This window comes from Cupriavidus pauculus (assembly GCF_002858765.1).
GTDB lineage: Bacteria > Pseudomonadota > Gammaproteobacteria > Burkholderiales > Burkholderiaceae > Cupriavidus > Cupriavidus pauculus_B.
On the sequence record NZ_PJRP01000004.1, the window covers coordinates 1 to 167,318 of the forward strand.

Consider the following 167,318-nt stretch of genomic DNA (forward strand, 5'->3'; position numbering starts at 1 on the left):
GCCCGGAATCACGCGTCGGCATTGCGGCGCAGCGGTCGGTGGAGATGGTGGTCGGGCTGCTGGCGATCTTGAAGTCGGGCGGCGCGTATGTGCCGCTGGACCCGGACTACCCGCCGGAACGGCTGGCGTACATGATCGAGGACAGCGGCATCGGTTTGTTGCTCACGCACGGGCTGGCGCAGGACCTGCCGGTGCCGGCCGACGTCGCGGTGCTGCCGATCGCTGCCGTGGTCGATGGCCCGGACCATGATCCGGTGGTGGCGATCGACCCCGAACACCTGGCCTACGTGATCTACACCTCGGGATCCACCGGGCGGCCCAAAGGCGTGCCGAACCGGCATGTGGCGCTCTGGAATCGTCTGGCGTGGATGCAATCGGCCTACGCACTGACCCACGACGACGTGGTGCTGCAGAAGACGCCGTTCAGTTTCGATGTTTCGGTCTGGGAATTCTTCTGGCCGTTGATGGAAGGCGCGCGGCTGGCGGTGTGCGCGCCTGGTGCCCATCGCGAACCGGCGCGGCTGGCCCAGGCCATTGCCCGGCACCGTGTGAGCACGCTGCATTTCGTGCCGTCGATGCTGCAAGCGTTCGTGGGCGATCCATCGGCGGCCCGCTGCGATACGCTGCGGCGTATCGTCTGCAGCGGCGAGGCATTGCCCGCCGATCTGCAGGACCGCACGCTCGCGCTGCTGCCACACGCTGCCCTGTACAACCTCTATGGCCCCACCGAGGCGGCAATCGACGTCACGCACTGGACCTGCGCGGCCGACGGGAGGGGAACCGTGCCGATCGGGCGTCCCATCGACGCCATCGAGACGCATGTACTTGACGCGGGACTCGATTTCGCACCGGCCGGCGCGGCTGGGGAGCTCTACCTTGGCGGCGTGGGGCTGGCACGGGGCTACCTGGGGCGTCCGGCACTGACCGCCGAACGCTTCGTGCCGCACCCGTTCGGCAACGGCGAACGGTTGTATCGCACCGGAGATCTCGCGCGCTGGGGCGCCGATATGGCGCTGGAATACCTGGGCCGGATCGATCACCAGGTCAAGATTCGCGGCTTGCGCATCGAACTGGGCGAGATCGACGCCTGCCTGCTGGCGTGTGATGGCGTGCGCGAAGCGGTGACCGTGGCACACGACGGCAAGCTCGCGTCCTACGTGACGGCCGCCGACGGCGCGGTGCCAGACGGTGCCGCGCTGCGCGCGAGACTGGCCGCACAGCTGCCCGACTACATGGTGCCAGCCGTGATCGTGACGCTCGACGCGTTGCCCCTGTCGCCGAACGGCAAGCTTGACCGCAAGCGGCTGCCAGCGCCGGAATTCAGTGCCAGCACCGCCTTTGAGGCACCGAGTGGCGCCGCCGAGGTGGCGCTGGCCGGCGTCTGGCAGGCGCTGCTGGGCGTGGCGCGCGTGGGCCGGTATGACAACTTCTTCGAACTGGGCGGGGACTCCATCCTGAGCCTGCAGATCGTGGCGCGGGCGCGTCAGGCTGGCTGGCAGATCACGCCCCGCCAGTTGATGGCGACGCAGAACGTGGCGGGATTGGCGGCCGTCGCTATGCCAGTGGAGGCCGGTGCGCCGCAGGCAGGGCCGTCCGAGTCGCCGGCCCCGGCCATCGTGCTGACGCCTGCCCAGCAGGCAGCACTGCCCGTGGCGCTCGATGCCGTGAGCGCCGCCTACCCGGTGTCGCCTATGCAGGCCGGCATGCTGTTCCATGCGCTGTACCAGCCGGGCCACGACGCCTATGTCAACCAGCTCCGACTCGATATCGATGGCCTGGATGCCGGACGCTTTGCCCAGGCGTGGCACGCGGTGCAGGCCCGGCATGACATCCTGCGCACAGGCTTTGTGGGCGATGCGAGCGGGCATGCCCAATGGGTGGCCAGCGCGTTGCCACTGCCGTTGCGCGAGGTGGACCTCCGCGATGCCGCACGGGATGCCGTGGATACACTGGCCGTGGCTGAGCGCGAACAGGGCTTCGATGTGACCCGCGCGCCGTTGCAGCGGCTGGTGCTGGCCCGCACCGGCGAGAGCCAGCACCATTTCATCTGGACCCATCATCACCTGTTGCTCGACGGCTGGAGCACGTCGCAGTTGCTGGCTGAGGTGCTGCGCCATTACGCAGGCGAAACGCTGCCGGCGGTGGCCGGGCAGTACCGCGACTATATCGATTGGCTTGGCCGCCAGGATGGCGCGGCCGCCGAGTCCTTCTGGCGCGAACGATTGTCGTCGCTGGCGACCCCCACACGGCTGGGCGGCGCCCTGGCGCGCGAGGTCGGAGCCCCCCATGACGGCTACGCCGCGCATAGCGTGTCGCGCGACGCGGCGGCCACCACGCGCATCGCCACGTTTGCCCGCGCGCAGCGCGTGACGGTCAACACCGTGGTGCAGGCCGCGTGGCTGTTGCTGTTGCAGCGCTTTACCGGGCAGGACACGGTGGCCTTCGGCGCCACGGTTTCGGGGCGTCCGGCGGAGCTGCCGGGGGCGCAGGAATGGCTGGGCCTGTTCATCAACACCTTGCCGGTGATCGGCAGGGTGCCGGCTGCGCAGCCGGTGGGCGAATGGCTGCGCGCGCTGCAGCAGCAGGAGGCGCAGGGCCGCGAGTTCGAGCACACGCCGCTGTACGAGATCCAGCGCTGGGCCGGTGCAGGCGGGCAGGGCCTGTTCGACACTTTGCTGGTGTTCGAGAACTATCCGGTGGATGCGGCGCTGAAGGCCGGGGCCCCGGCGGGGCTGGCGTTCGGCGAACTGGCGCACCACGACGAGACGAATTACGCGCTGACGCTGGGGGTGACGCTGGGCGAGGTGCTGCGCATCCGCTATGGCTACCAGTGTGCGCAGTTCGATGCGGCAGCGGTGGCACGCGTGGCGGAGGCGCTGTGGAGCGCGGTCGATGCGCTCGTGGCCGATGCGCAGGCGCCGGTGGGCAGCCTGGGCCTGGCGGGTTCGCCGGATCGGGACCGGCTGCTGGCATGGGGGCGGGGCGAGACGGGGCACTGGCAATGGAGCGGGCCGGTGCACGCGCGGATCGCGGCGCAGGCACGCGCCACGCCGGAGGCCGTGGCGGTGATCTGCGGTGGCCAGACGCTGCGCTACGGGGAGCTCGATGCGCAGGCCAGCGCGCTGGCGCGGCAACTGGTGGCGCGCGGCGTGGGGGCGGAAGTGCGGGTGGGCGTGGCGCTGGAGCGCACGCCGCAGATGATCGTGGCGCTGCTGGCGGTGCTGAAGGCGGGCGGTGCGTATGTGCCGCTGGATCCGGCGTATCCGGCCGCGCGGCTTGTGCAGATGGTGGAAGACAGTGGCCTGCGGCTGTTGCTGAGCGAAAATGCCCTGCACGACCGGCTGGCCGAGGTGCGCGCCGCCACACCGGCGGCCTGGCTATCGCTCGATGCAATGCCGGCGGAAGCGCCTGTCGCGCAGGCGCTGCCAGACGCGGAACCGGAGCAACTGGCATACATCATCTATACCTCGGGTTCCACGGGCCGGCCGAAGGGCGTGGCCGTGGCGCACGGCCCGCTGGCCATGCATTGCGCGGTCACCGGCCGCATCTACGAGATGGGCCCGCACAGCCGCGAGCTGCATTTCCTGTCCTTTGCCTTCGACGGCGCGCACGAGCGCTGGCTGACGGCGCTGACGCATGGTGCCAGCCTGGTGCTGCGCGATGCAGACCTGTGGTCACCGGCGCAGACGGCCGATGCCATGCACGCGCACGCGGTCACGCACGCCGGCTTCCCGCCGGCCTACCTGCAGCAACTGGTGCAGGGCATGCCAGGCGATGGTCCTGCGCCGCGCCCGACGCTGGTGTCGTTCGGTGGCGAGGCCATGCCCCGCGCGGTCTTCGAACAGGTGCGGGACGTATTGCAGCCGGAGATCCTGATCAACGGCTATGGTCCCACGGAAACGGTGGTGACGCCGCTGGTGTGGAAGGTGTCGGGCGCGCAGCCCTGCACCGCGCCGTATGCCCCCGTGGGCCGGCCGGTGGGTGAACGCCAGGCCTATGTCGTCGACGCCGAAGGCGAGCTGGCGCCGGCCGGCGCGTCGGGCGAATTGTGGATCGGCGGGGAAGGGCTCGCACGTGGCTACCTGAACCGCGCCGCCCAGACTGCCGAGCGGTTCGTGCCGGACCCGTTCGGCGCCCCGGGCAGCCGTTGCTACCGTACGGGAGACCTGACGCGCTGGTCGGCCGAGGGCGACGTGGAGTACCTGGGCCGCATCGACCAGCAGGTGAAAATCCGTGGCTTCCGTATCGAGCTGGGCGAAGTCGAGGCCGCGCTGCTGGACTGCGCGGGTGTGACCGAGGCCGCTGCCGTGGCCCGCGATGGCCGCCTGCTGGGCTACGTGGCCGGTACGGCCGACCCCGCCACGCTGCGCGCGGCACTGGCGGCCCGCTTGCCGGACTACATGGTGCCGGCAGCGCTGACCGTGCTGCCAGCGCTGCCGGTGACGCCGGCGGGCAAGATCGATCGCAAGGCCTTGCCCGATCCGGACGGCAGTGCCAGCCAGGACTATGCGGCCCCCGAAGGCGATGTCGAGGCGGCGCTTGCCGAGATTTGGCAGACGGTGCTGGGGGTGGCATGCGTGGGCCGGCATGACAACTTCTTCGAACTGGGCGGCGATTCCATCCTGAGTTTGCAGATCGTGGCGCGTGCCCGAGAGCTGGGCTGGCAACTGGTGCCACGCCAGTTGTTCGAGCACCAGACGGTTGCGTTGCTGGCGGCGGTGGCGACGCCACTGGCGCCGGCGTCCACGCCGAGGGTGCCCACGGGGCGGCCGGTGCCGGTGCTCGATGACCGCGTGCGTGCCGCGCTACCCGTGTCGGTGGATGCGGTGCAGGACCTCTATCCCGCATCGCCGATGCAGGCAGGCATGCTGTTCCATGCCGTCTACGAGGAAGACAGCAGCGCCTACGTCAACCAGTTGCGCCTCGATATCGACGGGCTGGAGCCGGAACGCTTCGTGGCGGCATGGCGCGCCGTGCAACGCCGGCACGATATCCTGCGCACGGGCTTCCTTTCCGTGCCGGCGGCGGCCCCCGGCAGCGGCGCCGACCTGTTGCAATGGGTGGCCCACGATCCCGAACTGCCGGTGCGCGTGCTGGACTGGCGCGGCCGCACCGCACCCGATGACGCCCTGGCGGCACTGGCCCAGACCGAGCTGGCACAGGGCTTCGATGTGGCGCGGCCGCCGTTGCAACGGCTGGTGCTGGTGCGCACCGGCAGCCGGCGCCATCACCTGGTCTGGACCGGGCACCATCTGCTGCTCGACGGGTGGAGCACCGCGCGGATGCTGTCGGAAGTGCTGCGTCATTACGCAGGCGAAACGCTGCCGGCGGTGGCCGGGCAGTACCGTGACTATATCGACTGGCTTGGCCGCCAGGATGGCGAGGCTGCCGAGTCCTTCTGGCGCGAACGATTGTCGTCGCTGGCGACCCCCACACGGCTGGGCGGCGCCCTGGCGCGCGAGGTCGGAGCCCCCCATGACGGCTACGCCGCGCATAGCGTGTCGCGCGACGCGGCGGCCACCACGCGCATCGCCACGTTTGCCCGCGCGCAGCGCGTGACGGTCAACACCGTGGTGCAGGCCGCGTGGCTGTTGCTGTTGCAGCGCTTTACCGGGCAGGACACGGTGGCCTTCGGCGCCACGGTTTCGGGGCGTCCGGCGGAGCTGCCGGGGGCGCAGGAATGGCTGGGCCTGTTCATCAACACCTTGCCGGTGATCGGCAGGGTGCCGGCTGCGCAGCCGGTGGGCGAATGGCTGCGCGCGCTGCAGCAGCAGGAGGCGCAGGGCCGCGAGTTCGAGCACACGCCGCTGTACGAGATCCAGCGCTGGGCCGGTGCAGGCGGGCAGGGCCTGTTCGACACTTTGCTGGTGTTCGAGAACTATCCGGTGGATGCGGCGCTGAAGGCCGGGGCCCCGGCGGGGCTGGCGTTCGGCGAACTGGCGCACCACGACGAGACGAATTACGCGCTGACGCTGGGGGTGACGCTGGGCGAGGTGCTGCGCATCCGCTATGGCTACCAGTGTGCGCAGTTCGATGCGGCAGCGGTGGCACGCGTGGCGGAGGCGCTGTGGAGCGCGGTCGATGCGCTCGTGGCCGATGCGCAGGCGCCGGTGGGCAGCCTGGGCCTGGCGGGTTCGCCGGATCGGGACCGGCTGCTGGCATGGGGGCGGGGCGAGACGGGGCACTGGCAATGGAGCGGGCCGGTGCACGCGCGGATCGCGGCGCAGGCACGCGCCACGCCGGAGGCCGTGGCGGTGATCTGCGGTGGCCAGACGCTGCGCTACGGGGAGCTCGATGCGCAGGCCAGCGCGCTGGCGCGGCAACTGGTGGCGCGCGGCGTGGGGGCGGAAGTGCGGGTGGGCGTGGCGCTGGAGCGCACGCCGCAGATGATCGTGGCGCTGCTGGCGGTGCTGAAGGCGGGCGGTGCGTATGTGCCGCTGGATCCGGCGTATCCGGCCGCGCGGCTTGTGCAGATGGTGGAAGACAGCGGCCTGCAGCTGTTGCTGACACGGCAGGGCCTGGCCGATCGCGTGCCGGCGGCGGCCGGGACGCTGTTCGTCGACGAGTGGCCGTTGCCGGATGGCGGTGCACCGTGGTCCGAAGATGAGGTCCATGCCGACCAGTTGCTGTGCGTGATCTTCACGTCGGGCTCGACGGGGCAACCCAAGGGCGTGGCGCTGTCGCATGGCGTGCTGGCCGCCCACTGCGATACGGTGCGCAACCAGTACGGTGTGGCGCCCGGCACGCGTGTGCTGCATTTCTCGTCATTCAACTTCGACTGGGGCGTGGAGCAGTGGCTGCTGCCGCTGTCGAGCGGTGCCACCGTGGTGCTGCGCGGCGATGTCCTCTGGAGTGCCGAGGAGGCGTTGGCCGTCCTGCGCGATGCGGCGGTGGACGTCGCCTACTTCCCGACGGCCTACGCGCGACAGCTTGCGGAGTGGGCCACGCGCGAAGGCGTGACGCTGCCCGCGCGCTGCATCAACGTGGCTGGCGAGGCGCTTGGCGCCGACGCGCTGCGGCAGCTTCAGGCGCGCCTGAAGCCGGGCGCACGGGTGGTGAACGGCTATGGCCCTACCGAAACCGTGATCACGCCGTTTCTGTGGGCGGCGCACGGCGGCACCCGCTGCGCCACCGCCTATGCCCCCGTGGGCCGCCCCGTGGGGGCGCGCCATGCCTATATCGTCGACGCCGCCGGCCATCTTGCCGTGCCAGGGGTGGCTGGCGAACTGATGATAGGCGGCGGCCTCGCGCGCGGCTATCTGGGCCGTCCGGGGCTGACCGCCGAGCGCTTTGTGCCCGATCCGCTGGGCGCGCCTGGCAGCCGCTGCTATCGCACCGGCGATATCGTGCGCTGGACAGCCCATGGCGACGCGGAGTACCTGGGCCGCACCGACAACCAGGTCAAGATCCGCGGCTTCCGTATCGAACTGGGCGAAGTTGAGGCGCAACTGCGCGCCTGCCCGGGCGTGCGCGAAGCAGTAGTCGTGGTGCGCGCGGGCCGGCTGGCCGCCTATGTGACCGCCGTCGAGGGCGCCACGCTGGCCGCGTCCGTGCTGCGTCGCCAACTGGCCGAGGCACTGCCTGACTACATGGTGCCCACCACCGTGAGCGTGGCGGAGGCGTGGCCGATGACGCCGAACGGCAAGATCGACCGCCTGGCGCTGCCCGATCCGGACGTGGGCGCCGGACAGGACGACGAACCGCCACGGCCCGGCGTGGAGACCGTGCTGGCAGGGATCTGGTGCGATGTGCTGGGCCTCGAACGCGTGGGCCGCCACGACAATTTCTTCGAGCTGGGCGGGGATTCCATCCTGAGCCTGCAGATCGTGGCGCGTGCCCGCGAGGCCGGTTGGCAACTGACGCCGCGCGAATTGTTCGAAGCGCCAAGCCTGGCCGAACTGGCGTCGCTGGCAACGCCCGCCGGTCAGGCATCGACCGGCCACGATCGGATCGACGCCGGCACCGTGCCGCTGTTGCCGATCCAGGCAGCGTTCCTGCGCACGCCGGTGCCGGCACGGCATCACTGGAACCAGTCGATCCTGCTGACCAGCCGCACGCCGGTGCACGTCGATGCGCTGGCCCGCGCGCTGGCAGACCTGGTTGCCCATCACGACAGCCTGCGCCTGCGGTTCACGCAAGGTCCGGAGGGCTGGATACAGCACTATGCCGACGCCGTTGACGGCACGCACGGACCAGACGCGCTGCTGTGGCAGCGGCAGGCCGGGGATCTGGCGTCGCTGCAGGCTATCTGCGCGGAGGTGCAGTGCAGCCTGGACCTGGCGGACGGGCCGCTGTTGCGCGCGGCGGCCATCGACATGCGCGACGGCAGCTGGCGCGTGCTGCTCGTCATCCACCACCTGGCCGTGGATGGTGTGTCGTGGCGGATCCTGCTCGAAGACCTGCAGCGGTGCTACCTGGGGTACGTGACCGGCCAGCCGGCGGTGCTCCCGGCGCGCACCGCGAGCTATCAGGCGTGGGGGCGGCGGCTCTCGCGGCATGCCGCCGTCTGGGAAGCCGACGACCTGGCCGGATACTGGACTCAACTGGCGGCCACGCCGGCTGCGCTGCCATGCGACATGCCCGATGGCGGCAACACCGTGCGCCATGCCGAAGGCTGCACGGTGCGGCTCGATGCCACCACCACGCGACGCCTGCTCAAGCAGGCCCCGGCGGCCTATCGTACCCAGATCAACGACATCCTGCTGACCGCGCTGGGGCGCGCGCTGTGCGCCTGGGCCGGGCACGACAGCGTGCTGGTGGACCTGGAAGGCCATGGCCGGGAGGACCTGTTCGACGACATGGACCTGAGCCGTACCGTGGGCTGGTTCACGAGCCTGTATCCGGTCGGCCTGGCGCCCATGGGCGAACCAGGCGCAGCGCTGTGCCGCGTGAAGGAGGCGCTGCGCGCCGTGCCGGCCCGGGGCGTGGCCCATGGCTACCTGCGCGAGGCAGAACTGGCGGGGCGGGCGAATGGCCGCGCGCCGCTGCCGCGCGCCGGCGTGGTGTTCAACTACCTGGGACAGTTCGACGGCAGCTTCGACAGCGATGACGGCTGGAAGCCGGCGTCCGAAGGTGCCGGTCCGGAGAGCGATGCGGAGGCGCCGCTGTCGCATGATATCGCCGTCAACGGGCAGGTCTACCAGGGGGAACTGGCGCTGACGTTCGGCTTCAGTGGCGCGCGGTATCGGGTGGCGACGATCGAGGCACTGGCAGAACGCTTCCGGACCGAGCTGTGTGCGCTGGTCGATCACTGCACCAGCGGTGCCAGTGGGGCCACGCCGTCCGACTTCCCGCTGGCGGCGCTGACGCAGGCCGATGTGGATACTCTGCCGGTGCGGGCACACGAAATTGACGACCTGTATCCGCTGTCGCCCATGCAGGCCGGCATGCTCTTCCACACCGTGGCGGCACAGCAGGCAGGCGCGGCCCAGGGCGGGTCGAGCGCCTACGTGAACCAGCTCTGCATCGATATCGACGGACTGGACGCGGCGCGCTTCCGTGCCGCGTGGCAGGCGGTGCAGCAGCGCCACGACATCCTGCGTACCGGCTTCCTGCATGGCGGGGCGGCGCCGCTGCAGTGGGTGGCGCGCGCGGTGACGCTGCCATTCCGCGAACTGGACTGGCGCGTGCATGGCGCCGACGAGGCGGCGCTGGCCAACCTGGCCGGCGAGGAACTGGCACGCGGCTTCGACATCGCCGTGCCACCGCTGCAACGGCTGGTGCTCGTGCGCACCGGCGAAGCCCGCCACCGTTTCATCTGGACGCGCCATCACCTGCTTCTGGACGGCTGGAGCACGTCGCGGCTGATGGGCGAGGTGCTGCGCCACTATGCGGGCGAAGCGCTGCCTGCTACGGGCGGCCGCTACCGCGACTACATCGGCTGGCTGCAGCGCCAGGACCCGCAGGCCGCCGAGCGGTACTGGGTGGCGCAGGCTGCCGCGCTGGACACGCCCACACGGCTTGCGGATGCCGTGGGCAAGCCGGCCGTTGGCGCGACCGGGGCGGATGCCGGCCGCGATGGGTACGGCGAGACGCTGGCGGTGTTCGACGCGGCGACCACCGCCCGCTGGCAGGCGTTCGCGCACCGACAGCGCATTACGCTCAATACGCTGGTACAGGGGGCGTGGCTGTTGCTGCTGCAACGCTGCACGGGACACGACACGGTGGCCTTTGGCGCGACGATGGCCGGGCGCCCCGCGGGCCTGCCGGCGGTGGAGCATCTACTGGGCCTGTTCATCAATACGCTGCCGGTGATCCAGACACCGCCGGCGGCGCAGGCCGTCGGGGACTGGCTGCGGGGGCTGATGGCGCACAACCTGTCGCTGCGCGAATTCGAGCACACGCCGCTCAACCACGTGCAGCGCTGGGCGGGCAAGAGCGGGCAGCCGTTGTTCGACAGCATCATCGTGTTCGAGAACTACCCCGTGGATCGCGCGATGCGCGAGGAAAACCCGGGCGGTCTGCGCTTTGGCGATGCGGCCAGCGTCGACCTCACCACGTTCGCGATGGACCTGGAAGTGGCGCTGACCGACACGCTGCGCATCAAGTACACGTGGATGCGCAGCCGGTTCGACGCGGCCACGGTGGACCGCATCCGTGACGCCATGGCCCATGTGCTCGACGCGATGACGGCCGACCCGGCGCGCACGCTGGGGCAGATCGGACTGCAGCCGATGCCGGATGCGTCCGTCGCCCGCGCGGCCGCGCCGTGGCAGGGCGAACCGGTGCACGACACCATCCGCCGGCTGGCCGCGCTGCGGCCCGATGCAGTGGCCGTGGTGTGCGACGACACGTCGATCACCTACGCAGCGCTGCAGCGCCGCGCGGAGGCAATGGCGCGCCGCCTGCGTGCACTGGGCGCGGGGCCGGACAGTCTCGTGGCCGTGGCCACGGAACGCTCCATCGACAGCATCGTGGCCTTCCTGGCCGTGCTCAACAGCGCGGCGGCGTACGTGCCGCTTGATCCCGACTACCCGCGCGAGCGGCTGGCCTATATTCTGGCCGACGCGGGCGCCACATTGCTGCTGACCCAACGGCGGCTTGCGCCCGTGTTTGCCGGGATGCCCGGCATCACGCCGGTCCTGCTGGACGAGGCAGAGGGCGCGGCAGCGCAGTCGGTTGCCGCGACGGGCGCCGCATGCGTCACGGGTGCGCCGGGTGCCCCGGTGCTGCCCGCGCAGCTTGCCTACCTGATCTACACGTCCGGATCGACCGGCCTGCCCAAGGGCGTGGCCGTCGAACACGGGCCGCTGGCGATGCACTGTGCCGCCACGGGCGAACTGTACGAGATGGATGCCGCGTCACGGGAGCTGCATTTCCTGTCGTTCGCGTTCGACGGTGCGCACGAGCGGTGGCTGACCACGCTTACGCATGGCGGCACGCTGGTGCTGCGCGATGCCTCGCTGTGGACGCCGGACCAGACCTGGGAGGCCATGCGCCGCCATGACGTGGGCAATGCCGGCTTTCCGCCTGCCTACCTGCAACAGCTTGCGCAATGGGCGCAGCAGGCGCAGGACGCGGGGGACACGGCGGCGCCCGCGCTACGGCTGGTGTCGTTCGGGGGCGAGGCGATGCCCGAGGCCAGTTTCGAACTGGTCAAGCGTGCGCTGCGCCCCGGTGTGCTGATCAATGGCTACGGTCCCACGGAGACGGTGGTCACGCCGCTGGTGTGGAAGGTGAGCGCCGACGCGCACTGCGAGGCACCCTATGCCCCGATCGGCCGGCCGGTGGGCCAGCGCACGGCGTATGTGCTCGACGCCCAGATGCAGCCGGTGCCGGCGGGCGTGCCGGGCGAGCTGTACATCGGCGGATATGGCCTGGCGCGCGGATACCACGGGCGTACGGCGCTGACGGCGGAACGCTTCATACCGGACCCGTTTGCGGCGGACGGTGGCCGGCTATACCGCACCGGGGACGTCGTGCGTGCCCGGGCCGATGGGGTCATCGAATACGTTGGGCGCGCCGACCAGCAGGTCAAGATCCGCGGCTTTCGCATCGAGCCGGGCGAGGTGGAGGCCTGCCTGCGCCGCCATGCCGACGTTCGCGACGCCGTCGTGCTGGCACGCCAGGCGCCGCACGGCCGCCAGCTGGTGGCTTACGTGGCGACAGGCGCTGTGGCTCGCGACGGGCTGGCGGCGCAGCTGAAGGCCCATGTCGCCGCGCAGTTGCCGGACTACATGGTGCCGGCGCACGTGGTGGCGCTGGCCGCCTTGCCGGTCACGCCGAATGGCAAGATCGACCGCGCGGCGCTGCCGGAACCGGTCTGGCAGGCGCGCGAGACGCTGGCGCCGCGTACGCCGCTGGAGGCGCAGCTGGCAGGCATCTGGCGGGAGGTGCTGGGTGTGCCGCAGGTGGGCATCGACGACAACTTCTTCCTGCTCGGCGGCGATTCGATCCTGAGCCTGCAGGTGCTGTCCCGCGTACGCGCGCTGAATGCGCCCGGGCTGCGGCTGCGCCTGAGCGACCTGATGAAGCACCAGACGATTGCCGAGCTGGCCGCGCTGGCGGCGCACGGACAGGCCGATGACAGCGCGCCGGCCATCATTCCGGCCGCCGTCGATCTGCCGGCCACGGCGCCGCTGACACCGATCCAGCAATGGTTCGTGGAGCGCGCGGAGCGGGCCGTGGACCCCGGCAGGGCGCTGCGCCACTACAACCTGTCCATTCTGCTGCGCCCGCGCGTGGCGCTGGATGCCACCTATCTTGGGCAGGCACTGCAGGCGCTGGTGACCCATCACGTGGCACTGCGCACCGCCTTCATCCGGCACGACGATGGTCGCTGGGAGCAGGTGGTGCAGGATGCGCCCGTGCACGGCGACACACTGCTGTCCGTACAGGACGTCGACGGCGCGGAGGGCATCGCCGAGGCCTGCAACGCGGTGCAGCGCAGCCTTGACCCGCAGTGCGGACGACTGGCGCAGGCGTTGCTGCTACACCTGCCCGATGGCAGCACGCGCCTGCTGCTGGCGCTGCACCACCTGGCCGTCGATGGTGTCTCGTGGCGCATCGTGACGCAGGACCTGCAGGCGGCGTATGGCCAGGCGTCGGCCGATGTGCCCGTTGTCCTGGCCCCTGCGGGCAGTGCGTATGCCGAATGGGCGCAACGGCTGCCGCAGCATGCCTCCAGCGGCCGGCTGCGGCGTGAACTGGGATACTGGCGCGAGCAGCTCGACGGCGCGCCCGATGCCATGCCGGTGGATCGCCCGGGCGGCAGCATGCTGACGCGCGAGGGCGCTTTCGCCAGCGTGAAACTGTCGCCAGCGGCCACGGCCAGCCTGCTGCGGCCTGTGCATGGCAGTGGGCTGCCTGCCGGCGTGCGCATCGACACGCTGCTGCTCACCGCGCTGGCGCGGGCGTTGTGCCAGTGGACCGGGCAGGACAGCGTGCGCATCGAACTGGAAAGCCATGGCCGGGAAGACCTGTTTGCCGAGATCGACCACAGCCGCACCGTGGGCTGGTTTACGTCCGAATATCCGGTGCGCATGGCGCCCGGCACCGGCGATCTTCGCGAGGCTGTGGCCCGCGTGCAGGCGCAGCTGGACGCGGTGCCGGCGCGCGGCGTAGGCCATGGCGTGCTGAAGTACCTGGCGGATGCCACGTTGCGCGAGAAGCTGGCGGCCCTGCCACCGGCGCGCGTCACGTTCAACTACCTGGGGCAGTTCGACCAGGTGCTGGGCGAGGATGGCCTGTTTGGGCTGGCGCCCGAATCGGGCGGCGATGCACGCGATCCGGACAGCCCGCTCGACAACTGGCTGGTCATCAACGCACAGGTCCACGCCGGCGTGCTGTCAGTCGACTGCAGCTACAGCCGCGCCATGTTCGATGCTGCCACGGTACAGGCGCTGATGGCGGTCATGGAGCAGGGGCTTTTGGCCCTGGCGGAACAGGGCGGCATGACCGCCGCCGCGCAACCGACGGAGGTACGGTAATGGCGTTGCATCCCGATATCGAGGCGTTGCTGGACATGATCGAGGCGGGGCGTGCCGGCGGCAGGCGGCCGCCCATGCACGTGATGGGGCCCGAGGCCGCGCGCGTGGACTTCAATCAGGCGTCGGTACCTCTGGACATGACACCGCACGCGCTGCCACATGTGGTGGACCTGCATGTTCCGGCGCGCGACGGCGCGCTGCTGCCGGCGCGCTGCTATGCGCCAACGGTGCCGGGTGGCGCGGCGGGCCTGCAGCCGGTGCTGCTGTACTTCCACGGTGGCGGCTTCATGGTGGGCAGCCTCGATTCGCACGACGCGCTGTGCCGCTCGCTGAGCGCGCGCAGCGGCTGTGCGGTGGTGTCGGTGGCCTACCGGCTGGCCCCCGAGCACCGGTTCCCGACGGCCGTGCACGATGCTGTCGACGCGTTGCATTGGCTGCGTGCGCATGGTGCCGAGCACGGGCTGGACCCGGATCGCGTGGCACTGGGCGGTGACAGTGCCGGCGGCACGCTAGCGGCGGTTACGGCACTGCACGCCCGCGACGATCCGGCCAGCCTGGGGCAGCCCCGGCTGCAACTGCTGATCTACCCGGGGACGGGTGCATGGCGCGACACAGCATCGCAGCGGCGCTTCGACACGGGCTACCTGCTCGAAGGCGACACCATCGACTGGTTCTACGGACACTACCTGCGTGATGCGGCAGATCGTGCGGACTGGCGCTTTGCACCGCTGCTGGCCCCCGACGTGGCGGGCGCGGCGCCGGCGCTGGTGCTGCTGGCTGAATACGATCCGTTGGTGGACGAGGGCGTGGCCTACGCGCGCCGGCTGGAAGCGGCGGGTGTGACGGTGACGTTGCAGGTGGAGCCCGGCATGGTGCACGAGTTCATGCGCATGGGGAATGTGGCGGCCGATATCCATGCGGTGCACGAGCGCGTGGCCGCCGCGCTGGCCCGTGCGCTGCGCGGGTAAATTTGGACGGGCCTGAAACGTCTTGATGGCATAGGCGGCCGCGCGGTGATGGCGGGCGTCACGGACCATCGGGAGAGGCCAGTGCGCGATACCCATCAGGCAGTGCCAGCATTTGATTCATTCCGCTCGTTCGCCGCTACGGCGGGCGGCCCGCTCGACACCAGTCTGCATGATGGTGTGGTGACGGTACGGCGAGCCGGCAGCGTGCTGGCGCGCTTCACGTTCGACGGGGCGCTACGCATCCGGGAGTGGCCCGACGTCGATGGCCATACTGGCCACGAAGACGACCATCGACTGGCGACGCTGGCCGCACTCGACGCGTTGTTCGCGCAGGGCGCCGCGCGCGCCCCGGTGCCACTGCACCTGGAATCGGCGCGCGTGGAGGCCGCGGTGCTGGCGAGCGGCGCCGCGCTGGCAGGGCCGGCGGGCATCGCCGCACATGCCGACATGCTGTGGCAGGTGGCAGAGCTATGGTGCGCCGCCCCGTCGGCTGGCTATCCCGTCCGCTACACGCTCAGCGGTGGCAAACGGCATCCGGTCCGGCCGCCCAAGCCACAGGGCGTGGTGTATGCGCGCCATATCCCGTGGCTGGGCCGCACGCTCACGCTGCGCGCCGCCACGGTGGCGAGCGACCTGCCGCTGCTGCACCGCTGGATGAACGATCCGGACGTCGATGCCTTCTGGCAGGAGGCCGGCGATGAGGCGAAGCACCGCGCCTACCTGCAGGGGCTGGTCGACGATCCGCACATGCTGCCGCTGATCGCGTCGTTCGACGACGAGCCGTTCGGCTACTTCGAGCTGTACTGGGCCAGGGAAAACCGTATCGCGCCGTTCTACGACGCACACGATCACGACCGCGGGTGGCACGTGCTGATCGGCGAACCGGCGTTCCGTGGCAAGTCGTTCCTCACGGCATGGTTCCCCTCGATCCAGCACTTCCAGTTCCTGGACGATCCCCGCACGCAACGCGTGGTGGGCGAGCCGCGCGCCGACCATGTGCGGCAGTTGGCCAACCTCGACAAGGCCGGCTTTGCCCGCATCAAGACCTTCGATTTCCCGCACAAGCGCGCGGTGCTGGTGATGCTGCTGCGCGAGACGTTCTTTGGCGAACACCTGCTGCTGCCACGCGCCGCTGCCTGACGCGTCCTCCCATTCACTTGCCTTCTTGCCCATGATCGACACCATGACGCAACGCTCTCCAACGACCGCCGTGCAGGATGTGATCGGCATCGGCTTCGGCCCGTCGAACCTTGCGCTGGCTATCGCGCTGGAAGAACAGGCCGCCAATGGCCACGCGCTGTCCGCGAGGTTCCTAGAGCGGCAGCCCGACTACCACTGGCACGGCGAAACGCTGGTCAAGCAGAGCGAGATGCAGATCTCGTTCCTGAAGGACCTCGTGTCGCTGCGCAATCCCACCAGCCCGTACAGCTTCGTCAACTACCTGCACCGGCATGGTCGCCTGGTGGACTTCATCAACCTGCGCACGTTCTATCCGAGCCGGCTCGAATACGACGATTACCTGCGCTGGGTGGCCGGCCATTTTGCCGACCAGTGCACGCTGGGCACGGAGGTGCTGCGCGTAGAGCCGGCCACCGCGCACGGCCCGGTGGACCTGCTGCGCGTGGTGTCCGCCGATGCCGACGGGCGCGAGACTACCCACCTGGCGCGCTCGGTGGTGTTGAGCTCGGGCGGCACGCCGCATGTGCCGGAGTCGTTTGCGCGGCTCGGCAACCATTCTCGGCTGTGCCATCACTCGCGCTACCTGCGCTGGATCGGCAGCCAGCCGTGCCAGCAGGGCGCGCCGATGCGCATTGCGGTGATCGGGGCGGGACAGAGCGCCGCCGAGGCGTTCGCCGACCTGCACGACAACTATCCGTCGGTGCGCGTCGACATGATCATCCGTGGCGCCGCGCTCAAGCCGGCCGACGACAGCCCGTTCGTCAATGAGATATTCGCGCCCGCCTATACCGACCTGGTGTTCGAGCAGGCGCAGGCAGACCGGGACCGGCTGATCGCTTCCTACCTGAACACGAACTACTCGGTCATCGATGCCGAGCTGATCGAGCACATCTATGCGCTGCTCTACAAGCAGAAGGTATCGGGGCAGTTCCGCGCCGCACTGCTGACCGACAAGACCGTGCTCGCCGCGCAGGATTCGCGCGGCGGCATCGAGCTGGTACTGGGCAGTGTGAACGCCAGCGACGACGGCGCTACCGAAACGCGCCGCTACGATGCCGTGGTGCTGGCCACCGGCTACCGGCGGGAGTCGCATCACCGCCTGCTGGCGCCATTGGCCGCGTACCTGGGCGAAGGCGAGGTGGACCGCGAGTACCGCATCCGCACGGACGATGCGCTACGCGCACCGGTGTTCCTGCAGGGCTTCTGCCAGGCCAGCCACGGCCTGAGCGATACGCTGCTCTCCGTGCTGCCGGCGCGCGCGGCGGAGATCGCCGCCGCGCTGTACGACGCACTGGGGAATGGGGCGGCTGGCGGCCAGGTGCGCGTGCCTGGCGCGAGTGTGGCGCGTCCGGCGGCGCACGGCTACGGCATGGCCCAGCGACGGTGAGGCCGATGGGCGCGACGCGACGGCAGTTTATCGTGGCGCTAGCCGGCGCCGGTGGCTACGAGGCTGCCATGGGTGCCACGCGGCTGCTGGGGCTGGACGACCACGGCACGCCGGCGCCTACGCTGCCGCGCGCCGGTAACGTGGGGCGTGGCCAGCGGGTGGCCGTGGTCGGCGCAGGCGTGGCCGGGCTGGTGGCGGCCTACGAGCTGCGCGGGGCGGGATTTGACGTGACCGTGCTGGAGGCGCGCGAGCGCATCGGCGGCCGGGTGTGGACCATGCGGCGCGGCGCGCGCTGCGAAGCTGACGGCCTGCCGGCCCAGCAGGCGCAGTTCGAAGGCAGCCTGTACCTGAACGCGGGTGCCGGCAGGCTGCCGGCGCACCATACGGTGATGATGGACTACTGCCGCACGCTCGGCGTGCCGCTGGAGGTGCTGGTCAACAGCGCGCGCAGCGCCCGCTTCCAGCAGGGGCACCAGGCCCCCGTGGCAATGCGGCGCGTGGTCAACGATGCGCGCGGCCATGTGGCGGAGCTGCTTGCCAAGAGCACGCGGCAGGGGGCGCTCGATGCGGAGTTGTCTGCCGGGGAACAGCGACAGTTGCTCGATTTCCTGCGCAGCTTCGGGGATCTGGACGCCAACGGCCATTTCGCAGGTACCACGCGGTCTGGCTTTGCGGTGCCGCCTGGTGCGGGCAACGATGCGGGTACGCTGCCGCCCACGCTTCCGTTGTCCGCCTTCCTGAACCCTGCCATCTGGGCGCCGCTGGCCGCCGACGAGACCTACGAGTGGCAGGCCACGATGTTCCAGCCCGTGGGCGGCATGGATCGGCTGACCGACGCATTTGCCGCGCGGCTGCGCGGTGCAATCCGGCTGGGTGCGGAGGTCACCGGCATCCGCACCGATGAACGTGGCGTGACACTGGCATGGCGCGATGGGCCGGCGTGGTCGGCACGCACGCTGCATGCCGACCACGCGGTGGTGACCACGCCGTTGCCGCTGCTGGCTCGTTGCGACGCCAACTTCACCGATGGGTGCCGGCGCGCGATTGCCAGCGTGCCCTACGACGCGGCGCTGAAGATTGCGTGGTCCGCGCCACGTTTCTGGGAGCGCACCGCCGGCATCTATGGCGGCATGTCGTATCTCGATGACGATATCCGCCGCGTCTGGTATCCGAGTCACGGTTTCCACGGTGCCAGCGGCGTGCTGGTGGCCGGCTATACCGACGGCGACGCCGCCGAGCGGCTGACGGCGTTGCCGCTGGCCGAACAGTTTGCCGCGTCGCGCGCCGCGGTGGAGCGGCTGCATCCCGGGCAATCCGCGCAACTGCGGACGCCGCTGTCGATCGCATGGCACCGGCAGCGCTTCAGCGCGGGCGCGTGGGCGAACTGGAATGCCGAACTGCTGCCCGCCTACACGTTGCTCAACGCCCCGCAGGGGCGCGTGCATTTTGCCGGCGATCACCTGAGCTACCTGTCCGGCTGGCAGGAAGGCGCAGCGCGCTCGGCGCAGGCGGCCGTGGCCCGCATCGCGGCAAGCGCCGCCCAGGGCACGGCCGGTGCCACCGCCGCTGTTTCCTGAGTCCCGAACCCCTTGAATCGAAGATGATAGCCCGTATCGCCTACCGTGTTCCCCGACTGCTGGCCGCTCTGGTGGCCGCCGGCGCTGTCCTGCATACCGCGGCCTGGGCGCGCACGCCGCAGTCCGCCACACAGTCCGCAACGCAGACCGAAATCCGCCGCACCGCCTACGGTATTCCCCATATCCGCGCCGCGTCGGAACGCGGTCTGGGCTATGGCATCGGCTACGCCTATGCACAGGACAATCTGTGCCTGCTGGCTGACGATGTCACCACGGTGAATGGCGAACGCAGCCTGCATTTCGGCCCGCAAGCCGAAGGGGCCGCCGGCATGCCGAACCTGCAGAGCGACGCATTCTTCCGCTGGCTCAACCAGAATGCTGCCGTGGACGCCTTCCTGGCCGCCCAGCCGGCGCCGGTGCGAGACCTGATGCGGGGCTATGCTGACGGCTACAACCGCTACCTGGCCGACACGGCCGTCAGCGCCTTGCCCGCCCCGTGCGGCGGGCAGGCATGGCTGCGCCCGATCACGGATCGCGACCTCGCGCGGCTGACGCGCCGGCTGCTGATCGAAGGGGGTGTGGCGCCATTCGCGCAAGCCGTGGTGGGCGCGGCGCCACCTGTGGCCGAGGGTGGCAAGCCCGGTACGGTGTCCGCCATCGATCCTGCCGAGGCCACCGCCGCCGATGCACGGCTGGCCGACGCCCATGCCCGCTACGTGGCCCGGCGTGGCAGCAACGCCATGGCGGTGGGCGGCGCACTGAGCGCCAACGGGCGCGGCCTGCTGCTTGGCAATCCGCATTTCCCGTGGTCCGGCACGCTGCGGTTCTATCAGATGCACCTGACCATTCCGGGCCGGCTCGATGTGATGGGCGCCGCCTTGCCGGGGCTGCCGGTGGTCAATATTGGCTTCACGCGGCATGTGGCCTGGACGCATACCGTCGATGCGTCGGCGCACTTCACGCTGTACCGGCTGCAGCTGGATCCGCATGACCCGACGGCCTATCTGGTCGACGGCAAGCGCGAGCCGATGCGCCGCATCACGGTGGCGGTGCCGGTCAAGGGGCCGGACGGCAAGGTGATCATGCGCAGCCATGCGTTCTTCGAGACGCGCTACGGGCCGGTGCTGAACTGGCCGGGGCGGTTTGGCTGGACACAGGACGCGGCGTTTGCCATCCGGGATGCCAATCTCGACAACACGCGCGTGCTCGCTCAATGGCACGCGATGGCGCAGGCGCGCAGCCTCGATGCGTTCCAGGCGACGATCGGCAAGACGCTTGGCATCCCCTGGGTGAACACGCTGGCCGTGGGCGATGCCGGCGCCAATGCCCAGGCGCTGTACATGAACGTATCGGTCATTCCCAACGTGGATGGGCGCCGCTGGTCCGCCTGCGGCATGGGCGACGGTGCCGGGCCGGTTCGCGTGCTCGACGGCAGCCGGCAAGCCTGCGCATGGGGCCGGGATGCCGGCGCTCCGGCACCGGGCATCGTTGCCGCCAGCAATCTGCCGGTATTGCGCCGTACGGATTTCGTGCAGAACGCCAACGACTCGGCATGGCTGGCCAACCCGGCCAGCCCGCTCACGGGCTTCCCGGGCGTGGTGAGCCGGCAGGACGTGCCGCTTGGCCTGCGCGCACGGCGCGTGCTGGACTGGATCGGCCAGCGTGCCGGCCAGCGCATCGGTGCGGACGATCTCGCCAGCTTGGTCATGGACGACAGGGCCTACGCGGCGGACTTGGTGCTGGACGACGTGCTCGCGCTATGCCGCCAGGCCGGTGATGGTGCCGATGCCGATGCCATCACCGCGTGCCAGGCGCTGGCGGGCTGGGACCGGACCGCGGGCATCGGCAGCAGTGCGGGATACCTGTATTTCGAGGCGTTCATGGACCGCGTGAACCAGCTGCCTTCGCCGTGGGCTGTGCCGTTCGATCCGCGTCAGCCGCTGACCACGCCGCGCGGGCTGGCCCTGGCATCTCCAGAGGCGCGCCAGGCGCTGCTGGCGGCGCTGTCTGCGGCAGGCAAGGCCGTGCGCGACCAGGGCGTGGCACCCGACGCCCGCTGGGGCGCCGTGCAGGTGGCTACCCGAGGGGACCGGGCGATTCCAATCCACGGCGGGCGCGGCGAGCTGGGCGTGTACAACGTGATTGAAAGCCGGCCAAGCGGGCCGGGCCGGCGCGAGGTGTTCAGCGGATCGAGCTACATCCAGGTGGTGTCGTTCGGGAGCAATGGCCCGCACGCCAGGACGCTGCTGACGTTCTCGCAGTCCGCCAATCTCGCATCACCCCATGCGGCCGACCAGACCGAGTTGTTCTCGCAACGCCAGTGGGTGGACGTGCCGTTCACCGAGGCCGCGATCCGCGCGGATCGTGACTACCAGCGGCTGGTGCTGGACATGACCCCGGGCACGCCCAGGCGCGCCCACTGAATCGCCCCCCCAATGAACCGCCCATTGAACCCGATATCCGCATGCGCAAGTTCTGGACACTGATACACCGCTGGCTGGGGCTGACCACGGCCGGCTTCCTGTTCGTCACGGGCTTGACCGGGGCCGTGATTTCCTGGGACCACGAGATCGACGACTGGCTCAACGGCCACCTGACCGAGGCGCGCGCCACGGGCGCGCCGATCCCGTCGCTCGAACTGGCGCGGCGCGTGGAGGCCGCCGACCCGCGCGTGCGCGTGACCTTCGTGCCGCTGTCCGCCGAGCCTGGCGAATCGCTGGGCTTCGGCGTGGAGCCGCGCGTGGATGCCGCGAACCGGCGGCTGCACGACATCGGCTACAACCAGCTCTTCCTGGACCCCGCGACCGGTGCCGAACTGGGGCGCCGCGAGTGGGGCGCCATCTCGCTCACGCGCGAGAATCTGGTGCCGTTCCTGTACAAGCTGCATTACAGCCTGCACATGCCCGAGATGTGGGGGATCGACCGTTGGGGCGTCTGGTTGCTGGGCGGCATTGCGATGATCTGGGTGTTTGACTGCTTCGTGGGCTTCTACCTGACGCTGCCGGTGCGGCGCGCGACGCGGGATGCGCCGCAGGCGGCCACGGCATCTGCCTCTGTCGCGCGCCCGGAGAAGGGGTGGTGGCAGCGCTGGCAGCCGGCATGGAAGATCCGCACCGGCAGCGGCGCCTACAAGCTCAACTTCGACCTGCATCGCGCATTCGGCCTGTGGGTGTGGGGGCTCCTGTTCCTGCTGGCGTTCACGGCGTTCTCGCTGAACCTGTACCGCGAGGTGTTCCATCCGGCCATGTCGCTGGTCTCCGATGTGACCCCGACGCCCTTCGACCGGTTGCCTGCCACGGGCAAGCTCGATCCGATCGAGCCCGCCATCGGCTTCGAGGCGGCACTGACCAGCGCGCGCGAGGAAGCGGCGCGGCGCGGCTGGGAGGCACCGGCCGGCAGCATCTTCTATTCACCCGACTACGGCGTGTATGGCGTGAGTTTCTTCCATCCGGGCGATGACCATGGCGCAGCCGGCGTGGGGCCGGCCTCGTTGTACCTGGACGGGCAGGGCGGCCATCTGGTGGGCGACAAGCTGCCATGGAAGGGCACGGCAGCGGACATCTTCCTGCAGATGCAGTTTCCCCTGCATTCGGGCCGCATCCTGGGACTGCCCGGTCGGATCCTAATTTCCGCCATGGGGCTTGTGGTGGCGATGCTCTCGGTGACCGGCGTGGTGATCTGGCTGCGCAAGCGGCGCTCGCGCGCCAGTGCCGCCACGCGAGGTGCCGCCGTGCGACCCGATGCTTACAGCGCGCCGTGAGGGGGCGCGTTCGCCCGCTCCGCGTCGCAAGACCGGCGGCCCGGGATCGTCAGCAACCATGACGCCGATGCCGTGCTTCCCGCGTTCCCCACGCTTTCCACGCTTTCCACGCTCCGGCGTGTCCACCCGCTACGAACGACATGGCATCCCATCGCACTCCTGACTCTTCCGGCAAGCCCGTTTCCGAGGCGGCCAGCCTGTTCCGGCCCTTCCTGCCGTGGATGGCGCTGTCGGCCGTGACCGGCGTGGGCGCCGGCCTGGCCACCGTGGCGCTGCTTTCCACGATCAACCAGGTGCTGAACCGGCCCGGCGGCATGGCCGGCGGTCTGCTGCTGATCTTCGTCGGACTGTGTGCCATCGCGCTGGTCGGGCGTGCCACGTCCGACATTTCCACGAACTACGTGGGCCAGAAGCTGGTGGCGACGGTGCGCAAGCGGCTGGCCCGCAAGATCCTGTCGGCACCCATCGACGCGCTGGAGCGCTACCGCACGCACCGCCTGATGCCAGTGCTGACGCAGGACGTGGATATGATCAGCGACGTGGCGTTCTCGCTATCGGCCACCGTGATTGCGTTGTCCGTGGCGCTGGGTTGCCTGGGATACCTGGCCTGGCTGTCGCTGCCGCTGTTCTGCCTGCTGGTGGTGATGCTGCTGGTTGGCGGCGCCATCCAGACCATGGCGCAGGCGCGCGGCGTGGCGGGGTTCTGGAAGTCGCGCGACTACGAGGAACAATTGCACAAGGCCTATCGCGGCATCAGCGAAGGCGCGAAGGAACTGCGCATGCATCGCGGCCGCCGGCTGCGCATCCTGACCGACCAGATCGAATCGACGGTAGATGCGATCCGCGACACCAACCGGAGCGCCATCAACACCTATGTGCTGGCCACCGCGTTTGGCTCCGCGCTGTATTTCCTGCTGATCGCCGCCATCCTTGGTTGGGCGGCGCTGCACCATGTCGAACCCGAGATCCTGAGCGGCTTTGTGCTGGTGCTGCTGTACCTGAAAGGGCCGGTGGACCAGATTGTCAGCGCGTTGCCGAGCGTGGGCCGCGCCAGGGTGGCCTTTGGTCGCATCGCGGACCTGTCGCGCCGTTTTGCCAATCCGGAACCGCACCTGTCGCTGGAGCAGCCGCCCACCGATGCCCGGCTGGCGCAGTCCATCGAACTGCGCGACGTGACCTACCGGTTCGAGACGGCAGAAGGCGCCACGCCGTTCACGCTGGGTCCTGTCAACCTGACCCTGCGGCCGGCGGAACTGGTGTTCGTGGTGGGCGACAACGGATCGGGCAAGACCACGCTGATCAAGTTGCTGCTGGGGCTGTATGCCCCGCACGGCGGTGAACTGCTGCGCGATGGCGTGCCGCTTTCCGCCGCCACCCGGGATGATTACCGACAACTGTTCACGACGGTGTTTTCCGATTTCTACCTATTCGAGGACCTGGCGGGCCAGGGCACGGGGCACGAACGGCTCCCCGAGGCGGCACGCCCTTACCTGGAGCGCCTGGAGATCGCGCACAAGGTCGATATCAAGGACGGTGCGTTCAGCACGCTGGACCTTTCCACCGGGCAGCGCAAGCGCCTGGCGCTGGTGCATGCCTACCTGGAAGGGCGGCCTGTACTTGTCTTCGACGAGTGGGCGGCCGACCAGGATCCGGCGTTCCGACACCTGTTCTACACAGAGCTGCTGCCAGAACTGCGCGACCGGGGGCACCTGCTGGTCGTCATCTCGCACGACGACCGGTATTTTCATTTGGCGGACCGTGTGGTGACGTTGCAGGCTGGAAAGATCACCAACATCGCCACGCAAGAGCACAATCACCACAACCTAGAACGAGCCGTTGCCGAAATCTGAACCCAGTACTCACTTCACGAAGGGCCTGGGGATAAACGTAAGCGGTTATTCGCCGGACGGATTGCGTGATTGATTAGCGGAGGCCATCAAGGTAGCCCATGACTACCCAACGGTGGCCAGCAGCACATTTAAATGGGTAGGGTCGCGGCCAGTCTTCCAGGCGGCCGTCAGCTACTTGCCGCCGTGCTCAGCAGCCCCTGGCGTGCGGGTCGGAACATACTTTGAGGATTTCCGTTGCGGGACAAGATTTCCGACCTGCGCCTCACCTTTAACATAAATTGCGTGCCGCCCAACATCGCCGCTCAGCTCTGGGATCCCGCTGGAGCCCCCAGCAATCAAGAAAAAAAGCATGGCTCATACGAGACGAGCCATGCTTTCTTATGAAACGAGAGACGTGCGACTAGATACTTAGATCTCGTCGACCTTCTTCGGCTTTTCGGAGGCCGACGTGGGCAACGCAGTGATCTTGCCGGCCTTGGCGAGCTTGACCAGACCTTCGCCGATCTTGGCGGTGTTGGCAACCTGCGAGGTGACCGACGATGCGACATCCTTCAGTGCGCCGAGGCGCGTGACCAGGGTAGGGTTCGAAGCGACGCCCGACACCAGGGCTGTGCTGCCGTCGGCCAGTTGCTTGTCTTTAAGAACACCCAGCATGAACGTGAAGGCGGCGTTGCCAAACGAAGCCATCTGGGCCTTGTTCATGGCGCCCAGCTTGGCTTCGCCTTCCTTGCTGGCCAATGCCTTCTGGACGGCCGTGGCTTCGTCGCTCTTGATCTTGCTGATCTCGGCAGCCTTTTCAGCGGGGTCGGCGATGGCGTTGGCCGCCTTCATGCGCGCTTCCAGCGCTTCGATTTCTTCCTTGCTGGCCAGGGCCTTGAAAATGTGTGCCGACGATGTGCCGATCATCTGGTTTGCATCATTGGCAGTCTGGATGAACGCGTCGATGTCGCCAGCGGAAACGGCCGAGGCGGATGCACCGCCCGCGCCCGGAATGGCCGAGGTGATGTTGCCCAGGCCGAAAGCCATGGCGGCCGGGGCCGACAGGAACAGCGTGCCGCCTACCAGGGCAGCCAATGCGAGGGAGGTCTTCTTCATCGTTGAAATTTCCTTCAGTTGGGGTTCAGCATTTGTTTCATGACGCCGTCCAGGCTCGTGCGCGTATCCCGGTCGAGGTCCATGGCTTGTAGGGCGTTCACGTTGGTGGTATCAGCTGTGGTGGGAAAGCCGTTTGAGACAAAGCCGTGCTCCAGGATGGCCTGTCCCACCACGTTGCCGCCGGCGCGCTGGCGATAGGCCAGCCGCACGTTGTAGCCTTGTGCGCACAGTCCGTCCTCGCACTTGCGATCGCGCGGATCGATCCGGTAGAGCGCTTCGATGCAACGGTCATAGGTGCCGGGCCTCAGTGCCAGATCGCGGGCAAAGCCCGACTGGCCGCCGACGCGCCCCTTGACCAGATCCGCAAGCGCCGGGTTGATCATGACGACCTTGGCTGATGCCGCGCCTGCGTAGGCCAGCAGGTTGAAGCGGTCCAGCGTTACGGTGCCGACCTGGCTTTTCTCTGCGGGGCAGTACGCCATGCGCTGGCCGCCGCCGTTTGCGTTGGCCACGCTGTCAGCCAGTACAACGTCGCCCGATTCGGGACGCGGTGGTTTGCCGGCAATCGGCAGCACGGGCGATGCAGTCACCCGGGCGCCGTCGCGGCTGACGACGGTGGCCTCCCAGGTTGGGACCAGGGCTTCCTCGGTCAGTGGGCCCGGCTTGCCGATGCCGTGATAGACGCGGATGGTGTCGCCGGACTGAAGCGCCCCGGCGGCATCCTCAACCTGGAAGGTGTCGGCAGTGGTTGCTACTACCTTCAGCGTCAGCGGCTGAAAACGGACTTCCTTGCTGAACCGGTCAGCGAGGTCGTTCAGCGCATTCTTGAGTACCACTTCCCGGCGGTCGGCGGCGTTGAAGCCAGCCTTGTCGGTAACGGTGTCGTCGATGCGCTGCGTGACGTCCGCCGCGTAGAGCACTCGTCCATCGCGCGACAGGAGTTCCGCGAACGCCCACGCCTGGTAGCTCTGCAGCGTTTTGTAGGTCAGATTGGTGGGCAGCGCGTATTGGCGCGCAGGCGGTACCACCATGCGGATGAAGTAGTCGGGCAGGGCGCGCTTGCCGCTCACTTCGTGGCCAATACTGGTATTGCTGTCAATCGACGCCTGCACCTGGCTGAAGTTACCGTTCAGGGGCAGAGTGGCAAATGGTGCACCGCTGCCGAGCTTGTCGGTGAACAGCTGCGTGCTGACGGCGTTTGACAAGTCATCGTTGCCGTCGCTGACCAGTGCCAGCACGCGGGGCTTCTTCACATCGGACAGCGCCATCGTGCCTGCACGGCTGAACACCGCGCCATCCTTGGGCGCGCCCAGAACCGGCACGGCCACTGCGTAGTCGGCGCCGGCGTGTTCCACGCGGATTTCGCTTACGCCGTCGTTCATGACGTCGCCCTTGCCGATGCCGGCACGGTAGCCGCGGTCCAGAATCACAAAACCGCGCCACGTATCGACAACGCGTGTTTCCACGACGTATGGATTGAACTGGCGGGCAGCGCCGGCCAGCATCGTGTCCAGCAACGTCACAAAGCCGTTGCGGTAGGCATTGGCAACGCCGGCGTCGATGGCTGCCTTGCCTGATGCGCGCGTGACGGTCATCACGTCATAGCGCGTCTGGCTGAACGACTGCAGTACTTCGCCGGTCATCGGATTGCTGAAGTACAGGCTCAGCGTCAACGGCAGGTAGATGTCCGTGGTGCCATCCGACTTGTCGATCTGGTAGCGCGACGCGCGCGTGACCTGGACCGACAAGGCCAGGGTGCGCAGCCTGTTCTTGCTGTCGATGGTTGGCGCGAGGGCCTTGAAATGCGCCTGAGCGTGTTCCTGCAACTTCGCCACGCTCTGCTTCATGTCCAGCGCGGGACGAAATGCGGGATCGATCTTGCTGCTGCCAGCGCCAGCGCCGGCATCATCAAAGAAAATGCCCGGTACGACGTACAGGCCTACGCCAGCGGCTGCGGCCGCGCTACCGCAGGCCGTCAGGGCAGCGGCGGCGGTGATTGTCAGGATCGTCTTGCGCATGTCAGCGAGCGGCTTTGGTCTTGGTGCAACCGTTCATGCAGAGCGTGACGATGTTGCCGTCGACCATCGAGTCCAGACCACCAAACATCGGGTTGCTGCCGAGCGCCATGGCCACGGCCTGGTCAAGTGGGTCGGTGCCACGATAGGTCGCCACGACTTCCAGCTTGTCAGTGCCGGCTTGGCGCTGCGTTGCCTTTTCCAGGCCTGGCACGTTCTTCAGTGCCTGGTTGAACGCCGTACGATTCATCAAGGTCAGCGTGCCGCCGGTCAGGCGGATCACATACTCGGCGCCGTACATCGTGCGACGCTTGACGAAGTCCTGAATGCGCTTGCCGACCTGGTTGCCAAGGCTTGCAGCAAGCTTGCCCGCGAGCTTGGCGCGGCAATCGTCTGACGAGATACCGATGGCTGCCTCGGACTGCGTTGCCGATCCGATATCTTCACCGGTCTTGGTGGAGAACGTTTTCGTACTGGCTACGCCCGTGCATGCCGGCTGGCCCGAGTTCTTGTCCACGCCCACGTCATAAATGACTGACGAGCCGATCATGAGGTAGTCGGCGGTGGCTTCCTGGCGCGCGAACTCCGTGTATTTGGCCAGTTCGGCGCCGTTTTCCAATTGGTCCAGCGTGATGGCGCGGTTGCCGAAATACTTGCTCTTGAACAGAGCGTTGTCGATTACCTTGATATCGAGATCGCCCAGCTGACCCTTCAACTCGTTATAGGTGTAGTTCTTCTTGTCCGGTCCCGTGTTCTGGGGCTGGTACTTGACCAACTTGCGGAAGTACGTGTTGTTGTGGTCCTCGGCGCTGACGTTATGCGCGTATGCCGACTGCGACGAGGAGGCTGCGGCGACATTGCTGCTGCTGGCTGCGGCAACCTGACGCGAGGCTGCGCCGGCCGCCTGCCGGCTGCTGGCACTGGCGGCATCGTAGCGGGCGCTGTCGCGGCCGGCCACGGCGGCCTGGCCACCATATCCGTCACGCGCGGCACCGGCTACCTGGGTGTCCCGGGCCGCGCTCACCCGGCCTGCCGCGCTTTCCTTCACGGCATAGGCGGCCTGCTCCTTCGATGCGTAGGCCGAGTTGCTGCTTGCAGCGTAGGCCGCCTTCTTCGAGCTGGAGGCGGCTTCCTTCTCGTTGTAGCTGCTGCCTTCCTCATGCCTGAATTCTGTCAGCTCTTCCAACGGTGCACGCAGGTTGGTGGGCGTGGTGAAGAATTCGTCCATCATCACCAGGATGGGCTGGCTGCGCGTTGTGGTGGTGTTCAATGCCAGGCCAAGATCGCTGATCTGCGTCCGCAGCGCCTTGTCGTCCATGCGCAGGGTGATGCTGACCTGGTACTGCCCATCCACGGAACTGGGAACGGGGCTGTAGAACGATTCTTCTCCCACCTGGATCACGAGGTCATCTAGTTTGGCCTGTACGTCCGCGCTCTTGCTGGTGCCGGCACCAACCACCTTGTCCAGCGCGGCCAGTACCGCATTTCGCTTGGCCTGCCTGAGCGCGGACGTACGAACGGACGCCAGATCATCGGTAATCTTGACGGTCCCCACGCCACGTGCCTCGATGTCCATGGCCTGTGCGGCCGGTGTGGCCAGCGCGGCTGCAGTGGCCGTTGCCAGCAGCGTCTTACGGAATGCATTCATGACGGGGATCATTTGGTATTGGTGATGGATACAGAAACGTCGCCAGCACGTACGACAGTGCCGGAGTCGCTGGTTTCGACAGACGCGTCGCCTGCCTTGACAGAGACAGACGGGGCGCTCGCTTCGGCTGCTGGTGGGTTTTCTGCCGCCTTGTCACTGCATGCGGCCACCGTAAGGGCGAGCGCTATCACAGCCAGTCGAGCTGGCTTTTCAAGAAAATTCATTTTTTGATCTTCAGTGAATGGGTGGCGTGCACCAGGACTGGATCCCTTTAGGTGAGATCCAGTGGAAGATCTGTCCGCCAGAAGGCGGAGACGAAGAGTGGCGCGATGCGCCTTTGCGGCACGCCCGATGCAGCGTGCTTAACGACCCGAGTGCTTCCACAACCGATTCCGTTTTTGATTCTTTTTGCGAGGGCAATCCTCGCCCAAGGCACTGAAAGTGTGCAAAGGATATGATACGGATATCGTGTGATTTATGCGATGCAAATCCACCCCTCCATGAGAGGGGCGTAGTTTTTTATTTATCTGCCGATGGTCGTCCGCCACCTGTCGAGCGGTTGAGTGGAAGAAGGCTCTGACGAGCAGAGCCCGGCTGCGATCAAATTGCGCGTGAAGCTTTCACCGCCCTTCGATAGGTAGGCGTACAGCGTCCGCGGCCCTAAGCAATGAGACTCGATTTGAGCCCGCGTCCGATCAGTTGCCGTGGGATAGATCCTCGGCCTTTGCTTCATTGGCAACACCTCCACCGCCCACACGGCTCGCTCGGCCACACGCCATTACTGAGATCGAAAAACTTCCACAGACCACCTCGATACTGCGTACCGAGTTGTTGATGTTGCGAGAAGCCGTGGCTTCGACAAGCACACCGGCAATGCTGCCGAAATAGAAGTTCAGACGCGCGCCTTCGGAAGCGGGGATGTCTGACATTGGTAGCTTCAGCCTTTAATACGATTGATAAGCAAGCATGCGCTACTGCCGAGGGTGCATCTATTACCTATGCGCAAGCAGCGGGTGCGTTGGGGCAGCCACCGGCGCAGACGCCGCCAACGACAGTACCGGTCATGCAAGCCCCACGGCATACATTGCGGGGGCGCCGGGAGGCGATCTTGATCTGGCTATAAACGATGCGACCAAGAAGGCCAATATCGTTGTGGAGAACATCAAAGCGCTTGCGGCAGTGCTTGCAATGGCGACAAAAAAATACTCTCTGGCCAACGCGGCGATCGGTGCATGTGTGTCGGTGAATTGAACGCGTAAGCCATACGAACACTTCCACAAACGGGTTGCGACTAACTGCCCAGGCACCTCCGAGCAAGCTGTCGACGATTTATCGGATCCTCACCGTGTCATCGCGGACTCATGCCAGTTCAGTATTCGCAGGGGTAAGTTGGTGTAGCGCTCTCAGTGCGGCGCGCACAATCTCGGATGAAGTAGATCATCGGTCCCTCCTAGCCCGTTTCTACGCATGTTGTCGCATCGGCGTAGCCGATCTGGGCGCCGGTTCCGCCAGGCGGATAGAATAAGATTCTAAGAAATAGCAGAAAACTAGAAATGCATACTACTCTCTTCCCATCTTGGGGTGAGACTTAGAAGTAAGTTCTAAAGCATTCGTCGTAGCATTTCTCCTCTTCGCAAGGATGAATGGAACAATGCGCACGGACGCCCCCCGCTACTTCGATTACGCCGCCACAACGCCAGCCGACCCGCGTGTTATGGAGGCGATGTTTCACTGCATGGGAGTCTCCGGCGTCTTCGGGAACCCTGCATCGAACTCTCACGCTGCAGGGCTAAAAGCCAAGGACCTCGTCGAGCAAGCGCGAGCCCAGGTTGCGGGACTCATTGGCGCAGACCCGTCCGAGATTGTCTGGACGTCAGGTGCGACCGAGTCGAACAACTTGGCGCTGAAGGGTTTCTTCGAGGACGAGCAGAGCCGCCGCCATCTTGTGACCAGCAAGCTCGAGCACAAGGCGATTCTGGATACGGCGCAACACCTCGAGCGACTTGGCGTTTCAGTGACCTACCTCGCGCCTAACCCCTCAGGCGAAATCTCCCTGGCTGCCGTCGAAGCGGCCTGCAGCCATTCCACAGGCCTCGTTTCGTTGATGATGGTCAACAATGAACTCGGGACCCTCACCAACATTGCTGAGATCTCGCGGGTTGTGCACGCCGCTGGCGCGCTGCTGCACGTGGATGCAGCCCAAGCGGCAGGAAAGACTGAGATTGATGTCAAGGCGATGGGCATTGACCTGTTGTCCCTGTCCGCACACAAGTTTTATGGCCCGAAAGGCATTGGCGCGCTCTATGTGAGCCGCGAGGTCGCGCCGCGTATTGCTTGCCAGATGCACGGCGGCGGACATGAACAGGGTTTGAGGTCTGGAACACTTCCCACGCACCAGATTGTCGGGATGGGCATGGCTTGTGAATTGGCGTGCAGCGAAATGACGTCGGACAACCAGCGCATCGCCCAACTGAGCGAGCGCTTGCTGAACGGTGTGCGCGCGTCGGGCGTCGTCACCCAGAACGCCAGTCGCGCAGACCGGATCCCGCACACGCTGAGTCTGACGGTGGTGTTGCCCAATTTTCTCCCGTCCATGCTGACCGACGATATCGCGATTTCCTCGACGTCTGCCTGCAATTCGGCGGCTGGCAAGGTGTCTCACGTGCTCACCGGCCTTGGCCTCGCTGAAGACGCCGCGCAACGCACTGTTCGGCTGAGTCTTGGGCGCTTCACGACGGAGGCTGATGTGGATTTTGCAGTGGAATGCTTCCACCGTGCCATCGAAAGCTGCCAGGAGGCGAGAATGAGTCCGGAGGCATTGCAGATCAAGCATCTGTCGAATGATCTGGGTGTCGCGGCACAGATAGACGGCGCAGACGTGCGGGTCGCACATACGAACGGTTTTCGTTCCATTGTCTGTAACCGGCACGATGGAGAATCGGCAGATCAGACAGCATTCGCAGACATCGCAGAAGTTGCCCACTCACTTGGAATGGTCGCGCACTACATGCCCATGGAGTCGGGTCGTATCACCTTGAATGAAGCGGCAGCCTTCGAATTGTTGTTGGCCGACTTGCCAAAGCCCGTCCTCGCATATTGCCGCACGGGTAGCCGGTCGGAGACGCTGTGGAGTCTAGGAAGCAGCAGCCGAGGTTGAGCGTCACGCGATACTTACGCCGGCCGGGTGTGCGGCTCATCCGAGGAACTGAACCTGCGCGATCGGCTTAGTGCCTGGCGCCGTTCCATGACTTGGGCGAGATCCCGTTTCGGGACGCCGACGGGCAAGGGACGGACGGCCTTGGTGCACTACCAGATTAGCTGCATCGTGCCGTGCATGCTGAACATTGAGGCGCCCCCGAGTAAGAGGCGTTCTATTGGTCCCGTTCCATCGGCCCCAGTCTATCGGCCCCGTAACATGGGATGCCAGAAGACGACCCTCTTATGGATCGCGCGTACAGTTTCGACGCCCGCCAGGCCAGTGACCGCCAGGAGCAGGACGCCGGCGAACATCGTGGCCAGGCTCATGCTGACCGACGACGAGGCAATCAGAAAGCCGAGCCCTCGTTGTGCCGACAGGAATTCGCCCACCACGGCGCCAATCAGCGCCAGCGATACGCCGATCTGCAGGCCCGAGAAGATGTCCCCCAGCGCAGCCGGCAACTTCACGTGCCATAGCAGGAAGCCGCGCGACGCGCTGAAGGCGCGGCAAGCTTCCAGCAGCTCGGGGTCCGTGCGCCGGATGCCGTTGATTGTGTTGACGAACAGCGGAAAAAAGCAGACCAGGGCCACCAGCACGATCTTCGATGCCGCGCCGAAGCCAAACCAGACCAGCAGGATGGGCCCTAGCGCCACCTTTGGGGTGGCCTGAAGGCCAACGAGCAGGGGGTAAACAAAGCGCTCGAAGGTCTCGGACTCCGCCAGCAGCGCCCCGAGCGCCACGGCCAGCACGCTGCCCACCGCGAAGGCCGCCACCGTGTTAAGTAGCGTGGCGCCGATATGCGGCCACAGGGTGCCGGTAAGGAAGCCGTCCGCGAGTGAACGGAACACCGCTTCTGGTGGCGGCAGCAGGTAGTCGGGAATCTGCAGCCACCGCACGGCCTGATCCCAGGCGAGCAGCAGCAGGCCGACGCTGATGGCAGGGTAGAGCGGGGCGGGCAGACGCCGGGCCACGGTGTCAGTGGGCATTGAAATGTCTCCGCAGGCGCTGGGTCAGCGCGGTGAATTCGGGATCATCGAACGTGTCGACGCTGCGTGGGCGCGCCAGCGGGTTGTGCAGCGACTCCACAATGCGGCCAGGGCGCGGCGACATGACCAGAATCCGATCGGCCAGGAACACGGCCTCCGGAATGCTATGGGTGATGAACAGCACGGACTTGCGCTGGACGCTCCAGATGTCCTGCAGGGCAAAGGTCAGGGTTTCGCGCGACAACGCGTCCAGTGCCGCAAAGGGTTCGTCCATCAGCAGCAGGGCGGGGTCGGGCAGCAGCATGCGCGCAATACCGACCCGTTGCTGCATACCGCCCGACAACTCGAACGGATAGTTGCCGGCAAATGCCGTGAGGCCCACCAGCTCCAGCAACTGGTCCGCCCGTGCCTTTGCGCGGGCAAGGTCCAGCCCCTGGGTGCGCGCGGGCAGCAGGACGTTCTCGCGCACGGTCTTCCACGGCAGCAGGCTTGGCTTTTGAAACACCACGCCGCTGCTGCGGCTTGGCCCGTTGATCGGGTGCCCATTTAGCGCGATCCGTCCACGGGTCGGTGCGAGCAAGCCGGCGGCCAGGCGCAACAGCGTGGATTTCCCGCAGCCCGACGGGCCAAGCAGGGCGACGAACTCGCCTTCGCCAATGTCCACATCGACATCTTCCAACGCCTCGGTTTGCCCGGCGCGCGTGGGGTAGGTCAGGCCCACGCCGCGTATCGACAGGGCGGCGCTCATGACGCGGTAGCCCTGCCGGCAACGCTGCTCGCCGACCGTTGCACCGCGTCGGCAAGGAAATCAACCACGCGGGCCCACGAGGCGGCGCTGGCCCGGGCATTGGCCTGTGCGGTGCCGCCGCCGTCGAGCAGCAGACCTGCCACGGGGTGTGGCTTGGCGATCAGCGTCGCAGGCAACTGCGGCACGCCGATCGCATGCCCGGCGCCCTCGCCGCGCCAGTGCTCGACGGGCGCGCCGTTCTTGCGCTGGCGCAGCACGTCGGCAACCTGATCGCTGTAGAGCGTGGACGGCCAGAAGCCGTCATCGGTGCCCGAAATCAGGAGCACCGGCCCCTCGATGTTCTCCACGGGGATGCGGGCGCGTGCCACGGCCTGGGCATTGCGCAGTGGCGTATGAAATGCGGCCGCTTGGCGCAACGGTTCGCCGAGGGCAGGCGGATGATCGAACGCATGCCAGTCGGCGTCTGGGTTGTCGCGCCAGACGTTGGGCAACGGCTCGCCGCGCCATGTCCAGGCGGTGGCATCGCGGGGCTTGTCGGGATGGCCCGCGCGTAGCGTGCCATGCACCACGGCACTGGGCACGTAGGCCACGACGGCCGATACCAGCGCAGGAAAATGCGACGCCAGCAGCAGTACCAGTTCGCCGCCGCGCGACACGCCGGATACCGCGACGAACCCGTGCTGGGGTGCCAGACGTTCGTGCATCCAGCGTAGCGCGGTGTCGAAGTATTCGAGTGGGGTGTCGTCGATATAGTCCGGCCGGCCGGGCGCCTTGAAATAGCCAAGGGCCAGTGCCGAGTAGCCGTGCGCGGCGTACAGCGCGGCGCGTTGTTCGTGCATGCCGCCGCCCGAACCCGCCAGCACCAGCACCGCTGGATGCGGGCCGGGACCAGCCGGGGTATAGAGCGTGCCGCTGAGCCCGGCTTCGCTCACCGGCCGATGCGTGACGCCCGGTGCCAGGAAGCGAAGTGTGTACTGCCCGCGCGCCTGTGCGCCATATTGACCGGTGGCCGTCAGCGTAACGTCGAGCGGTGCGACGCCTTCGCTCCATGCAGGCCGCGTCGGCGCGCGCAGCCTCTGCATGGCCCAGACCGGTGCCGTGGCATCGGCGACGATCCAGCCTCCGCTGGCAGGCGCCGTATCCCCGACGGCGACCGTGCCGTCGGCATCGGCTGTGAGCACCGCGTGGCTCTCCCACTGGCTGCCGTCCGGATGATTCAAGGTGGCGGTCAGCGTCACCCTTTCCCCACCGTTGAATCCGCGCAGCGTAATCTCGCGTGGCACATCGACCAGCGCGTCAGCCGGGGTGATGTCGATCCGTGCGTGAAGGGGCCGGGTCATTGGGCCGCCTTTGCGCGACGAATCAGCGCGGCGCGATCGAAGTCGCTGAACGCGGGGACAAACTCGTTCGAGAAGATCTTTTGCAGCGGCACCTCGGCGCTGGGGTACTCCCCGGCCTTGGCCATGGCTTCGATGCCGCGCTGGATGGCAGGCAGATCGTATTGCCCCGGTATGCGAGGTGCCCCAGACGGCGTGTACAGCACGCGCTTCAGGCGGCGTGTCAGCAGTTCGGATGCTTCGGCAAGTTGCTTGGCTTCGTCGCCGGCCGGCCTGGATTCCGGATGTTGCTGCCAGAACGCCTTGACGCAGAATGCGGGATTTGCTTCGCAAACGATCTGCGCCTGGGTGTAGGCACGGCCGAAGCGGCGCACCAGATCGGGCTGGTCGCGCAGGGTGTCGACGTGTGCAATGAAGCCGTTGCCGGCGGTCTCCTGGAACACCGCCGGATAGGCGATGCGGCGGATCTTGGTGCCGGAAAACTCGAGCAGATCGTCCCAGCTGCTGTTGAAGTTCAGCGCATCGATGCGATGGGTGCGCAGCGCCTGGAATCCCGCCCCGAGCGCGCCAACGGCCACATACTCGACGTTCTTGCCCGGCTCCAGTCCTGCAATACGCAGCGCCGCGCGTCCGCCCGGAATCGTGCCCCATGTCAGCGCACCCACGCCAATCTGCTTGTCCTTGAGGTCGGCCAGGGTGCGGATCGGGGAGTCGGCGAGCACGGCAAACTCCATCGTGTTGCCGGGCACCCCGTTATAGAAATAGCGCAGTGGCAGCGGATCCTTGCCCGAAAAGTAGCTCGCGATGACCGGCTCGGAAGTCGGGTAGCCAAACGTCACGCGCTTGCCCGCCACTTGGGGCAGCAGGGCGCCGGCGCCCTGGAAGACGATCGTCTTGACGCTGAGGTTGGCGTCCTTGAACAGACCGAGTGCTTCGGCGGCGGCGTAAGGTGCACCGTCATGGACGGCGGGCGGAATGGCCAGGGCCACCGTGACTTCATCGAGCGCGTAGGCCGAGGTCGCGAACAGCGTGGAGGTGCCGAGCGCGACGAATGCGGCGAATTTGGCGAACGCGGCGGGGGTGGCGCCGGCGCGCGCCGGCTTGCGGAACAACATCATAAACTCCTGCGGATTGCGATCGGGTGGGGTTGAGTGAGTCTTTACGGCGCCAACAGGCGCAAGGCCTGATCTGCCAGGGCGCGCCGGTCGATCTTCTGCGTGGCGGCCAGCGGCAGCGCATCGACGTACCAGATCCGCCGCGGATGCTGATAGGCGGCCAGTTGCGTCAGCGACCATTCGCGCAGCGCGTGTTCGGTAGGCGGTGCGATGCCCTCGCGCAGCACCACGAAAGCCACCGGCTTGGTGCCCTTGATCTCGTCAGGCACCGGCACGACGCTGGCCTGCTGCACGGCCGCGTGCCGCTCCAGCGCTTTCTCGATCTCGCCCGGATAGAGGTTTTCGCCGCCACTGACGAACATGTCGTCGCGCCGGCCCACGAAGGTGTAGAAGCCCTCGGCATCGCGGCGGAATACGTCGCCGGTGATGTAGTAGCCGTCATCGGTAAAAGGTCGCAAATCCGCGCGCCCGTGGTAGCCAAGCATCAGCCCGGGGCTGCGTAGCTCAAGCACGCCTTCGTCGGACTCCCCGCCCTGCTCGTCGACCAGCCGCACCGCTACGGCGGGATGCGGATAGCCGACCGATTGCGCTGGCGTGGGCAGTCCATCCGGATGCGGGCCGAACACCACGGGGCCACCCTCGGTGGTGCCATAGGCGTTGATGACGCGCGCATTGGGCAGCAGTTGATGGATCTGTGCCTTTAGCGCGGGGCTGACCGGCGCGGACCCCATGCGTACCGCCCGCACGCTGCTCAGGTCGGTGCGTGCCAGCAGGTCATGCTCGCGCAGCATCATGGCAATCATCGGCGGCACGGCCGTCAGCCACGTGCACTGGTAGCGTCCGATGGCATCGATATAGGCACCGGCCTGGAACTGGGGTAGCAGCACCGATGGCGCGTGGCAGGCCAACGCCAGCAGGATCAGCGCCAGCGCGTTCATGTGGTACAGCGGCGCGGCAATCAGCACGCGCTCGTTGGCCAGCGGCGTGCTGGCCTGGCGTGCCTGCACCACCCAGAGATGGCTGGCGTGGCTCAGGCGTACCCCCTTAGGGCGCCCCGTGGAACCGGAGGTATAGAGCAGCAGTGCCAGGTCGTCATCGGCGGGCGCGTACGGCGCAAAGGGGGAGGCATCGGGGAAGGTGCCGGAGGCGGTATCGCCATGCGTCGCGCGCAGGGCATCGTGCTCGGGCGAACCGAACACGACGGCCGGCGCGCCTGTCGGCACCTGCGCATGGTGCGCCTTGTCGCACAGCACAAGCTTTGCGCCGCTGTCGGCGACGATATAGTCGACCAATGGCTGGGGCAGCTTGAAGTTCACCGGCACCGCAACTAGCCCGGCGCGCATGATGCCGAGCAGCGACACCACGTAGTCGACCGAATTCACGCCAAGCAGCGCGATGCGGTCGCCCTGCGCCAGGCCACGCCGGAGCAGGCCCCGCGCAACGGCGTCGGCGGCGGCGTCGATGTCGCCAAACGTATACCGGGCGGCCTCACCGTTGGCACTGATGCCGACGATGGCCAGCTTGGCGGGGTCGGCATCGCGAACAATCACGCTGCCGAGATTGCGGCCACCAGCCGCGTGCGCTTCAGCTGCCATGATGCGTCAGGCCTGCGCAGGGGTGGCGTAGACGCCGCGGCCGCTGGCGACCAGGCGGTCTTCAGCGTCGTAGACGTTGGCTTCGGCCACACTTACCAGGCGGCCGGTCTTGATGACGGTGCCGACAACCTTGAGATCGCCGCGCGCCGGGCGATGGTAGTCCACGCGCAGGTCCACCGTAGGCACGCCCTTGCCGGTGTGCGATACCAGCGCCCAGTCGGCGCCAAGGTCGACCAGCGCAGCCAGGATGCCGCCATGAATGTAGCCGCCGTCAGGGTTGACGATCCATTCGTCGCGAAACTTCGCTGTCAGCGTGATCTCGCCTTCGGCGACGGACGCGACCTGCAGGCCGAGCCATTGGTGATAGGGGCCGCGCAGCAGTCGAGCTTGCACGTCGGCGGCGGAGGGGAGGGCAGTGGTCTGGGTCATGTTCAGCGTTCGATATCGGTAGGGAAGAATGTGCGAGGGGGGAAACGGTGATGGCCTATGGCGTCACCACGACCTTGCCCAGCACAGCGCGGTCGCGGATCAGCGCCAGCCCTTTGGCGGCCTGGTCGAGCGGCAGCACGCTGTCGATCACCGGATCGAGCTTGCCTTCGGCAACTAGGGCCAGCAGAGCCTTGAGGTTGTCGTCGTAGAAGCTGTTCGACCCCTTGATGTTCAGCTCGAAGCTCCAGACGTAGCGCAGATCTTCCTTGGGATCATGGCCGGCCGTGGCGCCGCAGACGAGCAGCGTGCCGCCGCGCTTCAGGCTCTTGATCGAGGGCAGCCAGGTATCGCCACCCGTGAAATTGACGATGACATCCACGCCGCCCTCAAACGTGCGGCGCTGCGGCTTACCGTACCGCTCGATGACCCACTTGCCGAAGTCGACGTCGCGATAGTTGATGATGTGGTCGGCACCGATCGCCTTGAGGCGTTCGCCCTTCTCGTCCGAGCCCGCCGCGGCAATGACTTCAGCGCCCAGCATTTTTGCCAGCAGCACCGTCGCCGTGCCCACGCCGCCGCTGGCGCCAAGCACCAGTACTTTGTCACCGGCCTTGACGGTCTGGTGGGTGATCAGCATCCGATGTGCCGTGCCGTAGGCCACTGGCAGCGCTGCGGCTTGCGCGAACGTGACGTTCTCGGGCAGGGCGATCAGCTGGCGCGCATCCACGCGCGCAAACTCGGCCATGCCGCCATCGGTCATCTCGCCCATCAGGCCCACGCCGGGCTTCAGCGGGTTCACCAGTACGCGATCGCCGACCTTCCAGCCGGTGACGCCGGCACCCAATTCGGTGATCGTGCCTGCCAGGTCCAGGCCGATCACGACCGGGAACGGCACCTTGATGCCCGGCATGCCGTGTACGGTGAAGACGTCGTGATAGTTGAAGGACGACGCGCCTACCCGGATCACGACGTGGCCTTCGTCGGCCTTCGGTACGGGCTTATCCGCGACGACGCGCAGTTGTTCTTCGAGAGTGCCGTGTGCGTCGAGCACCAGCGCTTGCATGGATTGGGTCACGATGGATTCCTTGGGGGAAGGGAAGCTGAGAGAATTAGGGATCGGGCAGGCGGGCTTACTTGATCGCCTTGGCCTGCTCGTACGGCTTGCGGGCAAACAGGTCTTCCTTGAGGTCGCCCTTGACCAGGCCGGACTCGACGAACACAGCGTGTTGGCGACGCAGCGTGGCGATGTCCGCCGGCTCAAAGGCCACGCGGTTCATGTCGTTCCAGTGGCTCACATAGACCTTGGCATCGTCGGCCGGCAGGTTGGCCTTCTTCTGCAGGATCTGCACGACTTCGTTGCGATTGGCGTTACCCCAGGCCAGGGTGTCGCGCAATGCGGCGATCACGCGCGCTACGACCTCGGGATGGTTGTCGACCAGATCCGAGCGGGCGGCGCCCACGCCGATATAGGGCACGGCGTCGGACTGGGTCAGCGTCTTCCACTCGGAGGCGAACGTGCCCAGCTTGCGCACCGGCAGTTCGTCGCCGAGCTGCTCCACGGTGACCGAGCGCAGCGCCGCCGCATCCACCTGCTTCTGCACCAGGAACTGCGCCAGGCGGGATTCGTTGCCACCAACGAGCGCGAAATCGCTGCTCTTGATCTGATAGTTGCCGGCCAGGACGGCGCCTGCAATCACCGCGACCGAGGAGCCGGCGGGCGACATGCCTACTTTCTTGCCCTTGAGCTCGCGGATCGACTGGATCGGTGAATCCTTCGGTACGACGAACTGCACATCGGCGGGTTGTGTTGCGGCAAAGATGCGGATGGGCACGCCCGATGCAGCGGTGCCGAACACGCCGGCTACAGGTGCGCCGAACGCGAGATCAATGGATCCCGATGCCAGCGCCCGCAGCGGCGCGTTCACGTCGGGAAAGTGAACAAACTCGGCGCGCACGCCACGTTTGGCGAGAAAATCCTTGGCTTCCAGGACCGAGCCATAGCCGAGGCTCACACCGCTGGTCCAGTAGCCAATCTTGACGAGGGGCGCCGGCTCGGCGGCACTGGCCGTGGCAGGAGTGATCGCGGCGTATGACAGCGCGATGAATGCGGAATAGGCGGAAAAGGCGGCGGCCGCCGCTGACAGTAGCTTGCGCACGATGAAGTCCTCAGGCTTGAAAGGAAACGGATGGGGCGGAAACGGATGGGGCAGACGGTTGCCGTGCGGCAGCCTTCCAACGGAACAGCCAGCGCTCGGCGGGCTTGAGCAGGCCGCCTTCGAGCAGCAGCATCAGGCCGACCAGCAGGACGGTCCAGGCGAACACCTGGTCGGTCTGCACCAGGTCGGCGGCCTGCCGCAGGCGATAGCCGATGCCGCTGGACGAACCGATGGTTTCGGCCACCAGCGACACGCGCCAGCCGAAGCCAAAGGCCAGCCGCGCGCCGGCAAAGAAATGAGGCAGGATCGTCGGCACATAGATCTTGCGAAGCACCTGCACGCGTGACATGCGAAAGCTGCGTGCCAGATCCACGTAGTGTGCATCGACGGTTTTGGTGCCTTCCCAGACATTGGTCAGGATCAGCGGCATGGCCGTCATGAACACCACGAAGACCGTGGTGGCATCAGAAATACCGAACCAGATGATCGCGAAGATGGCCCAGATGGCCGACGATACGGTATTGAAGACCGTCAGTACCGGCTCGAAGAAGCGGGCCAGGACGCGGCTTGCACCTAGCGTCAGTCCCAGGCCGCTGCCAACAAGGGTGGCCAGCACGAAACCCGAGAACACCCGTCGGCACGTGGCGGCCACGTCGGCGGCGAAGGTGTCGCCGTGCCAGAGCGACATCAGGGCGAGGCCGACTTTTTCCGGGCCAGGCAGCACGAAGGATGGCACGCGCGCGGCGGCCCACCACCAGAGCCCAAGCAGCAGGGCCACCAGCAGCAGGCGCTGCAGGACCAGCGTGGCGACATGACGGGCAGCAGTCGTAGTCACGGTGGTGCTCCTCATGCTGCGGCGCGCAGTACGCGCACCTGTTCCGCCACGACAGGCGCGGTTGGCACGCGCGGCCGCACCAGGTCTGCCAGGTTGACTACCTCGGCCACGCGGCCCGGTCGGGCGGCGAGCCGGATCACACGGTCCGCCAGCACCACGGCTTCCTCCATATCGTGCGTCACGAACACCACGGTCATGCCATTGCCCGCCTGGATGCGCAGCAGTTCTTCGTGCATCTGACTGCGCGTCTGGGGATCGAGCTTGGAGAACGGTTCGTCCATCAGCAGGACTTCGGGTTTAACGGCAAGGCTGCGGGCCAGTGCCACGCGGCTGCGCATCCCTCCCGACAGTTCGTGCGGCCAGGCATCGCCCCGCGCGTGTAGCCCAACGAGTTCGAGCATGTCGTCTGCGCGGCGGCGGCGATCGGCCCGCGACAGAGGGCTCGCTTCGAGGCCGAACGCGACGTTGTCGCGCACCGTCCGCCACGGCAGCAGGCGATCCTCCTGAAACATGTAGGCAATGCGACGCCAGTCGGACACCTGCGGCGCGGGGATGCCGTCCACAGCGAGCTGGCCGGCGTCCGGGGTCAGTAGCCCGGACAGGATATTGAGCAGCGTGCTCTTGCCGCAGCCGGACGGGCCTACCAGCGCCAGCACTTCGCCACGGTGCACCGCCACGTCGATGTGGTCGAGGATCGTCGTGTTGCCAAAACGCTTGACGATGCCGTTCGCGGACAATACCGGCGGATTCATGCGGCACCCCCGGCCACGCGCATCGGCAGATAGGTGCCGGCCTGCGACAGGCTGGCGTAGACCTTTTCCATGGTCTGGGCGCGGAATGCCTCGATGTGGCGGCGCGCAATCGTCTCCGCTGCCTTCTCGTCGTGATCCTCGAATGCCTTGATCAACGAGTTGTGGTCGTGGCGGATCTCGGGACGCACGCGCTGGACGTTGAAGCCGAGCGCCACAAGGCGCGACATCTCGTCCATCAGTGAGGAGAGCGTGCGCGTCAGGCGCTCGTTGCCGGTGGCGTGGACGATAGCCAGATGGAACTGCTTGTTCGCGTCCATGAACTTGTCGATACGGCGCGGCGCCGGAATCGCGTATTCGTCGCGGCAAGCCGCTTCCAGCCCGTGGAGCAGGGCGGTGTCGACGCGGCCGACGGCCAGCCGGGCGGCCATCGGCTCCAGCTGCACGCGCAGCGCGAAGACCTCCTCGACGTCCTTGAGCGTGATGGGCGCCACCTGATAGCCACGGCGGGGCCGAGCAAAAATCAGGCGGTCGTGCGCCAGCCGCGTGAGCGCGATGCGGCAACTGTTCTTGCCGAAGCCGTAGGCGGTCATCAGCTCGCCTTCGGTGACCAGCGCACCGGGCACTAGCTTGCAGGACAGGATGTCGCGGCGCAGCGCCGTGTAGGCGGCAAGCCCCAGGCTGGTGTCCTGCGCATCCTCTGCAATTCCGCCCTGCACGATCATTTTTCCTGGCTCCTTCGCGTATGTCGGACGCACCCTTGTCCGCCTTGCAATACATTGGGCGTAGCTTAGGGCTGGCCGCTTGGGAAGCAAACGAACGGTTTTACGGAAGCATATGAAGACGCTGCTGTGACTGGGCAGCCCAGCGTCGTGAGCGGCTCACAGACCATTGGTGGAATGCCTATTGCGCGAACAAGGGCATGCACGAGCATGGGCGACAGGCCAATGCCGGCAGTGCGCAGAGCGCGGTGCAGCGGGATGGGAGAAGACTGCGCCCCGTGCCGCGATCGGGCCAGGGGCGAGGGAGAAGGGGTGGGGGAGAGGAGGAGAGAGCGGGGGGAGAGAGGAGAGAGCGGGGAGAGAGGCGCGAGGCGCGGTCAGTCCAGCAGGTCGGGTTCGGCTGCCACCAGTCCCGCGTAGAGGCTTTCAAACGCGTGCAGCGACCCTTCGTTGCCACCGACCTGCGCATGAGTATGGCGGGCCGTGGCTTCGTCGATAGGCTGGGGCGTGCCGGCGGCCTCCGCCAGCAGTTGGGTATGGGCGGCGTTTTCGAGCGCGATATACCACCAGGCCGTGGCTTCGACGGTCGGTCCGGCAGTGAGGATGCCGTGGTTCTTCAGGATCGCGCCCTTGTGCGTCTGGCCATTGCCCTTGTCTAGCGCGTGGGCAATCCGCTGGCCTTCGGAGGTGTCCACCACCATCCCCGTGAAGTCGTCGAATAGCACGTGGTCCTCGAAGAACGAGCAGGCGTCCTGCGTCAGCGGGTCGAGCCGGCGTCCGAGCGCGGACCACGCCTTGCCGTAGGTGGAATGCGTGTGTGCAGCCGCGACGATATGGGGATGGGCCTCATGGATCGCCGCGTGGATCGCGAAGGCCGCCTTGTTCAGCGGCCGGTGACCCACCACCGTTTCACCGTGCGCGTTCACCAGCAGTAGGTCCGATACGCGAATGCGCGAGAAATGCACCCCCAGCGGGTTGACCCAGAAGTGGTCCGGAAATTCCGGGTCACGTGCGGTAATGTGGCCGGCAAGACCCAGCGCGAAGCCTTGGCGCGCGAAAATGCGGAAAGCGCCCGCCAGGCGTTCCTGCCGATGACGGCGCTCCGCCTCGATGGTTGGTCGGGCAGGCAGGGGGTCAAACCAGAACTTCTGCTGCGGTTCGGTGTTGGGAGTGAACGCGCCCTGACGCTCAAGCGGCAATACGGTGCTCATGTCTGGCCTTTCGGGAGGGAACATCGCATGACCGTACGCCGCCCTGCCGCAAAACGGAACGAAGCATTCGGCACGAGGATATGACGCGGGTGCCGTGGGGCTATCGGTGCGTGTGCCAGGGAACCAGCCACCGCGCGAGTCGACGCATGGCCAGGTCGAACAGCCAGGCGATCGCCCCGATCAGCACGATACCCATCACAACCACATCGGTCCGCAGGAAATTCGACGCATTGAGCACGAGTTGGCCCAAACCAGCGGTGGCTGCCACCATCTCGGCGGCCACCAGTGTTGTCCAGCCGAAACCGATGGCAATACGCAGACCGGTCAGGATCTCCGGCAATGCAGCCGGTAGCACGACGTGGCGGATCAACTGCCATTGTGTCGCGCCCATCGATTGGGCGGCGTGCAACTGCTCGGTCTGCACGCCGGCGACGCCAGCACGCGTGGCCAGTGCAATCGGCGCAAAGCACGCCAGGTAGATCAATAACAGCTTGGCCGTCTCGTCGATGCCGAACCAGATCACGATCAGCGGCAAATACGCGAGTGGCGGCAATGGCCGGTAGAACTCGAGGATGGGGTCGGCGATGCCGCGCGCCACCCGGCTCGTGCCCATCAACAGGCCCATCGGGACCGCCGTGACGGCTGCGAGCAGGAAGGCGCCGAACACACGGGCCAGGCTCCATGCTACGTGCTGCCACAACAGCAGACCCCCTTGCACATTGCCGTCCCAGGCCTGAACGGCGGCACGCCAGACGGCCGAAGGCGGCGGCAGGAACAGCGCGGGAATCCACCCAGCGGCGGTGACTGCGAACCAGATGGTCAGCAATGCGGCGATGGTGGTGACCGTGATGGCGCCAGTATTGCCGCTGCCCAGACGTGGCAGCACCTGGGCAGCGGGCACGGTGGCGTCGGCATCGACGGCGCTGCCGTTGGCAACATGCTGTAGCGGCACCACGGTGCGAACGGTGTCTTCGGCGTGGCTCATGCGGGTTGTCCGTGTATCAGTTGCAGCAGACGCTCGCGCCAGGCGATGAACTCCGGTGATGCCTTCACGGCCCGGGCATCCCCGGTTTCGAGGTATCGCTGGACAAAGGGCAGCGGAAATTCGTGCGTAATGCGGCCTGGGCCTGCCGACATCACGATCACACGGGTTCCGAGAAACAGCGCTTCTTCCACGCTGTGGGTGATGAAGAAGACTGTCTTCCCGGTGGCCGCCCAGACCTTGGCCAATACTTCCTGGACCGATTCGCGCGCGAGCGCATCGAGCGCACCCATCGGTTCGTCCATCAACAGCACGCGCGGGTCATTGGCCAGTGCGCGCGCGATACCCACGCGCTGTTGCATGCCACCCGACAGCTGATAGACAGGTGCAGTGGCGTGGCGCTCGAGGCCAACCAACCCCAGTTGATGCCGTGCGCGTGCGATGCGCTCGGACCTGGGCATGCCGCGAAACCTGAGTCCAAGCGCGACGTTGTCCTGCACATCGAGCCAGGGCATCAGCGCGTGCTTCTGGAATACGACACCCAGTCCCGGACCTGGGCCGACCACGGGCTCGCCGTCGAGCAGGATACTGCCGGCCGACGGGCGGACGAACCCGGCCAGGCAATTCAGCAGCGTCGTCTTGCCGCAACCAGAGGGCCCGAGCGCCACGACGAATTCGCCAGGCGCGATGGATAAGTTTACGCCGGACAGTGCCAGCGACCCGTGCGTTCCGGACGAAGCAAAGCGCACCGCCACGCGGTGCGCGTCGATGCGGCCACCCGTTCGGGGCACGGCATCGCCGGCTACGGCGCGATCTTGCGCACCCATGTCGCATTGACGCCCGTGGCATAGTCGGGCAATACGGTCTGGATGGTGCCCTGACTCTTCAGGAAAGCTGCGGTGGCCGCCAGCGATTTCGCCGCGCCGCCCCCAAGCCATGCCGTCGAGGCCTGCTGCTGTGGGGTCGGAAAGTCATACAGGGCAAGGCTGGCCGGCACATCGGCGGCCTCGGCGCCCGACCACTTGGCCACGGCCTTGACCTGTGGCGAATCCGCGGTCCAGGCGGCCTTGTTGGCGCGGTAGGCCGCGTCGGTGTCGGCGAGGATCTTCACGAACGACGTCAGGAACGCGTCATGGTCACGGGCGAACGTCTTGTTGACGACAATGCCGTCGAACGTGGCGTTGCCGGTCTCCTGCGCGATCTTGCCGGACGTGGTCAGCACGTGGCCGCTTTTCTTGGCCTTGGCCAGCACGGGGTCCCAGATGAATGTCGCGTCAATATCGCCGCGCTCCCACGCGGCAGCAATCTCGGGCGGGCGCATGTTGACGATTTTCACATTGCGCGGATCGACCTTCGCCGTCTCCAGTGCCAGCAGCGTGTGGAAATGCGATGTGGATACGAACGGAACCGCCAGGCGCTTGCCCTTGAGGTCGGGCAACGACTTCACATCGCTGCCGTTACGCGTAACCAGCGCCTCGGCATCGTTGATATTGTCGAGAATCCAGAACAGTTCGATGCCCAGACCCTGCGAGAGCCCAGCGGCGATCGGCGCGGAGCCGGCTTCGCCGATCTGTACCGAGCCCGACGCCAGCGCACGAATGACATCGGCACCGCTGGCCAGCTTGCGGAACGTGACCTTGTAGCCGGTTTGCTTCTCGATGGTCCGCGCGTCCTGCGCGTAGCGCCAGGGCACCACCATATCTTGGTACGCGATCACGACTTCCTTCGATTGCGCGATGGCACCGCCTGCAACCAGCAGCGCGGCGCAGGCCATCATCGTCTTCAGCAAGCTCTTCATAGGCGTAGGGTCATGGCAGGAAGGAAGGCCAGTATAGGAAGCGTCGAGCGCGGCGCGAACGAAGCTTTTGGCCGATGCTTATCCAGTTTTCGCGGCGCCTGCCCGGCTGTTGACGAAGCTATGCATATCGATATTGGCTTTCGTTCGCTCCCCGTCCACGAAGGGCTTCCTTATGCGCATCGGCCAGAAATCATGGCGGCGTCTTGGGCGATGGCGCCTGGCTTTATGCGGCTAGTGCGTGGCGCCGCCGACTTCCTTGAGATCGGTGGAGACTTCCAGCGTCGTGGCGACCATGACCTCGATGGCTGCGATCAGCGTGCCGACATCCATGCTTGGCGCACCAGGATGCGCAGCTGCCATCTGGGGCAGATACGGTACGTGAATGAAGCCGCCGCGCAGGGCAGGGCGCTCGGTCGCGATGTAATGCAGCAGCGAGTAGAAGATCGCATTGCAGTTGTAGGTGCCTGCAGACTGCGATACCGATGCGGGGATGCCCGACGCGCGCAGGCGGCTGACCAGCGCCTTGATCGGCAGCGCGGAGAAGTACGCGACAGGACCGCCGTCGATCACGGGCTCATCGACGGGTTGCCGGCCCGCGTTGTCCGGAATGCGCGCATCCACCACGTTGATCGCCACGCGCTCGACCGAGACGTCGGCGCGGCCCCCCGCTTGTCCCAGGCACAGGACGACGACCGGATCGACCTCCTTGATGGCATGCAGAAGCGCTTGCCTGACCTCGGCAATCACGCAGGGGAGCTGGCGTGCCACCACGCGTGCACCGCCAATCACGCGCCCGTCGACGGTGCGGGCCGATTCCCAGGAGGGATTCAGGGTTTCACCATCGAATGGCTCGATACCGGTGACAAGTACGGTCTGCATGGGGCGCGGTCCGGAAGACGGACGGAGGAGAAGGGAGCGCCCATCGTACCGACCCGGAAGAGATTCTTGAAATGGATATTGAATATCCGTTAAATTCATGACATGAATCTTTCCCGCATCGACCTGAACCTTCTCGTGGCATTTGAAGCGCTGTATCAGACGCGTAGTGTCACGCTGGCCGGCAAGCGCCTGAACCGCGCCCAGCCGTCGGTGAGCAATGCATTGACCCGGCTGCGGGCGCTGTTTGGCGACGAGCTGTTTGTGCGTAGCCAAGTGGGGATGGAGCCCACCGAGCTGGCGCACGCGATGATGCCGGGGATTTCGTCAGCGCTCGATCATGTTCGCCAGGCGGTCGGCCAGTCGGTCGCCTTCGACCCGGTCGAACCGGCCGGGCGCAGCTTCACCATCGCAGCGACCGACTACGCCGACATCGTCCTGCTGCCGCATGTCATCGGTCGGCTGCGGCGACAGGCACCGGACATCGATCTGCGGGTCATGGCGCTCGACCGGGCGGCCATCTACGAGCAGCTCGATCAGGGCATGGTCGATGTTGCCATTGGCGGACACCTGTCCGCGCCGAAGCGCATGGTGCAAACGAAGCTGTACGAGGAAGACTTTGTCTGCATCGCCGGTCGTTCGCATCCGCAACTCGGCGCGCGCAGCCGGCGGCGCAGCATTGACCTTGCGACGTATCTGCAACTGCCTCATGCGCTGTTTGCACCCGGCGATAGCGGATCACGACGCGGGGTCATTGACGGCAGGCTGGACAAGCTCGGTTGGCAACGGCGTGTCGCGGCGACGTTCTCGCACATTGTGGCTTTGCCGTTGGCGGTTGCGCACAGCGACCTGGTGGCGACCGTCGCCAGGCGGGTGGCGAAACGGCTGGCCTCCTCCGACGTCCAGATCCTTGAAGTCCCGGACGAACTGGCCGATACCGCCTTTGACATCGAACTCATTCACAACCGGCGCACCCACGCCGATGCCGCCGCTGTGTGGCTCAGGCAGGAGATTCAGTCCGCGGTCAGCGACATGCCTTGAAGCCGGGGTTGCCAGCGTCAGCGGTCTCCCACAACGCGCGTTTCTCGCATCTTGCGAATAGGTCTTAGCTTCCGGCCGGGTGGCGTGAACTACTGTTCCTTCGTGGGCTGTTTGGCCCGGCGCTGGCCGACGGGATCCTGGTCCAGAAATGCCGCCAGTTCTGGATCCCGGTTCTTCACGTCCGCCGCCCCGTCGTCGACTCCACGGAAGTAACCCCTGCACATGTTGGCGCCGCCGTCCTTTGGGTCAGCCTCCTGCGCCTTCCGGAACCCGAGAATCAACGCGTCCGAATTCGCCTTGATGAGTTCTTCAACATCCTGGGTCGTGATCTTCTTTAGTGCCCGCTTTTGCGGAGAGTCGGGTGGCGCAGCGATGTATTTCTGGATCTCCTTGCGGTAATAACTCGACAAGATCAGATACGTCGCGTTGCGCTCCTTCCAACTCAGAAGCGCGGCTGTCGCCGGGCCGCCGGCGGCCGGCCCGAGGGTCACGCAGTAGTCGACGATGGATTGCAAGATCTTCTCGGAGCTATATGGGCCGGACGCGGCGGCACCAACCAGTTCGGCCTTCGATTCGTAGTGCACTCGGGTCTGCGCAACCGTTACCCCCGCCATCATCAGTGCCAGGCTCACGGGCAGGGCTAGGCGAAGCGTTCGACGTCCGTTCATCGCGCAGTCTCCTTTGGAATCCCTTCGTCCAGGAACGCAGCAAGCTCCGGGTCGCGTTGCCGGATATCGCTATCGCCACTGGCGACCCGTTTGAAGTAACTGAGGCAAACCTCTTCGCCGGCCCGGGCGCCCTGCTGTGCCCGGGCCTCCTCGATATAGCGGATCTGCTGGTCGGCAATCGTCTTGGCCGTGTTCGGTGTTCCGTTCAGGATTTTTCGGTAGCTCTTGCGGGACGCTTCGTCCTCTGCGTGGGCGGCATCGTGTTCGAGGCGCCCGACGTAATAGGTAGCGACCGCTATCTGGGGGCCGTTGCGTACCCGCCATTCGTTCATGGTCACGTTGACCGTTCTGGCTGTCGGCCCACCGTACTCAGCGCAGTAGGTCGCGACCTGCATCAATGTCATCTCGTCCAGGCGCGGGCTAAGAGCGGCCACAACTTCAAGTTCGCGGCGGCTATGGTAGTGAGGTTTGGTGTCCGGGCGAGTCTGTGCAGATGCAAGCCCTGCGCTCCACAGCAGCAGGGGCACTCCGATCAATCCTAGGTATTTGGCGCTTTGGCGCATTGCTATTGGCTCCCTTCGGCGCGAAATGGTATCGCAAGGGATGTCGGCACGCGACGTTCTATCCTGAAGTGGGGGACGGGCGTGAGCGCGGCGCCATGAAACCGTGGAGCAGCAAATATAGGCGAGTAAAACCGCTGGGTCACAACCGGCGCAGCCGGGCCGACGCCGCCGCCGTGTGGCTGAGGCAGGAGATTCAATCCCCAATGATGCCATTTCCTGCGCGACGCGGGCGGGCACCATCGGTACGACGAGAAACATCGTCGATGGGCTCCGAAATGAAGCAGCGGATGGCCCCCCGATCTAACCGATGTGGTCTTTTCTTCAGGATTGATTGAATGCGGCGAACACTCCGAGCCTGTATCACATTCATCGTTCTCAACGAATTTTGATCCGTGAAATCGCTTGCCGAGACGCCGGTGTCGTCCTTCGGCTTCGCCCCCCTGCGGATGAAATATGAAGGCCGCCTTAACGTTGCTCAAGGCCTCCTTCTTTAGGCGCTTATTTAATGTCTTGAGTCCTCATCGTTTTGGTCATCCTATTCCTCAGGCCGTGTGTTGCCTGCGGCGCAACGCTTTCGTGACCCGACGTTCGGTCAGTATCAGCAAGTAATCGGGAATCGTGGCGTCGACAAGGAACTCGTCCCAGACGTTCCAAAAGATCCAGGCGACCCTTTCCCTTGGCGCGTTGTATTGCGCAGCAATACGCGAGATGGCGACCTCACCTGCAGGGGGATGTCCATGCGTTGTCGCAGGCGCTTCCGACGCCGGACGGGACGCGGATCGTCGCTCTTCCTCTTTCAAGACTTGTTCCATCCTGCTGCTCCTCCGCATAGACTTCCTCGCATGATAGGCACGGCTCACGAGGTTCAGTCGACGCGTTATGTGAAACCTTGAGACATGTCAAAGCCTATGCAACGGTCTCAGTCTAGGGTCGATTGGCGTGGGCGCGCGAATGATTCTTAGCTTGGATGCGCGCATCACGTGTACGACGCGCAGTTCCAGAGGTGAGTGCGATCAAGGTGCTGGGTTGACCGAGCGCTTGAGTCTACGCCGAACTCGGACGTTTATGGTGCCACCGCGAGGAGTGAGCCATGCCGGAAGATCGTTTTGGGTTGAACCTGTCTACGACGTCGAACGCGGCGCGCGATGCGTACGTTGCCGGCGTTGACAGTGTGATGGCAGGTGTGGCCGGCTATCGGGAGCACCTGGCGGAATCCCTGAGGCACGACCCGTCCTTTGCGCTCGCAACGATAGCGCTGGCGCGAGGCCGTTTTCTTGATGGCGAAATCGCGGTGGGTCGTGAGCTTGCGGCGGCTGCGCGCGATCAGGTGGCCCGCCACTCGCCTCGGGAACGGAGCCACGTCAACGTGCTGGCGCTTAGTATCGAGGGAAAACCCGGGGAGGCGATGCGAGCCATGCACGAACACGTGGAGAACTGGCCGCGCGATGGCATGGTGGTTGCCCCGGCCACCAGCGTGTTTGGCCTGTATGGGTTCAGCGGCGATCCGGATCACGAGGAAAAGCTGTATCAGTTTCTGTCGTCGCTTGCATCCGCATATGGGCATGACTGGTGGTTCGATGCAGTCCTGGGCTTTGCCGCTTGCGAAACCGGACGGCTGGACGAAGCATGGACGCTGTTGAACCGCGCACTTGCGGCCAATCCTCGCCATGCACATGCCGCCCACTTTCGTGCACATGTCATGTACGAGCGGGGTGAATCGGCCGCAATCCTTGAGTTTCTCGACGCATGGCTGCCCGACCACGATCCGCGCAGCCTGACGCATTGCCACATCTCATGGCATGTTGCCCTGGCGGCGCTGGCTCTGGGCAAACTCGACCGGGCGTGGGACGCCTACCGACGCGGCGTGCGCCCAGGCGCGGCATGGGGCCCGCCCATCAATGTGGTGACAGATGGCGTGTCCTTTCTCTGGCGGGCGGAACTGGCGGGGTCGCCGCGTGACGAGGATGCATGGCGCGAGCTTCACGCACACGCCTTGCGTTGCTACCCGAAGGCGGGGCTGGGCTACGCAGACGCCCACGCACTTATTGCCTGTGTCGTATCGGAAGACATTGCATCACTGCAAGGGCGGATTGCCGAGATAAGTGAGCGTCTGGAGGCGCAAAGTTACCCGGCGGGAGAATCCGTCACCCGCATTGCGGAAGGATTTGCCGCGTATGCCGCCGGAGATTGGGACGCGGCCATTCACGCTCTCCAGGCCGCCTGGCCGCTCACAGTGCGCATTGGGGGAAGTCGCGCCCAGCGGGATCTCGTCGCGCTGACGCTGGTTGCCGCCTATCTCAAAGCCGGACGGCCTGACGCAGCTCGGACGATGATTGAGAAACAGCAAGACAGAAGCATGGCGATTGTGGTGGATGGGTACAGTTGACGACCCATTTGGGGGCAGTGATCGTCAGTCTAAGCACTTCGCGACTAGATCAAGTGTGCACTCCGTATCGGGAGAGGTAGATGGCAACGTATGAACGCGGCGGCATATTCGTCGTGAGCAGTGTGGAAGAGAGCACCGGTGGCAGGTACCGGGGGCAGCTCACGATCGATACTGACGGTGGTACCTGGCTTTTCAGTTGCGCCAAGTTTCGCAACACTCCACTTGATGCGCGTGCCGATGCTGATGCGGATGTGGAGTACGCATATCGGAAATTTCTGGCAGATCCGCTCGGTGCCCAGCGGCCCTGCAATCTTCATTGATACTATTCAGTTGGCCATCGGGCCGTGACCGATATTGAGCACGACGACCTGTTCAGACGGGTCGGCTACTATGACTTCCGAGCTTATACGCAACGTACTTCCAACGGATTGAATCAAGGTTTTGTGTTGGTGCTTCATCACATGATGTTGGGCACTGTTCAATCGGTATTTCGTGCGGGCAAGCCGCAAGCCCAGAGCGCGATTGCACTGGCCATGGCGCTCGAGAAGCTTCAGCATTTGGTAGCGATTGCTGCTGAGGATGACCTACCTTTGGGCTCAGGCGAACAATCCATCTGAACTGTTGAACGTATGTGTTTGCGCCAGGGACAACACGCATTCGGCGTGTTGCTTCTGGTCGCCTCTGTTTTGCAAGTTGCGCTAGCCAACATATCCTGACGTACCGTCCCATAACAACTTCAAGGCCGTGAATACCAGCAAGCCGTAGCAGACGCGGTACATCTGGCGCTGATCGAGTCGCGCATGCAGACGCCAGCCCAGCCAGACGCCGGCCGGCACGGCAAGCAGGCAGATCGCCATCAGCGTCCAGACGGCGCCAACGGGTCTGGCCAGCGCCAGCCATGGCACGGCCTTGAGGATGTTGCCCACCGTAAAGAACATGCTGGTCGTTCCCGCGTAGACCTGCTTGCTCAGGCCCAGCGGCAGTAGGTACATCGCCAGCGGCGGCCCGCCGGAGTGAGCAACCATGGTGGTAATCCCAGACGTCACGCCGGCCGCCACGGCCTTGGGTGAGTAGCGGGGCTGGACCGCGACGTCGCCGCCCCGCAAGAGCCATAGTCCGACGAAGCTCAGCGTCACCACGGCCATGACGATGGAGATGGCGCGATGGTCCAGCACCCGAAAGAGGAAGTAGCCGACCCCAATGCCGACCACCAGCCCGGGCACCAGCAAGACCAGGTCTGGCCTGGACCACGTGGACGGCTTCCAATAGCGCAGGCTAAACAGGTCCATGGCGACGAACAGCGGCGCCAGCAGGCCACCCGCCGATACCGGGTCCATCACCAGCGACAGCAGCGGAATGCCGACAATGGCAAAGCCTCCTCCGAAGGCGCCTTTCATGAAGCAGATCAGGAAGACGCCGGCAAATGTGACGAGGACGGTGGTGATATTCAGTTCCATGGTGGCTTCGGCAAGGACTTGGGGTGACGGCTAAACGCGAAAGGCTGGAAATCATCGTAGGCTCGTGAGGTAATACAATCAAATCATTGTCATGGATACAACTTCTGTGACGGCACCGCGAGACGCCCGGCGCTGCCGATGGTGCGTGATATGATTCGCACGCGAATTAAATCGACGCCACCGGTCCGAACATGAAGCATCGCCTTGTCTATCTCCTGAACGTTGGGCAGCGCCGGCTGCAACGCTGGTCGCAGGCCCGTGCCGCCCGTGGCGGTGTAACGGCGGCACAATCAGGGCTGCTGTTTTTTCTGGGTACGCACAACGGCGCGCTGATGAGCGAAGCCGCAGCCGCGCTGGACCTGGGTGCGCCGGGGATGAGTGGCCTGGCTGACCGGACGGAAAGGGCCGGCCTGATCGAGCGGCGTGCGGACGAGAACGACGGCCGCGCATCGCGGCTGTGGTTGACGGATGCAGGGCGCTCCGCGCGACAGCGCGCCAAGGTCGGCATGACGGATCTCAACGCCAGGCTGACCGAAGGCTTTACCGAAGCCGAGATCGATGTGGTGGCTAGGTGGCTGACCAGCCTGCAGACCAGGTTTCCGGTCGCTGGTGAGGGCGATGAGGGCGATGCGGCCCACGACTAAGCGACGCCTAGCCTGATCCAAGGCTGGGCAGCACGATTTGGCCTAGTGCTGGCTGACTTTCGAAAAGTCCGGTTTGCGCTTTTCGGCAAAGGCTGCGAACGCCTCGCGGGCTTCCGCGCTCGTCAGCCGCTCCTGGAACTTCGCGCTCTCGGTATCCATCTGCGTCACCAGCATTTCGGCCTGGCGCATCAGCGCCTTCATGGCGCTCAGCGAGCCAGCCGGCTTGGCGGCGATGCGTTCAGCCATCTGACGTGCCTCGATGCGGAGTTGGTCATTGGCGCACACCTTGTTGGCCATGCCCCAGGCCACCGCGGTCTGCGCATCGAGCGGATCCCCCATGGCGAACATCTCAAAAGCCCTCGCGTGGCCGATGCGAAGCGGCAGAAGGTAGCTCGAGGCCGCTTCGGGCACCAGCGCCAGGTTCACGAACGGCGTGATCAGTTGCGCATCTTGGGCCAGCAGCACGTAGTCGCAATGCAGCAGCATCGTGGTGCCCATGCCCACCGCCTTGCCATGGACCGCTGCAACGATGGGCACCGTCGCCTTTGCCAACGCATGCAGAAAGCGGTGGACATGTCGTTCGCTAGGACCCTTTCCCACGGCGATCGCGGCGAACTCGCCCACATCGTTGCCCGCGGTGAACATGTCGCCATCCCCTTGCACCAGCACCACGCGGACGTCGCCGTCGTGCTCGGCTTTTTCAATGGTGTCGGCCAGGGTGCCGTACATCTCGTTGGTCAATGCGTTCTTTTTGTCCGGCCGGGCAAGCGTGATGGTCAGGACGCCATCGGTCAAGTCGACATGAATTTCCGGGGTCATGCTGGTCTCCTTCTGATTAAATTCGCATGCGAAGTATATAGATGATTCGCATGCGAAGTAAACTAAGGGGCGGCGACATGCGTGATGGGTCGGATGGTTTTGTGCGATGAACGGAATCAGAGCGATAATCAGCACATTCGCAAGATTGTCTTGTATCTGCTCGTCATGCCTCGACACCGCTACAAGCAACTGGTCGACCAGTTCGCCGCAGACATCCAGAAAGGCCGCTTGCGTCCTGGCACCCGGTTGCCGACCCACCGCGAACTCGCCGCCCGCGAAGGCCTGGCGCTGGTCACGGCGACCCGCGTCTATGCGGAACTGCACGCCATGGGGCTGGTAAGCGGCGAGACGGGCAGGGGGACGTTCGTGAAGGAAGTGCTTCCGCGTGGACATGGCATCGACCTCCAGCCATGGAGCGACAACACGGTCGACCTGAGCTTTAACAATCCGTCGATGCCGGGGCAGGGCGAGTTGCTCCGGACGGCGCTGCGCGAACTGGCCGGTGCCGGCGATCTCGAGGCGTTGCTCAAATACCATCCGCATGGCGGCCGGATGCGTGACCGCGAGACGATGGCCCGGCACCTTGCCGGGCGCGGATTGCCCGCGACCGCGGACAACACGGTGCTGGTCAGTGGTGGACAGCACGGCTTGACGGTCACGGCGATGGCGTTGCTGGAACCCGGTGATGTGGTCGCGGTCGACGCCTTGACGTACCCCGGCTTCAAGCTCACCGCCGAAGCTTGCCGGCTGGAATTGGTGGCGATTCCCGCGGGCACCAAGGGCCCGGACCTGGACGCATTGGCTGGACTGTGCCAGCAACGCCGGGTGCGCGCCGTGTACACGATGCCGACGCTGCACAATCCGCTTGGCTGGGTCATGAGCGCGCGCCGGCGGCGCGATCTGGTCGCCATTGCGCGACAGCATGGACTGATCCTGATCGAGGACGCCGCATATGCATTCCTTGAAGCCGACGCTCCGCCGCCGTTGGCCGCATTGGCGCCGGAATTGACCGTGTATGTATCGAGCCTTTCCAAGAGTGTGGCAACCGGCCTGCGTGTTGGCCCGGTCTGCGCCCCGCAGGCGTGGATTCCGAAATTCGAGCGCACGATCCGCGCCACCACGTGGCATACGCCAACCACAATGACCGCGATTGCCTGTGGCTGGATCGAGGACGGAACGGTTGCGCGGCTGGAGGCGGAGAAGCGACGTGACGCCGCAGTACGCCAGGGCATCGTGACCGAGGTGCTCGGTCATCTGGATCCCATCCGGCATCCCGCGTCGTACTTCGTCTGGCTTCCGCTGCCAGAGGAAGCGCGTGCCGATGCCATCGCGAAGACATTGCTCGCGCAGCGCATCTCCGTATCCACCGCGCATCCTTTTGCAGCCGCGAAGCAGGTGCCGCACGCCATCCGTCTGGCGCTCGGTTCCGTCAACGTTGACACGCTGCGGCAGGCACTGACCACCGTCGCCAGGGTCGTGGACGATCACGCGTACAGGTAGCGCGCGACTCGCCAGGCGTCCTCAGGGCGCTGCCGTGGCGCCAGGGGTCAGACCCGCTCCAGGATGGTAGCGATGCCCTGGCCCCCGCCAATACACTGCGTGGCGAGCGCGTAGCGGCGGTCTCCCCGGTGCAGCAGTGCCGCCGCCTTGGCCGTGATGCGCGCGCCTGTGGCGCCGAGCGGATGCCCAATGGCGATGCCACCACCGTCGAGGTTGGTCCAGGCGGGATCCAGTTCCAGGTCACGCATGCATGCGATGGCCTGGGAAGCGAACGCTTCATTGATTTCCACAACCCCCAGCTTGCTCACATCAAGCGAAGCGCGCGCGAGGGCCTTTTTTGTGGCGGGAATGGGGCCCACGCCCATGATCTCCGGCTCGACGCCGGCCACCGCGAACGACAGGATACGGGCGGTCGCAGGAAGGTTGTGCCTCGCGGCGAACGTGTCACTGGTGACAAGCACGGCGACGGCGCCATCGGTCAGCGGCGATGAGGTGCCGGCCGTGACCACACCGTCGGGGCGAAAGGCCGGCTTCAGGCCGGCAAGCGCTTCCAGTGACGTACCGGGTCGGATGCAGCCGTCCTCGGTCACCCATGTGCCCTCCGGGGTCTCGATAGCAACAATCTCGTCGCGCAGTCGGCCTTCCGCGCGTGCTGTGGCGGCCTTCCGGTGCGACCGGACGGCGAACGCTTCCTGGTCATATCGGGAAACCTTCCAGCGCGCTGCAACGTTCTCAGCCGTCTCTCCCATCGACACGTAGGCGCGCGAGTTCGCCTTGAGCAACGGATTGGGCGACGGGCTGAGCCCACCCTGCGGAACCATGGTCATGGATTCGACGCCGACACACAGAAACGCGTCGCCCATCCCGGCCTCGATATTCGCTGCCGCCATGTGGATGGCCTGCATGGAAGAGCCGCAGAAGCGATTGACGGTGGTGCCGGCCACGGTGTGCGGCAGGCCGGCCAGCAGACCGACGATGCGCGCCAGGTTATTGCCCTGTGGACCCTCGGGGTAGGAGCATCCGAGGATGACGTCCTCGATCAGGGCGGGGTCCAGATCGACGCGGTTCAGCAGACCCCTCACCACCTGTGCGGCAAGATCATCGGGACGGGTGGTTGCCAGTGCGCCTTTCTTTGCGAACTGGAACGGCGAACGGGCGTAACCTGCGATGACGGCCTTCATCGTGGATCTCCTTCACGGTTTAATATGATGGGTATCATATCAAGAGGAAGGTGCCACAGCGCAAGCGTTTTCTGCTTGTTTTCTGCGATGTGGCGCAGGCTGCCTGCTGCTATATTGCAGGGCAGAAATGGCCTGGTGAAGATGATGAGATACGGATCCGAGCATCGAGAGAAGACCCACAACATCCTGGTAGACGCGGCATCAGTTCTGGTACGTCGCGACGGCCCGGACAATCTCTCGGTGGGAGAGTTGATGAAGAGTGTGGGGCTAACCCATGGCGGCTTCTACTACCACTTTTCTTCGCGTGAAGACATGCTCGCGCGAGCCATCGAACGCGCCTTTGCGAGTACGGTGAAGCGCCTGGACGATATCTGCGTCGACTGCTCGGCGGCCGAAGCGATTCGCGGATATGTCGAGCGTTATCTGTCGCCAAGTCATCGTGACAATCGCGGTACCGGGTGCCCGCTCGCAACGCTGACAGCACATGCGGTGCTACTGGGCGACTCGTCGCGGGAATCTTTCGAGCAGGGCGCGGCCAGACTGACGTCCCGGGTGGCAGAGCTTCTGGAACTGGCCGGATGCACGAACGCTGGCACACTAGCGATATCTATCCTATGCGAGATGTCGGGCACGCTCGGAGTTGCTCGCATCATTCGAAGTCGTGCCCAGTCAGATGAGATGCTGCGAATCGGAAGACTTAGCGTCTTGACGCGGGTTGGATTGACAGAGAAGCCGGCGCAGTCGTGAAAGATGTCTTGTCGCCGGTGCGTGACTGCGGACCGTACCTTCGGTCGTTCAATCGTCGAAGTCCGTTGTCAGGGCATGGCCGGCACGGCCGTCGGCACACCGGGTCAGGCTTTGTTGGCGGCTTGCGACCCCTTAGCAGCCGCCACGATACGCTTTAGTCAACGGCCGGAATTCGGTTGCAAGGGCCATCGAATGGCTCCAATGTCGGGCATTGTGCGGTAAGCCGCCAGACGAGCAGCGACGCGTCCGGCGGGAACAGCGCGCCGACTGGCAACTGATCCGTTTGGCAAATGGTGACCTCTGAATCGATCAGGCGCTATGTCATAGCGCCGTTCAGGCGGTCTGCGTCGGAAGGTACAGCATGGCCCCGACCGCTTCTGCTTGTGAACGCGAGCCGGTTTTCTCGAAGATTGCACGCAACTGGGTCCGAACGGTGGCGACGGATACTCCGGCGGCGGTAGCGTACTCGTCGGGGGTCTTGCCGCCGATTAGCGCTTCGCCGACAGCCGCCTCTGCTGCGGTCAGCCCGAACGCTTGCTGCAGTTGTCTGGCACGAACCATCGGTACCGAACTTCTGCGCCTGACCGTCACCAGGATTTCCGCATGACTGAATGTCATGCGCGTAGCTGCGCCCGACAGGCGGCTGATGCCCAGAAAAATCTCGGGCGGAAGGCCCGGTGCTGGGCGCAGCGCTACGCTTTCCCCCTGGCGCGATCTGAGGGTATGCGCCATCGCAGCCTGCAGTCTCGCGTTCTCGGCTGCCACGGTAGCTGACAGTTTCCCGTGATTGAGCCTTAGGCAGGTCGTGGCGCGCAACACCGCTTCCGCCGACTTGTTGGCGAAGACGAGTTTCAGGTCGCCATCAAGGGCGAACACAGCGACACCCAACTGCGCCATCAGTTCTGATCCGATGGCCGCATCCCGATTCAGCACGCACGCGTCCTGCCAGAGGTTGATGGCGCGCTGCAGGTGGATGGCCATGCCGCTGATGCCGTGGCGTTCCTGGTCTGAATAGGCCGGTCGATCGTTCATCCGCAACAATCCGAGAAGGATGTCGTCGGAACCGGGCCGCGCCAGGCGCGCACCGGCCAGGTAGCGGAAGCCCGTCGGGATATGGAAGTCCTGGTAAAATTCGCTGCGCCCGACCTCGGCCTCGCTCAGGTAGTCTTGGCAAAACTGGAACTCGCCGATCGCGGCTTTGGCTACCACTTCACGCCGCGGATCCAGAGCGCCGTAATACTGGTCATAGAGCGCCACGACTGAATCCCAGTGTCTGTCCGACGTGTAGGCAGACAAATGGGGTGCGTTGCGTTCCGGATCCCAACTGAACATATGGAATCCGCTCGCCCCCAGCGCTTCGACAACAGTTTGAAATACCTCCAGAAAACCGTCGTGCTGTACCGCGGCCTCATAGAGGTCGCCAATAAGATGGTCCCGTAGCAAGCCTTCCTCCCCAAAGGATCTGTTTCCTTCTGATCGGCGCATGCGCCGACAAGCCTCTAGCGGGCTGTGTCCAGCTTCCCACAACGACGAACTAAATCGTGCCCTGCGAACTGGGGGATTGACGGCGTTTCATTCAAATGAATGATGCGGGCCGATGTTTCATTTCAGAAAATCGTGGCGCGAAGACGGCCCATGCACGTCTCTCGCTTTCTGAAAAATGACAGGGGGAATCCGGTTTATGAAAACAAGAATTATTCTCGCGGCCGTCGCTGCAGCGGCACTGAGCGCCTGCGGTGGCGGTTCCGATTCGGGGGCGCCGTCGGCTACACCCGCGGCATTGTCCACGAAGCTATCCGGTACGGCCGCCGTGGGCGCGGCACTGCCGAATGCCACCGTGCAGGCCAAATGCGCGTCCGGCAGTGGTTCGGCCACGACGGCGGCGGATGGCACGTTCGTCATCAACATCCCGGACGCCAAGCGTCCATGTGTGCTGAGCGTCACTACGGCAGACGACGTAACGTTGCATTCGGTGGTGGAGGCGGGCACGAGCACGAACGCCGTTGCCAACATCACGCCGCTGACCGAACTGATCACGGCATCGTTGGCGGGGGGCAACACCAAGGCCTTCTTCGACAGTTTCGACGCCACCGCCCAGTCGAAGTTGAACGCCGACGGCCTCCGCGGCGCGATCGACGCCGTCAAGTTGATCCTGACCGGCACGGTGGATCTGGCCGGCGTAGATCCGCTCAAGGACACGCTGGTGGCCGCCCATGGCAGTACGCCGGGCAACGCGCTCGATCAGCGACTCGACACGTTGGGCGCCGCGCTCGCGTCGTCGAAGACGTCGATTTCGGACCTGTCCGATGCGGTAGCCAGCAACAAGGGTTCGACGGACGGTATCAAGACGCTGTTGAATCCCGCCTCCGCCACTTGTGCGTCCTACCGCAGTGGCAAATACCACAAGGTGGATCTGACTGCGAACACGATCCAGCGGTTCACCGTGGATGCGGTCGCGCTCACACGCACCAATGACGCCACGAGCGCATCGGAGCAGTACGCAGCGAACGCTGCCGAAGCCTGCCGCTTTGGGAATACCGACGCCAGACTGCTGGTTTCCAAATCGGGCATTGGGCTGGAGCGCCGTGCGGGCGCGGCGAGCCTGCTGATTCCGGAGCAGACCATTCCGCTGTCCGAACTCGCGGGCGACTGGGTGGCGATGAGCTTTGAGCGTGAGACCAATCCGGGTAACTACGGCTCTGGCCTGATCCAGTTCAATGTGGATGGCGCAGGCAAGTTCACCAAAGCTGCCGATTGCGGCATGAGTGGTTGCGGCCAACCCTGGCCGGCCAGCGACTTGCCGACGTTCTCGGCCAACGCCAACGGCGGCTTTGACCTGACCGACACCAGTGGCACCGCCCGCGCGTTCGGCTTTAAGGGCGTAGATGGCCAACTGGGCATCGTGATCGTCCATGCGAACGGCTTCATGGTCGCAAGGCATCCGGTGGCACGCGTGCTCCCGGTGGTCGGATTTACTAACGCCTATTGGGATGCTGCGTTGGACGCCGCAGGTGTCACGGATATCACCACGTTCTCCAACACCGTGATTGCCGTCGATGCGGCGACCCGTACCTATACGCGACAGCGCAACGACGGACGCATCGACACGTGGCAAGACAACGCGCCGTTTACAGGCGTGCGTTATCGCCCGCTCGTGGCGCCCGTCAATGGCCTTCCCGGTGCGGCCGAGTCCATCGGCATGAGCCTGTCGAACACCGGCCTAACCGTTTCCATCAACGTCAACCCGACCAACCCGTTCTACTCAATCTCGATCGACCGACCGTAAGGCGAACTAGCTGGCCGACGGTCTGCACCGGGCCCCGAACGACTTCGGTCGTGCGGGGCTTTTTAACTGCTAGGCGATTGGTCTAACGGGGTTGTCGATCGATTGACGCGTTGGCAGGCTCACGGGCGTTTCGCGGCGTTAGTTCAATCGCTTAAAGGCCCTTCCCGAAGAGAGGGCTTGAAACCACCTGTTAAACGGTGGCTATCGTGCATTAAGAGGTATCGGCTCAATCCAGCGAGATCTTGCCGTGTTCAACTACCTCGGCCCATCGTTTGCTTTCCTTTTCCATAAGGCGCGTCATATCCGCGCTGGAACCCGGATACGGTCTTGCGCCTTGCTCTGCCAGTTGCGTAACGAAGCGCTTGTCCCTGGACGCGACAAGCAGAGCGTCCTGCAGCTTCTTCACGATCTCAGGTTTTGTCCCGGCGGGCGCCATGAGGCCGTACCACGATTCTACAACCGCATCCTTGACTCCCGCTTCGGCGAACGTTGGTACATTGGGAATCGCTGGGTCTCGCTTCTCGCTAGCGACGGCCAACAGGCGGACCTTGCCGGCCTTTGCATAGGGCAGCACATTCGGGAGATTTGCAAAGATGAGCTGCACCTGACCTGACAGCAAATCCACCCCTGCGGGACCGGCGCCCTTGTACGGGACATGTACAAACTCGGCTCCCGTGCGGGACATGAACAATTCGCCAATGAGCTGATTGATCGAGCCCATGCCAGCCGAGGCCATGTTTAGCTTGCCGGGATTCGCTTTCGAGTAGCTGACGAGTTCCGAGACGTTCTTGGCGGGCGTGTTGTTCGACACCGCCAGCACATTTGATACGGTTGCGAACGTCGCTATTGGGATGAGCTGCTTGGGATCGTACGACAGGCGCTTGGTTAGCAGGGGCTGGACAGCCTGCCCCATGGAGCCTAGCAGGAGGGTGTAGCCGTCGGGGGCGGCCTTGGCAACGATTCCCGCGCCAATCGCGCCTCCAGCACCTGCCTTGTTGTCGACCACGACAGGCTGCTTTAGCTGTTCTCCCATATGCTCGGCAACGATGCGTCCCATCAGGTTGACGGTGCCGCCAGCCGCAAACGGCACGACCAGCATGATCGGCTTCGAGGGATAGGTCTCCGCACTCGCACTCATGGACAGTGCGGTCGCGGACAGAAATACGGCGATGGACTTCAACATCTCAGTGTCTCCTTTGTGGCTGGCTTTAAGCAACCAGTCTGGCAACGGCGTCATTCAAGCTGAACTGGGCACGAATCAAGCGGCTACGTGCTTCACTTGCCCACTGTCGATCTGCGGCGCGTTCCTCCGCTGCTCGCTCCAGCAAGCGTGAGACCTGATGTGGCCCGACACTGCCCTCGGTAATGCGAGTCTCCACAAAGCGGCGCGGATCAAGCGCTTCCCTGACGGCGGAATCGCCCAAGTTCAGTACGATGCCGGTGGTTTCGATGGCTGCTTCGTCGAGACGAGCGCTCGTTAGCTGATCGGGCGTCAATCCTTGTGCTACCGCATTGCGGACTGCCCGGGCAACGATGTGGTGGACCTGCCGGAATGACAGCCCACGGTCACGCACAATGACGTCCGCCAGGTTGCTTGCGGTGCACCAGCTTCCCTTCAGGGATTCTGCCATGTGGTCTTTGTGCACGATAAGTGTCTCAATGACGCCGGTGAACAGGTCGAGCATGCCTTCCGTCGTGGCGAGGGCGTCGTCGATGTGAGAGACGGTGCGCATGGCCTGGTCGCCTGTTCCTTCGGCTCGAAACGTCGCCAGTGCGGAACTCAACCAGTTCACCGCGGGACCGGCTGCCTTCCTGATGGTTTCCAATGCAACGGGGTTCTTCTTTTGGGGGAAGATGCTGCTCGTTCCACAGTAGCTGTCATCGCACTCCACCAGTCCGAATTCAGTGCTCGACCAAAGATGCAGATCAGTAGCCAGGTCGTTCAGGTCAGCCATGATGAAGGAGAGCGCACAAATCGCATCGGCCGCGTCGAAAGCCTCTCGTCCGAGTTTGGAGTTCTCCACTTGACCATCGAATCCAAGCAACTCTGTGGTGCGCGCGCGGTTGAGTGGCCACGACGTGCCGGCGAGGCCGACTGTTCCGAGCGGATTGCGGTTGACGCGGCCGTAGGCTTGGGCGAGCCGCACGAAGCTGTCGTGCAGCCGGGAGCTGAAGCTGAGGAGATAGTGGCCGAAGACCCAAGGCTGGGCCTGCTGCATATGCGTGTAGCCAGGCATGAGGGTGGACGCATGGCGGCGCGCTTGATCCGCAATGGCGTCTTGGAACTCGTTCAATCGGTCCATCACATCCAAGATGCGGTTGCGCTTGTACAGACGACGTACGGTGGAGCCCTGGTCAATACGGCTGCGGCCAGTGTGCATTTGGCCGCCGACATCTTCGCCGATGGCGGCGAAGAGATACGATTCTATCTGCAGGAGGAAGCTTCCTTTACGCGCGTCGACCGGAAAGTCCGATGGTTCGATGTTTCGAATCTTCAACAACTGCTGGAGGATGGCGCGACCGGTTTCTCCGGACAAAATGCCTTCTTCCACAAGCATCGTGGTATGCGCAAGGTCAACGGCGACGAACTCGTGAAACTGCTTGCGTTCGCGATCCAGCCCGGGCAAGGCGTAGTGCTTTGTTAAGCGGGAGGCCGGGGGCGAACTTAGCCGCGCTTCGGCAAGTAGCGTTTCGTGGGAAGTTGAGGATGTCATGGTATTGATTGAGGGGAGCAGGTCTGCCCTGTGGGCGACTCTTCTCGATCCTGCAAAGTCGAAACAGAGGACCCTTCACCGGGCGCGTGACAGCAAATGGCGCTGGACGAAGGGCTGGAACGAGACGCCGCCGAAGACCATCTGGTGGTCACCCTGCAAGGTCAATTCCATGACGAGATGATGAATTTACGCTGAGGCGGGCACAACTACAGGTGCGGTTGGACGCGCATAAGGAATTCTTTTGCTACGCGTAGCGCGCTGGTGGGATAGGTATCGCTGTAACGGGAGCCGCCGCAACATCTAGGGCGTGACGCTGGCCAGGAAGAGGGCTTTCACGACCTTTATGAAATCCTCGACAACCTTCGGCCGCGGCTGATGAGCGGGAAGGACAATCGAAAAATGGAACTGCACGGCGGGCGACAATGGGCGCCAGACCACGCCCGGATCACGCACTCTGCGCGCCGTAAATGGATCCACTACCGTCAGACCGAGGCCGCCTGCCACCAGGCTGCATGCCACGTGACTGAGTGAGGTGACAACCGAACGTTTGCATGTCACGCCTGCGGCATCGAGCTCAGCCTCGAGTCGCATGCGAACCGTACTGTTACCACTGAGGGAGATGAGCGGTTCATCTTGCAGGTCGGAAATCTTCAGTGACTTCTTGCGCGCCAACGCATGACCCCGCGGTAGCATGCAGACTGCCGCGACGCTAGGTAACGGAAATACCTCTACGCCAGGGTATTCATCCCCGGCCATTTGAACGAACCCAATATCAATCTGGTGTGCCGCTGCAAGTTCCAACACACCCAGAGAATTCCGAATGTCCAGGGAGATGTCGACTTCCGGGCGGGCGTGCGCAAACTGTTTGACGCCCTCGCTGAGCAGGCTCAACCCCAATGTATGCATCGACGCAACACGCAGGGTGCCGACGCGTGCAGACTTGAGGTCTAGCGCCACGCGTTCAATTTGCTCCATGCCTTGGTAGAACCGGTCGACTTCGCGGAACAGGCGCTGGGCTTCCGCTCCTGGAATAAGACGATTGCCTTCGCGCCGGAAGAGCCGAATCTCCAGTCTCTTTTCAAGGTCTCTGATGAGCGCACTCACCGCAGGCTGGCTGATTTTCAGCCGCTCGGCGGCGACGGTCATGCTGCCAGACACCATGACACTACGAAAAGCTTCAAGTTGGCGGGGGTTCAGTGACATTGAAGGCTCGGCGAGCGAAGTTTTCGCAAGGGTAATCAACGTCGGGTGGTGCAGCAAGCCTTTTGGCTAACTCAGCCACCGTCAGTGGTTGCCTGAACTGGCCGCCTTTCTAGATGTTCTTGGCAATATCCGACAGTCGTACGTGCCCCAGTGATCGTAACCACGTTTCCTCGGCGGACATCATCGCCCCGTCAAGCACGCGGTTCACGGCGGCCTCGACCGGGCAGGACGAATTGTCGTCGGCAAGACCAATGGCGAACAATCCCTGTGGCGCGATGGCGGTGTAGATGTCTTTTGCGGTGAGATCTTTAAGGTCGCGCGCGAGCGCCCAGCCGCCTCCCGGGCCGGGTATCGATTGGACATATCCGGCTTCACGAAGCGAGGCCATCGTCCGCCGGACCAGAACAGCGTTGGTATGCAACATCTGCGCAATGGTTTCCGATGTCGTAGTGCCACCTCTCAGGTGCATGTGAACCAGGACGTGAAGAAGCCTGGCGAGTCGGGTGTCGCGTTGCACGCTGTGGTTGCTCCTGTATACGTAACTCTAATAGTTACGATATTATACCGGCTGCCACAACGTTTCTAGCAGACGCCGCCATGATCACTGCCACCCAGCACCTGTTTAACGTCAATGGTATTCGCCTTCACGTTGCCGAAAGAGGCGAAGGGCCGCCAGTGCTGCTTCTCCACGGATTCCCCGAAACCTCTCATTCCTGGAGGCATCAGCTGGCGGCACTTTCGGATGCTGGTTTTCGCGCCATAGCCCCCGACTTGCGTGGCTTTGGTTTGAGTGACTGTCCGTTGGAAATGGAGCGCTACACCACGATAGATGTGATTGGCGATTTGATCGGCCTTCTGGATGCAATGGGAGAGCAAAAGGCCGTGGTCGTCGGAAACGACTGGGGCGCAACCATCGCGTGGCAAGCCGCAGTGCTACGGCCAGACAGATTTCGCGCTGTCATCGCGTTGGGGGTCCCATTGATGTACCGAGCACCAATGATGCCGAGCTTGCTCTTTCCCAAGACAGCGCAAGCGTGGTTCTACACCCACTATTTTTCGCAACCAGGACTCGCAGAAGCGGAGCTTGAACGCGATGTTGCGACCACCTTGCGCAAGATTTACTACGCGGCGTCAGGAGACATTGGCGTCAGGAATGAGAGAAGTCCGAATCCGTTTGGGATGGTAAAGCGGCAGGGCGCATATCTGGATGATTTACCCGAGCCGGTGACACCGCCCGCTTGGCTTGATCCTGTGGATATGGATGCCTTCGTCAAATCGTATCAACACTCCGGCTTTCGCGGAGGGCTGAATTACTACCGTAATCTCGATCGGAACTGGGAACTGCAAGCTGCGTTTGAGGGGCGGCCATTGGAAGTCCCCTCGCTCTACCTGGTCGGAGAGCGTGACACCGGGTTGGCGATGCCTGGCATGCTCGACATCATTGATGCTATGCCTAAGCTCGCGCTGGCGCATCATGGGTCGCACGTCGTCCCGCGAGCAGGACATTGGTTGCAACAGGAAGCTCCCGATGCGGTGAATGGGAAGCTGATTGATTTCCTCAGGCGCCTCCTCTAAGTCGAAATGATGCCGCTTGTCTGATGTTTGACGTTGCCAACGCTGGCCGCTCCTTACGGTTAAGGGAGATCATGCGTTCTGGAAACACGTCGAACGAGCCAGGACCTATCACCCGAGGAACAGTGCGAATTCTCCATTTCGAATGCACGAATCGGGAATCTAAGTTCTCGACGCAAGTCGCCGCCTGGCGGCGCCTGGCGGCCCTGGTGTTGCTGCTGGCGGCTGGATTCAGCATCGCATGGTCGGCGCCAACAGACGGCTTCAAAGCCGGATCTCGCCATGCCGGCGCCATCGAAACCGGAACGCCGGTTTCGATCTGAAGAATCCTGGGCCAGCCCATTGGCGGTGGAAAGTAGGCGGCCGCGTACTGTCTCGCCACACGGACTTTCCGCTCAACGCGAGATGTCTACTCCGGGCGTTCAGAACGCCCGCGAGCCGGAAGATCGCGGGACTATCGCAAGATCACCAGGTTTTGCGTGGAGCAACCTGTGGTTCAGTAAATGGCGGGTTCCCCCGGCGAACGCCCGAAAGACGTCTCCAGATAGTCGAAGTCGCAGCCCTTATCCGCCTGGAGGATGTGCTGGGCGAACATCCAGCCATAGCCGCGCTCGAACTTGCGCTCCGGCGGCGTCCACTGCTGACGCCTACGTTCCAGTTCATCCGCGCTGACCAGGAGGTCCAGCTTTCGCTCGGCAACGTCTACCGCGATCTGATCGCCGGTGTGGACAAAGGCGAGGGTGCCGCCCACAAAGGCCTCTGGGGAAACATGAAGAATGCAGGCGCCATAACTGGTACCGCTCATCCGGGCATCGGAGATGCGCAGCATGTCGCGCACGCCTTGCTTGACGAGCTTGCCCGGAATAGGAAGCATGCCCCATTCTGGCATGCCGGGGCCCCCTTGTGGGCCAGCGTTCCGGAGGATCAGGATGTCGTCGGCCGTCACATCGAAGTCGTCGCTATCGATGACTTCCTTGAGCGACGGGTAGTCGTCGAATACGATGGCCCGACCGATATGTTTCATCAGACGGCTTTCCATCGCACAGGGCTTGATGACACAACCTTCGGTAGACAGGTTTCCCTTCAGCACAGCAAGGGCACCTTCTGGGTAGATGGGGTTGTCGGTATCCCGAATCACATCATCGTTGTGGCAGGCCGCATCCTGGATATTCTCGCCCAGCGTGCGCCCATTCACCGTGCGCTCGTCCAGTGACAGCAAGCTGCCCAGCTTGCGCATCAGGGCGGGGAGGCCACCCGCATAAAAGAAGTCCTCCATGAGGTATTTGTCGCCGGTAGGCCGCACGTTTGCGATCACCGGTACCTTCCGGCTTGCACGGTCGAAGTCGTCCAACGTCAAATCGTGGCCGGCGCGACGTGCCATCGCGATCATGTGGATGACAGCGTTGGTCGAGCAACCCATGGCCATCGCGACTGTCACAGCATTGTCGAAGGCGCCACGCGTCAGGATCTGTCGGGGAACCATGTCTTCCCAGACCATCTCGACAATGCGGCGTCCGGAAGCCGAGCACATGCGGATGTGATTGGCGTCCGGCGCGGGAATCGACGAAGCGCCAGGCAACGTCATGCCAATCGCTTCGGCTACGCCGGTCATGGTAGAGGCAGTGCCCATTGTCATGCAGTGTCCATGGCTACGGGCAATACCACCTTCAACACCCTGCCAATCTTGGTCACTGATGATGCCCGCACGGCGGTCATCCCAGAACTTCCAGGCATCAGACCCAGAGCCGAGCACCTTGCCATGCCAGTTGCCACGCAGCATCGGACCTGCAGGAATGTAGATAGCCGGTAACCCCGCGCTAATGGCACCCAATAGCAGGCCAGGGGTGGTTTTGTCACAACCGCCCATCAACACGACGCCATCGACCGGATGCGAGCGAATCAGCTCTTCCGTTTCCATGGCCAGCATGTTTCGGTACAGCATCGTCGTCGGCTTGACGAAGTTCTCCGACAACGACAACGCTGGCAGTTCCAGAGGGAAGCCACCCGCCTGCAGCACGCCACGTTTGACGTCCTCAACGCGGGTCTTGAAGTGAGCGTGGCAGGGATTGATGTCGGACCACGTGTTGATGATGGCAATGATCGGCTTGCCGGCCCAGTCAGCCGGGGCATAGCCCATCTGCATGATGCGGGAGCGATGGCCGAAACCACGGAGGTTATCGGGGGCGAACCACCGTGCGCTTCTCAAATCTTCTGCTTTCTTCATGGCATGAGTCTCTGGTGTGTGTCGCTATCTTGCGACCTTTGTTCTGGGGCTGTTCAGTTCAGGTATTCAGTACCTTGCCCGGGTTCAGCAGGTTCTGCGGGTCCAGCGCCTTCTTGATGCGATGCATTACGTCCATCTCGATAGCTGTCTTGTAGTGCAGCAGTTCGTCGCGCTTGAGCTGGCCGACGCCGTGCTCGGCGCTGATACTGCCCCGCAGCGCCACGGTGGCATCGTGGATGATCTTGTTGACGGCGTCGGTCCGGGTTTGCCATGCCTTTGCGTCGACACCATCCGGTGCGCTGACGTTGAAATGCAGATTGCCGTCGCCGAGATGGCCGTAGATGATGGGCCGTACGCCCGGGAATGCATGCGCCAACTCGGGCAGCATGCCTTCGACAAACGCCGGAAGCCGCGAAATGGGCAGCGCAACATCGTGCTTGATGTTGCCGCCGTCCATCTGCTGCGCGTGGGTGACGTTTTCACGAAGGTCCCACAGAACCTGGGTCTGCGCCAGGCTCGATGCAAGGGCCACGTCCTTGATGGTGCCTTGCTCCATACAGGCCATCAGGGCCGCCTGCATGGCATCATTCAATGCGCTGCCGTCGCCGCCATCGGCTGCCTTCATCAATAGGTACCAGGCGCAATCCTGCTCGAGCAGAGGCGGGGTGTCGGGGAAATACTGTCGTACTAGTTCGAGTGCCGGATGCGAGATGAGCTCGAAGGCGGAAAAACGGTCGCCCATCGACGCGCGCATGACGTCCAGGACACTGATGGCGTCTTCCAACGACGCTACGCCTGCAAAGGCAGACGTCTCGGCTGTCGGCAGGGGAAACAGCTTTAACGTGGCCGCAGTGACGATGCCAAGCGTGCCTTCGGAGCCAATAAATAGCTGCTTCAGGTCGTACCCGGTGTTGTCCTTGCGCAGCGCCCGCAGCAGGTCCAGGACCTCCCCGTCGGGAAGCACCACCTCGAGACCCAACACCAACTCCCGCATATTGCCGTAGCGCAGGACTTGCATGCCGCCTGCGTTGGTGGCGAGGTTGCCACCGATCTGGCACGACCCTTCGGCGCCGAGGGAGAGGGGGAACAACCGCCCGGCGGAAGCGGCTAGTTCTTGCAACTGCTGCAGGATGTAGCCAGCTTCGACGGTGACGGTGTTGTTCCGCACGTCCAGTTCGCGCACTTTGTTCATCCGGCCCAGTTGCAAGACGACCTGTCTGCCGGAAGTCATTGGGACGGAAGCGCCGCAGAGGCCGGTATTACCGCCCTGCGGGACGATAGCTACCCCTGCGCGTGCAGCCAGCCGAACCAGCCCCTGGACTTCAGCGGTCGTCGCAGGCCGCAGCACGGCGAGCGCAGGACCCTGGAACTTGCCCCGCCAGTCTTTCACGAAAGCACTGAGGTCCTCTTCACGATTTGGCGTCAGGACATTCGTTTCGCCGATGAGCGAGCGCGCCTCTGCCAGCCAGGCTTGAGCATCAAACGTCACGATGATGGTCCTCAGTAGCTGCTGGTAGCCGGCGTGCCGGCCGGGTATCCCGTGCTACGAAAGCGCGCTGCGGCACCATCCAGACCGTTGCGCAGCATGACGGTGTCCAGCGCTACGGCAACAAATTGGGCGCCAAGCTCCAGGCATTCCCGGGCGCGCGGCTCGTCGACCATCAGGATGCCTGGAGCTTTGCCGGCAGCACGGATGCGACGAATCGCGTCATTGATAGTTTTGCTGACTTCGGGGTGATTCGCACGGCCGGGATAGCCGAGGCTGGCGGACAGATCTGCCGGGCCAATGAAAATCCCGTCAACCCCTTCGATGGCTGCGATGGCTTCTATCTGGTCCAGGGCTTCCGCAGTCTCCACCTGAACGAGTACGCAAAGTTCCTCAGCGGCACGGGCCACGTAATCGGCCGTGCGGCCAAAGTTAGCGGCACGGGTAGACCCGCCCATCCCCCGAATCCCGCCAGCGGGGTAACGCGTTGCCTTGACGGCTGCTTCCGCTTCGATGGCGTTCTGGACGAATGGCAGCAGCAGGGATTGTGCACCGATGTCCAGGTAGCGCTTGATCAGTACGGGGTCATTCCAGGCAGGGCGGACCACGGCATGCGTGGGCAGCATGCCCTGCGGCGGATGCGCCGCGCCGGTCGCCTGCAGTTGGCTCAGCATCAGCGGGACGTCGGTTGGCGTGTGCTCGGTGTCCAGAAGCACCCAGTCATAGCCGGCGCCCGCGATGAGCTCCGAGACGTAGGGTGACGGAATGGTCGACCACACGCCAATCTGCGGCCGGCCTTCCTTGAGGGCTTTCTTGAAATGATTGATGGGCAGCATGGGTGTGACTTAGTTCGTGCGAATGTTGGCGCTCTTGACCACAGGGATCCAGCGGCCAACTTCCGTGGAGATGAAGGTCGCGGCCTGCTCTGGCGTGCCAGGCGTCGCAGTGTTGTTGATCTTGGCCAGCTGGGCGATGACTTCCGGCTGCTTCAGGATGTCCTGGCAAGCCTTGTTCAGCTTCTGCACGACATCCGCCGGCATGCCCGCCGGACCTTCCAGGCTCGTCCAGGAGTAGTTCACGATGCGCGGTTGACCGGCTTCGGCCATGGTCGGCGTATTGGGCAATTGCTCCAAGCGACTAGTACCGGCGACGGCCAAGGCCTTCAGCTTGCCGCCCTGGACAAACGTCACGGCGGACGTGGCCGGCACGAACAGCAAGTCCAGCTGACCGCCAATCAGATCGGTCATGGCGGGGACGTCGCCCTTGTAGGGCACCGCGTTCAGTGAGATGCCGGTGGTCTGCTTGAATAGTTCCGTCGTCATATGGCTCGACGAGCCAATGCCGGTCAGCGCAACGTTCAGCGCGTTGGGCTTGGTTTTCGCAAGCTCAACCAGTTCGGCGACACTGTTGGCCTTGAACTGCGGCGCGGCCACAAGCAGCATGGGGGCACGGCTCAGCATCGCAATATGGGTGAAGTCTTTACGCGCGTCGTAGCGGACGTTCGCGTTGACCAGTTGGTTCATGGCGTGGGTGCCGGGTCCGCCAATTACGAGGGTGTAACCGTCCGGGGTCGCCCGCGCCACCGCGTCGGACGCCAAGGAGCCATTCACGCCCGGACGGTTTTCCACGACGAACGGTTGACCAAGGGACTTGCTCAGCTGGTTGGCGATCAGGCGTCCCACGACGTCGGTCTGGCCACCGGGCGGGAACGGCACGACGAGCGATACCGGGCGGGAAGGGTAGGTGTCGGCGAAGGCACCGCCCATTGGCGCGAGCAGGGCGGCGGCCAGACCAATAAGGACGGTGCGACGGGATGCTACGTTGACGCGATTACGCATTGTTGTCTCCTCTTATGATTGCGCAATCATAGTCCCGGTCATGGCCTCAGAAACCTTGGCTACTGGCAATTCATGATGATATTTTGTGTTAGCAACATGGTTGCCGTAACATTGCAATCATTTTGATTGGTCAATCATCCGCGCCGTCCAAGAAACCAAGCGTGGCGCCCACGCTGAAAGACCTCGCTCGCCTGGCAGGCGTCTCCCCCATGACGGCTTCGCGCGCTTTGCACCGGCCGGACCTAGTCGCCGAGGCGACCAGGCTGCGCGTGGAGGCAGCTGTGGAGCAGACCGGGTACGTCTCTAATTCGCTGGCGGGGGGGCTGACGTCGCGTCAGACGCGACTGGTCGCTGCCATCGTTCCGTCTGTTGGCCACTCCTTGTTCTCAGACATGCTGGATGAGCTGGTGGGCGTGCTCGAAACGGAGCGCTACGAAACGACCCTCGGCATCTCGCGATATGACCCAATGCGGGAGGAGAACTGGCTTGCCACGATGCTGAGCCGACGTCCTGATGGCGTGGTGCTGACAGGCATCGAGCACACTGCCCGCAGCCGACGCCTGCTGCTCAATGCGGGCATCCCTATTGTCGAGCTCTGGGACTACACACCGCATCCGCTGGATGTCGTCGTTGGGTTTTCGCAGGAAGATGCGGGGCGGGCGGCGTATCGGCATCTGAAGGCATGTGGGTACCGACGGCCGGCGCTACTGCGCTCTGATGACAGTCGAGCGGGACGCCGGGCGCTCGGCTTTAAGCGCGCGGCGCAAGAAGATGGGGAGCCGGAGCCCGTGGAGATCGTATTCCCGGAAACGAATCCACAGGCGGGACGGGGAAGGGAAGTCATGACGGTGCTCCTCCAGCGCGCGCCAGAGGCGGATGCAATCTTCTGCAGCTCGGACTCGCTGGCACTTGGGGCGCTGGCTCATGCGCATGCCGTCGGATTGAAAGTGCCGGAGCAACTGGGCGTGATGGGCTTTGGGAACCAATCCCTGGCGGAAGACGGTGTGCCAGCGCTGTCTACGCTGGCCGTTGACGGGGCAAAGATTGGCAACCAGGCCGCACGGGCACTGTTGGCGCGCATGCGAGGCGATACCGCTTCCATTGCGATAGACGTGGGATTCGAGACTATTCCTCGTGCTAGCACGCATAAGAAAAGATAGAGCGCCTTCATGTTCTCGGCATTCGAATCGAATTCAATGCGGCGCGAACTTCAGCGGTGACGCCATTAATCTCGTTTTTGACATCCCCCCTCAAGGACGCCTTTGGCGTCCGCACCCGCTGAAGTCCCGGGCTTGACGCGCATTCTGGTTAGGCCATCACCCCAAGCGGTGAGGTGAAAACAGTTTCCAGGATGCCTATCTCTACGCCTATCGACTGACATTCAGGCTGTCGCAGTTCGAAGACGGCGTCGAACAGGTCGGACGCCTGCGCAAAGTCGTCGTAGAACAATAGAGAACGGCTTGAAGATGTCGAGGTACCTACACCCGCAGCGCGGTACCCGGAGGAACCGGAGCAATCCGGGTCATTCCGAGGACGGAGGGTGTCCGTTATCAGCCTTTTCAATTGCCTCAACGATAATCTTGAGGGTGGCACCCAGATGCTCCACTTCGTGTTGCTTCGCCCGTTGGACGTCTTTTTGCCGGTAATGATCCAGGATCTCCGCATGTTCGAGATTGCTGGCGGCAATGTGTTCAGGGCGCATGAATAGTGACAGCGCAATGTAGGGCGTCGCAGCGTCCCGCAAGGTCTTCACGAAGTTGGCAAGTCGTGTCTCTTCTTGCGATTCAAAGAGTACAGCGTGGAACTGCCGGTTAAATTCCGTCCACGCTACAACGTCAACGGTATCCAACATCATGGCGTGCAATTCTTCCGCGCGCCGAAGCAACTCGGGTGGCGTGTGGAGAATGGCGCTTTCGACGAGCATCGGCTCAAGGACCATGCGCAGCCTGTATATCTCGCGCACATCTTCTAGCGTCAGCCCGCGCACCACGGCACCTCGGTGGGTGTCGAAAGACGCAAGGCCTTCTGACACAAGGGTCCGCAAGGCTTCCCGAATAGGGGTCGTACTGACTCCAATTCGCTCCGCCAGCTCGTCCTGGCGCAACCGCTCACCGGCCTTAAGACGCCCCTGAAGAATCTCCTCGCGGAGCGTTTGCAAGGCGAATTGGTAGGCTGTGAGCGGGCGCTGCCGTTTGCGGGATTGGGCAACGCCACTTTTAGGTTCAGTGGCTTCCGTTGTTGTCACGTTGGTCTATGAAATGGGATTCAGACGCAAACTTTACCCCACCGACTGACCCACTCCGCAAAATCCTCCCGTGCGCAACCGGAAGCCAGCAGGGAACCGAGCAGAAGCCGCGCCTTGACCGGCGACAACCATTCGCACAGCAACGCGCCACGGCGCACCAGGTCTATCTCGGAACCGGCAAAGCCGTAGGTGTTCGTTGCGGTGCGCCCGCCGCCGGTGCGGGTCGCGATCAAAATGGGAACCCGTTTGGACAACCGCTCGATCCGGTCAGCAAATGCGGCCGACACGTGGCCCGCCCCAAAGGCGGACACGACGATGCCTTCGTAGCCAGCCGCGACCGCCGCATCCGCTAGATCGCCATCGTCCCCCATAGCTGCGGCTAGCAGCGCGATTTTCGGGAAAGGTCGTTTCGCTGCAGGGGCAAGCAATCGGGTAGGTGGCCTCTGAAAATAGTTTGGCACCCCTTCGACGACCCGACCCTGCACGCCAATGTCGCCGGACGCAAAGGTCTCCACTGAGAGGGCATCGGATTTACGCACCCAACGGGCGCTGTGAATGGTGTCGTTCATCACGACGAGGACGCCCCGGGACCTGCTATTTGGCGCGATCGCCGTACGAACGGCGGCCAAAAGGTTAGCCGGGCCGTCGGCGCCCGCCACGCGGGGCGTGCGCATCGCCCCCGTGACAATCAGCGGTTCGTCGCGTTGCCAGTAGAGGTCCAGGTAGTACGCGCTCTCTTCGATGGTGTCGGTGCCCTGCGTCAACACCACCCCTGCGGCGCCGGCATCCACTTGCGCGTTCGCCCAATCCAGGCACTGCCCAAGATGCGCCGCTGTCAGCGATGCGCTCGGCAGTTGGAGCAGCGATTCGGCGGTCAATTCTGCGACCTCGGCCAACCCCGGGACCGAAGCCGCCAGTTGCTCGGCCCCAAGTGTCGGTACCGCCCCACCGCCGCTGTCGGGTGGAGTCATGCTGATGGTGCCCCCGAGGGAGCCAATGGCGACGCGCGGCTTGTTCATTTAGGGTTCTCCATGTGGTTGTGTGCAAGTATATATAATATATACTTGCGGCACGACACACATTTGATGTGCCGGCTAGGAGACATCTATGACTGATACAGGTAGGCCTACCCGATACCGCTTTGCGATCTTCGGCCTCATCGTGCTAATTGCCCTGATCAACTACATCGATCGCGGCGCCATTGCCTATTCGGCAACCCAGATCATTGGCGAGTACGGCTTTGATAAAGCGGGTTGGGGCGCAGTGCTTGGGTACTTCGGCTACGGCTATATGTTTGGTGCCCTGATCGGCGGCGCGCTGTCGGACCGCGTGGGTGCGAAACGCGTCTGGGTCATCGCGGGCGTGGCATGGTCGGTCTTCGCCATTGCCATGATCTGGGCTGGCGATCTGGGCATTGCGGTGATGGGCGGCTCGGCGCTCGCCGGCTTCGCAACGATCCGAATTCTGTTTGGTTTCGCTGAAGGGCCCGCCTATTCCATCATCAACAAGACCATGTCGACCTGGGCGGCCCCGTCGGAGCGCGGTTTTGCCGTGTCCATCGGCTTGCTGAGCACCCCGCTTGGTGCGCTGCTCACCGCGCCGGTGGCGGTTGGACTGCTCATGCTGACCGATAGCTGGCGCACCATGTATGTCATTCTCGGCGTGCTGGGCTTCGTCCTCATCGCATTGTTCGCCTGGGTGTATACGAACAAACCGGAAGACCACCCGAAGGTCAACGCCGCTGAGTTGGCCCTGATCCAGGCCGGCCGCCCGCCTGCACAGAAAGCGGAAGACCTGTCGGGCGCCTATCCCTGGTGGAGCTTCTTCAAGAGCCGGACGCTGGTTTTCAACTCGATCGGCTACTTTTCGTTCATCTACGTCAACTTCATGTTGCTCACGTGGACGCCAAAGTATCTGAGCGACGAGTTCCATTTCACGCTGTCGTCGCTTTGGTACGTCGGCATGATTCCGTGGACCGGTGCCTGCATCACCGTACTCCTTGGTGGCCGTATCTCCGACTGGCTGTTCAAGCGCACGGGCAACCTCAAGATCGCCCGTAGCTACTTCGCCGCAAGCGCGCTCGTGCTGACCACGATCTGCTTCATCCTGGTATCGCAGGTCCACACTGTAGGGGCTGTGATTGCGCTGATGACCCTCGGCAATGCCCTGAATGCTCTGCCTAACTCGGTGTACTGGGCGGTTGTCATCGACACGGCCCCGTCGCCGTCGCGCGTCGGCACCTTCAGCGGCATCATGCACTTCCTGGCGAATATTGCTGCCGTGCTCGCGCCCACCCTTGCTGGCATCTTGTCCGCCCGCTATGGTTATTCGTCCATGTTCGTGGCAACGGCCGTCGCTACGGCACTCGGCGTGTTCGCAATGCTGCAAGTTCGCCCGGGTGTCGGTCCGGCACCTGTGGATGGTTCAATGACCCCGGCAAAGGCGTAGTCAGTTTGCCGCTGCAGCGCTAAGCGCCAGCGTTGACGTCCGGCACGGTTTTTCCTCGGCAACGGCGTTGGCATTTCGCTCGAGGCCAAAGGGCATTTCTTGTACGCCTCGTCCTTGAATGGCACGCGCGTCGCCTTGGCGATCGACGGCATGTCCGGTGCACCCACGGTGGTGCCCGGCAGCCCATCAGCAAGTTGCTGCGATGCTTGCGGGCGGTCAACACGCTGATCTGCAATGCAGCCGCAAGGGCGCGGCAACTCATGCCGGATGCGATCAGCCTCAGGACTTCACGTTCGCGCTGCGTCAGCGTGACGGAGAGAATGCGTTGAGCCTGCATGTGTTGCCTGGGAAGGGATGAAGCCCGGAATTCTGGCAGATGGCAGCTCGCTGGGTGACGCGACGGCCAGCGCCATCCCCGCGCGCCACCTTGTGAAAAAGCCGGTCGTAGGCCAAGGGCAGGGCGGGCGCTAAACGTCGCTGCGCTGTAAGCCCAGGGGCTGGCCAGAAAGCAAAAAGGGAAGCGTGGATGCTTCCCTATTTGCTTTTGTAGCGCAGCGTCTTCGTACCAGTTTCGTCGTCAGGTAGTCGGCTTCATGGTTTCGCACTGCTTTGTCATAGCCTCGCAGCGCGAGCACGTGTTTTGAGCGCGCTGATTGATCATATTCAGACCATTCGTGTTCACCGCATTGCGGTTGACCAAGCCGGCAATGCCGCCGATGACGCCAGCCCCAGCGGTCGTCAGGCAGTCAGTCGTGCACTGGTCTGCCGTAGACTTGCACTGGTCGTAAGCAACCTGTCGACGCTGGCGGTCTTCCTCCATGCGTTGTGCTTGAGCCTGGGATTGGGCCTGTTGACGTTGGTTGTTCGAAGCCGTGCGCTGTGCGGCGGCATTGGCTTGCGCTTGCGCGTTGTCGGCTTGCGCGTTCTTCTGGTCGAGCTTGTCCTGGACCGTAGCCATACGAGCCACAGCGGCATCCATCAGTTTGCTCTTGGAGTATTTCTCAACGATGGTGCGGTAGGCGTCCAGGGCAAAATCGTAGTTGCGCTCTTGCTCCTGCCGGCTTCCGTAGGCGAACAGCTTGTCCGCTGGCAGTGTGGCGATGGCCTTTGCATGCAACCCGGCGGCTTGCTTGCGCGTCACGGCGTCTGCATCCGCCTGCTCCAGCGCGCGGCGCGCAGTGTCCCATTGACTGTCAATCTCCGTCATGCGGGTGCTGTCCCAGCCAGCGTAGCCTTGGCTCACGAGTGCCCCCTGAAACCGTTGAACGCAACTGTCCCGGTCATTACATTCCGTGACGCGATAGCTGCCCGGCGAGCCGGTGACCAGCGCGTAACCCCACAAGTCGAGTTGATTGCGAGCCTTTTCATCGGGCCAGCTTTGCCAAGTCTTGGTCCGTGAGTTATAGCTTGCCAAATAGACAGCATTCACGCGGCCTTCCGGCTGATCTTCCGAGCCGCTTGTCGAATAGGCTGCCAGCTCGTTGTTGGCGGTGAGATTCGAGCGATAGATTCCTAGGCGCCTCTTCCCGGAAAAGTACGCGATGCTAAATCCGCCGCTGTCCTGAATGGCTTTCTCGTAGGTCTCTGCAGGTCCTTCGCTGCCGGAAGAGAAGCGAATCTTGATGGGATACTGCAACGAGCCGGACGCATCGTACCTGCGGGTCTCGTACTTGCCGAACACCTTGCCGTGTCGGAAGTAACCTGCGGAAGTTGACGAAGTCCCATCCGTCTGCAAATAGGTTAGCTTGCCATCCCCATGACCATAGCCATCCTGGCACTTGCCCTCCCACCGGATGCGCTCCCCAGGCCTTGGTACCTCGTTCCACAGCTTGCAATTTGCTTCCGCGTCTGTGAAGAACTCTCCATCGGCGTGAGCAGAAGTCGCCACAAATAGGGCCGCCAAGGCCCAAAGTACCCGTTTCATCCCGTTTTCCCTAGATTCGATTGTTTTTTTCGAGCGGGAGTCTCGCTTGCAACCTGGTAAGTGCCGAACCCCCACTTAGTGGGGTTGGGGTGCTGTACAACACGGGTTTTTCCGATAGTGTCCCGATGGGTCAAATCCTTGCCCCGAGATATCAAACGATGGGTTGGATTTTCGATGATACTGCCGCGCTCGCCGAGGCCGGGGCTGTGCGTCAGCTGGCGTGGTCGGGCTGATGCTGTCTTGGAATTTCCCGCTGTCACGTCACGGGCTCCACCGCTACTGGCCAGGTCGTGCATGGGGTACGCGGCGGCGTCGAATCGGAAACGGATCGTTCTTGAACGCGGGTGTGACGTTCAGCCCAAATCAGGTTGCCCGCTTGGGCCGCCGCACGCTTGGCGAGGATAGAAAGCAACTTTCACGTGTCAACATGAGCCTTTCCGTAGATCAACGCCGCCTCCTTACACAGATGTTGGGCGGTCACAAGCTAATCGCCCAAAAATCACCCCTCGATGGACGGGTCGTCGGTGCCAAACTTTACCCACCCGGTTCGATGGATGCTGAAGACGTTCCGCTGTGGCGAGTGGAGAAACTCATTGAACGCGGGCGGTTGCGGCCGAACCCGGCGGTAACCAGCCCGGTTGACGAATGGATTGTCACACCCATTGGCGCCAGGCGTAGAACCGCCGAATGACTCCGCACACAACAAGATGGCGTCACCAGAGAGATCCGGGGCGGGTAGTCCCTCGATCCATCTGCCATCGCCAAGCCTAGCCAATTTCTAGATGTGCCGAACAGCGCACGAGTCATCGTGGCGTTTGGTGGGCGCTTTGTCGAAGCCGCCATCTCTTGGCGATCCAAAGCGCTCATCTGCGGTGTGCGAAGGGGGGGGCAACACTGTCTACTCGCGTCCGCGTATGACACACCGATCACTACATCGCACATGACACGGGCCTTGAGGCCAATGGTATGAGTCTTGCGCACCGGCTAGCCTTTCAGGACAGGAAGCCTGCCAAATAGGAATCGGAGGCCCAATGAAAAAGTCAATTGCGCTGATCGCGACCACTGTCCTGACCGGCACCGCATACGCCCAGTCCAATGTCACGCTATATGGGATCGTTGATGCCGGCGTCGAATTCAATACGAACGCAGGGCCGAATGGCAACAGCCTCACGCGACTGACTTCTGGGAATCTGTCCGGCTCGCGCTGGGGGTTGCGCGCGACCGAGGACCTAGGCCGCGGCCTGAAGGCGGTATTCGTCCTGGAAAGCGGATTCGACCTCGATACCGGTAACTTGGCCCAGGGCGGACGCCTGTTCGGGCGCAATGCCTATGTCGGGGCGAACAGCCCATACGGGTCGTTGCTGCTGGGCCGGCAGCAAACGGCCATGCGCGAATTCGGTATTGTTTATGACCCGGCACAATTGGCCGACCGCTACGGCATCCTGTCGATCGCGCCGGAGTTTGGCGCGCGCGCGGACAACTCAATCAAGTACGTCGGCCAGTTCGGCGGGCTGACTGCAATTGCCTTCTATTCGTTCCAGTCCAATGGGAACGAGGTGCCGGGCGCCTATGTGTTTGGGCGTGATTTCGGTGCGTTCCTCAACTATGCCAAGGGTCCGTTTTCGCTGGGCGTGTCCTACGACGACGCCCATGCCGGTACGCCTGCAAACCAGGCGCCGGTCTTCCGGCGCTATTCGGTGGCGGGTACCTACGCGACAGGCCCGGCGAAAGTATTCGCCGGCTACCGCCTCGCCAAGGCGCTCGATGGCGCCATGCTGCCGGGTGCCCAAGCCGCGAATACCGGATCGAATCTCTACTGGCTGGCGCTCGGGTACCAACTGACGCCAGCGTTCTCGGTGACCAGCGCAGCCTACTACCAGGATTTCCGTCAGACCGGCTCGGATCCGTGGCTCTTTTCCGTGATGGGCGACTATTCGTTGAGCAAGCGCACCGATCTTTATGCATCGGTGTCGTATGCGCTTAACAAGGACAAGTCGCAGCTCGGCGTAAACGGCTTCAACAGCGGATCGGGCTCGAGCGCCATTTTCAACGTGGAGCCGGGCGCGAACCAGTTCGGTGCGGTGGTCGGTATTCGTCACCGGTTCTGAAGAAGGCCGGCTGTAGTATCGACGTCTGAGCGGCTTCGCCCGTCGGCGCATCGCGGCTGGGCGTCTGGAAGGAAACTTGGTGGGCAAGATTGAGATTCGCCACCCGTGGTGCGAGGGCAGGGTGGGAGTGAATTCCGTCAAAAATTCGTCATTCGCCAGTGGCAAATGGCTCTCGCCACCCTGCGAGGAAAAGTCTATGGCGGTCACATCGCACGTTGATGACAAGCTGCTCAAATGAGCGGGATTGCCGCCATTTGTACGGTGTTCCCATTCCTTCGTTAGGGCTATCGGCTGGGTATTCCTGCTTCTCGAGGATGCATCCGCAAGCCTGACGACGCCTTCGGTGAGTATTGCATCTCGCCGTTCCCGAACGACCAGTTTTCGGGCTGGACATCGATCAGGCTGATCCATACTTCCTCGAGGCGGGTACCCGTACGCCGACTGATGCCTTCGGAAAGCTCTTCCAGATAGACCCTTGTGGGCGTGCCACTGCTACTGGTCATTTTCATCGCTCCTGTGTCCAGCCGTTCTCATGCTGTCTGGCAACGCTGTCGGTCTTGAAAAACCGTGCACTACCTACCCGGAATAAATTGCGAGTAAGCGCTATTCTTTGCAAGAGCATTTCCGTGGTCAGCATTGGCCGACAGCACCCATGCGATAGCAGCGCGATTCAGGCGACGATTGCGACACGTTTGGGCTGGCGATTGATATCCGTGCACAGTCGGCCCGTAGATTCGGCGCGGTCAGCGAAGCCAGAATGGTCTGGCCTCGGTCAATGGGTGGGGCTGTGAGTTGCTCGGGGCCGACCCGATCACGACGCTTGCGCCAAGTTGTCCACGGTAGGCTCCTGCAGCAAGATCTCCGCTGGCGGCCGGATGCGGAACCAAATCGCGTACATCGCCGGCAGGAACACCAGCGTGAGTAGCGTTCCCGCGAGCGTCCCTCCGATCAGCGTATAGGCCAGTGTGCCCCAGAACACCGAATGCGTGAGCGGGATGAAGGCGAGGATGGCTGCGGCGGCCGTCAGTAGCACCGGCCGCGCCCGTTGTACGGTGGCCTCCACCACCGCGTCGTACGGCGAGAGTCCCTCCTTCAGGTTGCCCTGAATCTGCCCGATCAGGATCAGCGTGTTCCGCATCAGGATGCCAGACAGCGCCACCAGACCGACGAGCGCATTAATACCGAACGGCTGGCGGAAGAGCAGTAGGGTCGGGACCACGCCGATCAGGCCGAGCGGACTCGTCAGGATGACCATGACCATGCCCGCCATCGACCGCACCTGTAGCATGATGATCATCAGCGTGATCGCCAGCATGATGGGGAACAGCGGCGCCAGCGCCTTGTTCGCCTTGCCTGACTCTTCGATGGATCCAGCCATCTCGATACGGTAGCCAGAGGGCAGCTTCTGGATGATCGGTTGAAGTTGCGCCAGGATGGCCTTCGATACGTCGGGCGGCTGCTGGTCATCGGCAATGTCGCCCCGCACGGTGATGGTTGGGGTGCGGTCGCGGCGGCGCAGGATGGGATCTTCCATGCGCACGTCTACCGTGCCGACCTGGGAGAGGGGGACGCGCTCGCCGTTGGCACCGATCAATGTAAAGCCGGCGATACGCTCCGGGTCAAGGCGGATGTCGCCCGCGGCGCGCGCCACTACCTGCACGGAGCGGATGTCCTCGCGCACCTCGGTCACCGGCACGCCGGTCAGCAGGAATTCAAGCTGTCGCGCCACGTCGCGGGAGGTCAGGCCGACCGCCTGCAGGCGGTCCTGCTGGAGCGTGAAATGCAGTCCCGGCACACGCGGGCCCCAATCGGTGTTGACGGTGCGCATCAGTTCGCTGGCGCCCATCACGCCTTCTACCTGCTGTGCGATGGCTCGCAGCTTGTCGGGGTCTGGACCCATGACGCGGAACGCGACGGGGAAGGGCGAGTAGGGTCCGAACACCAGTTGCGTCACGCGCACGCGCGCGCCCGGTGCCAGGCCTTCGGCGATGGCCTGGCGGAGTCGGCCCTTGAGCGTGTCGCGTGCTTCCTGGTTGTCGGTGCGCACCACGATCTTAGCGAAGGACGGGTCGGGTAATTCCGGCGACATCGCCAGGTAGAAGCGCGGCGCCCCCTGGCCCACATAGGCGGTGACGATTTTTGCTTCTGGCTGCTTATCGAGCCATGCTTCTATCTTCTGCGTCGCGGCGCTGGTCTTTTCGATGGATGTGCCGTAGGGCATCTGCACCTCCACCAGTACTTCGGGACGGTCGGAGGTCGGGAAGAACTGTTTGCGCACGGCGCCCATGCCAAGCACACTCGCGGCGAACAGTCCGACGACGACCGACGCCACCAGCCATTTTCGCCCGATCACCCTTCCCAGCAGCCCACGAAAACGCTGATAGTTGGGCGTGGCGTAGATGGCGCCATGGCCGCCATCCACCTTCTTCATCTCAGGCAGCAGCTTTACGCCGAGATAGGGCGTGAAAGCAACCGCGACAATCCACGACGCGATCAGCGCGATGCCCACGATCCAGAATTGGTTGCCGGTGTACTCGCCAGCGGAAGACTTCGCAAAGCCGTTCGGCATGAAGCCCACAGCAGTGATGAGCGTACCGGACAGCATTGGCGCGGCCGTGTGGCTCCAGGCATAGGCCGACGCGGCGATTCGTCCATATCCTTCTTCCATCTTCACTACCATCATTTCGATGGCGATGATGGCATCATCCACCAGCAGTCCGAGAGCCAATATCAGGGATCCCAGCGTGATGCGGTCAAAGTTCTTTCCCGTCGCGGCCATGACGACAAAGACCGCGGCCAGCGTCAGCGGCACAGCCGCCGCGACCACGATGCCAACCCGCCAGCCCATGCTGATGAAGCTCACCACCAGCACCACGATCAGCGCGGCGAAGAATTTGACCATGAACTCGTCGACCGCCGACTTGATGTTGACGGCCTGGTCGGTGACCTTGCTCAGTTCCATGCCCAGCGGCAGTTCGGCGTTGACCTTCGCCACTTCCGCATCAAGCGACTTGCCGAGGTCGAGGCCGTTCCAGCCGTCGCGCATCACGATGCCGAGCAGCAGCGCCGGCTCGCCCTTGTTGCGCACCACGAAGGTCGCTGGGTCTTGGTAGCCGCGTTCGACGGTGGCGATGTCAGACAGTTTCAGCGTGCGGCCGTGCGCCACCACGGGCGTGTCGCGGATGCGTTCCAGCTTGTCGAAGGCGCCGTCGAGCCGCACGAAGACCTGCGGCCCGTCGGTGTCGATTGAGCCCGCGGGGGTGAGCACGTTCTGGCTGTTGAGCGCGGCAAAGATATCCTGCGGTGTCACGCCGAGCGTGGCCAGCCGGTCGTGCGAGAACGACACGTATATGCGCTCTGCCTGCTCGCCGATGATGTTGACCTTCTTCACGCCAGCCACATGCAGCAGCCGCTGGCGGATGGTCTCCGCCTCGCGCACCAGCAGTCGCTGCGGCTCACCCCTTGCCTTTAGCGCGAAGAGGCCGAAGGTCACGTCCGAGTATTCGTCGTTGATGAGCGGGCCGATGACGCCGCTAGGCAGGGAACGCGCTTCGTCGCCGAGCTTCTTGCGCGCCTGGTAGAACTCCTCGGGGACTTCCGCTGGCGGCGTGCTGTCGAGCAGCGTAACGGTGGTGAACGCCAGTCCCGGTCGTGTGTAGGTTTCCGTACGGTCGTAGTAGCGCAGTTCCTGCATGCGCTTTTCCAGCTTTTCCGCGACCTGGTCCTGCATTTCCTGCGCCGTCGCACCGGGCCATGCCGTGATGAAGATCATCGATTTCACGGTAAATGGCGGGTCCTCGGCACGGCCGAGCTGGAAGAAAGCGACGATCCCGGCGATCGAGATGAGGATGATCAGAAAGAGGGTGACGGCGCGCTCGCGCACGGCGAGTGCCGAGAGGTTAAAGCCACTCATTGCTGCCCCCGCACGCCGTTGATGGTGTTGATGGTGTTACCGTCCTTCCCGGCGGTGGCGGTTTCGGCGACCTTCACCTCGGAGGCGACCCTGACCTGCTGCCCCTCGTTCAGCAGGTGAGCGCCCAGTGCGACAACGCGATCGCCGGGCTGGATCTGGCCTTGGACCCGCGCGGCATCGTCGCTGATGGCGCGCACGGTGACCGGTCGCCACGTCACGTGTGCCGGCGTGCCAGTGATCACCCAAACGCCAGTGCCTTTGCCCGGATCGTGGAGTGCACCGATGGGAACCTGCAAGCCGGATTGCGACGCTTCCTGCGGATCGGTCACCTGCAACGTGACCGTGGCGCCAAGCGGCGCATCAGTCAGCGCGCCGCCGAGCACGTAACGCGCTTCATAGGTCCGAGTCTGACGATCAGCGGCGTCGGAAAGCTGCCGCAGGGTTGCGGTGACCGCTTCGCCGTCCTTGCCGTAGAGCGTTGCGCGAGCGGTGGAGCCTACCTGCGGGCGCAGGGTTTCGGGCAGGTGGATGATGGCCTCGCGCTGTCCGGCGCGGGCCAGCCGTACCACCACCTGGCCGGCATTCACGACCTGCCCTGGTTCGGCGACGGTCTCGACCACGACGCCGTCGGCATCGGCTAGCAACACGGCGTAGTCGGACGCATTGCGCGCCACGTCGGCCTGTGCCTCTTCGGCCCTGAGTTGCGCCCGCGCCGAGTCGGCGGAGGCCTTGATCTGATCGTACGCTGACGCCGATACGGCGCCGGCCGCCACCAGATCGCGGTAGCGCTCCTCGTCAGCCGCCAGTTGCATGGCGCGCGCCTTGGCAGCGGCCACCGCTTCTAGCCGTGCGCGTGCGGCCAGCTTCAAATCAATGGGATCGAGCCGCATCAGCGGCTGGCCGCGCTTCACGGATTGGCCAGTGTCAACCAGACGCTCCAGTACCTTGCCAGATACGCGGAAGCCCAGATCGCTCTGCACGCGCGCGGCGACGATGCCAGTGAAGGCGCGCCGGGCAGCCGACGCGTCCTGGACGTTTTCTACTCTCACAAGCGGCGTTTGTACGCGCGGATCGGGTTGTGGCTTGCCGCCGCATGCCGCCAGTGCGAGTGGCAGGAGACATACGGCAGTGAACGCAGCGGCGCTAGTGGCGGCTTGGGAGACGGTGGATGCGGAAAATCGGCGCAGAAGCATGAGGGCCCTCCATACAGATGGCCTTCACTGTAGTAACAGTGACCAATTTAGTCAATGGTCACTGCGAAAGTTAAGGTGCGAGACTTCGCAGGATCAGGTTGCTGAGTTGTGCCGGCGCCACTTCGACAAAGTCCAGGTTGTGTTGAAGCTGCAGGGGATCAAGGTAGGGCTTCATCACGAGGTAAATGGCGTGAGCCGTCTCGTCGAGTGGCGTTTTACGCTCGAACTCACCGGATTCGCGCCCTTCGCGAACAATTTGCAGGATCAGTCGCTGCATATGGGCATCGTAGGCGCGGGCCGAACCCCACTGTTCCTCGCAGGCCACCACGGCAATGGCGTACAGCTTTCGGTCTTGAAAGAAAAGCCGGCTGCCAGCTTCAGCCAAGGTGCCGAAGAGGCGTCGCAGCCTTTCGGAGGCTGAGTCGGCGCCGGCCACCGACTCGTCTACGGCCTGCTGCATCTGGTCCAGGCAGTTGCGGCAGATGACTTCGCCGATCGCCTGTTTGGAGTCAAAGAACTTGTAGACGTAGGCCTTCGAAAATCCGATGGCCTTGGCCAGGTCGGACACCGTGGTCTTCTCATATCCGTAAAGGCTGAAGTGCTCCGTGGCCGCTTCCACGATCTGATTGCGCACGCTGTGATCCACGGGCCCGCGCGGTTGGGGGGCGATGGGTTGGGTATCGGTCATGTCGTGAGCTTACACGCTGATTACTCATTGACAAAGAGTGACCAGTTTGTATTATGGTCACAAGTCACGCATGAATTCGACCATGTTACCCCGGCAGCCTATGCATTCCCAACGCCTTCCTTCCCGTTTCGTTTTCCACGTTTCCGCGCTCCTCGTTGCCGTTTCTACGCTGGCCGGCTGCGCTGTCGGTCCCGATTACCGCAAGCCCGACGTGCCCAACGCGGAGCACTTCCTTGGGCAGAGCGATGTGGAGCAGCGCCGAGCCGCCACCCGGGCGGATCTTGAAATCTGGTGGGAAGGGTTTGGCGACGCCGAACTAACGCACTTCGTGCGGCTGGCGCTCGATCAGAACCTCGATCTGGCGGTGGCCGCCGCACGGGTGGCACAGGCTAGGGCAGGGCTACGCTTCGCGACGGCCGCGCTGCTGCCCTCGGGCGGCGTTAGTGCCCAAGCCGCCAAACAGTACCAGTCCGTAGAGACCCCGCTCGGCCGGGTACTGAATACGGCCCCCAGCTTCGACCGGCATGGCAGCCTGTACGAGGCCGACCTGACCGCGAGTTGGGAAATCGATATTTTCGGCGGCCTGCGGCGCGAGCGCGAAGCCTCGCAGGCGGAGTACCAAGCATCGGAGGCCGGGCTCGCGGCGACCCGCGTGGAGGTGGCGGCACAGGCCGCCGACACCTACGTGACCATCCGAGGTCTGCAGGCCCGGCTGTCGATTGCGCGGCAACAGGTGGATACGCAGCAGAAGTTGGTCTCGACTGTCAGGTTGCTTTACGCCAAGGGGCTGGCGGCCGCGTTGGAGGTGCAGCAAGCGGAAGGCGCGCTCGCGCAGGTGGAGGCCACGATTCCGGAACTCGAATCCGGACTCGATGTCGCGTTTAACGCGATGGACGTACTGCTCGGCAGCCCTCCAGGCACCTACCGCGCCGAACTCGCCGACATCAAGGCGATCCCCGTCGCGCCAAGGATCGAAGCCACGGGCGCGCCAGCTGACTTGCTGCGGCGGCGCCCCGACCTGATCGTGGCGGAGCGCAGGCTGGCGGCGTCTAATGCCCGGATCGGCGCCGCCATCGCCGAGTACTATCCGAAGGTCACGCTCAGCGGGTTGCTGGGCAGTGCGACGACGGTTGCCAGCGGCAACCTGTTCTCGGCCGGCGCTAACCAAGCTGCCGGCGTCGCAGGCCTGCGCTGGCGACTGTTCGACTTTGGGCGCATTGGGGCGCAGATCGATCAGGCCAAGGGGCAGGAGGCCGAGGCGCTGGCTGGCTATCGACTGGCGGTGTTGCATGCATCGGAGGATGTCGAGAATGCTTTCACGGCGCTGGTCAAGCGCGAGGAGCAGACCCGCACCCTACAACGCGGGGAACTGGCGCTCAGGCAGGCGCGGAATTCGTCGTTCGCGGCCTACCAGAAGGGCGTCGTCCGCCTGATCGAAGTGCTGCTCGCGGACGAGAACCTGCTGAAGACGTCCGATGCGAAAGCGCAGGCCGAAGCGCAAACGTCTCGCGCGGCCATCGCTGCATTCAAGGCTTTGGGCGGAGGTTGGCAGGCGCCTGCGGTGCCGCCGGGGGGTGCAGCGCTCTAGGGGAATGCGGCCAGGCCATGGGTCTCCGTTGATGCAACCCTGGCCTGCTTGCGCTCGCTGCGTCGCGACGCGCATGCGCTGCCGTTTCTCTACACGCCGGCGCTCATCTTCCTCGGATACGTGGCCTGGCGATCAGCATTTGGCCCAACATTGTGCCGCCATCCATATCGATCTGGGACGCGGCGTGCGCCCAGGCTCGGCATGGGGGACCGCACATCAACGTGGTGACAGATGGCATGCATTTCGCTACTAAGTCAAGTGTGCATTCAGTATCGGGAGTGATAGATGGCAACGTATGAACGCGGAGGCGTTGTCATCGTGAGCGGTGTGGAAGAGATCACCGGTGGAAGGTACAGGGGGCAGCTCACGATCGATACTGGCGGTGGTATCTGGCTTTACTGTTGCGCCAAGTTTCGAAACACTCCACTTGATGCGCGTACCGATGCGGATGCGGATGTGGAGTACGCATATCGGAAATTTCTAGCAGAACCGCTCGGCGCCCAACGGCCCTGTAATCTTCATTGATGCTATTCAGCTGGCCATCGAACCGAGACCGATGTTGAGCACGACGACCTGTTCAGACGGGGCGCCTATGACGAGGATCGTCAGACGGGGACGTGCATTCAGCAACTGAATGCCCGCCCTGCGAGCGATGCTTTCTCCCCAAGGCTATTGTCAGGCTAGCCCAAGATCACCGAAGATTAGTCATTCGCCCATCCTTCCTGGGGACGACATGCATCCACTCTCGGATTCCGCAAACCAGTCGCACCGCGAAGACGTCTTTGCGCTCTGGGACCGACTGGCCGAGTTCTCCGCAGGCGAAGCCGATGCCGCGCTCACCCATTTATTAAGCACGCTCTGTGCAATGGTCACGGCACACAATGCACTTTGGGCTGTAGTTGTGCGATTACCTTCGATCGCGCGTAAGGATCCCTTGTTCGGCTGGCGTCCACGCCTGGTTCGGCTCCTGCATCCTGTACCCGCAATGGTCGCTTCCGTGCAGGAGCAGTTCGACACGCTATGGTCCGGCAACGTCGATTCGTCACATGTCGTGGCCGTGTCGGGGGACGAGCCGTTCCGCGCTAACCTGCTCTTCGAGGCGATGCCCGCCGAATGGTTTGAAGGCGCCCACTATCGCCGTCACTACCTCGAAGTGGGTCACGCCGACAGCATCCAAGTGCGTTGTTCGCTCAATGACGACGTGCGCATTCATCTCTTCGTGTTTCGCGATCTGCAAGCCCCGCGCTTCTCCGCGCCGGATCTCGAGCTTCTGGGCTTCGTGATGCATGGGCTGAGATGGTACTACCGGCAGCAACTGCTAAGCCACGGTCTGCTCATCGCCGACGCTTCGCTGACATCCGCCGAGCGAAGGGTGTTGCTGGGGCTGCTCGACGGACTGACGGAAAAGCAGATCGCGCAGAAGCTCGAGCAGAGTCCGAACACGACGCATGTCCACATCAAGTCAATCTACGCAAAATTCAACGTTCGGAATCGCTCGACGCTCACCGCGCTGTGGCTCGGCAAGTTGCGATAACGAATGGCAGAGCGGCTAAGGTGCGAACAGATCCAACCCGGCAAGGGCCAGTGCGCCGCTCAACGCGATGGCGGCCGTGGAATCCGCGAGCAGCAGGATGGCACCCGACAGCCAGCAGGCGAACGTGAAACCAATTGCTGCTTTCATGGTGGCACCTGATTCGTAGATGGGCTGAGGCGAGCCCACTCGGCCGCCAACGGAATAAGTGCCTCAGCGAACGCGCAGGCAGAATGCATCTTCCCGCCCCAAGAGGTATCGCTAACATCGCGCCTTGACGCTATGCCTGGTACCCACCGACGCTGCCAGCCAGATGCCGAGCAGGACGGCAATGAAACTGACAACAAGACGCGTACTTACGGGTTCCCGCAGGAACAGAACACCGCCGAGGGCCGCAACGGGGGGGACCAGTAGTTGGATGATGGCGGCGGACATCGCAGGCAGTTGTCGGATGACTGCTCCCCAGACGACAAAGCCGAAAGCCGATGTCACGGCACCTGACGCTACGGCGAGGGCAACGCCGGCTACGCTCGCATGGGCATGGCCATTAAGCATCCAGCCGAGGCCGATGCAGATCGGCGTCGCGCGTAGGAAGTTTCCTGCCGTTGCTGACAGTGGACTTGCCGCTCGCCTGCCTCGTAATGTATAGATCCCCCATGCCACGCCTGCGCCGACCATCATCAGCAAGCCCGAGAATCGCGGAACGCCGACGCCGGGTGAAGTCAGGGATAGCAATCCAGCAATGGCCAGGAGATAGCCCAACAGGGCCATGCGGTGGAAGCGCTCGCCTTTGAGGAGACAGGCAATAAATATTGTCAGTTGTACCGTCCCGAACAGCACGAGCGCACCGGAACTGACGCCGAGGGATAGGTACGACAATGAAAACAGAATCACGAAAATCCCCAGCGCTGTCGCCGAGATCCAGTCAGGGTCGGGGCGGGGCTGCCGAGCATACGCCGGTCTCAGCTTCGTCACGACCAGTAGCGTCGCGCCTCCGGCCAGCAGCCGGATATCGGAGAACGTCGCTGCGTCGATGGCGTAGTTGAACAGTGCGACGCGGCACAGCAGCGCGTTTACGGCAAATGCAGCGATCGCAATCGCGCCCTGCAGGGCGCAAGTCGGCGTGATCGCACTGGGGTCTGCGGGAGTCAGATAGGCATTCATCGCCCTTCCTTTCTTTAGCGTCGTAAGCCTTTGGCAGGCGCATTGCGCCGCACCTCTTGCGTTTGCTGGAGAGTAGGAGGCTTGATGGCGTCCGGAAATAACCTGAATAGGTGACCAAGTGCTGGCGCCTGCGAAAGGTTGCGTCAGTCCAGGGAGAAATGCCGGATGATGGGATGTCGTGAAGACTTGACGGTCTGGGGATGGACGCCACCCACGAAGGGTTCTGGTCCAGAAGCGCTGCCGCTCGCTACCGCTGCCGCCGCAACGCCCACCGCACCTGTCCCAACATGTCGAGGCTGTCGCTGAAAAGCGGTTGGTGCAAGTGGTGAGATGAGACTGGATTTTGTATCACTACGTATCCAGGCGGATCGGGTACATATGCCGATACGAGAAGGCTATCGGATGACACACCGCCGATACGCCTTTCCCGTCGAATGGAATCCCGAGCACCGGTCGTGAGAGATCGCCATGAATTCGATGCCGCTGGTCAAGCTGGCATGGAATTACGCCCAATCGAAGACCGCCACTGCGTGCGACGGGCGCCCTAAATTGCGCCATTCCCCGGCGCCTTTTCCGAAAACCCGGGCGATTTCGACAAGGCTTCGTACCGACCGCGGTTCAGTATCACCTTTGCACATATCCCCAAGAGAGAACCCCCATGCTTGCCACGCTTAACGGCACAGAGCTATTTTTCGATATCGATGGTGAGGGATTCCGCCCGACGCGCGGTGCACTGTTGGAAAAGCCGGTGCTGGTAGTGATTCATGGCGGTCTAGGCTTTGACCACGGCTACCTGAAGCCAGGGCTGTCGGCCCTGCGCGATCTGGCGCAGGTGCTGTATGTCGACCTGCGTGGGCAGGGACGCTCCGGACGGCCGCCTCTGGAAACCTGCACGCTCGAACAGATGGCCGACGACGTCGCGGCGCTTTGCGCACACCTTGGCGTGGGTCCCGTGCATGTATTCGGCCACTCGGCTGGCGGTTTCGTCGCCATGCATCTGGCGCTGCGCCACCCCAACCTGGTACGGGGACTGGTGCTGTGCAGCAGCTCGCCGACCGTGCAGCCAATCATGGATGACGGCGACGAGCCGGCGCCTTCGCTGGCTTCTCGCGCTCCGCCCGTAACAATGGCGGTGGCGAGCCGTGTGTTCCGCGGTGACATCACTGCCGACAGTGTGGCGGCATTTTTCCGGGACGTGGGTCCCTACTATGCTGCGCCAGCCCACATGGATGTGCCGCCGACGATCACGGCGCTCAGCATTGCCTCCGTCGACATGATGCGCCATTTCATGACCGTGCTGGCACCGGCCTACGACTTGCGGTCAGATCTGGGTCGCATCGGTGTCCGGACCATGGTGCTGGTCGGCAAGCACGATTGGGTATGCCCGCCGCGCGCGAGCCGGGCCATTGCGCGCGGCATCCCGGGCGCGACGTTAGTGGAGTTTGAGCAGGCCGGTCACTTTCCGTTTTCCGAGACCCCCACGGCCTTCATCAACGTCATGGCGGAGTACTTCGCCAATTGATGGCCACGTGCAGCGAAAGGTCGACCGAAGCACCAACGGCTCCAAAGTGGGAAAACCTGAGCCGTATCTGGACGGCGCCCGGACCGGCAAGCCGGATCCGGGCACCACAGTAAAGCCAGTGCCCAATGTCTTTTCCTCGGCGCGGCTATTTCAGAGCCGATTGCGGCAACGGGACGCGCTGGGCCTGCTATAACGAGGTTTTGCGCCACTGTCATGCAGCCGTCCATGCGCAAGTCCCGCAAGTACCCCGACACCAAGGAACAACTCGCCCGTGCCGTAAAGTCGTTGCGCCAGCGCGGCTATTCGGAGGACACGGTGCTCCAACTCGTGCTAGAGGCGTACCGGGCGCCACCGCCAGAAAAACCATGGGGCCTGCATCCGGGCTGGAACGGACTCAATCCGCCACGTCGGCCGGGTGATCCCACGCCGGAATGACGTAGCACTGCCACGTTGCGCCGGGAAGCTGAGCTGAGGAGTGGCGACGGCCAATTGCATTCGCTAGTCACCCCTTGGCGATCCTAGATGCGCAAGAGTTGCACTATCCGGCATCAGGCCCAATGCCGCCGTTAGCGGTCGTTCGAAACGCGTCCGATGCGGCCCTTCGAACATGAACGGCGCCATCCTGGGTTGCTGCTGTGGGATGGCGCGCTTCGAGAGCCTGAGCGAGGTTACGCGCTCAAGTCGAGTACCACACGCCCTTCGATTGAGCCTTTGCGTAAGCGGGTGAGTACATCGTTAATGTCCTCAAGTGGTGCCGTTGACACCGTCGCCTTGACGGCGCCGTGTGCGGCAAAGTCGAGCGCTTCCTGCAGATCGCTGCGCGTGCCAACGATGGAGCCACGGATGGTGATGCCTTTGAGCACGACGTCGAAGATCGGCGTTGGAAAGTCACCAGGAGGCAGGCCATTCAGCGATACCGTGCCGCCACGGCGCACCATGTTGATCGCCTGGCCGAACGCTTTGGGAGATACGGCTGTAACCAGGGCGCCATGCGCACCGCCAATTTCCTTCTGCAAGTATGCGACCGGGTCGGTCGTCGATGCATTGACAGCAACTTCGGCGCCAAGGCGCCGCGCAAGGTCAAGCTTGGTGTCGTCAATATCCACGGCAGCAACGCGCAGGCCCATTGCACGAGCATACTGAACGGCGACGTGGCCCAATCCGCCGATTCCAGATATGACCACCCATTGACCGGGGCGGGTGTCAGTGACCTTCAGCCCCTTATAGACAGTGACGCCGGCGCAAAGGATTGGGGCGATGTCCACGAAGTTAACGCTGTCCGGTAGCAGGCCGACGTAGTTGGGGTCGGCGACGACATACTCGCCGTAGCCACCATTCACCGAATAGCCGGTGTTTTGCTGCTTCTCGCAGAGCGTTTCCCATCCCTGCAAGCAGTGCTCGCAATAGCCACATGCGGAATATAGCCACGGCACGCCGACGCGATCGCCTTCCTTGACTCGCTTTACACCAGCGCCGACGCCGGAAACATAGCCGACGCCTTCGTGACCGGGGATGAAGGGGAGTGAGGGTTTGACTGGCCAGTCGCCGTCCGCCGCGTGTAGGTCGGTGTGGCAGACCCCAGACGCTGCAATCTTGACTTGAATCTGGCCCGGGCCGGGTGTTGGAACAGGAACCTCGTCGAGGGTGAGTGGCGCTCGAAACTCGCGAACTACTGCCGCTTTCATTGTCGCTGTCATCGCAACCCCTTGCAGAACGAAGGAACGTAGGCGCCGGGTGGCAGCCTAGGAATTTCAAACCTTAGCGTGGGGTGCCGGTCCCTGTGATGAAAGATATCGAAGGTCGATTGAAACGAAATGGTGAGCGGCGCGGCGCGCGAATTTCGGGGCTTATCCGGCGTATTGCGGAAGCCGCGAAATGTTCCTGCCGCATGCAAGGACTACCAATACGGCTCCGCGATGCGCGTGGTAGACGCGGTAGCCGGGACCGCGATCGATCCGCATTTCGACGATTGGCGCGGTGTCTCCACGACTTCAAGTCGGTCTTGAGGCGATATGACCCTTTAGCTTGCCGCTGCCACGTACGTTAATAACCCACGCCGAATCCGACTTTTCCAAGACCGCCTCTGTCTTTGCTATTGCCGTCTTCAAACCAATTGCCCGTCGACTGTGGCGCATTGCGCACAAATTCCTCGCGGTTCACGAACCGCGCGGGTCGTGTTCGTCACGTGATGTATTCGGCTCACGTCTGCGCCGAATCCCTCGTGCTTGGACAGGACCAAAGGGTGTACGGCTTGTCGGGTTCGCTGACCTCGATTAGCCTGCTATCGATGCCGATTCTTTGCTGCGCAAGGATACCCATCTGATGCCAGAACGCTCGACCACCCGATATGGCAAGGCGCTGCGACGGCTGCGCCAGGGCTTTTCCCCATTAAACCTGGCGGCGGTGGCATGGCTGATTACAACGTGGTCGTTCGCTGCGTTTGAGCTCGTGAGTGAGCGGGACCGCCTGCTGCACGACGCCGCAGTGCGTACCGAGGCAGAAGCACGTGCGTTCGGCGCGTACTCGAAGTCCAGCATCCTGCGGCTATCGGAGTTTCTCCTTGACCTGCGGGCGAGTTGGCTGGTCGGCCAGCCGGGTTTCATCGAGTTGGTGCGGGAGCGGGAGAACCTGGTGGTCGACCTGTCGTTCCAGGTGGCAGTGATCGACAAGGATGGTCTGCTCGTCTACTCATCCATCGCCCCGCCGGCCCGCGGCGAGAAGGTCGACCTGAGCAAGCGAGAACATTTCAGGGTCCATCAGAACTCCGGCGGACGCGACATGCTGTTCATCAGCGACCCGGTGAAGGGCAAGGTCTCGAGCAAATGGTCGATCCAGTTTACGCGCCCCATCCTGCGCGCCGGTAGCTTCGACGGCGTTATCGTGGTCTCGGTCAGTCCGGAGCAGTTCGCCAGCTTTGCACAGACGTTTACGACCCTCGATGGCGAAGTGGCGTCAGTCATCAAGAATTCCGGCCAGGTCATTGCACGCGTGCCTGCCCTGGAGGGCTCGCTTGCCAGGGCGGTCAGCAACAGACCGTACCTTGCCAGCGGCTCGCCCCTGTCCGGCAGTTATCGCGCGGTGTCTGGCTCCGAAGGCGTGGAGCGGGTCTTCGGCTATTACCGCATGCCGGAGTTCGGGCTCAATTTCATCGTGGGCGAATCGGTCGCCCGGGTGCTGGCATCCTACGAGGGCTATCAACGCGTTGCCATCGCCAGTGCTATCGCTTCCACGCTGCTGCTGGGGTTGTTGTACTACAGCTTGCGCCGCTCCATGGCCGAGCGACAGCGTCATATGGAAGAGATGCGGCTGGCTTCGCTGGTCTACTCGTCCAGCAGCGAGGCCATGGTGGTGACGTCTCTGGACGGCACCATCATTGATGTGAATCCAGCCTTTTCTGCAGCCACCGGCTACGCCATCTCGGATGTTAAGGGTCGCTCAGGCTATAGCATCGGCGGGGCAGGCAATGCAGCAGCGCTGGCTGAGCGCCTGCGGGCCAGCGTGGAAGCCAAGGGCAGATGGAGCGGCGAAATCTCGATCCGCCGCAAGGATGGCAGCGAATTTCCCGCTTACCTGACAGTGGATACCTATCTGGCCCACGCGTATGGCGAGCGCCGCCGCGTCGCGCTGATCCATGACATGACGGAGAAGCGCCAGGCGGAGGAAGTGATCCGACACCAGGCGAATTTCGACGCGCTCACAGATCTGCCAAACCGCCGCCTGTTTTTCGATCGCTTGGGCGAGGAGATCGAGCGCTCGCGCGGGAAGCAGGATGTGCTGGCGCTGCTGTTCATCGACTTGGATCGCTTCAAGGAGGTCAACGATACCCTCGGCCACGATCAGGGCGACCTGTTGCTACTGGAGGCGGTACATCGCATTTCGGCATCGGTGCGCCGTTCGGATACCGTGGCGCGGCTTGCCGGCGACGAGTTCACGGTGATCCTGCCCGCGGTTGGCGATGCCGGCGTGGCCGAGGACATTGCCAAGGAGATCCTGGAGCGTATTGCTGCACCTTGCCGCTTGGCCGGCGAACTGGTGGTCGTGTCGGCCAGCATCGGCCTGGCCCTCTACCCCCAGGATGCCGACACCGCCGAGGCGCTGCTGGTATGCGCCGACCAAGCGATGTTTGCCGCCAAGAAGGAGGGCCGCAATCGCTGGAAAGTCTTCACCAAGGCCCTGTTGCAAGCGGAGAAGGAGCGTTTGCGTATCACCCAGGACCTACGCACGGCGCTGGCCGCCGGGCAATTCGCGCTGCACTATCAGCCCATTATCGATTTACGCACGGGCAAGGTGTGCAAGGCCGAGGCCCTGATTCGCTGGAACCATCCGATACGCGGGGCGATCCCCCCGGCCGATTTCATTGCGGTTGCCGAGGAATCCGGCCTGATCATTGACATCGGTCGCTGGGTGTTGACGGAAGCGTTGGAGCAGGTTATCCGCTGGCAGGCGCAGATGGGCAAGGACTTCCAGATATCGGTGAACAAATCACCCATGGAATTCTGCGCGCCCGCGAGCGGGCCGGAATCGTGGTCCGGCATGATTGCGCGCAAGAACGTGCCGATTGGCAGTCTCGTCATTGAGATCACCGAAGGCTCCGTGATGGAGCAGAGCGCCGATGTCATGGATCAGCTCTCCCGTTTCCAGGCCGCAGGCATCGAGATCGCACTCGACGACTTTGGCACTGGCTACTCTTCCTTGTCGTACCTCCGGCGCCTGGACATCGATTACATCAAGATCGACCGGTCCTTTATCCGTTCGCTGACACGGGGTCCGGATGACGTAGCGTTGTGCCACGCCATCATTAGCATGGCGCATGCACTACGCATTCGTGTGATTGCCGAGGGGGTCGAGACCGAGTTGCAGCGCGACATTCTGGTGGCTGCTGGATGCGACTACGGACAAGGCTATTTCTTTTGTCCGCCGGTGGACACCCGTGCATTTGAGGCCTTCGTGGGTGCCCTAACTTGAGGTTGAGCGGCATTTCAGGGGCGAAGTCCATGGCGGCTCCATCCACTCGCGAAGCGCTTCGCATGCCGCTGCATGAACTGGCACTGGCTTAGGTCACAGAGCGCAGCAATATGAACGACCGTCCAATTGGCGAGCGGTCGCCGACTCGTGCATTGTGGCGCGTTACCCGGTGCCTATTTTGTAGGCAGTCCGATGGACTGGGTGCCAGAAGCGGCAGAACACCCAGCTCGCACGATGTTATCCACAGAAACTGTGGATATGTTTGCGTTCTGCGACTCCGCGTCGCAGGTGGTGCGCACGTATACCTCACTTTGCCCGCGTAGCGCAGCGTCGCCGGGAAGTGTGGCGAGGATGGCGTTGAAGGTCAGAAGGCGCTGTACAGGGGCCTGCTGTTGCTGCTTGAGGCGCTGTCGACTTGATCTGCGCAGACCCCGCAGGGCCGGTTACCGTGGACCATGGACATGAACGCGAGGCCTACACAATTCCTGGAATGGCGGGCGGCTGCGTCGTCGCGGCCATCGCATTTGGGCGGGGCGTTCGAGTGCAAGCACCGTGTTAGCCGCCGCAGTAAATGGCCAGAGGCGGTCACAGATACTCAACAACAATTCGTTACTACGTGCGGCTGATGCAACTCGCAGCGCCGCCCGAGGTAAATCTATAATGGCGGCCGGAAGATAAGCCTCGAGAGTACTGGTGGCATTTGATCAAAAGCAGTCCGCGTCAGGAAGCGACGAGTCCATATGGGACTCCTCGCATATGCATGCGGACGTCAGGCAGACCATCACTAGCCGCGCCCTGAATTATTCACCTATAGGGATTTCGCGGGTCCGCAGCGATCGCCGGAACAACGGATTGACTGACCCGTACGACCGGCACCCCGCTTACCTTGTCGTCCTGCAGTTGCGGCCTTTCGGTGAGCAGAACCTGTGGGTGTCCGGTCGGCCAGCGCCGCACGCGCCTTACGGGGCGGGGTATCTGGCGGTCTATGATCTTGAGCGCGCGTGGCAGTCGGACCTAATCGGTCAATACGACTGCATGCAGTACTACATTTCTCAGACAGCGCTCGATGAAACGGCGACGGATCTCGGTGTCAAACCTATTGCCCGCCTGCATTGTCCGCCCCATCTCACAGTCGCAGACCCTGTTGTTCATCATATGAGCCAGGCGCTGTTGCCGGCGTTAGAGAATCCGGAGCGGGCGTCGACTCTCTTTGTTGATCACATGGCGTTGGCGCTGCGTGCTCACCTCGTACAGGCCTATGGCGGCGTGCAACTTCCTGCGCGACGCATTCATACGCGGCTAGCGCCATGGCAAGAGATGCGCGCGAAGGAACTTATTGTGGAGAATCTGGATGGCGAGATCTCCCTGGAGATGCTCGCCGAAGCCTGCAGGTTGTCCAGAGCGCATTTCGCCAAGGCGTTCCGCGCCACCGTTGGCATGCCACCCCATCGCTGGATGGTTCTTCAGCGCATTGAGCGGGCCAAGCAGTACCTGCTGAGAAGCGACTTGACGCTCGGTCAAATTGCCCAGGTGTGTGGCTTTTCCGATCAAAGCCACTTCACGCGTGCGTTTGCTCAGACGGTGGGCGCAAGCCCCGGTCGCTGGAAGAAGGTGCATCAAGAATAGGCGCCGCTTGGCACACGATTGTTCAAAAACCGGACTTTTGTTCTATCCCGGGTCAGCGGGCTGTCGATACGCTTGGGCTTTCTCAAACAATGGGGCGGGCAAATGACGGACATCGCAACCGACACCGGCCGGGGCGAAGCCTCGCCGGCAGCAGCGGGAGCCGCAGTTCACCGCGACGCCGTCAGGCTCGTCCGAGAAATCGCACAGGCGATGGAGTGCCGCATTCTGTCGCAGGCGAGCAGCGGTACACGTGTACCACAGATCCATGCCACGTCGATTCCGAACCCGTGGATGGACCAACTCGTGCATCTTTCCCGTGTTGCCGCGCTTGGCACGCTGGCAGCCTCCATCGCTCACGAGCTCAGGCAACCATTGACCAGCATTAGGGTTGAGACCTATGCGATGCAACGTTGGATCAACCGTGCCGAGCCAAACGTGGCGGAGGTCGCCGAAGGGATTCAGCGCATTCAAGCCAGCGCGGAGCGTGCGGAACAAGTGATACGGAGCCTTCGGGCGCTCATGCGTCAAGAGCCACCGTCTTATCATTCCTTTCAGCTTGATCAAGCCATTCTGGATGTCCTGCCCCTTGTTGAGGTTCGTTTTCACGACACGGACATCAGACTACGGCTCCATCTCGACGCCGCAGTACCACCGGTGCATGGGGATCGTGTTCAGGTTCAACAGATCGTCCTGAATCTCCTCCTGAATGCCATTGATGCGCTAGGAATCAGGCCACATGGCACTGGCGCAAAGATAGACCTCCACGTCGGCCTCACCGAGCACGGTTTGGCCCGGATAGAAGTCGTCGACAACGGCGTCGGCATCGACCCTGGCAAGCTCCCCCACATCTTCGACCTCTTCGTTAGTACAAAGCAGGAGGGCATGGGTATCGGCCTGGCAATCTGCCGCATGATTGCCGAAGCCCATGGCGGCACCATCCAGGCGGCGTCTGGCGAAGGCAAGACTGCGTTTACGGTCACGCTACCGCTTGCGCAAGAAAAGGGAGCTTGACTCCGCCCCAACTTGCTTTACCTGCAGCGAAGCCACTGGGAATTGGCGGGACAGCTTTTCGACGTTGTCCATTCCATGCCGTCACGCGTGAAAGACGCTCTGCAGACACCCGTGTTGATCGTTCGCCTCGAACGATCAAACTCGACATGCACGCTGCTTGTCACGCGGTGATGGCGACAGCGAAGGGCTACAGCAGCCGCGCCGCTGTGTCATAGAACCCGCGCCAGCGCACGATCTTGCCCTCTCGCATGGTGAAGATGTGGACCCACGGCACGACGTACGCCTTTCCGCAGTGTTTTCCGCTGCACTTGACCCGGCCTTTCACCTCGCCCACCACGACTAGCCGGTCGCCGCATTCGATGAACTCCGTTGGCTTGAAGTCATGCAACTCTTCGTCCTCGCCCATCTGCCGGAAGACTTCCCGAATCTCTGTCTTGGTGCGGCGTGGGCCGGCATAGCGCAGTTCGGACTGTGGCCCGACGAACTCCCATTCGACCTCGTCAGCAAACAGCGCCAGCAGATTTTCCTCCTTGCCGGTGCGATAGGCCGCGTACGAAGCCTTGGCGATCTCAGTGGGCGTTTCCATGATTGTTCCCCTCTTGTTGCAGGCCGTTTATTCTGCGTGCCCTGCGTGCAAGTAAAGGAGGGCATCAACGGGTTTGCAAGGCTGCGGCGAACCGGCGCACATGGTACGCCGTGTGAACGCAGCGTTACTGCAAGATGCGGTGCACTTGAATGCGTCTTCCCCAGACCAAGGATCTGCCGAGCGAGATGCCGGCAGGTGCGCCGTGCTTCGCGAATTGCTGCCTAGCTTGCGCATCCCGTTGGTGGCATGAGAATCGATCGACTAGCATGGATACACCCTTTGGCGGACCACTAAGGGACAACCTGCTAGTAACGGTAAGACGTGTCAGGAGGTGAAATTATGTTTCCCACAAGGATTGAGATGTGCGACCACGACGGCGATGGCGTGCTGATCATTCGGGATGACGGCGCCTCATTTTCTGGTGTTGCGCTCGAACTTTCGAATCTCTTCGGTGAAGACGTGGTTGCCGACCTGGACAAGCAGCAGTTGCTCAAATGGTGTGAGACGGTCGCGGCGCATCTACGCCAGCAAGGCGTTGAGCCACGCGAGGGAGGAACGGAGGGGTACGTCCACAAGACGCTGCTGAGCCGACCGAAAGAAGACCCCGGCGTCGATGCGCTGGTGCAGACAGCGGCAACCTGATGCTGCGAGACCATCTCGCGGTGGCCAAACCAGGAAGGCGGACGCGCGGGAGCGGACGATTAACAACGCCAGCACCTTGTCCGGCGCCATTGGGCAGGCCTGTGGCGTGATAAATGGTGGCGTTGCTGATGGTGGGGCGTCACGCCGACGATGCGGATCCCCGCCCACACCTTTGGCGCCAATGCGGCTCACAATGCGGTCGTCTTCTTCGTCGAAAATCACGTCGATGTCGTGAATATCGGCGTTGGCGGGAACGCGGTACTGGGCGAGATTGTGCTTCATGAACCGACCGAACCGGTGATCGCTGAGTGTCTCCTCGAACAACGTCCGGTCGATATCCCAGCTAATGCTCCCGGCGTGCTGCGGTACAGCAAAATTTGGTTGTCTCGCCGCCGGAGCCCGCCGGCAGACAATACGCGCCCAACGGGGTTTAGAAAGCGTTCCACGTATGTCACTTGGTGACATAGGGCACATTCAAAGCTCTCGCACAGACCCTATGCTTTCCCCAAATTACCCAAAACCCTGATACCGATCGAGATCGATAAGGGCTACGTGCTGTGAGGATTCGCCTGGGCCGCTGATACCGGACACACTATGAGCCCTCAGACGGCGTCCACAAAGACAGCCCCCATGTCTGCGAGTCAGAAGACATCGCTTCCTATCCAACGTAGGAAGAAGCGATCGACTGTGGTCTGGCTTGGGTGCGGGAACGGAGCGAACTTTTTAGGATGGAGCGTGTCGGACGCCTTCCTTGCGACGCAGAGCGTGACCAGGCACATCTGGTTCAGAAAAAAAGGAGTCCCTGCATGGCTTCGAACATTCACGTCGTGCCAACCGAGCGCAATGGCTGGGCCGTGGAAGAAGAAGGGAGCGCCGGCCCTGCGAAGCTTTACAACACTCAGGAAGAAGCCATCGCCGCTGGCACCGAGCGTGCCAAGGCAGACAAGGTTGAACTGCTGATCCATGGCTTCGACGGACGGATCCTCGCGCGGACTGACTTTGGCCATAAACCGCGTACCTTCGGCACTAAGTGACGAACTGATGCCGACAGTCCCTTTCGGAAGGGATCTGCTGCGGCACGTGGTTTATTGTTTCCAATATTCACTTTCGCGGTAATTAATCTCTGTAAAACACCGGGCGTACTCGGTCTAACCTCAATGGCCACCCCGACTTCCTGACCAGATTGAAGTGGTAATGTGAATCAAGAGCCATTTTCATGTGTTGGATGGAACGGCGTTGGGCTCGCCGTAAGAGGTCAGATAGGCAAGGACGGCCGCCAGAACGAGCAGTGCGGCGCTGGCCTCGAGCGTGCTGCGATAGCCAAGCGTGTCAAACAGAACGCCGCCGACGGTGGACCCCATCGCAATCGCGAGCTGAACAACGGCAACCATGAGCCCGCCACCGGCCTCCGGGTGGTGGGGAAACGTGCGCGTGATCCAACTCCACCAGCCGACGGGCGCCGCAGTGGAGACCAGCCCCCACAGCGCCAAGAGCGCGAAGACAGCGCCGCGTTGATGCCCGAAGGCGATGAGTGCCACGGCGATGGCAGCCATGAGCGCCGGGATAGCGATAAGCGTGAAATAGAACGCGCGCTTCAGTACCGTACCGATGACCATGGTGCCGAGGAATCCGGCCGCGCCGATGACAAGCAGCATTACGGACAGCGTAGACGCGTTCACTTGGGTCACAGTCTCAAGGAATGGCCGGATGTAGGTGAATAGCGTGAACTGTCCGGCGAAAAATATCGCGGCGGCCAGCATGCCACATGCCACGACCGGTCGACGCAAATGGGCAAACACATGGCCTGACCCGCCGCTACGCGATGCCACTGGCATGGCGGGCAAACTGATCCATTGCCATGCGAGAGAGACCAACGCCACGGGCACCAGACAGTAGAACGCCCCGCGCCAGCCAACGATTGCCCCGAGATAACTGCCAAGCGGCGCGGCAACGACCGTAGCCAGCGCATTCCCGCCGTTAAAGACGGCAAGCGCCCGTGGCACCTGGTGAGGCGGCACCAGTCGCATGGCAGTGGCTGCGGACAATGACCAGAAGCCACCCACCACCACGCCAATCAAGACACGACCGGCCATATAGACAAGGTACGTCGGCGCCAACGCGATGACGGCGCCTGACAACGCCATCACGCCTGTGAGGCCTAGCAGTAGGATCTTCCGATTCATACTGCCCGCCACCGCCGAAATGAAAAGACTGGTGACGACGGCAAAGGCCCCCGAGATCGCGATGCCCAGGCCAGCCATCCCCTCCGATACCCGTAAGTCCGCTGCCATGAGCGTCAACAGGCTGACGGGCATGAACTCCGACGCGATCAGTGCGAATACACAGAGGGTCATCGCGAAGACGCCGCTCCAGTACGCCATTTGCTGGGGCGGTGGATCGTGCGTGTGGGAAGGGTGGGGACTGCTGACCGACGCAGAGTCTGAGAAAGACGCCGCGCGTTGATGTAGAACGCTGTTTTCCATTGGCGATATGTTGGAGCGAATCGCCAGGCAGGACTAGGTCATCAATGATGGATGCCTTTATGAGTCACGCTCATGAACTGGGCAAGCCTCGCCGTTGCCTACGGTGTTGCCCGACGATGTAAGGCAAAGAGTGATCACGCAGGTGCAAGCTCTAAAAAAAGGCGTTGTGATCGGTGACGTCGAAATTGGCATTTCCTCGAAGGAGCCGGAATGAAGCGAGAGGACCTGAAGCACATCATCCGTGCATCCGGAGAGATCACCGGCGAATATGAATTCGTCATCGTTGGAAGTCAGTCTTTCTTCGGTGGGCACCCGCGCTTCGCGAGGCAGGAGGAAATCCTCGGGCAGGGCAAGAAGCCATCGAGATTCACACGGCACTAGGCTTGGTCGCGGCAGGACTGGGATTCACCGTGGTCGGCGCCTCGGTCGCGGCAGTGGACAGGAATGACGTGGCGGTCGTCCCCCTGAAGACGCAGGCAACGCTAGTGGCCGTGACGCGAGTTGGCGATGCCAGCTCAGCTGTACGAGAGTTTGTCGCGGCCCTCGCGCTTCCGGGGCCGCGTCCATGACCGCTTCTCGCCTTTAAACGCGCCGCATGCTGCACGGTCACGCGCTTGGGAATCTGTGCAAGCCGGTGGCGACATCAAGCCCTTTCTCCACGGTCTCTCGTCCACCGCCCACTGGCGGTTAGTGCCACATGCACAAAAGTGGTGATATATTACATATCACCACTTAAATAAGCGTCGCTTCCGTCATGTTCGATCCTTCTTTGCTAGGCCGGATGACTTTTACGCACGCCGAGCCGTCACAGCCCGCCTTGCCGCCGGGCCGTCACCGGCTTGGAATTGCCGACGAGCGTGATGCTGTCCTGTACGTACCGGCAGGGCTCGGCCCGGCGCAGGCGCCATTGCTGGTCATGTTTCACGGCGCCGGCGGCTTTCCGGAAAAGGTGTTGCCGTTCATCGAGCCGCACGCGGACATGCATGGCTTTCTGGTGTTGGCGCCGCATTCGACCTTTCCCACGTGGGACATTGTCATTGGCGGCAACGGGCCCGACTTGGAGCGGCTGCAGCAGGCGCTGGCCGCCGTCTCGGCTCGTTACCGGATTTGTCGTGACCGACTGGCGTTCGCAGGCTTCTCGGATGGCGCGAGCTACGCGCTTTCAATCGGTATCACCAACGGCGATATTGCCAGCCACATCATCGCTTTCTCTGGCGGGTTCATGTCCGTATTCACGCAGGAAGGCACGCCAAAGGTCTTCATCGCGCATGGGCTGGCCGACGAGCAACTGCCCGTGCACACTAGTGGCCGCGCCAATGCCGCCAAGCTAAAGGCTGCGGGTTACGACGTCGAGTATGTCGAGTTCAATGGCATGCATGCAATTCAACCGGCGATTGTGACCGAGGCCATCCGCTTTTTCCTGGCATAGCGCTCCATCACGTCGCGTGAGCCCTGGGATTTGCCGCTAACGGAGTGCAACCCATGAATTTCGAGATTCCGCAGTCCCTGATTCACCCGCTACTTGCAATGGTCAAAGCCGAGTCTCCGCTGGCCCGGGAGCTCAAGGAGCACGGCATCTGTCATGGCAGCATGTCAGTGTCAGTCCGGCTGTTTGACGCGCAGTCGCTGAATTCGCTCTATACACTGAGCAAGGCGCAGAACGAGCGCGAACTTCTTTTCCAGATGCTTGCGCTGGATAACATCTACAACGCGCCACAGGCGCGCATTATTCCTAGCCTGGAGTTGCTGGCAGCAGGACTTGTCGCCTACCTGTCTCGCGATGTCATCGACGGCTGGCTGTATCAGCGCAGCCGCGATGGCGTAATGCTGCCGTGGCTAGTCCAGCGCGTTCGTCACGTAGAGCCCGAGCAGGGCATGCCCTACGTTGCGATCGACCTGGTGGCGAATACCATGTTGTCTGCCAATTCGGAGTTGACCGATCCCGCACGGCGCAGGTCGGGTATGACAACTTCGATCGTCGTCACGCGTGACGAGATCGTCGATCGTACGATCCCCCAACTTCTTGCCGATTTCGGCTACTTCAAGGAATGCGCGGAATTCCGGCAGGAATACGAACGGCATGCGCAACTTTTTGTGCGCTACCAGCGCGGCTTCGGCGCACAGTACATCGCCACGGGGTCCGCCTTCACCGCCGAAGGTAAAGGCGCCGTCGCGCTCGCGCGCCTTGGCGACGGCGTGGCGGCTCGCTGCATCAATGACGAGGAAAGGCTCGAACGTCGTTTCGAAGTGACCTGTGACGCGGAGTTCTGGCGCAAGGCCGGTGTTACGACCGGCTTTGAAAAGATACCGCGACATGGCTACGTACACTTATTCCATCTGGAATGGCACCAAAACATCTGGGTGCATGTGCAGCATCTGAGCGAATATCGCTACCGGCCCGAACTGCGCGACAAGCTGGTGCTGCCGGATCACCACCGCGACCTGATCGACATTCTGACCTCGCACATGGACATCTTGGTACAGGACTTCGTGGCGGGAAAATCGGGCGGTACAACTATCCTCTGTCAGGGTGCGCCAGGCCTTGGTAAGACGTTGACCGCAGAGGTGTATGCGGAAGTCGTCGGCAAGCCGCTCTACCGCGTACATTCCGGACAATTGGGTACGACTGCCGCATCGGTCGGCGCGAGCCTTACGGAGATACTGCGCCGGGCCATGCGCTGGAATGCGGTGCTGCTGCTGGATGAGGCAGATGTCTACATTCGCCGCCGCGGCAACGACCTGGAGCACAACGCTATCGTTGCGGAGTTCCTGCGCACGCTGGAGTATTTCAACGGGCTGTTGTTCATGACGACCAACCGTACCGGCGACGTCGATGATGCCATCCTGTCGCGCTGCATTGCTACCATCCAGTACGAGACGCCGGGCAGGGACGATGCGGCGAGGCTGTGGCGCCTGCAATCCGACCAGTACAGTGCGGCGCTGAGCGACGAATTGGTGGACGTATTGACTGCTGCCTACCCGAAAGCGAGCGGACGCGACATCAAGGAGCTGATGAAACTCGCTACCCGCTATGGCAAGGCGAAGCAGACGACGTTATCCGAAGATGTGTTCAAGCTATGCGCTCAGTTCCGAACAATTGAAACATGACAAACAAATGTCCGTATATCGCTCACTTTGACCGGAGCGTGGCAGCCTAACGATGCAAATATGCTTCCCCCTAAGGCCTGTCGCTCGCTTTACGCCGAAGTGCCGCTTCTGAATCAATCGTAGGAACGCGGCAAATTTGCGGTCAGGAATATCCTACGACCGTTTCAGTTATCCGTGATACGCATTGTTGTCACGCACCGAAGGCATTTGGCCTCTTTCTCATCTAGTCTCGAAATCAAGGAGGCGGCCGAGGCTGAAGGCAGCGTCCTGAGTCAGAAGGAGTGGCACGATGCGCAATTCCCAGAGTTCGCTACGCGGTCTCGTAGAAAAGTGGTTGTCGCCAAGCGAGGCTAGCCCCGTGCGCGTCACCCGTTTTGGTCAACTCGCCGACCATAAGGGTTGCTTCGTGTACGTCGAATCGATCCCAGCCACGCGAGGCCTATCCATGGCATTTTTCCGTCATGGCGACGGCGAGTGGTACGTGTTTCCGCCGAGTGCGCGCTAGCAGCGACCGTACGAGACTTTTGTCCCTTGACGGTCTTGCAGTACGCCAGTGGTTGCGGCACTGCGGCACTTCTGACTAACGGACTTACTGACACGCCAGTTTTCGCCCCTAACGGTGATCGCTCCTAACAGTGATCGCCCTTAGCAGTGAGCCTGCAAGCCGGTGAGCTTATCGGAGCGAATCAGCGTCACCGTCTTCGTGATGTGACGTTCCAAGTCCCACGCCGACCCCAACACCGGTACCCATTCCGCCCGCCCCAATACCCATTCCGCCGACGCCAGAACCTTTGCCTCCCGCGATTCCGCCTCCGCTTTCCTTGCGTCCTTCGCCTTTGCGCGCGGCGCTACCCGGGCGCGTCGGGCCTTGCCGGGGAATCGCCAAATGGCTAGGGATCGGGTCCAAGTCCAGAACGTTCCGGATGAAGTCGCGCAGTGACACGACAAGTTCGCTGGTGTCGATAACCCGGCCCGCCGCCAAGTCTGAGGCCGCCTGGGCGGCCAAGATAACTTGTTCCTCGGTCCCGAGCAGAAGGATGTCCGATAGTGCCGCCTCGACAGCATCTCGGGTGCGCCGCGACCTGTCCGTCGACGGCCAAGCCACCTCCGCCGATGGGCTGACCGGGGCTGTCTGAGCGGCTCTTCGGGCATCGCGCCGATGCTGAGGGTCAACGGCCAGATTGCCGGTGAACGAACCGCCCAGCGTCTTGTAGGCGGCCATAAGTGTGCGTAGGCGCTCGTTGATCTGGCGATTTTCCCGCTCGCGGCGCTGTTGGATCGTCTGCATGGCCACCAACCGGAAGCCCACACCTATCAACGTGATCAAGGCGAGACCCAGCAACGTTGACAGGAGCGCCTGCCAGGAACTGAAATCAATAGCTCGCATCGGGGGATTCAGGGAAGCAGGGCGGCGAATGGGAGCGAGTGGCCGCAGACATAACAGATCGGGTGCCGATTCACGAGAGAATCTGATCGGTACCCGCTCTGCCTGCGGCTCGTCGTCTGCATCCGCGCGCGCCTCTCTCCGTTTCGCTCTCCAAAGGCGCGAAGCGGCTCGGCGACGCCGCCTAATTACTACTTCTTTGCCCCGTCAGTGTAGGGATCGGGCTTGCCGGTCTTTGCGCCGTCCGTGTACGGGTCGGCCTTACCAACTTTTGCGCCGTCTGTGTACGGGTCAGCCTTTTTCGGCGCGAGATCGGAACGCGTTGAGGTCTTTGCGCCATCCGTGTACGTATCGAACTTCCCTGCCTTCGCGCCATCCGTGTACGGATCAGGCTTCCCAGTCTTGGCACCCTGGGTATACGGGTCGACCGGCTTTTGTTGTGCATACACTACGTGCGTCGCTCCAGCCGCCGCGATGGCAACAATCAATGAGGGGAATAGCGTCTTGCTCATGAGGTGGATCTCCGAAGATGGGCGCGACTCAGATGCCTATGCCGATAGGGCCCAAATATCGGGTAGGCGTTTGCAGATAGTACGCTTCTAGGCTCCAACATGTCGTCCGCGAACATTCCATTCGGACGTACGGCGAAGTCCGCCAGGGGATCTTTGATCGGAGGTAAGGGGCGGCGGTGCCTCTTCCGCATGCCCTTTCAGCATGGAGCACGCAACATCCATTCCAATGCTTGTTTTGCATAACCGGCAAACGCCGCCGTGACGGTAATACTCTCTTTGCATGACCCCGACGATGGGGATGTCAGCCCCATACACTTCATAGAAAGCAGGTTGCTGAGGGAGAAAAGTCATGGCCGACACACCGTTTCGCATCGAACACGACCTCATTGGAGACAGAGAAGTGCCGTCGGATGCCTACTATGGCGTCCACACCCTTCGTGCCGTTGAAAATTTTCCTATCACTGGCACACCCATTTCCATCTACCCGGAGTTAATCAAGGCGCTCGCGGCAATCAAGCAGGCGGCCGCGCTTGCCAACCATGAGTTGGGTCTCCTGGACGAACCGCGATGCAATGCCATCGTGGACGCCTGCAAGGAAATCATCGCTGGTCGTTTGCACGAACAATTCGTCGTCGACGTGATTCAAGGCGGCGCGGGCACCTCGACAAACATGAATGCCAACGAGGTCATCGCCAACCGTGCGTTAGAACTGCTCGGCCACAAGAAGGGCGAATACGCGCATCTCCATCCCAACGAGCACGTCAACATTGGCCAAAGCACCAACGACGTCTATCCGAGCGCGCTCAAGGTGGCGACGTGGTTCGGTATTGCCGGACTGATTGACGCGATGGCCACGCTGCGCAACGCGTTCGAAGCTAAGGCGGCAGAGTTCGCGCACATCATCAAGATGGGGCGTACCCAACTGCAGGACGCCGTGCCAATGACGCTGGGCCAAGAGTTCAGCACTTACGCGGTGATGTTGGGTGAGGATGAGCAGCGCCTGCGTGAGGCGTCAATGCTCATCTGCGAAATCAACCTGGGTGCCACAGCGATCGGCACTGGCATCACCGCACACCCTTCGTACGCGCCTTTGGTATTGCAGCGGCTTCGAGACATCACGCGCATTCCGCTACAGACGGCCCCAAATCTAATCGAAGCGACGCAAGACTGCGGCGCCTTCGTGCAACTTTCCGGGGTCCTCAAGCGTGTAGCGGTGAAGCTGTCAAAGACTTGTAACGACCTGCGGCTCCTATCGAGCGGTCCCCGGGCAGGACTCAACGAAATCAACCTGCCACCGATGCAAGCGGGCTCCAGCATCATGCCCGGAAAGGTAAACCCGGTCATTCCTGAGGTCGTCAATCAGATCGCCTTTGAAGTGATTGGCAATGACGTCACTGTGACCTTTGCAGCAGAGGCAGGGCAACTGCAACTCAATGCGTTCGAGCCGATTATTGCCCACAGCCTCTTCAAGAGCGTGAGTCACCTTCGGAATGGTTGCTTGACGCTCGCAGAACGCTGCGTCAAGGGTATAACCGCCAACGAAGAGAGGCTTCGTGCGATCGTGGAGAATTCCATCGGTATCGTGACGGCGCTGAACCCATACATCGGATACGCCAATGCGACGGCTGTCGCGCAGGAAGCCCATGCCACCGGTGGTAGCGTCTATGAAATCGTGCTGCAAAAGGGCTTGCTGTCGAAAGAGGAGCTGGATCGAATTCTTCGGCCAGAGACGCTGACGCAACCGGTACCACTTGAAACTAAGGGCCCATCGCGCTGAACGTTCGGCTATGCCGAAGCACACGCGCCTGGCGGGCCGGCACTGGGGTCAATTTCCATATCTTGACTGATCGTTCCAATATGCGTAGCATGGTGCGATGGCTAGAAATAAGGAATTCGACGTCGATCAAGTGCTGGACGCCGCCATTGGCGTGTTCCGGGAGCATGGGTATGCGGGAACTTCCGCCACCATGTTGACTGCCGCCATGAAGATTGGGCGGCAAAGCGTGTACGACACCTTCGGGGACAAATGGCAGCTCTATTGCGCGTCGGTGAATCGCTATGGCGATGCCGAACGACAGGCCCATCTCGATGCGTTGAATGCCGGGCCGACGTCCCTCGACGGTCTGCGCCGAATGATGCAGCGCGTGGTAGCCGAAGCCCATCTTCCGTGCCTCGGCGTGGGCTCGATCAGCGAGTTTGGCCGTAGCAACGATGAACTGGTCCGAATTCACGAGGCTCAGGGAAGGGTCTTGCGCAAGGCCATCGCGGCCAAGGTGCGGCAGGCAAAGACCGAGGGCGACGTCGCGCGGAGTCTAGATCCCGATCAAGTGTCTGGATTCCTGATGGCGAATCTCGCGGGGATACGTCTTGCTGCGCGCGGTGGTGCCAATAAAGCGGAACTACAGGAACTCGGCCGGCTTGCCTTGCAAGCGCTGCGCTGATTTTTTTTGACCTATTCTTGAACGAACATTCCAGAAAGAGAGGAGAGCGATGAAAGCGGTTGTCATGAAGGATGTGGGCGATGTTGATGTGCTGGCATACGTCGACCGTCAGGATCCGAACCCGGGGCCCGGCGAAGTGCTGGTCAGCGTTGCGGCTGCGGGTGTGAATTTCATGGATATCGGTGTGCGCCAGGGAATGGCCTGGACCGGGGTATCCAATCCCAAGATTCTGGGTGTCGAAGGCGCCGGCTGCGTACTGGCGGTCGGCGACGGCGTGAGCGACTTTGCCGTTGGGGATCGCGTGGCCTGGGTCTACGCACCCGGCAGCTATGCGGAAATGATCACGATGCCTGCCGAAGCGCTGGTGCCGCTGCCTGACGACATTGACTTTTGCACCGCGGCGTCGCTGATGATGAATGGGCTGACTGCCAGCCACTTTGCCACGGAGTTCTATCCGGTGCAGGAAGGGGACATCGCCTTGGTGCATGCTGCGGCAGGTGGTGTCGGTTCGCTGCTGACGCAGATTATCAAGCTACGCGGAGGGCGGGTCATCGGCCGCGTTTCATCGGAAGCCAAGCGGCGCGTGGCCGTGGAGGCCGGGGTCGATGATCTGTTGATCGACAACAAGGGCAGCTTTCTGAGCGCCGTCATGCGCCTGACCAACGGGGAGGGTGTGCACGTGGTCTACGACGGCTCGGGGCCAGCGTCGTTCCAGGCGTCGCTCAACTCGCTACGTCATGCTGGAACCTTTTGCTGGTTCGGCCCGGTGTTGGAGGCGTCCAGGGCAATCGAACTGTTCAGCCTGCCCAAGAGTATCAAGATCGGTTTCGCCGTATTTTCCGACCACATCCGCACGCCGGAACAGCTGCGCGAGCGCTCGGCGCAACTGTTCAACTGGGTACGCCAAGGCAAGCTGAAGGTGTTCAACGGCGGCGAGTACGCGCTGGCCGATGCTGCTAGGGCCCATGCCGACATGTGGAGTCGGCAGACATCCGGCAAGCTCTTACTTGTCCCCTGAGTTTCTGGCGGACCCATGCTCGTGCGTATGCCCATCCTGCTTCAGGCGGACGGCATGCCCGGAGGCGAGACGCTATGCCGGCGTCTCGCCTCTCCGACTATCGCGGCGCAAGCCGTCCACGCCTCAATATCCGCGCGCGGGATCAATGGTGTTGTCTGGCGATTCGTCGCGGGAGACGCGAATAATGTTCTCCGCAATCTGCGTTGCCGCCGATGACGGGATGGCCACCGAAGCCAGGTGCGGGGTGATCAGCACGTTCGGCATGCTCCACAGGGGATCCCCGGCAGGCAAAGGTTCGCGCTCGAAAACATCCAGGGTCGCACCACCAATGTGGCCATTCTGGAGCAGCTCTGTCAGCGCGGCCTGATCTACCAGGGCGCCCCGGGCAACATTGATAAAAGCCGCTCCGCGAGGCAACCGCTCCAGTCGCCTGCGATTCAGAATGCCTGCCGTCTGAGGCGTCAGCGGCAGCATGACGACGACAATTTCGGCCTGTTCCAGCACGGTGTCGAGGGTGTCCAACCCTGAAAAGCACTTCACGCCCTCAATTTGCGCAGGGCTGCGCGACCAGCCAAGCACCTTGAACCCTTGGCGTTGTAGTTCGTGGGCCGCCTTCGCGCCCAATTGACCGAGGCCCAGCACCGCGACGCGAATGTCTTCCGGAGACCGGGGATGGCGGTATGCCCATTCACCCCGCCGCTGTGCCTGCTCGAAGTAAGGAATGTCCCGGGCATGCCGGAGCACAGAGAACAGCACGTACCCCGCCATCATGCGAGCCATCTGCGGATCCGTGAGTCGCGTGATCGGAATGCCTGAGGGAAGGTCTTGCCGCTGCACCAGCGAATCGACGCCCGCCCCAAGATTGACGATCAGCCGCAGGTTGGTCATCCCAGAAAAGAAATCTTGTGGCGGTTTCCAGGCGAGCACGTAGTGAATATCGGAGGGCCGTGTGATCTCGCTCGAATGGACCACCTTCAGCTTCGGAAGCTGGGCCTGGAGCGCGCGCTTCCACGTATCGAAGTCGTCGAACGCGCTGTAGAAGGCCATCGCGCCTGATGGAGTGGCTTCAGATATAGTCATCTTGATAACCGCTTTAAGAGAGATGGTAAGGATGCGGCAAATTTTCACACTGCAATCACGCCGCGTCCGAATATCAAATCAGGTCGCTGTTTTTCCCTTTTGGACCAGTCGCGCGACAGCCTCGATGGCAAATTCGTAACCGTCGCCCCCCAGCCCGGCGATCACGCCATCCGCCACTTTGGAAATATAGGAATGATGGCGGAACGACTCACGCTTCCAAATGTTGCTCATATGGGTTTCAACGATCTTGCCGGGAAACGCCAGCAAGGCGTCGAGGATCGGAATCGAAGAGTACGTGAGGCCGGCTGCATTGATGACAATGCCGTCCGCCACGCCGCGCGCTTCCTGGATCCAGTCGACCAATTGTCCCTCATAATTCGACTGAAGGAAGCGAAGCTCGGCATTCAGGGAGGCGGCCTTTTGCTCGCATCGTGACTGCAAGACCGGAAAGCTGTCGCTGCCATACGTCTTGTTGGCGTCGAGACCGTAAAGATTGGCGTTTGGGCCGTTCAGAAACCAGATGGTGATCTTCTTGCTCACGTTCAAACCTTATCTCTTAACCTTCATGGGGACGGGTGGCCTGCATGGCGGGCAGCTTTTGAAAGACCTCGTCCCATCGTGCCGCATTGCGATACTGGGAACGCCACGCAACTTCGGGAAACCGAAAGTCCAGGTAGCCCAGCGCGCAACCGATCGTGATCTCACCGATGGTGGGCTGCTCTACCACGAGTTCTGACGCGATGGTGTCGATGGTGTCGAGGCAGGCGTGGACCTTCGTGAGTTGCGCTTCGCGCCACGTTTGCCACTGGATCTCCTCGGGACGCGCCGTTCTTTCGTAGCGCGCCAGGAGTGCGGCGTCGAGAAGCCCATCGCCGAGCGCTTGGCGGCTCAGGGCGGTCCATCTGGCGGGGCCGGAGGCGGGAAAGATGTTGGCCGCGTCACCCCGGCTCGCCAGGTATTCGCAAATGACCCGGCTGTCGTACAGGGCGTGGCCATCCTCTAGGATCAGCGTCGGGACTTTGGCCAGCGGATTATGGGCCGCGATGCGCGCGTCGCGCCGCACCGGATGAGCGGCGCTATCCAGCAACGCGATGGACTCGGACTGTCCAGTCAAATGTGCGCACACCATGACCTTGCGCACGAAAGGCGAGGTTGGAGCAAAGAGTAGTTTCAGCATGTTTTCGGCAAGTTCTTAGTGGGATGGCCGATGTTCGGGGATCAGGACCAGTTTTCCGAAAACCTTGCCGCTGTCCAGCAACTCGTGGGACGCGATGGCCTCCGCGAGCGGAAAGGTGGCGTGGACACGCGGCTTGACGCGTGCGTTGTTTAGTAGCGGGATGACATGGCGACGAAGGCTCTGGGCCATTCGGGTCTTCTCGTATTGGCTCTGCGGGCGCATGGTGGACGAATGAAGGCTCACTTGGCGCTGCATCAGCGTCAGTAGTTCGACATTGATCGCCGAACCCTGCATGAAGGACAAACTCACATGGCGGCCGCCGAATGCCATGGCGGCAAGATTGCGACGGACATAATCGCCGCCGACGATATCGAGTACCACATCGACACCGCGGCCATCGGTGTACTTCAAACAAGCTTCTGTAAAATCAGTCGTCGGCCAATGGATCGTCGCATCGGCGCCCATGGCCCGCAGTTCCGGGAACCGGCTCTCGTCGTTATCCGTGACAATGACGGTCGCGCCGGCAGCGTGAGCCATGCGAATCGCAAGGGTGCCGATGCCACCGGCTGCGCCGTGGATCAGCGCGGTTTCACCCATGGCCAAGCGGCCCAGCTCGAACAGGTTGTGCCACACGGTAAACAGCCCTTCGGGCAAAGCCGCAGCCTCGGCATCGGAAAGCGTACTGGGCACGATGAAGGACTGATCTACCGGCGCCGTACACCAAGGCGCATAGCCACCGCCGGGCACGAGGCTCATCAGCCTCTTCCCCATTAGTTGACGGTCCACACCCGGGCCACAGTCGACCACTTCTCCGCAGACTTCCAAGCCAAGCACGTCGGTGACGCCGGGAGCCGGCTTCGCGATACCTTGACGCTGCATGATGTCGGGGCGGTTCACCCCTGCTGCGCGTACGCGCAGCAGGACTTCGCCAGCCCCCGGTTCGGGCATGGGGCGCTCGGTCAGCGTCAAGACACTGGCGTCACCCGGTTCACGGGCAATGATGGCTCGCATGGAGCTGGGAAGATTGGACATGGGTGGGTTCTCTCAGACCGAGTTGTCGTGCGCCTTGGGGGCACTCTTGCTTTTGTGGCTGCCTTTGTGGCTATGGGCGCTTCTGCGGGCTAAAGATACTCACGCCCTCGTCAGGTAATGCCAGGCCAGCGACCGAGCCGATGGGCCATTGCTGGATGGCTTTCAGCCCCGCACTGCGCACGGTGACGATCTGACGCGCAGTCGTTGGAATTTCGACGTCCACGAACGTATTGATGTGGTCGCCTTGATAGACGTGGTGGATCACCGTACCGCTTAACACCGATTCAGGATGCAGGTTTTCGAGCCTGATGTGTTCTGGACGGACATAAACGTCCAGCCTTTCACCGTCATGCGAGGTGTCCGCGAGGCGGGAATGTGGGAAGCTGATAAGCCCGGAGCCCAGACGCAGTTGCACGTCCGTCGCCGTCTGGCCGTGAAAATGCCCTGGCAGGATATTCACGTCCCCAAGGAACGACGCCACAAACGGGTCTTGTGGGTTTTGATATAGATCGGCTGGAGGCGCGATCTGCCTGATGACGCCGTTCGACATCACCGCGATGCGGTCTGACATGGCCAGCGCCTCGCCCTGATCGTGTGTGACGAATACGGTGGTCAGGCCCAGGCGGCGCTGGATCTCCCGAATTTCCACCTGCATGGCGCCGCGCAGGTTCTTGTCCAAGGCAGAGAAGGGCTCATCCAGCAGCAGCACCTTGGGCTGAATGACCAGCGCTCGCGCTAGCGCCACGCGCTGCTGCTGACCGCCTGAGAGTTCTCGTGGCTTGCGGTGCCCGAGACCGTGGAGCTTCACCAACTCCATCGCCTGTTTGACACGTTGTGCGATTTCGTCCTTGCCAACTCCCCGCATCCGCAGACCATAGCCAATATTGCGCTCGACGGTCATGTGGGGAAAAAGCGCGTAGTTCTGGAAGACGATGCCGATCTGCCGCTTGTGCGCAGGCTCGCAGGTGACCGGCTGCCCATCGATGAAAATTTCGCCGGTATCGGCTTCGGCAAATCCGGCGATGAGGTTGAGAAGCGTCGTCTTTCCGCAGCCGGATGGACCGAGCAGGGTGAGGAACTCCCCGGATCGTATCTTCAGCGAGAGTTCGTGTAGCACGATGTGATCGTGATATTTCTTGACCACCCGCTCCAGGCTCACCGCAGTAGGGGGCTGTACGTGGTGTTGCTGTACGTGATTTGACTGCACGGCAGGCGCTGAGTTGGCTACGTTCATAGTTGTGCGGAGAGTGAGAAGTATGCCGAGCTCCAGGCGATGGCCTCGTGACATGTAAGGCAGCGCTGGTACTGGCATTGAGAATAAGGCAAACCACCTGAATCGGGTCTTTGCAGAAACTGATGATGTCCCTCGGAAAAACCGAAAGCCCCCGGGGAGGGAGCGGGGCGCATGCGAGGCGTTGATGAGGTCTTGTGGTGCACGGTACGGCAGGACGGCGCGACATCTTTTGGCCGACGCTTTACTTTTTCCTAAGTCATGAGTCTGAAAAACGTGATTCTCAAACGGCCGCGGCTTTATCAAACTGACTCCATCGATGTGCGATGTCTCCAAGGCGCTAACGCGCCGAAATGTCGATGTCTCCGTACCGGTGCGACTGGCCGGGGCGGCTATTCCTAGGAAGATCAAATGTCAGTGGAAAAAATCAACACTGTGGTGGTCGGCGCTGGCCAGGCGGGCATTGCCATGAGTGAACATCTTGCGCAGATGGGTGTGCAGCACGTCGTACTGGAACGAAGTCGTATCGCAGAGCGCTGGCGTTCGGAACGCTGGGATTCTCTGGTCGCGAATGGGCCTGCATGGCACGACCGCTTTCCTGGAATGAAATTCGAAGGGATTTCCCCGGAGACTTTCCCGGCGAAAGAACGCATGGCTCAGTATTTCGAGGCCTACGCCGCGATGCTGAAGGCGCCGGTCCGCACCGGCGTGGAAGTCAGGCAGGTCGAACGGCATCCAGGACGTCCCGGCTTCAAGATTACGACATCGGATGGCGTAATCGAGGCACAGAATGTTGTTGCGGCAACCGGCCCATTCCAGACGCCGGCCTATCCGAGAATCGTGCCTGAGAGCGAAAGAATTCAGCAGCTGCATTCCTCTGCTTACAAGAATCCGAGCCAACTGGCGAATGGCGGGGTGCTTGTGGTGGGCGCTGGCGCTTCTGGCTCACAGATTGCGGAAGAGTTGCGTCAGGCCGGCAAGACGGTTTATCTCTCAGTGGGCGAACATTACCGCCCGCCGCGCGCGTATCGTGGCCGCGATTATTGCTGGTGGCTCGGTGCGCTGGGCCTGTGGGATGAGGTGAGGGTTCGCCCAAAGAAGGCACACGTCGCCTTCGCCGTGAGCGGATATGAGGGGGGTAAGACCGTCGATTTCCGCCGCCTGGCGCACTCGGGCATCAACTTGGTCGGCCTGACCCAATCGTACGAGAATGGCGTCATGACTTTCGAGCCGGGTCTGATCGAGAACATCGCCGAAGGCGACCGCGCTTACTTTGACGTGCTGCGCGAAGCGGATGCCTATATCGAAGAGAATGGCTTGGCGTTTCCTCCGGAACCTGACGCCTGGGAACTGCTATCGGATCCGGAGTGCCTCAAGAACCCGATTCTCAGTCTCAACTTGGCGGAAGCTGGCATCACGACGATTCTCTGGGCTACCGGTTTTAAGTTCAATTTCAACTGGCTCAACGTGAAGAACGCCTTCGACGAAAAGGGTGACCCGTTTCACAAGCGGGGCATCTCTGCGGAAAGTGGCGTCTATTTCCTCGGCCTTCCGAATTTGGTCAACCGGGCCTCCTCGTTCATCTATGGCGTCTGGCACGATGCCAAGTATATCGCTGACCACATCGTGCTCCAGAACGGATACATGACATACGAGCGGTCATGAGGCGGCTCATACGACCGCATGGTGATCGCTGGTCGTACTGAAATATATGGACGGGCTGCCCGATCAGGGGCAGCTCTTGGCTCTTATTCAGGGAAAATCTATGGGCGAGATGACGTGCATTGAAGACTTGCGCAGGTTGGCGAGAAAGCGCGTGCCGCGCATGTTCTACGATTACGTTGATGGCGGCTCATGGACAGAATATACCTACCGTGCCAACGAAGCGGATTTCCAACGCATTGAATTTCGCCAGCGCGTGGCCGTCGACATCACCGAGCGCAGCACGGCCAGCACCATGGTGGGCCAGCCGGTCAGTATGCCGGTCGCGATTGCGCCTACCGGATTGGCTGGCATGCAACACGCCGACGGAGAAATTCTGGCTGCGCGCGCGGCCAAGCAACACGGCGTCCCATTCACCTTGTCCACCATGAGCATCTGTTCACTGGAGGCGGTGGCAGAAGCGACCGGGCGCCATCCGTTTTGGTTCCAGTTGTACGTACTGCGCGACAGGGAGTTTGTGGAAAACTTGATCGATCGTGCGAAGAATGCCAACTGTTCCGCGTTGGTGGTCACGATGGACCTACAGGTCTTCGGCCAGCGCCATAAGGATAAGAAAAACGGCCTGTCCACGCCGCCCAAGCCCACCTTGCGCAATCTTTTGAACATGGCAAGCAAGCCACGTTGGTGCATCGGCATGTTGGCGACCAAGCACCGTCAGTTTGGCAATATCCTCGGGCACGCCAAGGGCGTCGATAATATTGACTCACTGGTGGAGTGGACTCAGGAGCAGTTCGATCCGCGTCTGTCCTGGCAAGATGTCGAATGGATCAAAAAGAAGTGGGGCGGAAAGCTGATCGTCAAGGGCATCCAGGATCCCGAGGATGCGCGGCTTGCGGTGGCAAGCGGTGCTGACGCCATCATCGTATCCAACCATGGTGGGCGACAACTGGATGGTGCGGCGTCTTCGATCTCCACGCTACCACGCATCGTGGATGCTCTTGGGCAACGGGTGGAAGTCCATATGGATGGCGGCATCCGCTCGGGGCAGGATGTTCTCAAAGCCATCGCACTCGGAGCACGGGGCACGTATATTGGTCGCGCAATGATGTATGGCCTAGGCGCCCTCGGCGAGCAGGGTGTTGCCACCGTCTTGAGCATCATTCATAAGGAACTCGATCTCTCGATGGCTTTCTGCGGGAAGACGGATATTCAGGTGGTTGATCGCAGCATATTGCTGACGAAATGAAGGACGCTATCCGAGATAGCGTCTCTTCGGCGTAGTTCAGGAGTCGACGAGGGCATCAAAGATCATTGGCAGAGAAAATCGATGAGACCTGCCAGCATGCGATCGCAGGCTTCGATCTGCGCTAGATCCACATACTCGTCGGCCTTATGTGCGACTTCAATGCTTCCTGGTCCGCAGATTAAGACTGGCGTTTCGCTCCAACTCTGCTGGAACAGCCCCCCCTCGCTGCCATAGTCCACCTTGGCGCATGGGGTGCCGGGAGGGAGTAGCGAGGCGAGTACGCCGACTGCGGGAGAATCCTCGGGGGTGTCCAGACTTGGATAACTGTTCGTCATCTGGATTTCCGGCAAGGGTGCCCCAGGATTCAATGCCTCATTTTTGACCCGTTCCTCTAGACGCTTCAGTATGCGCCTCAGGATTTTTTCGGGGTGATCGTCCGAGACGTTGCGAATCTCGAAACGGACTTCGCATTAGCTGGGGACGATGTTCAAGGCGCGCCCGCCTTGGATGACGCCGGCGTGGACGGTGCTATAGGGTACGCCGTAGCCCTCATCGCGTGGGCCGCTTTCGGCCAGTTCACGCTGAACGTCCCGTAGTGACGCGACCAGATCGCTGGCCATATGGATGGCGTTGAAGAAACGGGGCGCCAAGCCTGAGTGGCCTGCCTGACCGCAGCAGATCGCCCGGTAGGCAGCCTTCCCTTTGTGACCGGTGCCGATCCGCATCAGGGTCGGTTCGCCGACAATGCACAGGTAGGGTGCAGGTAAGGTGTTTTCCAGGCGGCGAAGCAGATGGCGTACGCCAACGCAGCCGATTTCTTCATCAAAGGACAGTGCCAACTGCAAGGGCCGCTGCAGCGGCCGCCGGGCGGCTGCCACCATCGCAGTGACGGCGCAGGCAACAAAGCCTTTCATATCGGCTGTGCCGCGTCCGTAGATACGGCCATCGCGGTGCGTTGCCTCAAAAGGGGGCGATGTCCAAGGCTGTCCTTCCACCGGTACCACATCGGTATGACCTGAAAGCAAGACGCCTGGGACGCCGGCTGGACCAACCGTCGCAAACAGATTGGATCGGCTGGGGTCCTGCGGATCCGGGGCGAGTATCGATTCGATACCGGCACCCGCTAGGACATCCTGAACTTTCTGGATGAGTGCGAGGTTCGGGGTGAGGGAAACCGACGGGAAAGCAATGAGCGTGTCCAGTAGGGCAACGCTTGGGGACGTGGTTCGATTGTCCATCTTTGTCCTGGTTGATGGAGTACTTCCGCATATGGATTCATCGAGGAAGAAGACGCTTCATGCCGCCGATCTGGGCGCCTCGGCCATATGCGGATCGAAGAAGCTAGGCGCGCTCATTCCGGGTATGTATTGATCAGAGATGTAGGCGCGACAGCGTTCCATGAAGATTTTCGTCAGTCTGGATTGCTTCATCGGCTTGTAAGTCGCCAGGCCGAGCAGCATAGGTCGATGTGCGCCGGCAAGGCGGACACGTGCCATTCGTTTCCCATCAAGCGACTGATCGGATTTCGGACGTATGTTAAAGAGTCCGTAGCCAATGCCGTTAGCGACCAGGGCACGGACCACGTCGGTCGACTGCGAACGCGCCGCGATGTTCGGTGTCACGCCGGCTTTTTCAAACAACGAGGCGAAATAGTCGCGGCTCATCGGCATATCGAGCAAGACGTAGGGTTCGGGCGCCAACTCTTCGAAGGAGACGATCTTCTGCTGTGCCAAGGGATGGACCTCGCTTACCAGGGCATATGGCGGCAGTGTCGCAAGGCTCTCGAACTGGATGTCATCTTCCAGGCGCAGGTCGTAGGTGATCGCCATGTCGAGCTCTAGCGCATGGAGCTTGTTCATCAAGACCTCCTGGTTGCCTTCTACCATCTGCACGTCGACCTTCTTAAAGGCCCGCGCAAAACCGAAGATGATCTCGGGTGCAATCATGGCGGTGAGTGACTGAAACACACCGACTCGCAAGGTGCCCTGGATGACGTCGCTGGAATCCGAGGCAATCTCATAGAGTTGGGACGACCGTCCGAGCATGTCTTCACAATGTTGTAGAACCAGCGAGCCGATGGTGGTAAGCCCAATGCCCTTGGACGGATGCCGAACGAAAAGCTGTGCGCCCAGTTCGGTCTCGATGTGCGCAATGGCTGCCGAGATCGATGGAGACGAAATATGAATCTGCGCTGACGCAGCGGCGATGCTGCCATGCTTCGCCGTTGCGACGAAATACTCCATCTGCCGTAGGGAAATGCGATTGAGCATGTCGAGATCGATAAGGAGGGGGGTACGATCCAGTGTACTGGAGATCGTTGCCCCTTTCGATACCGACCTTCGGTCGGCGATGTCACGCTGTCGTTTGGTGCGTCGCAGCGCTCACAGATTTCCGGGAACGCCAAAACTGGGCGCTGCGCTGGGATCGATGGCGCGCTTGACATAGTCTTTCTGCTGCGGGGCATACACTTGCCAGACCGCATAGAGTGCCTCGACCGGATTGTTCTCCACCCAGTCGAGGCGCAGATCTACGACAGGCCAGTTCTGCGCGTCGTATACCAACAAGCCTGCCGAATGCACCGGACCTTCCTCGCCGCCGGCTTCCTGGCCGGCAAGCATGGCACGCATCAGCCTTTCCGCCAGCACGCCTTCGGTCTGCTCGAACGCTGACAGCATGGCTTGTGGCACATCACGTGTCGCTAGCATATTGCCCGCGCATGCGGCATGGGCGCCGACGACGCTTGCCAGGGTGCCCAGCGCCTTGTCGCCCGTGAAGACGACAGGCGGATTGTGCGTATCGATCACCATGAGCTGACGATACTCGATGTTGGCGCGCGTCCTTAATTCAGTGATTGCGCGCTCTGGGCTGAGGCCGCTGGATATCAGATCCAGGGCGAGGGGACCCAGATCGGGATCGGTAATGTTCTGGCTCGCAGCGGCCCCAACCCCTTTGCGGCCGCGGATGCAGCGCGATGCAACCGCCGGCGACGAGGATGCGACTGCGGCGCCAAACTGGCCTGTGGCGGGGCACCGGGCGATGATGGAAAAGGTCATGGTGGCTCAGTCTGGGATGACAGCGGTGGCGTCGATTTCAACCAGCCATTCGGGACGGGCCAGAGCGGATACGACGATGCCGGTCGACACTGGGAAAACACCCTTCAGCCATTGGCCTACGACGCGATACACCGGCTCGCGGTAGCGAGGGTCGATGATGTAGATCGTGATCTTGCAGATGTCCTCCAGTTCGCCGCCGGCTTCCTTGAGCAGCATCGCTATGTTGGACATTGCCTGCTCTGCCTGCCCAGCGACGTCGCCGATGCACACACTCTCCGAGGTGTCGAGATTCTGGCCTATCTGCCCTCGCAAGAATACGGTGCTGCCTCGCGCGACGACGGCTTGGCAGAGATCGTTGTTCAGATTCTGTTCAGGGTAGGTAACTTTCGTATTGAAGGTGCGGATCCGGGTGTGCTTCATGGTCGATTCAGTCCGGTTGATTGGGTGACAGGACATCGGGGCGATGTGGCACCCCTGCGTGCATAGTCGTCCGCGGCGCCCGGCGACACCATTTTTATTTTCCGGCTGACCGTTTAGGAATTTCCGAATAACACCGATCCGCGAATGGGCGCTAGCCTTTTTCCAGAAGTCGGAACCTTTCGCAACCCCATCGGAAAAGGCGAGGCACCCCTACAAAAAAGCTGACTTGGCCGCACGGTAGGACTTTTACATCATGGCTTCGGAAGCTCGATGGAATTGGGTTGCAGTCGATCCAGTAGTTGCAACTTCGTTGTTGCACCGAACTAATTCCTACCGCGAGGTCAATTTTGTTGCGTTGCACCAGCATGGCGCACGACGCGACATTGATGGCGAAATTTAAGCGCCGTATTAGGGAATTCCCGCGGGGCCCGTACGGTAACACCGACGCGTTGCTTGTCGAGTCGGCGAGCACTGATTGGAAAAGTCGCCAAGCTCTGCGACCGACGGGAAAACTCAACAGCTCGAAGAGGCTTCGTTTCTAGACACCGTATTTCATATTTTGGCAAATCTAACAGACTGATGTCATTGGGAGAGTTAAATGGTATTTCGTAAAATTCTGACGTGCTTCGCAATTTCCGCAGCGCTTGGTAGCACGGCAGTCCGCGCACAGGACGCTTTGGTGGTCAGCACCTGGGGAGGAAGCTTCCGCGACCTCATCGATGAAAGTATCGGAAAAGAATTCACGCGGCAAACCGGCGTGCCGGTGAAGTACATCACCGGCGGTACCATTGATCGCCTGAATAAGGCGAAGCTTGCCTCCAAACCTGAGAGCGACGTGACGTTCACGACGTCACACGTCGGCTGGCTCTATGCCAACGGGAATCTTTTCGAAAAGCTGGATACGAGCAAGATCCCAAATTACAAGCATCTTGTGGATCGCGCAAAAATCAGCCCCTACCATATCGGTAGCTGGGCGTATGTCTATACCATTGGTTATCGCCCCGACTTGGTGTCACCAAGTATCAAGTTCGATAGCTGGAACGATCTATGGAATCCGGCCCTGAAAAGCAAGATTGGTGTGCCAGATTTTGATCCGAGCCATGTCGTTGCGGTTTCGGCCATGTTGGCTGGCGGCGATGCACAGAGCTGGGAGAAAGGTCAGAACAAACTCAAAGCGCTCAAGCCAAACTTTAAGGCGTTCTACACGAATGACGCCAATGCACAGCAATTGATCGCCTCGGGCGAGACGCCGGTGCAGGTCATCCTGTCAATCAACGCGTATCACATGATCAGTCAAGGTGTGCCCATCACCTTGGCGACGCCGAAAGAAGGCCCAGTACTCGGCGTCGATACCCTGGCCATTACGAAGGGCTCTACCAAGGCCGACCTGGCTTACAAGTTCATAAACATCGCATTGACCCCTGACGTCCAATCGAAGATCGTCGCCTTGAAAAAGGCGAGTCCCGTCATCGACGACGCGAAGGTTTCGCCTGAGGACGCCAAGCTGCCGGGAGTGTTCACGACGAAGGATCAATGGGACAAGGCCATTGTCGTCAACGACAAGCTGCGCGCGGAGAAGACCGCGGAATGGCGGAAATGGTTTACGGAAAACGTGATGAACTGAACCTGGTACCAAGGATAGGTATCGAAGGAGGGCGGTGGCGGTCATGCGCCGCGCGCCGCTCCCTCGCTGATTGATCATCAGAAATAAGGTTTGAGAATGCGCTCCCATCCACGAGCCTGGCTTGTTTCCCCTGCATTACTTGTCGCGCTTTGCATCGCAGTATCGCTGATTGCGGTCCTGCAATTCAGTTTCCGCGCGTACGTCCCTGGATCTCTGGATGTCGGCGGATTCACGTTCGCTAACTTTGGGGACCTAACCAAATCGATCTATCTAGACGCGTTTTCCAACACCTTGCGGCTGAGTGTGGAGACGACGGTGTTCTCGCTCCTGGCGTCGTATCCACTGGCCTATGCCCTGGTGCGCGTCAGGAGCCGAGCGCTCAAGTCCTTTATCTTGGTGGTTTCCATTACGCCCCTGTTTTTGGGGGAGATTGTCCGGACCTACTCGTGGATCGCGGTGCTTGGCAGCAATGGCTTCATCAATGGCACGCTGCGAAAGATGGGCCTGATCGATGCGCCGCTGGAACTCATGTTCACGCATTTGGGCGTATTGGTTGCCCTTGTGCATGTGACGATTCCCGTGGTGGTCCTGATGCTGGCCACAGCGATTTCGCATATCAACCGAGACTACGAGAAAGCCGCCCAGAGTCTGGGCGCCGGTCCGGTGAGAACCTTCCTGACGGTCACGCTTCCGCTTTCGATACCGGGCATTCTCGCTAGTATTACAACTGCATTCGCCTGGACCTTCAGTGCGTTTGCCACACCTCAGATGATTGGCGGTGGTCGCGTGCCAACGGTTTCGACGTTGGTGTATCAACTCGGCTTCGCTTCCATGAACTTTCCGCTAGCCGCCAGCCTGAGTGTGGTGGGACTGCCGTTGACAACGGCAGCGCTCTTTTCCTTGGGGCTGTTCACCAAGCGATTGAAAGCCTTCGGGGAGCATTGAAATGAGAATCAAAAGCGCTTTGCCGTTTCCGATGCGTGTTGCGGGCCCCTTGCTCGTCTGCTTGCTTCTCTCGTTTGTGCTGTTGCCGGTCGTGGTGGTTGGGATCGCCGCCTTTAACGAGAAGGCGATCATCACTTTTCCGCCTGAATCTTATTCGCTGACGTGGTTTGCACGTGTATTCAGTTATCCGGATTTCCGGGAGGGATTCCGCGCCAGCCTCGTGGTCACGGGATGGTCCTCACTCATTGCGCTCGTTGTGGGCACGTGTCTTTCCATCGCCGTCAAACGTCTGGATTTCCGCGGTAAGCAGGCGCTTCTGGCGATCTTGCATTCCCCCCTTGTGGTGCCACATTTCACGCTGGGACTGGGGTTGCTTATTCTGGTTTCACAGGCATCCATAGACCGCTCATATGGCATTGTCATCTTGTGTCACGTGATGCTGGTGCTGCCGTTTGTGCTGAAGAGTGTCTATGTATCTATGGAGAACCTGGATGCGAGGTTGGAACAAGCGGCAGCAAGTCTCGGTGGCTCGCCGCTGAAGGTGTTTGCTACGATTACGATTCCACTGCTCGCTCCCGGATTGTTCGGGGGGTGGCTGTTTGCGGCAATCATGTCGTTCAGCGAATTTACCGCCTCGCTTTTCGTTACGACGCAAGACACGCAGACACTGCCGGTGTCCATGTACAACTATGTCAGGGAATTCGCGGATCCGACACTGGCCGCACTGTCGGTCGTCTATATTGCCGTGACGGCGAGCGTGCTTGCCTTTGCGAACTATTTTCTCGGGCTGGGGAAGATCCTCAATATAGAGGAAGGGCATTGAAGATTGTCTGTGCTCTCACAGCGCGTCGTCGCCAACGTCCAACGAGTATTCTGGAATCCGGACCTTGGCGACGTTGCGATGTCCAAGGCGGGATTCAATTTCACCGTGAGTCACTGCTTCTGGCACAGGATATCGAAAATCCAGAAAGGATGTTCGTGGTCCACGCCATTTATCGATTACAGCATTCGAGTTAGTGAGCGGTAACGGAGCGGCGGGGCCGGCAAGGGTTCTCGTGTTCCATAGCACGAAGGGGATTTGCCACTGGCGCTGCTGGCTGCGGGCGGAACCCATACCGCAAGGTTCGGGGAACGCAAAGTGGCAAGCGGCTGAGCCTGTCTTGGTCATTCAAGACAGGAGTCACATCAGTTGGCTTGCCGCCTGCCGGACGATGCAACGCTAGCTAGCGCACGACCGGCGATGCAGGAATTCCACAACCAGGTTGGTCGTTGCCTGTGGCTGCTCTTCCGTAATCCAGTGACCGCAGTCCGGAATGATCACGTCTTCGACATCGTCGGCAGCGCTTCGGATCACATTCCCGATCATCGTGCCGAATGTTGCTTCGCCGCCTAAGGCCAGGACCGGCATCTGGAGCTTGCCCTGTGCAAGGAACGTTCTGTTGTCGACCGCATCCTGGCTGAAAGCTAAGAACTGGGCAAAGCTTGCTCGCATTGCACCGGGTTGCGCATAGAGGGCAGCAAAGTGCTGGCGCTTGACTTCATCAAACCGCCTCGGGTCTCGGGAGAGTTCGTTCCAAAAGCGATCGAGATAGATGCGCTCGCGCCCAGCGACCAAACGTTCCATGTCATGACCACCAAAGCCAAAGTGCCACATGGATGGATCCTGTTTGATCGGAATGCGCGGCAAACCTCGGCCTTTAGGCCGGGGAAGGATAGCGCGGACGCCAAAGGCGTTCCTTGCTGCGTCTAATGTGGCGTTTTCTGTTGCTCGATGTATTGGCGCACGATCTCGATAGGCGCACCTCCACAGCTTCCGGCAAAGTAGGACGGCGACCATAGCGCACTACCCCAGAGCTTTTTGCGGATGCTGGGGTAACGTTTCTGCCGGATCATTCGGCTCGAAACACCCTTCAAGCTGTTCACCAGCGATGAGATGGCAACCTTTGGGGGGTAGTTCACTAGCAGGTGCACATGGTCGTCCTCGCCATCGAACTCGACGAGTTCGGACTCGAAGTCTCGACAGATGCTGGCGAAGATGCTTCGCATGTCGTCCAGAATTTCCTTGGTGAACACGTCACGTCGGTACTTCGTAACGAAGACCAAATGGACATGCATCAGGAAGACGCAATGTCGGCCATGCCGGATGTCTTGGTTTGTGCTCATAGACCAAGAGTACAATACCCCGATGCAACGGCTCCAAGCCTTTAAGTTCGAACTCATGTCGACCGGCGCGCAGCAGCGCGATATGCGCCGCTTCGCCGGGGCTTGCCGGTTCGTCTTCAACAAGGCATTGGCGTTGCAGAAGGAAAACTACGAAGCCGGTGGCAAGTTCATTGGCTATGTGGCGATGGCCAAGCGCCTGACCGAGTGGCGCAACGGCTCGGAGACTCCTTGGCTCAAGGATTCCCCTGTTCACCCGCTGCAACATGCGTTGAAGGACTTGGAGCGGGCTTACAAGAACTTCTTCGCCAAGCGTGCCGCCTTCCCGAAGTTCAAGAAGCGTGGACAACGCGACAGCTTTCGCTACCCCGACCCGAAGCAGATCAAGCTCGACCAGGCCAACAGCCGTGTCTTTCTGCCCAAACTTGGGTGGCTTCGATACCGCAACAGCCGGGAGGTGCTGGGCGCAGTGCGCAATGCCACGGTCAGCCTGAGCGCGGGCAAATGGTTCGTCTCGATTCAGACCGAGCGCGAGGTTGAACAGCCGGTGCCACAGGCAACAAGTGCGGTCGGCATCGACATGGGCATCGCCCGTTTCGCCACGATGAGCGACGGCAGCTTCCTGGCCCCGCTCAATTGCTTCAAGCGGCACGAAGCCCGGCTGCGCCGTGCGCAGCGTGCGATGAGCCGTAAAGTGAAGTTTGGCAACAACTGGAAGAAGGCCAAATCCAGAATCCAGCGCATCCATGCCCGCATCGGCAATGCCCGCCGCGACTACCTGCACAAAGCCACGACCGCGATTAGCCAAAACCACGCGATGGTGTGTATCGAGGACTTGCAGGTGCGGAACATGTCCAAGTCGGCGGCCGGCAGTACCGATGCTCCAGGCAAGAGCATTCGGGCTAAGTCCGGGCTGAACAAATCCATCCTCGATCAGGGTTGGTTCGAATTCCGCCGCCAACTGGACTACAAGGTGGCATGGAACGGCGGCTGGCTAGTGGCCGTGCCGCCGCAGAACACAAGCCGGACGTGTCCGGCGTGCGATTGCGTGAGCGAGGACAACCGCAAGACGCAGGCGAACTTCGCTTGCGTCGGCTGCGGTTTCGAGGAAAACGCCGATATAGTTGGCGCGATCAATATACTGGCGCGAGGTCATCGCGTTGCAGCCTGTGGAGAGCCGGTGCGGTCGGGCCGCTCTGCGAAGCAGGAACCCGCCGAAGCGGCTGTGCAACTCACCGCGTAGCCGCCGTAGGAATCCCTTTCCTTTCCGCCGAAAGGCGGCGACCGAAGGTCGAGGGAGGGGAGGATGTCAACTGATCCCAACATCCCACGCCGGGGAGTGGCGCATCGATTGCCACCCATCGGCTCACCCGTTCGGGGTGGGTGGCGGCAATTGAGAAGCCGACCATGATGCCGATATCGTGTGTCACCAATTCAACGGAACGCAGGCCCAGAGCATCCATCACGCCCAAGATATCGGCAGCCTGATTCTTTTTGTCGTAGCCCCCATCAGGCTTCGCCGAGAGGCCTAGCCCACGCAGATCGGGTACGACGACCGTGTAGTCGTCGGTGAGCGCACTTGCAAGGTGCCCCCACATGTCGCCAGTTGTGCCGAAGCCATGCAGCATGACGACCGCAGGACCATGACCGCCGATCCGCACATGGATGGATGTGCCGTTGGTTTTGATCGTGCGCGTCCGCATCTCGGTGGGGAAGGGCTTCCGAGACGTTGTTGGCAAAGTCTTTGATGAGATTGAGAAGTGTGTCCGCGATTGCGTCGCCGCAGGGCAGCGCGATGGCTCGATCCTTAACCACGAGTCCTGATGGCGCAGGAGATCCGCTTCGGCCGCGTGGTGCAGGAGATTTCCGCGATGCCAGCCATACCCAACATAGTTTGTATGTGCAGGTTAAACCGCCGCGTTTGAAAGAGGCCGAACTATATGGTTCGAGTATTTCAGATTGATGAATCAACAGGCGTTCACGTCCATTCATATTGCAATCTAGAGAATCTCTCCTAGAGATCGATAGGGACACGCGGATTCGCATTCGCTACGGGGCAGGACCAGTGGTTGCCGCCACGCCGGCTTCCGTGAAGGTCCGCCCGCTGAAGAAGAAAGGCGCAGCGAAGTTAGAAGCGATCCAGCAGAAACGACGAGGGAAGCTACTGCTTGCTTCGTCGTCTCGGTATAACAAGCGTGTTTTTGCGTGTTAGTGGCATACGCGTGACCTGCCCGAAACCGCGATTTCGAAGCGTGGTCTTCGCTGCTGCACCGCTATGAGAGCGGGGTGCGCCGGCTTTCTATAGGCTCGCGAGTTCTAATCAGCTCTGCCTGATGTGCAGCCTCAATTCGCTTGAGCCTATCAAGTTATCGCCGCGGGTGGTCGTTAGTTATGGACGTCACTCCCGTTACTTGGGCGAAACGCGAAGAGGAATGAAGAACAAAGCGTTGTATTGGGCGGCGTTCGTCGTGGCCGCTGTCTGGGCCGACGCCGCTGGGGCCGCTGCCGGTATCAGTGAAGCGCCAACGCCCTCCCACCCTCCGTCCGCGCCGGCGGTTCTCGGGCCTCTCATGAGCGTTGCAGAGCCGACCTACGCGAGGGGATCGGGGCATCTGACACTTTACAAAGCCATCAACGGGCTGCGCGCCCAACTCGGCGTTGGCCTGCTGGCACAGGATGCGTGGCTCGACAGGGCGGCGCAGGCTCATGCGATCTATCTCAGCAGCAATAACGTCGCTCAGCATGATGAATCAGCCGAGAATCCGGATTTTTACGATGTCAGCCCGCTACTGCGCGGGCGCAAAGCTGGCGCGCCCACGGACCAGTGGGTTGGCGAGGTCGTCGGAGCGGCGCGGGGGCCTAACGACAGCGAAATTGGTCAGCGCTGTTTCGAACAATGGCTTCACACGGTCTACCATCTTCAATCCCTTGTGACGAATCAAGAGTCGGTCGGCATCGGATTCAGCGCGCGCGGGGCATTGGGTTTGAACCTATGCGTCCTCGACTTCGGTACGCGCACTGACGCGCAGCCATATCCAGCGCCCAACGGCGTTCCCTATGGTGGTGGTCAGCATTTCGATGCCGGAAAGTTCATTACTGTGCCAAGTAGTGGCGACAGGGACGTCCAGGTCGGATTCAATTTCGCCGGAGAGTCGCCGCATCCCGCACCCGATATCGAACATCCCGGCAGACCGCTTATGGTCTACGCAAACGGCGCCTCCGCCGAGGTGTTATCGGTCATTGCATTCAAGCTGGTGAACGGTAATGGAACGGAGGTGCCGGCAAGGGTCCTCGTGTCCCATAGCGCGAAGGCGAATGGCTCGATTGGCGTTGCGGACGCCTACATTCGGAACAACGCAGCGTTCCTGTTGCCAGTGGCGCCGCTGGCTGCGCGCGAAACCTATAGCGCGACATTCTCCGGGCTACGAGCTGGCAAGCCGGTGAGCTTGTCGTGGTCGTTCAAGACCGGAGCCACATCCGTTTCTTGGTAACTCAGGGCGGTACGCACGCCACGCACGACGGCTGCCCCGGATGTCGATGGGTGCAAGACGGCGTCCCGCTATCGATCGATGTTGGTGATGGCAAGACTTATCGCCATTTGGTGTCGGGCTGAGCGTCTGATGCAGCAATTCCTGCCAGCGAGATACTAAGGAAATGGGAGAGTCGCGCCACGAAGTCCACCCGGGCCGCAGCGAGTGCCGGATCCAGTAGCGCTTGCTGGACGGACGCCGAGGGGTTTGCAAAGGGCCAGAGTCCTGCGACCAAGACGACGAACATGGACGCAAAATCCCGGGCGCTCTCGCTGCTGATTTGCGGCACGAATTCACGGAGGATCTTTGCCAGTTGAGACTGGCGCTCAGCGTGTTCGAGCTTGAAAGCGCGTACGGCTTCGGTCGAAAGATTACTTTCCAGTTCGCCACCGAGTGCGCTCCAGAGTTTGCAGATGATCGGCCGGTTTGCGATCGATCTCGCAAGCGCCCTGGCAAGCGATGCAAGTTCAACGCGATCGTCTGGAAGGTCTGCAGTTAGTTCCGCGGGTAGATCTGCGAGCCAATCCTCGAGTGTCCGGTTAAGCAACGTGAAAAACACCGCCTCGCGCGTCTCGAAATAACGGATCACGTTGGCCTTGGACAAATCTACCTTGCGACTAAGCTCCCTGAGGCTGATTTCGCGGACCGAGAGTGTGTCGAGAAGTTCTCGGGCTGTGTCGAGAATGATTGCCCTTCGTACTTCCCTCTGCTGGTCTGTCCGGGCTCGTTGGAATCCTGGGTTGATCTTGGTCGTCATTGCATTCTCAGTGCCTTCAACCGTCGCACGTTGGCTGGCGACGGTTCAGGGCGGCGTCCCGTCTTTCGGCCCAGAACTATACCGGGAAGGAGATTGACTCGCTGATTGTCCGCCATTTCTCATCGGATGCGGCCAGTCTCTCGGACATCATCCTGGCAACAGTGACAGCATCACCGCCCAAGAGAAGGCGCAATGGCGGGTCATCCATTGCTGCGATATCGATTAGGACCTGAGCAACTCGCGCGGGGTCTCCAGGTTGGTGGCCATCCGCCAAACGTAGACGATCGACAACTGGCTCAATGACCGGCTTGTAGGCATCGCTGATCTCGGGTACTGCCATGGAAGAACCCGCCCATTCCGTTCGCATGCCGCCTGGTTCGGCGACGGTAATCTTGATGCCAAAGGATGCCACCTCTTTGGCGAGAACTTCAGAGAATCCTCCGACCGCCCACTTAGCAGCCTGATATGCACCCAGGCCTGCACCGCCAACTCGTCCGCCGACAGACGATACTTGGATAACGTGGCCCGCCCGCTGGGCGCGCATGACAGGAAGTGCCGCGCGCGTAAGATTCACAACGCCATAGAAGTTTGCATCGATTTGTGCCCGAAACACGTTGTCGGGCATGTCTTCGATGGCCGCGACGTCAGCATATCCGGCGTTGTTGACTAGCACGTCAAGCCGGCCGAAGGTCGCAACAGTCTCTGCGACCGCGTGTCGCGCACCGTCCACGTCGGTGACATCGAGTGCAAGCACCTTGATCCTCGGCCCATACGCCGAAAGAAGGTCGTCCAGTTGGCTCGTGTTTCGCGCTGTTGCAACGAGATTCTCTCCTGCCTGCAGGACGCCTTCGGCAATTTTGCGCCCGAGGCCGCGTGAACTTCCGGTGATCAGCCAAGTTTTGTGTTTGCTCATCTGAGTTTTCCCGAGAGTTGAAATTCCACAACGTGTGCATGCGTGGCGCTGCGGCGCAACCGACGTCTAAAACCGCTAGCCATGGACCGCATCCCCACGCGAGGGCAGTTCATGCATATATCGGACCATTGGTCCTATATTAAAAGACCAGTGGTCTATTGTCAAATGTCTATTCAGGGCAGTGGATGGAGACGGCGGGCGCTATGGCTTGGTGGTCGGTGATGGCGTCGTGGCGCCATTTACGGTGAAGCGCCGCGACGGGATTCTGTTTGCCGTACAGCCGGGGCCCTACGGGTACCGTCGGACGCTGGCACCAAGTCAGGCTCGTTGTAGGCCGAGCCGCCTCGAAGCGTTGGGGAATACGCTAGTTGGTGTGACAAATAGGGGGGGGCACGCCCGGCTAGTTACAGGTATGGCTGGCCTGGCTGGCCTGATTCTTGTTGCGACTCAACGGCGTGTGGTGGACGGGTATCGCGTATGGTGGCGAGGCGGCTCCGCGAAAGTGTTGCGGTCGACGTCGAACCGCATGCAGAATTGCAGCAAAACTACATTCGCCCTCAGCATGGAAACACCAGATCGCTTGCTGCGCAGTTTCCTGCGTATCGCTTCGCTCAAGTCGTTGTCGAAGGCCGCTGACGACCTTGAACAAACGCAATCGGGCGTGAGTAAGCAGCTGGCCGCGCTGGAGGCCCACATGGGCAAGGCGTTGTTTACGCGTACCGGACGTGGCGTTGCGTTGACGGAAGCCGGGCAAAAGCTGCAGGAGGCCATCGAAGGCCCGTATCGTGCCATCGACCAAGCCGTGGACTTGATTCGCGAAGCGCATGGCCATACAGAAGGGACGGTCCGGCTCGCGCTAGTTCACACCGTTAGCTACTACTTCATCGGCGATGTGGTCGCAAGTTTTGTCAGCGCGCATCCTGGTGTCAATCTCTCGATGATGGGCCGAAGCTCTCCGGAGGTCGTTGCTTTGGTGGAGAGCGGCAAGGCGGACCTGGGCGTGACCTACGACACGGCTGTCGATACGGCCGCACTTGCAGTGCATCCTCTTTTTGAGGATACGATGTGCCTGGTGGAGCGGGGCGACGTTTCTCATGTTGCTATCGGCCCGGGCATTGATCTGGGCGATCGCGAGCTTCGCCTGGTCACATTTCCTCAAGGGTATGCACTTCGGCGGATGCTTGACGGCGCTGGTCTGAAAGCGACGTATGTTGCGGAAGCCGAGACCGTGGACGCCATCCTGAAGCTCGTATCGACCGGTGTCGGCTCCTGTATCCTCCCCAGTCGCTTGCCGGAAAAACTGCTCGCCGAATACGGCTTATGCAAGGTCTTGATCCGTACACCTTTGCTCAGACGGCGCATGGTGGCGGTGACGCATCCGGAACGGCACTCATTTCCGCTTGCGGAGGCATTGCTGTCGCGTGCGCTACAAGTCGCAAAGTCGATGGACACGTGACGCGCTGAAATAGCTGCTATGACGCCGGCTCCGTAGCTCGTCGGCGGCCCAAATCCCATACTGGCTCTCAATCCTTTGGACCATTGGTCAAGGGAAACCCCGGAGAGAACCCGTATGAACGCCCCCTTGAGAGACAAATCGTATTTTGACCAGCGCGCCACCAGCGACATGGCGATGCATCTGCGGAACCAGTCGCGGACCACCCGAGAAACCATGGCCTATGCGTGCCGCATTTTGGCTATGACAGAACAGGAGGCCGGTCTGGCGGGCCAGATCAGTGTTCGCTCGGAACGACCTGGCGCTTACTGGACCCTTCGATTCGGGCTGGGTTTTGACGAGGCGACACCTGCCGACTTTATCGAGGTCGATCGGGATCTGAACACGCTGACTGGGGAAGGCATGGCGAATCCTGCCACGCGTTTTCACCTGTGGGTCTATGACGCCCGGCCAGACGTCAATTCCATTATTCATACCCATTCTCCGTGGGCGAGTGCGCTTGCAGCTGCGCGACAGCCGCTCGTGATTGCTCAGATGGACATGACGCCCCTGCACAACGACTGCGCGTTTCTTGGGGATTGGCCAGGCGTTCCCATTGCCGACCAGGAAGGCGTCGTTATCTCGGAGGCTCTTGGCGACAAACGGGCAATTATCCTCGCGCATCACGGATATTTGACCGCAGGCCAGACATGTGAAGAAGCGACTTATCTGTCCGTCTATCTTGAGCGCGCCGCTCGCATGCAGATTCGGGCGCAAGCTTTCGGTCCCCTCACACCGGTCAACGAAGACCTCGCGAAGGAAGCGCACGATTATTTACTGAAGCCGTCCATCGTCAACACCACGTTTTCCTATTGGGCCCGCCAGACGCACGGCATCGCGCCCTACGTGAAGGCATGACGCGTGCGTCGTACGCGTGAGACAAAACGGAGACATGGCGATGAACACAAACAACAGCACGCGTTCGCGTCGTCACTACATCACGGCTGGTCTCGCCAGCATGATGGGTACGACGATCGAATGGTACGATTTCTTCCTCTACGGCACGGCTGCCGCCCTCATTTTTAACAAGATTTTCTTTCCTTCGTTCGATCCGCTGACCGGCACATTGGCGGCGTTTGCTACGTACTCAGTCGGTTTCTTCGCCCGTCCCTTGGGTGGCGTCGTGTTTGGTCACTTCGGCGATCGGGTCGGCCGGAAAGCCATGCTGCTCATTACGCTGTTCATGATGGGCATTCCGACTATTCTCATCGGCCTCATCCCTTCCTATGAGAGCATCGGCTACTGGGCTGCTGTCGGCCTTGTACTGCTTCGCTTCCTGCAGGGTGTGGCGGTGGGTGGTGAGTGGGGCGGTGCCGTGCTGATGGCTGTGGAACACGCACCGGAAGGTAAGAAGGGATTCTTTGGCAGCCTGCCGCAGGCAGGCGTCGCTCCAGGTCTGATCCTTTCTTCTTTGGCGATGGGGATGGTGGCCACCCTGCCGGAGCAAGACATGCTGACTTGGGGCTGGCGCGTGCCGTTCCTCGCTAGCGTGGTCTTGCTTGCAGTGGGTTGGTTCATCCGCGCCAAGGTGCAGGAGTCGCCCGACTTCGAGCAGATGCGAAAGTCTGGCGAGAAGGTGGACATGCCGGCACTGGTTGTGTTGCGCCAGTACCCTCGTCAAGTCCTGACCGTCATCGGTGGTCGCCTGGCCGAAGTCACGTGGTTCTACACCGTTGTGACCTTTGCCCTGGCATACGCCACAGGCACGCTCGGCATTCCCAAGACAGTCATGCTCGATGCCACGGTCTGGGGCGCTGCCGCAGCGCTGTTCACGATGCCGCTATGTGGGTTCTTGGCTGACCGATTCAGCTTCAAGTGGGTCTTCATGGCGGGCACGGTGGGGATCTTGGTATTCGCGCCGCAGTTCTTCGCTTTGCTGCAGACTTTAGATCCGAAGAACGTGACGATTGCCATCGCAGTGGCGGTCGGCGTGGTCTACGCCTGTCTGTACGGACCCGAAGGCAGCCTGTTCTCCGCTCAGTTCCCGCCGGAGGTCCGCTATAGCGGTATTTCGATCGGCGTGCAGGTTTCCGGTGCGATCGGCGGTGGATTGGCGCCAATTGTAGCAACGTCGTTACTGAACTATGGTGGGGGTGACCCTTCTTACATCGTCTGGTACCTCGGTGCACTGGCGGTGATTGCCTTTGTCAGTACGGCACTCATGCGTGATGTCAACGTGGTAACGCCCGCCGTTTCGATGGCGAAGGGTAAGCGTGTATGAGCGACAGCGCGTATATCGAATATTATTTTTGGCTCAATTCTGACTGGGCGTATCTCGGCGCTGATAGGCTGGATGCACTGGCGCGTCGCACGGGTGTGGAAATCCGACATAAGCCAGTCAATCTTCCAGAGGTGTATAAGCGTACCGGAGGCGTGCTGCTGGGACAGCGTGCACCTGAGCGGCAGCAATACCGGATTGTCGAGTTGAACCGGTGGTGCAGGAAGCTCAGGATTGATCTGAACCCGAGCCCCAAGTACATGTGCCCGGACGCGGGTCTCGCCTCCCGTGTCGTGATCGCCGCCGATAGATTAGGATTGCCTGTCCTTGAACTCTATAAGGCAATCCTTCGCGCAGAGTGGTGTGAGGACCTCGATATCTCGTCCGAAGAAACCTTGCAGACGATCCTGGATCGTCTGGGCTTGGCAGGAACCGGCGTGATGGAGTTGGCCCACGCCAACGAATCGGAGAAGCTCTACCAACGCTACACCGAGGAGGCAATCGGTGTGGGTGTTTTCGGGTCACCCTCCTACGTCTTCGACGGAGAATTGTTCTGGGGACAGGACCGCCTCGAGATGCTAGAGGAGGCGGTGCTGGCGCGAAGGGTTGCTCAAACCGATGACATTGTCATCGGACAATAGGGGCGTGTTCGAGGGTGGATAGGGAAAGCCGGGCGGTATTACCGACCGGCTTCTTTTCTATTTTTGCAAGCCTGCCAAAGCCACCTATGCTTGAAGTACTTGTTCTGGGAATCCCTCCATGCCCGACACACCGAGAACGCGCACTGGCCGCGCGTTGTTTCGCAGTATGACGACTGGCCTAGTCGTTGCCCTACTTGCCACGGCGATGGTGGGATGCGAGGGCGTTCCCCGGGATACCACCGCGACGCCGCCACCGCCGCGTGAGTCATTTACCCGTGGCGACGAAGTCTATCCTGCGCCCAACACGGTACGAGATCAGCGGCCAGCTCCGCGAGCGCCATAGCTTGAAGAGGTTCGCTTGTCTGCGGTTCGAGGCATGGACTACGCCTTCCCAAGGCGCCCCGTCCAGGTGGCGGCGCGCCGCGCTCGTCCATGCGCCTCAGGCGATGGTCGCCCTCAGCACCTCGCTCAGCCAATCGCCAAACTTGCGCACGCGTGCGGGAACGTTGCGGCGATGCGGATAAAGCAGGTTGATTGGCATGGGTGCGGGTGGATATTGCTTCATCACTTCGACTAGCACGCCGGAGCGCAGATCTGGCGTGGCAGTCGCCTTGGGAATTTGCGCAACCCCGAAACCGGCTCGACATGCGGCGCTGTACGCGGCACTGTTGTTGACCGTCACCCGATGCTTCATGGGGACGCTGACAACTTTGACACCATCCCAGTATTCGAAGCCAACTGGCGTGTTCGACGGGTTGGGCATGTAGTTGACGAGCCAATGTTCGTCGAGGCCTGCAAGGCTTTCCGGCGTTCCGTGAGCCTGCGCGTACTCGCGGCTGGCAACGTTGACGAGAGGCAATTGTCCAAGAGGCCGGCACGCCAAGGTTTCGTCCACCACGCTGCCTGCGCGCACAACGCAGTCGAACCCGTCGGCAACTACATCGACACGGCGGTCGGTGCTCGACACCTCGATTTGCAGCGCGGGATGGTTCTCCATGAACGTTGGCAACGTCGCCATGACCACGCCGGTCGCCATGCCCAGGGGCATGTCCACACGCAGCAACCCCTGCAATGGCTGGTTGTGGGTGCTGAACAGTTGCGCCAATTCCTCAAAGTCGTCCAGCAACCGCTCGCTGCGTCCGAGCAGTTCCTCTCCCTCCCTTGTCAGCACCACGCTCCGTGTTGTTCGCTGGAGTAGCCGGGCGCCGAGCTGCTTTTCGAGCCGTAGGATCGAGGTGGAGACGGTGGACCGCGGAACCTGAAGCCGCAGCGCGGTCTGCGTGAAGCTGGCTAACTGGGCGACGAGCACGAACACCCGTAGGTCGGCAGTAGAGGGAAGAGCAGTCTGCATGGTATTGGTCGAAATAATCGACCAGTTATGTCAAATTTTAGGGATTTATCCGGGATAGGTCGACCAGTAGAGTAGCTGGACTCGACCGTTTTTCCAACTATTCCGGAGCTAGCAATGAACGTATCGTCCTCTCCTGCCCGACGCATCGCCCTGATTACCGGTGGCAGCCGCGGCCTCGGCAAGTCCGCCGCCCTACACCTGGCCGCTCATGGCTGGGATGTCGTGATTACCTATGCCGAGCGGGTGGATGCTGCTCTCGAGACGGTGGAGGCGGTACGGCAGACTGGCCGTAAGGCTGTCGCCCTGCAGCTCGATACCGGCAAGAGTGATACTTTCCGAGGATTTGCGCAGGCCCTGCAGGTCACGTTGGCGCGCGACTTCGAGTGCGATGGCTTCCACGCTTTGATCAATAACGCAGGCAATGGCTCGAACGTACCGTTCATGGAGACCACCGAGGCGGAGTTCGACAACCTGATGAACATCCATCTGAAGGGGGTGTTCTTCCTGACCCAAGCGCTGGTGCCTTTGCTGGCCGATGGTGGCCGGATCCTCAATGTTTCGAGCGGCCTGGCTCGCTTCTGTGCACCGGGTAAGGCTACCTACGCGACGATGAAAGGCGGTGTCGAGGTGTTGTCACGATACCTGGCAAGCGAACTGGCTTCACGCGGCATCCGGGTGAACACGCTCGCTCCCGGGGCCATCGCCACCGACTTCGGAAACGGCGTGGTGCGCGACAATCCGCAGATCAATGCCGCAGTGGCCAGTGTCACCGCGTTGGGCCGTGTTGGCCAGCCCGACGATATTGGAGGCGCCGTGGCTGCCCTGCTGTCGTCGAATATGGGTTGGATGACTGGCGAACGGATCGAGGTATCTGGCGGCATGCACCTCTAATTCACCGACCTCGCTGGCTGTATTGGGGTGGTCTGCAAATGGATAGATACCGCTGAAGAGCAGATCGCCCGTCCACATTCCGTCGTTCGCATGCTGTGTGCTACTTTTTTCCACGGTTGTAGAAGCGGGCGGCACCTCAAAGCGGTCGGCGGCATGGCTCCGCCATCTTCCAGTTACGTATCGGCCCTGTTTTCGGTGTCGCAGATGCCGATGATGACGGTGGCCGCACTGGGAATCCTGCCTCCCCCAAGGTGGCATATTCCATGCTGCGCTAGGGATGCCGCAGCTAGGAATTCTCGATGTTGCGGGCGCATGCAGGAGCCGACCATGTTCAACGGAAAAGTACTTCGCCTCGCGTTGCCAGTCGTCACGTATATCGCAGCAACGGTTGTCGGAGCAGGTTTCGCTGCCTACCAAGAGGCGCGAAAACGAAAACAACACCGGACTGCCGACGCCTTTCGGCTAGGGGAAGATGTAGGCGGCGACCCTTCCGTTGCCGCAGACAATCTTCCAGCGGAAAATCGCAACATCCCAGCACCCCTTTCGCGGACTTATCCCTTCAATGCAGTAAGTGAATAAGCGCACATATCCGACAGACGTACAAAGAAGTCGGCCGCGCCAGGGCATCAGTTCTGCAGGGGGTGGGCCGCCACAATGGCGGCCCTTTCGATTTGCCCGGGTGGCCGATCAGGGGCGATGTTTCCGATACCAATCCTTCAAAGCGTATTCATCCGGGCTTGCGCCTTGGCCCTTAAAGACCATGCTCGCCGTGGCGAGAATTTTCAAAAAACGCAGTCTGGCGACTGTTGCGCGCTTGCATCGCCGGGCTTTCTTTGTAAGTGAGAATCAGTTACATTTAGAGATTCAAGTTTGAAGTGGCGGTATCGGCATGCCTGTGGTGTGGTGAGTATCGCTAGTTGCTTTGATATCTGAAATGGCGATTGTCAGCTACAAATACCTGGTTCCGAATCGCCGTTGGGTCGCGGTTGCCCTACCGTGACGACAATCGACCCGGGTACACATTCGCACGTGGACGCTTTATATAGCCGTCACCACGATTGGCTGCAAGGTTGGCTGCTGCGCAAAATCGGGAACGTCTACGATGCGGCAGACTTGGCCCAAGATGTGTTCGTCCGCCTGCTTCACCGAAAGGTTGTGGAAATACGCGAGCCACGAACGTACCTGGGCACCATCGCTAACGGACTGGTTATCGATTTCTGGCGGCGGCGGGAATTGGAGCAGGCATGGCTGGAAACGCTTGCTCATCTTCCTGAGGCGCTTGCTCCTTCGCCCGAGAGCCGACTGCACTTCCTTCAGACGCTGATGGAAATCGATCGTATGCTCGATACATTGAAGCCTAGGGTCCGGACAGCCTTCTTGCTAGCCCAACTCGACGGGCTGACCTGCCCACAGATTGCCGAACGTATTGGCATGTCATTGGCCACTGTCGAACGATACATCGGCCAGGCGCTGCGGCAATGCTACGAACTGCGATTCGGCAGGGAATAGTCAGTCGAGATGCCAAGTTTGCGCGACGATTTGCCGTCCGAGATTGTCAATGAGGCCATCGATTGGGCGGTTCGTTTGCTTTTCAACGAACCGACTGAAGAAACGCGCCGACGGTTTCTGCGCTGGGAGAGCGCAGATCCACGGCACAAGCTGGCTTGGCAGCGTATTCAGTCACTACGCGACGGATTTCCCAAGGTGCCTGTACCACTCGCGCTGGAGACCTTGCGCACTGCCGATGCCATACGCGGGCGGCGGCGGGCAGGGCGTAGGCAAGCGCTCAAGGTTTTGGCATTGGGCGGTGTGTCGGTGCTTGGGCTGTCGACGGGATACCGCTATACGCCATGGCAGCGTTGGCTCGCGCAAATCAGCACCTCGGTCGGCGAGCAGCGCAAGCTGTTGCTGGATGACGGCACGGTTGTTGTGCTCAATACCGATTCGGCAGTCGATATTCGGTTTGATGCTGAGCGTCGCGATGTCATTCTCCGCCGCGGGGAAATTCTCGTGACTACGGGTCACGATGATCATTTTGAGCAGCGTGCTATTCACAGACCATTCCGGGTACGTACGTCTTTCGGGACGATGCGCGCGCTCGGAACGCGGTTCACCGTTCGACTCGACGACAACTTCGCCCGCGTTAGCGTCCAGGAAGGCGCTGTCGCTTTGCACGCTGGAAACGGTGATGCCGCGTCCGTCGCCAGTGCCGGGACGACTTGGACGATATCGCAGAGGGCGAGCTCCCAGGATGCCGACACGACTCTGTCGCCGGATAGCTGGGCGAACGGATTGTTGTCAGGCACCAATATGCGACTGGCCGACGTTCTGGCGGAACTGGGGCGATATCGACGTGGGCGCATCGATTGCGATCCTGCCATAGCGAATCTGACGATCTCCGGAGCGTACAGAATCGATGACACGGATCGCACTTTGCGCTTCCTGGAGAAGGTTTTGCCGATTCGTATCTCGTATTTCAGTCGCTACTGGATACGGGTGATTCCGAAAGGGTAGGGGAGGCGCGATGGTTCTGTTACAAATTTGTTCCACATAAATTGAGGGGATTCGACGTGGCTGTTCGGCTTGGATTGTAGGAACACCCTTCAACCTGCCTTGGACATTTGAGAACCATGCCGCAATCTCGCCACCAGCCATCCGACTTCAGCCCCAGTACTGCATGCCGCTTGCCGCTCAAGCCTGTCACTGCCTCGCTGTACCAGGCCATGCTGTGCCTGGCCGTGGGCTCTGGAGCCTTGTCATTTGACGCTGCCGCGCAGACGTCTCCGGAGCCGGCTTCGGATGCAACACTTCCTACTGTCACAGTGAGCGCAGCGGCTGTCAATGCGACCGATCTACCTGCGGCTTATGCGGGTGGCCAGACTGCCCGCGGAGGTCGCCTCGGGATGCTTGGGAATCGCAGCAACATGGATTCGCCGTTTTCCACGAGCAGCTATACCTCCCAGCGAATTGAAGACCAGCAGGCCGTGACGTTGGCAGATGTGTTGAACGCTGACCCGTCGATTCGGTTCACCGGCCAGACTGGTGGCGTCACCGATTCCTTCATGATTCGCGGTTTTCCGATCAACGAAGGGAACCTGTCGGAAATTGCATTCGATGGGGTGTACGGGGTTTCGCCGAATTACCACCTGTTTCCGGAATACATTGAACGTGTGGAAGTGCTCAAGGGGCCTGCTGCGCTGCTCTACGGCATGTCGCCCAATAGTGGGGTCGGCGGCGTGGTCAACGTGGTGCCCAAACGGGCAGGTAACACCGACCTGAGCCGCTTCACGCTCGACTACGGCTCGGACGCGCAGGTCGGCGGCGGCGTGGATCTGAGCCGTCGTTGGGGAAAGGACAAGGAGTGGGGCGTTCGCTTCAACGGCCTGCACCGGCAGGGCGGAACGCCGCTGGACAACCAGACGTCGCGCAGTGAGGTGGCGGCTGTCTCGCTGGATTATCGTGGTGACCGTCTGCGGGCGTCGCTCGACTTGATTGAGCAATATCAGTGGATCGACGCTCCGACGCGTCCGTTCCTGGTTGCGGCCGGCATCAATGTGCCCACGGCACCGGACGGCAGGCGTAACATCACGCAGCCGTGGGGCTGGTGGAAGTCCAATGACGTTTCAACGCTGTTGCGCGTCGAGTATGACGTTACTGACAACGTAACCGTCTATGCCGACGCGGGCGGAACTCGTTCGGACGTATCACGTCTTTCTGACCAGACGCCGACAATTGTCAACGCAGCTGGCGATACGACGACGGCGGTGCAGAATTGGAGATTCCAGGTCAATCGGATGTCGTTCGACACAGGCGTGCGTGCGAAATTTGATACGGGGCCTGTCAAGCACACGCTTGCGCTGCAAGGCAACTTCTACTCGGATCGCATTGCCAACGCGAACGTTTCGGGCACGCCCGTCCAGTCGAATATCTACAATCCGGTCGTTCGACCCGAGCAGTCAATCGCAGCGCCAAAGTACGTGCCGAAGGTATCAGACTCGACCCTGTCGGGCGCGGCACTGGTGGACACCTTGAGCGCTCTGGATGACCGCGTGGCGCTTACCCTTGGCCTGCGTTATCAGCAGGTGGAGTCGAACAACTACAACACTGCGACCGGCGCAAAATCGTCGTCTTATGATGAGAGCGCAGTCACACCGCTGGCAGGCATTGTCTTCAAGCCATGGCGCAACGTGTCCTTCTATGCCAACTACGTCGAAGGACTGAGCAAGGGGGACATCGCCCCGGCCACTGCATCCAATGCCGGCCAGGTCTTCTCGCCGTACAAGACGAAGCAACAGGAAGTCGGCGTGAAGGTCGATTCCGGTTCCGTCATGGCAACGCTTGCGGCGTTCCGCATGACCAAACCGAGTGGTCAACTGTTTGGCACTGTCTACGCCGTCGATAGCGAGCAGCGTAACCAGGGCCTGGAGCTGACCGTTTCCGGTGAAGTCGTCCGTCGCGTTCGCCTGCTGGGTGGTGTGACGTGGATTGACGGCAAGCTGACGAAGACTAATAGTGCCACGACCCAAGGCAATCGGCCAGTTGGGGTACCCAGCATCATGGCCAACCTTGGCGCCGAATGGGATCTGCCCTGGCTCCAGGGTTTGACGCTGACCAGTGCGGTTAACTACACGAACCGCATCTACGTCAACCAGGCCAACACGCAGTCGGTACCGTCGTGGACGACGTTCGATTTCGGCGCGCGCTATCGGACCAAGGTGGCCGGCAGGGCCACCACGTTCCGTGCCACGGTGATCAATGCCTTCGACAAGAACTACTGGGGTGGCGTCGCGTCGTACAGCACGATTTCGCAAGGTGCGCCCCGTACTTTCCTTGGCTCCGTGACCGTCGATTTCTGATGCAGGTTCCATGCCGATGAGCCATCGCTGGGTCTTGACGTGGATCGTTACCGCGATGGCCATTGCCATGGGCGCTCAGGATTGCCCTGCCGCCGCCCCGATGCAAGGGGTGGTGACTGAGGAGCGCCAATACTCGATTCAACCCGGGCCGCTCGATAAGGTGCTCATACAGTTTGCGACGGAATCGAAGATCGACCTTGTTTTGGATGCCAATGCATTGCAGAGGCTTCAAAGCGCCGGATTGACGGGGCGCTATTCGGTACTTGAAGGGATACGCAAGCTGCTCGATGGCACTGAATACCAGGTAGTGGATTTGCGCGACGGCGGCTACCTTATCCGCCACCGGTCGAACGCCGGGGATCGTGCGGAGGTACCCTCGACACTGCCGATGGTGACGGTTACTGGGCGTGCCAGCCGAAACCTCCGCGCGACTGACACAAACAAACCGTTTGAGTCTACGAACCTTGGCATCCTGGGGCAAGTGGATGGCATAGACGCCCCGGCGAGCACGAGAAGCTTCGATGCTCGTGCTATCAAGGACAGCCAGGCGTACAGCGTGGCCGATGTCGTTGAAAACGACGCGTCGGTGCGGTCCGTCAGCAAGCCTGGTGGCATTCTCGACGCATTCACGATCCGGGGGTTTCCGTATAGCAATGGAAACTTCGGCGAAATGGCATTCGACGGTGTCTACGGCATCGCCTCGAACTACCGCGTTGCGACGGGGTATGTCGAGAGAATTGAGCTAGTCAAGGGCCCAACCACGCTGCTGTATGGCATGTCGCCGGGTGGCAGTATCGGTGGCGCCATCAATATTGTGCCGAAGCGGGCGAACGCCGAGGACCTCACCGAGCTCGGCATGGACTACGGCTCTGTCGCGCAGGTTGGCACGTCATTGGACGTGAGCCGGCGATTCGGCGGCGATCGCGCATTTGGTGTGCGATTTAATGGAGGATATCGGGTTGGAGATACGGGGCTGGATAATCAGCATCGTAATGCCGGTTCCGGCGCATTGTCGCTGGACTATCGCGGTAGGCGTCTACAGACGACCCTGGACATCATCGGCCAGCACGAGACGATATCTGCGCCATTCCGGCTGGTACACATCGTCCCTGGAATAGCCGTGCCGGAAGCGCCCGATGGGCATCGGAACATTTCGCAGCCCTGGGAGACCTCGAGAATCAACGACGGTTCGGTTCTCGCGCGCGTGGCCTACGAGATGGATGAGCGCATACAGTTGTTCGCGCACGTTGGTGGCGGCCGTACACGCGTGGCGCGTGTTTTTGCCATTTCGCCCACCATCATCAATGAAGCTGGGGATGTCTCGGTATTCGATACTAACTACCGGTTCGAAGTCGCGCGATCGAGCGCGGAAGTTGGCGCGCGGTGGGATTTCGGTACCGGGCCAGTGAATCACCGCGTGTCCTTGTCTGTGAGCGGCTATAAAGATCAGCTTAATCGAGGCTTGGTGAATTCCTCAGTCACGTCGATTACCAATCTCTACCAACCCGTGGAGTTGCCGCCACAGTCAATTCCCGAGCCAGCCACCGTCCCCAAGGTGTCTGCGACGTACCTTTCAGGACTGTCGATGGTGGACGCTGTCACTATGATGGATGATTCCTTGGCTTTCACAGCAGGGCTGCGATATCAGCGGATACGGTCCGACAATTTCAACCCGGATGGCGCCGTTGTCGCCCACTACGACAAGGGAGCCGTGTCTCCCATGCTAGGCATTGTGTTCAGGCCGAGCCACACTGTGTCGCTCTACGCGAATCGTTTCGAGGGGCTAAGTAAAGGGGAAACTGCGCCGACCAGCGCCATCAACGCAGGCGAGGTGCTCGCCCCATATCGCTCGACCCAGTATGAAGTCGGCGTGAAGCTCACCAGCGGCGCAATCGCTGCTAGTCTCAGTGCGTTTCAGATAAGCAAAATCAGTGGCGTGATGACCGGGACGCGCTTCACCGCTGACGGCGAACAGCGCAATCGAGGGCTTGAGTTCGGGGTGCGTGATGAGATTGTCCCTGGTGTTAGGGTGAGTGCAAGTGCAATGTGGATCGACGCCAGGATTTCCGAGAGTTCCGAGTTTTCTGGCAAAGTGCCCATCGGCGTACCGTCCTGGCAAGCCAATCTCGGAGGGGAGTGGGATGTACGCTGGATTCCTGGCCTGACCTTATCCAGCAGTCTGGTGTACACGGGAGCGCAATATGTGGACGCGGCCAACACACAACGAATCCCGTCTTGGACCCGTTGGGACCTTGCGGTGCGCTATCGCCTGCATAGGGGCCCATACCCCACGACTTTGCGCATCGGCATCCGAAATGTACTGAACCGGCCGGGATGGGTAGCGGTCGACGCCTACGGTGGATTGGCTCAAGCTGATCCACGTACCGTCTTGGCTTCCGTATTCATCGGTTTTTAAGGGCTGAACCACGCTGCAAGGCAGAACGCATCAATGCGTTGCGGCACGGTCGGGAAGATCCTGCTCGATGCTGGTGCGAATATTGGCGTGAAGGGTGGTGGTATATAGCCGAAGGCTATACGGTGCTATGAAAACGCATTAGACGTTTGCGCGGGCATGGGAAAGAATCCGACTTTCTTATCCGTCCCGGCGCAGCGCTGTGCGATCGCAGCAGCTGGCATCCATTATGAAGATGATCTCCGACGAGCAGGTCCGTCAAGTCCTGACGATGAGCGAAAGTGCTGCCGCAGTGCGTGAAGCCTTCGTGGCTGCAGCGCAGCAGCGTGCCATATCGCTGCAGCGTACACGTATCAACCTTGATCACCTGACGCTCAGTGCCATGGGTGGCATCGTGCCCAACGCCGGTGCCTGTGGGGCTAAGGTGTATTCGACCAATGCCGGACAGTTTGATTTTGTGGTGGTGCTGTTCGATGCCGACGACGGCCACTTTCTGGGCACGGTGCAAGGCAACGCGCTGACGGAATTCCGCACCGCGGCCACCACGCGCGTGGTGGTGGAACACCAGATGCCACTCGATGCCCGGACCCTGACGGTCTTTGGTACTGGTATACAAGCAAAGGCCCATATTGCCACGCTGCTGGAACTGGGCGTGTTCCGGCGCGTGTTCATTGTGAGCCGGGGCAGCGACAGCACGCTGATGACGGCGCTCAGAGCCGCACATCGGGATGTCGAATTCCTGGCGGGCAGTGCCGACGAAGCGGTGCCGCAAGCCGACGTCATCGTCACCTGCACGCGCAGCACGACGCCGCTGTTCGATGGCAACCTGCTGAAGCCCAATGCGCTGGTTGCCGCCATCGGGTCAAGCAAACCGCAATCCCGGGAGATTGATGACACCACGCTCCAGCGCGCGGCGCGCATCATCGTCGAGCACAAGGAGCAGGCGCGCAAGGAGGCCGGAGACCTGTTGCTGGCTGCGCCCAGCATCGTCGACTGGAATCACGTCGAGGAGCTTGGCGTGATGTTGGCCGGCGCTGCCGGTCATCCGCCGGGCATCACGGTGTACAAGTCGGTTGGCGTCGGACTGGTGGACGTTGCCCTGTCCGCGCTAGTGTATCGGAAGGTGGTCGGCGCATCGCAATAACGAACGTCATCGCCGGGCGCGAGAGCGAAGCGCCCCTATGCAAGTTGCTCGGCAAGCCCGACGATGATGCCTTCGGGTCCACGAATATAGGCGAGCCGGTACGATTTCTCGTATTGCATCTGGCCAATGAGTTCCGCGCCATGGGCCTGCATCCGGGCAACGACAGTATCGATGTCATCGACGGCGAACATGATGCGGCGAAGTCCCAGAGTGTTCACTGGGGCGTCCACGGGTCCAAACCTGACTGGATTTGGTATGTGGAACTTGTCCAGCTCAATTCGCTGTCCATCAGGAGTCCGCAGCATCGCGAGGGTCGCTCGGACGTCTCCAAGCCCTATGAGGCTCCCTACAGAAGGGCCTTCAACCGTCGTTTCGCCCTCAAGCTCTAGGCCCAACTCGATAAAGAAATCCTTCACCGCTTCGAGATCGTCAACAACGATCAGGACGTTGTCCATTCGCTTGACTGTCATGCTCTTCTCACTCAACGATATCGCGTATCTGGGGAAATTGGCGTCCGGCTCAGCCAGGCCAATGATTCTACTGAGGAAACCTATCCCCGAGAGCAGTTTCATCCCGCCACGTCACGGTCCTCTCTGAATGCCTCGCTCGGAAGTGGGGCACACCTGACGAGACCCTGAGACAAGGGGGCGGACGAAAGATGATCCGGCCTGGGAGCGCAGATATTGTCCGTCATTGGCGCGCTGTACGAAGCAAGCCCGGGATCACGAGCGTTCAACTCGCCGTGGGATCGGGCATCGAAGTGAGTCGCTACCAGCCAGACGCCGCGTACTGAGGAGCAGGGCAGGCGTTCTCTTCGTCCCCCACCCGAGGTGTTGATTCCATCGCCAGCATTTTGCGAGGGCTCCCGCGTCACGACTCCCGAAAGCGCGCAATGAGGCGCGCCATGACAGACGTCGTGGCAGGCACTTAAGTTGGTCATCGACCGCGACACAGCTTCAAGGCTGTTGGTCACACGGACGGAGCGGCGTCGCTTTTGTGCACATAGCGCGTGATTGTGCATACGAATGCGCCGGCAGGAGTAAAATCGCGACATCTCCACTTCGCGTTCCCTGTGTTTTCATGCCCGATGAAAAGAAGAGCTTGTCCGATACGATCCGTGCTGCAATCGAGCAAGACATTCTGAGCGGGAAGCTGCCCAGTGGCACGCAACTGGAAGAACAGCAGTTGCTGACGCGCTTCAATGTATCGCGCACACCAGTGCGTGAAGCCCTCATCCAGCTCGAATCGGCCGGGCTGGTGGACCTAGTGCCACGTCAGGGGGCCATCGTGGCATCAATCTCGCTGCGCGAGTATGTGGCCATGAGCGAGATCCTGGTGCAACTCGAAGCGCTGGCGGCGCGCCTGGCGGCTCGCCGGATCTCGGTCCAGCAACGCAAGGCGATTCAGTCTGCTCAGGACGCGTGCCGTGCGGCGGCTGAGCAGGCCGACGGCGATGCCTATCGCAAGGCCAATGACGCCTTCCATCAGGCTATCTACGAAGCGAGTTGCAACGATATTCTGTCGCGCCAGATCCGTACGATGCGCGCCCGGATGCGGGGCATGCGTGACCTGCGGTTTGAGAAGCCGGCTCGCATTCGCGCCTCGCTTGCGGAGCATGAGCAAGTGCTCGAAGCGATCTTGCGCGGCAGTGAGGACGATGCCGGCGCCGCCATGGTGCGCCACATTGCCACGGGCGGCGACGTCTACGCCGACATGATTGCTTCAATGCCAGGCGACGCCGGGCGTGCCCGGACGCGGCGCTGATCTGCGCCGGGACGGGGCGGGGGGGCGCCCCGCCCATTACCAGAGCCCTAATCGAGCTTTACGCCAGCTTGCACGATGCGTTCCAGCGCACTGCGGCCATCGGCGGCGGCCCATGCGCCAAACTCCGTTGGCGATTCCGAAAGCGATACTTCGCTGCCGTTGGCGGCCAGCTTCGCACGGATTTGCGGATCCGCCATGGCTTTGCGGGCGGCGGCGAAGATCCGGTCACGGATTTCCGGAGGCAGTCCGGCGGGGCCGTACAGACCGAACCAGAACGTGAAGTTGAATCCGGGCAGCCCCGTTTCTGCCAGCGATGGCAGGCCAGGTGCGACTTCCGACGGCTTAGGCGTGGTCACGCCGATCATCTTCACGATACCTTGCGAGCCCATCGGCAACACCGACGCGGCCGTGCCGAACGACATCTGCACTTCGCCGGCAGCTACGGCCTGCAAGGCCGGCGCACCGCCCTTATAGGGCACGTGGGTCATGTGCACACCCGTGGCCTTCTCGAACAGCAGACCCGCTACATGCGGCGAACCGCCAATCCCCGACGATGAGTAGTTGAACTTGCCGGGTTCGGCCTTGGCCTTCGTGACGAGTGCCTTGATGTCCGCAACCCCGAGGTTCTTGTTGACCGCGAGGATCAACGGCGACACCGTCAAGCGTGTGATTGGCGTGAAGTCCTGACTCTTGTAGCGTGCCTTGTATAGCCGCTGGTCGATGCCATACAACGTGGCTGTGGCAAGGGCCAGCGTATAGCCGTCCGCCGGGGCGCTGGCCAGCGCGGCCGACGCGAGTGTGCTGCCCGCGCCGGGCTTGTTGTCCACGACGATCGTTTGGCCGAGTTGCTTGGACAATGCCTCCCCGAAAATGCGCGCCACGTAGTCGGCTGCCCCTGCAGGGGTGTAGCCGACCAGCATACGAATGGGGCGGTTCGGATAGTCGTCGGCCGCAAGCGTGGGCTGGGCGAGCGAAAGCGTCAGGCTGGCCGCAGCGAGCGCGCGCAAGGCGCGCGGGCATCGAGGGTGCATCGGTTGTCTCCGTGTTGTCGTTGTGTGTTTGTGTCCTGCGACGCTGCCCGCCGCTGGTCTCCAATCACGCAGCAATATTGGCGTCGCGCAGCATCGCGATGTGGGCGTCGTCGTAGCCCAGGTCGCGCAGAATGACGTCGGTATGGGCGCCGGGATCGGGCGCGGCGCTGCCGAACCGCTCCGGGTGCGGTGCGGCCGACAGGTTGATGGGCGAGCGCAGTAGGTCCAACGAACCCAGCACGGGATGCTCGGCGGGTCGCGTCATGCGAAGGTGCTTCACCTGCTCATCTTCAAAGGCCTGGCCGATATCGAAGACAGGGCCACATGGCACGCCGGCCGCGTTGAGCCTGTCGGTCAATTCGGCGGCGGTGAACCCGGCGGTGCACGCATTGATCGCCGCGTCAAGGTGCTCGCGTTGGCTGTTGCGTCCCGCCGCGCTGTGCAACGAGGTATCAGCAGCCAGCGCGTCGGCGCCAAGCGCCTGGCAAAAGTTCATCCACATACGGTCAGTGCTGGCGGCGATATTGACCACACCGTCACGACACCGGTAGGTGCCCATCGGCGCAAGCGTCGGATGAGCGTTGCCTTGCTGCGTGGGGACCACGCCCTCGACCGTATAGCGTGCGCCTTGGAAGTCGAGCTTGTTGAGCATCGCCTCGATCAGCGACGTGTGTACCCATTGGCCGCGCCCGGTACGTTCGCGCTGCAGCAGGGCCAGCAGAATGCCTTGCCCCAAAAACATTCCGGCCGTGGTGTCCGAGATGGCGATGCCCACGCGCAATGGGCCGTCGCCAGGCACCCCGGTCACCGAACTGAGCCCGCACATGCCCTGCACGATCTGGTCGAGCCCGGGGCGCTCGCAATAGGGACCGTCCTGACCGAAGCCGGAGATGCTGGCAAGGACCACGCGAGGGTTCAAGGCGCTCAGGCGATCATAGGTCAGACCGAGCCGCTCCTTGACGACGGACCGGAAATTCTCCACCACGACATCGGCCTTGCGCACTAGCGTGGCCAAGATTTCGGCGCCCTCTGGCGTCTTTAAGTCCAGGCAGAGGCTGCGCTTATTGCGATGTAGATTCTGTTCATCCGATCCACGCCGGCGCCCGGTAACAGATCCCCGATCGCGGGGCGGCGGCGGTTCGATGCGAATGACGTCGGCGCCCCAGTCTGCAAGGAGCCGGACGGCGACGGGGCCCGCGCGTGCAATGGAGAGGTCCAGAACGGTGTAGCCAGCCAACGGTGCGTCTTGCGTCATGTGTGTTCCCTGCCTCTGTTGATGCGAAAGTATACGAATAGTGTGTATAAATATACGTATACGGATTTACCATGATGCGGTACAGCGGGGTATGGGTTACGCTTCATCGACTTATTACGCCCTCGCAGCGGTAAATTGCGTGAAATTTTGAGATTTCCGTCCGAACTGGAGACACTGGAACGTATGCATACAATTGCGATTCGTATAAATAAACACGGCAATGCTGACGTTCTCGACCTTGATGAGGTGCCGATTGCGCCGCCTGGACGCTCGGAAGTGCAGATCCGACAATCGGCGATCGGCCTGAACTTCGCGGATATCTACCAGCGCAATGGTGCGCATGGCCCGCATGCGGCCGCGCCGTTTCCGATCACGCTCGGTTCTGTTGGCGCAGGCGTCGTGACGGCAGTCGGGGAGGACGTGGTGGGTCTGGCTATCGGCCAGCGCGTGGCGTACTTGCACCCAGGCGCGTACCAAGTGACACGCAACGTACCGGCCGATCGCGTCGTGCCGTTGCCTGCAACAATCACCGAGCAGGTGGCCGGCGCGACGCTGTTACGCGGCCTGACTGCCGAGTACTTGCTGCGCCGGTTGTATGTGGTGCGGCCTGGCGACGTGGTATTGGTGCATGCTGCCGCTGGCGGGATGGGGGTGCTGCTGTCGCAATGGGCGCGCGCGCTGGGCGCGACGGTGATCGGCACCGTGGGTAGTGAGGCCAAGCGCGCCGTAGCCCTGCGCAACGGCTGCAACCATGTCATCAACTATCGCAAGGCCGACTTCGTGGCGGACGTCCTGGCCCTGACGCAAGGCGGTGGCGTGTCTGTGGTCTACGATGCGGTCGGCAAGGACGTGTTCGTGCCGTCGTTGCAGTGCCTGAAGCCATGCGGCATGGCGATCAACTACGGCACGGCGTCAGGTGACGTGCAGGCGTTCGATCTGCAACTGCTGCACGCCCGGTCGTTGATCGTGTGCCGCCCCACGCTGCGCACTTTCATTGCCGATGCAGCGTCGCTGCGCAGCGCGGCAAGTGTGCTATTTGCGGCGGTGGAGGCTGGCAGCCTGAAACTGGAAGTCGGTCAAACGTTTGCGCTGGCCGACGTACGCCAGGCGCATCGGATGCTCGAAGGTCGGGCCACGACGGGCGCGACTGTGCTGATTCCCTGACTGGAGCCCGCCCCATGAAACTGTTCCATGGCTGGTTGTCGAGTGCTTCGCGCCGCGTGCGCCTGTGCCTGGCGGAAAAGGGCATCGACTATGAGAGCGTGCCTGTCGACATGGCGGCGCAGGAGCATCATTCCCCAGCGTTTCTGAGCATGAACCCAAACGGCGTGGTGCCGGCGCTGGTGCTCGACGACGGCCGGTTCCTTTATGAAAGCGCCACGATCTGCGAGTATCTGGACGATATCTCGCCCGCGCCGTCGCTCCGACCCGATGACCCGTTCGCGCGCGCCACGATGCGCAACTTCATTCGTTGGACCGACGAAAAGCTGCTACCAAATCTGTTGGTGCTGAACTGGAGCATCGCGTTGCAGCCGGTGGCGTCGCAATGGAACGATGCAGACCTGGCCGAGAAACTTGCGCGCATCCCAACGCCCGAGCGGCGCGAGGCCTGGCGCCGTATCGCGCGGGAGCCCTATTCGGACGCGGAAAAGGGCGCAGCGCGCCAGGCGTTGCTCGCGTTGATACCGAAAATGGAGGCGATGCTCGGCGCGGCACCGTGGCTGTTCGGGGCACGCTATTCGCTGGCCGATATCGCCGCTACGCCATTCATTGCGCGGATCGCCGAACTGATACCCGAGGCGGTCGCGGTCGACGCCGCACCGAGGGTCGCAGATTGGTGGCAACGTGTGCAACAACGTCCAGCATATACCCAAGCCCGTATCGAACGCTTCGATGCCGCCTTGCGGCAACGGCAATTGACCCCCGACGCGGCGGCCAGGCCCGCCGCCTGACACATATTTCATATCGGAGACTTCACGCATGGCATCCGAAGGTACGCTTCCCACGCTCGATATTGCCGCCCACGTGGCCACGCTGACACTTCAGCGTCCCGAGGTGGCCAACCGGCTGGGCCCCGACGATCTGCAGGCATTGCAGCAGCACATCGAAACCATCAATACCAGCGATGTGCGGGTGGTGATCCTGCGCAGCACCGGCAAGTACTTCTGCAGCGGCTTCGATATCGGCAAGCTGGCGGCTGGTCAGCGTGGTGCGGGTTTCGAGCCGCTCGTCAACGCGCTGGAAGATTGTCGCGCCGTGACCATCGCCGAAATCCAGGGCGGTATTTATGGTGGCGGTACCGACCTGTCGCTGGCCTGCGATTTCCGCCTTGGCACCGATGTGGTGGAGATGTTCATGCCGGCCGCGCGGCTGGGTTTGCATTTCTATGAACGCGGCATGCGCCGCTACGTCACCCGCCTGGGGCTGAATCAAGCCAAGCGCCTCTTTCTGACCGCAGAAAAGATCCAGGCGCCCGAGATGCTGGCGTGCGGCTTCCTAACCGAGTTGCTGCCGGCTGAGCGGTTGCGTGTGCGAAGCGGGCAACTGGCCGAGACTATCGCGGGCCTCGCGCCCATTGCGGTGCAAGGCATGAAGCGACATCTCAATGCGATTGCACGGGGCGACTTGGACACAGCGGCACTGGCAGACGACATTCGGCGCGCGACGCAGTCCGAGGATATCCGAGAGGGCGCGATGGCTTGGAAGGAGAAGCGTCGTCCCGCATTCACGGGCCGTTGAGCAGCAGGGTACGGCACGCATTGCGTGACCTTTCAGAACGAGACAATAAAGGGAGCAGGCATGGCACAGAGGGCAATGTCGCGGCGGCAATGGTTGAAGTCGGCTGCCGCCCTGGCGGCGGGCAGTGCCGTCGCAGGGGGCGCACGCGCGATGACGGAAGATCCGGTGTTCTCGGTCGTCGAGACGGCCAATGGCAAGGTGCGCGGGCTCAAATCGGGCGGTGTGCATGTGTTCAAGGGCCTGCGCTATGGCGCCGATACCAGCGGCGCCAACCGCTTCATGCCGCCGCAGTCGGTGCAGAAGTGGAGCGGTGTGCGAGACGCCACCGCCTACGGAAACTATGCGCCGCAGCTACCGGCCGACCGGCGGCGTGCATATGCGGACCTGATTGCTTACGACCTGCAGCCGGGCGGCATGGGAGAAGATTGCCTGGCGCTGAACCTGTGGACGCCGTCGCCCGCTAAGGGCGCAAAACGGCCGGTGCTGGTGCACCTGCACGGTGGCGGGTTTTACGCGGGGTCAGGCAATTCGCCGCAGTTTGATGGCGAGATGATGGCGCGTTTTGGCGACGTCGTGTTCATCACCGTCAACCATCGGTTGGGATCGTTCGGCTTCCTCAACCTCGCCGAATATGGCGGCGATCGCTATGTGCAATCGGGTGCAGTGGGCATGCTCGACATCGTCGCGGCGCTGCGCTGGGTGCGCGAGAACGTCGAGTCGTTTGGCGGCGATCCGTCGCGCGTGCTGGTATTCGGCCAGTCAGGCGGGGGACTGAAGACCAGCACGCTGATGGCGATGCCGGCGGCGCAAGGACTGTTCCATCGCGCCGGTGTGATGAGCGGCTCCGGCATTCGGGCCACCTCTCTGGCACATTCCACCGAGGTGGCCGGAAAATACCTCGCGGCGCTGCAGGTTGGCAAGGGTTCGCTGGACCGACTGCACACGCTGCCGTTCGAGCAACTGCTGGCGGTGCAGATGCGGTTTGAGTACGCCGATCGCGTCAAGGGAGAGGCCCCGCGCGCGTTCGCGCCGGTAGTGGACGGTGTAGCGATTCCGCGCCATCCGTTCGATCCCGATGCGCCGGCTGTATCGGCGCAAGTGCCAATGATCATCAGCACCACGCTTGACGAGCGTGCCTATCGTCAGGTCAATTTCGATCTCGACGAGGCGGGGCTGCAACGCTTTGTCCGGGAGCGGGTGGGCGACGATGCCACGAGAGTGGTCGCGATGTATCGTGAGGAAGATCCGCGCGCCACCCCTTTCGTGCTTCAGGCGCGCATCGACACGGACATGACGTTCAGGCGCGGCGCGCAATTGCAGGCCGACCGCAAGGTGGCTGCGCAGGCCAGCGGCCATGGCGCGCCGGTCTGGACCTACCTATGGAAGACGCCCAGTCCGGCGTATGGAGGGCGCTATGGCGCGCCGCATGGGGTCGACATCGGGCCGAGCCTGCACGATATCCGCATGGGATTGAACGGGCCCAGCGACGCCAGTCTGCAGCTTGCCGACCAGTTGGCGAGTGCATGGGTCAGCTTCGCCGCGACCGGAGATCCCGCAAATGGACAAACACCGGCGTGGCCGGCCTACACGTCCACCCGCCGTACCACCTTGGTGTTCGATGGCGATGCGGCTGCCACGCGCGCCCAGGACGATCCACGCCGGGCGTTCCGTGAGTACTGGTCGGGTCGGTGACGTCGTGATTGGCCCATCTTCCGGGCGGACTGCCCGCGAGGGCGGCGAATAGCTCGCGGCCGCCTTCATGTGACGGATGCTATTGCCGCTGCAATCCGTAAAACCTACTGACCACCTCTGCGGGTGGGCCGCAGCGCAATGCCTGATCGGCGGATCGTCGGGCGGACTGGATGCGTGAAAATCCATCGATAAAAATTGAAACGAGATCGCCGTCGAAATGCGTGCCAATCCCGTGTTCCAGAACCGCGCATGCTGCCTCTTCGGTCATACCCGGGCGATAGCACCGGTCCTCGGTCATGGCATCGAAGGCGTCGGCGATGGACACCACGCGCACGGCCAAAGGAAGCTCGTCGCCGGCCAGTCCCTGCGGATACCCCATGCCGTCATATCGCTCGTGATGGCAGCGCGCCATTAGCGCCGCGAACTGCAGAAGTTCGTCGGTGCTTCCCGAAAGGATGTCGGCGCCGATGCTGGAGTGCCGCTCAATTTCTACGCGTTCTTGCACGTCCAGACGGCCAGGCTTCAGGAGAACGGAGTCGGGAACCGCCAGCTTGCCGACGTCGTGAACGGGCGTGGCGAGGCGGATCTTCTCCTGTTCATGCGATCCCAACCCTGCCAGTGCGGCCAGGCATTCGGCCACTAGCGCAGTGCGAATGACGTGAGATACGGCACCGTCGTAGCGTACTGCGCTGGCCGTGGCAAGACTTGCTAGGGTGAGTACTGCGTTGCTGCTCATATTACGGTGGGGGCGAAAAAAACGAGGGATTTTGCCATTACCGCCGCATGCGGTCGATGAATCCCTGCAATCGTCAACGCGCTGCCGCCTGATTGAGGTTTCGAACGCTACGCACCGAGATGGACAGCGAAGGTACGCCGTTATGCTGGAATGATGCCTATATTGAGCCCGAGATCGACCAGCGAATTTCCCCTCTTGTTCCCAACGGCGCCGGTCTGCTCAGTCAATTATAGAGCAGACCGTGGGTGTCACTGTCGGGGATATCAAGCAGACCATCGGCGCCACAACCATTAGGGGCGACATGGCGCGCCGGTTACTGGTTGAGCCCGGAGTCGCGGGCTTGAAGATCAACCGAACCTATCTTGATGACGCGAAGAAACCGTTACTCATCACGGCGAATACCTATCCCGCGGACAAGGTTCGATTCACGTTTTGGATGCATCGAGCGCCGAAATCTGGGTGACGCGTTGTCGGGTGGCGCCAATCCGACCGCAATTGCCGCTTGGAGCCAGGGCGATAACCTCCGAACTTCGGAAGCAGAAAAAGCCCCTCACTTGTTGCTGGGCTTGCTACAGCATTCGTCCAGTAAGTCGTACGCTGGGACTGAAATGACTTCGATTAACGCGAGGGCCTTGGCATTACAAGTGGCATTGGGGATGCCCACAAACTATAGGCGGATAGCAATGCGTAACGAGGCCGAGGCGTTCGGCAGGAGTTTTACTTCCCGCGCCCGCGTGACGTACAACAGTATTGTCATCGAGCGCTGGCAGCGGCGACGACGCACACTCGATCAGCCCTCGGCCTGCGCCACAGCTTTCGACAGACCTCTTTGACGCGGACCATATGTGTGCCAATAAGCAGGCTTCGCGAAGTCTGGTCAGCACTACGCTCGCGGCAACTGGCATTCCTCGCGACGCGTAGGGCCGGCGCGTACCGGGGCTCGCCTTGTGCGCCCGTTTTGTCGGCCGGGGGATTGCGAGCAAGCTCAGTTGCACACCGGACTGGTCGGCGGCGAGGAAGAGGGGGGTACGTCGAATGAACTCAATCAGCGACGAGGCTTTCGGATGGGCACCCCCAGTGCCCATCGCGATTGACGTTACTCAGTCATACAGGACTTTAGGATCTCGAACTGTCGGAGTATCCATCACGGTTGGTGACCCGCGCAGCCTCGGTGAACACATCGTACCCCCTTATTACTGCGGCGCTCGCTCCATCGGCGTAGACGTCAAATTTGGTGGCTTTTCCTCCGTCAGTATAGGGATCGCGCGGCCCCATCGTGCTGGCGCCATCAGTGTAGACATCCCGAATGCCCGTGCCTGCGTATGTCACACCGGCGCCAAGCACGGTACCAACTACAGTGAACAGTAAGATGTTCTTTAGCATGTTCCACCTCTTTCTCAGGCCCTGATTCATCGGCTAGTAGGAATTACTAGGAGGATTGAAGCACCAGCGCCGCAAGTGGAAAATCCCTTGCGGTCGGTCATCCACTAGAACGATCCCATTCGCCGGATATCGACTGAATCGATCGTACGTCGTCGTTGGCGATCTTTGTGGGGCGGGGCGGAGGTCGCCGCGTGGCGTCTTCCAGATACTTTTAGGAATCCCAGTGAATGACTTCGGGAGCCACCGATCCAATGACGCTGTCTAGGGGGAGTGCCCGGGAAACGAGTGGGAGTCTAGACACTCGAAGCTTGAGGAACACTGCAGATAGAAGTATAGAGATCCGTTGCATTGCCTCCTAGCCCCCTTACAAATGGCCCGACGAGCGTTGTGCAACGTGCTCGCTGTAGCCGCGGCCCTCACCGATCCTCCCCGTGGAGAGGTCCAAAAGATTGGCAATCCGGCATACGAGGGCTATCGTTCCAGAAGCCACGAAAGGGCCCGTGTCCAGAAGTGTGAGCGTCACGAGATGAGCCATAACTTCTCGCCCCGGCTGACTACCGGGCGATCAACGCTTTTTGACTGGGCTTGGGTAGGCAATTTGGTACGCCAGCGCGTACGCTATCGGACCGTTCTCGAGCCCATTCCCATCTATTCTTAATACAGATGAGGCGCGCTCAGTTTCCCCAAACAGAAATGAAGAGGCGGGCGATTACCCCATCGTGAAAGAACAGTGGAGTGCCTGTCGCCCAGCGACGAGGAGGACATCATGTCTCTCGGAATCCCACTACTAATTGTCTTGGTCGTTATGTTGGTTGGGGCGTTCCCCGAGGGGTCCTATAGCAACGGTTGGGGCTGCGTACCCAGCGGTGTGCTTAGCGTGGATCCACTCATCGTTCTCGTGCTGTTTCCTTTTGGGGCGATTTTAAAGCTCTCGCTTGGATATGCTAAAGGAGGCTGAAGCGGTGCCCGATGGCTTCGACGTGTCCTCCGTCGGGTATTTGCTGCTCGTGCAGATTTGGTAGCCGAACTGTCACCGTATGGGGCAAGAGACGTTAGCGTCTACGACAGGCCAATGAGCCCGGAACGGACCACCGATTCTGAGGACGACGTCCTGTCACATGTCTTCGGAATCAGTAGGGGATCAGGTGTATCGCTCCCGAAGAGCCTGATCGTTTGGTCAGAGGTTGCAGCTTCACTCACTCGCGAGTTTCTATATGAATCCCATCACCGCATTCTTGGTTGCTCTTCTCTTGTTTTTGGGCGCTGCGACAGGCATGTTCGTCTCTGTTCTACTGGCACCACTGTTTGCCATCGCCGCAATCCTGCTCGCAGCAACACTAAAAATGGCCAAAGCATGGGAGAAGTTTGTCATCTTGCGCGCTGGAAAGCTACAGAGCGTCAAGGGACCTGGGCTGTTTCTGATCTTGCCAATTGTCGATAGCGTTACAGCGATCATTGACGCACGCATCCAGACCACTGGGTTCAACGCGGAGCAGGCATTGACCAAGGATACCGTGCCCGTTAATGTTGACGCGATTGTTTTCTGGCACGTCCACGACGCGCAGAAAGCCGCATTAGCCATTACCGACTATCGCCAGGCGATCGACCGCGTCGCGCAGACGTCGTTACGGGAAATGATCGGTGCTTCGATGCTGTCGGCGCTCCTATCCGATCGTAAAGCGGCGGATGAGCAGTTGCGCGCCGAGATCGGCGAGAAGACTGCAGCGTGGGGCGTGACCGTATCCTCTGTGGAGGTGCGCGACGTCGCCATCCCCGTAGCGCTTCAGGACGCCATGTCCAGGCAAGCGCAGGCGGAACGAGAAAAGCAAGCCCGCGTCATTTTGGGCTCGGCAGAAGCGGCCATTGCGGCCAAGTTTGTCGAAGCTGCAGGCGTATATGAGGGTCATCCACAGGCGCTCCAGTTGCGCGCTATGAACATCATCTACGAGACCACAAAAGAGCGGGGAGCTACTATCCTGATGCCGACCTCGATGGTCGATAGTATGAACCCCGTTGCAGTTGCATTCGGGGTCTCCAACAGCACAGAACCGGCGAACGCTGTCCTACAGGTCAAGACAGCGGCAGTTGCAGCGTAGCTATATGGGGCAGGGCATTCCGTTGGGTGCAGGAATGCCATTGCTCGCTTCCATTGCGGCAGCTATTTAACTACTTGCCTTCCCACTGCCCACTGCTCCGCCCACGACTACGCCGCCTGTGCGTGGTTGCCATTAGCGCTCATCAAAGAGTTGAGCTGCGCGTCTGTTACTGGAGGCAGATTTTCACTTCCGGCAGCGAGTATCCAGTCTGTCCCATCGCGAGGGGTACTGACGCGCAAGGTCGTGTACAAAGCAGCGCTTGGCGCGATGGGATCGCTCGCCGGAAATGTCATCTCCAGTGATGCGTCCACAGCAGACTGATAAGTGCGGCATTCCTCCAGATCAAGCATTGGCGCGCGGCCAGCGGGTGCCAACTTGCGATGCTTGGCGGAGGCAATGATCCTATGCATGTTTACTCCAGTGTGGCGGCGATCTCCCAGGACATGGCCATGGCAGGAGGATTCGCTCCGGACGCCACTTAGGTTAGTGAGCATGATGCGAAAAGACTCCGTCATCATCCTCCCCCGACGAATACAGACTGGCCACCATTCACGAAGAAGTCGGTACGCTGGCGGACAGGTCCGCGTCAAAAAAAGCGCGCAGGTGTATCTCAGATGTCGCTGATAGTGGTTCCGAGCGCTCTGCTGCACTTATTCACTGCATTGGCTGAACGAGTCGTCATCTCGTACGACACCGTACCGACATGCGGCACTGCCATTCCTATACTTAATGCCAATCTCAAGGGAACTGAATCTTGTAGGTTCCTTTTCCCTGAGGCGGGGAGCCATTGGCACCGTCCGATGACGAGCGCTAATGACACTTGGAAGTGAGGAGCGGGTGGGGCAACATCGAAAGCCAGTCATGTGTGGTGCCGGGAAAAAAATCGCGGCTTGTACTACTAGCCAACAGGTCATTTTTCACGCCCTCGGTCAGCCGACTGAGGGCCTCTTTTTTTGCGCGTCCTCTTAGTTTGCAGTTACCGCGCGGTAAACCTCTTCAAGCGACCCGTTGGCGCCGCACTTTTTACCGAAAAAACTTACCGTCTTCCAAAAAACTTTGTCGATGTGAGGCGCAACTCGAAAAGCCATCGCAAGAGGATCGAGGAGTTCACATATCGACTTGCCAATTGACAGTCTTCCTTGCAAAACCCGAGGAACGGTGTGCGGGTTGGCAACGCCAGGCTTCTGCGTTACGACGAAATGGTGTATGAGTTGCGCGACCCCGCCGCATAAATATCTAGCGCCAGAAGCACTATCTGGTCTCGATGTCGGTCAAAGCTGGCCAAAAAATCAGCCTCTCCGGGCGAAGGACTCTCTTCGTCGAAATGCATCAACACGTTTTCCGAGACCTGGAAAGCGACTTCGCGGGTATTGTCGTAGCCCCAGAAGCATACACAGTGGCGCGAAGCGTCGTAGCTGCGACTGGGATTGGGGAAACTGAGTGCCATGATGCTCCTTACGATCGGGAACGCGAGCACGATGCTCAAGTGTTTGGGCATATGCGCGCCAGTGCGGTGGATACCCCAGTATGCGCGTGTTTAACGGAATAGTCCGCGTATACACGATCGAGTGCGGTATGGCGTAGGTGTCAGCTGGAGAGTGACGCGTCTGGGGTACCACACGACAGGAAGAGATACGTGGCACCGGGCTAGGCGAGGGAAAAACAGCGAAAGAAGCAGTCTTCCCCGGCATCGACACAGGTATAGTCGCGGTGAATAGAGAGGGGCTGTGTAGCCGACACGTCGACCTTTGAGCGATTGAATTCAGTGCAATTTGATGAAGTTATTTTCTTTTCCATCGCGCACGCGATGAAGCGAGAGAGGATTCTCAGAGAATTCGCGACCCGCGATCGACGTTATTGCTATTGCCCGACGCGGCAGTTGGGAGGCGGCCGTCGAAATCAATATATTCTCCTCCTTGTCCGCTATCGTACCGACCGCAGTTTGGATTGGTGTCAGTCTCTGTTAGTAGATATCGATCGTGGCGAAGGAGAGTGTCAAAAAGCTTGGTATCCAGGAGCGCGTTGGACTTCCGTCGCTTCCACACGACGATTCAGTTCAGCCTGACCGCACGCCAGCAGAACGCGTGCATGATGCATGGCAACGGCATGAAGTTGATGCGCGAGTTCTTCAAAGAATATCGTCAACCTCATGTGCGGCAACACGAACGCCCATCAGGAGGATGTTCATGAATCCCTACAACCTCAACGCCGACAGTGCTAATCCACGCGCAGTGATTCTCGGCGCTATCGATTCGGAGAATACCGGGCCAGGACCATTTGTGATGGCCTCGGATACGTTGGAGCACAATTCTGTCATCGGTCCTGACGGCGACAAGCTTGGTACGGTCAATCACATTATGCTCGACGTGGTTAACGGACGCATCGCGTATGCGGTGCTGTCCTTCGGTGGATTCCTCGGGTTCGGCGGCAAGCTGTTCGCAGTGCCCTGGTCCGCGCTTACGCTCGATACGGAGCGCAAGAGTTTCGTATTGGGTATCGATAGGGCGAAGCTTGAGGCCGCACCGGGCTTTGATAAGGCGCGCTGGCCTAGCATGGCGGACCCACAATGGGGCGCCCACATCCACGAGTACTACGGTAGGTCACCGTATTGGAAAGATTATCGGTACGAACGCGAGTCTCGTCCCTGATGCCTTGATGGATCTACGTGCGTTCATTCGACAGGGAACCTATGAGATCAGTTTCTGCACTATCAATCCAGAGGAAACGTCTGCCAACGCTAGAGAATCGCCCGCCGGAACAACCAGGTGAGGCCCGCAAGAGCACCCAACCAGGTCAGACTGATCCGAAGAGCAAACAAGTTGCCGATCTGAACTGCGACGATGCAGGGGAAAAGCGCGAGCTGCGACGCCGTTAGCGTCGGTCCATTTTAAGGAACTCCGTGCCACCAGCGCTTGAACTCAGATAGGTAGACTCCGAATCGGGGTACTGTAGTGGGATTGCCGTAGGGATTGCGGGACAGCGTGCATCTCATGGGCCACGGGGGGCAGTTCCGTTTCTGGTGGCGGCTGACACAAGCCTCCGTAGCGTACGGATCCCGTGGTCATTCCGCAGAACACAATCGCCTGTTACAACGCGGTCCAGGCGCTGCAGGGTTCACAGTAGGAAAAGAAGGGAATGGACAGCTTCTTCCGCCTGTTTCTGGTCCCGCGTATGGGTTAATACGGTAGGGGTAGCAGTGATTCCGCTAACTTTGCCTGCGGCTAACCATACCAATCAGTCGAACATATCAGGCAAGCATCTACAGCGGAGTAGCAACCCGCCCATCGACTCACAGGGGCGCAGCAACGTCTCGCACGGCGCCGCCCCCGATTCCGTCTGAGTTCGTATAAGCCCCCTCGCGAGTTTACCGGCGGCGGTAAGAGATGAAGCGACCGGCTCAACGGGAAAGAGTTGAGCAACTCCGGTTCGCTGCTTGCCTATAAAAGACGCTGTAGCGGGGTTCCCACTGCGAGTCCTGCCTATCGACGCAACTCGCGCCGGACGTTGTGCCGAAAGACGTGTCCGTAATGCTGACGTTGCGTTGTGTTGATGGGGCTCGGGAAATTGGCGATCCTGCGCGCCAGAGTTGGCGAATTCGTCTGTACGGGTCAGGAATCGAGGCAACTGGCCATCCAGATTGCGCTGTCCTCCGATTGCCGCTCTTGGAGTTCCGTCGGCTTGCGCTGGGCTCCACAATCGGCAATCTCGCGGTGGATTTCGGTCTCCTCGCGCACCTCACTAGAGGCGTGGGGTGTCATGCGAATGTAGATGACGCGCGAGGCAACGGCCGCCAAGACCACTAGCATGATGGCAAGAAGCGCTTGGGCGAGGACCCTGGTCCAGTTCTGCACTGTCAATAGAGGTGAGGGCTGCGGTGAAGGATACGCGAACCGCGAGGTCGGCATGTTGCGCCCACGGCTTGGCGGGCTCAGAGTGGGTCGTTCGAGGCAGGACCGTTGCGATAGCGACCTCATCTCGAACCTGTATGGATATACAGTATGGTCGAGGCGGGAAAAAAAGAAGCCCGCGGCAGATGGCGCACGGGCTGGGACAGTGTCATGGGGTCAATCACGACACCGACATTTTCGTGTGCGCCAAACGCCATGTCTTCCCCCCTGAAGGGTGGGTTATGTCGCTGCGCTCCCTTAACCGGATTACCGATCTGCCGGCTTCACGGGACGAGCTGTCAGTCCGTTGCTATAGCAGGAACCGGGAAAGCACTGTTGTGCGCATAAGCGCGTGGAGGCCGGTAGTTCAAGCCACCGCCGCCCAGTTGCCGCCCTTTTGCACCGGATTGACGTTGAGCGCGAGGTTGCCCAGGTCGACGCCAACGATCTTGTTGTTGTTGAAGGCGGCAACGTTCACCTGCTGGAACTGCTGCACGCTCTGGTTGATGTTGACGTTGACCAGCGGGCCGGCAGCGGCAATCCTGCCGAACCAGTCCGTGCCGCCGCGGATGGCGCACAGCGATTGGTGGTCGAGGTCCTTGCTGACGGCAAGGTCGCGGACGATGATCGATGACATGGTGGACTCCTTGATGCGAATTCAGCGGGTTCGGTGCGCGGCCGGCGGCTGGCTCGAAGCCTGCGCCCGCCGCTGGCGACGGACTCAGGCGTTGTTCTGCGCGTGCTGGTTCGTCGTCACGTTGTTCGTCATGTGGTCCTGGAAGGCCGAACCGTTGCCGAAGTAGTTGGCCACGTCCTGCAGTTGCTGGTTCGACTGCGTGATCTTCGTGTGCGAGTCGAACGACAGCTTCACGGGGGCGTAGACGCTGGTCCACGGGGCGATCAGGCCCAGGCCGCCGCGTACCGACTTCATGCGGGTGGCTTCGAGGGTGGTGGTGCTGGACAGGTCGAGGATGGTCAGGGTGCTCATGGCAGTCTCCTAATGGGCGAATGTGCGGGTGCGATGCGTGGATGCGAGGGGTGATGCTCAGACCGGGTGGTACACGTTGTTCTGCGCGGACTGGTTCGTCGTGACGTTGTTCGTCATGTGGTCCTGGAAGGCCGAGCCATTGCCGAAGTAGTTCTCCACCGACTGCATTTGCTGGTTCGACTGGTTCACGTTGAACACCTTGTCGACCGACAGCTTGAACGGGCTGTAGACGGTGGTGATCGGCATGATGGCGATGCCGCCGCGTACGGCCTGCAGCGCCTTGGCGTCGAGGGTTTCGGTCGAGGACAGGTCCTTGATGGTCAGCTTGGTCATGATG

The 167,318-nt window shown here is 62.1% G+C and carries 142 protein-coding genes and 4 pseudogenes; 70 read left to right on the plus strand and 76 right to left on the minus strand.

Features of this window, described 5'->3' with window-relative positions; translation table 11 throughout:
* The 8 genes from CYJ10_RS11125 to CYJ10_RS11160 all read left to right on the plus strand — a co-directional run.
* Positions 1-13,928 (plus strand): non-ribosomal peptide synthetase (locus tag CYJ10_RS11125; RefSeq protein ID WP_101681581.1); only part of this gene is annotated, 13,928 nt, incomplete at its 5' end.
* Positions 13,928-14,896, plus strand: coding sequence for an alpha/beta hydrolase (locus CYJ10_RS11130; RefSeq protein ID WP_101681582.1), 969 nt, complete (start codon positions 13,928-13,930; stop codon positions 14,894-14,896). The genes CYJ10_RS11125 and CYJ10_RS11130, both read left to right, overlap by 1 nt.
* Positions 14,897-14,977: 81 nt before the next feature.
* Positions 14,978-16,036: a GNAT family N-acetyltransferase gene (locus CYJ10_RS11135; protein ID WP_257993250.1), complete on the plus strand. Its 1,059-nt coding sequence runs from the start codon at positions 14,978-14,980 to the stop codon at positions 16,034-16,036.
* 43 nt (positions 16,037-16,079) lie between these two features.
* On the plus strand, positions 16,080-17,462 hold the full coding sequence (locus CYJ10_RS11140) for a lysine N(6)-hydroxylase/L-ornithine N(5)-oxygenase family protein (protein ID WP_101681833.1): 1,383 nt from the start codon (positions 16,080-16,082) through the stop codon (positions 17,460-17,462).
* Between the two features lie 5 nt (positions 17,463-17,467).
* The gene (locus CYJ10_RS11145; RefSeq protein ID WP_308302968.1) at positions 17,468-19,039 is read left to right on the plus strand and encodes a flavin monoamine oxidase family protein; all 1,572 of its coding nucleotides are present in this window, start codon (positions 17,468-17,470) and stop codon (positions 19,037-19,039) included.
* Between the two features lie 23 nt (positions 19,040-19,062).
* Positions 19,063-21,462 carry a bifunctional acylase PvdQ gene (pvdQ, locus tag CYJ10_RS11150; RefSeq protein WP_101681584.1) on the plus strand — a complete coding sequence of 800 codons (2,400 nt, stop codon included), beginning with the start codon at positions 19,063-19,065 and terminating at the stop codon, positions 21,460-21,462.
* 41 nt (positions 21,463-21,503) lie between these two features.
* On the plus strand, positions 21,504-22,799 hold the full coding sequence (locus CYJ10_RS11155; protein ID WP_101681585.1) for a PepSY-associated TM helix domain-containing protein: 1,296 nt from the start codon (positions 21,504-21,506) through the stop codon (positions 22,797-22,799).
* A gap of 140 nt (positions 22,800-22,939) precedes the next feature.
* Positions 22,940-24,649 (plus strand): cyclic peptide export ABC transporter, encoded by a 1,710-nt coding sequence (locus CYJ10_RS11160; protein ID WP_101681586.1) that lies wholly within the window; start codon positions 22,940-22,942, stop codon positions 24,647-24,649.
* A 408-nt stretch (positions 24,650-25,057) separates the two neighbouring features.
* On the opposite strand, the gene CYJ10_RS11165 is transcribed toward CYJ10_RS11160, so the two are convergent.
* The 5 genes from CYJ10_RS11165 to CYJ10_RS33685 form a co-directional block, all read right to left on the minus strand.
* Entirely contained in the window at positions 25,058-25,744 is a 687-nt protein-coding gene (locus CYJ10_RS11165; RefSeq protein ID WP_101681587.1) for a hypothetical protein, read from the minus strand.
* A gap of 14 nt (positions 25,745-25,758) precedes the next feature.
* Entirely contained in the window at positions 25,759-27,762 is a 2,004-nt protein-coding gene (locus CYJ10_RS11170) for a hypothetical protein (protein ID WP_101681588.1), read from the minus strand.
* Position 27,763: 1 nt separating this feature from the next.
* Positions 27,764-29,407 carry a hypothetical protein gene (locus tag CYJ10_RS11175; RefSeq protein WP_101681835.1) on the minus strand — a complete coding sequence of 548 codons (1,644 nt, stop codon included), beginning with the start codon at positions 29,405-29,407 and terminating at the stop codon, positions 27,764-27,766.
* 8 nt (positions 29,408-29,415) lie between these two features.
* The gene (locus CYJ10_RS33680) at positions 29,416-29,631 is read right to left on the minus strand and encodes a hypothetical protein (RefSeq protein WP_146002013.1); all 216 of its coding nucleotides are present in this window, start codon (positions 29,629-29,631) and stop codon (positions 29,416-29,418) included.
* Positions 29,632-30,102: 471 nt separating this feature from the next.
* Positions 30,103-30,336 carry a hypothetical protein gene (locus tag CYJ10_RS33685; protein WP_146002014.1) on the minus strand — a complete coding sequence of 78 codons (234 nt, stop codon included), beginning with the start codon at positions 30,334-30,336 and terminating at the stop codon, positions 30,103-30,105.
* A 722-nt stretch (positions 30,337-31,058) separates the two neighbouring features.
* Here CYJ10_RS33685 and CYJ10_RS11185 point away from each other — a divergent pair.
* Positions 31,059-32,564, plus strand: coding sequence for an aminotransferase class V-fold PLP-dependent enzyme (locus tag CYJ10_RS11185; protein ID WP_101681590.1), 1,506 nt, complete (start codon positions 31,059-31,061; stop codon positions 32,562-32,564).
* A gap of 242 nt (positions 32,565-32,806) precedes the next feature.
* On the opposite strand, the gene CYJ10_RS11190 is transcribed toward CYJ10_RS11185, so the two are convergent.
* From CYJ10_RS11190 to pcp, 16 genes are all read right to left on the minus strand, one after another.
* On the minus strand, positions 32,807-33,592 hold the full coding sequence (locus CYJ10_RS11190; RefSeq protein WP_101681591.1) for an ABC transporter permease: 786 nt from the start codon (positions 33,590-33,592) through the stop codon (positions 32,807-32,809).
* On the minus strand, positions 33,582-34,340 hold the full coding sequence (locus tag CYJ10_RS11195; RefSeq protein WP_101681592.1) for an ABC transporter ATP-binding protein: 759 nt from the start codon (positions 34,338-34,340) through the stop codon (positions 33,582-33,584). Before CYJ10_RS11195 ends, CYJ10_RS11190 begins: the two co-directional genes overlap by 11 nt.
* Complete coding sequence (locus CYJ10_RS11200; RefSeq protein WP_101681593.1) at positions 34,337-35,680, minus strand: acyl-CoA thioester hydrolase/BAAT C-terminal domain-containing protein; 1,344 nt, start codon at positions 35,678-35,680, stop codon at positions 34,337-34,339. The genes CYJ10_RS11195 and CYJ10_RS11200 overlap by 4 nt, the downstream gene beginning before the upstream one ends.
* Complete coding sequence (locus CYJ10_RS11205; protein ID WP_101681594.1) at positions 35,677-36,792, minus strand: ABC transporter substrate-binding protein; 1,116 nt, start codon at positions 36,790-36,792, stop codon at positions 35,677-35,679. The genes CYJ10_RS11200 and CYJ10_RS11205 overlap by 4 nt, the downstream gene beginning before the upstream one ends.
* Before the next feature lie 44 nt (positions 36,793-36,836).
* Positions 36,837-38,387 carry a class I adenylate-forming enzyme family protein gene (locus CYJ10_RS11210; protein WP_101681595.1) on the minus strand — a complete coding sequence of 517 codons (1,551 nt, stop codon included), beginning with the start codon at positions 38,385-38,387 and terminating at the stop codon, positions 36,837-36,839.
* Positions 38,388-38,393: 6 nt separating this feature from the next.
* A complete protein-coding gene (locus tag CYJ10_RS11215) occupies positions 38,394-38,816 on the minus strand; it encodes a PaaI family thioesterase (RefSeq protein WP_101681596.1) in 423 nt (140 codons plus the stop codon).
* 55 nt (positions 38,817-38,871) lie between these two features.
* Positions 38,872-39,879 (minus strand): zinc-binding dehydrogenase, encoded by a 1,008-nt coding sequence (locus tag CYJ10_RS11220; RefSeq protein ID WP_180862918.1) that lies wholly within the window; start codon positions 39,877-39,879, stop codon positions 38,872-38,874.
* Between the two features lie 67 nt (positions 39,880-39,946).
* Positions 39,947-40,972, minus strand: a complete 1,026-nt coding sequence (locus CYJ10_RS11225) for an ABC transporter substrate-binding protein (RefSeq protein WP_101681598.1) — start codon at positions 40,970-40,972, stop codon at positions 39,947-39,949.
* A gap of 10 nt (positions 40,973-40,982) precedes the next feature.
* Entirely contained in the window at positions 40,983-41,807 is an 825-nt protein-coding gene (locus CYJ10_RS11230; RefSeq protein WP_257993251.1) for an ABC transporter permease, read from the minus strand.
* 11 nt (positions 41,808-41,818) lie between these two features.
* Positions 41,819-42,559 (minus strand): ABC transporter ATP-binding protein, encoded by a 741-nt coding sequence (locus tag CYJ10_RS11235; RefSeq protein WP_101681600.1) that lies wholly within the window; start codon positions 42,557-42,559, stop codon positions 41,819-41,821.
* The gene (locus tag CYJ10_RS11240; protein ID WP_101681601.1) at positions 42,556-43,281 is read right to left on the minus strand and encodes a GntR family transcriptional regulator; all 726 of its coding nucleotides are present in this window, start codon (positions 43,279-43,281) and stop codon (positions 42,556-42,558) included. The genes CYJ10_RS11235 and CYJ10_RS11240 overlap by 4 nt, the downstream gene beginning before the upstream one ends.
* A 374-nt stretch (positions 43,282-43,655) precedes the next feature.
* Entirely contained in the window at positions 43,656-44,489 is an 834-nt protein-coding gene (locus CYJ10_RS11245) for a class II aldolase/adducin family protein (protein WP_101681602.1), read from the minus strand.
* Positions 44,490-44,589: 100 nt separating this feature from the next.
* The gene (locus tag CYJ10_RS11250; RefSeq protein ID WP_101681603.1) at positions 44,590-45,474 is read right to left on the minus strand and encodes an ABC transporter permease subunit; all 885 of its coding nucleotides are present in this window, start codon (positions 45,472-45,474) and stop codon (positions 44,590-44,592) included.
* Positions 45,471-46,298, minus strand: a complete 828-nt coding sequence (locus tag CYJ10_RS11255) for a taurine ABC transporter ATP-binding protein (RefSeq protein ID WP_101681604.1) — start codon at positions 46,296-46,298, stop codon at positions 45,471-45,473. Before CYJ10_RS11255 ends, CYJ10_RS11250 begins: the two co-directional genes overlap by 4 nt.
* Positions 46,274-47,269, minus strand: a complete 996-nt coding sequence (gene tauA, locus CYJ10_RS11260; protein WP_101681605.1) for a taurine ABC transporter substrate-binding protein — start codon at positions 47,267-47,269, stop codon at positions 46,274-46,276. The genes CYJ10_RS11255 and tauA overlap by 25 nt, the downstream gene beginning before the upstream one ends.
* Positions 47,270-47,500: 231 nt before the next feature.
* Positions 47,501-48,148: a pyroglutamyl-peptidase I gene (gene pcp, locus CYJ10_RS11265; RefSeq protein WP_101681606.1), complete on the minus strand. Its 648-nt coding sequence runs from the start codon at positions 48,146-48,148 to the stop codon at positions 47,501-47,503.
* A 102-nt stretch (positions 48,149-48,250) separates the two neighbouring features.
* Here pcp and CYJ10_RS11270 point away from each other — a divergent pair, with 102 nt between their 5' ends.
* Entirely contained in the window at positions 48,251-49,186 is a 936-nt protein-coding gene (locus CYJ10_RS11270; protein WP_101681607.1) for a LysR family transcriptional regulator, read from the plus strand.
* 89 nt (positions 49,187-49,275) lie between these two features.
* Here CYJ10_RS11270 and CYJ10_RS11275 read toward each other — a convergent pair whose 3' ends face one another.
* The 3 genes from CYJ10_RS11275 to CYJ10_RS11285 form a co-directional block, all read right to left on the minus strand.
* Entirely contained in the window at positions 49,276-49,854 is a 579-nt protein-coding gene (locus tag CYJ10_RS11275) for a hypothetical protein (protein ID WP_101681608.1), read from the minus strand.
* Positions 49,851-50,381 carry a hypothetical protein gene (locus CYJ10_RS11280; RefSeq protein ID WP_146002015.1) on the minus strand — a complete coding sequence of 177 codons (531 nt, stop codon included), beginning with the start codon at positions 50,379-50,381 and terminating at the stop codon, positions 49,851-49,853. The genes CYJ10_RS11275 and CYJ10_RS11280 overlap by 4 nt, the downstream gene beginning before the upstream one ends.
* 578 nt (positions 50,382-50,959) lie before the next feature.
* The gene (locus CYJ10_RS11285) at positions 50,960-51,229 is read right to left on the minus strand and encodes a DUF3562 domain-containing protein (protein ID WP_101681610.1); all 270 of its coding nucleotides are present in this window, start codon (positions 51,227-51,229) and stop codon (positions 50,960-50,962) included.
* Between the two features lie 278 nt (positions 51,230-51,507).
* Here CYJ10_RS11285 and CYJ10_RS11290 point away from each other — a divergent pair, with 278 nt between their 5' ends.
* From CYJ10_RS11290 to CYJ10_RS11295, 3 genes are all read left to right on the plus strand, one after another.
* Entirely contained in the window at positions 51,508-52,803 is a 1,296-nt protein-coding gene (locus CYJ10_RS11290) for a tetratricopeptide repeat protein 38 family protein (protein ID WP_101681611.1), read from the plus strand.
* Between the two features lie 80 nt (positions 52,804-52,883).
* Positions 52,884-53,123, plus strand: a complete 240-nt coding sequence (locus CYJ10_RS33690; RefSeq protein ID WP_146002016.1) for a hypothetical protein — start codon at positions 52,884-52,886, stop codon at positions 53,121-53,123.
* A 24-nt stretch (positions 53,124-53,147) separates the two neighbouring features.
* The gene (locus CYJ10_RS11295; protein ID WP_101681612.1) at positions 53,148-53,420 is read left to right on the plus strand and encodes a hypothetical protein; all 273 of its coding nucleotides are present in this window, start codon (positions 53,148-53,150) and stop codon (positions 53,418-53,420) included.
* An 81-nt stretch (positions 53,421-53,501) separates the two neighbouring features.
* On the opposite strand, the gene CYJ10_RS11300 is transcribed toward CYJ10_RS11295, so the two are convergent.
* Positions 53,502-54,260 (minus strand): sulfite exporter TauE/SafE family protein, encoded by a 759-nt coding sequence (locus tag CYJ10_RS11300; RefSeq protein ID WP_101681613.1) that lies wholly within the window; start codon positions 54,258-54,260, stop codon positions 53,502-53,504.
* Positions 54,261-54,451: 191 nt separating this feature from the next.
* Here CYJ10_RS11300 and CYJ10_RS11305 point away from each other — a divergent pair, with 191 nt between their 5' ends.
* Complete coding sequence (locus CYJ10_RS11305) at positions 54,452-54,904, plus strand: MarR family winged helix-turn-helix transcriptional regulator (protein ID WP_101681614.1); 453 nt, start codon at positions 54,452-54,454, stop codon at positions 54,902-54,904.
* Between the two features lie 42 nt (positions 54,905-54,946).
* Here CYJ10_RS11305 and CYJ10_RS11310 read toward each other — a convergent pair whose 3' ends face one another.
* The gene (locus CYJ10_RS11310) at positions 54,947-55,723 is read right to left on the minus strand and encodes an enoyl-CoA hydratase (RefSeq protein ID WP_101681615.1); all 777 of its coding nucleotides are present in this window, start codon (positions 55,721-55,723) and stop codon (positions 54,947-54,949) included.
* A 165-nt stretch (positions 55,724-55,888) separates the two neighbouring features.
* On the opposite strand from CYJ10_RS11310, the gene CYJ10_RS11315 reads away from it, so the two are divergent.
* Entirely contained in the window at positions 55,889-57,223 is a 1,335-nt protein-coding gene (locus CYJ10_RS11315) for an aminotransferase-like domain-containing protein (RefSeq protein WP_101681836.1), read from the plus strand.
* A 47-nt stretch (positions 57,224-57,270) separates the two neighbouring features.
* Here the strand turns inward: CYJ10_RS11315 and CYJ10_RS11320 are convergent, their stop codons facing one another.
* Positions 57,271-58,404: a thiolase family protein gene (locus CYJ10_RS11320; RefSeq protein ID WP_101681616.1), complete on the minus strand. Its 1,134-nt coding sequence runs from the start codon at positions 58,402-58,404 to the stop codon at positions 57,271-57,273.
* A 141-nt stretch (positions 58,405-58,545) separates the two neighbouring features.
* On the opposite strand from CYJ10_RS11320, the gene CYJ10_RS11325 reads away from it, so the two are divergent.
* Complete coding sequence (locus CYJ10_RS11325; protein ID WP_257993285.1) at positions 58,546-59,151, plus strand: TetR/AcrR family transcriptional regulator; 606 nt, start codon at positions 58,546-58,548, stop codon at positions 59,149-59,151.
* Positions 59,152-59,484: 333 nt separating this feature from the next.
* Here the strand turns inward: CYJ10_RS11325 and CYJ10_RS11330 are convergent, their stop codons facing one another.
* On the minus strand, positions 59,485-60,594 hold the full coding sequence (locus tag CYJ10_RS11330; RefSeq protein ID WP_101681618.1) for a helix-turn-helix transcriptional regulator: 1,110 nt from the start codon (positions 60,592-60,594) through the stop codon (positions 59,485-59,487).
* 238 nt (positions 60,595-60,832) lie between these two features.
* Here CYJ10_RS11330 and CYJ10_RS11335 point away from each other — a divergent pair, with 238 nt between their 5' ends.
* Entirely contained in the window at positions 60,833-62,437 is a 1,605-nt protein-coding gene (locus CYJ10_RS11335; RefSeq protein ID WP_101681619.1) for a hypothetical protein, read from the plus strand.
* Positions 62,438-62,663: 226 nt separating this feature from the next.
* Here CYJ10_RS11335 and CYJ10_RS11340 read toward each other — a convergent pair whose 3' ends face one another.
* From CYJ10_RS11340 to CYJ10_RS11355, 4 genes are all read right to left on the minus strand, one after another.
* A complete protein-coding gene (locus CYJ10_RS11340; RefSeq protein WP_101681620.1) occupies positions 62,664-63,620 on the minus strand; it encodes a Bug family tripartite tricarboxylate transporter substrate binding protein in 957 nt (318 codons plus the stop codon).
* Positions 63,621-63,645: 25 nt separating this feature from the next.
* Positions 63,646-65,064, minus strand: a complete 1,419-nt coding sequence (gene argH / locus CYJ10_RS11345) for an argininosuccinate lyase (protein ID WP_257993252.1) — start codon at positions 65,062-65,064, stop codon at positions 63,646-63,648.
* 387 nt (positions 65,065-65,451) lie between these two features.
* A complete protein-coding gene (locus CYJ10_RS11350) occupies positions 65,452-66,354 on the minus strand; it encodes a LysR substrate-binding domain-containing protein (RefSeq protein ID WP_101681837.1) in 903 nt (300 codons plus the stop codon).
* 109 nt (positions 66,355-66,463) lie between these two features.
* Positions 66,464-66,871: an Rrf2 family transcriptional regulator gene (locus CYJ10_RS11355; protein ID WP_101681622.1), complete on the minus strand. Its 408-nt coding sequence runs from the start codon at positions 66,869-66,871 to the stop codon at positions 66,464-66,466.
* An 80-nt stretch (positions 66,872-66,951) separates the two neighbouring features.
* Here CYJ10_RS11355 and CYJ10_RS11360 point away from each other — a divergent pair, with 80 nt between their 5' ends.
* Positions 66,952-67,929, plus strand: coding sequence for an alpha/beta fold hydrolase (locus tag CYJ10_RS11360; RefSeq protein ID WP_101681623.1), 978 nt, complete (start codon positions 66,952-66,954; stop codon positions 67,927-67,929).
* Positions 67,930-68,000: 71 nt separating this feature from the next.
* Positions 68,001-68,249, plus strand: coding sequence for a hypothetical protein (locus CYJ10_RS11365; RefSeq protein WP_146002017.1), 249 nt, complete (start codon positions 68,001-68,003; stop codon positions 68,247-68,249).
* Positions 68,250-68,422: 173 nt separating this feature from the next.
* Here the strand turns inward: CYJ10_RS11365 and araD are convergent, their stop codons facing one another.
* Genes araD through CYJ10_RS11385 form a run of 4 tightly spaced genes read right to left on the minus strand, consistent with a single transcriptional unit; the run spans position 68,423 to position 73,474 of the window.
* Positions 68,423-70,150, minus strand: coding sequence for an L-arabinonate dehydratase (gene araD, locus CYJ10_RS11370; RefSeq protein WP_101681625.1), 1,728 nt, complete (start codon positions 70,148-70,150; stop codon positions 68,423-68,425).
* 58 nt (positions 70,151-70,208) lie between these two features.
* Positions 70,209-71,639, minus strand: coding sequence for an FAD-binding oxidoreductase (locus CYJ10_RS11375; protein WP_101681626.1), 1,431 nt, complete (start codon positions 71,637-71,639; stop codon positions 70,209-70,211).
* A gap of 11 nt (positions 71,640-71,650) precedes the next feature.
* Positions 71,651-72,472, minus strand: coding sequence for an HpcH/HpaI aldolase family protein (locus tag CYJ10_RS11380; RefSeq protein WP_101681627.1), 822 nt, complete (start codon positions 72,470-72,472; stop codon positions 71,651-71,653).
* 9 nt (positions 72,473-72,481) lie between these two features.
* Positions 72,482-73,474, minus strand: a complete 993-nt coding sequence (locus CYJ10_RS11385) for a Bug family tripartite tricarboxylate transporter substrate binding protein (protein WP_101681628.1) — start codon at positions 73,472-73,474, stop codon at positions 72,482-72,484.
* A gap of 161 nt (positions 73,475-73,635) precedes the next feature.
* On the opposite strand from CYJ10_RS11385, the gene CYJ10_RS11390 reads away from it, so the two are divergent.
* Positions 73,636-74,634, plus strand: a complete 999-nt coding sequence (locus CYJ10_RS11390) for a LacI family DNA-binding transcriptional regulator (RefSeq protein WP_257993253.1) — start codon at positions 73,636-73,638, stop codon at positions 74,632-74,634.
* 362 nt (positions 74,635-74,996) lie between these two features.
* Here the strand turns inward: CYJ10_RS11390 and CYJ10_RS11395 are convergent, their stop codons facing one another.
* A complete protein-coding gene (locus CYJ10_RS11395; RefSeq protein ID WP_101681630.1) occupies positions 74,997-75,719 on the minus strand; it encodes a GntR family transcriptional regulator in 723 nt (240 codons plus the stop codon).
* A 20-nt stretch (positions 75,720-75,739) separates the two neighbouring features.
* A complete protein-coding gene (locus CYJ10_RS11400; RefSeq protein WP_101681631.1) occupies positions 75,740-76,738 on the minus strand; it encodes an asparaginase in 999 nt (332 codons plus the stop codon).
* Positions 76,739-76,826: 88 nt separating this feature from the next.
* On the opposite strand from CYJ10_RS11400, the gene CYJ10_RS11405 reads away from it, so the two are divergent.
* Complete coding sequence (locus tag CYJ10_RS11405) at positions 76,827-78,167, plus strand: MFS transporter (RefSeq protein ID WP_101681632.1); 1,341 nt, start codon at positions 76,827-76,829, stop codon at positions 78,165-78,167.
* A gap of 19 nt (positions 78,168-78,186) precedes the next feature.
* Here CYJ10_RS11405 and CYJ10_RS35175 read toward each other — a convergent pair whose 3' ends face one another.
* A complete protein-coding gene (locus CYJ10_RS35175; RefSeq protein ID WP_101681633.1) occupies positions 78,187-78,504 on the minus strand; it encodes a response regulator transcription factor in 318 nt (105 codons plus the stop codon).
* Positions 78,505-78,744: 240 nt separating this feature from the next.
* Positions 78,745-80,091: a tetratricopeptide repeat protein gene (locus CYJ10_RS11415; RefSeq protein WP_101681634.1), complete on the minus strand. Its 1,347-nt coding sequence runs from the start codon at positions 80,089-80,091 to the stop codon at positions 78,745-78,747.
* A gap of 334 nt (positions 80,092-80,425) precedes the next feature.
* Between CYJ10_RS11415 and CYJ10_RS33695 the strand changes: the two genes are divergently transcribed.
* A complete protein-coding gene (locus CYJ10_RS33695) occupies positions 80,426-80,782 on the plus strand; it encodes a hypothetical protein (protein ID WP_146002018.1) in 357 nt (118 codons plus the stop codon).
* Between the two features lie 340 nt (positions 80,783-81,122).
* Positions 81,123-82,199, plus strand: coding sequence for a porin (locus CYJ10_RS11420; protein ID WP_101681635.1), 1,077 nt, complete (start codon positions 81,123-81,125; stop codon positions 82,197-82,199).
* 811 nt (positions 82,200-83,010) lie between these two features.
* Here CYJ10_RS11420 and CYJ10_RS11425 read toward each other — a convergent pair.
* From CYJ10_RS11425 to CYJ10_RS11435, 3 genes are all read right to left on the minus strand, one after another.
* Positions 83,011-86,112 (minus strand): efflux RND transporter permease subunit, encoded by a 3,102-nt coding sequence (locus CYJ10_RS11425; protein ID WP_101681636.1) that lies wholly within the window; start codon positions 86,110-86,112, stop codon positions 83,011-83,013.
* Positions 86,109-87,305 (minus strand): efflux RND transporter periplasmic adaptor subunit, encoded by a 1,197-nt coding sequence (locus CYJ10_RS11430; protein ID WP_219621455.1) that lies wholly within the window; start codon positions 87,303-87,305, stop codon positions 86,109-86,111. The genes CYJ10_RS11425 and CYJ10_RS11430 overlap by 4 nt, the downstream gene beginning before the upstream one ends.
* Positions 87,306-87,375: 70 nt before the next feature.
* Positions 87,376-87,993, minus strand: coding sequence for a TetR/AcrR family transcriptional regulator (locus CYJ10_RS11435; protein WP_101681637.1), 618 nt, complete (start codon positions 87,991-87,993; stop codon positions 87,376-87,378).
* Positions 87,994-88,093: 100 nt separating this feature from the next.
* Here CYJ10_RS11435 and CYJ10_RS11440 point away from each other — a divergent pair, with 100 nt between their 5' ends.
* The 4 genes and pseudogenes from CYJ10_RS11440 (at position 88,094) to CYJ10_RS11450 (ending at position 91,115) form a co-directional block, all read left to right on the plus strand.
* Positions 88,094-89,581: an efflux transporter outer membrane subunit gene (locus tag CYJ10_RS11440; protein WP_101681638.1), complete on the plus strand. Its 1,488-nt coding sequence runs from the start codon at positions 88,094-88,096 to the stop codon at positions 89,579-89,581.
* Positions 89,582-89,653: 72 nt separating this feature from the next.
* Positions 89,654-89,766, plus strand: a pseudogene (locus CYJ10_RS34645) (ubiquinol oxidase subunit II); the annotation flags it as partial.
* Between the two features lie 100 nt (positions 89,767-89,866).
* Positions 89,867-90,106 carry a hypothetical protein gene (locus CYJ10_RS33700; RefSeq protein WP_146002019.1) on the plus strand — a complete coding sequence of 80 codons (240 nt, stop codon included), beginning with the start codon at positions 89,867-89,869 and terminating at the stop codon, positions 90,104-90,106.
* 208 nt (positions 90,107-90,314) lie between these two features.
* Entirely contained in the window at positions 90,315-91,115 is an 801-nt protein-coding gene (locus CYJ10_RS11450) for a helix-turn-helix transcriptional regulator (RefSeq protein ID WP_101681639.1), read from the plus strand.
* A gap of 15 nt (positions 91,116-91,130) precedes the next feature.
* On the opposite strand, the gene CYJ10_RS34650 is transcribed toward CYJ10_RS11450, so the two are convergent.
* Positions 91,131-91,262: a hypothetical protein gene (locus CYJ10_RS34650; RefSeq protein WP_257993254.1), complete on the minus strand. Its 132-nt coding sequence runs from the start codon at positions 91,260-91,262 to the stop codon at positions 91,131-91,133.
* Positions 91,263-91,373: 111 nt separating this feature from the next.
* On the minus strand, positions 91,374-92,276 hold the full coding sequence (locus tag CYJ10_RS11455; RefSeq protein ID WP_101681640.1) for a DMT family transporter: 903 nt from the start codon (positions 92,274-92,276) through the stop codon (positions 91,374-91,376).
* A gap of 658 nt (positions 92,277-92,934) precedes the next feature.
* Between CYJ10_RS11455 and CYJ10_RS11460 the strand changes: the two genes are divergently transcribed.
* Positions 92,935-93,798 (plus strand): alpha/beta fold hydrolase, encoded by an 864-nt coding sequence (locus CYJ10_RS11460; RefSeq protein WP_101681641.1) that lies wholly within the window; start codon positions 92,935-92,937, stop codon positions 93,796-93,798.
* A 225-nt stretch (positions 93,799-94,023) separates the two neighbouring features.
* Entirely contained in the window at positions 94,024-94,233 is a 210-nt protein-coding gene (locus CYJ10_RS33705; protein WP_146002020.1) for a hypothetical protein, read from the plus strand.
* Between the two features lie 233 nt (positions 94,234-94,466).
* Here the strand turns inward: CYJ10_RS33705 and adhP are convergent, their stop codons facing one another.
* On the minus strand, positions 94,467-95,495 hold the full coding sequence (adhP, locus tag CYJ10_RS11465) for an alcohol dehydrogenase AdhP (protein WP_101681642.1): 1,029 nt from the start codon (positions 95,493-95,495) through the stop codon (positions 94,467-94,469).
* 186 nt (positions 95,496-95,681) lie between these two features.
* A pseudogene (locus CYJ10_RS35180) lies at positions 95,682-95,774 on the minus strand (type II toxin-antitoxin system RelE/ParE family toxin); the annotation flags it as partial.
* Between the two features lie 346 nt (positions 95,775-96,120).
* Here CYJ10_RS35180 and CYJ10_RS11470 point away from each other — a divergent pair.
* The 3 genes from CYJ10_RS11470 (at position 96,121) to CYJ10_RS11480 (ending at position 101,400) form a co-directional block, all read left to right on the plus strand.
* A complete protein-coding gene (locus CYJ10_RS11470; RefSeq protein WP_101681839.1) occupies positions 96,121-98,763 on the plus strand; it encodes a bifunctional diguanylate cyclase/phosphodiesterase in 2,643 nt (880 codons plus the stop codon).
* A gap of 693 nt (positions 98,764-99,456) precedes the next feature.
* A complete protein-coding gene (locus CYJ10_RS11475) occupies positions 99,457-100,389 on the plus strand; it encodes a helix-turn-helix domain-containing protein (RefSeq protein WP_146002021.1) in 933 nt (310 codons plus the stop codon).
* A gap of 102 nt (positions 100,390-100,491) precedes the next feature.
* Complete coding sequence (locus tag CYJ10_RS11480; RefSeq protein WP_146002022.1) at positions 100,492-101,400, plus strand: sensor histidine kinase; 909 nt, start codon at positions 100,492-100,494, stop codon at positions 101,398-101,400.
* A 187-nt stretch (positions 101,401-101,587) separates the two neighbouring features.
* Here the strand turns inward: CYJ10_RS11480 and CYJ10_RS11485 are convergent, their stop codons facing one another.
* Positions 101,588-101,986, minus strand: a complete 399-nt coding sequence (locus CYJ10_RS11485) for a nuclear transport factor 2 family protein (RefSeq protein WP_101681645.1) — start codon at positions 101,984-101,986, stop codon at positions 101,588-101,590.
* 339 nt (positions 101,987-102,325) lie between these two features.
* Here CYJ10_RS11485 and CYJ10_RS34085 point away from each other — a divergent pair, with 339 nt between their 5' ends.
* The 3 genes from CYJ10_RS34085 to CYJ10_RS11495 all read left to right on the plus strand — a co-directional run bounded on the left by CYJ10_RS34085 (position 102,326) and on the right by CYJ10_RS11495 (position 103,662).
* Positions 102,326-102,628 (plus strand): hypothetical protein, encoded by a 303-nt coding sequence (locus CYJ10_RS34085; protein ID WP_180862902.1) that lies wholly within the window; start codon positions 102,326-102,328, stop codon positions 102,626-102,628.
* A gap of 150 nt (positions 102,629-102,778) precedes the next feature.
* Entirely contained in the window at positions 102,779-103,090 is a 312-nt protein-coding gene (locus CYJ10_RS35185) for a hypothetical protein (RefSeq protein ID WP_180862903.1), read from the plus strand.
* Positions 103,091-103,434: 344 nt separating this feature from the next.
* A complete protein-coding gene (locus CYJ10_RS11495) occupies positions 103,435-103,662 on the plus strand; it encodes a DUF2188 domain-containing protein (RefSeq protein WP_101681646.1) in 228 nt (75 codons plus the stop codon).
* Between the two features lie 180 nt (positions 103,663-103,842).
* Here the strand turns inward: CYJ10_RS11495 and CYJ10_RS11500 are convergent, their stop codons facing one another.
* Positions 103,843-105,009, minus strand: a complete 1,167-nt coding sequence (locus CYJ10_RS11500) for an MFS transporter (RefSeq protein WP_257993255.1) — start codon at positions 105,007-105,009, stop codon at positions 103,843-103,845.
* A gap of 312 nt (positions 105,010-105,321) precedes the next feature.
* Here CYJ10_RS11500 and CYJ10_RS34660 point away from each other — a divergent pair, with 312 nt between their 5' ends.
* The 4 genes from CYJ10_RS34660 (at position 105,322) to CYJ10_RS11520 (ending at position 108,219) form a co-directional block, all read left to right on the plus strand.
* Entirely contained in the window at positions 105,322-105,492 is a 171-nt protein-coding gene (locus CYJ10_RS34660; protein WP_257993256.1) for a hypothetical protein, read from the plus strand.
* Entirely contained in the window at positions 105,471-105,680 is a 210-nt protein-coding gene (locus CYJ10_RS11510) for a LysR substrate-binding domain-containing protein (RefSeq protein WP_308302971.1), read from the plus strand. Before CYJ10_RS34660 ends, CYJ10_RS11510 begins: the two co-directional genes overlap by 22 nt.
* 185 nt (positions 105,681-105,865) lie before the next feature.
* Positions 105,866-106,540, plus strand: coding sequence for an alpha/beta hydrolase (locus CYJ10_RS11515; protein ID WP_101681649.1), 675 nt, complete (start codon positions 105,866-105,868; stop codon positions 106,538-106,540).
* Positions 106,541-106,593: 53 nt separating this feature from the next.
* Positions 106,594-108,219: an ATP-binding protein gene (locus tag CYJ10_RS11520; RefSeq protein ID WP_101681650.1), complete on the plus strand. Its 1,626-nt coding sequence runs from the start codon at positions 106,594-106,596 to the stop codon at positions 108,217-108,219.
* 673 nt (positions 108,220-108,892) lie between these two features.
* On the opposite strand, the gene CYJ10_RS11530 is transcribed toward CYJ10_RS11520, so the two are convergent.
* Together CYJ10_RS11530 and CYJ10_RS11535 are read right to left on the minus strand one after the other, a co-directional pair.
* Positions 108,893-109,606 carry a hypothetical protein gene (locus tag CYJ10_RS11530; protein ID WP_101681652.1) on the minus strand — a complete coding sequence of 238 codons (714 nt, stop codon included), beginning with the start codon at positions 109,604-109,606 and terminating at the stop codon, positions 108,893-108,895.
* Positions 109,607-109,794: 188 nt separating this feature from the next.
* Positions 109,795-110,115 (minus strand): hypothetical protein, encoded by a 321-nt coding sequence (locus CYJ10_RS11535; protein WP_101681653.1) that lies wholly within the window; start codon positions 110,113-110,115, stop codon positions 109,795-109,797.
* 349 nt (positions 110,116-110,464) lie between these two features.
* Between CYJ10_RS11535 and aspA the strand changes: the two genes are divergently transcribed.
* The 3 genes from aspA to CYJ10_RS11550 all read left to right on the plus strand — a co-directional run bounded on the left by aspA (position 110,465) and on the right by CYJ10_RS11550 (position 113,574).
* Positions 110,465-111,892 carry an aspartate ammonia-lyase gene (gene aspA, locus CYJ10_RS11540; RefSeq protein ID WP_101681654.1) on the plus strand — a complete coding sequence of 476 codons (1,428 nt, stop codon included), beginning with the start codon at positions 110,465-110,467 and terminating at the stop codon, positions 111,890-111,892.
* A gap of 97 nt (positions 111,893-111,989) precedes the next feature.
* Positions 111,990-112,556, plus strand: a complete 567-nt coding sequence (locus CYJ10_RS11545; protein WP_101681655.1) for a TetR/AcrR family transcriptional regulator — start codon at positions 111,990-111,992, stop codon at positions 112,554-112,556.
* A 49-nt stretch (positions 112,557-112,605) separates the two neighbouring features.
* On the plus strand, positions 112,606-113,574 hold the full coding sequence (locus CYJ10_RS11550; protein ID WP_101681656.1) for a quinone oxidoreductase family protein: 969 nt from the start codon (positions 112,606-112,608) through the stop codon (positions 113,572-113,574).
* A gap of 123 nt (positions 113,575-113,697) precedes the next feature.
* Here CYJ10_RS11550 and CYJ10_RS11555 read toward each other — a convergent pair whose 3' ends face one another.
* The 5 genes from CYJ10_RS11555 to CYJ10_RS11575 all read right to left on the minus strand — a co-directional run bounded on the left by CYJ10_RS11555 (position 113,698) and on the right by CYJ10_RS11575 (position 118,097).
* Positions 113,698-114,654: a 2-hydroxyacid dehydrogenase gene (locus tag CYJ10_RS11555; RefSeq protein WP_101681840.1), complete on the minus strand. Its 957-nt coding sequence runs from the start codon at positions 114,652-114,654 to the stop codon at positions 113,698-113,700.
* Positions 114,655-114,732: 78 nt separating this feature from the next.
* The gene (locus CYJ10_RS11560; RefSeq protein WP_101681841.1) at positions 114,733-115,194 is read right to left on the minus strand and encodes a type II 3-dehydroquinate dehydratase; all 462 of its coding nucleotides are present in this window, start codon (positions 115,192-115,194) and stop codon (positions 114,733-114,735) included.
* A gap of 16 nt (positions 115,195-115,210) precedes the next feature.
* Complete coding sequence (locus CYJ10_RS11565; protein WP_101681657.1) at positions 115,211-115,831, minus strand: glutathione S-transferase; 621 nt, start codon at positions 115,829-115,831, stop codon at positions 115,211-115,213.
* A 15-nt stretch (positions 115,832-115,846) separates the two neighbouring features.
* A complete protein-coding gene (locus CYJ10_RS11570; protein WP_257993257.1) occupies positions 115,847-116,863 on the minus strand; it encodes an NAD(P)H-quinone oxidoreductase in 1,017 nt (338 codons plus the stop codon).
* A 70-nt stretch (positions 116,864-116,933) separates the two neighbouring features.
* Positions 116,934-118,097 (minus strand): ABC transporter ATP-binding protein, encoded by a 1,164-nt coding sequence (locus tag CYJ10_RS11575; protein ID WP_101681659.1) that lies wholly within the window; start codon positions 118,095-118,097, stop codon positions 116,934-116,936.
* A gap of 408 nt (positions 118,098-118,505) precedes the next feature.
* Between CYJ10_RS11575 and CYJ10_RS11580 the strand changes: the two genes are divergently transcribed.
* Together CYJ10_RS11580 and CYJ10_RS11585 are read left to right on the plus strand one after the other, a co-directional pair.
* Complete coding sequence (locus CYJ10_RS11580) at positions 118,506-119,759, plus strand: flavin-containing monooxygenase (protein WP_101681660.1); 1,254 nt, start codon at positions 118,506-118,508, stop codon at positions 119,757-119,759.
* Positions 119,760-119,859: 100 nt separating this feature from the next.
* Entirely contained in the window at positions 119,860-121,002 is a 1,143-nt protein-coding gene (locus CYJ10_RS11585) for an alpha-hydroxy acid oxidase (RefSeq protein WP_101681842.1), read from the plus strand.
* 62 nt (positions 121,003-121,064) lie between these two features.
* On the opposite strand, the pseudogene argE reads toward CYJ10_RS11585, so the two are convergent.
* The 4 genes and pseudogenes from argE to CYJ10_RS11605 form a co-directional block, all read right to left on the minus strand.
* Positions 121,065-122,240 (minus strand): annotated as a pseudogene (argE, locus tag CYJ10_RS11590) (acetylornithine deacetylase).
* A gap of 57 nt (positions 122,241-122,297) precedes the next feature.
* Positions 122,298-123,272, minus strand: a complete 975-nt coding sequence (locus CYJ10_RS11595) for a LysR family transcriptional regulator (RefSeq protein ID WP_101681661.1) — start codon at positions 123,270-123,272, stop codon at positions 122,298-122,300.
* Positions 123,273-123,383: 111 nt separating this feature from the next.
* Positions 123,384-124,055, minus strand: a complete 672-nt coding sequence (locus tag CYJ10_RS11600; protein ID WP_101681662.1) for a DUF1028 domain-containing protein — start codon at positions 124,053-124,055, stop codon at positions 123,384-123,386.
* Positions 124,056-124,061: 6 nt separating this feature from the next.
* Entirely contained in the window at positions 124,062-124,475 is a 414-nt protein-coding gene (locus CYJ10_RS11605) for a RidA family protein (RefSeq protein WP_101681663.1), read from the minus strand.
* 598 nt (positions 124,476-125,073) lie between these two features.
* On the opposite strand from CYJ10_RS11605, the gene CYJ10_RS11610 reads away from it, so the two are divergent.
* The 3 genes from CYJ10_RS11610 (at position 125,074) to CYJ10_RS11620 (ending at position 127,867) form a co-directional block, all read left to right on the plus strand.
* Entirely contained in the window at positions 125,074-126,099 is a 1,026-nt protein-coding gene (locus CYJ10_RS11610; protein ID WP_101681664.1) for an ABC transporter substrate-binding protein, read from the plus strand.
* A gap of 96 nt (positions 126,100-126,195) precedes the next feature.
* Positions 126,196-127,044, plus strand: coding sequence for an ABC transporter permease (locus tag CYJ10_RS11615; protein ID WP_180862904.1), 849 nt, complete (start codon positions 126,196-126,198; stop codon positions 127,042-127,044).
* A 1-nt stretch (position 127,045) separates the two neighbouring features.
* Entirely contained in the window at positions 127,046-127,867 is an 822-nt protein-coding gene (locus CYJ10_RS11620) for an ABC transporter permease (protein WP_101681666.1), read from the plus strand.
* 396 nt (positions 127,868-128,263) lie between these two features.
* On the opposite strand, the gene CYJ10_RS11625 is transcribed toward CYJ10_RS11620, so the two are convergent.
* Positions 128,264-128,698 carry an alpha/beta fold hydrolase gene (locus tag CYJ10_RS11625; protein ID WP_257993260.1) on the minus strand — a complete coding sequence of 145 codons (435 nt, stop codon included), beginning with the start codon at positions 128,696-128,698 and terminating at the stop codon, positions 128,264-128,266.
* Positions 128,699-128,790: 92 nt separating this feature from the next.
* Entirely contained in the window at positions 128,791-129,207 is a 417-nt protein-coding gene (gene tnpA, locus CYJ10_RS11630) for an IS200/IS605 family transposase (protein ID WP_101681667.1), read from the minus strand.
* Between the two features lie 22 nt (positions 129,208-129,229).
* Between tnpA and CYJ10_RS11635 the strand changes: the two genes are divergently transcribed.
* Entirely contained in the window at positions 129,230-130,447 is a 1,218-nt protein-coding gene (locus tag CYJ10_RS11635) for an RNA-guided endonuclease InsQ/TnpB family protein (protein ID WP_101681668.1), read from the plus strand.
* On the opposite strand, the gene CYJ10_RS11640 is transcribed toward CYJ10_RS11635, so the two are convergent.
* Positions 130,437-130,907 carry an alpha/beta fold hydrolase gene (locus tag CYJ10_RS11640; protein ID WP_257993261.1) on the minus strand — a complete coding sequence of 157 codons (471 nt, stop codon included), beginning with the start codon at positions 130,905-130,907 and terminating at the stop codon, positions 130,437-130,439. The genes CYJ10_RS11635 and CYJ10_RS11640 overlap by 11 nt on opposite strands.
* 729 nt (positions 130,908-131,636) lie before the next feature.
* Here CYJ10_RS11640 and CYJ10_RS11650 point away from each other — a divergent pair.
* On the plus strand, positions 131,637-132,695 hold the full coding sequence (locus tag CYJ10_RS11650; protein ID WP_101681669.1) for a CAP domain-containing protein: 1,059 nt from the start codon (positions 131,637-131,639) through the stop codon (positions 132,693-132,695).
* A 97-nt stretch (positions 132,696-132,792) separates the two neighbouring features.
* Here CYJ10_RS11650 and CYJ10_RS11655 read toward each other — a convergent pair whose 3' ends face one another.
* Positions 132,793-133,491, minus strand: a complete 699-nt coding sequence (locus CYJ10_RS11655; RefSeq protein ID WP_101681670.1) for a TetR/AcrR family transcriptional regulator — start codon at positions 133,489-133,491, stop codon at positions 132,793-132,795.
* Positions 133,492-133,567: 76 nt separating this feature from the next.
* Positions 133,568-134,404, minus strand: a complete 837-nt coding sequence (locus CYJ10_RS11660; protein ID WP_101681671.1) for an SDR family NAD(P)-dependent oxidoreductase — start codon at positions 134,402-134,404, stop codon at positions 133,568-133,570.
* A 562-nt stretch (positions 134,405-134,966) separates the two neighbouring features.
* Here CYJ10_RS11660 and CYJ10_RS11665 point away from each other — a divergent pair.
* The 4 genes from CYJ10_RS11665 (at position 134,967) to CYJ10_RS11680 (ending at position 138,755) form a co-directional block, all read left to right on the plus strand.
* Positions 134,967-135,860, plus strand: a complete 894-nt coding sequence (locus CYJ10_RS11665) for a LysR family transcriptional regulator (RefSeq protein ID WP_101681672.1) — start codon at positions 134,967-134,969, stop codon at positions 135,858-135,860.
* Between the two features lie 114 nt (positions 135,861-135,974).
* Positions 135,975-136,754 (plus strand): aldolase, encoded by a 780-nt coding sequence (locus CYJ10_RS11670; protein WP_101681673.1) that lies wholly within the window; start codon positions 135,975-135,977, stop codon positions 136,752-136,754.
* A gap of 34 nt (positions 136,755-136,788) precedes the next feature.
* The gene (locus tag CYJ10_RS11675) at positions 136,789-138,117 is read left to right on the plus strand and encodes an MFS transporter (RefSeq protein WP_101681674.1); all 1,329 of its coding nucleotides are present in this window, start codon (positions 136,789-136,791) and stop codon (positions 138,115-138,117) included.
* Positions 138,114-138,755 (plus strand): 2-hydroxychromene-2-carboxylate isomerase, encoded by a 642-nt coding sequence (locus CYJ10_RS11680; protein ID WP_101681675.1) that lies wholly within the window; start codon positions 138,114-138,116, stop codon positions 138,753-138,755. Before CYJ10_RS11675 ends, CYJ10_RS11680 begins: the two co-directional genes overlap by 4 nt.
* 439 nt (positions 138,756-139,194) lie before the next feature.
* Here the strand turns inward: CYJ10_RS11680 and CYJ10_RS11685 are convergent, their stop codons facing one another.
* On the minus strand, positions 139,195-140,106 hold the full coding sequence (locus CYJ10_RS11685; RefSeq protein WP_101681676.1) for a LysR family transcriptional regulator: 912 nt from the start codon (positions 140,104-140,106) through the stop codon (positions 139,195-139,197).
* Between the two features lie 114 nt (positions 140,107-140,220).
* Between CYJ10_RS11685 and CYJ10_RS11690 the strand changes: the two genes are divergently transcribed.
* From CYJ10_RS11690 to CYJ10_RS11715, 7 genes are all read left to right on the plus strand, one after another.
* Positions 140,221-140,997, plus strand: a complete 777-nt coding sequence (locus CYJ10_RS11690) for an SDR family NAD(P)-dependent oxidoreductase (RefSeq protein WP_101681677.1) — start codon at positions 140,221-140,223, stop codon at positions 140,995-140,997.
* Positions 140,998-141,324: 327 nt separating this feature from the next.
* On the plus strand, positions 141,325-141,576 hold the full coding sequence (locus CYJ10_RS33710; protein ID WP_146002023.1) for a hypothetical protein: 252 nt from the start codon (positions 141,325-141,327) through the stop codon (positions 141,574-141,576).
* Between the two features lie 426 nt (positions 141,577-142,002).
* Positions 142,003-142,506, plus strand: coding sequence for a sigma-70 family RNA polymerase sigma factor (locus CYJ10_RS11695; RefSeq protein ID WP_101681843.1), 504 nt, complete (start codon positions 142,003-142,005; stop codon positions 142,504-142,506).
* A 9-nt stretch (positions 142,507-142,515) separates the two neighbouring features.
* The gene (locus CYJ10_RS11700) at positions 142,516-143,511 is read left to right on the plus strand and encodes a FecR domain-containing protein (RefSeq protein ID WP_101681678.1); all 996 of its coding nucleotides are present in this window, start codon (positions 142,516-142,518) and stop codon (positions 143,509-143,511) included.
* A gap of 116 nt (positions 143,512-143,627) precedes the next feature.
* The gene (locus CYJ10_RS11705; protein WP_374703256.1) at positions 143,628-145,853 is read left to right on the plus strand and encodes a TonB-dependent receptor; all 2,226 of its coding nucleotides are present in this window, start codon (positions 143,628-143,630) and stop codon (positions 145,851-145,853) included.
* A 10-nt stretch (positions 145,854-145,863) separates the two neighbouring features.
* On the plus strand, positions 145,864-148,269 hold the full coding sequence (locus CYJ10_RS11710) for a TonB-dependent receptor (protein WP_101681679.1): 2,406 nt from the start codon (positions 145,864-145,866) through the stop codon (positions 148,267-148,269).
* A gap of 226 nt (positions 148,270-148,495) precedes the next feature.
* A complete protein-coding gene (locus CYJ10_RS11715) occupies positions 148,496-149,410 on the plus strand; it encodes an ornithine cyclodeaminase family protein (protein WP_101681680.1) in 915 nt (304 codons plus the stop codon).
* 35 nt (positions 149,411-149,445) lie between these two features.
* Here the strand turns inward: CYJ10_RS11715 and CYJ10_RS11720 are convergent, their stop codons facing one another.
* Positions 149,446-149,880 carry a VOC family protein gene (locus CYJ10_RS11720; protein ID WP_101681845.1) on the minus strand — a complete coding sequence of 145 codons (435 nt, stop codon included), beginning with the start codon at positions 149,878-149,880 and terminating at the stop codon, positions 149,446-149,448.
* Positions 149,881-150,490: 610 nt separating this feature from the next.
* Between CYJ10_RS11720 and CYJ10_RS11725 the strand changes: the two genes are divergently transcribed.
* Complete coding sequence (locus tag CYJ10_RS11725) at positions 150,491-151,174, plus strand: GntR family transcriptional regulator (protein ID WP_101681681.1); 684 nt, start codon at positions 150,491-150,493, stop codon at positions 151,172-151,174.
* A gap of 47 nt (positions 151,175-151,221) precedes the next feature.
* On the opposite strand, the gene CYJ10_RS11730 is transcribed toward CYJ10_RS11725, so the two are convergent.
* Both CYJ10_RS11730 and CYJ10_RS11735 read right to left on the minus strand, forming a co-directional pair.
* Positions 151,222-152,205: a Bug family tripartite tricarboxylate transporter substrate binding protein gene (locus tag CYJ10_RS11730; RefSeq protein WP_101681682.1), complete on the minus strand. Its 984-nt coding sequence runs from the start codon at positions 152,203-152,205 to the stop codon at positions 151,222-151,224.
* Positions 152,206-152,269: 64 nt separating this feature from the next.
* Positions 152,270-153,460, minus strand: coding sequence for a CaiB/BaiF CoA transferase family protein (locus tag CYJ10_RS11735; protein WP_101681683.1), 1,191 nt, complete (start codon positions 153,458-153,460; stop codon positions 152,270-152,272).
* 183 nt (positions 153,461-153,643) lie between these two features.
* Here CYJ10_RS11735 and CYJ10_RS11740 point away from each other — a divergent pair, with 183 nt between their 5' ends.
* From CYJ10_RS11740 to CYJ10_RS11755, 4 genes are read left to right on the plus strand one after another with little or no spacing between them, the layout of a single operon-like run.
* The gene (locus CYJ10_RS11740; RefSeq protein WP_101681684.1) at positions 153,644-154,624 is read left to right on the plus strand and encodes a quinone oxidoreductase family protein; all 981 of its coding nucleotides are present in this window, start codon (positions 153,644-153,646) and stop codon (positions 154,622-154,624) included.
* A 14-nt stretch (positions 154,625-154,638) separates the two neighbouring features.
* Complete coding sequence (locus CYJ10_RS11745; protein WP_101681685.1) at positions 154,639-155,412, plus strand: glutathione S-transferase family protein; 774 nt, start codon at positions 154,639-154,641, stop codon at positions 155,410-155,412.
* A gap of 28 nt (positions 155,413-155,440) precedes the next feature.
* Positions 155,441-156,199 carry an enoyl-CoA hydratase/isomerase family protein gene (locus CYJ10_RS11750; RefSeq protein WP_101681686.1) on the plus strand — a complete coding sequence of 253 codons (759 nt, stop codon included), beginning with the start codon at positions 155,441-155,443 and terminating at the stop codon, positions 156,197-156,199.
* Positions 156,200-156,259: 60 nt separating this feature from the next.
* Positions 156,260-157,891 (plus strand): carboxylesterase/lipase family protein, encoded by a 1,632-nt coding sequence (locus CYJ10_RS11755; RefSeq protein ID WP_101681687.1) that lies wholly within the window; start codon positions 156,260-156,262, stop codon positions 157,889-157,891.
* A gap of 79 nt (positions 157,892-157,970) precedes the next feature.
* Here CYJ10_RS11755 and CYJ10_RS11760 read toward each other — a convergent pair whose 3' ends face one another.
* Positions 157,971-158,627, minus strand: coding sequence for an HD-GYP domain-containing protein (locus CYJ10_RS11760; RefSeq protein ID WP_101681688.1), 657 nt, complete (start codon positions 158,625-158,627; stop codon positions 157,971-157,973).
* Between the two features lie 241 nt (positions 158,628-158,868).
* Between CYJ10_RS11760 and CYJ10_RS35190 the strand changes: the two genes are divergently transcribed.
* Positions 158,869-159,090: a UTRA domain-containing protein gene (locus CYJ10_RS35190; RefSeq protein WP_180862906.1), complete on the plus strand. Its 222-nt coding sequence runs from the start codon at positions 158,869-158,871 to the stop codon at positions 159,088-159,090.
* Between the two features lie 653 nt (positions 159,091-159,743).
* Here the strand turns inward: CYJ10_RS35190 and CYJ10_RS11770 are convergent.
* The gene (locus tag CYJ10_RS11770) at positions 159,744-160,010 is read right to left on the minus strand and encodes a hypothetical protein (RefSeq protein ID WP_101681690.1); all 267 of its coding nucleotides are present in this window, start codon (positions 160,008-160,010) and stop codon (positions 159,744-159,746) included.
* 766 nt (positions 160,011-160,776) lie between these two features.
* Here CYJ10_RS11770 and CYJ10_RS11775 point away from each other — a divergent pair.
* Both CYJ10_RS11775 and CYJ10_RS11780 read left to right on the plus strand, forming a co-directional pair.
* Complete coding sequence (locus CYJ10_RS11775) at positions 160,777-160,968, plus strand: DUF3309 family protein (RefSeq protein WP_101681846.1); 192 nt, start codon at positions 160,777-160,779, stop codon at positions 160,966-160,968.
* Between the two features lie 256 nt (positions 160,969-161,224).
* Positions 161,225-162,106: a slipin family protein gene (locus CYJ10_RS11780; RefSeq protein WP_101681691.1), complete on the plus strand. Its 882-nt coding sequence runs from the start codon at positions 161,225-161,227 to the stop codon at positions 162,104-162,106.
* 107 nt (positions 162,107-162,213) lie between these two features.
* Here the strand turns inward: CYJ10_RS11780 and CYJ10_RS33715 are convergent, their stop codons facing one another.
* Positions 162,214-162,516, minus strand: coding sequence for a hypothetical protein (locus tag CYJ10_RS33715; RefSeq protein ID WP_146002024.1), 303 nt, complete (start codon positions 162,514-162,516; stop codon positions 162,214-162,216).
* Between the two features lie 779 nt (positions 162,517-163,295).
* Complete coding sequence (locus CYJ10_RS11785; RefSeq protein WP_101681847.1) at positions 163,296-163,553, minus strand: DUF1488 family protein; 258 nt, start codon at positions 163,551-163,553, stop codon at positions 163,296-163,298.
* Between the two features lie 590 nt (positions 163,554-164,143).
* Here CYJ10_RS11785 and CYJ10_RS11790 point away from each other — a divergent pair.
* Positions 164,144-164,276 (plus strand): annotated as a pseudogene (locus tag CYJ10_RS11790) (ABC transporter substrate-binding protein); the annotation flags it as partial.
* Positions 164,277-164,292: 16 nt separating this feature from the next.
* Positions 164,293-164,754 carry a PRC-barrel domain-containing protein gene (locus CYJ10_RS11795; RefSeq protein WP_101681692.1) on the plus strand — a complete coding sequence of 154 codons (462 nt, stop codon included), beginning with the start codon at positions 164,293-164,295 and terminating at the stop codon, positions 164,752-164,754.
* A 1,606-nt stretch (positions 164,755-166,360) separates the two neighbouring features.
* On the opposite strand, the gene CYJ10_RS11805 is transcribed toward CYJ10_RS11795, so the two are convergent.
* The 3 genes from CYJ10_RS11805 to CYJ10_RS11815 all read right to left on the minus strand — a co-directional run.
* Positions 166,361-166,630: a hypothetical protein gene (locus CYJ10_RS11805; RefSeq protein WP_101681694.1), complete on the minus strand. Its 270-nt coding sequence runs from the start codon at positions 166,628-166,630 to the stop codon at positions 166,361-166,363.
* Positions 166,631-166,714: 84 nt separating this feature from the next.
* Positions 166,715-166,981: a hypothetical protein gene (locus tag CYJ10_RS11810; protein ID WP_101681695.1), complete on the minus strand. Its 267-nt coding sequence runs from the start codon at positions 166,979-166,981 to the stop codon at positions 166,715-166,717.
* A 57-nt stretch (positions 166,982-167,038) separates the two neighbouring features.
* Positions 167,039-167,318 (minus strand): hypothetical protein (locus tag CYJ10_RS11815; protein WP_308302969.1); only part of this gene is annotated, 280 nt, incomplete at its 5' end.

Bases quoted from the DNA above. Each gene is read 5' to 3' on its own strand.
- CYJ10_RS11130 (WP_101681582.1), top strand. From the start codon at position 13,928: ATGGCGTTGCATCCCGATATCGAGGCGTTGCTGGACATGATCGAGGCG.
- CYJ10_RS11140 (WP_101681833.1), top strand. From the start codon at position 16,080: ATGACGCAACGCTCTCCAACGACCGCCGTGCAGGATGTGATCGGCATC.
- CYJ10_RS11145 (WP_308302968.1), top strand. From the start codon at position 17,468: ATGGGCGCGACGCGACGGCAGTTTATCGTGGCGCTAGCCGGCGCCGGT.
- pvdQ (WP_101681584.1), top strand. From the start codon at position 19,063: ATGATAGCCCGTATCGCCTACCGTGTTCCCCGACTGCTGGCCGCTCTG.
- CYJ10_RS11155 (WP_101681585.1), top strand. From the start codon at position 21,504: ATGCGCAAGTTCTGGACACTGATACACCGCTGGCTGGGGCTGACCACG.
- CYJ10_RS11160 (WP_101681586.1), top strand. From the start codon at position 22,940: ATGGCATCCCATCGCACTCCTGACTCTTCCGGCAAGCCCGTTTCCGAG.
- CYJ10_RS11165 (WP_101681587.1), bottom strand. From the start codon at position 25,744: ATGAAGAAGACCTCCCTCGCATTGGCTGCCCTGGTAGGCGGCACGCTG.
- CYJ10_RS11170 (WP_101681588.1), bottom strand. From the start codon at position 27,762: ATGCGCAAGACGATCCTGACAATCACCGCCGCCGCTGCCCTGACGGCC.
- CYJ10_RS11175 (WP_101681835.1), bottom strand. From the start codon at position 29,407: ATGAATGCATTCCGTAAGACGCTGCTGGCAACGGCCACTGCAGCCGCG.
- CYJ10_RS33680 (WP_146002013.1), bottom strand. From the start codon at position 29,631: ATGAATTTTCTTGAAAAGCCAGCTCGACTGGCTGTGATAGCGCTCGCC.
- CYJ10_RS33685 (WP_146002014.1), bottom strand. From the start codon at position 30,336: ATGTCAGACATCCCCGCTTCCGAAGGCGCGCGTCTGAACTTCTATTTC.
- CYJ10_RS11185 (WP_101681590.1), top strand. From the start codon at position 31,059: ATGCGCACGGACGCCCCCCGCTACTTCGATTACGCCGCCACAACGCCA.
- CYJ10_RS11190 (WP_101681591.1), bottom strand. From the start codon at position 33,592: ATGCCCACTGACACCGTGGCCCGGCGTCTGCCCGCCCCGCTCTACCCT.
- CYJ10_RS11195 (WP_101681592.1), bottom strand. From the start codon at position 34,340: ATGAGCGCCGCCCTGTCGATACGCGGCGTGGGCCTGACCTACCCCACG.
- CYJ10_RS11200 (WP_101681593.1), bottom strand. From the start codon at position 35,680: ATGACCCGGCCCCTTCACGCACGGATCGACATCACCCCGGCTGACGCG.
- CYJ10_RS11205 (WP_101681594.1), bottom strand. From the start codon at position 36,792: ATGTTGTTCCGCAAGCCGGCGCGCGCCGGCGCCACCCCCGCCGCGTTC.
- CYJ10_RS11210 (WP_101681595.1), bottom strand. From the start codon at position 38,387: ATGGCAGCTGAAGCGCACGCGGCTGGTGGCCGCAATCTCGGCAGCGTG.
- CYJ10_RS11215 (WP_101681596.1), bottom strand. From the start codon at position 38,816: ATGACCCAGACCACTGCCCTCCCCTCCGCCGCCGACGTGCAAGCTCGA.
- CYJ10_RS11220 (WP_180862918.1), bottom strand. From the start codon at position 39,879: ATGCAAGCGCTGGTGCTCGACGCACACGGCACTCTCGAAGAACAACTG.
- CYJ10_RS11235 (WP_101681600.1), bottom strand. From the start codon at position 42,559: ATGAATCCGCCGGTATTGTCCGCGAACGGCATCGTCAAGCGTTTTGGC.
- CYJ10_RS11240 (WP_101681601.1), bottom strand. From the start codon at position 43,281: ATGATCGTGCAGGGCGGAATTGCAGAGGATGCGCAGGACACCAGCCTG.
- CYJ10_RS11245 (WP_101681602.1), bottom strand. From the start codon at position 44,489: ATGAGCACCGTATTGCCGCTTGAGCGTCAGGGCGCGTTCACTCCCAAC.
- CYJ10_RS11250 (WP_101681603.1), bottom strand. From the start codon at position 45,474: ATGAGCCACGCCGAAGACACCGTTCGCACCGTGGTGCCGCTACAGCAT.
- CYJ10_RS11255 (WP_101681604.1), bottom strand. From the start codon at position 46,298: ATGGGTGCGCAAGATCGCGCCGTAGCCGGCGATGCCGTGCCCCGAACG.
- tauA (WP_101681605.1), bottom strand. From the start codon at position 47,269: ATGAAGAGCTTGCTGAAGACGATGATGGCCTGCGCCGCGCTGCTGGTT.
- pcp (WP_101681606.1), bottom strand. From the start codon at position 48,148: ATGCAGACCGTACTTGTCACCGGTATCGAGCCATTCGATGGTGAAACC.
- CYJ10_RS11270 (WP_101681607.1), top strand. From the start codon at position 48,251: ATGAATCTTTCCCGCATCGACCTGAACCTTCTCGTGGCATTTGAAGCG.
- CYJ10_RS11275 (WP_101681608.1), bottom strand. From the start codon at position 49,854: ATGAACGGACGTCGAACGCTTCGCCTAGCCCTGCCCGTGAGCCTGGCA.
- CYJ10_RS11285 (WP_101681610.1), bottom strand. From the start codon at position 51,229: ATGGAACAAGTCTTGAAAGAGGAAGAGCGACGATCCGCGTCCCGTCCG.
- CYJ10_RS11290 (WP_101681611.1), top strand. From the start codon at position 51,508: ATGCCGGAAGATCGTTTTGGGTTGAACCTGTCTACGACGTCGAACGCG.
- CYJ10_RS33690 (WP_146002016.1), top strand. From the start codon at position 52,884: ATGGCAACGTATGAACGCGGCGGCATATTCGTCGTGAGCAGTGTGGAA.
- CYJ10_RS11300 (WP_101681613.1), bottom strand. From the start codon at position 54,260: ATGGAACTGAATATCACCACCGTCCTCGTCACATTTGCCGGCGTCTTC.
- CYJ10_RS11305 (WP_101681614.1), top strand. From the start codon at position 54,452: ATGAAGCATCGCCTTGTCTATCTCCTGAACGTTGGGCAGCGCCGGCTG.
- CYJ10_RS11310 (WP_101681615.1), bottom strand. From the start codon at position 55,723: ATGACCCCGGAAATTCATGTCGACTTGACCGATGGCGTCCTGACCATC.
- CYJ10_RS11315 (WP_101681836.1), top strand. From the start codon at position 55,889: ATGCCTCGACACCGCTACAAGCAACTGGTCGACCAGTTCGCCGCAGAC.
- CYJ10_RS11320 (WP_101681616.1), bottom strand. From the start codon at position 58,404: ATGAAGGCCGTCATCGCAGGTTACGCCCGTTCGCCGTTCCAGTTCGCA.
- CYJ10_RS11325 (WP_257993285.1), top strand. From the start codon at position 58,546: ATGATGAGATACGGATCCGAGCATCGAGAGAAGACCCACAACATCCTG.
- CYJ10_RS11335 (WP_101681619.1), top strand. From the start codon at position 60,833: ATGAAAACAAGAATTATTCTCGCGGCCGTCGCTGCAGCGGCACTGAGC.
- CYJ10_RS11340 (WP_101681620.1), bottom strand. From the start codon at position 63,620: ATGTTGAAGTCCATCGCCGTATTTCTGTCCGCGACCGCACTGTCCATG.
- CYJ10_RS11350 (WP_101681837.1), bottom strand. From the start codon at position 66,354: ATGTCACTGAACCCCCGCCAACTTGAAGCTTTTCGTAGTGTCATGGTG.
- CYJ10_RS11360 (WP_101681623.1), top strand. From the start codon at position 66,952: ATGATCACTGCCACCCAGCACCTGTTTAACGTCAATGGTATTCGCCTT.
- CYJ10_RS11365 (WP_146002017.1), top strand. From the start codon at position 68,001: ATGCGTTCTGGAAACACGTCGAACGAGCCAGGACCTATCACCCGAGGA.
- araD (WP_101681625.1), bottom strand. From the start codon at position 70,150: ATGAAGAAAGCAGAAGATTTGAGAAGCGCACGGTGGTTCGCCCCCGAT.
- CYJ10_RS11380 (WP_101681627.1), bottom strand. From the start codon at position 72,472: ATGCTGCCCATCAATCATTTCAAGAAAGCCCTCAAGGAAGGCCGGCCG.
- CYJ10_RS11385 (WP_101681628.1), bottom strand. From the start codon at position 73,474: ATGCGTAATCGCGTCAACGTAGCATCCCGTCGCACCGTCCTTATTGGT.
- CYJ10_RS11400 (WP_101681631.1), bottom strand. From the start codon at position 76,738: ATGAACAAGCCGCGCGTCGCCATTGGCTCCCTCGGGGGCACCATCAGC.
- CYJ10_RS11405 (WP_101681632.1), top strand. From the start codon at position 76,827: ATGACTGATACAGGTAGGCCTACCCGATACCGCTTTGCGATCTTCGGC.
- CYJ10_RS35175 (WP_101681633.1), bottom strand. From the start codon at position 78,504: ATGCAGGCTCAACGCATTCTCTCCGTCACGCTGACGCAGCGCGAACGT.
- CYJ10_RS11415 (WP_101681634.1), bottom strand. From the start codon at position 80,091: ATGAAACGGGTACTTTGGGCCTTGGCGGCCCTATTTGTGGCGACTTCT.
- CYJ10_RS11420 (WP_101681635.1), top strand. From the start codon at position 81,123: ATGAAAAAGTCAATTGCGCTGATCGCGACCACTGTCCTGACCGGCACC.
- CYJ10_RS11425 (WP_101681636.1), bottom strand. From the start codon at position 86,112: ATGAGTGGCTTTAACCTCTCGGCACTCGCCGTGCGCGAGCGCGCCGTC.
- CYJ10_RS11430 (WP_219621455.1), bottom strand. From the start codon at position 87,305: ATGCTTCTGCGCCGATTTTCCGCATCCACCGTCTCCCAAGCCGCCACT.
- CYJ10_RS11435 (WP_101681637.1), bottom strand. From the start codon at position 87,993: ATGACCGATACCCAACCCATCGCCCCCCAACCGCGCGGGCCCGTGGAT.
- CYJ10_RS11440 (WP_101681638.1), top strand. From the start codon at position 88,094: ATGCATTCCCAACGCCTTCCTTCCCGTTTCGTTTTCCACGTTTCCGCG.
- CYJ10_RS33700 (WP_146002019.1), top strand. From the start codon at position 89,867: ATGGCAACGTATGAACGCGGAGGCGTTGTCATCGTGAGCGGTGTGGAA.
- CYJ10_RS11450 (WP_101681639.1), top strand. From the start codon at position 90,315: ATGCATCCACTCTCGGATTCCGCAAACCAGTCGCACCGCGAAGACGTC.
- CYJ10_RS34650 (WP_257993254.1), bottom strand. From the start codon at position 91,262: ATGAAAGCAGCAATTGGTTTCACGTTCGCCTGCTGGCTGTCGGGTGCC.
- CYJ10_RS11455 (WP_101681640.1), bottom strand. From the start codon at position 92,276: ATGAATGCCTATCTGACTCCCGCAGACCCCAGTGCGATCACGCCGACT.
- CYJ10_RS11460 (WP_101681641.1), top strand. From the start codon at position 92,935: ATGCTTGCCACGCTTAACGGCACAGAGCTATTTTTCGATATCGATGGT.
- CYJ10_RS33705 (WP_146002020.1), top strand. From the start codon at position 94,024: ATGCGCAAGTCCCGCAAGTACCCCGACACCAAGGAACAACTCGCCCGT.
- adhP (WP_101681642.1), bottom strand. From the start codon at position 95,495: ATGACAGCGACAATGAAAGCGGCAGTAGTTCGCGAGTTTCGAGCGCCA.
- CYJ10_RS11470 (WP_101681839.1), top strand. From the start codon at position 96,121: ATGCCAGAACGCTCGACCACCCGATATGGCAAGGCGCTGCGACGGCTG.
- CYJ10_RS11480 (WP_146002022.1), top strand. From the start codon at position 100,492: ATGACGGACATCGCAACCGACACCGGCCGGGGCGAAGCCTCGCCGGCA.
- CYJ10_RS11485 (WP_101681645.1), bottom strand. From the start codon at position 101,986: ATGGAAACGCCCACTGAGATCGCCAAGGCTTCGTACGCGGCCTATCGC.
- CYJ10_RS34085 (WP_180862902.1), top strand. From the start codon at position 102,326: ATGTTTCCCACAAGGATTGAGATGTGCGACCACGACGGCGATGGCGTG.
- CYJ10_RS35185 (WP_180862903.1), top strand. From the start codon at position 102,779: ATGCGGATCCCCGCCCACACCTTTGGCGCCAATGCGGCTCACAATGCG.
- CYJ10_RS11495 (WP_101681646.1), top strand. From the start codon at position 103,435: ATGGCTTCGAACATTCACGTCGTGCCAACCGAGCGCAATGGCTGGGCC.
- CYJ10_RS11500 (WP_257993255.1), bottom strand. From the start codon at position 105,009: ATGGCGTACTGGAGCGGCGTCTTCGCGATGACCCTCTGTGTATTCGCA.
- CYJ10_RS34660 (WP_257993256.1), top strand. From the start codon at position 105,322: ATGAAGCGAGAGGACCTGAAGCACATCATCCGTGCATCCGGAGAGATC.
- CYJ10_RS11515 (WP_101681649.1), top strand. From the start codon at position 105,866: ATGTTCGATCCTTCTTTGCTAGGCCGGATGACTTTTACGCACGCCGAG.
- CYJ10_RS11520 (WP_101681650.1), top strand. From the start codon at position 106,594: ATGAATTTCGAGATTCCGCAGTCCCTGATTCACCCGCTACTTGCAATG.
- CYJ10_RS11530 (WP_101681652.1), bottom strand. From the start codon at position 109,606: ATGCGAGCTATTGATTTCAGTTCCTGGCAGGCGCTCCTGTCAACGTTG.
- CYJ10_RS11535 (WP_101681653.1), bottom strand. From the start codon at position 110,115: ATGAGCAAGACGCTATTCCCCTCATTGATTGTTGCCATCGCGGCGGCT.
- aspA (WP_101681654.1), top strand. From the start codon at position 110,465: ATGGCCGACACACCGTTTCGCATCGAACACGACCTCATTGGAGACAGA.
- CYJ10_RS11545 (WP_101681655.1), top strand. From the start codon at position 111,990: ATGGCTAGAAATAAGGAATTCGACGTCGATCAAGTGCTGGACGCCGCC.
- CYJ10_RS11550 (WP_101681656.1), top strand. From the start codon at position 112,606: ATGAAAGCGGTTGTCATGAAGGATGTGGGCGATGTTGATGTGCTGGCA.
- CYJ10_RS11555 (WP_101681840.1), bottom strand. From the start codon at position 114,654: ATGACTATATCTGAAGCCACTCCATCAGGCGCGATGGCCTTCTACAGC.
- CYJ10_RS11565 (WP_101681657.1), bottom strand. From the start codon at position 115,831: ATGCTGAAACTACTCTTTGCTCCAACCTCGCCTTTCGTGCGCAAGGTC.
- CYJ10_RS11570 (WP_257993257.1), bottom strand. From the start codon at position 116,863: ATGTCCAATCTTCCCAGCTCCATGCGAGCCATCATTGCCCGTGAACCG.
- CYJ10_RS11575 (WP_101681659.1), bottom strand. From the start codon at position 118,097: ATGAACGTAGCCAACTCAGCGCCTGCCGTGCAGTCAAATCACGTACAG.
- CYJ10_RS11580 (WP_101681660.1), top strand. From the start codon at position 118,506: ATGTCAGTGGAAAAAATCAACACTGTGGTGGTCGGCGCTGGCCAGGCG.
- CYJ10_RS11585 (WP_101681842.1), top strand. From the start codon at position 119,860: ATGGGCGAGATGACGTGCATTGAAGACTTGCGCAGGTTGGCGAGAAAG.
- CYJ10_RS11595 (WP_101681661.1), bottom strand. From the start codon at position 123,272: ATGCTCAATCGCATTTCCCTACGGCAGATGGAGTATTTCGTCGCAACG.
- CYJ10_RS11600 (WP_101681662.1), bottom strand. From the start codon at position 124,055: ATGACCTTTTCCATCATCGCCCGGTGCCCCGCCACAGGCCAGTTTGGC.
- CYJ10_RS11605 (WP_101681663.1), bottom strand. From the start codon at position 124,475: ATGAAGCACACCCGGATCCGCACCTTCAATACGAAAGTTACCTACCCT.
- CYJ10_RS11610 (WP_101681664.1), top strand. From the start codon at position 125,074: ATGGTATTTCGTAAAATTCTGACGTGCTTCGCAATTTCCGCAGCGCTT.
- CYJ10_RS11615 (WP_180862904.1), top strand. From the start codon at position 126,196: ATGCGCTCCCATCCACGAGCCTGGCTTGTTTCCCCTGCATTACTTGTC.
- CYJ10_RS11620 (WP_101681666.1), top strand. From the start codon at position 127,046: ATGAGAATCAAAAGCGCTTTGCCGTTTCCGATGCGTGTTGCGGGCCCC.
- CYJ10_RS11625 (WP_257993260.1), bottom strand. From the start codon at position 128,698: ATGTGGCACTTTGGCTTTGGTGGTCATGACATGGAACGTTTGGTCGCT.
- tnpA (WP_101681667.1), bottom strand. From the start codon at position 129,207: ATGAGCACAAACCAAGACATCCGGCATGGCCGACATTGCGTCTTCCTG.
- CYJ10_RS11635 (WP_101681668.1), top strand. From the start codon at position 129,230: ATGCAACGGCTCCAAGCCTTTAAGTTCGAACTCATGTCGACCGGCGCG.
- CYJ10_RS11640 (WP_257993261.1), bottom strand. From the start codon at position 130,907: ATGCGGACGCGCACGATCAAAACCAACGGCACATCCATCCATGTGCGG.
- CYJ10_RS11650 (WP_101681669.1), top strand. From the start codon at position 131,637: ATGAAGAACAAAGCGTTGTATTGGGCGGCGTTCGTCGTGGCCGCTGTC.
- CYJ10_RS11655 (WP_101681670.1), bottom strand. From the start codon at position 133,491: ATGACGACCAAGATCAACCCAGGATTCCAACGAGCCCGGACAGACCAG.
- CYJ10_RS11660 (WP_101681671.1), bottom strand. From the start codon at position 134,404: ATGAGCAAACACAAAACTTGGCTGATCACCGGAAGTTCACGCGGCCTC.
- CYJ10_RS11665 (WP_101681672.1), top strand. From the start codon at position 134,967: ATGGAAACACCAGATCGCTTGCTGCGCAGTTTCCTGCGTATCGCTTCG.
- CYJ10_RS11670 (WP_101681673.1), top strand. From the start codon at position 135,975: ATGAACGCCCCCTTGAGAGACAAATCGTATTTTGACCAGCGCGCCACC.
- CYJ10_RS11675 (WP_101681674.1), top strand. From the start codon at position 136,789: ATGGCGATGAACACAAACAACAGCACGCGTTCGCGTCGTCACTACATC.
- CYJ10_RS11680 (WP_101681675.1), top strand. From the start codon at position 138,114: ATGAGCGACAGCGCGTATATCGAATATTATTTTTGGCTCAATTCTGAC.
- CYJ10_RS11685 (WP_101681676.1), bottom strand. From the start codon at position 140,106: ATGCAGACTGCTCTTCCCTCTACTGCCGACCTACGGGTGTTCGTGCTC.
- CYJ10_RS11690 (WP_101681677.1), top strand. From the start codon at position 140,221: ATGAACGTATCGTCCTCTCCTGCCCGACGCATCGCCCTGATTACCGGT.
- CYJ10_RS33710 (WP_146002023.1), top strand. From the start codon at position 141,325: ATGTTCAACGGAAAAGTACTTCGCCTCGCGTTGCCAGTCGTCACGTAT.
- CYJ10_RS11700 (WP_101681678.1), top strand. From the start codon at position 142,516: ATGCCAAGTTTGCGCGACGATTTGCCGTCCGAGATTGTCAATGAGGCC.
- CYJ10_RS11705 (WP_374703256.1), top strand. From the start codon at position 143,628: ATGCCGCAATCTCGCCACCAGCCATCCGACTTCAGCCCCAGTACTGCA.
- CYJ10_RS11710 (WP_101681679.1), top strand. From the start codon at position 145,864: ATGCCGATGAGCCATCGCTGGGTCTTGACGTGGATCGTTACCGCGATG.
- CYJ10_RS11715 (WP_101681680.1), top strand. From the start codon at position 148,496: ATGAAGATGATCTCCGACGAGCAGGTCCGTCAAGTCCTGACGATGAGC.
- CYJ10_RS11720 (WP_101681845.1), bottom strand. From the start codon at position 149,880: ATGACAGTCAAGCGAATGGACAACGTCCTGATCGTTGTTGACGATCTC.
- CYJ10_RS11725 (WP_101681681.1), top strand. From the start codon at position 150,491: ATGCCCGATGAAAAGAAGAGCTTGTCCGATACGATCCGTGCTGCAATC.
- CYJ10_RS11730 (WP_101681682.1), bottom strand. From the start codon at position 152,205: ATGCACCCTCGATGCCCGCGCGCCTTGCGCGCGCTCGCTGCGGCCAGC.
- CYJ10_RS11735 (WP_101681683.1), bottom strand. From the start codon at position 153,460: ATGACGCAAGACGCACCGTTGGCTGGCTACACCGTTCTGGACCTCTCC.
- CYJ10_RS11740 (WP_101681684.1), top strand. From the start codon at position 153,644: ATGCATACAATTGCGATTCGTATAAATAAACACGGCAATGCTGACGTT.
- CYJ10_RS11745 (WP_101681685.1), top strand. From the start codon at position 154,639: ATGAAACTGTTCCATGGCTGGTTGTCGAGTGCTTCGCGCCGCGTGCGC.
- CYJ10_RS11750 (WP_101681686.1), top strand. From the start codon at position 155,441: ATGGCATCCGAAGGTACGCTTCCCACGCTCGATATTGCCGCCCACGTG.
- CYJ10_RS11755 (WP_101681687.1), top strand. From the start codon at position 156,260: ATGGCACAGAGGGCAATGTCGCGGCGGCAATGGTTGAAGTCGGCTGCC.
- CYJ10_RS11760 (WP_101681688.1), bottom strand. From the start codon at position 158,627: ATGAGCAGCAACGCAGTACTCACCCTAGCAAGTCTTGCCACGGCCAGC.
- CYJ10_RS11770 (WP_101681690.1), bottom strand. From the start codon at position 160,010: ATGCTAAAGAACATCTTACTGTTCACTGTAGTTGGTACCGTGCTTGGC.
- CYJ10_RS11775 (WP_101681846.1), top strand. From the start codon at position 160,777: ATGTCTCTCGGAATCCCACTACTAATTGTCTTGGTCGTTATGTTGGTT.
- CYJ10_RS11780 (WP_101681691.1), top strand. From the start codon at position 161,225: ATGAATCCCATCACCGCATTCTTGGTTGCTCTTCTCTTGTTTTTGGGC.
- CYJ10_RS33715 (WP_146002024.1), bottom strand. From the start codon at position 162,516: ATGCATAGGATCATTGCCTCCGCCAAGCATCGCAAGTTGGCACCCGCT.
- CYJ10_RS11785 (WP_101681847.1), bottom strand. From the start codon at position 163,553: ATGGCACTCAGTTTCCCCAATCCCAGTCGCAGCTACGACGCTTCGCGC.
- CYJ10_RS11795 (WP_101681692.1), top strand. From the start codon at position 164,293: ATGAATCCCTACAACCTCAACGCCGACAGTGCTAATCCACGCGCAGTG.
- CYJ10_RS11805 (WP_101681694.1), bottom strand. From the start codon at position 166,630: ATGTCATCGATCATCGTCCGCGACCTTGCCGTCAGCAAGGACCTCGAC.
- CYJ10_RS11810 (WP_101681695.1), bottom strand. From the start codon at position 166,981: ATGAGCACCCTGACCATCCTCGACCTGTCCAGCACCACCACCCTCGAA.